This is a genomic window from Bacillus sp. FSL R9-9410 (genome assembly GCF_038050385.1).
Taxonomy (GTDB): domain Bacteria; phylum Bacillota; class Bacilli; order Bacillales; family Bacillaceae_G; genus Bacillus_A; species Bacillus_A cereus_U.
Map to the genome: position 1 here is coordinate 1,150,624 of NZ_JBBOTV010000001.1, position 230,686 is coordinate 1,381,309.

Consider the following 230,686-nt stretch of genomic DNA (forward strand, 5'->3'; position numbering starts at 1 on the left):
TAGATATGGCGGGACATAATTTACAAATTGAACAGCCTGAATTATTTGAGAGTTTAGTTTCGGAGTGGGTTAGACGAACTGCTCAGTAAAGTTCATAAAAGAAGAATAAATTAATATTTTGATTGTGTTCAAGTTTTGATACGGAAAAGATTAAATTAAGTAATTAACTTATAAATATTTTCAAGGAGGAATTATGAATACATATATCTATATGGTTAGGCATGGTGAATCGCCAAAATTAGAAGGAAATGAAAGAACACGTGGATTAACTGAGAAGGGAATTTTAGATGCTCATAGAGTAACTGAGATATTAGAAACAGAGGGAATTGATACTTTCATTTCAAGTCCGTATAAGAGGGCTATGTTAACGATAGAAAAGTCAGCTAATTACCATGAAAAAGAAATAGTAGTATATGAAAATCTCAAAGAGTGTAGGTTTTTAAGTGAGGATAAGATTATATCAGATAAGGAAGTGTATCCACTCGTAAAGAAGATGTTCTCTAATCCAGATTTCACACTAACTGGAGGAGAATCGTATGTGGATTGTCAGAGAAGAGTAGTGAAAATATTAAAAGAAATATTAATGGATTTTCAAGGACATAAAATTGTAGTTGGTACACATGGGCTTGTAATGACATTGATGATGAACTATTTTGATAACCAATATGGGCTTGAATTTTTAATGAATACATCAAAACCAGACGTATATAAGCTAGAATTTAAAGACGAGCAATTAATAAATGTAGAGAGATTATGGAGAGAAGAATGAAATGGAGTATATGGAGTGTGTTTTAAAAGTTACTTTTGAAACACACTCTTTTTTTTGAAGAGAAAGCATCTTTATCAACTATTTTTAGAATGTTAAATCAATAAGTAATTATTCAGTTTTTGAATAGTTTATTGAGAAATTGGTTTAGGGAAACAACTTTAAATGTGACAAAACTCCAAACGCTGGATTTATATTCAATAGGAGAAAAAGATGTAGAATTTTGTCTTGTTGTACGTGTTTACTTTTCATTTCGTTACATATAGGCTTTGTGGTGTAAGGGGGGGGGGAGAAATCGCCTTTACACTAAATTTATAAGGGGGTCATTGTGATGAAAAAAATGAAAAAATTTGCAGGAGTAGCTCTAGCGGGTTCAATTGGATTAAGTGGATTACTTTTTTTAGAACCAAGTGTAAGTACTGCAGAAACACCACAAGCGAAAGAGGAGAAGTTCAATGCTATTAATGTAGCGATGAATCAAAGTGAATCTTATTTATTGAGTGGTAGAAGTATTGATATTCTTTCAGGAGATAAAGAAGCGGTACAATTAAGTAATTATACAGTTCAGTTCAATAAATCAGGTAAGTATGTTATTAGAGTAAATGGTTGTATTTATAATGATGTATATACTTTTATTGTGAATGAGTAGTATATGCTTTTGATGTTTAATTAAATATATATTATCGGATGAAAAAAGAAACACCCTATTTGCGGTGGGAATCGTAAATAGGGTGAATTATTTGTAAGAAAGTTAATGAAAAGAGTAATTGGTATTAAGTTATGTTTTATATATTTTCATTAATTTGCTCTTTGTTTTTGTTATGTAAAATATGTAAGAGTGCTTGAAATACCTTAAATGAATGCTGGAATATTGGACTTTGAATAAAAGTGTATAGAAAAGTTACGATAAAAACAGGACCTCCTAGCATGTATCCAATGACTAGTACAAAGCATTCTACAATGATTCGAGCACGGCTAATAGATAACCCAGTTTTGTCAGAAATGGTAAGCATGAATCCATCGCGGGGTCCAGCACCAATGCCAGCCGCAACGTACATGCCGCCCCCAATTCCTGTAATTGCAATACCAGAAAATAAAATGAGTAAGTTTATCCATAAATAATCACTAGCGTTTGGAAGGATTTTTGATTGTAAGAAAAAGTCCATAATAGGACCGATAAGTAGTGCATTTAAAAATGTGCCCACGTTTATATATTTTCGATCTACTAGTAAAGAGATAAGAACGAGACATAATCCACATATGACACTCCAAGTACCAATTGTCCATCCAAATCGTTGGTAGAGAGCCATATTTAAAACTTCCCAAGGGTGTAAACCGAGGAATTTAACTTTGACTGCGAGAGCATTTCCAAGTCCAAAAAAAATTAATCCTAGGAAAAAAAGAAAATAACGAAAGAGAGTTAGCCTCATCTTTAAACCTCCCAATATATAATGATGTATATTACATGTTTGAATTTCAATGTACAAATATCATGTCTTTTTATGATTTATTAAAAATGTAAATGGATATATATTTTCACAGTCAAAAAAGTTAAAATATTTCGTTTTAAGGATTATAATAGAGAGAGAACTATAAAAGGAGTGAACGAATTTGAAACAAGAACTTATTGAAAGATTTACGAGATATGTAAAGATTGATACACAATCAAATGAAGAAAGTCATACAGTGCCTACAACACCAGGGCAAATTGAGTTTGGGAAGTTATTAGTGAAAGAGTTAAAAGAGATTGGGTTATCAGAAGTGACGATGGATGATAATGGTTATGTAATGGCAACACTGCCTGCTAATACAGATAAGGATGTTCCTGTAATCGGCTTTTTAGCTCATTTAGACACAGCAACAGATTTTACAGGGAAAAACGTAAAACCACAAATTCATGAAAATTTTGATGGTAATGCGATTACGTTAAATGAAGAATTAAATGTTGTGTTAACACCTGAACAGTTCCCGGAATTACCATCATATAAAGGACATACAATTATTACAACTGATGGTACAACACTTCTTGGAGCAGATGATAAAGCTGGTCTTACAGAAATCATGGTCGCAATGAATTATTTAATACATAATCCGCAAATTAAGCATGGAAAAATAAGAGTAGCATTCACACCAGATGAAGAGATTGGTCGTGGGCCAGCTCATTTTGATGTAGAAGCGTTTGGTGCATCGTTTGCTTATACGATGGACGGAGGTCCATTAGGTGGTTTAGAATATGAGAGTTTTAACGCTGCAAGCGCTAAATTAACTTTTAGAGGGACAAATACACATCCTGGAACAGCGAAAAACAAAATGCGTAACGCAAGTAAACTTGCTATGGAATTCGATAGACAGTTGCCAGTAGAAGAGGCGCCAGAATATACAGAGGGATATGAAGGTTTTTATCATTTACTTTCTTTAAATGGTGACGTCGAGCAAAGTAAAGCTTACTATATTATCCGAGATTTTGATCGTAATCATTTTGAAGCGCGTAAAAATAACATTAAAGATATTGTGAAAAACATGCAAGAGAAGTACGGCGAAAATGCGATTGTTTTAGAGATGAATGATCAGTACTATAACATGCTTGAAAAAATTGAACCAGTGCGAGAAATTGTTGATATTGCATATGAAGCGATGAAAAGTTTAAATATCGAACCGAACATCCATCCAATTCGTGGTGGAACAGATGGATCACAATTATCGTATATGGGATTACCAACGCCAAATATTTTTACCGGTGGTGAAAACTATCACGGTAAATTTGAGTATGTTTCGGTAGATACTATGGAAAAAGCTGTTCAAGTAATTGTAGAAATCGCAAGACGATTTGAAGAACAAGCTTAAAAAGAGAACCAAGTAGTAATGAAGTGCTACTTGGTTCTTTTCTATAGTAAAAAATACAAAGTGAAACTTGTTACAGGACGTTTGTAAAAGGGGGAAATGGTATGAGTGAAAATCAGTTTCATGGTTATATAGGGACATATACAAAAGCAGAGAGTAAGGGGATTTATAAATTTCTACTTGATACGAACATCGGAAAAATTAAAGGGGTCGAATTAGCAGCTCATATAGGAAGCCCGACGTATGTAACGATTAGTCATAACAACGAGTACCTTTATTCTGTTGCGAAAGATAATGGGTTAGGTGGAATTGCTAGTTTTTCCATTCATAATAAATCCGGTAATCTAAATTCGATTAACATGCAAGTTTTAGAAGGGGCATCGCCGTGCTATGTAAGTGTGAATCGGGAGAATAGTATAGTAGTAGCAGCTAATTATCATAAAGGAACAGTAGAGTCCTATTTAGTGAAAAAGGATAATGGAAGTTTAAATGCTGCTACGGTAATTGTAGAACATAAAGGGTCAGGACCAAATAAGGAAAGACAAGAAAAGGCACACGCTCATTATATGGATTTTACTCCTGATGAAAAATATGTAGTAGCAGTTGATTTAGGAATAGACAAGGTGATTACATATAAAGAAAGTGACGGAGAACTAATAGAAGTTGCACGGTTATCTGTAAAACATGGTAGTGGTCCAAGGCATCTTATATTTCATCCAAGTGCGCAGTATGCATATGTTATGACAGAATTAAGTTCAGAAATTATTGTACTGCAATATGATGCACAGAGGGGCAGTTTTAAAGAAAAACAATACATCTCGACATTACCTGGAGAGTATAGTGAAGATAGTTATGGAAGTGCAATTTATATTTCTTCTGATGGCAAATTCGTTTACGCAGCAAACCGTGGGCATAATAGTATCGCAGTTTTTCGAGTAAATGAGTATAATGGAGAGCTAACTTTTATTGAAACAGTATCGACAGAAGGAGATTGGCCACGTGACTTTTCTTTAGATCCGACCGAAAGATTTTTAATTGCAGCGAATGAAAAATCTAATACATTGACTTTATTCTCTAGAAATCAATTAACGGGGAAATTAGTGCTCTTACAGGATGGAATAAGTGCGCCAGAACCGGTATGTGTGAAGTTTTTGCATGTGAAAAAGTAGATAGGAGAACATTTATGAATTTCAAAGATTATAAGGTTTGTCATATATATGGACAACAAATGTGGCATGATCAAGCTATTATTATTGGAAATAAAGAAGGGTTAGAGCAATTAAGGGCTATGATTGATTTGGCAATAAACGAAAATCAAAGTGAAGAAGTTTTCTTTCCAGTTGATTTCGAAGGATATACTTTAAAAATCATGTGTGTAGAAGACGATGAGAAGTTAGAACACTTATCTTTACCATATCATGATGAAAACTATTATACAAAAAGCGATGATGAAATATCGCCTGAAAATATATTAAAAAAAAGCACTTAAAAATGCTTTTTTTTCAATATAGCACCCGCCACAAATAAAAAGTCGCGTAAGACTCCCAACTTGTCCAATTTGCTGCAAATTTTTTTATTTCGTTTTTAGTCGGTTTCTTTTCGGCACCTGTTATAAATTTGATAGCATTATGCAGGCCGACATCATCAATTGGAAAAGCTGAAGGGAAGCGTAAACAACGCATCAAAACATAGTGAGCAGTCCATGGACCTATACCGCGAATGCTAGTTAATTGTTTTTCAGCTAGCCTCACATCTTGTATTTCTAATAGAGATTCTTTTGATAATTTACCTTCTGTAATGAGCTGCGCGATGTCAATTAAGTATTCACATTTTCTTGTAGTCATTTTTAATAATGCGAGATCTTCTACACTTAGATTTGCTATTACTTCAGGTGAGGGGAATATCCAATGTTTTCTATCGTTCCATTCTACATAATTGCCAAAGTTTTCGACTAATCTTCTTTTTAGAGTATAGGCATATGTGAGGTTAATTTGTTGACCGATAATTCCCCAGGAAAGTGCTTCAAATAAATCTGGAATACCTAATGTGCGAAGCCCATAATACTCTTGAATAGGACCTTGAAGGAGTGGATCATGTTTTGCTAATTTATAAAAGGGAGCTAAATCCGTAGTTAAATCAAACCACTCTTTTACATAGTTAGCTACAGCATCGCATATCCATTTTTTAGAGATATATGATTCTCCTAAAAAACGTATTTGAATATTGCCATCAGTATTTATACTAATTTCAACAAAAGGATTTACATCGTGAACAGGGATGACTTTATAAATTTTGTTATCTTCAATATGAAACATACATTCATTGTTAGAACGTGATAGATAGCGTAAATTTGCTTGGAAACTAAATTCTTTCGGAACTGCTAAAGTCAATGTGCTATTATATTCTGCGGTCATATGAATTCCACCGGTAACTTTTCTAATGTAAGCAATTCTTTCTTCATTTCTAATCCGCCTCTAAAACCAGTTGGTTTTCCATCTTTTCCCATAACGCGATGGCAAGGAATTGTAATAAGAAGTGGGTTGGCAGCAATAGCAGAAGCAACGGCACGTACAGCTGTAGGTTTTTGAATTCTTTCTGCAATTTCTGAATAAGAATATGTTTTTCCGTAAGGAATTTCACGTACCGTATTCCAAACAGATAATTGAAATTCAGTTCCGTAAGCATCAATAGGAAATGTGAAAGTTTCTCGCTTGTTTTCTAAATACTCGATAACTTCTTTTGTATATGTTTGCAGGTAATCTGGATTGCGAGTCAATATATGTTGTGGCAGTTTTTTTCTAGCCCACAAATTTAGTTCTTCAAAGTTTTCGTCTTGAGATCCAATGAAACATAGTCCATTTTCAGTTGCAGCAATATGCAAGCGCCAATTTTTATGTGTAATTAGCGTCCAATATATAGATTTATTTTTATAGGAATTCATTATTGTATCCCTCTTTCATTTCGTTCTTTTTTCGATATTCAGTAGGAGTAAATCCGGTTTTCTTTTTAAATAAAGTTGCGAAATACTCCGTGTTTTCTATCCCGACAGCAGTACTAATTTCCTTAACGGATTGATTTGTATGTGAAAGATATTCTGCCGCTTTAACAATCCTAAATTGCTGTATATATTCTATGGGACTTATTCCTATCAGTCTTTTAAAAGTGCGTTGTAAATGAAAAGGGCTACCGTGGCACATTTCTGCAAGTAGGCCGAGAGTTAGTGCTTCGTCATAATGTTTTTCGATATAGTCTTTAATTTGTTCTACCCACTCTTCATTAGGTAAAATTATCCCATTTGGTTTACAACGTTTGCACGGACGAAAGTGTTCATGCAGTGCTTGCTCTGCATTTAGAAAAATTCGTACGTTGTTTTTATTTGGTATTCTCGATTTACACGATGGCCGGCAAAAGATCCCGGTTGATTTCACAGCATAAAAGAACTTGTTATCATATGAAGAATCATTATGAATAATTGCTTGCCAATACTCATTTGTTAACGTAAACCCTTCATTATGCAAAGATCATCACCTCTGAAATTAGTATAACCTGAATCATGTACGTATGTACGTATTCACAAATGTAAGAGCAAGATTACAAAGATGAAAATATGATTGTTTTTCTATTTTGTGATAGCATGAAATTTGGAAGTGAACATCAAGAGGAGGACTATAAGTGAAGTTAATTTCATGGAATGTAAATGGTTTGCGAGCAGTTATCGCAAAAGGTGGATTTTTAGAATATCTAGAAGAATCCAATGCAGATATATTTTGTTTACAAGAGATTAAATTACAAAGTGGACAAATTGATTTAAATTTAGATGGATATTATACATATTGGAATTATGCTGTGAAAAAAGGATATTCAGGAACGGCTATTTTTACAAAAAAGGAACCGCTTTCTGTTACATACGGATTAGGAATTGAGGAACATGATCAAGAAGGACGAGTCATTACTTTAGAATTTGAAGATTTTTATATGATAACGTTATATACACCAAACTCCAAACGTGGATTAGAACGCTTAGATTACAGAATGAAATGGGAAGATGATTTCAGGGCCTATATTAAACGATTAAATGAAAAGAAATCAGTTGTTTTTTGCGGAGATTTAAACGTCGCACATAAAGAAATAGATTTAAAAAATCCAAAAAGTAACCGTAAAAACCCTGGATTCTCTGATGAGGAGAGGGAGAAGTTTACACGTACTTTAGAAGAAGGATTTGTTGATACGTATCGCTACCTTTATCCTGATCAGGAAGGAGCATATTCGTGGTGGTCGTATCGTATGGGAGCGAGAGCAAAAAATATTGGATGGCGTTTAGATTATTTTGTTGTCTCGGAAAGAATGAAAGACAAAATAACAGAGGCGAAAATTAACAGTGAAATAATGGGATCAGACCATTGTCCAGTTGAATTACATATAAATTTCTAAAAAAAGAAGTATCTCGCTAATAATAGGCGGATACTTCTTTTTAATTCAGTTTGTTAAAATTTTTCAAATCATTCTTGAAATAATTGCATATTAAATATATACTTAGTAACGATAATCATTATCATTGAAAAGGGTTATCGATGGATGAAGTGTAAAAGAATTATAGTTTAGGGGAAGTGAATGAGAATGAGTTCCGGATAAAATTATTAATCTAATGAAATATATGTTTGGGACAAGTTTCATGTAGTTAAGTTTTCATATGAAAATAATCTATTTACAAGTTTTGAGAGGAGATATATAAAGATGAACAAGAAGTTATTTACATTAGGGATGGTTACAGTTTTAAGTGTAGGTTTAGCAGCATGTAATAGTACGGATAAAACTTCAGGGGAACAAAAGCAACAGACAAAAGCTACGGAAACAAAAAAAGATGAAAAACGAAAAATTACATATTTAGGTAAAGAATATACAGTACCAGCAAAAGTAGATAAAATTGCGACAGCTAGTTTAGAGTCAATGGAAGATGCAGCAGTACTTGGAATTAAACCAGTCGGTGCAATTACTGTAGGTGGTAAATTACCAAAGTATCTTGAAAAAGAATTAGAGGGTGCAAAATCTGTGGGTGAAAAAATGCAACCTAATTTTGAAACATTACTTCAATTAAAACCGGATGTTATTACATCTAGTACGAAATTCCCAGCAGAAACAGCTGAAAAGTTTACGAAAGTAGCTCCGACGTTCCCGGTATCACACGTTTCAACAGATTGGGAAGATAACTTAAAGTTAATGGGAGAATTAACTGGTAAAAAAGATAAAGCAGAAAAAATTATTAAAGATTACAATGCGGACGCTGAAAAAGCAAAAGCAAAATTAGGAGATAAGTTAAAAGACAAAAAGGTACTTGTAATTAGACTAAGAGCAAATGAATTATTCCTATATCCAGAAGGAGTATACTTCAACCCTGTAATTTATAAAGATCTTGGACTAACTGCTCCAGAACAACTTAAAACTGTAAAAGCACAAGAGAAAATTTCATTTGAAAAACTTGCTGAACTTAACCCGGATTATATTTTCTTACAATATGAGACAAGCGAAAATAAAAATCCGAAAGTGCTAGAAGAAATTGAAAGCAATCCAATTTGGCAAAGTATGAATGCTGCGAAAGAAAAGAAAGTATTTGTAAACGTTGTAGACCCAATGGCACAAGGTGGTACAGCTTGGAGTAAAACAGCATTCTTAAAAGAAGCAGTGAAAAATTTATCTAAATAATACAATAAGTAAGGTGCGTTGAATGATATGCAGAAAACGAATACAGTACCAGTAACCATTTTATGTATAGCGCCCGTATTGATTTTAATTACAGTTATGCTTTCTGTTTTATATGGTGCGAAAAACATTGATGCTGAAACAGTGTGGAATGCTTTATTTCATTTTGATTCAAGCGATGTAAATCATAATATTATTATTACTTCACGTTTACCAAGGGTAGTTGCAGCTCTTTTAGTCGGAGCATTTCTAGCCATATCAGGAGCACTTATGCAGGGGATGACAAGAAACTATCTTGCATCCCCTTCTATTATGGGTGTGACGGATGGTGCAGCCTTTGTTATTACACTTTGTATGATTTTTCTTCCGGGAATGTCATCAATCGGTATGGTTTTATGTTCAATGATTGGCTCAGCGCTCGGGGCAGGTATAGTGTTTGGTTTTGGTTCACTCCTTCAAAATGGCTTATCACCTGTTAGGTTAGCAATTATAGGAACGGTTATTGGAACATTTTTAAGTAGTTTATCAGCCGCGATGGCTTCGTATTTCCAAATTTCTCAAAATGTTAGTTTTTGGTTTAATGCAAAGTTAGATCAAGTGGACCCTAATATCATTAAAATCACGATACCATTTGGGATAATTGGTATAATTTTAGCACTTTTAATATCAAAATCTATTACCATTCTTTCTTTAGGAGAAGAAGTTTCTATTAATCTAGGGCAGCGTACAAAACTAGTTAAAGCGATGGCAATTTTATCAGTTATTTTTTTAACAGGAACAGCAGTTGCTTTAGTGGGGAAAGTTGGTTTTGTAGGTTTAATTATTCCACACATTACGCGCTTTATAATTGGGGTAGATTATAAGTGGATTTTGCCTTGCGCAGGCGTTATTGGTGGAGTTTTCTTAGCATTATGTGACGTTTTAAGTAGATTTGTAAACTATCCATTTGAAACACCAATTGGAGTCGTTACTTCCTTAATTGGAATTCCTTTCTTCCTTTATTTAATCCGTACAAGAGGAGGAGAGAGACATGCTTAAAAGTTCAAGTCAACGTTTTGGAATGACAATGGGGATTAGTATATTTTTAATACTATGTGCTATTTATATTAGTTTAACGAATGGTACGTTTGATATTACGATTACAGATGTATTTAAAACACTCTTTAGAATAGATCCAGTACCAGACCATGATTTAGTTATTTTTGAGTTTCGCCTTCCGCGCATTGTAATTGCTGGATTAGTAGGATTAGGCCTAGGTGTTGCGGGTGCTGTAATTCAAGGGATTACGAGAAATGGATTGGCGGACCCAGGTATTTTAGGAGTGAATGCCGGAGCAGGTACAGCCATCGTAATTTTCATGTTCTTCTTTCAAGGGCAATTAAAGAGCACAGACTGGATTTCTATTATGATGATGCCGATGTTTGGTTTAGTCGGTGGGCTAGGAGCCGCTATAATAATTTATCTGTTTTCTTGGAAAAACGGTAAGTTAGACTCGCAGCGTCTTTTATTAACAGGGATTGCAATTGGATCTGGATTTGGAGCGTTTTCTATGTATTTATCGCTCAAAATGAAGTCAACTGATTTCGAGATGGCTGCAGTTTGGGTGTCTGGAAGCATATATAGTGCAAACTGGAAGTATATTATTGCTATGTTGCCGTGGCTTATCATATTAATTCCGCTTATACAAAAGAAAGCTTATTTATTAGATTTATTTCAATTGGAAGAAACGAGTATTACAAGTCTAGGTGTTTCAGTAGAAAGAGAGAAATCTATTTTACTACTAAGTAGTATCGGACTTGTGAGCGCATGTGTTGCTGTTTCAGGAAGTATTGGTTTCATTGGACTAATGGCACCGCATATAGCGAAAAGACTTGTCGGTATTCAGCATAAGCATATAATTCCTACGTGCGGAGTAATCGGAATGTTCCTTGTAATTGCTTCAGACTTTATTGCAAAAACAGTATTCACACCTGTAGAGTTACCGGTTGGAATTGTTATTTCAATTGTCGGTGTACCGTATTTCTTATATTTACTTTATAAGGCGAAAGCGTAAGAGGGGGAATAAAAGTGAGTATTTTAAGCGCAAAAAGTTTAGAAACAAGTTATGAAAAGCTTACCGTGTTTCGCGATTTAAATGTGGAAATACAAGAAGGAAAAGTAACGACAATTATAGGTCCAAATGGATGCGGTAAATCGACATTATTAAAAACAATGGGAAGAATTTTAAAACAAAAAAGCGGAAAAGTGTATTTACAAGGACAAGATTTAAATACAATTCCAACGAAAGAAATCGCAAAGCAATTAGCGTTACTCCCGCAAAATCCAATCGCTCCAGGAGAGCTTAAAGTTGAAGAATTAATTTCTTATGGGCGTTATCCACATCGCAATAACGTGAATAAGTTAACGGCAAAAGATAAAGAAATGATTGATTGGGCATTAGACGTAACTAAAACGTCAGCATTTCGTACGAGACAAATTGCAAATTTATCAGGTGGACAAAGACAAAAGGTTTGGCTAGCAATGGCGTTAGCACAACAGACAGAAGTCTTGTTACTAGATGAGCCAACTACATACCTTGATATGTCTCATCAATTAGATGTACTGCAAATCGTGGAGAAATTAAATAAAGAACATAATTGTACGGTCGTAATGGTATTACATGATATTAACCATGCAGCAAGGTTTTCAGATGAAATTATTGCAATGAAGGAAGGGGAAATTGTTACAACTGGTAGCCCAGAAGAAATCATTACAAATGAAGTATTAAAAGAAGTATTTCATATTGATGCGCGTGTCATGATTGATCCGTATAATGGGTCTCCTGTTTGCTTCGGCTACGATAGCGTTGTATCTCAAGAAGAAAAAGTAGAAATATATGTAACGAGTTAAAAGGGGGGATATAAGATGAGTACTACTATTGAAAAACAGCAGATTATTACATCTAATACAGAACAGTGGAAAATGTATTCAAAATTAGAAAGTAAGGAATATCAAATTCATATTTCAAAGCCGAGGCAACCAGCGCCAGAGTCAGGATATCCTGTTATATACGTATTAGATGGCAATGCCTTTTTTCAAACATTCCATGAAGCGGTTAAAATACAATCAGTTAGAGCAGAAAAAACAGGTGTGTCACCAGCCATTATAGTAGGTATTGGTTATCCAATTGAAGGGGCATTTTCAGGTGAAGAAAGGTGCTATGATTTTACGCCTAGTGTAATTTCAAAAAATGCGCCTTTAAAACCAGATGGCAAACCGTGGCCTAAAACAGGAGGGGCACATAACTTCTTTACTTTTATGGAAGAAGAACTGAAACCTCAAATTGAAAAAAATTATGAAATTAATAAAGGAAAGCAAACGTTATTTGGGCATTCGTTAGGTGGTCTATTTGCTTTACATATACTATTTACAAACGCAGATGCCTTTCAAAATTATTTTATTAGTAGTCCATCTATTTGGTGGAATAACCAATCTGTGCTTGAAAAAGAAGAGAATCTTATAAATGAATTAAACAATGCAAAAGTTGAAACAGGAGTATTTCTTACGGTTGGATCACTAGAACGAGAGCATATGGTTGTAGGGGCAAACGAATTATCAGAGCGGCTTCTCCTAGTAAAACACGATCAGTTTCGATTTAAGTTCTATGAAGCTGAAGGGGAGAATCATGCATCTGTTGTGCCGACTTCTTTGAGTAAGGGATTAAGGTATATTAGTCATGTGTAGAAGGAGTATATGAAAAAAGGTAAGCAATTGCTTACCTTTTTTCATTATTGCTTTATTGCCACGTATCCATCAATTAAAAAGCTAGTGAAAAAACGAGTGATTTGAGTAAAGCCACATTCCTCCATGATAGTTAGTAAATCTGTTTCAGAAATAGGAAACATTTCTTTTTCAAAAGAATTTTCAAATCGTTCCCAATCTTCTAAGGGGATTTGATTTTGTAACATATGATTTCGCCAAGCATTCAATTGTGCAGAAAATTTATTTGTATGACGCACACCATTTATCGTAGAGAGAAAAAAAGGTGCACCTGGTTTTAAGCGGTTACTAATTTCTTTAAGAAGTTCTTTTTTCTGGTTAATATTTGGGATGAAATGAAGAACAAGTATGCAAGTAGCAGCGTCAAATAACTGATCCGGTAATAATGAATGGACGGTTCCGTGTGTAAAATGAATATGGTTTTGTAGTTCCTCTCTTTCAATTCTCTTTTTTGCTAACTGAAGCATTAGTTTAGACGGATCAACACCTGTAAATTCGAGGGTCTGATTTTGTTTACCCATTGAAATTATTTCTTGACCACCGCCAGCACCAATAACTAATAAGTGTGGAGCGGAGATTCCTAATGGAATTGTAGTAGACAAGAAATGATTCATCATTTCATAAAGGGTAAAGTATCCAGGGATTTTTAATGGAATCATTCGTTCGTATGTATTTATGGTAGAGTCATTCCAACTCATTTTTCACCCTCCTTTTTTAAATTATAGTTCTATTATGAAATGAAATTGCTAGGGGAAACAATCCCATAAATCTGGGGGAGATAAAGATGATTTATGAAAAGGTAACGAAAGAAATTATAGTGTTAATGAAAAATGAAAGTTTAGCTAGACAATTTCAAGAACAGTTTTTAAAAATATTGAAAAAGGCAATTCCTTTTGATGCAGCTTGTTTTACAACTATAGATCCAAGTACATTTTTATCAACTGGAGCATATACAGATCAAAGAATTGAAAAAATTCATCCGCAGTTATTTATGAATGAATTTTTAGAGGATGATTATAACAAATTTAAAGATTTAGCTCGAAATGCTCCTCATGCTGCTGCACTGGGTATTGTTACAAATGGTGAACAAATAATCAGCTCCAGGTATCGGGAAATTTTAAAACCAGCCGGTTTTGTAGATGAAGTAAGAGCAGCTTGTATGAGTAAAGGAAAATGTTTTGGACACCTTAGTTTGTTTCGAGATAATACAAGAGTATCTTTTCAACAAGATGAATGTGAGTATTTATCAAAGATAAGCTCTATTTTGGGAGATACATTAAGAACATCATTTATAACATGTTCAGAGGAACAAGTGGAAGTAGTAGGAACGGGTACGATTATATTAAATGAAAAATTCAACCTACTTTATTGGAATCAAAATGGAAAGGCATGGCTATCCACTCTTAGAACATATGAACAATTGAATGAAGATGACGTTCCAAGGCCAATACGTGCGGTTTGTTCAAGAGTGAAAGCCAACGAATCTAATAGAGAAGAAACAGATGAAGGGGAAATGGTATGTATTGGTTTATCTTGTGGACAATTTTTAGTTATTCGCACGAGTAGGTTAGAAGGTTACGGTAGTTGTAATGATGGCTATATAGTTTTGTTTGAAAGAGCGAGGCCGGAAGAAGTTTTTCCCCTTATTGCAGATTCTTATAGTCTTTCTCAAAGAGAGAAGCAAGTGATAGTAGGAATTGTTAGAGGGATGTCAACAAAAGACGTGGCGGAAGAATTGCATATTTCTACGTATACAGTTCAAGATCATTTTAAATCCATTTTTGAAAAGGTAGGGGTATGTAGTAGAAATGAACTTATATGGGAGGTTTTTTCGAAGTTTTGTTTTTCTAAAGAGAAGTAATAATAGAAAAGAATCCAAAGTCATTTAGGATTCTTTTTTTATAATTTTTTTTTAGGATAACCAAAAACATTCAAATAAACATTTGAATGTTTTTGGTTAATAAGGTATACTACATACATAATCAAATATATATTTGAATAAGAGGTGTTACTTATGAAAGAAGAACATTGTGAACTTTGTTATCACGATGAGCAAAAAGTAAAACATGCAAGTGATATGTTGGAGAAAGAAAATATCAGTAGTGTAGCGAAAATGTTCAAGGCACTCGCGGATGAAACACGATTAAAAATTGCGTATGCACTGTATACGGAAAAGGAACTTTGTGTACGTGATGTCGCAAGTATTATTCATAGTAGTATTGCAACGGCTTCGCATCATTTAAGACTGTTACAAACAATAGGGTTAGCAAAAAAGCGTAAAGAAGGAAAACTTGTTTTTTATTCATTAGATGATTCTCATGTAAACGGATTAATTGAATTAGCGTTTAGTCATAGTAGTGAAATGAACAAGAAAGAATTTGATATGTAGTAAGGCATTTTCATAAAGATACTTCTTTATGAAAATGCAACTTTAAAAGGAGAGGAGATAATAAGTATGATTAAGCTCGTTTTAATAAGACACGGACAAAGTGAATGGAATGTTGAAAATCGCTTTACAGGCTGGAGAGGTTTTGAAAGCCAATGGATTCTCATTCGATATAGCATATACATCTGTTTTAAAAAGGGCGATGCGTACTTTGTGGATTACTCTTGAGGAAATGGATTTGATGTGGATACCTATTCATAAAACATGGAAATTAAATGAGAGACATTACGGTGCACTTCAAGGATTAAATAAAGAAGAAACAGCGAGAAAATATGGTGATGAGAGAGTAACTTTATGGAGACGTTCAACAAATGTACGCCCACCAGCTCTTACAAAAGATGATGAGAGATATGAAGCGGCACATCCGAAGTATAGAGATTTAAAAGATAATAAGTTTCCCCTTACAGAAAATCTAGAAGATACAGAAAAACGAGTTGTTTCATATTGGGATGAAGAAATAGCCCCTAATTTAAAAGATGGAAAAAAAGTGATTATTGCAGCGCATGGAAATACAATACGAGCTTTAGTAAAATATTTAGATCAAATTTCAGATGAAGATATAGAATCTGTAAACATTCCAACAGGAACACCATTAGTTTATGAATTAGATAACGATTTAAAACCGATATGTCATTATTATTTAAGGGTAAAAGGAGAAGTGATAGAAAGAAAAATAGTGTAAAATAATCATTTTTATATACCCTACCTCAGTATTGTATAAGGAGAATGGAGGTAACAAATATTGTTACATTATACTGTCGTAGATAAAGAAACTTGTGAATCATGTGGATTATGCCGCTCTATAGCACCAGATATATATCAATTGGATTGTAAAAGTAAAGCATTTGGTGCATTAGATCACAATGAAGGAATAATTGGAATTCCAACTACATTTTTGAATGCAATGGTGGCAGCATATGAAAGTTGTCCGACAAATTCGATTCGAGTAGGAAAAGAGTCGTTTGAAAATCAAAAATTAGAAAACGGTATGAGAATGGATTAAAGTCGCATTTCTATATCAATAAAAGCAATAGACAGATAGAAGTGGTGAACTTCAGAAAAAATGTTAATGGATTACTAAAAGGAGGAATTTATATGGGACATCATCACGGTCACCAACATCAGGGGCATACTCACGGGCATTCCCACGGACATCATCATTTTGAAGAGAGTAGAGAAGGGAATAAGAAAGGTTTAGTTACGGCATTAGTAATTACGGCAATTATTATGTTTCTTGAATTTTTTGGAGGACTAGTTACAAATAGTTTAGCCTTATTATCTGATTCAGGACATATGTTAAGTGATACGAGTTCGTTATTATTAAGTTTAATTGCTATTGGATTAGCAGCTAGAACTGTTACTTCTACAAAAACGTATGGATATTATCGTTTTGAAATATTGGCGGCATTAATTAATGGTATTACATTATTTGTTGTAGCTGGACTTATCGTGTGGGAAGCGATTGGAAGGTTTTTTGAACCACCAACTGTAGCAAGTGGTCCGATGATGTTAATCGCATCAATTGGTTTACTAGCAAATTTAATTAGTGCATGGGCTCTTATGAGACAAGGTGATGTGAAAAATAACGTCAATTTACGTAGCGCATATTTACATGTTCTTGGAGATGCTTTAGGTTCAGTTGGTGCGTTAGTAGCTGGTGCACTTATGTCATTATTTTCATGGTATATTGCAGATCCAATTATCTCAGTAATTGTAGCGCTATTAATTTTAAAGAGTGCATGGGGAGTAACAAAACATTCCATTCATATACTTATGGAGGGTACACCTGTTTCAATTGAGATAGAACAAGTTAAGAAAGCTATTAAAGAAGTAGAGGGTGTACGTGATATACACGATCTCCACATTTGGACAATTACATCGGGATTAGATGCATTAAGTGTCCATGTAATGATCGATAAAAAACAGGACGATCAAGAAGTGCTTCAAAATATTATTACTATGTTAAAACAGGAGTTCCATATTGAACATGCTACAATTCAAATTGAAACGCTTAAGATTAAGCATAGTGAAATGGTCGTTTAATAAAATTGAACAAAAAGGCTATGGAGGAAATTCTCCATAGCCTTTTTGTTCACGTAAGTAGAATTGTCCTTTTGAAGATTTTGTTTCAACTTTTCGTCCAAAGAGACAAAAAGTTGTCACAATTCCGTCACAATTAGCATAAACATACTATAAACGGAATGAACTTATCCCGCATAATAGCCCGATTGATTCAACTAATAATCAGTAGGGCTGAAAACACCACTGATTAAAAGTTCACTTTATTCTCAAGGAGGTAGGTCGTATGAAAACTGTTCTTGCTATCGCTGGGCTTATTTGGGTTTTATCACACGGTATTCCAATTTATGAAGGAGAACAAATTCGTAGTGCTCTAAATAAAGAATTTAATGAATATCATATTATTGATCGACAAGATAATGTTGTTACAGTTCGTGTAAATGATTGTTTTCATACAGTTACCGTTGAAGGAACTTCTGTAGTTAATGACACAAAATTATGTGATCAACAATAGATGTATATATAATAAAAAGAAAAAAAGTCTCAATTCAAATTTGTGATGATTGAGGCTTTTTTTATTGAATTTTAGTGGGAGATTTTATTATTTTTTTGAAAAAGGGAAAGGGTATAGTGATAATTTGGATTGAGAAGCTAAGTATTTGTTAAGAATAATCATATAAAGATAAGATACTCATATAGGGTATCATTACATAGATATTTAATGCTATAATTGGTATACTCGTAAAAAGTATTTGTTTTTATTGGATGAAGAGAAACTTTAAGAAGGTGATAATATGGATCATAAAGAGCAGGAAACAACGGCTATGCATAGATCAGAAAAAGAAAAAGAGCAAATTATAAATAGATTGAAGAGAATTGAAGGGCAAGTTCGTGGTATTCAAAATATGATTGAAAATGATCGTTATTGTGTTGATATTCTAGTGCAAATTTCAGCGATCAATGCAGCGATGAAAAAAGTAGGAATGGGCGTCTTGAAAAATCATACAAATCATTGTGTTTCAGGAGCTATTAAAAACGGGAATGGTGACGAAGCGATTGAAGAATTAATGACCGTTTTTGAACGTTTTTCAAAAGCATAAAAACCAAGCTAGTATTTGACTAGCTTGGTTTTTCTTTATACATATATGGATGTTATAAAAATTGATGCGTGGAATAAAGAGAAAATAAAGGTTTTAGAAAAAATTTAAAATCATTATATAAAACCATTGATTACCTTAGGGGGGTATGGTAAGATGTAGTTGTGGTTAACAAACAATGAAGAAACAAGAGGAGGATTTTAAATGGAACAGTTAACATTAAAAGTTGAGGGTATGTCTTGTGGGCATTGTGTAAATTCTATTGAAAGTAATGTGAAAGAACTAAACGGCGTTGAACAAGTAAAAGTTCAATTAGCAGAAGGAACTGTTGAAGTTACTATCGACTCATCAGTTGTAACATTAAAAGATATCGTTGCTGTAATTGAAGATCAAGGCTATGATGTTCAATAATAATTTTTAATATGGAAATAAATCGTACTTTATATGGAGTACGATTTATTTTGCTAAAAATTATACCTTATAAGGGTATATAGAGGTGAGAGACATGAATGAACAAAAAGAGGCTAATCTCCAAATATCAGGCATGACATGTGCAGCATGTGCAAATAGAATTGAAAAAGGTCTTAAAAAAGTAGAAGGTGTGCAAGATGCAAATGTGAATTTTGCACTTGAAAAAACGAAAATTTTGTACGATCCAGCTAAAACAAATCCGAAAGAATTTAAAGAAAAAGTTGAATCGTTAGGATATGGCATTGTAAGTGATAAAGCGGAGTTTACCGTTTCGGGAATGACATGCGCAGCGTGTGCGAATAAAGTGGAAAAGCGTTTAAATAAACTAGATGGTGTGAACAAGGCGACAGTAAATTTCGCTTTAGAATCAGCTACAGTAGACTTTAACCCTAATGAAATCAGTGTAAATGAGATGAAGAGTACAATCACAAAATTAGGATATAAATTAGAAGTGAAATCGGATGAGCAAGATTCATCAACAGATCACCGCTTAAAAGAAATTGAGCGACAAAAGAAGAAGTTTATTTTTTCGTTTATTTTATCATTTCCGTTATTGTGGGCAATGGTGAGTCATTTTTCATTTACATCTTTTATTTATTTACCTGATATGCTTATGAACCCATGGGTGCAGCTGGCTCTTGCAACTCCAGTACAGTTTATAATTGGAGGCCAGTTTTATATTGGTGCTTATAAAGCGTTACGCAATAAAAGTGCAAACATGGATGTTCTTGTGGCACTTGGAACGTCCGCAGCTTATTTCTATAGTGTTTATTTAAGTATTCAATCAATTGGTTCTTCAGAACATATGACAGATTTATATTTTGAAACGAGTGCGGTACTTATTACTTTAATTATTTTAGGTAAATTATTTGAGGCGAAAGCAAAAGGACGTTCATCAGAAGCTATTAAAAAGTTGATGGGATTACAAGCGAAAACTGCTACAGTCGTGCGAGATGGAACAGAAATGAAAATTTTAATCGAAGAAGTGGTAGCTGGTGATATTGTCTATGTTAAACCGGGTGAAAAAATCCCAGTAGATGGAGAAATTGTAGAAGGAAAATCAGCGATAGATGAATCGATGTTAACAGGCGAGAGTATTCCAGTTGATAAAACAATTGGGGATGTAGTAATCGGTTCTACAATGAATAAAAATGGATTTTTAAAAGTTAAGGCAACTAAGGTAGGAAGAGACACTGCATTAGCTCAAATTATTAAAGTAGTGGAAGAGGCTCAAGGTTCGAAAGCTCCTATTCAAAGGGTAGCTGATCAAATTTCAGGTATTTTCGTACCTGTTGTAGTTGTGATTGCTATAATCACATTTGCGGTATGGATGATATTTGTTACACCTGGTGATTTTGGCGGAGCACTTGAAAAAATGATAGCAGTACTTGTTATCGCTTGTCCATGTGCATTAGGTCTTGCAACACCAACATCTATTATGGCTGGATCAGGCAGATCAGCTGAGTATGGCATTTTATTTAAAGGTGGAGAACATTTAGAAGCAACGCACCGATTAGATACAGTTATTCTAGATAAAACAGGTACTGTGACAAATGGGAAGCCTGTGTTAACAGATGTAATTGTAGCAGATGGATTCCATGAAGAAGAAATATTACGTTTAGTAGGTGCGGCAGAAAGAAATTCTGAGCATCCACTTGCAGAAGCAATTGTAGAGGGAATTAAAGAAAAGAAAATTGATATCTCAAGTTCAGAAACGTTTGAAGCGATTCCGGGATTTGGTATTGAATCTGTTGTCGAAGGGCAACAATTATTAATTGGTACACGCCGATTAATGAAGAAGTTTAATATTGATATTGAAGAAGTTTCTAAAGCGATGGAAGAACTAGAGCGAGAAGGAAAAACAGCAATGCTTATTGCGATCAATAAAGAATATGCTGGTATAGTTGCTGTTGCAGATACTGTAAAAGATACTTCAAAAGCAGCTATCGCAAGACTTAAGAAAATGGGTCTAGACGTTGTTATGATTACAGGAGATAATACACAAACTGCTCAGGCAATTGCTAAGCAAGTTGGCATTGATCATGTAATTGCAGAAGTATTACCAGAAGGAAAAGCAGAAGAAGTGAAAAAACTTCAAGCGCAAGGTAAGAAAGTAGCAATGGTTGGAGATGGAATAAATGATGCTCCTGCTCTTGCTACGGCGGATATCGGTATGGCAATTGGAACAGGAACGGATGTAGCGATGGAAGCGGCAGATATTACGTTAATCCGTGGTGATTTAAATAGTATTGCTGATGCAATCTTTATGAGTAAGATGACGATAAGAAATATTAAGCAAAATTTATTCTGGGCATTAGCTTATAACGGTTTAGGAATCCCGATTGCAGCGCTCGGTTTCTTAGCACCTTGGGTTGCAGGTGCAGCGATGGCGTTCAGTTCTGTATCAGTCGTATTAAATGCATTAAGATTACAAAGAGTTAAATTGAAATCTTAAACACTTTCAGCTATAAAGCGAATGTAATATGCTTTTTTACAATAAACAATACTTTGTATAAGTATTGTTTATTGTTCGTTTAGAAGGAAAAATCGATATAATATAGAAAGAGCAGAAGTAATGAATCTTATATAGTGGAAGAAACTGTTTCAAAAATAAATACGAAATAATTATCCGGACAACCGAAATAGAAGAGTTAGTTTGATAAGGAGTTTTACATATGTTTAAAGATATTAAAATTAGAACATTCCAGAAAGAGGATTTAGAGCAAGTATTACAATTGTTCTATGAAACGGTTCATACGGTTAATGCACAAGATTATAATACGTTACAGCTACAGACATGGGCACCAAAGCGACTAAATAGAGAAAGTTGGCTAAAGTCCTTAGAAAAGAATATTAGTTATGTAGCGGATAATAACGGTGTGATAGTTGGATTTGGGGATTATAATGATGAGCATTACATAGATCGTTTGTTTACACATAAAGATTATCAAGGGAAAGGGATAGCTTCTTATATATTACAAAAGTTAGAAAAAGAAGCAATGAAGCTAGAACATAGGGATATATATACAGAGGCAAGTATTACAGCAAAACCTTTCTTTGAAAGTAAAGGTTTTATTTGTATAAAGGAACAAAAGAAACAGCACAATGGTCAGATTTTTATTAATTATGTCATGAAAAAAATAGCCTTCTCATAAACGAGAAGGCCATTTTTTATTATTTTACAGCTTCTTTTAGTTCTTTACCAGCTTTGAAAGCAGGTACTTTAGAAGCTGCGATTTGCATTTCTTCACCAGTTTGTGGGTTACGGCCTGTACGAGCAGCTCTTTCACGAACTTCGAATGTACCGAATCCGATAAGTTGTACTTTTTCACCAGCAGCTAAAGTGTTAGTGATTGATTCTACTACAGTTTGTAAAACTACAGTAGCTTCCTTTTGAGAAATCTCAGCATTTTGTGCTACGCTTTTAATTAATTCTGTTTTATTCATGTTTTCACCTCATATGTAAATAATGCTATTTAAGTTGTTATTATAACGTATAAAACATCCGAGAACAAGTGTACGTACATACATTCGTAAAAAAAAATGATATTTGTAATGTTTTTTAGGACCACTTTATAAACATTCAATTTAAGCGGATACAGATTTGTTCTTTATTTTAGGTTGCTCTTTATTAGAAGGTAGTTTCTTAATTATAAGATATGAAATAAGGTAGTATAAAAATATGTTGTGACTTCTGTATAAACTTGTGGAAGTGAGCGGGATGAAATTGGATATAACTAACATTGTTCATGTTGTCACATTAATGTAACAATAAGGCTTTAAAGTACTTCTAGAGGTGAAAACATGAATACTCATCGTGTGAAGAAAGAACAAAACATATCAAACTTAAAAAAAATTATCATTACTGGTTTAATAAGTATAGTAATGATTTCAGTAAGCTTGTATTTTTATGCGACAGAAATAGAACGAAAACTAGTAACAGTCACGTGGAATGAAATAGAAGCTTCGACGATTCCTAAAGAGTTTAATAATAAAAGGATATTGCAATTCTCAGATGTGCATTTAGGGCCAGAGTTTACACTGAAACAATTAGAAAATTTGGTGGAGAAGATGAATGAGTTACATCCAGATATAGTAGTTTTTACAGGAGATTTAATAGATAAGTTTGGATCTTATAATGAGGAAAGAGAAGAAGCGAAAGTCATTTTGCAGAAAATTCATGCTCCCCTAGGAAAATATGCTGTGTTTGGGAATCATGATAGAGGTGGGGGTGGTAGTTTATTTTACAAAAAGTATATGGAGGAAGCTGGTTTTTCTGTTTTAGTAAATGAAGTACAGAAAATTAAATCGGAAAATGGCAAGTATATTACAATATCAGGTTTGGATGATTTTTTATTAGGGAAACCACAAATAGATTCGACTTTAAAAAACTTAAGACAACAAGATTTCAATATGCTATTAATACATGAGCCTGATGTTGTAGACAAAGTAGCTCGTTATCCAGTTGATTTTCAAATGTCAGGACATAGTCACGGAGGACAAGTTCAGATTCCTTTTGTAGGTCCATTAATTACTACAAAATTAGCTGAGAGCTATGTTGAAGGTATGTATGAATTAGAAGGTAAGAGTAAGCCGTTACATTTATATGTAAATCGAGGTATTGGAACGACTCGAATGCCTGTCAGGTTTTGGAGTGTACCTGAACTTTCAGTTTTTGTATTAAAGCAAAATAATAATTAGAATAGAATGTTTCATATTTTGGAGAATTAAGAGTACTTTTAAAGAAAGTTCTCTTTTTTATTGATTAAATGCAGAATATTATGTACTTTTATGTAAAGTGTTAAAAAGAAAGGAGAATTTCTATGATAGAAACATGGCATAAAGAATTGGAAAGTTTATATAATCAAATGGTTTCGTGGCGAAGAGATTTTCATCAATACCCAGAGCTATCGTTTCAAGAAATAGAAACACCGAAAAAAATAGCTGGAATCTTAAAAAGTTTTCATATTGATGTGAAAACAGATGTCGGGGGAAGAGGGGTAATCGGCGTAATTGAAGGTGGAATACCTGGGAAGACGATCGCGTTGCGTGCTGATTTTGATGCACTGCCGATTCAAGATGAAAAGCAAGTTTCATATAGATCAAAGGTTCCTGGCGTAATGCACGCTTGTGGCCATGATGGACATACAGCAACACTTTTAGGTGTTGCGAAAATATTAAGTGATAACAGAGACCAACTTTCAGGAAAAATAATCCTTATTCATCAACATGCAGAAGAGAAAGAACCTGGTGGGGCAATTGCCATGATTGAGGATGGTTGTTTAGAAGGAGTAGATGTTGTTTTTGGCACACATTTATCTTCTCAAATGCCTGTAGGAATTGTTGGGGCGAAAGCTGGAGCAATGATGGCTGCAGCTGATACTTTTGAAGTGAAGATTCAAGGGAGAGGTGGTCACGGCGGTATGCCGCATCATACTGTAGATGCCATTATCGTTGCAACACAAGTTATTAATCAATTGCAACTTTTAGTTAGTAGAAAAGTAGATCCGTTGCAATCTGCTGTATTATCAGTTGGTACATTCCATGCTGGTCAAGCAGATAATATTATTGCGGATACCGCTACATTTACAGGGACAATTCGGACGTTAGATCCTGAAGTGAGAGAATTTATGGAGAAGGAATTTAAACGAGTTGTTGAGGGGATTTGTCAGTCTCTTCATGCTGAAGTTAATATTCAATATAAACGCGGTTATCCAATATTAATAAATCATTTAGATGAAACGAGTCATTTTATGGAGATTGCGAAACGTGATCTTGGAAGAGACAGAGTCATTGAAGTACCACCGATTATGGGTGGAGAAGATTTTGCGTATTACTTAGAACATGTTCCAGGAGCATTTTTCTTCACAGGTGCGGGTAATGAAGAAATAGGAGCAACATATCCACATCATCATCCTCAATTTGATTTTGATGAACGTGCGATGTTGGTTGGTGGGAAGTTACTTTTAAGTCTCATAAATAGTTATTTGAGAGATGGAAAAGAATCTCTTAAAACTTTAGATGTGAATACGACAAAGTAATTTACATAAATAAAAAACAACAATAGGTTATTTGACACTCCCACCCTTAAAGGGGCAAGCTGACTAATGTCAGTGGGATTCTTGCTACCAAAGGCGAAGTCCATTTCTGGTATCGCTGACGTGCAAGAGTGCGGTGTGCCATCACCACTCTCACGACAGACCATATAGGTTCGTGAGCTAGGTACTATCACTATACCATATAGGTTCGTGAGCTAGGTACTATCACTATACCGTACAGATTCGTGTTCCGATGTTTTAGCGTCCTGTTCTTGACGTCACATATTATTTTACCGATAGCATGAATTCGGCTATCGAACTTCCTATGATATCTTGTTTTCGAAGAATGGTATATCCAATCATTGCTAGAAAAGCTTCATATATAAGTAAAGAAAAGAGTAATTACTATTGTCATAGTGAATATAAACTTTTTTCTTGACTTTTTATATGAAGGAGAGCAAAATGGTAAAAAAGGAAGGAGGGATGATGATGGAAGAGTACGTATTAGAACTATATAATCTGTTATATACGACAGAATGGCAAGATATTGTTTCGTTTCTCGGGATAGTATTTTGTATGAAAATTGTAATCGTATATATGGAAGAGCAAGGTATGTTCTATTCCTTCTCATCCCCGTTCGATTTACAACGAGAACCGTTGCTAAACTATGCCAATATAAATGATAAACAAATTCCTTTTGTTATATTCTTTATGATTCGTTTTATAACGGCGATTGTGAAGAAGAAGGAAAGTGATGAAGACGAATGCCATCCAACTTGTTATGTAGCCAACGCTTTTTAAGCTAAATACAAGGAGGAGATTTATATGTGGTTTCGATTTCTTATGATTGGTTTCTTTTCATTAACAGCAATTTCATTAATGGGATATCAAGTGTCTGAAATATATCAAGCGTATAGCAATACGTTTTTTAACAAAAACTAATTGCATTGCTATTTAAATAATAAAGCGATAAAATCCTTCTTAAGAAGTTTTATTAAGAAGGATTTTTTCTTTGTGTAGTCTTACTGTGTCAAACTATTGTCACATTTACACTGTGAATAATATGTTAAAATAGTGAGGTTACGTATACATATTTGAAGGAAGAGGAGTGACCATATTGGTGAATCAATCAACTAATCAGAAAAGCTATGCTCCTATTGTGATAACGCTTTCTGTAATTGTAAATGCGATTATTTTATTTTTGTTCTTTGGACCCGTGGGATATGAAGGAGAAGTACATTTTGATGTAACTATCTTACCAATGTTAAATGCAATTTTTAATAGTTTTACGTTTGTATTTTTATTAGCAGCTTTATTCTCTATTATTAAAAAGAATGTGAAAATGCATCGTGGCTTTATTCTTGCAGCATTTACCACGACTTTATTATTTTGTGTGTCATATTTATCGTATCATTACTTGGCACCAGCAACACATTTCGGTGGAGAAGGATTCATTAAATATGTGTATTTCATCATTTTAATTACACATATTATCCTTGCGGCGATTATTGTACCACTTGCATTGTTCGCACTAGTATTTGGTTTTACGAATCAATTAACACGTCACCGTAAAATTGTACGTTGGACGATGCCGATTTGGTTATATGTAAGTTTATCTGGTGTTATTGTTTACTTAATGATCTCGCCTTATTATCAATAAAAAATCTCAGCCTTTAAGGCTGGGATTTTTTTGTTAAGCAAATTTGTTTGTGAAATTAAAAAAGTGTGGTATACAAAAGTATAGTTGCTTTTCATATGGAAGGGATGGTAAAGATATATGCAAAATTTTGTATTTCGTAATCCAACAAAACTTATTTTTGGTAAAGGACAATTAGAGCAGTTAAAAACTGAAATTCCACAGTTCGGTAAAAAAGTTCTTCTCGTATATGGAGGAGGAAGTATTAAAAGAAACGGTATTTATGATAATGTAATTTCTATTTTAAAGGATATAAATGCGGAAGTGTTTGAGTTGACGGGTGTTGAACCGAATCCTCGTTTATCAACAGTAAAGAAAGGGATTCAAATTTGTAAAGACAATGGAGTCGAATTTATTTTAGCGGTTGGCGGAGGAAGTGTAATCGACTGTACGAAAGCGATTGCTGCTGGTAGTAAATATGATGGAGATGTATGGGATATTGTAACGAAAAAATCATTTGCTAGCGAGGCGTTACCGTTCGGTACTGTACTCACTCTTGCGGCAACAGGTTCTGAAATGAATGCAGGCTCTGTAATTACAAACTGGGAAACGAATGAAAAGTACGGCTGGGGCAGTCCGGTTACATTCCCTCAGTTTTCAATTTTAGATCCAGTACATACTGCGTCTGTGCCGAGAGACCAAACAATTTATGGTATGGTCGATATTATGTCGCACGTATTAGAGCAATATTTCCATCACGGCATGAATACAGAATTACAAGATCGTTATTGTGAGTCTATTTTAAAAACAGTAATTGAAACAGCTCCTAAGCTTTTAAATAATTTAGAAAATTATGAGCATAGGGAAACGATTTTATATTGCGGAACGATGGCTTTAAACGGTATTTTAGCAATGGGAGTAAGAGGAGATTGGGCAACTCATAATATTGAGCATGCAGTTTCTGCTGTTCATGATATACCACATGGGGGTGGCCTTGCGATTTTATTCCCGAACTGGATGAAGCATGTTGTAGATGAAAATATCAGTCGTTTTAAACAGTTCGCTATTCGTGTATTCGATGTAGAAACAGATGGGAAGACCGATAAAGAGATTGCATTAGAGGGAATTGAGACGTTACGTCAATTTTGGACTTCGATTGAAGCGCCAGTAACATTAGCTGATTACGCTATTAGAGAAAGTGAAATTGACTTAATGGCGGATAAAGCGATGGCTTATGGTGAATTCGGTAACTTTAAAAAATTAAATAAAGATGATGTTCGTGCAATTTATAAAGCTTCTTTATAAGTGAAGCGAGAGAAGAAACCTATTTGATTGTTGTATCAAATAGGTTTCTTTTTGTTGTTTATAACCGATCGTGATTGTTAATGGTTATTTTTGATTGTTTATGGTTGAATTTTGTGATCGTTTTCATTATACTATAATCAAAGAAGAGGTGAAGAAGATGTTAACTCCTGAACGTCATCAAATGATACTACAACTTGTGAAAGAACAAAAAGTGGTTAAATTACAGCAATTAGTGGAAAGAACAGAAAGCTCTGAATCGACAATTCGTCGTGATTTAGCACAATTGGAAAAACAAAGGTTATTAAAAAGAGTTCATGGTGGTGCCTCTGTTTTAACAGGAAAAGGACAGGAGCCAACGATGATTGAAAAATCATCCAAAAACATTCAAATAAAACAACAAATTGCCAAGCATGCGGCTAGTATTGTTGAACAAGGGGATTGCGTTTATTTAGATGCAGGAAGTACAACATTTGAAATGATTCCATTTTTAATAAATAAAGATGTTACTGTCGTAACGAATGGACTTATGCATATTGAAGCTTTAGTTGAAAATAATATTCGTGCGTATTTACTAGGCGGGATGATGAAGAGTAGGACGAAAGCTTTAATTGGTGCTATGGCACAGGAAAGTATACAGAAGTATCGCTTTGATAAATGTTTTTTAGGAGCCAATGGTGTACATGAACAGTTAGGGTATACAACACCAGATCCAGAAGAAGCACTCTTGAAACAAAGGGCATTAACATTAGCGAACGAAGGGTATTTCTTAATTGATGAAAGTAAATTTTCAGAAGTTGCGTTTGCGAAAATTGCAAATGTTGAAGATGCAAGCATTATTACAAATCATTTAGAAATTGATTTAGAAAAATATAAAAGACAAACCAATGTAATTGAGGCTGATAAACAATGATCTATACAGTTACTTTAAACCCATCTATTGATTATGTAGTACAAGTTAATTCTTTCGATTTAGGAACAGTAAACCGAGCAGAGAAAGATATGAAATTTCCAGGAGGGAAAGGCATTAATGTTTCTCGCGTTCTTCATCGTTTAGATGTTGAAAATGTAGCGCTTGGATTTACCGGTGGATTTACCGGTAAATTTATTAAAGATGTATTACATGCGGAAGGTGTAACAACAAACTTCGTTCAAGTAGACGGAGATTCCCGAATTAATGTGAAAATAAAAGGGCAAGAAGAAACAGAGCTAAATGGACAAGGTCCTAGTGTGACAAATGAGCAATTTGAACAATTGATGAAAAAAATCGAAAGTATGCAATCTGGAGATTGTGTTGTACTAGCCGGAAGTGTACCTTCCTCTATTCCAACTACCTTTTATGAATCAATCGCAGCGTTTGGAGCCGAAAAAGGTATTCGTGTAGTAGTAGATGCAAGTGGAAGTGCACTGCAGCATGTAACTAAAAATAAGCCATTTTTAATAAAGCCAAATCATCATGAACTTGGTGAGTTATTCGGAGTGGAGCTTTCAACAGTAGAAGCCATTTTACCGTATGGAAGAAAATTAATCGAACAAGGTGTAGAGCACGTTATCGTATCAATGGCAGGAGATGGAGCTTTATTATTTACGGCAGAAGGTATATATGAAGCAACTGTTCCAAAAGGTGTTGTAATTAATTCAGTTGGGGCGGGAGATTCCCTTGTTGCAGGATTTGTAGGTAAATATGAACAGACAAAAGATATTGAAAAAGCATTTCAATATGGTGTTGCAACGGGGAGTGCAACAGCATTTTCAGCAGATTTATGTACAAAGGAAAAAGTAGAAGAATTGTTGTCGCAAGTAGTTGTAGTTAAGCGATAGGGGGAAGCAACATATGAAAATTACAGAACTATTAAAAAGGGATACAGTCATTATGAATATGACAGCTTCAAATAAAGAAGCTGTCATAGATGAATTAGTTGAGAAATTAAATGGTGCGAATCGTTTAAATAATAAAGCTGAATTTAAAGAAGCTATTCTAAAGCGAGAGTCACAAAGTACAACAGGAATTGGTGAAGGTATTGCTATACCTCATGCGAAGACGAATGCCGTTAAACAACCATCGATTTGTTTTGGTAGAAGTGTAAGCGGTATCAACTATGAGTCGCTTGATGGACAGCCTTCTCATTTATTCTTTATGATTGCTGCAAGTGAAGGGGCGAATAATACTCATTTAGAAACGTTGTCTCGTCTATCTACATTATTAATGGATGAAGGTTTTCGTAAACAATTATTAGAAGCAAAGGATGAAGAGGAACTTCTTCGTTTATTTGATGAAAAAGAGAATGAAAAAGAAGAAGAAAAAGAAGAAGTTGAAGTAGCAAAGCCAGAAGGGAATGAACCGTACGTATTAGCTGTTACAGCTTGTCCAACTGGTATCGCTCACACATATATGGCTGCGGATAGTTTAAAAGCAAAAGCAGCAGAGTTAGGTATAGCCATTAAAGTTGAAACGAACGGATCAACAGGTATAAAGAATGGTTTAACGAAAGAGGATATTGAACGTGCAACAGCGATTATCGTTGCGGCAGATAAACAAGTAGAAATGAACCGTTTTGCTGGAAAACATGTCATTCAAGTGCCGGTCGCTGATGGCATTAGAAAAACTGAAATCCTTCTTAATCGAGCTGTAAAACAAGATGCACCAATCTTTAAGGGTGTAAAACAGGATGGGAAGGCAGAAAGTGTAGAGAAAGAAAAAGGGCTGGGAATTTATAAGCATTTAATGAGCGGTGTAAGTAATATGCTTCCATTCGTTGTTGGTGGCGGGATTTTAATCGCGTTAGCGTTTATGTTCGGTGGAATTAAGGCAAAAGGTCCTATTGCTGAAATATTAATGGCTATTGGCGGTGGAGAAAAAGGAGCCTTCTTATTCCTTGTACCAATTTTAGCTGGATTTATTGCAAGCTCTATTGCTGATCGACCTGGTTTTATGCCTGGTGTTGTAGGTGGGTTTTTAGCAGCACAAGCGAATGCGGGATTTTTAGGTGGATTAATTGCTGGTTTCTTAGCTGGATATGTTGTTTTAGGATTGAAAAGATTATTTTCAGGATTACCAGTACAGTTAGAAGGAATTAAACCTGTTTTATTATATCCAGTCTTTGGATTGTTGATTACAGGAGTTGTTATGCAAAAAGTAGTAAACCCGCCTGTAGTAGCATTAAATGAAATGTTAACAGGATGGTTAAATGGTTTGAGTGGTACGAATGCTATATTATTAGGACTTATTTTAGGTGGTATGATGGCAATTGATATGGGTGGTCCAATTAATAAAGCTGCATTTACATTTGGTATTGCTGCAATAGAAGCAAAGAATTTTGGAGTGCACTCTGCTGTTATGGCTGGTGGTATGGTACCGCCACTTGCGATTGCATTAGCAACTACATTCTTTAAAACAAAATTTACAGAAGCGGAACGTAAATCTGGTTTAACAAATTATATTATGGGAGCGTCGTTTATTACAGAAGGTGCTATTCCATTTGCCGCTGCCGATCCGGTACGTGTAATTGTAAGTTGTGTTGCTGGTTCAAGTATCGCGGGTGCCTTATCTATGTTATTCCAAATTACATTGCCGGCACCGCATGGTGGATTGTTCGTTATCGCATTAGTGAATAAACCGTTGCTATATATTTTCTCTATATTAATTGGGACGATTGTTTCAGCTATTATGATAGGTGTTTGGAAGAAGAAAGTTAAATAAAAGATAAAAAGGGACAGCTAATAGGAGTTGTTCCTTTTTTGTTACAAAAAGTAATTTAATAATTGGATTATGATGGATTTTGGTAAAAGATGTAATGAAAAGTGATTTTTTTGTAACAAAAAAGTAATACTGTAATTTTTTCTGGAAAAAAATTCTTATGCTAATGTGTGAGAAATATATGAAAACTATTGCTAATTTTGATGGAAATACAATTCTTTAATATGGAAATTTATGTTACAAATCATTAATCGTTTATTACGAATGCTTTGTAATTGTGTGATTTTCGAAATTTTCCAAAAAACTGTTGCTATAATGAGAACACGAAAACAAAGCAAATGGAGGCTATTCATGAAAAAATTATTAGGTATAGCAACAGCAGCAGTTTTTGGTCTTGGGATTTTTGTAGGTTCTGCTAAAGCGGAAACGATTGTAACAACAGATGTATTAAACGTTAGAGAAAACCCAACTGTAGAATCAAAGCTTGTAGGTAAAATGTTAAGTGGAAATAAATTAGATGTTATAAATACAGAAAACGGATGGTCCAAAATTAAATTAGATGGCAAAGAAGCGTTTGTAAGTGCTGAGTTTACGAAAAGTTCTTATTATGTAACAGCAAACGTATTAAACGTTCGTGCTGGAGCGAATACTGATTCAGAAATTCTTGGCACGCTTAAAAAAGATGACTTGATTGAAACGACAAATCAAGTACAAAACGAATGGTTACAATTCGAATATAGCGGGAAAGCGGCGTATGTTCACGTACCATTTTTAACAGGTACAGCATCTGTTATTGAAAGGAAAGAAGTTCCAGCTCAAGATGAAGCACCAACTAAGGAGAAAACGGCGGTTAAAAATGATACATCAGTTAAGGAGAAAACTCCGGCTAAAAATGATACGGCAGTTAACGGAAAAGAATCTGTTAAAAGTGGGGCATCAAGTAAACCAGTAGCACAAGCGAAGCCGGCAGCTAAGCCAGTGGCGAAATCTACTGAAACAAGTGCACCTGCTGGTCGTGAAATAACAGTAGAAGCGACAGCTTACACAGCTAATCCGAGTGAAAATGGCACATATGGTGGTCGTGTGTTAACTGCGATGGGGCATGATTTAACAGCGAATCCAAATATGAAAGTTATTGCTGTTGATCCGAAAGTAATTCCTCTTGGATCAAAAGTGTGGGTGGAAGGATATGGAGAAGCAATTGCTGGAGATACTGGTGGCGCGATTAAAGGAAACCGTATTGACGTTTTAGTTGGTTCAGATAGCACTGCTGATAGTTGGGGTCGTAAATCCGTTAAAGTGAAAGTTATAAAATAAGGTATTGAAATAAAAAACGGCTGCTTGAAAATGTCTAAGCGGCCGCTTTTTTTATATAAGAATTATTGAAAAGGGTAAATTGTTTTACCTGTAATAATTTTATACGCGGTGCAAAATTGAGTTTGCATATACTCTGTATTTTTATTTTCTGGATGTAATGCTGTTTCTTGAAGAGTAGAATGAAAGGAACGTAGTAAACAATTTAGTGCGAAGTATAATTCTTCTTGTGAACAATTTTGTTCTTTTGTAGCGGTAGCTAAAATAAGGTCCTTTATTAATAATGGAAAATCGATAGTCGCTTGTTTCATAGTCATTGCACCCTCTCCGAGCTATTTTTTATCATGTATATGCAGAATTGGACAAGCTATGCTCTTTTTTTATGTATAATTTCATGTACTAGATTCAAAGAACTTGCAATCATGCCGTTAAAATTGGTAAGATTGGGTATAATCAATAGATGGAGTATATTACATAAAGAGAGTTGAATGATATGGGAGAAGTGCAACGTGAAAAAGTTGCTGTCATCATTGGGCCAACTGCTGTCGGGAAGACGAAATTAAGTATCGATCTTGCAAAAGCGTTGAATGGTGAGATTATTAGTGGTGATTCCATGCAAATTTATCGTACGATGGATATCGGGACTGCAAAGGTGACGACAGATGAGATGGACGGAATTCCGCATTATATGATTGATATAAAAGATCCGGAAGATTCATTTTCTGTGGCGGAATTTCAAGAACGTGTCCGTAAGTGCATTCGAGAAATTACTGAGCGCGGGAAATTACCAATTATTGTTGGTGGAACCGGTCTCTATATACAATCTGTTCTATTCGATTACCAGTTTACAGATGAGGCTGGGGACGCTACATACCGAGAACAGATGGAAAAATTAGCATTAGAACGCGGTGTGGAATATATACATAAAAAGTTGCAAGAAGTAGATCCAGAAAGTGCGGAGCGTATTCATGCCAATAATGTAAGGCGTGTTATTCGGGCGTTAGAAATTTTTCACACGACGGGTGGAAAAATGAGTAACCAGCTCGAAAAACAAGAAAATGAGTTACTGTACGATGTTTCATTAATTGGCTTGACAATGGATCGAGAAATGCTATACGATCGCATTAACTTACGTGTTAACCTAATGATTGAACAAGGTTTATTAGAAGAAGTAAAAGGTCTACATGAAAGAGGAGTGCGAGATTGTCAATCTATTCAAGCGATTGGTTATAAAGAGATATATGATTATTTTGAGAATCGTGTATCTTTAGAAGAAGCGGTATCACAATTAAAGACGAATTCACGCCGTTATGCAAAACGTCAATTAACGTGGTTCCGTAATAAGATGGATGTCGCGTGGTTCGATGTTACTGATGGTGAAAAAACGTCAGAAATTTTACGATACATAGAAGGAAAGCTACAACTAAAGTCGAATAATAGTAAGTAGAGAAAAAGAGGAGGATTCGACATGAAGCAATCAATCAATATTCAAGATCAGTTTTTAAATCAACTCCGTAAAGAGAATACGTTCGTTACGCTGTACTTATTAAATGGTTTCCAGCTTCGTGGATTAATTAAAGGATTTGATAATTTTACAGTCCTGCTGGAAACAGAAGGTAAGCAACAGCTTATTTATAAACATGCAATTTCTACATTTGTACCACAAAAAAATGTTTCAATTGAATTAGAGTAGTAATGAATTATTGTACATAACAAAAAAGAGCGAGTATGAAGTGACCCCTAAAAATTAGACACGGTTATTTCATTAGGCAGCTTGATAAAAGCGAGTCCGGTATTGCACCGGGCTCATTTTTAATTTTGCCTTTATCCGTTTCGTATTATAATAATCTATATATTTTTCTAATTCTATTTTAAAATACTCTACACTTTCAAACTCTTTTATGTAGAGGAATTCTGACTTCATGATCCCAAAGAAGTTTTCTATTACTGCGTTGTCATAACAGTTCCCTTTTCGAGACATACTCTGCACAATACCTCTTGATTCAAGTGTACGGACATATTGTTTCATTTGATAATGCCATCCTTGATCTGAATGCATCAGTAGCTGGTGATTTTCAGGTAAACGTTCTAAGGATTTCTCTAACATCTCTGAAACAAGTGAATACGTCGGTCTAGAACCAATTGTATATGTAATAATTTCACCATTATACAAGTCTAATACAGGTGATAAATAAAGTTTCTCTCCGAACAATTTAAACTCTGTGATGTCTGTTACCCATTTTTGATTTGGTGCATCTGCATTAAAATTTCGTTCTAAAATATTTGGTGCAATTTTACCGAATTTACCCTTATAAGACTTATATTTTTTCATACGTACAACACACTTTACCCCAAGCTCCTTCATCATACGCTGAACCTTCTTGTGATTTACTTTCTGACCACGATTCGTTAACTCATCACGAATGCGGCGGTAGCCATAACGACATTCATTTTCCTCATAAATTTCTTTAATTTCAGCTTTCAAATCGGCATCTAGATCCGGACGATTCATTTTCTTCACTAAATCATAATATGTGCTTCGTGGAATTTCAGCTAGCTTCACGAGTGCTTTCACGGAATATTTATGCCTTAATTCATAGATTACTTGCGCTTTGTCTCGTTTAGTGACTTTTCCTTGTTTTGAACTAAGGCATTCAACTTTTTTAAGTACTCATTTTCCATTTCAAGCTGTTTAATACGAGCTTCAAGCGCTTCGATTGAGCCTTCAGCTAATATTTGTTTTGATTGTTTATTTGACTCTTTTTTCATGAATGGACGCCCCTTTTTCTTTGATTGAAGGGCATCAATTCCTTGTGTTTCGAGTTGTTTTTTCCAAACACTAATTGTTGAAGGGGCAGGAATGTTAAAGATAGCTGCCCCTTCAAATAAGGATGTACCGTTTTCAACCATAAAGTTTAGTACGTCTAGTTTAAAACGCTGTGTGTAATTTGTATACTGTTTTAGAAAAGCTTCCACACCATTCTGCTTATATTGGTTTACCCAATTCAAAATTACTGTGTTTCTTATCCCGATTTCTTTACCAATTTCTCGATAACTTTCTTTTCCGTTCAAATAACGTAGAACGATGTGTATTTTTTCATCAGCTGTAAATTTAGCCATAGAAAAACTGCACCTCCAATTGTTAGATTATGTGTCTAACAATTGGGGTGCAGTTCAGTTTCTCGCTCTTTTTTTATTTGCCATAAACAATAAATAGTGAAATTTAAGCGATTCTAAATACAGTAAGACGAATGTTAGTGTTTCCTGTTGCAGGGATCGTAATCTCGTTAAGAGTAGATTGGACAGAAATGTTTGCTCCAGCAGCTAATGTTTCGATTGTAGTAAATGAAAGTGAGTCGCCTATTAGATTTGAAGAGAAGTTGTCAGTAGCAACAGCTCCATTAATTGAAATTCCTACTCCAAGTGGGGCGCATCCTGGCGCAGTTGTAGAAATAGATACGCTAATTACATAAATACCAGCGTTAATAACAGTAACTGTATTTGTGCCGTTAAAGATAATGTTGTTTACGTTAATTGCAGTACTAAAAATAAAGTTATTAAATTGGAGTACTGTTTGTTGGATGTTGTTTGTTACAACGATTGTCGCTACTGGGAAGCTAGGCCCAGAAGGTCCGGTAACTCCTATACCAGTAGCACCCGTTGGTCCTTGAACACCTTGAGGTCCAGTAGGTCCAGGAGGCCCACCAGAAGGTCCAGTAGGTCCGGTAACTCCTATACCAGTAGCACCCGTGTTACCTTGAACACCTTGAGGTCCGGTAGCACCTGTGTTACCTTGAGGTCCAGTAGCGCCAGTAGCGCCAGTAGCGCCCGCTGGTCCTTGAGCGCCTTGAGGTCCAGTAGCACCCGTGTTACCTTGAACACCTTGAGGTCCAGTGGCACCTGTGTTACCCGTGTTACCTTGAACACCTTGAGGTCCGGTAGCACCTGTGTTACCCGTGTTACCTTGAACACCTTGAGGTCCAGTGGCACCTGTGTTACCCGTGTTACCTTGAACACCTTGAGGTCCAGTGGAACCGGTAGCACCCGTGTTACCTTGAATACCTTGAGGTCCAGTAGCACCTGTGTTACCTTGAACACCTTGAGGTCCAGTGGAAGTAGCACCTGTGACCTTGAATACCTTGAGGTCCAGTGGAACCGGTAGCACCCGTGTTACCACCTTGAGGTCCAGAGGTGTTACCTTGAACACCTTGAGGTCCAGTGGAACCGGTAGCACCCGTGTTACCTTGAATACCTTGAGGTCCAGTAGCACCCGTGTTACCTTGAATACCTTGAGGTCCAGTGGAACCGGTAGCGCCCGTGTTACCTTGAACACCTTGTTACCTACCTTGAACACCTTGAGGTCCAGTGGAACCGGTAGCACCCGTGTTACCTTGAATACCTTGAGGTCCAGTAGCACCCGTGTTACCTTGAGGTCCAGTAGACCTGTGTTACCTTGAACACCTTGAGGTCCGGTAGCACCTTGAGGTAGCTTGAGGTCCAGTGGAACCGGTAGCCCGTGTTACCTTGAACACCTTGAGGTCCAGTGGAACCGGTAGCACCCGTGTTACCTTGAATACCTTGAGGTGAGTCCAGCACCGTGTTACCTTGAACACCTTGAGGTCCAGTGGCACCTGTGTACCCGTGTTACCTTGAACACCTTGAGGTCCAGTAGCACCTGTGTTACCGTGTTACCTTGAACACCTTGAGGTCCAGTGGCACCTGTAGTTACCCGTGTTACCTTGTCCAGTAGCGCCTGTGTTACCTTGAAGCGCCTGTGTTACCTTGAGGTCCAGTAGCACCCGTGTTACCCGTGTTACCTTGAACACCTTGAGGTCCAGTGGAACCGGTAGCACCCGTGTTACCTTGAACACCTTGAGGTCCAGTAGCACCCGTGTTACCTTGAGCACCTTGAGGTCCAGTAGCACCGTGTTACCCGTGTTACCTTGAACACCTTGAGGTCCAGTAGCACCGGTAGCACCTGTGTTACCTCTAGGTTAGCACCAGTAGCGCCTGTGAGGTCCGGTAGCACCAGTGCAGGCCTGTGTTACCCGTGTTACCTAGGTGTAGCACCAGTAGCGCCTGTGTTACCTCTAGGGTCCAGTAGCGCCTGTGTTACCTCTAGGTCCGGTAGCACCAGTAGCGCCTGTGTTACCTCTAGGACCTAGCGCCTGTGTTACCAGTAGCACCAGTACCTGTGTTACCTCTAGGTCCGGTAGCACCAGTAGCGCCTGTGTTACCTCTAGGACCAGTGGCACCAGTAGCACCTGTGTTACCTCTAGGTCCGGTAGCACCAGTAGCGCCTGTGTTACCTCTAGGACCAGTGGCACCAGTAGCGCCCGTATTACCTTGAGGTCCAGTAGGTCCAGTAGGTCCAGTAGGTCCTCTGCCGAACGAAGCTGAATTAACTAGAGTAGTTTGTAACTCTGCAATTAATTTAAGGAGTTCTTGGAGTGTACAAGGATCAATTCGGAATAACTTTGTAATGTAAAGTAAATAATTAATTAAAATTTGAAGTTCAATAAATACAGCACTTGCTACAAAGGTTGGATTTCTTAATATAGTTATTAAGTTTTTAATGATGGCTAATCCTTGTGCTTTCAGAGCGGAAGTAGTGTCTAGTGAACAGATGAATTTGCTTAGTAGGTGCAATGTATCTATTAGATCCTCTATGTTTTTGGGAGATGGATTGGCGAAAAGTTTAGGGATTATTTTTATTAAATCGTTAATGATTGCGCGGAATGTTCTAATTTGCGCTTTAGTAATTGGAATCGTTGGGGTAGTTGGAATGCGTCCAGCGCTAGTTGGAAAGCATGGATTGGAGTATTTATTTTGATTGTCGTTAAAACGAGACATTAAATCTCTCCTTTCTAATAAGAATGTGAACGAAACTCATCATAGTAGATGCAGGGAGTAGTTAAATGGTCATAGTGAAATTGATTGTTTCGAGAAAGAAATAAAAAAAACGCCTTATTATAGGGCGTTTTTTTTATTTTCAGCATATTGATAATACCGTTTTAGTGAAATTTTTGATTTGAAGCCAACTAATTTTATGATCTCTGGCTCTGGGGTTTGTTTTTTTATTAGGCGTAAAATAAATGTGTTCCGGAAATGTTGTCCAGAAATGCCTTTACGTAAATTCGCTCTTGCTACTTCAAGTCGGATCATTTTTTGAATAGCGATTTCTGTTAGTGCTTTTGGTGCGTCGTTTTCATATACCCATCTGTATGTTCCACGGTTAAAATCGAATGCAACAAACAATGGGTCATTACTATGGTATTTAGGACGAACTGGTTCTGGAATACTTTTATAATATGTGTACAGTTGTTTTTTGTCTTCGACTGCTAATGGGATTGTTCTTTCTACTCCTGCGGTTGCTGGAATAGAAAGTGTATTAGTTTCAAAATGAACGTGATGCATAGTTAATGCTGTAAGCTCTTGTAAGGATAGTCCGTAGTCGATTAATAGACTTAAAATGACGATATTACGATCCATTAATAACGGACGAACAGGACGTTGTTTTTCTGAAAGTCCTTCTAATGAAGTGACTATATGCTTTAATCTTTTTTCTTCATCGGATGAAATGAAATCTTCATTACGCAATGCACGGTTTGGTTGAATAGTAATTTCCATATTCTTTAATGGATTTGGAATGTTAAGAAAATGATGCATTCTATTTAATACAATAAATACACGATGCATTGTTTTCTCAGAGTAGTGTCGATTCTTTTTTAAGTCTGAAAAGTAATCTTCATAGTCTTTTGTACAAAGTGTTGCCCATATATTACTGGAAGGGAGCTTTTTGTTTTTTTCTAACCAATGTCCAAAATCTTCAATGTCATAAACATAACGTTTAATGGTTGAAGACTTTCGGCCTTTATTCAATAAAAAAATAGAAAAGGCTTGTATTGTATCATGGAATTCCGTTGTTTCCATAGTCCCACCACCTTGATTATTTCTTATATTATAGCAAACTTTTCTGAAAATAGGCATTTGCAAGAGGGACTGGAATAATAATATTTGGTGAGTGGATAAAATGAGGTGATTGTATGGAACAATCGATGCGTAAGAAAAATAACAATCAAATTAATATTGTATTAAACCATCGAAAGAAAATTTCGTTACCGGCATCAGAAAATAAAACGGTAATTTCAAGTGAAACCACTACTAAACATGAGATGTTGCAGAGAATTGAAGAAGAGATGGGAAAACTTGTTGGGATGGATGATATAAAAAAGATAATAAAAGAAATTTATGCTTGGATTTATGTAAATAAAAAAAGGCAAGAGGTGGGGTTGAAGTCTGAGAAGCAAGTGCTTCACATGTTATTTAGGGGGAATCCCGGTACTGGGAAGACAACCGTTGCTAGAATGATAGGGAAATTGTTGTTTGAGATGAATATTTTATCGAAGGGGCATTTAGTTGAAGCTGAACGTGCTGATCTTGTAGGTGAGTATATCGGACATACAGCACAAAAGACAAGGGATTTAATAAAGAAGGCTATGGGAGGGATTTTATTTATTGATGAGGCGTATTCATTAGCGCGGGGTGGAGAGAAGGATTTTGGGAAGGAAGCTATTGATACACTTGTGAAGCATATGGAAGATAAGCAACACGGTTTTGTATTAATTTTAGCTGGATATTCAAGAGAGATGAACCATTTTCTTTCATTAAACCCAGGATTACAATCTCGTTTTCCGTTTATTATTGAATTTGCGGATTACTCGGTAAATCAGTTGTTGGAAATTGGAAAGAGAATGTATGAAGAACGTGAATATCAGTTGTCGAAAGAAGCAGAGTGGAAATTTAGAGATCATTTACACGCGGCAAAGTATTCGTCACAAATTACATCGTTTAGTAATGGGCGATACGTACGGAATATTGTTGAAAAATCAATTCGCACACAAGCTATGCGATTGTTACAAGAGGATACGTATGATAAATATGATTTAATTGGGATATCAAGTATGGATTTGATGCTTGAAGAGGAGACGCACAGTACGTAAACTGTGCGTCTATTTTTTGATGTATAAGTACGTTACTCTTTTTTCGCTTTTTCTTGGTAAGATTTATGGAAGCGTTCCATTTTAGCGCTTTTTTCGTGTGCTGAATTAGGATCGTGTGTAATTTGGTCTACTGAGCTTTTTTGAGCACCTTTATTAACATGGTTTGTCATTTGTATTCACCTCGCTTTAAAAATTAGTATTAACATTATGTAAAGAAAAACTCGTTAGAAAAGAAAAACCTCTTTACGATATGTAAAGAGGTTAGAGTGCTATTTATGCATTGACCGTTCCTTTGTATCAATACGTCTATGCGGTAAATGCCATTTGTAATGAATAGAAATCATGCGGAAGCAAACAATTAAAATGAATAAGGTGTATAGAGCCCAATCGCTAACGATAATTTTAGCGCCAATTAAGAAACCTGCTAAAATCGTCCAAAACGCATATACGTCAGCTCGGAGGACAAGAGGTTTTCTGCGAGCTAAAAGGTCGCGAATAATACCGCCGCCGATGCCTGTTAAAACAGCAGCTACGATTGTAGCGCTAATTGGTAAATCTAGTTTTTGAGCATATAGTGCTCCTTGTACAGCGAATGCTGATAAACCGATGGCGTCCGTGATGTTTTCCCACTTTTTCCAATGTCTAATTAATTTATTTGGAAAAAGAAAAATAATCGTCATTGATAATAGTGCGATTTGGAATAACATGTCTTGTTGCCAAAATGCGACGATTGGATAACCGATTAATAAATTACGAAGGGCACCTCCCCCAAATGCGGTTGCCATTCCTAAAATATATACCCCGAAAATATCATAATCTTCTTCCATTGCAACAATGGCTCCGCTTAGTGCGAAGGCGATTGTGCCTATGATGCTAAAAATCTCCCATGCCATGAATTTTCTCCCCCGCTAACTAGATGAAATATGCTTCCTCTGCTATTATATTAGAAGGTTTAAATTTCGAAAAGGATGAGTGAACATATTTGATGGAAGAAAAAGAAAAAGTCATATTAGTTGGCTGTCAATTGTCGCAAGATGATGATGAAAAATTTATGCATTCCATGAAAGAACTTGCATCGCTAGCAAAGACTGCGCGAGCGGAAGTGTTAGTATCAACGACGCAAAAGCGTCCGAAGTTTCATCCTGCAACTTATATAGGAAAAGGTAAACTAGAAGAGCTTGCTGCGATGACGGAAGAGTTAGAGCCGGCTGTTATTGTTTTTAATAATGAGTTAACACCAAGTCAAATTCGGAATTTATCTTCAGTATTAGATGCGAGAGTGATTGACCGAACACAGTTAATACTAGATATTTTTGCGCAACGTGCGAAATCGAGAGAGGGTAAGCTTCAAGTAGAGTTAGCTCAGTTGCAATATACAATGCCGCGCCTTATGGGGCAAGGTTTGTCTTTATCACGTCTTGGTGGTGGGATTGGTACGAGAGGGCCGGGAGAGACGAAGCTCGAAACGGACCGTCGTCATATTCGATCACGTATTGATGAAATAAAGAAGCAACTTGCGATTGTTGTAGAACATCGAAAAAGATATCGTGAGAGAAGGAAAGATAATAAAGTGTTTCAAGTTGCGTTAATTGGGTATACAAATGCAGGGAAATCTACGTTGTTTAATAGATTAACGGAAGCTGATACGTTTGAAGAAAACTTATTGTTTGCAACGCTAGATCCGACGACAAGAAAGATGCCGTTACCTTCTGGTTATACAGTGCTTTTGACTGATACGGTTGGTTTTATACAAGATTTACCTACGTCACTAATTGCTGCTTTTCGATCTACGTTAGAAGAAGCTGGGGAAGCGGATGTTATTTTACATGTTGTTGATTCAGCAGATCCTAATTATGTAGGGCATGAGCAGACAGTAAAACAATTATTGTCAGACCTTGAAATTAATCATATTCCTATTATTACGTTATATAATAAAAAAGATAAATTGCATCAAAACTTCATTCCATTTCCGAAAAGGGATTTCTTAATGACTAGTGCTTTTGAAGAAAGTGATTTACTGCGTATAAAAGAAGCGATAGAAATGAAGATGAAGGAAGAAATGGATGATTATCAAGTGGAAATTCCTCCGAGTGAAGGTAGGTTGTTAACGCTTTTAAAGACGGAAACGTTATTAACTAAAATGGAGTTTCTAGAAGATAAATTTGTATATGATTGTACAGGATATATATTTGCTCATTCATCGCTTAATGGGCAATTAAAGAGATTTTTAGTGGAAGAAGGAGAAAATAATAATGTTTGATCGTTTGAAAAATGGAGAAAAAATTGCTCCAATCGTAAAAGAAGTAGAAAGTCAAATTATAGAAGTGCATAAACGTGTGGATGAAGTAATTGAGAGTAATCAATTTCGTGTGCTAGAAAGTTTTCGTAAACATAAAATTAGTGATTCGCATTTTATTCCGACGACAGGTTATGGTTATGATGATATTGGTCGTGACACATTAGAAAAAGTGTATGCGGATGTATTTGGGGCAGAATCCGGTCTTGTTCGTCCTCAAATTATTTCAGGTACTCACGCAATTTCAACAGCTTTATTTGGTATTTTACGTCCGGGAGATGAGTTATTATACATAACGGGGAAACCGTATGATACGTTAGAAGAAATCGTTGGTGTGCGCGGAAAAGGTGTAGGCTCATTTAAAGAATATAATATTGGTTATAACGCAGTTCCGTTAACTGAAGAGGGATTTGTGGACTTTAAAGCTGTTGCAGCTGCGATCCGTAGTAACACGAAGATGATTGGTATTCAACGTTCAAAAGGATATGCTACTCGTCCGTCGTTTACAGTTTCACAAATTAAAGAGATGATTGCGTTTGTTAAAGAGATTAAACCTGATGTTATTGTATTTGTAGATAATTGCTATGGCGAATTTATTGAAGAAAACGAGCCATGTCATGTTGGTGCGGACTTAATGGCAGGTTCTCTTATTAAGAATCCTGGCGGGGGAATTGTTAAAACGGGTGGTTACATTGTCGGTAAAGAACAGTATGTTGAAGCGTGTGCATATCGTTTAACATCTCCAGGGATTGGTGCGGAAGCAGGGGCATCTTTATACAGTCTGCAAGAAATGTATCAAGGTTTCTTCTTAGCGCCGCATGTGGCGGGTCAAGCGCTGAAAGGTGCAATTTTTACGGCGGCATTTTTAGAGAAATTAGGGCTGAATACATCACCGGCATGGAATGCACCAAGAACGGATTTAATTCAATCTGTTCAATTTGACGATAAAGATCGTATGATTGCATTCTGTCAAGCGATTCAATATGCATCTCCAATTAATTCTCATTTCACTCCGTATGCAAACTATATGCCGGGATATGAAGATGATGTAATTATGGCTGCTGGGACATTTATTCAAGGTGCAAGTATCGAATTATCTGCGGATGGTCCGATTCGTCCTCCGTATGTTGCATACGTACAAGGTGGATTGACTTATTCTCATGTGAAAATTGCGATTTGTTCTGCAATTGATGCGTTAATTGAAAAAAATCTATTAACAATTTCTTAAAGGGAAGCTGTCGATTTCGACAGCTTTTTTTCGTGTGAAAGTAATGATTTGTGCCATTAGAAAAAAGAATGAAAAAATTTATAAAAAACCATGTAAGAAAAGCTAACATCTATTGACACTAAACATAACGTGGTATAAAATGAGAAGCAGTTAAGGCGAAGGAGGAACTGAAATGATGAAAGAAGATAGACGTTCTGCTCCGCTGTTTCCTATTGGTATTGTAATGGATTTAACACAATTATCTGCACGTCAAATTCGCTACTATGAAGAGCATAATCTTATTTTTCCAACCCGTACAAAAGGGAATCGCAGATTATTTTCATTTAACGATGTAGATAAATTGTTGGAAATTAAAGATTTGTTAGATCAAGGCTTAAATATGGCCGGAATTAAACAAGTATTGCAAATGAAAGAAAATCAAACAGAAGCAGTGAAAGTAAAAGAAGAAACGAAAGAAATTTCAAAATCCGATCTTCGCAAAATTCTTCGAGATGAACTACAACATACAGGTAGATTTAATCGGACTTCATTGCGACAAGGTGACATTTCAAGGTTTTTTCACTAAAGATAACTGATTCTGAAGGTGTTTAGAGGGACTAAGGAGGAATTTTTAATGGCTAGGTACACAAAAGAAGATATTTTCCGTTTGGCGAAAGAAGAGAATGTAAAGTATATCCGTCTGCAATTTACGGACCTTTTAGGGGTAATTAAAAACGTAGAAATTCCAGTGAGCCAATTAACAAAAGCTCTTGATAACAAAATGATGTTTGATGGATCTTCTATTGAAGGTTTCGTACGTATTGAAGAATCTGATATGTATTTATATCCGGATTTAGATACTTGGGTAATTTTCCCTTGGACAGCTGAAAAAGGTAAAGTAGCTCGTTTAATCTGTGATATTTACAATGCTGATGGTACTCCATTTGATGGCGACCCACGTAACAACTTAAAGCGTGTGTTAAAAGAAATGGAAGCATTAGGATTCTCAGATTTCAATCTTGGACCAGAGCCAGAATTCTTCCTATTTAAAGTTGATGAAAAAGGAAATCCAACATTAGAATTAAACGATAACGGTGGATACTTCGACCTTGCGCCGATGGATTTAGGGGAAAACTGTCGTCGTGATATCGTTCTTGAACTTGAAGAAATGGGCTTTGAAATTGAAGCATCTCACCATGAGGTTGCACCAGGTCAACATGAAATTGACTTTAAATATGCAAATGCAATTCGCTCATGCGATGATATTCAAACATTCAAGCTTGTTGTAAGAACGATTGCTCGTAAACATGGTTTACATGCAACATTTATGCCGAAACCATTATACGGTGTAAATGGTTCAGGTATGCACTGTAACTTATCATTATTTAAAAATGGTGAGAACGTATTCTTCGATCAAAACGGTGAATTACAACTAAGTGATGATGCTCGTCACTTCATCGCAGGTATTTTAAAACATGCGCCAGCATTTACAGCGGTAGCAAACCCAACTGTAAACTCTTACAAACGTTTAGTACCTGGATATGAAGCTCCATGTTACGTAGCATGGTCTGCACAAAACCGTAGTCCATTAGTGCGTATCCCTGCATCTCGTGGTATTAGTACACGCGTAGAAGTACGTAGTGTTGACCCAGCTGCAAACCCGTATTTAGTAATGGCTACATTATTAGCAGCAGGTCTTGATGGAATTAAAAACAAATTAACTCCACCAGCTGCAGTAGACCGTAACATCTATGTAATGACAAAAGAAGAGCGCGAGGAAGCAGGTATCGTTGACTTACCAGCAACATTAGCGCAAGCATTAGTTACTTTACAATCTAATGAAATCGTATGTGGCGCATTAGGTGATCATTTACTTGAGCACTTCATTGAAGCAAAAGAAATTGAGTGGGATATTTTCCGCACGCAAGTTCACCAATGGGAACGCGATCAATATATGTCTCTATACTAAGAGAGAAAAAAGCCCTAATACTACGGTATTAGGGCTTTTTCGTCATTTATCTACAGTGAAAAAACTCGAATGTTGTCGCATTTTTTTTAGTGTCATCAGGAAGTAATTTAGTGAAAATAATTTGTGTTGACTCGTTCTGTATAAAGAACTAAAATGGCATTAACTAGAAATGTTTGTATATTAAAAAGAATAAAAATATTGTTTTTTTTCTTAAGTTTTCGATGCCAATTTCAAGTTGAAGCTCATTGGTTTTAAATGAGGAGGGAAGTTATGGATAAGGAAATAAATTTGAAAAATCTATTTACTATTATACGAAAAAGAATTTGGATACTTCTATTATTTACAACTCTCACTACAGTAGCAGGAGCGATGTATACTATATATGTAAAAACACCATTATATGCCTCTTCAGCAAGGGTTATTGTTCAAGCTAATGCTGAAACGATGAATACATTGAAAGCGATGGTAAATGAGCCTGTAATATTAGAAAAAGTGGCTGCTGAATTGAATATTAACAGATCTGCAGGTGCATTAAGTGGACAAATAAGTACAGAAAGTGTGCAAGGGTCCCAGATTATGAGAATAAATGTAGTGGATATAGATCCTGTGCTTGCTCATAAAATTGCAAATACTACAGCCGCTGTTTATAAGAAAGAAGTAGCGAATATACTGAATTTTAATAATGTGAGTATATTACCAGAAGACCCAGTTCAAAAAAATTCTATGCCTATAAATATAAATCACTTTAAGACGATACTAATTGCATTCTCTATAGGTATGGTGCTCAGTATTGGATTCATTTTTTTATTGGATTCACTTGATGAGAGAATCAAATCGGAACGGCGAATTGAACAATTGTTAGATGTCCCTGTTTTGGGCGGAATATCTAAAATGAATAGAAAAAATGTGAAAGACAAATTCAGTAAAAAAAATACGGTATTATTGGGGGAGGGAACGGAGTGGCTTACAAAAATAGACGAAAAACAAATAAAGTTAAAGGAGAAAGTATAATTGTACATACCGCTCCAAGATCGAAAATTTCGGAGCAGTATCGTTCGCTTCGAACAAACCTTCAATTATCTTCATCTATTCATAAAAGCAGAACTATAGTTATTACTTCTCCGAGGTATGGTGAAGGGAAATCAACGATTACAGTTAATTTAGCAGTCTCAATAGCACAAAAAGGTGAAAAAGTATTGGTAATAGATGCAAATTTACGAACACCAACGATTCATGAAATGTTTGGAGTAGAAAATACAATTGGATTAATTGATATATTGAACGGAAAAACAACTTTAGAGGGCGCCGTGAAAAAAACAGAGATGGAAAGTCTGGATGTATTAACTAGCGGACCGGTACCATTCAATCCATCCGAAGTACTTAGTTCGAGTGCAATGGATATGTTAGTTCAAAAGGCAATGGAACGATATGATATTATATTATTTGATTCTTCTCCTGTACTAGAAGTAACAGATACAAGTGTATTGGCTGATAAGTGTGAAGGTGTATTATTGGTGATACGTTATAATCATACTGTGAATGAAGATGCGCTTGAAACGAAAAGGGCGTTAAGTTTTACGAAAAGTAGGATATTAGGTGCGATTTTGAATGGAAAAGTATAAATAACATAAATGTACTTTTAAAAAAAGAATTTAATATCCTTATATTAAGATGTTCTTTATAAAGAATTTTTTAAAGAGCTACGATGTGGTGATGTCTCCTTACCGCTATCAACGGAGGCACTCGATTATGCTGTGGGTTGTGAAAACAACCTTAGATGCGAGTCATCAAGAGTGTAATGTGAGGCCGGGTTAGATGCCCATGTTTTATTAAAGTTTCTAACTATGTGCTTTTAATAAAGAGAATATAGTTAGAAACTTTAAATTTGAAAGAGTTAAGTATGGAATTGATTAAAGGAGGAAGTTACATGACGTATCGGCGGAGGATATCGTTATTGCTTTTAATGGATTCAATGATTGTGTTAAGTGCTATTTTCTTTAGTTATTTCTTTGTAAATGCTAGCTTTAGTGTTATCACTTTATCATCAATTATTAGCTCTATCACTCTATTAGTCAGTCATCATTTATTTGCTTTAATATATAAGTTGTATAATAAAGCTTGGGAATATGCAAGTATAGGAGAATTACTCATTATATGCAAAGTTGTTACATTTTCTATAATTGCTACAGCAGTTGTGCAGCAACTAATCATGCAAAAAATGTATTTTCGGCTGTTAGTTGTAACTTGGATGATTCATATTTTATTAATTGGTGGTTCACGTTTTATATGGAGAATGTACAGAGATATTTATTATGTAAAAAAGGGTGATAAAAAAAGAACGTTAATTGTTGGTGCGGGATCTGCTGGGACAATGGTTGCAAGGCAGTTGTTAAAGAATAGTGCTGCCGAATTAATGCCAGTCGCATTTATTGATGATAATGTAAAAAAACATAACCTTGATATTTGGGGTATTCCAGTAATTGGTGGTAAGAATCAAATTGAGTATGTTGTTAAAAAACTGAATATTGAAATAATAATTTTAGCAATTCCTTCATTAAACAAAAGAGAGCAAAATGTTATTTTGAAAAGATGTTTAAAAACAGAAGTGAAAACTCAAATTCTTCCGATGTTAGAAGACTTAGTAACGGGTAAAGTATCGGTGAACGAATTCAGAGATGTTCAAGTAGAAGATTTATTAGGGCGCGATCTTGTAGAACTTGATGTGGATGTTATTTCAGATTATATAACTAACAAAGTTATTTTAGTTACTGGTGCAGGAGGTTCAATTGGTTCGGAAATTTGTAGACAAATTGCAAAATTTAGGCCGAAAAGGTTGATTTTACTAGGGCATGGGGAGAACAGTATTTATTCTATAGAAATGGAATTAAACAGAAAATATGGAGATATGAAAGGCACGTTTATTCCTGAAATCGCAGATATACAAGATGAAAAAAAGATGAATTTAATAATGAATAAACATCTTCCAAATGTTGTATATCATGCAGCTGCACATAAACATGTACCACTAATGGAGAATAATCCTGAAGAGGCTGTTAAAAATAATTTGATTGGAACTATGAATGTATCAGAGGCAGCGAGAGCACATGGAGTAGGAACGTTTGTTATGATTTCCTCTGATAAAGCTGTGAACCCGACGAGTGTTATGGGAGCAACAAAGAAATTAGCTGAGATGGTAATTCAACATAAAGATAAAATAAGTCATACAAAGTTTGTTACTGTACGCTTTGGGAATGTCTTAGGAAGTAGAGGGAGTGTTATACCTTTATTTAAGAAGCAAATTCAAAATGGTGGACCAGTTACAGTTACTCATCCTGATATGGTTCGGTATTTTATGACAATTCCGGAAGCATCAAGACTCGTAGTGCAAGCTGGTTCTTTAGCTAAAGGTGGGGAGATTTTTGTTTTAGACATGGGAGAACCAGTAAAAATAGTCGATCTTGCCAAAAATCTCATTCGGTTATCAGGAAACTCTGTGGATGAAATAGGAATAGAATTTACTGGTATACGCCCAGGAGAGAAACTTTTTGAAGAATTACTAAAAGAAGATGAAATGAATGAGAAGCAAGTTCATCCGAGAATTTATGTAGGGCAAGAAATGAATGTTCGTATAGAAGAGGTAGAAGAATTCGTCTCTATATATGAAAATTTGAATGAAGCGGAATTGCGAGATAGATTATTATATTTAGTTAATCATCGCAAGCCTTTGAAAATATTAATTCCAGTATCAGGATAATGGTGTGTGAGCTTAATAAGAATAAAATAAGATGGGTGCGTGGGAATGATGTCTAAAAAAGTTCTGTTTTGTGCAACTGTGGATTATCATTTTAAGGCGTTCCATTTACCGTATATGAAATGGTTCGCAGAGCAGGGATGGGAAGTGCATGTTGTAGCAAATGGTAACATGCAACTTCCATATGTCAATCAAAAATACAATATCCCTTTTCAAAGATCACCTATTAGATCACAAAATTTTCATGCATACAAAAAGTTAATGTCAATTATTGATAAAAATAAATATAACATTATTCATTGCCATACGCCCATGGGAGGAGTAATAGCGCGTTTAGCTGCTCGGAAATCAAGGAAGAAAGGAACGAAAGTCGTATATACAGCACATGGATTTCACTTTTGTAAAGGATCACCGTATATGAATTGGTTGCTTTATTATCCGATTGAAAGAATTCTAGCTTCTTATACGGATTGTCTAATAACAATTAACCAAGAAGATTATGATTTAGCAGTTAAACATCGCTTTCCAGTGAAAGATATTAAGCTAGTTCACGGTGTAGGAATAGATGTACAACGGTTTACTCCTGTAACTGAAATTGAGAAACGAGAATTAAAGTTACAATGTGGCTATAAACCACAAGATTTTTTAATGTTTTATGCTGCTGAATTTAATAAGAATAAAAATCAAAGTTTTTTAATCCATGTATTAGCGCAATTGAAAAATGAAATGCCACATGCAAAGCTTTTGCTTGCTGGAGAAGGTCCGTTAATAGAAGAGTGTAAAAAAATAGCTACTCAACTAGGAGTGACTAACATGGTTCATTTTCTCGGTTACAGAAATGATATAGCTTCCTTACTACAGATGTGTGATCTTGCGGTTGCATCTAGTTACAGGGAAGGTTTGCCAGTTAATATTATGGAAGCCATGGCTTGTGGACTTCCGGTTGTGGCTACTGATAACCGGGGACATAGGGAATTGATTATTAATAATAAAAATGGTTGGATTGTAGATCGTGATGATATAAAAGCAATGGCTGACAGGATAAAGGGTATTTCTATAAATCCTAAAGTATTAGCTCAGATGGGGCAGTATGGATGTACTAGGATTAAAAATCAATATTCAGTAAATGAAGTGTTAAAAGAGAAAAAAGAAATTTATACAACATTTATGGGTGAAATGGAGGATTTAAATTGGGCACTCCATTAAGAGTATTACATGTAGTCGTAAATATGAATAGAGGCGGAGCGGAAACTTTAATTATGAATTTATATCGCAATATAGATCGTTCCAAAGTTCAATTTGATTTTTTAACATGTAAAGAAGGAGTGTTTGATGAAGAAATAGTAAAGTTAGGCGGGGAAATTCATAGAATTCCATATATCACAAACGTTGGACATAGAGGATATATAAAAGCACTGGATAATTTTTTCACCTCTCATCAAGAATATAGAATTGTACATTCACACATGGATAAAATGAGTGGATTTGTACTTCGTTCTGCTAAGAAGGCGGGAATACCGGTTAGGATTGCTCACAGTCATAATACTAGTAGTGAGGGAGGAACTGCGGCGAAAATCTATAAATGGCATGCAGGAAAATCTATATCTACATGTGCAACACATTTGTTAGCATGTTCAAATGCAGCTGCGAGATGGTTATTTGCAGATAAAGCTGATACAGCCAAAATCTTAAAAAATGGAATTGATTGTGATAGATTTTTGTTCCGTCCTGAAATAAGAAAACAAGTAAGAAAGGAATTACAAATTGAACAGGAAGCTTTTGTTATAGGTCATGTCGGAAGATTCGCTTATCAAAAAAATCATACCTATCTTATAGATTTATTTGCTCAGTTAACTCAATTCCGGCCAAATTCAATACTGTTATTAGCTGGTGAAGGGCCGCTTCGCATGGAAATTGAAAAAAAAGTAAAAGATTTGAATATAGAGAAGAATATAAGATTTCTTGGGGTACGAGGTGATGTAGAACGTATACTTCAAGCATTTGATGCATTTGTTTTTCCATCTATTCATGAGGGATTACCAGTCACACTTGTAGAAGCGCAAGGGGTTGGTTTACCTTGTATCATATCGGATACTATTACGAAAGAAGTGGACTTGGGAATGAATTTAGTTGAACATTTGCCTCTAACGGATAAAGTGGCTTGGATAGAAAAAATGAAAAAATTAGAAACTAGTAATTTCTCGAGGAATATATCAGCTCAATTATTATTAGAAAAAGGATACGATATTAAGCATACGGCAGAATTAACCCAAGATTTTTATTCCGTACTTTCGAGGTGAGTAATTTGGAGAATTTAACGATTTTCACCCCTACTTATAATAGAGCGTATTGTCTTCAAAATTGTTATGAGAGTTTAAAACGTCAAACATGTAAGGATTTTGTATGGTTAATAATAGATGATGGATCTAGTGATAACACAAAAGAATTGGTGGATAGCTGGATTGCTGAAAAATATATCAAAATTATGTATCATTGGCAACAAAATCAAGGGATGCATGGTGCTCATAATACAGCCTATGAAATGATTGATACGGAGTTAAACGTTTGTATTGATTCTGATGATTACATGCCAGATGATGCTGTAGAAAAAATCCTTTCTTTTTGGAATAGTTATGGGAATGATGAAGTTAGTGGAATAATTGGACTGGACTTGTATATAAATGGGCAAATAATTGGCTCAAAGTTACCAGAGGACCTTAAATACTCCACGCTTTTTGATCTTTACAACAAACATGGTGTTACAGGTGATAAAAAATTGGTCTATCGCACAGAATTGACTAAGAAATATCCATACCCAATTTTTAAAAATGAAAAATATGTAGGACTAGCATATAAGTATTATATGCTTGATCGACAATATGAAATGTTAATGTTGAATGAACCTCTTTGCTATGTGGAATACATGGATGATGGATCATCAATGAATATGCTAAATCAATATCGTAAAAACCCAAGAGGTTTTGCTTTTTATCGTAAGGAACTTATGAAATTACCATTTACTAATCGAGTATTCAAGTATAGGCAAGCTGTACATTATGTATCAAGCAGCTTCATGGCGAGAAATAAAAGATTTATACAAGAGTCGCCATGCAAAGGTCTGACGATTTGCGCATTACCATTTGGGATTATTCTTTATAGTTACATTACAATGAAAACAAGAATGGAAGTAAATATATAGGATTTACTTAGTAAGTAAATGAGAGGACATAATAATGACTATACTTTGGATGAATCTTTTTATCGTATTCATACTCGCATTTTTTGCAAGGTATTTTGCTATGCCGGTAACTACAGGAATTGTGATGTTAAAGCCGAATCGATTATTGATTTTAATGGCGACTCTCTCTCTTGTAGTAGTATCTGGTTTTAGAAATAATATTGGCGACACATATTTTTATATGCACGCTTTTAAAGTTACTGATTTTAACTGGGAGAATGTTCAAGATAGCAAGAATATCGGGTTTAGTATTTTGCAAATGATTTTAAAAATGTATACGAATGATCCTCAAGTTCTGATTTTTATAACGGCTTTAATAACAAATATATTAATAGTAGCAGTTCTATATAAATATTCAAGAATGATTGAGTTAAGTTTATATGTATATATAGCATCGGGTATGTATTTAGTTTCAATGAATGGATTGAGACAGTATTTAGCAGCAGCAATTATTTTTACCGCTACAAAATATATTTTAGATGGGAATTGGAAAAAATATTTTTTGATAGTTTTGTTTGCATCAACTTTTCACCAAAGCGCTCTTGTATTAATTCCTATTTATTTTTTAGTTCGAAGGAAAGCTTGGTCGACAATAACATTTATACTACTCTTTATTGCAGTACTTATTGTAATAGGATTTAATCAATTTGCAGAAGTTTTCTTTGCAACTATAGGGGATACACAATATGGTCACTATAAGGATTTTCAAGAAGGTGGAGCTAATATTCTTCGGGTTGTTGTGGAAGCAACTCCGCTCATCCTTGCTTTTATTGGGAGGCACAAACTAAGAGCACTTTTTCCACAAAGTGATTATATCGTAAACATGGCATTATTAGGTTTAGTTTTCATGATTATTTCAACTCAAAATTGGATTTTTGCAAGGTTTTCGATTTATTTTGGATTGTATCAATTAATATTAATTTCTTGGGTTGTAAAGTTATTTACTGATAAAGATCAAAAGCTTATTTATTATGCAGTTCTAGTATGTTATTTTATTTATTTTGTATATGAACATGTAATTACTTTGAGAATTGTCTATAGGAGCAATTTGCTTGGATAATAAAGTGTTAAATATATGGATTGGTTGTAAGATTGGGGTAGATTTCAATGGTTAAGGCTAAAGAAAACAAAAGGGTTTTGCACATTGTCAGTGCTATGAATAGGGGTGGCGCTGAAACTTTATTGATGAATATATATAGGAAAATAGATAGAAAGCAGCTTCAATTTGATTTTGTATCTCATGGAAGTGGGAAATGTGATTATGAAGATGAAATAGCAGCATTAGGTGGGAGATTATATGGAATACCAAGTTTAGGACAAGTAGGGCCTCTGTTATATATTAAAGAACTTATAAAGATAATGTCTAATGGTCAATATATAGCTGTACATGCACATACGGATTATCAAGGTGGTTTTGTAGCTTTGGCTGCAAAAATGGCTGGTATAAAAAAGAGAATTTGTCATTCTCATAGTAATAATTGGCCACAAGGATCTGGAGTCACAGCAAGAATTACCCTGAAGGTTCTGCAATCTATTATTAAATATGCTGGAACAGATTATTGTGCGTGTAGTGCTGAAGCTGCACGTTTTTTATTTGGTGAAAGGATGTTTCACAATAATAAGGTTGAATTGATTAAAAATGGATTAGATATTAATCAATTTATTGATGTGAATATAGGGGATATTGCCAGTGTAAGAAAGGAACTTTGTATACCGGATGCTGCGAAATTAATTGGGCATATAGGTCGTTTTTCAGAATCAAAGAATCATATTTTCATCTTACATGTTTTAAAGGAGATTTTAAAGAGAGATACAAATTTTATCGCAATTTTAGCAGGGGATGGTCCGTTAAAAACTTCTATTGAATTGAAAGCAAAAGAACTAGGTATTTATGAAAACATTAGATTTTTGGGAGTGAGAAAAGATATTCCGATAATTATGAATGTTATTGATGTTTTAATATTCCCTTCTTTATTCGAGGGGTTTGGTATTGTGACATTGGAAGCACAATGTGCAGGCGTACCTTGTGTTGTAGCGGATACAATACCTAAAAATACTGATATGGGATTAGGTATAATTTCGTTTGTGGGCTTAGATGAAAAAATTGAAATATGGTCCACAGAAATTTATAAAGCTCTATTAAAAGAAAGACCTGAAAGGGGAGTTATAATTAACAACATTTCAAGATTAGGTTTTGATATCAATAATAACATTCTTGATTGGTTAACGTTATATGGAATAGAGTGTAAGGAAGCCATAAGGTAATCTGACTTATTACCAATTTGTATATTTGAGCTATATGTTGATTTGTTGGGTGGAGAAAGCGAATTACCATATGGGAAAATAGAAGTCCACAATAGATTTTGTGAGGTATTCGATGATGAAAAAGAAAAAAATATTGATTACATCTTTTGATTTAGCAATTGGTGGAGTAGAAAGAAGCTTGATTGGTTTGTTAAATACAATTGATTACAGTAGATACGATATAGATTTAATGTTATTTAAACATGAGGGAGAGTTTTTTTCTTTATTACCTAAAGAACCGAATTTGTTACAAGAATTAAAAAAATATACTACTTTTAGGAAATCAATTAAACAAATAGTACAAGAGGGGCATATCTCTATTGGGATAACAAGATTGATAGGGAAAGTTATGGGTACTGTGCATGGGGGGTGTGTGAAGAGTGAAGAGCCAGGATACTTTGTCATTCAATATGGCTGGAGAATGTCTCTTCCATTTCTTCCAAGGTTGGAAGAAGAGTACGATGTTGCGATTAGTTTTTTGTGGCCACATTATTTCATAGGTAATAAAGTTCGAGCGAAAAGAAAAATCGGGTGGATCCATACAGATTATTCCAACATACAACTTAATAAAAGTATGGAATATAAAATGTGGAAAGAAGTAGATGATATCGTGGCTGTTTCTGAAAGTTGTAGAGATACATTTCTTAGTAGCATTCCTTATATTAATAAAAAAGTACAAGTTATTGAAAATATAATATCTCCTGAGTTTATACGTGAGCAATCTAATCAAGATATTACTCATGAAATACCAGCTAATCTTGGACGGATAAAACTAGTTACTGTAGGTAGACTTTCACACGCTAAGGGAATTGATGATGCTATACATGCCTTTCGGAAACTATTGGATCAAGGATATGATATTGAGTGGTACATTGTTGGATATGGACCTCAAGAAACTGAACTTAAAATATTGATAGATAAACTAGAGCTTCAAGATAGATTCTTTCTGCTAGGCAAGAAGACCAATCCGTATCCGTATATAAAAGCATGTGATATATATGTGCAACCATCCAGATATGAAGGAAAGGCTGTGACGGTACGTGAGGCGCAAATCCTTAAAAAACCAGTACTTATAACTAATTTTCCAACTGCAAAAAGCCAGTTAGAGAATGGTGTAGATGGATGGATTTGTCCAATGGGTGTTGAGGGGATTGTAGGGGGAATAAAAAAAATGGTTGATAATGGCGAATTCAGAAATAAAATTGTGAATAATACTAGTCAACGGAATTATGGTAATGAAGCAGAAGTGGAAAAGGTATATAGATTAATTGAATGATAATAGATTAAGTTATAAAATTAAAAAATCTTTTGTTGTTTATAAAAGATACTTGGAGGAATTGCTTTCATGGAAAATGTTTTAGTATTAGATACGTCGGTAGGTTCTCTTAACAAGGGCGATGACATAATAATGAAGTGTGTAAAGTACCAGCTATCTGATATAACTAAAAATGCATATGTTTTAACATTACCCACTCATGTTTCACCATTTCATTGGTATCAAGTAGCAAGAAATTCACATCGAGTACAGATTTATAGTAGTGCTAAATATAAGTTTGTAGGTGGTTCAAACTTGCTAGTGATGGACATGCTTACTCATTTTCCTCAATGGAATATTAATATGTTTAATTGTGCTCCTTTAAAAGGGAGTATTTTAGTTGGTGTTGGTGCAGGGAAAGGTAATAAGATAAATGCATATACAAAGTTGTTATATAAAAAAGTTCTATCACATGAATATGTACATAGTGTTAGAGACGAAAGGACAAAAAGATTTTTAGAAGAAATGGGGTTTAAAGCTTTAAATACAGGTTGTGCAACATTGTGGTCCCTTACACCTGAATTTTGTAAGGAAATTCCGACAAAAAAATCAGAATCAGTTGTTTTTACACTTACTCATCATTCTAAGAATTGTGTAAAGGATCAATTATTGATAGATGTACTTAATAAAAATTATAAAAATGTTTATTTTTGGATACAAGACGCGGGAGATCTTGAATATTTTAAAGAATTAAAAGATATACAAGAAATAAAAATTGTGCCACCTACTATAGAAGAATACGAAAAAATACTTAATACAGAGGTGGATTATATCGGAACGCGTTTACATGGCGGTATATTTGCAATGCGACATAAAAAACGTACAATAATTATTTCAATAGATGAAAGAGCCCAGGGGATGGGCGAGACATACAATTTAAATTTAATCGATAGAGCTGATTTTAATAATCTTGAAAAAATGATTAATTCAGAAATAATAACAGATGTTAAGGTAGATTTTGATGTGGTAAATCTATGGTTAAGACAATTCTCTAATTAATTAGAATAATGCGGCAAAATAGGTGGTTTATTAGGAGGAAAAAATGAATAGTATAATTCTTGATAAAATTATAATAAAAAATAACAGGGTGGATTACTTTTTTAGTATCAAGGGGGATTTACAAAAGTATTTTAAAACAAGTAATCATATGTTTCTTGAATACAACTATGATTTATCTGATATTCCAAATAGCATTTTAGCTATTCCATTTGTTGCGAATGTAGTCCCTCTTATATGGATTACTGATTCAACAATAGTGATAAAAGAATTAGATAAATCCTTTTATGTCTGTCTAAATAATATAAAGAATGCATATCAAAACATGTTTCCTAATGTCAAATTTATGGGTTCTATTGTTGTAGATAAAATTGTTGACAATACTTATATTCCTAGACTAGAGGCATCATCTCTATTTAGTGGAGGCCTTGATGCACTTACTACTTTTATAAGAATAAAGGATAAAAAGCCGTTATTGGTTACTGAATATGGATGGCATGAAGATGATATAGAGAGCAGTAATGTGTGGGATGCAGATAAAGAAAATGTTATAAATTTTGCAAAAGATAATGGATTAGAAAACATTCTTATACAATCTAATTATGGTACTTTTATAATCGCTGGGAATGTTGATCATGACTTTAGAGACAAATTAGAAGATACATGGTGGCATGGATTACACCATGGATTAGCAATAATATCTGCAGCTATTCCTATAGCTTTCAAACTTAAGATAAAATGCATATATATTGCAAGTTCTAATTCCCCTTTATATCAAGTTACTTGTGCATCTGACCCAACAGTGGACAATGAAATAAAATATGCATCGGGTGAAGTTTTTCACGATGGATACGAACTTACTAGGCAGGATAAAGTTAAAGTGGTTGTGGACCATTATTCAATTAATAAGGAATCGGTTAACATCAGGGTATGTTTTAAAAATGAAGAAAATTGTTGTAAATGTGAAAAATGTTTAAGAACTATTATGGGAATTGTTGCTGAAGGAAAAGATCCTCGGGAGTATGGATTCAATATCCCAAATAATCTTTTTCAGTACGTCAAAAAATCTTTAAATAATGAGGTTAAGTTTTTTACAAATACGTTTATTGTTATGTATTGGAATCTAATTCAAGTTCGGATGAAGCAAAACTACACTTATATATTAGATAAAGATTTACTAGATTGGTTTTTAGATTATGATTTTAAAGCGCAGCGAAGAAAAGCATTATTAAAATACAGAATAACAAAATTTTTTCCTATTTTAAAGAGAAAGATTAGTATTAAAGTAAATGCAATACTTAAACAAAACAATTAAAAATAGAGGGTATTATTATGAGAATACAAAATTCCCTGAAAAATATATTATTTGGTTTGTCTGGACAAATAATCAGTATTGGTATGGGGTTCATTGTTAGAACGGCTTTTATTTATACACTCGGCATAGAATATTTAGGTGTGGATGGACTTTTTACAAGTATATTAATTATGTTTTCACTAGCTAATTTGGGTTTTGATACTGCTATAATTTATAGTTTATACAGGCCTTTAGCTGAAAATGATATTTATAAAATACAGGCATTAATGAACTTATATCAAAAAGCATACAGATTAATAGGATTAATAGTTTTGTTACTAGGGTTATCACTGTTACCATTTCTTCCTTATATAACGAATGCACATACTATAATTGAAAATATTAACATGATCTATCTCTTATTTTTAGTAAGTTCAGTTTCATCATATTATTTTGTGTATAAGCAATCAATTATTATTGCTGATCAACGTAATCATGTTATTTCTAAAATACATAGTATATTCACAATCATATCCCACTCGTTACAAGTTTTTTTATTGATAGCTACAAGTAATTATATTTTGGTACTAATAGTTCAATTAGCATTGAGAGTGATTGAAAATATATATATTGCAAATAAGGCAAATAAATTATATCCATATTTACAAGGGAAAAATAATGCAAAACTATCCAAAAAAGATAGAAAGCTATTCTTTGAAAATTTGTATGCTTTATTATTATACAAAATTAGTGGTGTAGTAATTAACGGAACTGATAATATTGTTATCTCTAAATTTATTGGAATTATTTGGGTTGGTATGTATTCGAACTATTTGTTGATTTTAAACACATTAAATACCTTGTTAGGGTATTTTTTTTATTCTATTACTGCCAGTGTCGGGAATTTAAATGTTAAAGAAGATGTGGAAAAAAAATATTTTATTTTTCGTGTGATAAATTTCGCTAATTTTTGGATATATGGATTTTGTACGGTTTGTCTTTGGAATTTAATGAATCCATTTATAACTCTATGGTTAGGTGAGAATTATGTGTTTAATAAATACATAATATTTGCCATAATACTAAATTTTTTTACTGCTGGAATGCAAAATGCGGCCACAACTTTTAGAGAAACCACTGGCTTATTTAAAAAAGGAAAATATAGACCTATTATAGCGGCTGTTATAAATATTGTAGTTTCTATAATTCTCGCGAAGCAAATAGGAATTGCAGGTGTATTTTTGGGTACTGTTATCAGCAGATTGTGTACCTATTTTTGGTACGATCCGTATGTTATATTTAAATTTGTTTTCAAAAGATCGGTAAAATTATATTTTGTTAGATATAGTTTGTTTGGATTTCTAGTTTTTGTTTCTGTAATCATAACAGATACTCTTGGCAATATCTTTTATACCGATATATTTATAAATATGGTAATACGCAGTATTTTGTGTCTTATTATTCCCAATGTAATTTTTTTAATTACGTTTAGAAAACATGAAGAGTTTAAATATTTACGGGATATAGTAAGACAAATTGTTAACAAAATTCTATCTAAGTTATTAACAAAAAAAAACTTATTTCAGAAATATTAAAAATAGTTGAAGAGCAATATGAGGAATAATAGCTTTCTGGTATAGAAAATGTAAATGAATAAGCAAAAAATATCTAACTTAAATTAGTTCTCATGGTTTTATATAATGAACGTGTGAATTTAGTCAATTTATTTTAGTGGAGGAAATTATGAACGACTGTAAAGGTATGGTACCTAATTTAACTGAATTTTCTGAATTACTTTCAAAGAACCGTATTGAGAATACTACAGTTCCGCGTACAGCATATATCTTACAAATCCACAAAAATCCAGATCAAGTAAATGGGTTTATTAACCAAATTATCTCAGAAGAACAAGCCGATGTATTTGTTCATATTGATAAAAAAACACACAATGAATTATGTAGGAAAATATTAAGAAATCCTAATGTGGAAGTTTTGCATGAGAATATAGACGTAAAATGGGGTGATATAAGCCAGATAGATGCTACGATTTTGTTGCTAAAAAAAGTAATAGATACACAAAAAAGTTACGATTTTGTGTGCCTTAGAAGTGGTCAAGATTTATTGGTGAAAAACGGATTTAAAGATTTTCTATTAAATAATAAAAACAAAATATTTATGACAGCAACTCATATTGAAAGGAGTAATTCAGATGTTTCTTTTCAGAATATCAGTTGGCCAAAGGTAGCAAGGAAACAATACAATGTATTTCATCCTTTTAGAGTTTTTAGAAGAATAATTATGCGTTTGTATGGTTGGGGATTTAACATGTTTCCCAACCCATATAAGTTGCCTGAAGAGTTCTCACTTTATCACGGTTCATCGTGGTTTTGTATCCCTTTGGATATTGCAAGATATATTATAGATTTTTTAGAAAGAAATGAATGGTACTATGATGCTTTTAAAAATGCTTTATGTCCAGATGAATGGTTTTTTCAGACAATAATAATGAATTCGGAGTACAAATCTCAAGTTGTAAATAATAATTTAATATACTTGAGGTGGGGCCAGACTTTTAAAACCCGAAATCATCCGATTACCTTCACCTTGGAAGATATCAATTCAATAGAAAGCTCAGATCAATATTTTGCAAGGAAATTTGATCAAAACTTTGATAAATCAGTAATAGAGTATTTTGCAAGTAGAATAAAAATGTAGCATTTAAATCGGCTATCATACTATACGTCTCTGTTCATGTTCTTTCAACGTTTCTACTGTCTAACGGTAAAAAATTGAGATATAAAGTCACTTTATGTTCAGCCGCTTTTATTCTTTTCTCTATTATTAATATCCAATCAATTTACCTCGCTAAACATAATATGTAGAAAAACAAGAAAGAGGTGTAAATTGATTTGGCTAATCTGGGAGATCTTAGTGACGTAGATTTAACAAGCAAGATGCCTTCGAATAATGATATTTTGACTTATGATAGTACAAAATCAAAATGGGTTCCAAAATCCCCAGAAGATACATTTAATTCAAACACATATGTGCTTGAATTAAATAGATGGAATGCTAAAAATGATGGAACTGATGCCGTTAACACTTCTCAAGGTATTAATAATGCTTTAAAGTGGGCATCTCAACAAGGATATACAGAAGTTGTATTACCAAAAGGAACGTACTTGATTGATAAAAATAAACCAATTGAACCACAAAGTTACCTAACGCTAAATTTGAATGGTGCAACTTTAAAAATGGAAACAAATAACTTGACGGGATATGCGATTGTGAGTTTCTGTAAAAATCAAGTCTACTCTAGGGTTACAAATGGTATTATCCAGGGAGATAAAGATACGCATGATTACTCTAGCGGAGGAACACATGAGGGAGGATACGGCGTTGCAGTGGGGAGTTTTACTCCGACTGCCGATGGAGGGAATAATACAAGATTTGTATCTTTAGATAATCTAGATATTTTGAATTGTACAGGAGATGCCATTACACTTAACAGTACTTTTGGTCAGATTTCGCCTTTTCCAACATCATTAGCTAGTTCATTTGAACAAGGCTCAATCAGTACAACAGATGGTTCGTTAGTAAGTAGTACGACAAAGATACGCTCCAAATTACAAATTGATATGAAGCAAGCTGCTATTGTAAAGTATGGTTATTTCGGTCTTTATGGGAATGGATTTGGCGGGTTGGGTACCGATATAACATGCGATTATTATGATGTTATTTTTTATAATTTAAGTAACGCATTTATATCCGCTAAAATTAATGTGCAATTTTTTGATGAAGTGGAAGTTCCTAATGGAGCAAGTTATGCTAAAATCGTTCTTCATCAAAGTACTGTTCCTGCTCCCACAAATTGTTTAATAAATGTTCGGGTCCCTTCTTTTTCTCAATATACTTATATTGAGAAATGCAACTTACATCATTGTCGTAGACAAGGGATTACTGTAGGTGGCGCAAAGAATGTGTACATTCGTGATAATGACATTCATCATATCGCAGGTACTGATCCACAAAGTGGAATTGATATTGAAGATGGATATGATTTGAACCAATATATCTATATTGAAAGAAATAATTTTCATGACAATCAAAAATATAACATTATTGTTGTAAATGGGAAATTTATTTATATAGTAAACAATTCTATCATGAATACCATTTCAAATGCTTATGTTGGGGTATCAATTAATGGTGGCGCAGATAGAGTAATTGTAACAGGGAATAATATCCGACTAGCAAAGGTCTTTTTAGCAGGAGATGTTATTTTCTCTAATAATTATGTGTATGGAGCACAAATAAATGCTCAAGGTGTATATGGAAACAGATCTATTAATATATTTGATAATGTTTTTTGTAACAGTAAAATGATTATTGATACACCATTCCCATATGTAGTTAGGGTTGATTCTTGTCGTTTTTTTAATGACGTGGATAAACTTAACTCTTTGTCATCGTTGTATCAGTGGACTCTAGAAGTGAAAAATGAACCACAAACGATATCGAATTGCGTATTTGAAGGACAAGATGTATTATATTTAAATTATTCAACAGCAGGAACATTTAAACCAGGCTGGATTTTTGAAAATACAATATTTAAAAATGTGAAAAATCCAACTTTATTTGCGGGAACGTATACAAATTGTTTCTTTAAAGACATTGTGTTTTTAGGCACACAATCAAGTACAGCAAATTCGTTAGAATTAAGAGATTGTAAGATCATTAGTACGGATATAAATAATACGTTACTTACAGTAAATAATTTCAAATCATTCAAAATAATTAATTGTTACATTGAAAAAACAAATGGAACAGTCTTAAATATTCAAAATGTGTCTGATGATATCATGTTAAGTGGGAATGTTATAAAAATTACAAATGATACTCTTCCAAGAGCTATTATTATTTTAGATGTAGCTTTTGCAGGGAAACAAGCAGTAATTCAAAATAATAATGTAACTGCTACGAACTTAGCACAAGTAGGAATTGATAATAGAACAGCAAGTAATACTCTTCAACTTGTAATGAAAAACAATGTGTTAAATAATGCAACAATGATGATTACAGGGAAAGAATTTCTGCAAGGAAATATTATTTACGGTGTGATTGATCCATACTACCGAATGTCAAGTATCCCAACATCAGGTTATTATGGATTAGGACAAGAAGTGAAAAATTCAAACCCGACTGTCGCGGGATATGTTGGATGGATTTGTACTACAGGCGGATATGCAAATAATCAAACATGGGTAGCATCTAAATATTATTCGAAAGGTAGTAGAATTAATTCGGGTAATCATGTATATGAAGCATTAAATGATGGTACGTCATATACAACTATGCCTACCTTTTCATCAGTTTCCGGTAGTGCAGTTACTGATAATAATATTATATGGAAGGAAATTGGGTCATTAGCAGTATTCAAAACATTCGGATTTATAAACGCATAATGTGTTTATTCACTTTTAGTTATTAATATAGAAAAAAGAAAATCTACTATGTTCTTTTAATAAGCATAGTAGCTTTTCTTTTTTTGCTTAGAATTTTAGGAACAATTATTAGTAGTAATGACTAAAATGAATTATATCTGGCTTATGTAAAACTAATCGAGTTAAGTTTCTTTTCAATTTTTTGTCCTATAATCCTAATTGTATTTGTTAGTACGGATTTTTTATATTATTGTCTATGAGTCTAATAAAAAATGATTTGTTTTTAATAGACTCAAGAGTGAAAGGAAGGGAATCAGTAGCCCTTCCTTCTTTTTATTTATTATATTGATATGGTTTAGGAAGACGCTCTAAAAAATTTGAGTGAGGAGTATAATTATATATGAAGAGACTTTTTGATTTGTTAGTTTCTTTTTCATTGTTATTAATTCTCTCATTGCCTATTCTTATAGTAGCTATTTTAGTTAGAATTAAGCTAGGCTCTCCGATCATATTTAAGCAGCAACGTCCAGGGTTATATGAAAAAACATTCCACCTTTACAAATTTCGTACAATGACCGATGCAAGGGATAATAATGGTGAGCTCTTACCTGATCAAATTAGGTTAACCTCATTTGGGAAATTTCTTAGAAAATATAGTTTAGATGAATTGCCGCAGCTTATAAATGTTGTAAAAGGTAATATAAGTTTAGTAGGACCGCGGCCATTATTAATGGGATACTTGCCTTTATATTCTAATGAACAAGCTAAAAGACATCATGTAAAACCTGGAATCACTGGATGGGCACAAGTAAATGGGAGAAATAGCATTTCATGGGATGAAAAATTTAAACTGGATGTATGGTATGTTGAGAATCAAAGTTTTCTTCTAGATTTAAAAATTTTATATTTAACTTTTAGTAAAGTCTTAAAATCAGAAGGCATACAAAATGGTAGCCACGCAACTATGCCAATTTTTAAAGGGAGTATAAAACATGATGAAAAATAATATGAATATCTTGTTTACTAGTTCTGGTAGGAGAGTAGCTTTAATAAAAAAATTTAAGGAAGTTTTTGAGCAAGAAAAAATGAACGGGAACATCATTACTGCAGATTTAAAAGAAACTGCTCCTACTATTTACTTTAGCGATAAGCATTTTGTTGTTCCACGTGTAAATGAAAAAGGGTATATAGATGAGTTATTGAAGATATGTAGATCTGAAGGTATAAAACTAATAATTCCGTTAATTGATACAGAATTGATTCTTTTGGCTAATAATGCGAAGGTTTTTGAAAGTATTGGTGTAAAAGTACTTGTTTCTAGTATGGAATTAAATAAAATAGCCAATAACAAAAAATACACGTATAACTTCTTTGTTTCTAATAATATACCAACGCCCAGAGTATATAGTGATGAAGAAATTGAAAGAAAAGAATATCAATTTCCATTATTGATTAAACCTTATGATGGAAGTTCTAGTAAAGGTGTAACAAAAATTATGAATGAAAAGGAATTGGAATTCTTTAAGGAGTATATACCTAACGCGATGATACAAGAGTATGTTTCAGGGGAAGAATATACTATAGATATAATGGTAGATTTTTATGGAAATATAAAAACGATTGTTCCTAGGTTACGTATAGAGACACGAGCAGGTGAGGTAAGTAAAGGGATGACCAAGAAGGATAATGAAATTATCAAAGCTGCAGAAAGTGTAATAAAAGTTCTTCCTAATCCTGTTGGCTGTATTACTTTGCAATGTTTTAAAAAGGCAAATGGAGAAATTACGTTTATTGAAATAAATCCACGTTTTGGTGGAGGGATTCCGTTATCGATCGAAGCGGGAGCAAATTTTCCTTTATGGACAATTAAAATGTGTCAGGGGGAAGTTTTTGCAGAAAAAGATTTTAGTTGGAAAGAAAATCTAACAATGCTTAGATATGATGAAGCAGTTTTTATGGAGAGTATTTAATATGGTGATTAAAGCAATTGTTTTTGATATGGATGATACTTTATATAAAGAAAAGGATTATATCGTAAGTGGTTTTAAAGCAGTGGATGAGTGGATTGAAGAGAACTACAAGAAAACTGGATTTTATAATGCTGCAATTCAATTATTCGATTTTGGGGAAAGAAGGTTTGTGTTTAATAAAACGCTTGAAAAGTTAAACATTCCTTACGATGAAAATTTGATTAGTAATTTGATAGAACAGTATAGGTTTCATAAACCAGATATTCAATTGTTGGATGAAGCGGAGTGGGTACTAAATAATTTAGTTAATACCGTTAAAATAGGACTTATTTCAGACGGATATTTAGTTACCCAAGAAAAGAAGATTAATGCATTAAAGTTAAAAGGGAGATTTCATTCGATAATTCTCACTGATAAGCTTGGAAAAGAATATTGGAAACCGAGCCAAATTCCTTATGAAAAAATAAGTAAGGAACTACAGGTTCCTCATCAGCAGTGTGTTTATATAGGAGATAATTTAAGTAAGGATTTTATAACTGCTAAGAAACTAAATTGGATAACAATTCATATTAATAGAGAAGATGGGATTTACCGTAATCTTATAGTTGAGCAAGATTATAAAGCGCATTATACAATTAATAGTTTAAGAAGACTTCCAGAGATCCCTGTATTAAAGCATATGTTTTTAGATACATAATATTTAAAATATGTATAAAGGGTGTGTTTACATGCAAACAGTTCAGCATAAAAAACGAATCTATCTCTCTTCACCGCACATGGGCGGAAATGAACAAAAATATATTCAAGATGCATTTGACTCAAACTGGATTGCCCCTCTTGGCCTAAATGTAGATGAATTTGAAAGAGAACTTGCATCTTTTGTAGGAGTTAAAGGTGGGACTGCAGTTAGTTCAGGTACGGCTGCCATTCATTTAGCTTTACGGTTATTAGATGTTCAAGAGGGAGATACAGTGTTTTGTTCAAGTTTCACCTTTGTAGCGAGTGCGAATCCGATTGTTTATTTAGGTGCTGAACCAGTGTTTGTTGACTCAGAATCGGAAACATGGAATATGTCACCACAAGCGCTAGAACATGCATTATATGATGCTAATAAGGCGGGGAAATTACCGAAGGCCGTTATTCTTGTTCATTTATATGGACAGAGTGCTAAATTAGATGAAATTCTTTCGCTTTGTAATCAATATGATGTTCCTATCATTGAGGATGCAGCAGAATCTCTAGGTTCTACATATAAAGGGAAAGCAAGCGGTACATTTGGGAGGTTTGGGGTTTATTCATTTAACGGAAATAAAATTATTACAACTTCGGGTGGTGGAATGCTTGTATCTGATGATACGGAAGCATTAGTGAAAGCGAAATTTTTAGCGACGCAAGCAAAGGATCCAGCACCACATTATGAACATAGTGAGATAGGATATAATTATCGAATGAGTAATATTTTAGCTGGTGTTGGGAGAGGGCAATTAGAAGTGTTAGAAGATAGAGTGAGGGCGAGAAGGCGTATATTTAATCGGTATTATGAAGAATTATCTCACATACCTGGATTTTATTTTATGCCGGAATTAGAAAATACTCGCTCGAATCGTTGGCTTACAACTATGATGATTGATGAAAAGGAATCGGGTATCTCTATTGGAAAATTATTGACAACTTTAGCAGAAGAGAATATTGAAGCACGTCCTACGTGGAAGCCACTACATATGCAGTCACTTTTTAAAGAAAGTAAGTATTATTCTCATCAGAAAGATAATGATGTATCCGCAAGGTTATTTGAAAAGGGGATTTGTCTTCCTTCTGGGTCCAATATGATGGATGAGGATCAGTGGAGAGTTGTTCAGGCGATTATAAATATTATATAACATGGGATAATTCACAGAGAAACAAGTACATATTAAGGTTCATTATAATGAACCTTAACGTTGTTTATTTGGTGTATATTTCCATTATTATATTGACGTGAAAGTAATATAATGATAATTTAAATGTATCTATACCTAGGTTTATAGGTGAATTAGGATGTATGGTTGATTGGGAGTTAAAATGTATATTTTAGTTCTTTAAAAAGAATTAAGTCAAGGGGAAAAGTTGTATTAAATAAAAAAGAACCTTTGCGGTAACTTGTTGTATAAGGGGTGGGGAAAATGAGTGCTATAACAGGTATTATTCATTTTAATGAAGAAACTATATCGATTCAGCATGGCACACAGTTAATGAGTTATTTACAAAAGTACCCTGCTGATGATATTCAAATATGGCATAAAGAAAATGCCTTTCTGGGATGTCACGCACAGTGGATCACACCAGAATCTGTTGGTGAACAATTACCCTTTTATAATTATGAAAAGCAACTGGCAATTACAGCAGATGCTATTATTGATAATCGTAATGAGTTATTTGAAAAATTACAAGTGGATTATGCAGATAGAAAAAACATGACAGATAGCGAGTTAATTTTACTCTCTTATCAGAAATGGGGGGAAGCGGCTCCAAAATATTTGGTAGGCGATTTTGCCTTTATGATTTGGGATGAGAAAAAACAAATTCTTTTCGGTGCCAGAGATTTTTCGGGAAGCCGGACGCTTTATTTTTACCGTGGTGAGGAAAAGTTTGCTTTTTGCACTATTATAAATCCACTATTTTCTCTACCATATGTTGAGAAAAAATTGAATGAGCAGTGGATTGCTGAATTTTTAGCTATACCTGTAAATTTCGAATCAGTAGATTCAAAGCAAACAGTTTATAAATATATAGAACAGGTGCCTCCATCACACACTATTTCGGTAAAGAATGGCAAAGTTAATTTTTCGCGATACTATACACCAACTACTGGGAAAATGCTTAATTTAAAATCAAATGAAGAGTATGAAGAGGCATTTCGAGATGTGTATCAAAGTGCAGTGAAGGCACGTTTAAGAACACATCACAAAGTAGGAGCTCATTTGAGCGGAGGGCTAGACTCTGGTTCTGTCGTTAGCTTTGCTGCAAAAGATTTACGTGCTGAAAATAAAAAATTACATACGTTTAGCTATGTACCAGTAGAAGGATTTGTAGATTGGACACACAAAGGTAGGATAGCCGACGAAAGACCATTTATTCAATCAACTGTAAAGCATGTAGGGAATATACAGGATTATTATTTAGAACTGCCGGAGAGAAGCCCACTATCGGAAATTGATGATTGGCTGGAAACAATGGAGATGCCATATAAATTTTTTGAGAATACTTTTTGGTTGAGTGGAGTTTATGAAAAAGCATCTCAGCATGGAATAGGGGTACTCCTTAGTGGCCAAAGAGGTAATTGGACAGTATCGTGGGGGCCTATTTTAGATTATCAGGCAATGTTGTTAAAAAAGCTACATTGGATGCGTTTTTATCGTGAACTATATTTATATAGTAGAAATCTAGGCGTGAAAAAATCACGTGTTTTTGAAGTGGTAAAAAGAAAGGCATTTCCATTTTTACATCAGTTACTTTCTTCAGAGGAACAAGATGTTTTTCCTAGGATAATCAATCCGGAATTTGCAAAAAAAATGAATGTTTTTGATAGACTCAAAGAACAGGATATTGATATAACAGGTACCTCTATCTCAAATGCATATGACATGAAAAGAGAACAGTTTGAAAAAACATATTATTGGAGCATAAATGGAACGTATGAAACGAAATTATCGTTACGTTATGCTTTATGGGATCGTGATCCTACAAATGACTTACGGATTGTTCAATTTTGTTTGTCAGTCCCGGAAGAACAGTATGTTCAAAATGGTGTAGATCGATCTCTTATCCGGAGAGCCACAAAAAATTTACTTCCTGATAAAGTACGATTAAATCAACGGGTTCGGGGTGTTCAAGGTGCAGATGGTGTTTACCGTATGGCTCCTTTTTGGAATGAATTCATTGAGGAAGTTGAAGAACTTAGTGTAGATCCAATAATCTCTGAATTTCTAAATGTAGAGGTAATTAAGAAAGCTATCTCGAAAATCTGTAAAGAACCTCGACCAGAGTATGCATTTGATCTAGATTTTAGAGTTTTAATGCGCAGCTTAATCTTCTATCGATTTATAAAAAAATCAATATGAAAGGAGGTGATACGTATGAAAAAGGAATGGAAACAACCTGTATTAGAAGTACTTAATATTAATATGACTATGGCGGGGCCTGGACATAAATATCCTGACTCGATTCAACCTGATCCAGATGATCCGGTGAAGTATAGTTAAGTCACTGGAAAATAAAGCTCTTATATAACTTTGTTATATAAGAGCTTTCAAAAAATTGACAATGTGGGGTGAATAGGATGATCAATTCTATGGAGAATGTGTTATACAAAGCCTTCGGGTTAAAAATAGTAAGTGAAATCCCATTACCCGAATTGTCTCAGCTGAATGAAAAGAAAGAAATGGCGGATGTTCAAATTGAAATAACGGATTTATCTGAACGATGGGATAAATATAGCGAAGAACAGCAAAAAACAATTGTAGTGGAAGATGATGTAGTGATGTTTCATGTTCCTCAGACTGCAATATTTTCTGTCCAAGCGGGCGAGAAAATTACTTTTTCACCTATGCCAGGGGCGGAAGAAAATAAAATACGACTATATATTCTGGGGACTTGTATGGGTGCACTTTTGATGCAACGCAAAGTACTTCCGTTGCATGGAAGTGTAATTGCTATAGATGGGAAAGCATATGCTTTAATTGGTGATTCAGGGGCTGGAAAATCAACTTTAGCCTCGGCTTTTTTGAGTAAAGGATATCAACTTTTAAGTGATGATATAGTTGCTGTGTCTCTTTTATGTAAGAATACCCCGATAGTTGATCCGTCTTACCCACAACAAAAATTATGGAAAGAAAGTTTAGATGAGTTTGGAATGGAAAAAGAGCAATTTAACCCTTTGTTCGAAAGGGAAACGAAGTATGCTGTTCCTGTTAATTCTCAATTTTTTCCCGATCCATTACCTCTTGCTGGTGTTATTGAATTAGTAAAAACGCAGGGAGAAGATATTGAGATGACCCGTATTGAAGGTCTCACACGCTTGTGTAAATTATACCAACATACTTTTAGGAATTCTTTGATTTCTAAATTAGGATTGATGGAATGGCATTTTGAAACTTCATCTGATATTGCAAGCGGAATGGAAATGTTTCAACTAAGACGCCCGGATTCGAGATTTACAGCTTATGAGCTAGTGCAAGTTATTTTAAATACTATACAGAAAGGGAGTATGGTTGATGGTTGTACACTCGAGAGAAATGTCATTAGAACATAACGTTGTCCAAAGTAAGGGTAATATAGTAAGCGATATGGATGGAGAAAAAGTTATGTTAAATGTCCAAAAAGGAAATTACTATAACTTAGGAGAAATAGGCGGAGAAATATGGGAGCTTATTGAGAAGCCGATAATAATTAATCAGCTTGTTACTATGTTAGTATCTAACTATGATATTGAACGAAAAGATTGTGAAGAGCAAGTTCTTTCCTTTTTAGAGTGTTTATTTCAAGAAGGTTTAATTCAAATAAAAGATCAATCTAATAGATAAATTCGTAATTTCAAGAGAGCTGTTAGGAAGGGATTAATGAATATTGTGAAAAGGTTAAGGGTATTTTTATCACTGAACATGGAAACAAAGCTTTTATTTTTAGAGGCTTTTATTTTTTTAGGGTGGGCGCGTGTACTAAAAAGTATTACCTTTTCTAAAGTTGCACCTTCTTTAGGGGATTACATGAACGAAACATCATTTACTCACATTCAGCCACACTGGGATACACTAAAGAAGGTGTCCGAAGCTATTTCTGTTATGAGCCGTTATACTTTTTGGGAAAGTCAATGCCTTGTTAAAGCTATAGCTGGGATGAAAATGCTCGAAAAACGTCATATTGAGAGTACACTTTATTTAGGAACTGCTAAGGATAGTCATGGGGAATTAATTGCGCATGCATGGTTACGGAGCGGTTCTTTTTATGTTACTGGATCAGAGGGAATGGAGAAGTTTACTGTCGTTGGATCATTTGCAAAGAGGCTAAGTGAGGACACTATTAAAGGAGAATAAAATGGAGAAAGATTTTGCTCTTAATGTAGAGTTCATGTCTAAGGAATTGAAACTTCTTTTTACAATTTTGAAGTTACAAGATGACGAAACATTGCAAACTTACAGTAGTGAATGGTTTGCAGATATTGATTGGGAGGTTTTTCTTGAGCAAGCTATGCATCATCGTGTTTATCCGGTGATTTATCAAAAACTTAAACAGGTAGATGAGGAACGAATTCCTTTACATGTTGTACAAACTTTAAATAGAAAATATAAAAATAATACATTTCAAATGCTTTATTTAAGTGCTGAAATGGAACGAATAAATAAACTTTTTAATGAAAATGAGATTCGTACGATGTTTCTAAAAGGGCCTGTACTATCTCAGGACTTATATGGAGATATTTCTTTGCGAACATCCTGCGATTTGGACGTTCTCATTCCTATTCAAAATTTAGAAAAAGTAGAAAAACTACTTTTAGAGCAAGGATATGTGAAAGATGATTATATTCAAACGATATTAAGTGATTGGAAATGGAGGCATCACCATATAACATTTTTCCATCCAACAAGGCGAATCAAACTTGAAATTCATTGGAGGTTAAATCCCGGACCGGGTAAGGAACCTGGGTTTGAAGAACTTTGGAAGCGAAAGAGAAAAAGTACACTTACGAGTAATTCGGTATATATGTTAGGAAAGGAAGACTTATTTTTATTTCTTGTATCTCATGGCGCCAGACATGGTTGGTCCAGGTTACGTTGGCTAGTAGACATAAAAAAAATTGTCGATCAAGATCTTAACTGGAATGAGATTCATAAATTAATGAGAAAATACCAAATACTTCATTTGGGAGGACAAGCATTAATTTTGGCATCACAATTGCTAGGTACACGACTAAATGAAAGAATGACGGGATTAGTAGCTAAAAAACATTCGAAGCAGCTAGCACAAGAAGCACTGTTTTATTTCAAGAAAATGATCAACTTGCATTCTGAACCTGTTCCTGAAGAAGTACTTGCTTATCATAGTAGACATTTATTTTCACTGATGTCTAATCAGCAAAAAATTATATTTATTTTGAGCCAACTTTATCCTTATCCAATTGATGCAAAAACATTACCGTTACCTAAATCTCTTCATTTTTTATATTTTCCTTTACGTCCGTTTCTATGTCTTTGGAGGAAAACAAAGGAGCTTGCTTTGTTATAGGGGGAACATCGATGAATCATATTATATATTTTATGAAGAAATTATATTCTTCTGCAGGGAAAATTCTGTATGTGAATTTGTTTGGTATGGTTTTAATAAGTTTACTTGAAGGGATAGGTATTATTTTATTAATTCCTATGATAAGTATGACTGGAATAATCAATGTAGGTGAGGAGACTGCTTTTATTGCACCTGTCTATAGGTTTTTACAGAATTTCCCTAAAACAACAAGTTTAATTTCTATTTTAGGTATATATATACTAATAGTGTTAGGTCAAAATCTACTACAAAGAAACATAACGCTAAGGGATACGAGAACGCAACAAGCTTTTGTACGAGAATTAAGAATAGAAACATATAGTATGATTTTAAAAGCGAAGTGGAGTTTTTTTTTAGAGAAAAGGAAAACAAATCTAATAAATATATTAACTACAGAATTAGCTCGCGTAAGTTATGGGGTTAATTTAATTTTACAATTGTTAGCTGCTATTCTGTTTACATTCATACAGGTGGGGATTGCGTTTTTATTATCACCCCAAATAACTATATTTGTTTTGGTCTTTGGCTTATTATTCTTGGTAGCTTCTCGTGTTTTTATAAAAAAAGCACGAATACTAGGCGGTAAGACCTCAAAATTGGCACAAGGCTATCTTTCTGGTATAACAGATCATTTTAATGGAATTAAAGATATAAAGAGTAATACTTTGGAAGCATCACGTTTAGATTGGTTACAATCTATAACAGGAAAGATGAGTAACGAACAAATGGAGTATATGAGAATAAGATCGAACTCTCAATTGTTTTATAAAGTTTCAATGGCTATTTTAATTGCATTTTTTATATTATTATCAGTAAGTATATTTAAAGCTCAACCGGCCCAATTACTATTAATCATACTCATCTTTTCGAGGATATGGCCACGATTTATGACAATTCAGTCAAATTTAGAACAGCTTGCTGCAAGCATTCCTGCTTTTAAGTCATTATGGGAATTACAAGGGGAATGTATTGAAGCGATTGAAATGCAGGATATACATCAGCAAAAACATATAAAGCCGATTTGTATAGAACAGGGTATTGAATGTAAGGATATTTATTTTCGGTATAATAAGAAGGAGCATTTGTATGCACTTCAAAATATTAATGTGAAAATACCAATCAATAGTATGACGGCTATTGTGGGACATTCGGGAGCTGGGAAGAGTACATTAATCGATGTTTTAATGGGATTGATTCAACCAGAGAAAGGTCAAGTATTAATAGATGGAACTCCTCTTACAAGTGAAAATTTATTGTCATTGAGACGGGCTATTAGTTATGTGCCACAAGATCCTTTTTTATTTAATGCAAGCATAAGAGAAAATTTATTGATGATTGAGCCGAATGCGAGTGAAGAACAAATTTGGACTGCATTAGATTTTGCGGCGGCAGCTGAATTTGTACGAATGCTTCCAAAAGGGCTTGATACTCTCATTGGAGATCGTGGAGTGAGACTTTCAGGTGGTGAACGTCAACGACTTGTACTAGCTCGAGCTATTTTAAGACAACCATCCATTTTAGTATTAGATGAAGCTACGAGTGCATTAGATACTGAAAATGAAGTAAAGATCCAATCAGCAATAGAAAGATTGAAAGGAACGATGACTATTGTTGTTATTGCGCATCGGTTATCTACGATCCGTAATGCAGATCAAGTTATTGTTTTAGGAAAAGGTGAAATTGTTCAAAAGGGTGAATTTAATCAATTGGCTAAAGAGAGAAAAGGTGTGTTTCGAAATTTATTAGGGTCACAAATGGAAGTGGGTTCATAGAGGAGAAAGATTGAATGAAATTTTGTATTATTGTAATTAGAGTTGAATGATAGCCCGGATAATGGTCAGTTATAACAGATCTTATTCGGGCTTTTATATTTGTATTTTGTAAATTCAGGAAATGAATATAATTTAGTACCTTGCAATAAATAGTACTGAGTGGTATATTATGGATAAAGCAGGTACCGTGTATTGAACAGTACTAAAATGAGAAAGGGGGATTGTCCTTGAACGTTCAGTTTAAAAAAGGTGTGTTAGAACTGTGTGTATTGGCACTTGTAAAACGTAAGGATTGTTATGGTTATGAACTTGTTCAGCAAATCTCTAATAAATTTTTAATATCGGAAGGTTCTGTATATCCGTTATTACGTCGTTTAACGAAAGAGGGATATTTTCAAACGTATTTAAAAGAATCCACGGAAGGACCGCCCCGTAAATATTATCAACTAACAGAGCAAGGAGAGATGCAACTTACGTTATTAGTAACAGAGTGGCGTGATTTTGCTAAAGGTGTTCAAGAAATTATTGAAGGGGTGGAATGGGATGAGTAAAGAACAGTTTCTTAAAGAATTATCAAGTCATCTTAGAAAGTTACCAGAAGAAGAGCGACAAGATATTTTATTTGATTATGAAGAGCACTTTCAGTTTGGGATGGAAGAGGGGAAAACTGAATCAGAAATAATAAAGGGACTTGGCTCTCCAAAGGTAATTGCGAAAGACTTGCTTGCTTTGTATCGCTTTGATGAGATGAAAAAGGATCCATCGACTTCGAATATAACAAGAGCTGTCATGGCGGCGGTTGGACTTAGCTTGTTTAATTTTATTATTGTGTTAGGCCCGTTAGTTGCAATTATCGGTTTTATATTTTCTTTTTGGGTCGGTGGGATTGCTAGTGTAGTGACACCATTTTTCGTTATTGTAAAAGTATTTATGGGCACTTTTATATGGTTGGATCTTTTCGTTAGTATAACGTTTGTTGGAGTAGGTTTGTTGTTATGTATTGTAGCTTATTATAGTACGAGGTGGTTTAAAAGATTATGTGTACGCTATGTAGTCTGGAACTTCAAAATGATAAAAGGGGAGTAGATGATGAAAAAGATATTATTAGTAGCTATCGCTTGTATCATTATTGGAGTAATAGGGATTTCACAAACATATGAAAAAGCAGTACAAACTGCAGAAAAAGGAGATAAAGAGGACGTAATTAAAAACGAAACGCTAAAAAATGTAGAAGTTAAGTTAGATGCTGGAGATATTGTTGTCCAAAAATCTCCTGATTCCTCTTTTTATGTAAAGCAAACAGGAGACGTAAGTAAACAGGAGATTCGTATTGCTGAAGATGGTGATACGTTAAAAGTCATAGGGGAAATAGAAAAAGGTGTTTCATTTGATTTTTCATTTTACAATTTTGGATTTCAAACGCCTAGATTGACTATATTAGTACCTGAACGTTCTTATCAAGAGATAAAAGTAAATTCATCCGCTGGACAAATAGAAATAAGTAATGTGAAAAGTGACCGCGTAAGTGTTGAAACACTCGCCGGAGAAGTGGATTTGAAACATGTAACAGCAAAGAGTGTAGAGGGGTCTACAAAAGCTGGTAAGGTGAATTTTAAAAAAGTAATAGGGAAAGTAACAGCAAAAACGGCTAGTGGGGATATAGATATTATTGATCATGATTCTAAATATGATTTAGAGGCAAGTTCAACTGCTGGAGATGTAGATATTACTTTATTGGAAAAACCACAAGATGCAGTTATAACTGGGCAAACCGCTGCTGGAGACGTGACAATTTTTAATGAGGACAATAAAAATATAACGATTGGTAATGGTAGTAAAAAGATTAGCGGTAAAACCGCTGCTGGAGATGTTACTATTGAAACGCGTTAATAATTAATGAAACGTATTCTTTTGAATGAACGGAAATCTATCAAAATATAAAAAGAAGATAATTACCTATATAAATAAGGGAATTATCTTCTTTTTATTATTTTTAATGTAAATCACGATATACGCCAATTACTTTTCCGATAACTGACACGTGTTTTAAAATGATAGGTTCTAGTGAAGAGTTTTCCGGTTGTAGACGGAAATAATCTTTTTCTTTATAGAAACGTTTAACAGTTGCTTCGTTATCTTCTGTTAAAGCAACTACAATTTCACCGTTGTTTGCAGACTGTTGTTGGCGAACAACAACTAAATCACCATCAAAGATACCAGCTTCAATCATGCTATCTCCAGAAATGCGTAACATAAACACTTGATCTGCTCCAGCAACGATACTTGCTGGAAGTGGGAAGTGATCTTCTACACTTTCGACTGCTGTAATCGGTAAACCGGCAGTAACTTTTCCGACGATTGGAACTTGAATAACTGACTGTGTTTCTATGCGGTTGTCACCTAAAATTTCAATTGCACGTGGTTTTGTTGGGTCGCGTCGAATATATCCTTTTTCTTCTAGTCGTGATAAATGTCCGTGCACTGTAGAACTAGAAGCAAGGCCGACTGCTTGACCGATTTCACGTACGGAAGGTGGATATCCTTTTTCTTGTACTTTTAGCTTAATAAAGTCGAGAATGTCTTGCTGGCGTTTCGTTAACTTTTCCATGTTTTCTAACACCTCGTTTTCTTTCATTTTTCTTATTATTAAGTATAACATGCGAAAAAACATTCTACAAACATAAGTTCGAACGAAAGGCAAATTTATGATACACTATAAGGAAGATATAGTGAGAAAGAAGGGTTCAAAATGAATGCAATTATTTATGCACGTGTGAGCACAACAAAAGAAGCGCAGGAAACATCATTATTGCGTCAAAAAGATGAATTATTGCATTTAGCTGAGCGCTATCAAATGGATGTTACAAAGGTAATTGAGGAGCAGGCTAGCGGTTATACAATTGAACGTGATGGCATATTAGAAGTGCTAGATACAATTCGAGATGAACAAGTTGATGTACTACTGATACAAGATGAAACGCGTCTTGGTAGAGGAAATGCGAAGATTGCATTAATGCATTGTTTACATAAAGAGGGGATAAAAGTTTATACGCACACGCATAGTGGTGAATTACAGCTTTCAGATTCTGATTCGATGGTGCTAAATATAATTGGGATCGTTGAAGAGTATCAAAGAAAGATCCACAATTTAAAAATTAAACGTGGTATGCAAAGAGCAGTGGAGAAAGGATTTCGTCCAGAGAATAATTTGAAAAATCGTCATTTAAGCGTAGGACGTGAGAAAAAAGAAGTGCCAATTGAGGAAATTGTACGTTTGCGCCGGAATGAATTAACTTTTGAAGAAATTGCAGCAACACTTCGTGGTTTTGGTCATGATGTTTCAAAAGCAACTGTACATCGAAGGTATGTAGAATATACAAAGCAATTGCTTGATAAAGAGGACTAACTATTGTATGATAATAATCAGTTTTGAGTAGAAGGGGGATTCGAGATGCCAAGTCAAGAACTCATTGAACGCATTAACTTCTTAGCGAAAAAAGCAAAAGCTGAAGGCTTAACTGAAGAAGAACAACGTGAGCGCCAATCGCTACGTGAACAATATTTAAAAGGATTTCGTCAAAATATGTTAAACGAATTAAAAGGAATTAAAGTCGTTAACGAAGAAGGAACGGATGTTACACCGGCGAAATTAAAAGCTTTAAAAAAGCAAGATAATGCAAAATTAAATTAAAAGATGGGCATAGCCCATCTTTTTTTATTTGTTAAATTCGTTATTTAATAACTTTCCAGTTGTGATTGACTGTTGCTTCTATCCTTTTGTGCTTCAATATATAGTTAGCGATAAGTTCAGACATATCTGTTGGTATGTCTTTTACTACTAGCTTATTTTGAAACATAAAGAAGTTCCCTCCGCCACTTGCGCGATAATTATTCATAACAACGTCATATTCTTCATTTATATTAAGGGGAGCGCCTTTATACTGTAAAGATTCTACTCTCTCGCCAATTGGTTTTGAAATGTTTAATACGTACGAAATCCCTTCCCACATATCGTAATTATAGTGTTGCGGCTTTGGTTCTATGTAGGTAGGGGTTACGATGATGGATCCATCTGCTTTTAATGTGAAATAAGAAGCAGAGAGTTCGAGAGCATCTTTTATATCCGCTCCGGTTATTCTAATTACTTTTAATGTATTTGGATAAATATAATTAGAAACGATGTCACGCATTGTTACATGTTTCGGGAAACCTGGAGATGTATTATGGAACAAACTTGTGCAAGAAATTGAAACATTAGCTATATCCATCTGTATTTTATTTATGAATTCAATAAAAGGATGGTCTTGCAAACGAGTTTGCATAGCATCTGAAATTTGCATGTCCCCATAGATTAGTCCAATAGGTTGATCAAGCCAATTTTGTGTTTTCTCTTCATAATCGGCAACCAAGGAAAGAACATCTTGGTCTGCCGCAATTCCTTGTACGGGCAATAACTCTGAATAACTCTCTTTTTTCACCCATTTTTGTTCTGCTTTTTCGAATGTTACTGTTACTTTTCCAACTGAGTGTCCATTGCATCCGGTCTGTAAAATTGTTACACCATTCATCACGGTGTGAGCGATTTCTCGGTGTTGGTGGCCTGTTAGTAAAATATCTATGCCTTCAATTTCATGGCACATTGCATATCCTTGGTTTTCACCTGTTAAAACTTCAGTCGGTACCCCAGTTTGTAAATCGCGTTCAAATCCCCCGTGATAGGCTACGACTAGTAAATCTGATTTCTCATGTTTACGGATGTAAGAAACCCATTTTTTTGTTGTTTCAAATGCATCTTCAAATTGTAAATCTTTAATATGATGTGCTTGTTCCCAATGGGGGATGTAATGCGTTGTCACCCCTAAAATAGCAATTTTTATATTTGATTCAATATGTTTTATTATATATGGTTTCCCGAAATAAGGTTCTTTTCTGTTTTTATCTAAAATGTTTGCTGATAGATAAGGGAAATTTGCAGTGGCCACAGCATTATTTAATATATCCATTCCATAATTAAATTCATGATTTCCGATAATTGCAATGTCATACTCTAAGTAGTTGGCTAATAAGGACATTGGGTTTTCCATATCTTTTTCGTATGTAGCGTAATGATAAGTAAATGGTGTTCCTTGAATGAAGTCCCCGTTATCAATTAAAAGAACGTTTGTGTTTTGAGAACGTTCTTTTTTTATAAGAGTGGAAATCTTAGCTAAACCAATGTCTGCTTGGGAGTTATCTTGGTAGTGAATTGGATAAACAGTACCATGTATATCGCTTGTTAATAAGATGTTTAAAGTTACAATTTGATTTTGATTCAATATCATTCACCTTTTCTATTGTTATCTACTAATTAAGCATATCAAATATATGAAGGGAAATTTAATGTGAATGTATAGAATGTGTAAAGATTCTGTAAATAGGGAATTATTCGTGAAAATGTGTGATATATTTCTTCATGTTTACGGAAGGTTATTTTATAAAAACAAAAATGGAGGCATTAATATGTTGAAAAAAGTTTTTGTAATGAGTACAACAGTTGTACTAGCAGCGGGATTATTAAGTGGCTGTGGAACGAAGGAATCAAGTGCAAGTAAAAATGAAGATACGAAAAAAGGTTATGTACCGAAGACTTTAAATGTTCAATTTGTTCCTTCTCAAAATGCAGATACGTTAGAGGCGAAGGCAAAACCGTTGGAAAAGCTATTAAGTGATAAATTAAATATGCCGGTAAAAGTTAGTATTTCAACGAATTACAATACAATTGTAGAAGCGATGGCATCTAAGCAAGTAGATGTAGGCTTTTTACCTCCAACAGCGTATGTGTTAGCGCATGAGAAAAAGGCTGCAAATGTAATTTTACAGGCACAACGTTTTGGTGTAGATGATGAGACAGGCGCTCCTACAAAAGATTTAGTAGACTTTTATAAATCTGAGTTTGTTGTTAAGAAAGATTCTAATATTAACAGTGTAAAAGATTTAAAAGGTAAAAAAATTGGTTATCAAGATGTAACATCGTCAGCGGGGTATGTATGGCCTGCGGCTGTATTGTTAAAAGAGGGAATTGATCCGTTGAAAGATGTGAAACCTGTTACATTAAAAGGTCATGATCAGTCACTTATTGCTCTTTTAAATGGTGATGTAGATGCAGCTGTTGTATTCCAAGATGCTCGTAATATTGTAAAAAAAGATTATCCTAATATATTCGATCAAACGAAAATAGTGAAATTTACGGAGAAAATTCCAAACGATACGATTTCTGTACGTTCTGATTTAGATGCAGAGTGGAGCAAGAAATTACAGGATGCTTTCATTGAAATAGGAAAGAATGAGGAAGGGCACAAAATCATTAAAGAAGTATACTCACATGAAGGATACGTTAAATCTGATGATAGTAAATTTGATATCGTTCGTGAATACGGAAAGAAAGTGAAAACGCAATAATACATATGAAAATGGCAGCTAACTGGAAGTGGTGTAGTTTCAGTTAGTTTGCCGTTTTGAATACATAGAAGGTAGGTAAGAGGTGTGATAGAGTTTCGAAATGTCTCCAAAGTGTATCCGAATGGTACAAAAGGATTGAATAATATAAACTTGAAAATTCAAAAAGGTGAGTTTGTTGTAATGGTAGGGTTATCCGGGGCTGGAAAGTCTACACTTCTCAGATCGGTAAATCGCCTTCATGAGATTACGGAAGGTGAAATCATAATAGAAGGTGAGTCTATTACTGCTGCAAAAGGAAAAGGGTTACGACGTATGCGCCGAGATATTGGTATGATTTTTCAAAGCTTTAACCTTGTAAAGCGGTCAACGGTATTGAAGAATGTATTAGCTGGACGTGTTGGATATCATTCGACACTGCGTACAACGTTAGGGCTATTTCCAAAAGAGGATTTGGAGCTTGCATTTCAATCGTTAAAAAGAGTGAATATTTTAGAAAAAGCATATGCGAGGGCTGATGAATTATCAGGAGGACAACAGCAACGTGTATCGATTGCTAGAGCGTTGGCGCAAGAAGCGAAAATCATATTGGCAGATGAACCTGTTGCATCGTTAGATCCGTTGACAACAAAGCAAGTGCTAGATGATTTGAAAAAAATCAATGAAGATTTTGGAATTACGACAATTGTAAACTTACATTCTATTGATTTAGCTAGGCAATATGCTACACGCATTATTGGATTACATGCAGGTGAAATTGTTTTTGATGGTTCAGTAGAAGAGGCAACGGATGAAAAATTTGCTGAAATTTATGGGGACGTAGCTCAGAAAAGCGAATTATTAAAGGTGGCAGCTAAATGAATGACGTGACGATATATTCGAAATCGATACCGAAGCCGCCGAGTAAATTGAAACATATGTTAACAGCTATTCTAGTTATTTTACTTTTGTGGGGAAGTAGTGTGCAGGTCGACGCATCATTTGCAAAACTAGTAGTTGGTTTTCCTAATATGATGGATTTGCTGAAAGAGATGGTGCCGCCAGATTGGAGCTATTTTCAAGTTATTACAACAGCAATGTTAGATACAATACGCATGGCAATTATTGGGACGACTTTAGGAGCGATTTTAGCTATTCCAATTGCACTATTTGCGGCAAGTAATGTGTTTACTAGCGCGTTTTTGTACAGTCCAGCTCGATTGATTTTAAATTTTATCCGGACAATACCAGATTTATTATTAGCGGCAATTTTCGTAGCTATTTTTGGAATAGGACCACTTCCAGGTATTTTGGCGCTTACTTTTTTCTCGATTGGACTCGTGGCGAAATTGTTGTATGAGTCAATTGAATCAATTGATCCAGGTCCATTAGAAGCGATGACAGCGGTAGGAGCAAATAAGGTGCAATGGATTGTTTATGGGGTAATTCCGCAAGTAAAAGCGCACTTTGTCTCCTATGTCCTTTATACATTTGAGGTGAATGTGCGTGCAGCAGCTGTTCTAGGCTTAGTAGGAGCGGGTGGTATTGGATTATATTACGATCGTACACTTGGATTTTTACAATATCAACAAACTGCTTCTATTATTATTTATACTCTTGTTGTTGTATTGCTAATTGATTATGTAAGTACATTGTTGCGGGAGAAATTATAATGAGTAAAACGACGATAATCGTACCGAAACCGAAGAAACCGAGTGTATATCGCTGGATTATTTTTATAGCACTTACAGTTATATATGTATGGGCCTTTTCAGGAGTCCCGCTAGAGGGAATAAAGGATACAGCGGGAGAAATTACAAAAGCAATTATGACAGGCGTACTGAACCCAGATTGGTCCTATGTATCTTTACCAGATGGTGAAGATTTGTTACATGGTTTAATTGATACGTTGGCAATTGCGATATTAGGTACATTTATTTCTGCCTTTTTATCTGTTCCATTTGCTTTTTGGGCGGCAACGAATATGAGTAGTGGAAAATTAACTTCAGTAACTGGGAAATTTGTACTTAGTTTTGTTCGTACATTTCCTGAATTAGTTATGGCCCTTTTATTTATAAAAGCTGTCGGTCCAGGCTCTTTCGCCGGAGTTTTAGCTTTAGGATTACACTCTATCGGAATGTTAGGGAAACTATATTCGGAAGGAATTGAGAATATAGACAAGGGACCGACGGAAGCGTTAATCGCAACAGGTGCAAATCGGTTTCAAATACTTTGGTATGCAGTATTACCACAAGTGTTCCCGGATTTTCTATCGTATACGTTATACAGATTCGAAATTAATGTACGATCCGCTGCGATTTTAGGTGTTATTGGAGCAGGTGGTATTGGTACTCCATTAATTTTTGCACTGAGTTCACGGAATTGGTCCCGCGTGGGAATTATTTTATTAGGCATCATTTTAATGGTAATTATAATTGATTTTATTTCAAGTTCGATTCGAAAACGGATTGTTTAACGAATTTTAAAAGCATCTAATTCAGATGCTTTTTGTATTTTTAAAGGTTATCAAAAAGGAGATATATCAGAAATTAGTATATTTGTATAAATATACAGATAATTATCTTTATTTTTAAAATAAAAACAATTAAAAAGTATGTCATATTGAATGCCCATACATTCCCTGAATCACTGTTTTTTTTATAAAAAATCAAAAAAACATCAACATATTTGTCGATACATGTTGTATAATTTTGCGTGGGAAGCTATCATATAAATGTATAAAACGTTTACTAACATACGCGAAGGGAAGAATAGCATGTCACATTCAATCGAACAACTTTCTATCAACACGATTCGCACATTATCCATTGATGCGATTGAAAAAGCAAACTCTGGTCACCCAGGAATGCCAATGGGTGCAGCACCAATGGCTTATACAGTATGGACTCAATTTATGAAACACAATCCAAATAACCCAACGTGGTTTAACCGCGATCGTTTCGTATTATCTGCAGGTCATGGTTCAATGTTACTATACAGCCTACTTCATCTATCTGGTTATGACTTAACAATGGATGATTTAAAGAACTTCCGTCAATGGGGAAGCAAAACTCCAGGACATCCTGAGTATGGTCACACAGCAGGTGTAGACGCAACAACTGGTCCACTTGGACAAGGTATTGCAACAGCTGTTGGTATGGCGATGGCTGAAAGACATTTAGCAGCAAAGTATAACCGTGATGCGTACAATGTAGTAGATCATCATACATACGCTATTTGTGGTGATGGCGATTTAATGGAAGGCGTTTCTGCTGAAGCATCTTCATTAGCTGCTCATTTACAATTAGGTCGTCTTGTAGTGTTATACGATTCTAATGACATTTCTTTAGATGGCGATTTAAATCGTTCATTCTCTGAAAGTGTAGAAGATCGTTATACAGCATACGGCTGGCAAGTTATCCGTGTTGAGGATGGAAATGATATTGAAGCAATTGCAAAAGCAATTGAAGAAGCGAAAGCTGACGAAAAACGTCCAACGCTAATTGAAGTAAGAACGACAATTGGTTTCGGTTCTCCAAACAAATCAGGAAAATCAGCTTCACACGGTTCTCCGCTTGGTGTAGACGAAACAAAATTAACGAAAGAAGCATATGCTTGGACTGCTCAACAAGATTTCCATGTAGCAGAAGAAGTATATGACAACTTCCGTAAAACGGTACAAGATGCTGGCGAGACTGCACAAGCTGCATGGAACACGATGCTTGGTGAATATGCACAAGCATATCCAGAATTAGCAAACGAGCTGCAAACAGCAATGAATGGTCTTCTTCCAGAAGGTTGGGAACAAAGTTTACCAACTTATGAATTAGGATCAAAAGCAGCAACACGTAATTCTTCAGGTGCTGTAATTAATGCTATTGCAGAGTCTGTACCATCATTCTTTGGTGGATCAGCTGACCTTGCTGGTTCTAACAAAACATACATGAATAACGAAAAAGACTTCACAAGAGCTGATTACAGCGGTAAAAACATTTGGTACGGTGTTCGTGAGTTTGCGATGGGTGCAGCAATGAACGGTATTGCACTACATGGCGGTTTAAAAACTTACGGTGGTACGTTCTTCGTATTCTCTGACTACTTACGTCCAGCAATTCGCCTTGCAGCATTAATGCAATTGCCTGTAACGTATGTATTTACACATGATAGTATCGCTGTTGGTGAAGATGGTCCAACGCATGAGCCGGTTGAACAATTAGCGGCACTTCGTGCAATGCCAAACGTTTCTGTTATTCGTCCAGCTGACGGTAACGAATCTGTTGCAGCTTGGAGATTAGCTTTAGAATCTACAAAAACACCAACTGCATTAGTGTTAACTCGTCAAGATCTTCCAACATTAGAAGGTGCAAAAGACGATACTTATGAAAAAGTAGCAAAAGGTGCATATGTAGTTTCTACAAGCAAGAAAGAAACGGCTGATGTAATCCTACTTGCAACTGGATCTGAAGTAAGCTTAGCAATCGAAGCGCAAAAAGCTTTAGCAGCAGACGGCGTTGATGCAGCTGTTGTTAGCATGCCATCTATGGATCGCTTTGAAGCTCAAACTGCTGAGTACAAAGAATCTGTACTACCAAAAGCAGTAACGAAACGTTTCGCAATTGAAATGGGTGCTACAATGGGATGGCACCGTTACGTAGGTCTTGATGGAGATGTACTAGGTATCGACACATTCGGTGCTTCTGCTCCTGGTGAGAAAATTATGGAAGAGTATGGATTTACTGTAGAGAACGTTGTTCGTAAAGTAAAAGAAATACTTTAATGATTTTAGAAAAATCTCTCCAGCATGGGGAGATTTTTCTATGTAATTGAGTTTTTTCGACAGGAAAAGTTTTTTCTCTCTCCGTAGTCAGACAATCATTGCAAATTTTCTCTTATATAATGTAGGGAAAAGGTTGTCCAGATCGGGAGGGAAAAAATGAAAACGTATGAATTGTATTTAATTCAAGAGGATATTGCGAAAGCTTACTTTGGTCGTGAATATTTGTTTTTTGATTTATTTGCTCGATTTTCAGAATCTGGGTCCCTTTCGGAGAAGAAAGTATTATATAAACAAATGACGTATATTACGATGCCGTTACAAGTAATGAAACTTCATCATAAATTAGAACAAGCTTTGCATGTTCTTGGCAAATATGAAAGAACACATCATACTCATACGCTCTATACAGGAGCCGAATATGGCGAAATAATGGTGAAACCACAATATATTCGAATGAATACTTCTGGAAATGTATCCATGGAAACAACTTTCTTTGAGGTGCTTAGAAAGTGTGAGTTAACATTTTTAGCGATGGATTATGAAAATAAAAAGTACGGATGGTTAAATCCTCTCAAACAAGTACGAACATATGTGTAAAAAATGTCGAATAGTATCTTGTCTTATTGAAAAGGTTTTAGTACACTGTAAGGTAGACAACATGAAGGAGGAAAAGATATGCCAATGTGGTTAGGTATTCTAGTGGGCGTAGTAGCACTAGTAGCAGGCGTGGCGTTAGGATTTTTCATTGCCCGCAAATATATGATGAATTACTTACAAAAAAATCCACCAATTAACGAACAAATGTTAAAAATGATGATGATGCAAATGGGACAAAAACCTTCACAAAAGAAAATCAATCAAATGATGAGCGCGATGAACAAGCAACAAACAAAATAAGCGCAAAAGGGCACTCTTACCGAGTGCCCTTTTCTTTTGGATATAAAAGGTATTTAAAACTTTTAAAAATTCTGCATTTTTGATAAACTGAAAATATCGCTCATTTTAAGAGAGGAGGATAAATATGAAAGTATTTTTAAATTTAGCTTGGTTTTTTAAACAAGAAAAACGAGCGTACATAATTGGAATTATTATGTTATTTGGTGTCGCGCTTCTTGAACTTGTAGCGCCAAGGGTACTAGGAATTGTAGTAGATGAAATTAATAATGGAACATTAACGTCTGAAAAATTGTTGAACTGGGTTATTTTATTAGTAGTTGTAGGAATGATGATGTATATATTACGTTACTTATGGCGTATTATGATTTTTGGATCTTCTTTAAAATTAGCTCGTCAACTGCGAAAGAATTTATATGAACATTTTACAAAGATGAGCCCATCTTTTTATCAATCACGTCGTACGGGCGATTTGATGGCGCATGCGACAAATGACATTCAGGCGATTCAGCAAACTGCTGGGTCAGGTGTGTTAACACTCGTTGATTCATTAGCTGTTGGAGGATGTGTACTCGTAGCGATGGGGTTTACAATTAGCTGGAAGTTAACGTTATTAAGTTTAATTCCGATGCCAATTGTAGCTATTTCTACAAATTATTATGGAACTTTATTGCATAGAAGATTTCATAAAGCACAGCAATCGTTTTCTGAAATCAATGATAAAGTACAAGAAAGTATGAGTGGGATGAAGGTAATTCGCTCACTTGGACAAGAGAAAGAGGATCTACAATCGTTTCGGAAGAAATCGGAAGATGTCGTACATAAAAATATGTTAGTCGCACGTATTGACTCGTTATTTGATCCAACGATTGCTCTAATTGTCGGATTTTCATTTTTAATCGCAATTTGTTACGGATCATTATTAGTTGTACGGGGCGAATTAACTGTAGGAGAATTAGTAACATTTACAACATACTTAGGGACTCTTGTATGGCCAATGTTAGCTTTTGGATGGCTATTTAATATTATGGAGCGTGGACGTGCTTCGTATGATCGTGTGGAGAAAATACTTTCACAAACTTCGGATGTAGTGAATAAGGAAAATGCTATACATGCTATAGCAAGTGGTGATGTTTCGTTTGCTGTTGATTCGTTTTCTTATAAAAAGAATGAACTATTAAACTTAAAAGATATTTACTTTAACTTAAGAAAAGGTGAAACGTTAGGAATTGTAGGGCGTACGGGTGCAGGGAAGACGACGTTATTAAAATGTTTAATTCGCGAGTATGACCACTTTAATGGTGAATTAAAAGTTGGTGAGCGGGATATTCGAGATTTAACACTTCACGGTGTACGCTCTGCAATTTCATACGTACCGCAAGATCATTTTTTATTTTCAGCGAGTATTGGGGAGAACATTGCTTTTGGAAAGGCCGATGCTACATATAAAGAAATTAGCAGGGCTGCTGAGATTGCTTGTATTCATAATGATATTGTTCAATTTTCGGAAGGATATGAAACTGTAGTAGGAGAAAGAGGGGTTTCGCTATCAGGAGGCCAAAAACAGCGGATTTCAATTGCACGTGCGTTATTAACGAATGCTGAAATTTTAATTTTAGATGATTGTTTATCAGCTGTAGATGCGAAAACAGAAGAAACTATATTAACTGCATTGAAACGAGAAAGAGCAGAAAAAACGACGATTATTACTGCGCATCGTTTAAGTGCGATTCAGCATGCAAATCTTATTCTTGTTATTGATGAGGGTAAGATTATGCAGCGAGGAACACATGAACAACTAATGAACGAAAATGGTTGGTATAAAGAAATGTATGAAAGCCAGCAGTTAGAGGAACTGGTAGAGAAAGGAGGCGTATGATGGCTGAGAAAAAGCAGAGTGATTTAAGGAGATTGCTTTCTTATATGAGACCATATAAAGGGTTATTAGCGTTAGCTTTTTTATTTCTAGTTGGTGCAACTGTAGCTGAAATGATGGGTCCTTTTTTAATTAAACAATTTCTTGATGAACACTTAGTACCACGTAACTTTGAACAATCAGCACTTGTTACTCTATTTGTAGTGTATATTATTGCTCACTTATTAAAAGTATTATTTACGTATTTAGACTTATTGTACTTTCAAAATATCGCTTTTAAGATTGTTCAAGATATGCGAGTTGAAGTGTATGAACATGTTCAAAAGTTATCATTAAGCTTCTTTGATCGTACGCCGATTGGTACGCTCGTATCTCGTATAACGAATGATACGGAAGCGATTAAGGATTTTTATGTTAGTGTACTATCAACATTCGTGAAAAATGTAGTCTTTTTAGTGGGGATTTTAGTAGCGATGTTTTTACTAGATGTAAAATTAGCGCTATTTTCTCTCATATTAATTCCAATTATGTTTGCGATTATGGTACTGTATCGTCGGAAAAGTGCAGCTTTTTATTTAGAGGTACGTAATCAACTAAGTGTATTAAATGCAAAGTTAAATGAGTCCATTCAAGGGATGAATATTGTTCAAGTGTTCCGGCAAGAAAAGCGGATGAGAAAAGAGTTTGAAGAAGTGAACAATAAGCATTATAGTGCTGGACGTCGTACATTGAAATTAGATGCATTACTTTTACGTCCAGCGACAGATCTTGTTCATATTGTAGCAATTGCGTTAGTTCTTGGTTTATTTGGAATTGACGCTTTAAAGAGTCCTGTTGAAGTAGGGGTTTTATATGCTTTCGTTAACTATATTCATCGCTTCTTCCAGCCGGTAAACGAGATGATGATGAAACTATCTTTCTTCCAACAAGCGCTCGTTTCATCATCGCGTGTATTTCATTTAATGGATGATAAAGATTTAGCTCCTGTTCAAATGGGGAGTGAAAATCCACGAGTAGTTAACGGGGAAATTCAGTTTAAAGATGTTACTTTTTCATATGATGGAAAGCGTGACGTTTTAAAAAATGTATCTTTTCACGTAAAACCAGGGCAAACGGTTGCTTTTGTCGGACACACTGGTAGTGGTAAGAGTACAATTATGAATTTATTAATGAGATTTTACAATATTAGATCAGGTAATATTGTAATAGACGGAGTGGGTTTAGAGAAGTTTGAAGAACAAGAAATTCGAAAGAAAATTGGTCTTGTGCTGCAAGATGCATTTTTATTTGCTGGAAATGTAAAGCAAAACATTCGTATGTATAATGAAGAGATAACGGATGAAGAGATAGAAGAAGCAGCGCGATTTGTGCAAGCGAATACGTTTATTGAAAAATTATCGGAGCAGTATGATACAGAAGTTGTCGAGAGAGGAGCTGCATTTTCTAGTGGTCAAAGGCAATTAATTGCTTTTGCTAGAACGATAGCAACTAATCCGAAAGTATTAGTGTTAGATGAAGCGACGGCAAATATTGATACAGAAACAGAGGAGGCTATCCAAACGGCATTGCAGCAAATGCGAAAAGGTAGAACAACGATAGCGATTGCACACAGATTGTCTACAATCCAAGATGCGGATCAAATATTTGTTATGCATGAAGGGGAAATCATAGAAAGAGGAACACATCAAGAACTACTTAGTGAACAAGGACTTTACTACAATATGTACTTACTACAAAATAAAGGGAGTTTGCAACAGGCCTTGTAGAATTACAAGGTCTTTTTTCTATTCTCTCAAGTATTAAAAGCATATAATAAAATTTTCAAAATATGTGAGAGGTTTGTCGTGTCCTTTAACTAGAGTTGTACATATTGTATATAGAATAACAAAATTTGATAGGAGCTTTTATATGCAAAATAGATCCAGTTCAAATATTACGTTTATCGATGTGTCTCATTGGGAAGGAAACATTAATTGGAATGCTGTGAAGTCATCTGGCATTCCAGCGGCGTACGCAAAAGCAACGGAAGGTGTGAACTATATTGACCCTACTTTCGTTCAAAATGTACAAGCTGCGAAAAATGCGAATGTATTAATCGGTGCATATCATTTTGCACATCCAGAACAAAATGATGCAATTTCAGAAGCGAAATATTTTGTAAGTATATTACAGAGTAATCAGACGGACTTAATTCCTGTTTTAGATTTAGAATCGCCAACGGATACTAGCAATAGTAGTTTAACGGGTGCGACTATATCGAATTGGGCAAGAAATTTCGTTAATTATGTGAAACAAGCTACAGGGAAAGATGTAATGTTATATACAGGAGTTTGGTATATTAATGAATTTGGAATTAACGGGTTAAGTGACATTCCACTTTGGATTTCCAGATATTCTAGTACACCGCCTGCTGATGCTGGTGGATGGACAGAGTGGACAGCATGGCAGTACACAGATTCTGGGCAAATTTCAGGTGTAGGAAATTGTGATGTATCAGCAGCTGTTTCATTAGAAGCTTTACAAGGAAATGGAGCAAGTGGTGGAGGTAATGTTTCTCTACCTAATAATGCAACCCCAGTATACGGAGTTGCTGTAATTAATGGTGATAATGTAAATTTGCGAAGTGGGCCAACTTTACAATCTAGTGTGATTCGCCAGCTAAATCGTGGTGAATCATATGAAGTTTGGGGTGAACAAGATGGATGGCTTTGCTTAGGGACGAATCAATGGGTATATAATGATCCTAGTTATATTCAGTATAAACATTATGTGGCAATTATTTCTGGTGATAATGTGAATCTACGAGACGCCCCATCATTAAACGGGAATGTTATAAGACAGTTACATCATGGTGAATCATATCGAGTATGGAGTAGGCAAGATGGATGGCTTTGCTTAGGGGCAAATCAATGGGTATACTATGATTCAAGTTATATTCAGTATGGTGTACAATAAAGTGAAATTAAAGGGTATCTCGACTGAGGTACCTTGGCAGTAAGACTCCCACCTCGAAATCCGGCGAATGCGAGGAAGTTAGGTGGGAGATCAAATGCCGGTAAAAGCCCGATTGGTTCAACTAATAATCAGTGGGAGATGGAAAAACCCCCCACCAATTAAAGTTTCACTTTATTAAAAATATATAATTTTCACGAAATATATATTGATAACATAGTATAATATAATTGGTATATGTTTAAAAATAATCGGAAATGAAATAGAGGAGTAATAATATGGAGTATGTGCTAATAGGTGGGATTTTAATATTATTAGCTGTAGTGTTTGTACTGTTTTATAAAAATAAACAGTTAGAATCAGAGAGTCAGCAAGTAGAGTTTGAAAAGAAACAAGCGATTGAAACGTATGAAAATGAGATTGCAGCTACGATTACAGGGCATAAAGAACAACAGGATACTTTAAAGAATATGGAACAGAAAAAATATAATGATTTACAAGTGAATACAGCTAGAGAACTTGAAAATATGCGTATGATGAAAAATCAATTGGCTGTTCAACATAGTAAAGAACGTAGTGAAATGCAAGATAAGCATAGTAGTGAAATACATATGTTTCAAAATTTAATTGCGGATTTACGAGAATATACCAAAAATGGTGCTGAAGTGAATGCGCATGAAACATTACAATATATGAAGCGAGGTTTCGTTGAGCAAGGAATATTACTAGAAGAAGAGTTTCATATTATACCGAACGTTTTTATGAGAAGTAATAAATATAGAGATAAACGTGACATAAATGATAATCGAATCCATCACCTCATCTTATGTAAAACTGGCATTTATCTACTTGAGACGAAAGAATGGACGGGGACATTAATTCATGGTTTAACGAGAGAAAATGCTGGTGTATATTCATTTGTGATGGAGGAAATTGGTAAGTATCAACATGAAATTGAAAAAGAAGAGACACTTGAATTTATTACGGAGGGAACTTCATTAACTATGCAAGTAAGAAATGAAGGGAATCCAGCGTATAAAGCGAAAATACTATCTCAAACTTTATATAATTGTTTGGAAGAAATGCAAGTAGATATTGTAAAGGAAAAAGTAAAACCGATTGTATATTTTGAAAATGAAAGCGGAAAAGCAGTTATTGATCTTTCTAATGAAGAATTGCCGAGATTTAAAGATAGAGAGGAAATTGTAACGTTTTTCAGAAATGAAGTTTTAACAAGTAAAGTAATATATACAGCACGAGAACTACAAAAGATTAAAGATATGATTGGCCAGATGAATTATGTTGCCAAGTGAAAATAAAGTAAAATTTTAATCAGTAGGGTTTTATGGGCAACCCGGCTCCTACCCTGTACAGCCGAATTTTGAGGTGGGAGTCTAACTGTCCGCAAATAGTGGGATAAAGAAGGTGTTATTTGGATGGAGAAAGGTAAAAGCGCTATATTGTGGGGAATGTTGTACATTTATTTTTGTTTGTATATATTAATGTACATTGCGTTTATTTTCGTTATTGATATGGTTCATGTGCCATTGAGTGTAATGAGTATGTTTGTGGTAGTAATGCCTTTTATTTTATTAGTTATTATTCAAAAGTTTATATTACATGTTTCGGCAAGAAGTAATAAAGGTAAGAAACAACTGTTTACTATAATGATGGTAGGTCTCATTCCATTGATAGTATGCACTGTACAATTAAGTATAAATAAATATACTTCAAACTTTAATCAGGATCGGTGGTTAAATTATGAAGAAAAACGAGTACATATGGTAGATGACCTATTACAGCAGCATAAATTGATAGGGAAATCAAGCGAAGAAATCACAAAATTATTAGGGCCCCCTATGGAAACAAGAAGTTGGGAAGAGGGAATTACTACTTTGTACTATCTTGGGAATGAACGTGGTTTCATTCCTATAGATAGTGAATGTCTTGTTTTGCAATTTGATAAAGATGGTAGAGTTATAGAGTATAAGGTACAACGAGATTGAAATAGTGAGAGGAGAGGCTATATCTTTTATAGCTTCTTTTCTATATTCCAATATAGAAAAAGTAGGCAAATAGTAGTCATTCCTATCTATACGAATGAGATAGAGTTTGTTATATTGTAAAGGGTTATTTAATTTAGAAGTTTGCTAGATAGCCTTAAAATTTTTAGATTAGGGAGGGAAGTTAACACGAATTAAGATATAAACGTGTTAAGTAATTAATATGAAAAAAGGATTTTATAATGTTTTAGCTGCATCAATTGTATTTAGTATGGTAACGATTCCAAGTTTTTCCTATGCGGACACAGTAGAAAAGACCGTAACAATTTCAACAGACGAGCAAGCTTTAAAAAGTATTGAAAGCCATATGAAAGATGAAGATGGACGTGGAGAGAGCAAAGGAATAACAAATGAAACGCAAGGAGATTTTCTTGTACATATAATAGGTTCAGCATCGTTATTTGATTCTGCTGAGTTACAAAAAGCGACAGGTGTTCAGTTTTCTAATCAAGTAGTGAAAGCCGAAAAACGAAAAGGAAACGCTTACTATGTACAAACAGAATCTGGAGCTGGGTGGATACAAAGTAGTGAAGGAAATGTAGAGGTTAAGGAAGTTTATCGCTTGGCAAACGAAAAGTTAGTAATTAATGAAGAGACAGCTACATATTCCGCACCATTTAATTCATATAAAGATGAGAAAGTGTTACAACCGCAAACAATTATTGCAATTGGACAAGTTGAAGAGTGGTTCCAAGTCCAAATAGATAATGAGGTGAAATGGATTTATTCACCTTCAGCAAAATTTGAGGGTACAAAAGCATCTCTTATTCAAAGCACAACTCCAACTCGTACGAAACGTGCAGCGGTTATGTATGCAGCGCCATCAGCAGAGAAAACAACGGATATTTACGGTGTACCATTAAAGGAAATGATTGTACCAACAGGTAATGAAAATATTCGTCCAGGTTATGCGATGAAACCAAAATACATTACAATTCATGAGACAGATAATTATAGTGTTGGAGCAAATGCTAGAAACCATGCACAATATTTATACAGCCAAGCAACAGGAACGACTGATCGTTCAGCATCTTGGCATTTTACAGTAGATGATAAAGAAATTTATCAACATTTACCATTAAATGAAAATGGTTGGCATGCTGGAGATGGAGCAGAAGGACCTGGTAATAGAGAATCAATTGCAATTGAAATTGCTGTCAACCAAGATGGTGATTATAATAAAGCTGTGGAAAATGCTCGCAAACTAGCAGCATATTTAATGGGGGAATTAAATGTTCCTTTAGAAAATGTGAAAAAACATCAATTTTGGAGCGGAAAGAATTGTCCGGCCATTATGATAAAGAATAATGCGTGGGAGCCATTTTTACAGGGAACGAAAGCTTATTATGATGCGAATCATAAAGATGATATAACTGGCGGTTGGTATGAAGCAGATATTCGTGAATTAGATAAAAGAGGTATTATGGTTGGAGACGGAAAGGGTTCTTACTGGCCAGAACGTCTTGTAACACGTGGTGAATTTGCTAATTTAGTTTCAAGATCATTGCAATTACCAGAGGGAAAATCGAATTTCAAAGATTTAAGCACAGCCCATTCATCGTTAGTAGATGGTATTAATCGTGCAGCTAGTGCTGGGATTATAAGTGGACGAGGAAATGATATATTTGCTCCGAATGATACGATTAAACGTGATGAAGCTGTCATTATGATTGATCGTGCATTGCAATACAAAAATATTAAAGGTAATTTAGTTTCATTACCATTTACGGATCAAAATTTAGCGTATGATAAACAGGCGGTTCAACGTGTTTATGGGTTAGGTATCGTAAAAGGGAATGAGAATAATGAGTTTATGCCAAAAGGTTTTGCAACACGTGGGGAATCGGCAGCATTTATTAATAGAATGTTAAAAGTAATAGAGAGTAAATAATGGAAAGGCATTCGCTTTGGCGAGTGCTTTTTTATTTTTCAATATGTTATAGAAAGGGGATGTGAATTTTGACTGGAATAAGGAATGAAAGTGGAGGTGATGCATATATTTAGAGGTATTGGGTAGTTTTTGTAATTTAGTATAAAATGAAAAGGAGGTAGGGCGGTGAAATCAATACCGACTGAAGTCCTGAGTAAGGAATTGATGGAAAGAGAAGGGGTTATATCTATTACAGTGATGGAATTTGAAAAGATAGAAGTGGCCGGAGTAGTTGTTTCTGGTCCAGCTGTTATTTTGATTAATCAAGAGTAAATACATAGTATCAATATAGAGAAGTAGAAAGAGCATCCATTTAGGATGCTTTTTGTTTGTATAGAAGTGCGCATATGATAGGAAATTGGAGGGGGAATATGTGGCAATGATTATGACATCGATACTAGCTGGATGTATGTTGTTAGTAGAGTAAAGAAAACTATTAATATATTTTACGAATGAATTATGTAAGTAATTCATATTTCTCATATAAAAGGATTTGCTTTAATATAATGAGTGTAAAGTTCGAGTATTCGAAGTATTACTTGAATTATATCCCTATCCCTTTTCTAAAAATGCGAACAAGTTTTGCCCTATTCTATTCAATAGTTTATTGTATAGAAATATATTGTTCGATGACCATTATGGAACGCACATAATGGGTAAATCCCGATCCTTAAAGAGGATGCCCCTAATCTTCATGTGAAAATATGATCGGATAAGAAAGCTGGCCAATTTATGGTCAGCTTTCTTTTTGTTCAATGAGTAAGTCTTCTTTAATTTCTGTTTGCAATAATAAAGTTTTTCCGAAGCGACGTTTACATTCAGCCCGTACTTTTTGAATAGCTAGTAGCTTAGAAGTAGCAGGCACTGTGACAATGGCTTGCCGAGGTTTTCGATTTTCTTCACAAAAGACACACTCCACAACATATTTAGAAATCATAATTTCATCCTTCCATATTGAATTTCTAAGAAGGGACTGCTCATGAAGTTGATGTAAACTTTCGGCATCTTTTTACTTATTTCCTCTTTTTTTAAAGGGGGAATAAAAAAGAAGGCGAATTTTAGTAGGGGAGGGATGTATGTATATGGAAAGATGGATAGGTACGGCAGCTATTTGTATGAATGAAAGAAATGAAATTTTAATGGTATTGCAAGGAAAAGAAGGGGAAGAAAAAAGGTGGTCTGTCCCAAGTGGAGGACTTGAAAAGGGAGAAACACTAGAAGAATGTTGTATTCGAGAAGTTTGGGAGGAAACAGGTTACAATGTGGAGGTTGTAAATAAAATATACGAAAAAAAAGGTATTACATACGGGATTCCGGTGTATGTTCATTATTACTTTGTTAAAAAAATAGGCGGTAATATGAAAATCCAAGATCCGGATGAGTTAATACATGAGATTGATTGGAAAGGGATACATGAAGTTGGAAAATTATCGTTAGCTTTTCCGGAGGATTACGAGCTAATATACCGATATATAAATGAAAAAGCAAGTGTGTAAGTACTTGCTTTTTTTAGTGTATCCAAGATAAAAAAAGTGGAACAATAACTAAACTAGCTCCAGCAGTTAAAAGCATTGATAAACTTGCAATTGTACCTTCTACAGGACCGATTTCAAATGCTTTTGATGTTCCGGTTCCATTCGCACTAGTACCTAGCATTATACCTTTTGCGAGAGCTGTTTTAATACGGCATATGCGTATGAGCGTAGGGCCGAGTAATGCTCCAGTTAAGGCAGTTAATACGACGAAAACGGCTGTTAATTGTGACATGCCGCCAATCATTTCTGAAATAGCCATTGCAATAGGTGTTGTTACAATGTGTGGTGCTAAACTTTGTTCTATTGTAGAGTCAATTTGAAAAAAATCAGCTAATAGTGCGGAAGTAATAACCGATAGAAATGAACCAACAATGACATTAATTAAAATGGCCGTTCCATGTTTTTTTAATAAATTAAAGTGTTTATAGATTGGCCATGCGAAAGCAACTGTAGCAGGTTTTAATAATTCTGTTAGCCAATGACTACCAGATTCGTAGGTTTCGTATGGTGTATCTAATCCGAGTAATAAAGCAATTAAAATGATTGGGCATACAAGAAGGGGAGAAAGTAAGCTCCAATTCCAGCGTTGATACATTTTTTTAGATACCCAATATGTGAATAGTGTTAATAGTAAACAAAGAAAGCCGATCATTGTGTTGATCCTTTCCGCTTTAATAGCAATTCTGTTAAAAGTCCTGTTACGAGAGTGACACAAAGTGTACTAATCACGATAATCAAAATGAGATCGATTCCATATTGTGATAATGTATCTTTGTAACGAATGACAGCGACTGCAGAAGGGATGAAAAATAAAATAAGTTCTTTTAATAAAAAGTCTGCACCGTCTTGTATCCATTCTTTTTTCACTATGTTAAATTTTAATGAGATTAATAATAAAAAAATACCGATTATACTTCCTGGAACTGGGAGGTGTGCCTGTTTTGCAATCCATTCACCTGTCCAAGCGAAACAAAATAATAATAAAATTTGTCCGCTTAACTTCCACCATTTCATACAGTAACCACCTTTTTGTTTTTTACATAAAAATTGTAAAAAATAATTCACAATTTCTACTATACGTTCATTCGAAATATTTGTCTAATATATAAATTATATGTTATTAATATATTAGATGTATTAATCGAAAATGAAAAGGGTGTCCAAAATGGAATTACGGCATTTGCAATATTTTGTTGTAGTGGCAGAGGAATTGCACTTTGGACGAGCGGCTGCTCGTCTACAAATGACACAACCACCGCTTAGTCAACAAATTCAGCAATTAGAAAAAGAAATGGGAGTTATGTTATTTTCAAGAACGAAGAGAAAGGTTGAATTAACAGAAGCAGGAGAAATGTTTTTAAAAGAAGTGAAAAAAGCGTTTGAACAAATTGAAAAAGCAGTAGAAGTTGCACAAAGTGCTCAAAGGGGAGAAGTTGGATCACTTTCAATTGGTTTTGTAGGTGCGGCGATATATGATATTTTACCGTCAATCGTCAGGGAGTATAGAAAGAAATTTCCAAGAGTGTCTGTTGCATTACATGAATTGTCAACACCGGATCAGGTGCATGCACTTCATGATAATCGAATTGATATTGGATTTTTACGTCCGCCAATTCCAACGCAATTACTTGAGTTAGAACCAATTCAAAAACTGTCGTGTACGTTATGTTTACCGAAGGCACATCCGCTTGCTGAAAAGGACGAAATACATATCGAAGATTTAAGGGATGAACCTTTCGTATTTATTACGAGACCAGTATGGCCAGCGTTATACGATACAATTTTATCGCTATGCCGCGATGTCGGTTTTAGTCCGCACATTGTACAAGAAGCAACGGAGTATCAAACTGTCATGGGGCTTGTAGCAGCAGGTATTGGAATTACAGTAATACCTGTATCCGCAAATAAATTGTATAAAACAGAAGTTGTATATAAAGAGTTATGTGATTCTAATTTTGTTGCAGAAATGTCAGTGGCTTATAAAAAAATGAATAACAATCCAGAGTTGTTAGAGTTTTTGAAAATTGCAAGAGAGAAAAAAAGGATTGAAGTGGAAGATGCGAAGGCTGAATAGTTGATGAAGTTACAAGGCAGTCATGATAATTAAGTTATATAAAGATTCACCTCGTTAAACAAAAAACGGAAATGTAACTAAAGTGCATTTCCGTTTTTTGTTTTTTTGTTCAATGCTAAAGAGGTAAATATGCTTGGTTTCTAGGACTAAAGGCTTAGTAAAGATTCCGATTGTAGTGCGATGTTTAAAATGTCATATTTTTATACACTAGTAGTATAGAATGCGTATGTTATGAAGTAAGGTAGGGGAAGGGATCTATGTCTTTATGTCGGTTAGCGAGAAAAAATATACAAACATTTGCTACCAAAAGGTTAAAACAATTTACGTGGATTGCTATGAATACAATGATTTGTTTTTTTATGATATCATTCCGATTCAATGAAGCTGTAATAAGTAAAGCGGGATATACACTTATATTTGTAAAGTGGTTTTATGCTATGTTTCTATTTGGAGTTTTTGTATGTATTTTCATTACTTATAAAATGACAGCCTCTTTTTTACAGGTAAGAAGAGAGGAGTTTAAATCGTATGAAGTAGTGAATATGACGAGAAAAGAAATGTTATGTTTATTGTGTTATGAGCAATTATTAATTTACGGAGGAGCTTTCGTTTTCGGATTAATTCATGGTATGTTATTTTTGAAATTATTTATTATTATTTTTATGAAAACAGTAGGAATCCAAGGAGTAACAAATGCACCGATTACGACGTATGCGATAATGGTAACAGCAGTTGTTATGATAACCGTCATTATAATATCAATGTGGCAATGTTGTAGGTTTACACAAAGGTTAAAGGGTGAAAAGTCATATGAAACAAGGAAAAAGGCATGAGAAATCATGGCTTTTTCTTCATTTTACACATGTTATTAATCATGATACAGTGGGAAGAACTGAAAAAAAGAGTTAAGAAGAAAGGTTGTATGGAATGATAAATGAGCAAGCGATCGTAAAAGTTGATCGATTAACAAAGCGAATTGGTTCAAAGACGTTAGTAGAAAATATTAGTTTTGAAGTGAAAAAAGGTGAAGTAGTTGGCTTATTAGGACCAAATGGTGCTGGAAAAACGACATTAATGCGAATGATGGTCGGAATGATTCGTATGACAGAAGGAGAAGTATGGATTGATGGTCAATCTGTAAAACAGCAATTTGAAAAAACTGCTGCGAAAATTGGCGCTGTAATTGAGACACCAGAATTTTATCCTTTCTTAAGCGGCTATGAAAATTTAACATATTTCGGACGAATGAATGGAAATGTGACTGAAGAGCGTATCGATGAAGTTGTGCAACTATTAGGAATGGGACAAGTAATTAACCGTAAAGTAAAAGCATATTCACTCGGTATGAGACAACGTTTAGGAATTGCTCAGGCACTTATACATAATCCGGATGTATTAATACTAGACGAACCAACGAACGGATTAGATCCTAGTGGTATACATGAGATGCGGATGTACATAAAAAAAATTGCACATGAACAAGGAAAAGCTGTTCTTGTCTCTAGTCACTTACTCTCAGAAGTTGAATTAATGTGTGACAGGGTTATTATTATTCAGCACGGAGAATATGTCGCAACACAAAATATTCAAAGTGATAAAAAGGAAGAAACAGAAGAAATACATATACGTGTAGATGATGCCAATAAAGCGGCAGAGATTTTAGAATACGATGTTTTAGTAAAAGAAAACGAATTAATTATAAACGTGAAAGATGAAGAAATTCCAAATATTCTTCGTACATTGATGGAGAAAAATATTCAAGTTTATCGTGTATATGAAGAAAGAAAAACGCTAGAAGAGCAGTTTTTAGAATTAACAGGGGGAAAAGATATTGTTTAATTTAGTTTATAACGAGCTGTATAAAATATTTAAGCGAAAGCGAACGATTATTCCTTTTGCAGTTATTGCGGTATTAATTATTGGGTTAGGATGGGTTACGGTAAAGTATTTAGAGCCAGAAACAAAAGGGTGGAAAGCGGATTATACAGAACGCACTGTAGAAATTGAGAAAAAGCTAGGCATGAAAAAAGAGGATATTTTAACAGAAAATTCAGGAGACGAGCTTGTAAAGGAATACCAGCTTAAAATGAAGCATTTAGATACGAATACAGCGCCAGCAAGTAGTTCGCCACTTTCTTTCATGAGAGATACTGGTTTTATTATTTTCCCTATTTTACTTCCGTTTATTCTCGTGTATGCGAGTACAATTTTTGCGAATGAATATAGCTGGGGAACATATAAGTTTTTAACGATTCGTCCAGCGAGCAGATTTAAAATTTTAACATCGAAATTTTTGGCCATCGTTATATTTGCGGCATTATTATTTATCTTTAATATGATTTTTTCAACATTATGTGGGCTAATTATTTATAAATTCCAACAACCATCTTGGACTGAATTTGTCACTCAAAATGGAAATATAATAAAACAAAATATTTTCGTAGAAGCAAGTAAATATTATATTTTATCTTGGTTACCAACTCTTGTGTATGCTGCATTTGCCTTTATGATTTCCGTTTTAACGAGATCGAGCGGAGGTGCAATCGGGATTTCTTTATTTCTTGCATTATCAGGGGGAATAGCGCTAATTCCGGCAGCAAGATATGAATGGGCGAAATATTTATTACCAGCGAATACAGATTTATATGGGCTTTCAAAGGGTGGAAGCTTTATTGATGGAGTAACATTCCCATTTGCTTCTTGTATGCTTCTTCTATACTTAGCTGTATTTTTAGGGGTTTCCTATACTGTATTTACAAAACGAGATTTAACAGCATAAGCAAAAAGCCGTTAAGGGTAACTTAACGGCTTTTTGCTTGTAATAATTGATGAATAGTTTCTTCGGCTAATAAGGCGAAATACGCCGCGCTAATAGGCAATGCTTTTTCATCTACTGTAAAAGCTGGATGATGCCATTCATGTGTACCACTTGTTCCCATAAAGACGAATGAACCTGGTATTTCTTGTTGGTAAAAAGAAAAATCTTCTCCTGCCATTGATGGTGTAGGAGAGATAACGTTTAGATTCATTTTCTCTGCAATCTGAATAGAAAGATCAGTGAGTACTTTATCGTTTTGAACAGCAGGAGGACCTGGGTAAAATCGAAATACTGTTTTTACACCTAGTGCATCAGAAACGCCTTTAATGATACGTTCCATTAATGCCGGAATCTTTTCACGTGTTTCAGCTTGGAATGTACGAACAGTTCCTTCTAATGTAGCTTTTTCAGGAATAACGTTCCATGTATTCCCTGAATGAATGTTTGTTACACTTACGACAGCGTTATGAGAAGAACTAATATTTCGGCTTACAATTGTTTGAAGTGCCATAACGATTTGAGATGATGCAGCGATAGGATCGACGCCGGCATCAGGCACAGCTGCATGTGTCCCAACACCATGAATTTCAATTTCAAATCGATCTACTCCAGCCATTAGTGGACCGTCTTTAATACCGATTGTACCTACTGGTAAATCGGGCTTATTATGCATACCAAACACGGCTTGTACATTCTTTAAATGTCCAGCTTCAACAACTTTACATGCTCCGTTTCCACTTTCTTCAGCAGCTTGGAATATAAAGCGAACAGTTCCGTTAAGAGAAGCTTCTTTTTCTTTTAATAAGTAAGCCACACCCAACATAGCAGCTGTATGAAAATCATGCCCACAAGCATGCATTTTACCTTGTATTTTTGAAGTGTATGGAAGGTCTGTTTCTTCCTGGATAGGAAGGGCATCGATATCAGCACGAAGCGCTACAACCGGTCCGTTTTTATTACCAGAAATTTCAGCGATAACTCCTGTTTCTAAATTGGAATCAATAATAGTAATATTAGCTTCTTCTAACCAATTTTTTATTGCTTTTGTCGTTTCAAATTCTTCGTACGATAGTTCTGGATATTCGTGTAAATGCCGACGAATGGAAATAAGTTTTTCTGTTAATTGATTTGGAATGGATGCCACTTATTATCCCCCTCTTTCTTAAGTGAAGTATTTGTATTCATTATATAACACAATAATAAAAGAGAGGATTTTCAAATGAAAATCCTCTCTCGTTTATCCCGCATTAACGGGCAGTAAAACTCCCACCTCAAAATTCGGCTGAAGCAAAGAAGTTAAGTGGGAGATCAACTGCCCATAAATGCCCGATTGGTGAAGGCTAATAATCAGTGGGGATGAACAAAACCCCCACTGATTAAAGTTTCACTTTATGCTGCAACTTTTTTATGAGTATGCTGTTTTTTATAACGTCCACGCATTGCATATGCAATTTGCGGGATTGCAATACCGATTAAAATAAGTGATACACCGACCCATTGTGAAGATAGTACAGCTTCTTTTAAAACGAATACAGACATAATTGTTGTAACTGGCAGTTCTGCTGCACCAAGAATAGTTGCTAAGCCAGACCCGATTTTTGGAATACCGATTGTAAAGGCAATGGACGGAATAACGATACTAAATATTCCTAATCCTAAGCCATATTTCCAAAGGCCTTGAGAAATCGCTCCATTAAAAATAAATGTTGGCGGGAATACGATCATGACTAAAGTTAAAGCGCCAGTCATTAAAAGGACACCGCGTGGTAATGAAGGTACTTCAAGGGCAACTTTACCACTGACGAAAATGTATGTTGCAAATGTAACAGCAGATAATAAGCCTAAAATGATTCCAGTCGTATCGAAATCACCAGCTGATGTTTCTAATAACCCACTTGATAAAAATGTACCTACAAGTAAGAAGATTACTGAAATAACTTTTTCTTTTGAAGGTAATGTTTTTGTTGAGACTGCTTCAATGATAATTCCAACCCAAACGAACTGGAATAAAAGTATAATTGCAATAGAAGCTGGTACAGTTTTTAAAGAAGCGTAGTAAAAAATCCCGGTAAAACTTGCAGACGTTCCTGCGACGAATAAAATTAACATTTGTTTTAGTGGAACACGATGTCTAGAAAATAGAAGTGTAATAGCAAGTAAAATAATCCAACCGAACAAATACTGGCTACCAATTACCTCTCCAAGTGAAAATCCTTCTGCATATGCAAGTTTAACAAAAATAGCTAAAACCCCATAACTACACGCTCCTAATAAAACTAAAAGAGAATAACGAAGCATGAAAAATTCCTCCCATCTATATGAAATTGTTCCGTAACGGACATATATAACTAGAGGGAGTATACAAAATTAAAAATGAAGGGTCAAATGAAAGAAAAGTGCAAAATTTTATAGAATAATAATAAAAGTATGATATTTATGCATAATCTTGAAATTAGTAATAATAGAAGTATTGTAAAATCAGCTTTGTATTGTATAAAGACAGCATTTGAAAAAAATATTTTTTAAGCAATATGTAAATAGACGTACTAGTAATATGCTAATCATTTGAGAAACTATGTTATCTTTGTTATGTTAATAACATTAGAGAGGTTTTGTAGTCTAATTGAGATTTTTCTATATAATAGAAGGAAATGAAAACGTTATTTTAGAAACTGTTTGAAAGGGTAGTTTTTCTTATTGTCACGTTGCTAAAGTGATTTCACGAATTGTTCATAGTATTTTTATATGTTTTTGCTACAATATTTAGGGAGAGGAGGAAACAACGGTAAGTGAAAACATAGGTAAACGTGGACATACGTAGTAAAACATAAGCTTGATGACTGCATGGAGAGAAATGTTTCAACCATCGTCATCACACACAAAGATAGGTTTGTTCGTTTTGGTTATGACTGGTTTGAGGGATTTCTTCATAAGATGGGAGTCAAAGTTATCATTGTTACTAATGAAAAGTTGTCTCCACAAGAAGAACTTGCTCAGTATTTGATATCTATCATTCATGTATGTAGTTGTAGGGTATATGGATTGAGGAAATACAAAAGAAAATGTCGGAGGATGAAGAGCTATGAAAAAAGCATATCTAATAGAAATCCATCCAACAAAAGAACAAATAACCCGAATAAATCAGACTATTGGTGTGTGTAGATATGTTTACAACATGTATATCTCTAAAAACAAAGAGTTGTATGAAGCCGAAGGAAAGTTTCTAGGTGGGTATGACTTTTCAAAATGGTTGAACAATGTCTATACAAAAGAATGTGACCAGTGGATAAAAGGAGTGTCGAGTAAAGCTGTAAAACAAGCCATTATGAATGGAGATAAAGCTTTTAAGCGGTTTTTTAAGGGTTTATCTAAGTTTCCACGATATAAGAAAAAGAAGAAGCAAGATGTGAAGTGCTATTTTCCGAAAAATAACAAAACAGATTGGACAGTAGAAAGACATAGAGTAAAAGTTCCAACGATTGGTTGGATGAGGTTAAAAGAATATGGGTATATCCCCAAAAATGCGATTGTAAAAAGTGGAACGATAGGTAAAAGAGCAGGAAGATATTTTGTATCTGTGCTTTGCGAATGGAAAGAAGCAGAAACGAAGCCAATACTCAATCAAACAGGTTTAGGTATTGATTTAGGGGTGAAGGATTTCGCTATACGTAGCGATGGTATCGTTCATGAAAACATCAACAAAACAATACAAGTAAAAAAGATAGAAAAACGGTTAAGACGTGAGCAACGTTCTTTATCACGTAAATTTGAAAATATAAAAAAGAGAGGTGAACAATCTGTTACTAACAAAAGAGCGAATATAGAGAAAAACATTCTTAGGGTGCAAAAACTACATGCCCGGCTCGCAAATATTCGATTAGCGTATGTAAAGTCTATTGTAAATGATGTGGTGAAAACCAAGCCAACGTTTATTACAGTGGAGGATTTGAATGTGAAAGGTATGATGAAGAACAAACATCTATCTAAAGCAGTTGCTAAGCAGTGCTTTTATACATTTAAAACATGGTTATTGACGAAATGTGAGGAATATGGAATCGAACTACGTCAAGTAGATACATTCTATCCCTCGTCAAAGTTATGCTCATGTTGCGGTCAAAAGAAAGTAGACTTAAAGCTGTCCGACCGAGTATACGAATGTGACTGTGGAAATGTAATAGATAGAGATTTGAACGCGTCAATCAACCTTTTACAAGCAAAAAAATATACAATACTAACGTAAATAGATTGTATATATGTACGGTGGGCTACATCGGAATTTACGCCTGTGGAGTGTTACAGCAAACTGTAGTAGCGAATTAGTGGCGAGACAGGACACGCAGAAGCAGGAATACTCTAAGAATGTACATTTGTCTATATTTTTAGTAGCAGTGGAATAATGCAAGATATTAGTATTTTTTTAGCGTTTGGAGCTGGGTTCTTATCATTTATATCCCCATGTTGCTTACCGCTTTATCCGGCATTTTTATCATACATAACAGGTATGTCGGTTTCTGAATTGAAAGAAGAAAATGCAATGCTTCGCAAAAGAAGTATGATACATACAGCGTTTTTCTTACTTGGGTTTTCTATTATATTTATCGCAATTGGATTTGGTACAAGTTTTATCGGAGGAGTTTTTACGGATTATAAAGATTTAATTAGACAGTTAGGTGGTATATTTATCATCGTATTCGGTCTTATTATTGTCGGTGTATTTAAGCCGAAGTTTTTAATGCAAGATCGTAAATTTGCTTTTAAAAACCGTCCGAGTGGTTATTTTGGTTCAGTTTTAATTGGATTGGCATTTGCTGCTGGATGGACACCTTGTACTGGGCCTATATTAGTGTCTGTAATTGGATTAGCGGCAACAAATCCAGAATCGGCAATGATTTATATGATTGCTTACATACTTGGATTTGCGATTCCCTTTTTCGTACTTTCATTCTTTATTACGAAAATGTCTTGGATTAAAAGAAATAGTATGGCGTTCATGAAAGTCGGAGGATACATTATGATTGTCATGGGAATCTTCCTATACTTTAATTGGATGACGAAAATCATCGTATATTTCTCAAGTTTATTTGGTGGATTTACCGGTTTTTAGTATTATTCTGTGAAAATGTTGGAAATACTAACGGAAAAGCATATAATGAAATTATATTTTTCATATAGCCACAAAAAAGGATGAGAAAATATGAACATAGTTCTGTTATCAAGTATCGTTGCTGTTTGTATGGCTGTCGGTGCGATGTTTATTCGTTTAAAAGCAGCTAAGAAACCTGCAACATTGAAAAAAATTATACTCCCACCGTTTTTTATGAGCACGGGAGCATTGATGTATGTTTTTCCAGAGTTTCGATTAACTCCAGCAGAAATGTTAGAAGCGATTGTCGTTGGTCTATTTTTCTCCATTTTTCTTATTAAAACATCTAAATTTGAAATACGCGGACAAGAGATTTATTTGAAGCGTTCAAAAGCATTTGTATTTATTTTAATTGGATTACTTGTAGTGCGTATCGTGTTTAAAACATACTTAAGTCAATCTCTTGATTTAGGACAACTTAGTGGTATGTTCTTCTTACTTGCGTTTGCAATGATTGTTTCATGGAGAATTGCAATGTACCGTTCCTTTACAAAATTACAGAAGGAAATGGAAAAAGAAGACGGTTTTTATAATGAAAAAGATATGAAATTAACGTGAAAATTGTATATGGATAAAATAAAAAATACAGCGTCTTTGACGCTGTATTTTTTATTGGTATTGTTAGCACCTTCTGTCCCAACCACGACGTATAAAACGTTTACCATTGATGTTAACTTGTTGAAAATAGGAAAAAAATGAAGATTATTTTGCAAGTAAAGTTTTATAATTCGAATAATCAATCTTTTTTTCTTGTAGTTTTTTAACTAAAAATTTATGATCACGCTTTGGTGTGGCGATGATATATCCTTTAATAATTAAATCTTGTGTAATTTTAGAGGCATTTTCTTGTAATGCTAGTTCCCCAATTTTCCCAGCAATTTTTGATTTAGCAACATCGCGAAATAATTCCGGAACGGGACTTACTAGTTCTTCTAACAATTGTTTTTGTTCGTCAGCCCATAAGTGTCTCGTTTTATTAATATAGTGATCTTCCCAATCCAAAATGGACATACCGTCTTCTTTTGGTAACCGTTTTAGGAATTTTCTGAACATGAAATATCCACCAATGGACATAAGCCCTAATAATACAACAGTCCAAACGACTATAAACCAACTAAACCATCCTTCAAGCAATTGTATGCCCTCCTTTAACGAAAGCAATATTTTGTATTTTATTTATATTATAAGCAATGAGATTCATAGAAAGCAAGAACGCTTGATCATTTTGACCAAGCGTTGTGATTTAAACGAAGTATAGTTGTTCAACACATAAAATATCATTGTCATTTTCTACATATTCAATGATGAGTGTGCCAACTTTACGATCTTTATCTTCAGTTGTGAAAATAGAGTAAGAAGTAAAACGTGTTGTTGATAGGCCGCTTATATGTGTAGGTAAAGGAATGTAGTCGTTATCGCGGAAGAATTCCATCAGTTCAATATTTTCAAATTCTTTTCGGTCAACTTGTTTGTTTGTATAGCGGCGTTGAAGTTGTTTTAAAGATTCATTCCAAGAAATTGCTTTTGTGTCGTATACCATTGTTCTATCTCCTTACTGTATGTAATTATTAAGAACATACGTTCTAATCTAGTATACTCTTTTTATAAGAAAAGGGAAAGCAAAAAATAATGTAAGCTTGGATTTCCAAGCTTACATTATTGATGCGTCCGTCATAATCTCTATTTTTTATTATAAGTTAGATAAGAATAAGAAACAAGATGATATATATCTCGTTGATAGTTTTCAAAATTCTGTATATTATCAATGTATTAATAAGAAAAGGGAATGAGAGGGATGGTATACGTAATTTCACTTCAAGGACCGATGGCAAGTGGAAAAACAACATTGGCCAAAAGCTTAGAGCGATGTGGGCTTTCAGTTATATATGAAAATCCTTATCCAATTGTAGAAAAGCGAAAAAAATTAAATTTGGATATGTGTACAAAAGAGGGGTTTATTACAAATCAAAAAATGTTTATTGAAGCAAAAATAAAAGAGTTTCAAAATGTGAAAAGTTCAGTCGTGATTTTTGATCGTGGGCCAGAAGATATTGAATTTTATACACTCTTTTATCCGAAAGTGATAGGGAAAGAGTGGGGTATAGAAACAGAATTAAAAGATGAATTGTATAAATTAAGAGAATGCCGTTCGGATGCAATTTTTTATTTAGATGTTTCGAAAGAGAGTTTGTATGATAGGAGAAATAATGATAGGACAAGAAATCGAAGTACATTTGAGGAACAATTTAAAGTAGTAGAAGTTGAAAAAGAATGGTATAAACAATTTCCCGTAACTTATGTGGACACTAATATATTATCAGTGGACGAATTAGAGGCATATTTTATAGGGTGGCTAAGGGAGAAAAGGCTATGAAAAAAATATTATTATTCGTATACCCGACATTTGCAGAGTTTGAAATAACGGTAGCAACAGCATTGCTGAAAAAGAAATATGAAATCATTACAGCGGGTTTAACAAAAGAAATGATTATAAGTGAAACAGGCTTACAAGTACAGCCGCATATAGAATTAAGTGAAGTGCGTGTAGAAGAATATGAGGGGATTATCATTCCGGGCGGAGATGAAATACATATGAAAGAGGCGAAACTGCTTTTTTCAGTTATTCGTCAATTTTCTGAGCAAGGAAAATTAGTGGCAGCGATTTGTGCTGGACCGTATGCGTTAGCAAGAGCAGGTTTACTAAAAGAAATCTCTTATACAGTGACCATAGATTATCAAAAATTAGATTGTTTTCCAGTAGAAAATTTTGTGTATACAGAAGTTGTACAGCACGCAAATATTATTACAGCACAAGGACATGCATTTGTGCCATTTGGACTAGCGATTGCCTCCTATTTTGGAGTAGTAAATGAACATAATACAAATTTTTATAGTGGAAAGGGCAATATGATGATGGAGAATCTGTTACCAGAAAACGTGTAAAAGCTAGCAAATGCTAGCTTATTTCCTTTTTACATCGATAAATCACTAACGTTTTCGGATCGCTCCATATACCGTCATGAATTGTTAATTCATTTTCTATTTCTTTTTTCAGCCAGTCCTTCATTTCGGTGTGAAGAGACATATTATCAGGTATATTCAGTGACGGAAACATGCTAGAAATATAGTTTACGATTGGAGTGGCATGATGAAAAACAAGTGCATTATGAATAATTGTTTCTTCAACAGTTGGAAAAACAGATTGTAATAGCTCTTTACCATTTTCTAAACAAAATGGAGCTGCTGACGGTGATGTTTTTGGTAAATCAAATGCGACTAACATTTTGTTACACATTTCATCTATACGAGGCAATGAAACTTTAGAATTTGTTGTAGCTAAAAGGGCGCCGCCAGGACGAATTATTTTATGGAATCCTTGAATAGTTTTTTCGACATCTTTCATGTGGTATAACATATGCCTTGCGATTACCCAATCATAACAATTAGCTTCGAAAGGAAGTTTACTGGCATCACCGAGTTTCCATTCAATCATATTATTCGTTATAGCGGCTTCAGAAAGCATAGTTTCTGATTGATCAAAACCGGTTAGATGTCCTTTATGACCATTCGTTTGCAAAAGGGAAAGGAATTTTCCGTTAGCGCACCCGACCTCTAATATTTTTTCCTCCCCTTGGAGTTGTAAATGTTCAATGACGACTTCATCTACATTCACTCGTTTCTCTTCGAAATGTTTATGCGTATCGATACGTGTTTGTAAATGGCTACTTACGTTGTATTGGCGTTTTACATCATTCATTTTTTCACAGTCCACCTTTATGCAAAATTGTTGGATTGCATGTGTTAATACGTCTGTTTTCTTTAAAGCTTCGTAATGGAGTGCCGATTCAAACCTTGCAAGTAATTTTTCTTCAATTCGAAAATGAATATCTTTTCGCTTCGCCACTGAAATCTCGCCCCTTTGTATCTGTTAGTGAGACTATAGCACGTCTAAAAAAAATCTGTAAATAAATTGTGTACACAAGTATGAGAGGGATAAAAAATTTCTTGAATAATATTTTAAACTATTGACGATTTAACCGTTTTCATATATTCTTAAATTAAGTAATATTCAAATAATTCAAAAGAAATGAGAGAGTCACATGCTTCTTCAAGGAACACATCGAATTGGTCGTATGGCTATGCTGTTGGCACTTGCGGATGAGAATGAAAGTCCCGTATTATCTATTCCAAAAGGTTGGAAATATTGTACTGGGAAAGTTGGTTCTATGAATTCGCAAAAAGTAGTAGCAGCAATGGAAACAGCGGCTAAGAGCAACCGAGTTATTGAAACAGATGTTTACAGAGAAACACATGCACTTTATCATGCAATTATGGAAGCTTTGTACGGAGTGACGAGAGGTCAAATTCAGTTAGCAGACGTTCTTCGTACAGTAGGACTTCGCTTTGCAATTGTGCGCGGTACACCATACGACGGAAAAAAAGAAGGCGAATGGGTTGCTGTTGCACTTTATGGAACGATTGGTGCACCTGTAAAAGGATCTGAGCATGAGGCGATTGGTTTAGGAATTAATCACATATGATTTGCCCATAGTCTATTAGTTAGAAGGGGGCCTTATTTTTTAGGACAGAAGTCTGTCTTAAAAAGATAAGGTCCCCTTTTGCCTTTATAAGGAGGAAAAAGAATGATTACGTTAACAGGACATACATTGACAGTTGAAGAAATGAAGAGGTTGTTACTTGAAGGTGAAGGTGTAACAGCTTGTCCAAATAGTATGCAAAAGGTAGCGGAGTGCCGCGAAGTAGTTGAGAAAATCGTAGAGGATGGAAAAGTCGTTTACGGTATTACAACTGGATTTGGAAAGTTTAGTGATGTGCTTATTCAAAAAGATGATGTAAAGGCACTTCAGCATAATTTAATTCAGTCACATGCGTGCGGAATAGGCGATCCATTCCCGGAAGAAGTATCACGCGGTATGTTAATTTTACGAGCGAACACGATGCTTAAAGGAGTATCGGGTGTTAGACCACTTGTTGTAAATATGCTTCTTGAGTTTGTAAATCGTAAAATTCATCCGGTCGTTCCTCAACAAGGATCACTAGGAGCGAGCGGTGATTTAGCACCTTTATCTCATCTTGCTCTCGTTTTGTTAGGTGAAGGTGAAGTGTTCTACAAAGGAAAACGAGTTCATGCGATGGTTGCTCTTACAGAAGAAGGAATTGAACCTATTGAACTTGAAGCAAAAGAAGGTCTTGCGTTAATCAATGGTACACAGGCGATGACAGCGCAAGGGGTTCTTTCTTATATAGAAGCTGAAGCAACGGCTTATCAATCTGAATTAATTGCATCGATGACAATGGAAGGATTACGCGGCATTATTGATGCATTCGATGAAAATGTTCATAAAGCGCGCGGTTATAAAGAGCAAGTGGAAGTAGCAAGCAGAGTTCGTGACATTCTTCATGATAGTAAACTTATTACAAAACAAGGAGAACTTCGTGTACAAGATGCATATTCACTTCGTTGTATCCCGCAAGTTCACGGTGCTTCTTGGCAAGTTTTAAATTATGTGAAAGAAAAATTAGAAATTGAAATGAATGCAGCAACAGATAATCCACTTATTTTTGATGGCGGGGAAAAAGTAATCTCTGGTGGTAATTTCCACGGACAACCAATTGCATTTGCAATGGACTTCTTAAAAGTAGGGATGGCGGAGCTTGCAAATATTTCAGAGCGCCGTATTGAACGCCTAGTAAATCCGCAATTAAATGACTTACCACCATTTTTAAGTCCAGAACCAGGACTTCAATCAGGTGCCATGATTATGCAATATGCAGCGGCTTCACTCGTTTCAGAAAATAAAACGTTAGCTCATCCAGCGAGTGTAGATTCAATTCCGTCGTCAGCTAACCAAGAAGATCACGTAAGTATGGGAACAATCGCTTCACGTCATGCGCATCAAATTATTCAAAATGCAAGACGCGTTCTTGCAATTGAGATGATCTGTGCGATGCAAGCAGCAGAGTATCGCGGGATTGAAAACATGAGTACAGTTACGAAGGTCTTCTATCATCAAGGTCGTCAGCAAGTGCCTTCTATTACAAATGACCGTATATTCTCAACGGATATCGAAAATATCACGCATTGGTTAAAAACGAACTATTCAATAAAGGAAAGATTGGATGTAAATGCAGCACTATAAAACGAGAAAAGGGAGAGATTGAAATGGAAAAAGTACAACAAACAATTCGTGCGGCAAGAGGTACTGAGTTACAAACGAAAGGATGGGTTCAAGAAGCTGCACTTCGAATGTTAATGAACAATTTAGATCCTGAAGTAGCTGAAAAACCAGAAGAATTAGTTGTATACGGAGGAATTGGCCGTGCAGCTCGTAATTGGGAAAGCTACCATGCAATTGTTGATTCATTAAAAACATTAGAAAGCGACGAAACGTTACTTGTTCAATCAGGAAAACCAGTTGCAATTTTTAAATCGCATGAAGATGCGCCTCGTGTTCTTTTAGCGAACTCAAACTTAGTACCAAAATGGGCGAACTGGGATCACTTCCGTGAACTAGAGAAAAAAGGCCTAATGATGTACGGACAAATGACAGCGGGTAGCTGGATTTACATTGGAACACAAGGGATTTTACAAGGAACATATGAAACATTTGGAGAAGCGGCACGTCAACATTTCGATGGTTCATTAAAAGGTACTGTAACGATTACTGCTGGTTTAGGTGGCATGGGCGGGGCACAACCGCTTGCTGTAACGATGAACGGCGGTGTTGTAATTGCTATTGATGTAGATAAGCGTAGTATCGATCGTCGTATTGAAAAGAGATATTGTGATAAGTATACAGAATCATTAGAAGAAGCACTGGCTATTGCAAACGAGTATAAAGAGAAGAAAGAGCCCATTTCAATTGGATTATTAGGTAATGCAGCAGAAATTTTACCTGAGTTAGTAAACCGTAATATTATCCCTGACTTAGTTACGGATCAAACTTCTGCACATGATCCATTAAACGGTTATATTCCAGTAGGTTACACAGTAGAAGAAGCAGCGAAACTTCGTGAAGAAGATCCAGAACGTTACGTACAATTATCGAAAGAAAGTATGACAAAACATGTGGAAGCAATGCTTGCAATGCAAGAAAAAGGTGCGATTACATTTGATTACGGAAATAACATTCGCCAAGTTGCTTTCGATGAAGGTTTGAAAAATGCCTTTGATTTCCCAGGATTCGTTCCAGCATTTATTCGTCCGTTATTCTGTGAAGGAAAAGGACCATTCCGCTGGGTAGCACTTTCTGGTGATCCAGAAGATATTTATAAAACAGACGAAGTGATTTTACGCGAGTTTGCTGATAACGAGCATTTATGTAATTGGATTCGTATGGCACGTCAGCAAGTTGAGTTCCAAGGTCTTCCATCACGTATTTGTTGGCTTGGTTATGGCGAGCGTGCAAAATTTGGCCGCATTATTAATGAAATGGTGGCTAATGGTGAATTATCAGCACCGATCGTTATCGGCCGTGACCATTTAGATTGTGGATCAGTAGCATCTCCAAACCGTGAAACAGAATCTATGAAAGACGGTAGTGATGCAGTAGCAGACTGGCCAATTTTAAATGCATTAATTAACAGTGTAAACGGTGCAAGCTGGGTGTCTGTTCATCACGGTGGTGGCGTTGGTATGGGTTATTCACTTCACGCTGGAATGGTTATCGTTGCAGATGGAACAGAAGCAGCGGCAAAACGTATTGAACGCGTATTAACTTCTGACCCTGGTATGGGTGTTGTTCGTCACGTTGATGCTGGCTATGACTTAGCGGTTCAAACTGCGAAAGAAAAAGGCGTTAACATTCCAATGATGAAATAAGGAGGAAGAAACATGCTGGACACTTTACTAATAAATATCGGTCAATTACTAACAATGGATCAAGAAGATGGCTTGTTAAGACGGGAAGCGATGAACACGCTTCCTGTTATTGAAAACGGTGCTGTCGGAATTGAAAATGGCGTGATTACTTTCGTTGGAACAGCGGAAGAGGCTAAAGGATTACAAGCGAAAGAGGTTATTGATTGCGGCGGGAAAATGGTTTCTCCTGGTCTTGTAGATCCGCATACTCATCTTGTATTTGGTGGATCTCGTGAAAATGAAATCGCGCTGAAATTACAAGGAGTTCCGTACCTAGAAATTTTAGAACAAGGCGGAGGTATTCTTGCAACTGTAAATGCAACGAAACAAGCATCGAAAGAAGAACTTGTTCAAAAAGCAAAATTCCATTTAGACCGTATGCTATCTTTCGGTGTAACAACCGTAGAAGCGAAGAGTGGTTACGGATTAGATGATGAGACGGAATGGAAACAATTAGAGGCAACTGCACAATTACAAAAAGAGCATTCAATTGATTTAGTTTCAACATTTTTAGGTGCTCATGCAGTTCCGAAAGAGTATAAAGGAAGATCGAAAGAATTTTTACAATGGATGCTAGATTTATTACCAGAGATGAAAGAGAAGCAATTAGCTGAGTTCGTTGATATTTTCTGTGAAACAGGTGTGTTCTCTGTAGAAGAATCAAAAGAATTTTTATTAAAAGCGAAAGAGCTGGGCTTTGATGTGAAAATTCATGCAGATGAAATCGACCCTCTTGGTGGTGCGGAAGCAGCGGCTGAAATCGGTGCAGCGTCAGCAGACCATTTAGTTGGCGCTTCTGATAAAGGAATTGAAATGCTTGCGAATTCTAATACAGTAGCGACTTTATTACCAGGAACAACTTTCTATTTAAATAAAGAAAGTTTCGCACGCGGCCGCAAAATGATCGATGAAGGTGTTGCTGTTGCTTTAGCTACAGACTTTAACCCAGGAAGCTGTCCAACTGAAAACATTCAGCTTATTATGAGTATTGCAATGCTGAAACTGAAAATGACACCAGAAGAAGTCTGGAATGCCGTAACAGTTAACTCATCTTATGCCATTAATCGAGGCGATGTAGCTGGGAAAATTAGAGTTGGTCGTAAGGCGGATTTAGTTTTATGGGATGCTTATAATTACGCTTACGTACCGTACCATTACGGCGTAAGTCATGTGAATACAGTATGGAAGAATGGTAATATAGCATATACAAGAGGTGAACAATCGTGGAGCACGGCCACTATTTAAAGAAAAATGCAAAGTTTATCGATCGTGAAGTGACGAAATGGAGCGAGATGATTAAAGATTGGGAGGAAGGGGAGGAAATATTCGGTGCGGCCTTAATTGGAGCACCCCTTTCTAAACCATCTATTAGTCATTCGGGAGCATGTTTTGCGCCAAAAACAATTCGTTCAATGTTAGATGCATATAGCACGTACGCAATTACAGAAGAACACGATATGAAAGAAAGTGTTCTTCATGATTGCGGTGATATTACGATGCATGTGACAGATATAAAAGAGAGTCATAACCGAATTGCGAAAACAGTTGGTCACTTGACGGAAGTAAATCCGAAAATGATACCAATCGTTCTTGGTGGTGACCACTCGATTAGTTTTCCGAGTATAACTGGTTTTGCAAATAGTAAAGGAAAGGTCGGTATTATTCAATTTGATGCCCATCATGATTTACGTAATTTAGATGATGGTGGTCCATCAAATGGTACACCGTTCCGTAGTTTACTAGAAAACGATGTGATTACAGGAAAACAACTCGTTCAAATTGGGATTCGTAATTTTTCAAATGCACGAGCGTACCATGAATATGCAAAAAAGCATGGCGTGACAGTGTATACAATGAAAGATGTAAGAGAGCGAGAAATAAAAGACCTTATTTCAGAAAGTATTGAAGTATTAAGAAAACAAGGTGTGACTTCTATTTATATTTCTCTTGATATGGACGTATTAGACCAAGCGTTTGCGCCAGGCTGTCCAGCAATCGGTCCTGGTGGAATGGATAGTACAACTTTACTTGATGCAATTGAATTCCTTGGTAAAGAGCCACTCGTTCAAGGGATGGATATAGTAGAAATTGATCCAACTCTTGATTTTAGGGATATGACGAGTAGAGTAGCTGCGCAAGTGATTATGAGTTTTCTGTTAGCGCGAGAAACGATTAGTAAACAGGTTAGTATATAAGCGAAGGATCGTGTGTGAAGTTTTGAAGCAACCGTTTTTGTCATTATATAAAAATACATCGCTACTTATATGTAGTGATGTGTTTTTTTTGTTTTACAAGGTATATAAAATTGGAGAAAATGGGTGTAGAAATGTAACAAAATCGCGGGTTTTTTAGTGTTTCTGTACAGCTTGAATTTTTATGTGTAAATAAATTGACATAGAAAATAATTTTGTGATATTATAAAAATTTTGCTAAAAAAATAAATGTGTGTTAAGATTGAGAAGGTTACCATATATGGAGGTGGATTATTTGTTTCAAATTGGCGATAACATCGTTTATCCAATGCACGGAGCAGGTATAATTAAAGCCATAGAAGAAAAGGAAATCTCAGGAGAAAAAAGACAGTATTATGTTATAAAAATGTCGGCTAGTAATATGGAAGTAATGATTCCTATGGGGAAAATATTGAGTTCAAATATACGACCAGTTACAGATATAAAGGCATTAACAAACATAATAGATATTTTTCAGCATGGGGAATCAGATAGATTACTTACGTGGAAACAAAGGTATAAATTAAACACTGATAAAATAAAAACGGGTAAAATACAAGAAGGTGCTGAAGTTGTACGTGATTTATTACGTATGCAGAAAGAAAAAGCACTTAATGCAAGCGAAAAGAAAATGTTAGATAACGCACATGAATTTTTGATTAGTGAACTGGGATTAATTGAAGGTATCACAGAAAATCAACTAAAAAGCTTTTGTTAAGATTCATTGTAGATAATGTATTACATCCCAAAAAAGATCTTGAATTTTTTGGGAATATAATTATAGAAAATCAATCATTTCAAAGACATTCAACTCTTTCAAACCACTTTTAGAGCACTAACCTCTTTTGTTATTACTACAATTTAATCCATTTTTATTTTTTAATTTCTTTTACGAATGTTCGAAGTTTAATTAAATAACTCGATAAAATAGTTACTTGATTTTTGCAATCCTGATTCACACTGGCACGGACGAGGAGCCGTAAGGATGAAAGAGAGGTAGGGCTTTCATTGTTTTAGGTATATAAGTTATTATTTTTAGAAGAATACTGAACCACTCCCACTTCTATTGTTAAGAGATTTTCCATATGTGAGGAGATAATAATTGTTTATTTTCTTTATTTAAAAGAGATAAACGAATTGTTAGCCTTATATGGTCAACTAAAAAAGGTTTCCTACTTAGGAAACCTTTTTAATTTTATTTATTCCATTTCAGGATATTTTTGTTTTGTTAGTTATCGGGAAAAAGTAAACAAATGTTACTCCATTACGATAATAGGTTTAATCGTTTTTCCTGTTTTAGAATCTTCAAATGCTTGAGCAATTTCTTCAAAAGAATAGAATTGTACAAACTTATCGAATGGGAATAGTCCTTTTTGATAGAAATTAATTAATTTTGGAATGAATAGTTGCGGTACTGCATCACCTTCAACTACCCCTTTAATTGTAATAGCTTTTACGACAATTTCATTTGTTACGTTTAAAGTTAAATCCTTTTTACCAACAGCAACAGTTGCCATTGTACCTTTTACTCGTAAGCATTGAATGGATTGCAGTGTAGCAGTATTTACGCCAGTTGTTTCAAATGAGTAATTAGCTCCACCGTTTGTAATTTCTTTAATTTTGGCAACTGGATCTTCGTTTAAGCTATTAATCGTGTGTGTAGCCCCTAATTCCTTCGCTAATTCTAAACGACTATCATGAATATCAATGGCAATGATTGTAGTACATCCAGCAATTTTAGCTGCCATTAAGCCACTAAGGCCAACAGCACCGGTTCCAAATACAACTAGGCTACTACCTGGTTTTGGCTGTAATGAATTTAGGATCGTACCGCTACCAGTCATAATTCCACAACCAAGTGGTCCTAACAAACGTATATCAACATCTTTTGGTACTTTTACAGTATTATTCTCATCAACCACGGCATGGTATGCGAATGAAGATTGGCCGAAGAATTGAGAAATGTCATTATTGTTAAGATCGTGTATAGGTGTTACATGGCGTTTGTTTTTTCCAGAGAAGTTTAATTCAATCATATTTTCGCAAGCAGCAGCATTACCATCTAAGCAATTTTCACAATGACCACAGTAAGCGAATCCAAGTACAACATGGTCACCAGGTGTAACCGATGTTACATTACTTCCCACTTTTTCCACGATACCAGAACCTTCATGTCCTAAAACAACTGGTTTTGGTGTTGGCATTGTACCGTCTAAAACTGTTGCATCTGTATGACATATACCCGAAGCGATAATTTTTACTAATACTTCATCGTCTTTAATCTCGTCTAAGTATACTTCTTGCATATTAAAATCTTTTTCAGGTGTAGAAACGATAGCTTTTGTTTTCATTGTTATCCTTCTTTCTAAAAGTTAAATAAGAAAAAATACTTTCAACTATCTAGGAGTCTTTTATTAGTTCCTAAAATTTCGTTGGTATAATTAAAAAACAAATGAATTATTGAAACCTCGTTAGTGTAAGTTTGAACATAGTACATTGGAAACAGGTTCTTTTTGGTTAGTAAATAGTTAAATAATTAATTACCAATATATTCTATAGTAATAAAACTAGAAAAAAAGAAAACATCCACTTAATAAGTATTTTCCTCATCCACTTACTGGACATTAGAATAAACAGTAGATTCCTGAATTTCAGAACCCTTAAAGTTAAAAACGGTTAGTTTTATTATACGAATATTCCTACGTAAGAGCGTATAAATTGACGTTACTATCTAAAAGTAAGTATGATGCGATTATAGTTAGATTTTTTTAGGGGGAAGAAAAATGACAAGTTCAAATAATAAAGCGGCAAGTATTTATGAAGGAACAAATATAAACGCTTGGGGGTCTTTTGAAAATATTGAAGAAACGAAGTTATTTCATCCGATTCAAATTGGGTCTTGGTCTCTTCGTAATCGCATAGCGATGGCACCGATGACGAGATGTTTTGCAAATAATGAGACTGGAGTCGTTGGTGCTGACGTAGTCGAATATTACCGAAAACGTGCTGCTGATGGGATTGGACTAATTATTACAGAAGGAATTGTCATTAGTCAGAGAGCAAAAGGGAATCCAGGAGTACCAGGTATTTATACACAAGCGCAAGTCGATTCTTGGAAACCTGTTACAGAGGCAGTACATAAAGAAGGCGGAACGATTATTGCTCAAATATGGCATGTTGGACGTATGAGTCATCACGAAATAATTGGTGGTCAAATGCCGCAAGCACCTTCTGCTATTGCTGCGGAGGGGAATGTTCCGCGTTTTCGTAAACCGTTTGATACACCAGAAGCAATGACAATAGAAGCAATAAAAGAAGTTATCGGTCAATATGCACAAGCCGCAAAGAATGCGATAGAAGCTGGATTTGATGGTGTAGAAATTCACGGTGCACACGGATATTTAATTGACCAATTTACTTATGAATTTGCGAATAAGCGTACTGATAAATACGGCGGTGACTTAAAACAAAGGTTAACGTTTATGAAAGAAGTTGTTCAGGCTGTAATTGAAGCAGTTGGAGCTGATAAAACGCTTCTTCGCTTCTCTGCCTTTAAAGGTGATAATCCTACTTATATGTGGGAACATCCTGAACTTGCAATTGAAACGTTTGTAAATATGTTTAAAGAAGTTGGATTAACGATGATTCACCCTTCAACGATGAATTATACGCAAGTTATTGCTGACGGCAAGAATTTTCATCAATTAGTAAGAAAGTATTGGGATAGTACTATCGTAGGAGTAGGTAATTTGAATCCGAAAGAGGCAGAAGAAGCACTGCAAGAAGGAACAATTGATGTAGCGGCGTTCGGAAGACCATTAATCGCTAATCCAGATTTTGTTCAGCGAATTAAAAATGCTGAAAGTTTGGTTGAATATGACGCGAAAGAGCATCTTGCTACGTTAGTGTGAATAAGGATAAAAAGAGAACACATGGAGTGTTCTCTTTTTATTATGGAATTTCATATATAGGGGGAAGCGGAATGAGTGAAGCGCTACTCATTATTATTAGTATATTGCTCTTTTTGATGCTACTTTTAATTGTCTTTTTTATCATTACATTTTTTATTAAAAAACGGACGCATCATTCTATATTAAAACTGCATCCATACTTAGGTAGAATGCGCTATTTACTCGAAAAAATAGGCCCGGAATTTCGGCAATATTGGTTTGATCATGATACTAACGGAAAGCCCTTTTCGCGCTACGATTTTCAAAGTGTTATGTTTCTAGCAAAATACCGTTCTGAAATACTTGGTTTTGGATCAAAACGAGATTTTGAGGAATCTGGCTATTATATTGCTAATACATTATTCCCCACATTAACAGATGAATTAAGTGTGAATCTCACGCAAGAACGTGAGGGGAAAAAATATATGATTCATAAAGAAGGGTTATTTTCAAGAAGAGAAAAATTGACAGCGGATACAACAAACCTTTGGTTGTATGAAGAAGATGATGCAATTATAGTCGGTGAAAATCGTAAATATCCATGGAAACTGTATGGGATGTTTGGAGCGTCAGCGACATCTTACGGTGCGATTGGAGAAAATTATATTTTATCAGCTGGGTTTGGTGCAAAAATGGCAGGTGGTTCGTGGATTAATACTGGGGAAGGGGGCGTTATTCCAGAACATTTACATACGGGGGCAAATATCGTTGCCCAAATTGGTCCGGGATTATTTGGATACCGTGACGAGGACGGGAATTTTTCGATGAAGGAATTTATGGAGAAGGCGAAAGAAAGTAATATTAAAGCGTTTGAATTGAAATTTGGGCAAGGAGCAAAAATACGTGGTGGTCATTTAGAAGGACAGAAGGTAAATGAGAAAATCGCTTCCGTTCGGAAAGTACGAGAAGGAGAAACGATTAATTCGCCAAATCGTTTTTCATTTATTAGTAGTGCCGCAGAGGCTTTATATTTTATTCAAGATTTACAAGAAAACGGTGGTAAACCAGTGGGCATGAAAATTGTAATTGGTCAACAGAAGCCTTTGGAAGATTTATTAAAAGCAATGAAAGAATTAAACATCTATCCAGATTTTATTACAATCGACGGTTCAGAAGGTGGATCAGGGGCAACATATAAATCGATGGCAGATAGTATGGGGCTTCCGCTTATACCGGCATTACTTACATTTATTGATACAGCAAATCATTACGGTGTCAGGGATAAATTAAAGGTGTTTGCCTCCGGGAAATTAATCACGCCAGATAAAGTGGCGATTGCTTTAGCTATCGGTGCAGATGCCGTAAATTCAGCACGCGGATTTATGATGGCAAGCGGTTGTATTATGGCACTTCAATGTAATTCAGGACAATGCCCATCTGGGGTTGCAACCACGAATCCACACTACCAAAAAGCATTAGATCCGTATGAGAAAAAATGGCGAGTAATGAACTATGTTATTAGTATGAGATATAGTTTGTTTTCATTAGCGGCAGCAGCAGGGGTAAAGAGCCCGCGCCATTTAACGAGAGAGCATATTGTGTTTAAAGATGAGATGGGGAAAGTAGTTCCACTTTCGGAATTGTTTCCTTCCGTAATTGGGAAGTAAATATGTAGCTGAACAAAAAAAATCAAAAAAGTCATACATTTGTATGGCTTTTTTGGTTATGGGAAAAGTAGAAATTTATTACATGAATGTTCCCGCTTTTCGGTTGCTCTTTTTCAAACAAATTATTTGATGGAGATGAGTTGTCAGAATATTTTTTTTGATGAAAAAATGAAACGATATCCGCATTGACAATAAAAACTAATTAGACTATAATAAATCTCGAATTCAAGATATTTTTTGAAGGATAGTCAAAATCATAAAATCAATATTTAAAATATAATCATAAGAACTGTAGTTTTTTTGTAAATTATCTCGAATTCGAGATAATTTTTGAACTAAATGAAATGTGTTAGTTTTTTAGAGAAATACCTCAATTTTGAAAAAGATAGTATTGCGGATTGAACTTTATCATACGGACAAAATGAATAATGAATTTTAGCGAATAAACGTTTTTTGTAATGAAATAAAAAAAGGGGTGGAGAAAGTGGAAAAGAAAACGATGGGAATTCATCATATTACAGCAATCGTAGGTCACCCACAAGAAAATGTAGATTTTTATGCAGGTGTATTAGGATTGCGTTTAGTAAAACAAACAGTGAATTTTGATGATCCAGGTACGTATCATCTTTACTTTGGTAATGCAGGAGGAAAGCCTGGAACAATTATTACGTTTTTCCCATGGGTAGGTGCTCGTCAAGGTATTATTGGGGACGGTCAAGTAGGCATTACGTCTTATGTCGTACCAAAAGGTACAATGGAGTTTTGGGAAAATAGATTAGAAAAATTCGACGTACCGTATACAAAAATGACTCGGTTTGGAGAACAGTATATAGAATTTGATGATCCACATGGTTTGCATATAGAATTAGTTGAAAGAGAAGAGGGCGAATTAAATAATTGGACTTTTGGGGAAGTTACGCCAGAAGTAGCAATTAAAGGATTTGGCGGTGCTGTTCTTTTATCGGCACAACCTCAAAAAACTGCTGAATTGTTAGAGCATGTTATGGGTCTTGAGAAAGTAGGAGAAGAGGGAGAGTTTATGCGGTTCCGTTCTTCTGCTGATATTGGAAATATTATCGATTTGAGATTATCAACAATTGGACGTGGGCAAATGGGTGTTGGTATAGTTCATCATATTGCTTGGAGAGCGAGTGATGATGCTGATCAATTAGACTGGAAAGAGCATGTGTCTCGCTTTGGATATGGTGTAACCCCTGTACAAAATCGAAACTATTTTAACGCAATTTATTTTAGAGAACACGGCGAAATCTTATTTGAAATTGCAACAGACCCTCCTGGTTTTGCCCATGACGAATCTTTAGAGACGATGGGTGAGGAGTTAAAATTACCGGACCGATATGAACAACATAGAAAACAAATTGAACAGACACTCTTACCATTTGAAGTGAGAAATCTAGATTAAAGTGATTGAAAGGGGAAAAGGAATATGTTGAAACATGTTTTTCAAAAAGGAAAAGATGAGTCAAAACCAACGCTATTATTGCTTCATGGTACGGGAGGAAATGAATTAGATTTATTACCGCTTGCAGAAAGAATTGATCCAAAAGCATCTGTATTAAGTGTTCGTGGAAATGTATTAGAAAATGGGATGCCTCGTTTCTTCCGCCGATTAGCAGAAGGTATTTTTGATGAAGAGGATCTTGTTTTCCGTACGAAGGAATTAAATGAATTTTTAAATGAAGCAGCAAAAACATATGAATTTGATAGAGATAATATCGTAGCTGTGGGGTATTCAAATGGAGCAAATATTGCAGCAAGTTTATTATTCCATTATGAAAATGCATTAAAAGGTGCCATTCTTCATCATCCAATGGTCCCAAGAAGAGGGATAGAACTTCCTAATTTAGTAGAGAAAGCAGTGTTTATTGCTGCTGGAACAAATGATCCAATTTGTTCACCTTCTGAGTCAGAGGAATTGAAGGTGCTATTAGAAAATGCAAATGCTAATGTAACAATGCATTGGGAAAATAGAGGACATCAATTAACGATGAATGAAGTAGAGAAGGCAACAGAATGGTATGAAAAAATATTTTCACATGCATAAATAGTAGACTAAATCGAGTGTAAAATCATAAAGATTTTATACTCGGTTTTTTTGTTGCAATTTAAGGGATTAAAAGGGAATAGGAAAGTTATGTTAAAATATAAAGAAAAGCAAAAGGATTCCTGTTGTGTTAATGAGCGGGAGTGTCGATTATTCTAATAATGGGGGAAACTATTAGATGGCAAACTACGAAAATGAAGAAATGCTAACGGGAGGCAATGTCTCAAACGTATATCGTTCGGAAGATACAGTTCGACGAGAATTAAAGCAAGGCAGTACCAAAATTCATAAGCTATTAAATCATTTGGAAAACAAAGGTTTTAGTTATGCACCAAAGTTTTTAGGTATTGATGATAAAGATAGAGAGATATTATCATTTATTGAAGGGAAAGCTGGTAATTATCCTTTAAAAGAGTACATGTGGTCTAATGATGTTTTAAAAGAAATAGCGAAGATACTCTGTCTTTATCATGATGCTGTGAGTGATTTTCCGTTATCAGATGATTGGAAACCGATGGATAATACTCCAAATAAAATAGAGGTTGTATGCCACAATGATTTTGCAATATATAACATTATTTTTAATAACGAAAAACCAGTAGGTATTATTGATTTTGATGTTGCTGTTGCTGGTCCTGGACCAAGACTTTGGGACATAGCCTATACTCTTTACACTTGTGTCCCATTAAGTAGAGTTTATTATACGGAAACAGGTGAGGCAGTTTATTATAATTCATTACAGCATGCGGACCGTATAAAACAAAGGGTTAAATTGTTTTTTGAATCTTACGGTGGGGGTATGGAAGAAGATTGTCTTGAGATGGTATTGCTACGATTAGAAGGGTTATGTAAATATATGAAAAGAAAAGCTAAAGAAGGCGATATAAACTTCCAAAAGATGATAGATGAAGGACACCTTGAACATTACGAGAATGATATTCAGTTTATTCGTGAACATGGAATAGAGTGGATTTAATAAAATAAGTCGTATACGCTAAAAAGCTCAGAGTCATATAGGGACTTTGAGCTTTTTAGCGTATTAGTGTAGATGTTTTCCACAATAACTGAACTATTTATAACAGATATCTTTTACTATATTCATGTAGCATAGTTAAGAGTTTGTTACAGGCTGAGATGTAGCAATTGGTAATTGGATATCGACAGTTGTTCCTATGTTTAATTCACTTGAAATGAATAATTTTCCGTGATGTTCTTGAATGATTTTATAGCACATCATTAAGCCAAGGCCAGTTCCTTTTTCTTTCAAGCTATAAAAAGGTTCGCCAAGACGAGCCATGCGCTCTTCAGGAATCCCACAACCTTCATCGATAATGCGTATTGAAACAAAATCATGTTCTAATGAAGTTGTTTGAATGAATATGTTACCACCATCAGGCATCGCCTCGATCGCATTTTTTACTATGTTAATAAAAACTTGTTTTAATTGATTACTGTCACATTGAATGTCAGAAATATAATCGAAATGGTCCATGATGATATGAACGCTATGCATAATTGCTGTTGGTAAAATAAAAGTTACAACTTCTTCAATTAATGTTTGTATGTTGCATGAATGAATAGATAACACTTGTGGTTTAGACATTGCCATAAATTGGCTTGTTATAGATTCCATTTGTGAAATCTCACTCAGCATAACGTCCACATACCATCTATTTTCCTTATTTATTTCTGGATGTAATAATGTTAAAAATCCTTTTAATGAAGTGAGCGGGTTTCTAATTTCATGTGCAATTCCAGCTGTCAGTTGTCCTACTACTGCAAGCTTTTCGGATTTTCGTAATAACTTTTCAGTTTCTTTTAGTTCGGTAACGTCTCTTCCCATTACTATAAGACCTTTGCGTGAGCCATCAGGGTGGAAGAGTGGGACTTTTGAAATACTTAAAACTAGGTCGAAATCATCTCTATGTATAATAAATTCCTCTCCGTGAAGAATTTGTCCTTTTTGCCATGTTAGTTCATCGACTTCTTCACAATGCAAAAAAGATTCGCGGTACGCTTCGTTATATTGAATGAGTTCATTATCTCTTTTTCCATGATAAGGAACGTTATGGAAATTGAAACAAGAAAGCGCATAGTCATTCGCCTCAAGCCAGCGTCCTTTATGATCCTTAAAAATAACAAACGCAGGCATTGAATTCATTAATGTGCGTAATCGTTTCTCACTCTCTTGTAATACTTTCTCAATTCTTTCTGATTTTTCAAGGGGTTTCATAATGGCGTATACACCTGTTAAACGGTTTTTAACAAAAATAGGAACTAATTTTGTTACGACATCTAGTAAATATCCGTCTTTATGATAAATAGAGACGATATACTCTTTTTGATTGTCAGCTGCAGTATTTTTTATGTATTGTAGCACTTGATCAGAAATATGTGCTTCTAAAATAGAAGTGATTGTTTTTCGTTCCAATTCGTTAGAAGTATAACCTAATATTCTTTCAGCAGAGGGGTTAATATGTAAAATAACTCCTTCTAAATTCAATGAAATAATACTATCAGGGTTATGTTCGAAAAGAGATGCGTACATTTCTGCTAAAGAACGATTTTGTATATGGTTTCGCAGGCGTCCAGATACGTTCGGATGACGCTTTTTTTGAGTAGATGAATATTTTTTACGACTCATAATATTTCCTCCGTACAATTAGCATCTAAAAAAGATGGATCTATTAATAACTATAATATAGGTGTGACGTGTATTTCTATAAAAAATGGAAATTACAGAATAAATTTTCTTTTTTTATTATTAGTGGAAGGTATAAAAGGTAGTAATAAGAGAATCTTATATTGTTTTATTAATTTTTTGTAAGTTACATCAATGTATTTTCGTTATAACATTAGACTAGAAGAGGGGGAGAAAAATGAAAAGCTATATTCAAGGGATCGATCATGTACAAGTGGCGGCACCTGTAGGATGTGAAGAAGTAGCACGAGAATTTTATGGTAATAAAATTGGTATGAAGGAAATTCCGAAACCAGAAGGGTTAAAGAAGCGTGGCGGATGTTGGTTTAAGTGTGGAAATCAAGAGATTCATATTGGAGTCGAGCAAAACTTTAATCCAGCTAAAAAAGCACATCCAGCTTTTTATGTTTTGAAAATTGATGAATTTAAACAAGAGTTAATAAAGCAAGGTGTTGAAGTAATAGATGATAATGCACGACCAGACGTGATTAGATTTTACGTATCAGATCCGTTTGGAAATCGAATTGAATTTATGCAAAATAAAAACTAGGTGAAGGTCCACCTAGTTTTTTATGCTTTTCTAAACAATCCTAACACTTCAACAGTTTCTGTAATATTAACGAATGCATGAGGATCAATTTCGGAAATCGTTAGTTTCATACTTGCTAACTCTTCACGAGAAACGACTGTCATAAGTACACGTTTTTTCTCGTTTGAATAAGCACCTTCACCATCAAGTAACGTAATTCCGCGTACTACAGTTGAAAGAAGCTTTTTTTTCATTTCTTCCGCTTGATTTGTTACAATCATAAGTGTAACTTTACGATGTTTTGTATGAACGGCATCAATTACTTTACCAGTTACATAAATTGAAAGTAAGCTTGTAAGGGCAACATCCCAAGTGAAGAACAATCCTGCAATGACAACAACAACTGTATTTAATCCAATAAGAAACCCACCAAGTTTAATATCTCGCTTACGAGATAACAACATACCGATAATATCAAATCCACCAGTTGAACCATGGCAGTTAAAGACAAGGCCAATACCAGCGCCGGCGATGACACCGCCAAATACAGAAGATAAAAGTGGGTCTGTTGCTACGACTTTTATAGGAACATAGTATAGTGCAACAGATAATACAATTACAGAGACAACTGTGTTAAAAATTACTTTTTTTCCAAGACCTATGTATCCTAAAATAAGGATAGGTAAGTTCAATACAAAGTTAATAATGCCTGTGTTTACAGGGGTTGCAATTCCTAAAATAATAGCAATTCCGCCAATTCCACTACTTAAAATTTTATGTGGGATAAGGAAAAGATTAAAGGCAATTGCAATAATAATAGAACCAAAAATAACACCAAGAAATCTGACCATCTCTTTCCCGTCCTTCACTAAATAATCATATTATTTCAAGATTATATATGAAATTGAAAGTTTTAGGGAAAAACAGTTTATTTCGGAAAATTAGATTAATCTAAATAGTTTAAGTGTTTAATAATTTGGGAGGGGATACAAATATGAAGATAACAACGTACCAACAGAAGAGTCCTTTAAAACAAGAGTGTGAGGATTCATTTTTTTGTAATGAAGATAAAATGATGTACGGTGTATGTGATGGAGCAACACCGCTCGTCCCGTTTTGTGATGAAGAAGGACATAATGGAGCATACATCGCTTCGCATTTATTTGCAAGTCATTTTACTTCGTTACGGGAGATTAATAGTTTACAAGGTGAAGTTGCAAAGGCGAATGAACTAGTGCAAAACAAGATGCTAGAGTACAAGGTTGATACGAGAAAAAAAGACCATCTGTGGTGTACATGTATTGCAGCAGTTCAAATAGAAGGCGAGAAACTCGAATATGCACAGTTAGGTGATTGTATGATCGTTGCAATACTTCAGGATGGAGCGATGAGAGTATTAACGAAAGATACGGTTCGAGGAATTAGTAAACGTGCAAAAAAGAAGAGAGAGGAAGATAGAGAAAAGGGGTTACCTGTACCTGAAGAACACGTTTTTCAAGATGTTCGGGAGCAGTTAAAATACAATCGGTATCTTGCAAATATGCCAAATGGCTACTCAGTTGCAAATGGGATGAAAGAAGCTATGGATTATTTACAATATGGTGAATTACATGTAGCTGAAGTAAGTGGAATCTTTATTTGTTCGGACGGATTGTTCCATCCAGAGTGGTCGTTAGAACAAATTGTGATATATATAAGAAAGAATAGTATAAAAGAATATGTAGCAATCATTGAAGAGCTAGAAGAAGAAAATAGAATAAGACCAGATGATAAAACAGTTATTATGATCGATTTGTAAGAGGAGGATGTTCATATGGAAATTAAATGTGCAAATTTAACATTTCAAAATGAGTTAGTTCCTTTAGAAAAAGTAAATAAACTGATTATCCACCATACGTCAGAAGATGGATGGGATGTGTATAAAACTCACGAATTTCATCAAAAGGTAAGAGGATGGAGCGGGATTGGTTACAATTATTTTATTGAAGAAGATGGAACTGTAGTCGAAGGGCGAGGTTTACATATTGGAGCACATGCGAAAGATAATAATAGTGATACAATTGGAATATGTATGACGGGGAACTTTGATAAATATGATCCAACTACTGCACAAATGAATTCATTATATTCTTTATGTAAAATGTTTATGAAGCAGTTTGCCATAGAGAAAGGAAATATACTCGGCCATAGGGAGTTAGAAGGGGTTACAAAAACTTGTCCAGGAAATCGCTTTTCTATGGTAGAGTTAAGAAAAGTATTATCTTAAATATAGAGGAGTAACGAATGATGATGAACATAAAAATACCAACTGATAAAAAAGAAGAGCTTGTAGCACAAATTCAGCAATTTTTCGTTGAAGAAGATTTAGATGAAATTGGACGTTTCCAAGCAGAACGTTTAATAGAAGAAATGATTAAATTAGTAGGACCATTTGCATACAATCAAGCAATTGGAGATGCAAGAAAACTTGTAAGTGAGAAATTAACGAATATTGAAGAAGATTTGTATGTGTTAGAGAAGAATGAGGGTAAATAAAAAAGAGCCAGATGGCTCTTTTTTATTTTTCTTTCTTATGTTCTTTATATTCATGTACTTTTTCTTTTACATTACCGAAAGTATCTTTAGCAGTGCCTTTCACTTTATCCCATTTTCCCTCGGCTTGTAATTTCTTATTGTCAGTTACTTTCCCGACAACTTCCTTTACTTCACCCTTTACCTTATCAATGGCACCTTCTACTTTTTCTTTTAAACCATGATCATGCTTTGTCATACATTTCTCCTCCTTGTAGTTTGATTAGAATTCTCTTTTCATATTGCAAGTTGAATGATGTATCTAATAATAGCGTAACAAATCTAGTTTGAATATTCAAATGAGTAACAGGATAGAAAGATAATTGTCATAAAATGTATACAATCGTAATGGAAAGAAAAAGAAAGTTAATTATATGTCTTTCGCAGTCCATATTGATTTTGTATAAGCAATTTTCATATGGGCACGTTCCATATTATTTTGACTGCCGCTACCGAACCTTGCTTGTCCAACTATTAAATTGCAATTGGATGCAACAGCGGTCTCAATTCGTTTTTGAATTAATGCAGTATGACAACCTTTGCGTTGAAATTCTGGCAAAGTAGCAGAAGCAGCTAGTGAGGCGACACCTTTATTTATATACAGGACACCAATACTTGCAGGGATATTTTGAACTTCAGCTATAAAAAAATGCCATCCTGGTTTATTGTAAAGAATTTCGTTATTTTGACGGACGCCATTTTTTGTAAAGGATGGCATATTAAATCCGTGTACATATATGCCTGCAAAAATATCAAATTCATTTTCTGTTAGTTTGCGTACTGAAATGTTAGAAGGAAGAAGGGACGGATCTTCTCTCGGTATATTATATAAAGCGGTATGGAAGCTAGACTGGTAAAAGCCTTTTTGAGATAAGTATTGAAATAGTTCAGTTGTGCCTTGAGCCGGTGTAATTTCAAAACGACAAGGGATGTGTAGTGATTGATAATAAGAGATGATTTCATCTATCTCATCTGTACTTGTGAATGCAATACCCTTTACTGTGTTAAAAGCAGGACCAGCAATTACTTTTGATGAAAAGGCAGTGGCACTCCCGAACTTTTTCATTTGTACTTGCATTGGATTTCCAGCTATCGCTTGTAATGCCTTTAATCTAGAAGATAGCATATCTATTTCTGCGTTTTCAATTTCACTTGCTGTATCGAGTGTCATAATAGTAATCATTTAAAATTCCTCCGTCAATAAATATATTTCATAGTATATATACGATTTATATTCTAAGATTCCTGTTGAAATGTAAGAGAATAAGGAGGTTTTTGGAAGGAAAATGGAAGTGAACTGTCGAAGGGAGTGAAAACAGATTAAAGGTGGTGCTCTCATGAAACAGAAAGACGTGCAGACATGCTCTAATTGTGGTTCTCAAAACATAGGAGAAGGTGAGTTTGTCGGATATGCACAAATACGGAAAAAGGAAACGATGTTTACATCATCTCCAGTAGATGCTTATGTTTGTACAGATTGTGGCCATATTCTCTCATTAAAAGTACGAAATTATGAAAAGTTTAAACAAAAGCCGTTATGATTATTGAGAAGTGGTTATATAAAACGTCGTATACGAAACATCTTACATTAAGTTAATATAAGTGACATTTTACATATATATGAGTACGTCTTAAAAAAAGAGATAAAAACATATACTGTATGAGATGCTCATCATTCATTACATACACGGAAAAATATATAGAAGAAAAAGTAGTCATCTTAGAATCGTTCATAACGAAAACTCCTTTAAATGAATAAAGGAGTTTTTTGTTTTTTTTAACAATAATCACCTTTAATTGTTATAATTGGTTATTGAGAGGTATTATTTTATTAACGTAATAACTATAGAAAAAAACAGCTGAATCGTATACAAAACCGCTATATAACATAATCGCAACCGTAAGTTGACAAAGTGCAACCGCAGGAAGATAGAGATAAGAGCAATGTTTACATACAATTTAGTTAAGAAAACAAAGGGGGACACACATATGGGATTTGGTGAAAAGTTATTTAAATTAAGAAAGGAAAAGGGCCTTTCTCAAGAAGCGTTAGCTGAGAAATTAAACACGACAAGGCAAGCGGTTAGTAAATGGGAAAATGGTCAAGGTTTTCCTGAAACTGAAAAGCTAATAATGATTGGAAATGTATTTGAAGTATCGCTTGATTACTTATTAAAAGAAACTGCTGAGCAAAGTAATGAAAAGGAAAATGGTTATTACGTAAGTAAAGAAATGGCAGAAGGGTATATCGTATATGGGCAAAAAATTTCTAAATATATCGCATTAGGATTTAGCTTGCTTATTTTATCTACAGTACCGTATTTATTATTTAAAGAAAATGCAACAATGTCTACGTTCCTTGTCATTATCATTGCAGTTCTTGGAATTGGAGCAATGATGGTACCTGTAACGATAGAAGAGAGTCGATACAATGTATTAAAAAAAGAAGAATTACTATTTGATCAAAATTTTTTAAAAGAATTGACAAAAAGATATGCGACTATTAAAAAGAAGTATGCTGCAGTAGTAATCGTTGGACTTTGTTTCATAGCAGCAGGAGCGATACCATTTTTATTTGAGAAAAAACGAATTACTTCAGGAGAGCTCGTGCAGTATTATCCTTATTGTGTTGTACTTATTGCTATCGGGTTTTATCTTTTTGTTCGTGTTTTAGGAGTGTTAGAGACGTATCGGATTTTAGTAGAAAATAAAGAATATAGTAATCGTTTCATTTTTAAACTGAAAAAGAAAGTGAGAGAAAAAGTAGACAATTTTTAATAGGAAAAAACATATTTTTATTCGTTTTTTATTAAAAGTTAAGATAGGAGTGGAATGATGTCAAACCTTCTAGAAATTAAAAATTTGAGTAAATCATTTGGAAACAAAGTTGTTTTAAGAGATGTTTCCTTCAATGTGCCGCCTGGATCAATTGTTGGATTTATTGGTGATAATGGGGCTGGGAAATCAACAACCTTTAAAACAGTACTAGAATTAATTTCTAAAGATAGCGGTACAGTAAAAATATTTGGTGAAGAAAATATAAGTAAATATGCCAAGATTAAGGAAAAGATAGGCGTCGTATTTGATGCAATGAATCTACCAGCTCATCTTACAATAAAACAACTAAATAAGGTTTTTGAAAAGATGTTTGAATCTTGGGATAGGGAAAATTTTTATCGATTAGTTAATACTTTCTCTTTATCTACCAATGAAAAAGTAGGTGGATTCTCACGTGGGATGTCAATGAAACTCTCTATAGCTATTGCGCTGTCGCATAATGCAAAATTATTAATCCTAGATGAAGCGACGGGAGGTCTTGATCCTTCATCTAGGGAGGGTGTGTTAGAGGAATTAAAAAGTTTTGTGAGTAAAAGTAATGGTGGTATATTACTTTCTTCTCATATTATGAGTGATGTAGAAAAAATAGCTAGCCACCTTATCATTATAAAAGATGGAGAAATTTTATTGAATGAAGAAAAAGATAATGTTTTGGGCAGTTACGCCATTGTAGATGTTGACGTGGAACAACTAACTTTAATCAACAAAGATATAGTTGTGGCAAAGAGGAACCATGGTTCTTATTTCAATGTACTCGTATCAGATGTACATAAATTACCAAGTGGGATTGCTCATAGAACAATCTCGATAGAAGAAATGAGTGTTTTATTAACGAGGAGTGAAAAATAAATGAGAGGTTTATTATTGACAAACTATTACCTAGTGTATCGAACTTTCTTTACGTTCATGGGAATAGCGATATTGGGAGCGGGATTCGTTTTTTATTTTGGTGATGCTTCAATGTACCGTTTAATTGCTACGTTCATTATCTTATTTGCTGCGATTCCTGCACTTGAAGTTATTAAATATGAGAGTAAGTCGGGTTATGAAAAATATGTACTTACTTTACCAGTTACTAGAAGTAATATTGTGCAAAGCCACTACTTTTTCTATTTTTTAGTTGTAATTATTGGTACCTTATTATCTTATGGCATATTTTATGTATATGGTTTAGTTTCAGATACACCAATTGATGATGGTATATTTAAGAGTGTTTCTTTAGGGACTTTCATCATTCTTAATGCCGGAGCAATAGCCTATCCACTCCTCTATGTTTTTGGAGCAGAAAAATCTGATGCTATTACAATTGGAGGCGCATGTGGAGGACTTGTTACTTATTTTGGATTACAAAGTGTAATTGGCTATCTAATAGAGCAATTTCCAATATCAAATTTAAATTCATCTGTATACGTTTCAATTCTATATACAATATTTGGCGTTATCCTATATATCTTTTCTTTTTTTATTTCGGTATTTATATATCGTAAGAAGGAATTTTAATAGATTTTCTCCTAGTATTTTCTGAATTATTTCCAAAGAAATAATTCAGAAAATACAGAAAAATGTCGTAATTATTTGTAGAAGTCTGTTATAATGAACAAAATGAAAACGCTTTAAAGGGAGGATGTAAACAATATGATGATGAATGTACCTCTAACAATTAGTTCTATGATGGAAAGGGCAGAAAAACTATTCCCAAAGAAAGAAATCATTTCACGGACACATGATACAGTTACGACATTAACGTATAAGCAGCTAGGGGAAAGGACAAGAAGGCTTTCCAGTGTGTTAAAAAAGCTTGGGATTAAAGAAGGCGAGCGTATAGGAACGTTAGCGTGGAATCATCATCGACATGTGGAGGCATATTTTGCTATTCCAGGTATTGCTTCCGTTTTACACACAATTAATATTCGTTTATCTCCTCAACATATTTCATACATTATTCAGCATGCAGAAGATCGTATTTTACTTATTGATGAAGATCTTGTACCACTCATTGAGAATATCCAGTCTGAATTATCGACTGTACAAGCATACATTATTATGACTGATAAAGAGGAGCTCCCAAAAACTACACTGGAGCCTGTATATCATTATGAAAAGCTATTAGAAGAAGGCGATCCCAATTTCCAATTTGTAAAAGATATTGATGAAAATACACCTGCTGGTATGTGTTATACGTCAGCGACTACAGGAAATCCAAAAGGTGTTGTTTATACACATCGTAGTACAGTGTTGCATTGTATGGCACTCGGATTAGCGGATACGACAGCTTTATCGGAAAGTGATGCAGCAATGGCTATTGTGCCAATGTTTCATGTGAACGCTTGGGGACTTCCTTTTGCCGCTACTTGGTTTGGGACAAAACAAGTTCTTCCGGGTCCGATGTTTACTCCGAAAATTTTATTAGAAATGATTCAAACTGAAAAAGTAACGATAGCTGCGGGTGTGCCGACAATTTGGCTTGGTGTTTTACAAGAGTTAGAAAATAATAGTTACGATTTATCTAGTATAACGAGATTACTATGCGGTGGTGCAGCTGCACCAAAAAGTGTTATTAAAGCGTTTGAGCAAAAATATAATGTTCCTTTCGTACATGCATATGGCATGACTGAAACAAGTCCACTCGTAACACTTGCACGTCTAAAAAGCTATGAAACAGATTTGTCGTATGAAGAACAACTTGAGATTCGCTCGAAGCAAGGATATCTTGTTCCTGGTGTAGAGATGAAAGTAGTTGGTGCAGAGGGTGAAGTGAAGTGGGATGGTACGGAGATGGGAGAACTATGTTTACGAGCGCCATGGATCGCTGCAAGCTATTATAACGATGAGCGTACTGTCGAAGGTTTTCGTGATGGTTGGTTATATACAGGAGATGTCGTTACGGTTGACGAGGAAGGGTGCGTAAAGATTGTTGATCGTACGAAGGATGTTATTAAAAGCGGGGGAGAATGGATTTCCTCAGTTGACCTTGAAAATGCTTTAATGGCACATGACGCTATATTTGAAGCGGCTGTCGTTGCAGTTCCTCATCCCCAGTGGCAAGAGCGTCCAGTTGCCTGCGTTGTACAAAAGAAAAATAGCACTGTTACAAAAGAGGAACTATATGAATTTTTAAAACCACAGTTTGCGAAGTGGTGGTTACCGGACGATATTGTATTTATGGAGGAAATTCCGAAAACATCTGTTGGGAAGTTTTTAAAACAGGCGCTTCGGAAAGAACTTGAGCATTTGCATAAAGAGAAATAATTGAACTTATATTTGTTAACTTAAATTAAATTAAAGTTGACAAAAGGTGAATAGAAAGATAATATAACTCCTATAATATGTTATCTAAAATGGATTTTAAGTTTACAAATAGGAGAAGCAAATATGAATACAAAAAACTTAGTTTTCGTCGCTTTATTTAGTTCTATTATGGGAGTGTTAGGGTTAATACCTCCAATTGCTCTTGCTATTACACCAGTTCCGATTACATTACAATCACTTGGTGTTATGCTTACTGGTGGACTGTTAGGATCACGTCTCGGTGCATTAAGTCAGCTTATTTTCTTACTTATAGTTGGAGTTGGAGCACCATTACTTGCTGGTGGACGCGGGGGTCCAGGCGTATTTGTTGGGCCAAGTGCCGGATATTTACTTGGTTACATTGCAGGAGCATTTGTAATTGGTTATTTAATTGAACGTTTACGTGAAGTTTCTATTATAAAAGTATTATGCATTAATATAATTGGTGGTATTTTCGTAGTTTATGTATTTGGTATCATTGTCCAAGCTTTCGTAATGGATATTTCCGTATGGGAAACGATGAAAGTAAGTGTTGTATTTTTACCAGGTGATTGCATAAAAGCGATTATAGCAGCAATTCTTGTGACAAGATTACATCGCTCATTGAAACATATTATTACGCCTGCTTTGAAGAATAAAAAAATTACAAATGCAGGATAAGAAAAAGGAGAAACACGTTACTTGCGTGTTTCTCTTTATTATTTTGTAAAGAAAGGACGTCACATATGGGGATTACAAAAGAATACAAAAAGTATGCCTCTTTACAACCGAATAAAATAGCGATTAAAGAAAATGATAGAGTGTTAACATATAAAGATTGGTTCGAGTCAGTTTGTAAAGTAGCAAACTGGTTGAATGAAAAAGAATCGAAGAATAAAACAGTAGCGATTGTATTAGAAAATTGTACTGAGTTTTTACAAATATTTGCGGGTTCCGCAATGGCTGGATGGGTTTGTGTGCCGCTAGATATAAAATGGAAACGAGATGAACTTAAAGAAAGAATAACGATTAGTAAACCGGATATTATTGTGGCGGAGCAGTATAGGCTTAGTGATATATCGTGCGAAGAAGGAAGGATTATTGAGATTGAAGAATGGAAAGAAATGATTGAGAACTATCCTCCTGCATATAATCCTGTAGAAAATGTACAAAACGCTCCTTTTTATATGGGATTTACATCAGGATCGACTGGAAAAGCAAAAGCGTTTTTACGTGCTCAACAGTCATGGGTACATAGTTTTGATTGCAATGTACATGATTTTTATATGAAAAATACAGATTCTATTTTAATAGCTGGGACGCTTGTTCATTCTTTATTCTTATATGGAGCAATAAGTGCATTGTTTTTAGGGCAAACGGTACACGTAATGAGAAAGTTTGTACCAGTTCAAGTGCTATCTAGTATAAAGATAGAGAATATTTCTGTAATATATACAGTTCCTACAATGCTTGAGTCTTTGTATAAAGAAAATAAAGTAATTGAAAGTGAAATGAAAATTATTTCGTCAGGAGCGAAATGGGAAGCTGAAGCAAAAGAAAAGATGAAGAATGTGTTTCCTTATGCAAAAAGATATGAGTTTTATGGTGCGTCTGAGCTAAGCTTTGTAACGGTATTGGTCGATGAAGAGAGTGAAAGAAAACCGAATTCAGTAGGGAAACCTTGTCATAATGTACAAGTTCGAATATGTAATGAAGTAGGAGAAGAAGTACAGGTAGGCGAGGTAGGAACTGTTTATGTAAAAAGTAATCAGTTTTTTATGGGCTATGTATCGGATGGAGCTATAATCCCGCAATTGTCCGAAGGTGGCTGGATGACAGTGCAGGATGTGGGCTACCAAGATGAAGAAGGCTTTATATATATTGTTGGTAGAGAGAAGAATATGATTTTATTTGGAGGAATCAATATCTACCCAGAAGAGATAGAAAGTGTGTTATATACGCATCCAGCTGTTGAAGAAATTGTTGTTGTCGGTATAAAAGATAGTTATTGGGGTGAAAAACCTGTCGCTATCGTAAAAGGAAGTGCTACGAAGCAACAATTAAAGAGTTTTTGCCTACAACGATTATCATCTTTTAAAATACCGAAAGAATGGCATTTTGTAGATGACATCCCTTATACAAGTAGCGGGAAAATAGCTCGTAATGCAGCAAAAAGTATCATTGAAAATCAGGAGAAGATATATGAATAGAGCGGTTATTGTAGAAGCGAAAAGGACACCCATTGGTAAGAAAAATGGGATGTTGAAAGATTATGAAGTTCAGCAATTACTAGCGCCGCTTCTTACGTTTCTAAGTAAAGGAATTGAGAGAGAAATAGATGATGTTATATTAGGGAATGTTGTTGGACCAGGAGGTAATGTTGCAAGATTATCTACTTTAGAAGCAGGGCTCGGTTATCATATTCCTGGTTTAACGATTGATCGGCAATGCGGCGCTGGCTTAGAAGCAATTCGTACTGCGTGTCATTTTATCGGGGGCGGGGCAGGTAATTGCTATATCGCTGGGGGAGTAGAGAGTACAAGTACGTCACCTTTTCAAAATAGAGCGCGGTTTTCGCCTGAAACAATTGGGGATCCAGATATGGGATTAGCCGCTGAGTATGTTGCAGAGCAGTATAACATAACAAAAGAGATGCAAGATGAATATGCTTGTCTTAGCTATAAAAGAACGCTGCAAGCATTAGAAAAAGGATATATACAAGAAGAGATATTACCTCATTATTTTAATGGGTTATTAGATGAAGCAGTAAAGCAAAAAATGAATTATGAAAGAATGATTAAGAGAACGAAACCTGTATTTTTACAAAATGGAACGGTAACAGCAGGGAATTCGTGTGGTGTAAATGACGGGGCATGTGCTGTTCTTGTAATGGAAGAGGGGCAGGCCCGGAAATTAGGATATAAGCCTGTTCTTCGTTTCGTTCGTAGTGCTGTAGTTGGAGTGGATCCAAACCTTCCAGGAACTGGTCCGATATTTGCCGTACAAAAACTACTTAGAGAAATGAATTTAGTGATAGAAGATATTGATTGTATTGAGATGAATGAAGCGTTCGCCGCTAAAGTTGTTGCATGTGCGCAAACGTTACAAATTCCGTATGAAAAGTTAAATGTAAATGGTGGTGCAATAGCACTTGGTCATCCGTACGGTGCGTCTGGAGCTATGCTTGTAACACGTTTGTTTTATCAGGCTAAAAGAGAGCATATGAAATATGGAATTGCGACATTAGGAATTGGTGGGGGAATTGGGCTTGCTCTTTTATTTGAAAAAGTAGAAGACTAGCAAGCTAACTAGTTTTCTACTTTTTCAGGAATATAGGCGTTGCTACCAGGTTTTGCTTTTATTTCGTTCCAAGCAGCGATAGCATCTGTTTTTGATTTTCCTTTGTTGCATGGATCTTCGAAAAAAGAACGAGTAAAACGATTGTATTCAAACTGTGCGCTGATAGTTGTTTTATACGTGGGATCTTTTTTACGTTCGTTTTCTTCATACCAAAACGTTATAGCGTCTTCATACGTTTTTCCGATATTCTTTTTAAAAAACTTTTGAAGGGCTACTGTAAAGCGGAAGTTTGCTCCAATTTTTTCTTTGAAAAAAGCACGCACATCTTCACTACAGCGGTGATTTTTACTAATAATCGTTTGAAGAGAAAGGTCTTTATAAGAGAGGGAAGCTTTACTTACTTTTTGATGAGAACAGTTTTTTAATATTTTACCTGTAGTTAAATAGTGTGAGATACGCTCGGTTATTTCGATTTTAGAGCCACTAGCTGGTAAATCATGCTCACGACAAAATATTTGTAGTTCAGCTTTTAACCAATAATAATTTTGGAAATCTTCGAGTGATATAGACTTTGTTAAAGGTGGACGCATGCATATAACAACTTATTTCTTCCATAATTTTCTTTAATTATAAAACGTATGTTCTTTTTATGGAAGGATTAAATCGATATTTCTTATAGAATCGTTCATATAATTTCATTTACTGTACTACTGTGCACGAAGAAGAAAAGAGAAGTGGATGTCACACAGTTCAATGACATCCACTTCATAAAATAATCTACACCGCCGCCTGTAAAGAAGAAATAAGTTGATTTAAAAATTCGTCCCCAGTCATAATCGCTTTTCCACCGCCGCGAGCACTTTTTTTATTTCCGCCACCTTTTCCTTCAATAGAAGGAAGGGCATCTTTTAAAAGAGCATTCATATCGAGTATCACTGCTTTACCACAAGCAAGAATACATTGTAATTTGTCTTCATTTTCAATAACGAAATATGTAATTGCATGCTCTTGTTGTTCTGTAATAATAGCGGAAATCTTTGCGATTTCTTGCATAGAGCGATTTATAAATGCTTTAGAGATAAGTGTTCCAGCATGTATTTCTGCAGGTTGTTGTAATAGTGCATTTGCCTCTGCAAATAATAATTTTTCATTCATTGTTTGTATTGCTTTTTCGTTTTCTTTTTGAGAAGTAAGAAGTTGTGCTACTTTTACTGGAATGTCAGTTTCGCTGCTGTTCAATTGTTTAGAAACATCTTTCATAATTTGTTGGTACTGTCCCATTAATTTAAGTGTGCGCCAACCAGCGATAAATGTTAAGCGTATACCACCTTTATTGCGCTCCCATCCTAGTACTTGAATAGGGCCTACTTCACCTGTATGTTTCGGGTGTGTTCCGCCACAGCCGTTGTAATCATAATTTTCGATAATAACAACGCGTATATTGTCTGTCATAGTCGGTTCTTTTCGAAGAGGTAATGTTTTCGCTTCTTCTAAGTTCATCCACTCTATACGAATTGGATGGTTTTCAAAAACAATTTTGTTGGCAATTTGCACTGCTTTTTCAACCGTTTCTGTAGGCAGATTTTCCGTATCTAAATCAATTGTTACCGTTTCTTTTCCAAGATGGAATCCGATAGTTGGTATGTTAAAGTAATCCCAAAAAGTAGCAGATAAAATGTGCTGAGCTGCATGTTGCTGCATATGATCAAAACGGCGCTCCCAATCTATTTTACCCTCTACTTCTTCCGTATGTAATTGTTCTACTATAAAATGGCGAATTTCTCCATCTACTTCTTCAACGTTAATTACCGGAATACCATTTAAAGTTCCAGTGTCATGTGGTTGTCCGCCGCCTGTTGGATAAAATGCAGTTTCATTTAAAACAACATATAGGTTATTTTCTTCATCATAATTTTGTTTTATAACTTTAGTAGTAAAGTCTTTTTTATAAGCGTCAGCATAATATAATTTTTGTTCCAAGTTCATTTCCCCTTTCGTGTTCACTAGTTTCATTGTAAAGTAATTGAAATTAGTTTCCTAATATTTCAGAAGAAAGAAACTTTTTTTAGAATTTTCTTGCTATAATAAGAAAAAGAAAATGCGGGGGTGGAATGAAAATGCCATATGAAAACGGCGTAGATAAGTTGCTTAGTTTAAGCAGAAATATTTCCGAATTATATCGAGAATTAAATGAGATGACCCGGATTTTAACGGAATGTAATCGAGAAAGTGTGAAATTTGATCGGTTATATGTAAAGGAGTTACTTTGGAAAAAAGAAGATGTCATAGAGAAGTATGAACAATTACTCGTCCAGCTTTGTATTAATGAATGCTTTGATTTAAAAAGTGTAATTACTGGCGAATATAAGTATACATATGAAGAGGTAGAAAGCATTGTTTTAGAATTTAATGAAAAGTATAATGTAGATATTTTGATTAAAGATGTTTGTAAAGAACTACAGTTTACATATGGAATTGATATGGAAATAACGAGGACAGCTCGGGTATAAACATCTCAAGTATAGAAAAAGGAAAAAGAAAGCAGATCCTTTGCTTTCTTTTTTTATGTAAGAAAAGGGAGAGTAGGTTTAAAGATGAAGGGGAAGTTACAAAATATTCATCCACTTGGAATGAGTATCATTATAGGGACATTATTTGCTAGGTTTGCAACTTCAATGAGCATTCCTTTTTTAGCGATTTATTTAACGACTGTTAAAGACGTATCGGCTGGCATGACCGGTGCTATCATTGGAACGAGTGCGCTTGTTGGAGTGTTTGCTAGTTTTATTGGGGGCAATTTATCGGATCGATTTGGTCGAAAGATGATTATAATATGGTCCATGATTGTTTGGGTGTTTGTATTTATAGGATTTTCAGTTGCAGAGCATGTTTTGAGTTTCTTTCTATTAAACGCTTTGAATGGATTATGTCGTTCTTTTTTTGAACCGACATCAAGAGCTTTATTATCAGATTTAACGAAACCAGAGTATCGTTTACTCGTATATAATTTGCGTTACGGTGCAATAAATGTTGGGGTAGCGATTGGCCCACTTGTCGGATTACAGATCGGAAGTGCAAAATCAACAATCCCTTTTTTAGTAGCAGCTGGAGTATACATTCTATATACAGCTATATTAGCGTTCCAATTTAAGAAGTACCCACTTGAACAAAAGAAAGTAAATACAGATAAGCCTGTTACAATGTTAAATGCAATTCGCATTTTGCGAAAGGATGTAGTATTTTTAGTTGCTTTAGTCGGGATTATTTTGAGTAATAGTGGTTTTTCACATTTAACGACGACAGTATCTCAATATTTTGCAAATGCACATATATTTCAGGATGGAGTGAAGTTGTTCTCATATATGCTAGCTTTAAATGCAATTACGGTAGTAGTTATTCAATACCCTGTTATTCAAATGTGTAAAAAGTATACGCCGTTAGCGTCTATTATGGTTGGAACGTTATTTGTGAGCGGGGGATTGTTTGGGTTTGGGCTAGTAGAATCCATGTTAGGGGCTGCTATATGTACAATTATTTTTACATTCGGAGAAGTATTAATGTTTTCAATGACAGATGTATTTATTGATGAGATCGCTGATTCCAATTTGAAAGGAACATACTTCGGAGCGATGGGATTTTCAGGAATTGGAGGAGTAATTGGTCCTTGGTTTGGGGGAGTACTTCTCGATTATTACGGGTATCAAAATGGATTTGTAGTATTTGCAGCGCTAGCTATATTTTCAACTGTAGCATTTCCTGTACTTTTAGTTACAAAAGGTTTATTGAACAAAAGATATGATAGAGATTCTAATATTGAAATACAAGTGAAATAAAATAAGCCCCAGCAAGTTGCTGGGGCTTATTTTTGTATTTACCCGGCTATTACCCGATTGGTGAAGGCTAATAATCGGTGGGGAATGGATAAAATCCCCACCGATTAAAGTTTCACTTTATATTAACTCTCAATTTGAAAAAAGAACCTTCTTTTCATGCTTATTGGCAACTTCGTTTTTGGAAATATGAATGGCTAAATATCCATTCTCTAAACAGGCTAGCATCTTGTTATAAATGATATTAGTAGGTAAAGGAACAATCCGCTGTAAAGAAGTGTTTTTATAAAGTATACAAATGTTTAGGCCTGTCTCCATCTTTTTAATGAGTACATTTTGTGCAGTTGCATTTGGTACATCTGTTTCCAAAATGTATTCTTGTTCTGTTTCACAAAGGTCAATATGAATTTGATTTGGAAAACTAAAGTTACTACAAGAATCAGAACAAAATTGATCCATCCATTCTTCGAAACCATCAACATGAAAAAGACAATCCTTCTTTTTCTTGCCCATGTAAGACACCCTCCGTAAAATCTCAATTCATACTATGTTATGCATGAATGAAATAGAGGTGAAGAACAAATAGAAAAATATAAACATTTTATGTGAAAGATACAGTGTGTGTGAATGCTTTTGCTTTACATATCATGATGTGCATGATTTTTTTGACGTGAATGATTACGATTTTTAACTTTATGAGATCCACTTAAAGGTTCGGGCTGTCCAGACGATTGCCCTTTTTTCTCGTTTTGACGATTAGATTGATTATTGTTTTTACCCATTGTATTTTACACCTCCTCTTCCTATTTAGAATGAGAGAAGTTTGCGAATTTATACGAGAATGTTTTTTGGGAAACGGGTAAAGATAAGTAGGACTAACTCATATAGGAAGGGGAAAATGATATGCCATATCATAAAGATAAGCAACAGGCTTTTCAGGCCACGCAGCAAGGGGTTGTTCAAGCGGAAAATATATTCAATAATATTGTGAAAAATGACCCGAATTACGGCCATGACTTAAAAGAGTTACGCCAAGAAGTTCAAGAGGCGTACGAACAGATTCAAAATGCACTTGAAGTAGCATCAGAAACGCAGCGTCCACAACTTGAGCAATATGAAAGTAATCTCCAAAATATAATGCAAAACGTTGATCAATTAGAAAAGTGAAAGAAGGTTGTTGTGAATTCAACAACCTCAAAACTTTTAGCGCTAATATGCAGAAACAAAAAATTATTCTATTAATTTTTTCTTTAATTTGTGCAGTACATATATTTCAAGTGGATAAAGTGGAAGCTAAAATGTTATTAAGAAAAGAGTTAGAGCCAACTGGCTATGTAACGTGGGAAGTGCCAAATAATGAAAAGGTTATTGCAATCACATTTGATGATGGACCAGATCCAACATACACGCCGCAAATTCTAGATTTATTACATCAATATCAGGCAGAAGCGACTTTTTTTATGATTGGATTTCGAGTTCAGCGTAATCCATATTTAGTAAAGCAAGTGTTGAAAGAAGGACATGAAATTGGAAATCATACGATGAATCATTTGTATGCGAGTAATTCATCAGATGAAAAATTAGAACATGATATTTTAAATGGAAAGAAATATTTTGAAAAATGGGCGAAAGAACCTTTATTGTTCCGTCCACCAGGTGGATATATTAATGATGCTGTATTTACTACGGCAAAAAGAGCTGGGTATCAAATTGTTCTATGGTCATGGCATCAAGATCCTCGTGATTGGGCGAATCCAGGTACTGAATCCATAGTAAATCATGTTGTGAAAAATGCTAAAAGTGGAGATATTGTACTGTTGCACGATGGAGGAAGTGATCGTAGTCAAACAGTGGCGGCATTAGCGAAAATTTTACCTGAGCTGAAAAAGCAGGGTTATCGATTTGTAACAGTTTCGGAATTGTTACGTTATAAACATTAGAGAAAATCCCAAAAGGTATACCTTTTGGGATTTTTCGTTACTGATTCTTTTTTCGTTTCTTATTATTTTGTCGCTCTGCTGGAGTTAAAGGTTCATTTGCGAACTCTTCATTATAGCCAGTTCCTTGCCCTTGTGCGGATGCAGTATTCATTCCTGAAATAGTATGATTTGCTTTTCGTTTACCCATTGTTTCTCACCTCTATAATGTTTTTTAAAGATGAATCATGAATTGTTCATAACATATATGAACGTAAAGTAGAGTGTTTTACTTTACAATAATAGTATTTATAAGGAGCATGGACACTATTCAAATTTAGAAAGATAAAGAAAACTTATTATAATCCATAAGTTTCTTATTATTTACTTATTTAGAAAGTTGTAATAAAATATTATCGTAAGGTATTGAAAAGTTTGTCTACATTTTATATTCAGACAACTTAGCCACGTTTAACAGGGGGGAAACATAATGGTCAAACATAATCCATTTCAATCACGTGCAACTTTTGAACTAGATGGAAAGACGTATCATTATTATCAATTGAAAGCGCTTGAAAACGCAGGGGTTGGCAACGTATCTCAATTACCATATTCCGTGAAAGTTTTACTTGAATCTGTACTTCGTCAAGTAGACGGACGCGTAATTACAGAAGAACATGTTACAAATTTAGCGAAATGGGGAACGAAAGATGTTCAAGATATCGATGTTCCATTTAAACCATCTCGTGTAATCTTACAAGACTTCACAGGTGTTCCAGCTGTTGTAGATTTGGCTTCGCTTCGTAAAGCAATGGCAGATATGGGCGGAGATCCTGATAAAATTAATCCAGAAATTACTGTAGACCTTGTAATTGATCACTCTGTACAGGTTGATAGAGCGGGTACGGCAGACTCGCTTGCATTCAACATGGACTTAGAGTTTAAACGTAATGAAGAACGTTATAAATTTTTAAGCTGGGCACAGAAATCATTTGATAACTACCGTGCAGTTCCACCAGCAACAGGTATTGTACACCAAGTAAATCTTGAATATTTAGCACCAGTTGTTCATGCGGTGAAAAATGCTGAAGGTGACTTAGTTGCATACCCAGATTCATTAGTTGGAACAGACTCACATACAACAATGATTAATGGTATCGGTGTTCTTGGATGGGGCGTTGGTGGTATTGAAGCAGAAGCAGGAATGCTTGGACAGCCTTCATATTTCCCAGTGCCTGAAGTAATCGGTGTGAAATTAACTGGTACACTTCCAAGTGGTACAACAGCAACTGATGTTGCATTAAAAGTAACACAAGTATTACGTCAAAAAGGTGTAGTTGGTAAATTTGTTGAATTCTTCGGTAGTGGACTAAAGAGCATGCCTTTAGCTGACCGTGCAACAATTTCAAATATGGCACCAGAATACGGTGCAACTTGTGGATTCTTCCCAATCGACGACATTTCATTAGAATACTTACGTTTAACAGGTAGAGATGAAGAGCAAATTCGCGTTGTTGAAGAGTATTGTAAAGCAAATGGCTTATTCTATACAGCAGACAGTAAAGATCCAATCTATACTGATCTTGTTGAAATTGATTTAAATGTAATCGAATCTAACCTTTCTGGACCGAAACGTCCGCAAGATTTAATTCCGCTTTCAAATATGAAAGAAGAGTTCCATAAAGCTGTTTTAGCACCAGTTGGAACACAAGGACTTGGATTCAATGAGCAAGAGTTTGATAAAGAAGTGAAAGTTACATTAAAAGATCAAGAAGTAACGATGAAAACAGGCGGAATTGCAATCGCTGCGATTACAAGCTGTACAAATACGTCAAATCCATACGTATTAATTGGAGCAGGATTAGTTGCGAAGAAAGCAATTGAAAAAGGACTTAAAGTACCTGGTTACGTGAAAACATCATTGGCACCAGGATCTAAAGTTGTTACAGAGTACTTAGATAAGTCTGGTTTAACAACGTATTTAGATCAATTAGGTTTCCAAACAGTTGGTTACGGCTGTACGACTTGTATCGGTAACTCTGGTCCATTAGCAGAGGAATTAGAAGAAGCAATCGCAGCAAATGATTTATTAGTAACATCTGTTTTATCTGGTAACCGTAACTTTGAAGGTCGTATTCACCCACTTGTAAAAGCAAACTACTTAGCATCACCACCACTTGTTGTGGCATATGCACTTGCAGGTACTGTTGATATCGACCTGAAAAATGATGAAATCGGTAAAGATGTAAATGGTAATGCTGTTTACTTTAATGATATTTGGCCATCAGCTAAAGAAATTGAAGATGTAGTTCAAAGTGTTGTTACATCTGAATTGTTCAAAAAAGAATATGCACAAGTATTTAACAGCAATGAGCGCTGGAATGAAATCCAAACTTCAAATGAAGCTTTATATACTTGGGATAATGATTCAACATACATTCAAAACCCACCGTTCTTCGAAGGATTATCTAAAGAGCCAGGTGAAGTTGAAACGTTATCAGGTTTACGCATAGTTGGTAAATTTGGAGATTCTGTAACAACAGACCATATTTCACCAGCAGGTTCAATTGGTAAGCACACGCCAGCTGGACGTTATTTACTAGAAAACGGCGTACAACCAGTTGACTTTAACTCTTACGGTTCTCGTCGTGGTAACCATGAAGTTATGATGCGTGGTACATTCGCAAACATCCGTATTAAAAACCAAATCGCACCAGGAACAGAAGGCGGATATACAACATATTGGCCAACTGGTGAAGTAACATCTATCTATGATGCTGCGATGAAATATAAAGAAGATGGCACAGGCCTTCTAGTTGTTGCTGGTAAAGACTACGGTATGGGAAGTTCTCGTGACTGGGCTGCGAAAGGAACAAACTTATTAGGTATTAAAGCAGTAATCGCAGAGAGCTTCGAGCGTATTCACCGCAGTAACTTAGTGTTAATGGGTGTATTACCACTACAATTTAAAGATGGCGAAAGCGCTGAAACGTTAGGTCTTGTTGGTAACGAGTCATTTGAAATTCAAATTGACAAAACAGTTAGACCACGCGATCTTGTAAAAGTAGTTGTAATCGATTCAGAAGGAAAAGAGAAGCAATTTGAAGTAGTAGCTCGTTTCGATAGTGAAGTTGAAATTGACTACTACCGTCACGGTGGTATCTTGCAAATGGTTCTTCGTTCGAAAATCGAAGAGTCTAAAGTGTCAAACTAAATAATTGAAATGAATGATAAGGAAGCTAACATTTGTTAGCTTCCTTACTTTATGTACAGAGGAAAGGGATGAAACCATTTGGTTTCATCCTTTTCCTTTTATTATGCAAAATTGGAGGAATGACAATGAATGAGTATAGAAGAATAATTATTCATTTGCAAATTAATCCTGGCGAACTCGTTATCATTGTGGGGGAAAGTGGTGCAGGAAAAACGACGCTTTTAAAATTAATTACGGGTTTATATAAACCATCTAATGGTAGTATTGCTTATTACGGTAATAAAGCTCGTATGACTACAGTATGGCAGGAGCCTCGTTTTTTTCGAACGACAGTAAAAGAGAATATGTATTTTGGGGAAGGGGGCTTAGAAAAACAGTTAGAAAAAAATATGGAACTTGTAAATGTGAAGTCGATTATTAGGAGTTTATCTGAAGGTATTCAGACTGTTCTACATAAAAGCGGTGAAGAGTTTTCGGGAGGAGAGAGAAAGCGTCTTGCGTTATTGCGAGCGATTGTATCAAATCCGAATCTCATTATTTTAGATGAACCGACTGCGGGATTAGATCCGAGCAATCAAGAAGTGGTTTGGAATATGCTTAAAGGGCTAGGGGGGAATGTAACGAGAATTGTGACGACACATGATATCGAGAGGGCGATGATAGCGGATCGGGTTGTTGTCATGAAGAATGGAATTATTGTGGAATGTGGGGATCCTAGAGAACTATTAAATTGTAAGTCATTGTTTAAAGAGATGCTAATAAAAAGATAAGAGCTATATAGCGCTCTTATCTTTATTCACTCTTATTGAGTTGGTACGTATATGATTCAGTATCGCTAGTACTAAACTCTTTGACTAGAGTAAGTTGATTTGTATCCGGATTGTATTTGAAAATTTTGACCGTACGTTCGCTACTTAGTGATGGATTATATTCTTGAATAGCAAATGTATTTTCAGCAATCTGTGTCATATTACTGGTGGAAAAATTTTCTATGGAATCATGATTTGTAGAAATTTCAACGACTCTTCCACCGTTGAAAAATAAAAGAACGATTACTAAAACAACTAAACATATTCGTATATAGCGAAGTTCTTTAGTAATAGGGTGTTCTCCCAAAATAATCATCCTTTCTGTAACTATTGTATAGTAGTGGTGGTAGTCATCGTGAAGAAACTAAGAAGACCGAGACCAGCTAAAAGAATAAATGAGATTAAAGCGATATAGAGACAAATACGTCCAACTTGCTTTTTTTCGGGATCTTTACTGAAGAGCGAGATGATCCAAGTGATAATCCCGATTGGGGAAAATATAAAACTAAGAATATATAATAGTATTTTTTCAAATAAATTCATAAAACCCCCCCTTTTTGAAAGCTCTACATGTGTAGTTTTCTTCGTATTAGCGCTGCTGTTATGTAGGAAAGTACAGAATAAACAGCACTATAAACAATCCAAGCGTCTAAGTTTTGTAAAGCTAGGTGTATATCAAATTTAGAGACGATAATGAAAAATATAAGTGGAGCAGTAAAAGAAATAATAATAGCAGCCCATTTGAATTTGTATAGCAAGCCGCTAAAAAAAATACATAGTAATGGCAAAGTGAAGAAAACAAAAGTGAAAGGGTTGATAAGTAATTGTAAAATACATATCACCTCGCAATTTATATATATATTTCTAATTATATGATAAAAAGGAAAATATTTCATCTTAGTTAAAAATATTCCGACTATTTTGAATGTGAATATTTCCAAGCTTGTCCGTATAAGCTAAAATAAGGTATATAGTATTTTGATGATTATGTTATAAGAAGATAAACACGTTAGGGTGATATAAAATGTGGCGGAAGCTTACGATTATTGTAGTGTTACTTTGTTTAGCGGGATATGCAGCTTATGATCAGTTTGGTAAAAAAGATCAAGCGGTACAAGGGAAGCAAGAAAAAAGTGAAGCTGTTATGAAAGAGATGATTGCAAGGAATGGTATTGAAGTAGGGAAGAGTGCACCTGATTTTGAATTAACTAAGTTAGATGGAACAAATGTAAAGTTATCAGATTTAAAAGGAAAGAAAGTGATTTTAAACTTTTGGGCAACGTGGTGTGGCCCATGTCAGCAAGAAATGCCCGATATGGAGGCCTTTTATAAAGAGCATAAGGAAAATGTAGAAATTTTAGCTATTAACTATACTCCTTCAGAAAAAGGGGGGGGAGAAGAAAAGGTAAGCAACTTTGCGAAGGAAAAAGGAATTACTTTTCCTATTTTATTGGACAAGAACATTGACGTGACAACAGCATATAAAGTGATTACGATCCCAACCTCTTATTTTATAGACACAAAAGGGGTCATTCAAGATAAGTTTATTGGACCAATGACACAAAAAGAGATGGAAAAAAGGATTGCTAAATTAAAATAATGGTGAAAAGGTAGAGGTGGAAAGTTATCATTTCTGCCTTTTCTTTTTCACGTAGTGATAGCAGCATGTTATGATAAAAGAAATATAAACGTTTAGAGATAAAGGAGTGTATGGAGTGGGGAATGTATCCTTACCGTTAGATTATGTTGTAATTGATTTTGAAACAACAGGATTTAACCCTTATAATGATAAAATTATTCAAGTAGCAGCAGTGAAATATCGTAATCATGAACTAGTAGATCAGTTTGTTTCCTATGTGAATCCGGAGCGTTCAATTCCGGACCGAATAACGAGTTTAACAGGTATTACAAATTATCGTGTTTCAGATGCACCGACGATTGAAGAAGTATTACCTTTATTTTTAGCATTTTTACATACAAATGTAATTGTCGCTCATAATGCATCTTTTGATATGCGTTTTTTGAAAAGTAATGTAAATATGCTTGGGCTACCGGAGCCTAAAAATAAAGTGATTGACACTGTTTTTTTAGCAAAGAAATATATGAAGCACGCGCCTAATCATAAACTTGAAACGTTAAAGCGAATGCTTGGAATTCGCTTAAGTTCTCATAATGCATTTGATGATTGTATTACGTGTGCGGCAGTTTATCAAAGATGTGCATCTATTGAGGAAGAAGGAAAAAGAAAAGTGCAGAAAGAAGTGCTTGATGAAACGGTAGCATACGAAGCAGTAAAAGAAATTCTTATGCGAAATAAACGTGATATCGAATGGATTCGCTGTATGAATGTCGGGAGCTATTTAGATATAAAAGCTTTTTACCCAATTATTAGGATGAAGGTAAACGGGCGAAAGAAATATGTGCTAACAGAAAAAATGGAAGACGATGTAATTGGTATTTGTACGAGCTTAACGTGTGAGGCAGCATTGAAAAGTGAGATTGGCAACACGAGAATTATGATTGACAGTGTAGAGGACATTTTCAAGCTAGAGAGCTACATTTTAGAAGAATACGATTCTGTATTGCGAGCACTGCATGAATATAGAGTGAATGAAGAAGATGCTGATGAAGAAATTAAAAAATATTTAAATATAATGATGTGAAAAAATCCCATGCGTAATATTTGCGTATGGTTTTTTTGTTAAAACATAAAATTTTCTTGCAAATCTGATTAAAGAGTTTTTCATTTGCTCATACTATGTAATAAGAAAACGTAGAAGAAAGGGTGAGCAGCATGAGAAGAAGTCGCCGTAGATCGTTTGAAGAACTTGTAAATGAAAATAAACAACAATTATTAAGTGATCGTGATGCAATGGATCGAATTGAAAAACGTATTGAAAAACGTTATGCAATGAAACTTTTTAAGCAGGCTGAATAATTCTTAACACTAGTACGATACTAGTGTTAAGGAGGCGATAGTAATGGGTAATCCGAAAAAGAATTCAAAAGACTTTGCACCAAATCAAATTGGAACACAATCGAAAAAAGCTGGTGGGAATAAAGGAAAGCAAATGCAAGACCAAACTGGTAAGCAACCGATTGTTGATAACGGTTAAAAAAGGAGAATGTTATCATTCTTCTTTTTTGTGAGGGAATTAAAGATATATTTTTAACAGGAATATGAAAAAAGGGCTGACTTTCGTCAGCCTTTTTTCGTGATTGTAAAGTTTTCGACGAGTAAACGCCAATTTTGTGGGAATGGTAGACCAATCTTCCAATAGCTAATGCCGCCTATTCCTTGTTCTTTCATTAAATTAAATTTACTTTGTACGGACCGTGAATCTTCAAACCAAACTTCATGTTGTACGCCGTTTTCGTCAAAGTAATTGAAATGAGGAGCTTGAGCCGTGAAATCATAGCGGATAGGAACATTGTATTTACGAGCTAGTGCAACAGCTGCAACAGAGCTAATTGCTTTTGCAGGTGGATTTCCTTGTTTGAACGGCAGTTTCCAATCGAAACCGTATAAATTTTGACCCATCATAATTTTTTGTGGTGGCATTTGAGATTTTGCATATTGAAGTACCTCTTTCACAGGACCAATAGGAGAAATCGCCATCGGTGGCCCGCCTTGCCAACCCCAGTCGTATGTCATAATGACGACAAAATCAACAATTTGTCCTTGTGCTTTATAATCATGAGCTTCAAAAAATTTCCCTTTTTGATTGGAACTTGTTTTCGGTACAAGCGTTGTACTTAATGTGTACCCGCTAGGTAAGCGCGTTTTTATATTTCGTAAAAAACGATTATATGCTTCGCGATCTTCAGGTGCTACATTCTCGAAATCAAAATGAATATCTCGCATGCCGTATTTTTCAGCTGTTTGCAAAATGTTCGTAATAAATTTGTTTTGAATCGTTGCGTCGCGTAAAAAAACAGATGCCAGTTCGGTACTGAAATTTCCATTTTCAATATTTGTAATAACGAGCATAGGGATGGTTTTCCCTTGCGTTGCAATATTAGCGATTTTAGCTGTTTCTGTTGGTTCTTTTAAAGTGCCGTCTCGTTTTGCTTCGAAGCTGAAGTAGGCTAAATATGTTAAAAATGGATTAATAGCACGTGTAGCATTTACTAAACTTTCTTTGATCGGTATTGTTGAAGGTTGTAAATAAGCGATGGATTCTACTGCTCGTTTTGTTCCTTTCGGTATATATAATTGTTGTCCGACATGAAGAATAGATTTTAATGAAAGGTTATTAACTTTAGCTAAACTGGCGAGAGGAACGCTATATGTTTGAGAAATTCGATAAAGGCTGTCACCAGGCTGTACATAATAGTTATTGCCTTTTGTATTAACGATAAGTGCCTGACCAACAACGAGTGTTTCGGCTGGGTTTAGTCCATTGTCTTTTACAATTTCTTCAGGTGTAGATCCATATTTTGATGCTAAACTATAAACACTATCACCGCTACGAACAGTTACAATTTGAATCATGTGTTTGCCCCTTTCAGTAAAAGATTCACTGTTTTTATTTTATTTTTGATTCCACTGTATTATGATTAAATGTATGCAAGGTAGCAGAAGTGAAAGAAGGCGAATAGAAATGTTTGTAGCAGAACATGAAGTTGAAATCCGCTATGCGGAAACAGACCAGATGGGTGTTGTTTACCATTCAAACTATTTAGTGTGGCTGGAACTTGGGCGCACGAAACTTATACAAGAATTAGGATTTTCATATGTTGAAATGGAGAAAGAGGGAATTATCTCTCCTGTATTAGACTTGCAAATTTCATATCGTAAAGCGATGCGTTACGGTGAAAAAGCAATTGTGAAAACGTGGATTGATACTTTGAGCCCGCTTCGTGTTGTATATGGTTATGAAATTTATAACGGTGATGGCGAGCTTTGTATTACTGCAAGTACAACGAATATTTGTGCGAAAAAAGAAGGGTTCCGCCCTGTATCATTTAAAAAATTATATCCTGAGTGGTATGCGAAATATGAGGAAATTAAAAAGAAATAAAAAAAAGCGTGGCAGAAGCCACGTTTTTTTTATTTTTCATAATTAAATTGAGGGAAATCATCACCGTCGTTAAGTGTAACTAATAAATTATGTCCATCGAAGAACCACTCATCATCGCCTTCAATAAAGAAGTTAATACCTTCTTCTTGCATTTGAACAGCAGGGTGCGCAGGATCATCTTTACGAATACCTAAAGAAAGTCCTTTTTGCACAGTACTGCAACCACCGTATTGTACGAAAAAGCGTATTGTTTCACCTGATTGTAAGTGTAATTCGTTTTTATACCATTGTGCTGCTTCTTTTGTTACGGAAAGATTCATGTATAGTTCCTCCAAATTATGTTGCTTTTTCTTTAGTATAAAAAATAACGCAAAAAGACGCTATTAATATGCTTCACGTTTTCTTTTTGCGTTATGTGGGTTACAATCTTATTTTTGCTTTTTTGAAAAATTTGCTTTTGGTTCAGTTTTATTTATAATTCGTCCGATATTTGCACGGTGTTTATAAATAACCATACCTGCTAATAAACACATCGCAATAATGAAGATTCTATCCCCGCTAACAATGGATGCAATAACAGCAACGATAGCTGTTATCATAGAAGAAAGTGATACGTATCTTGTTGTAAATAAAAGGCTGAAAAAGACAACAGCTAATATTGCAAAAACAACTGGTGAATAGCATAATAATACCCCGGCAGAAGTTGCAACTGCTTTCCCCCCGCGGAATTTTGCGAAGATCGGATAGACATGTCCAAGAACAGCGGCTAATCCAAACCATAGTGGGTGAATATCTGCCCCGAAAATAATCGGTAGAGCTGTTGCTAATGTACCTTTTAAAATGTCAGCAATTGTTACGATAAAACCTGCTTTTTTCCCTAATGTACGGAATGTATTAGTTCCGCCTAGATTACCGCTTCCATGCTCACGAATGTCGATTCCATAACCGATTTTTCCAACGACTAATGCAAATGGAATCGAACCGAGCAAGTAGGCAACGATAAATAAAAGATATGTAATAATCATGAGTTCAGTCTCCTTTATACAAATGTGTTGATAAAGGGTAAAAAGAGTTTTTCCCGTATATTGTACCATATATTTGTAAAGAGCACATTTCTTTTTTATAAATGAAAAAGTCATTAATTTTTAAAAAAACTTTCACAGGAATGTTACATTTTTCACAGGAACAGAAGAACTATATGTTGTATGATTTTAATCAAAAGACAACAACATGTTGGTGGAGGGTTATGAATGTTGAAACAAAATGTACGTGGAGAAGAATTAATGAAAGTATTTGAGACAATTATTCACGGTAATGAACAAGATTTAATGCAGGAAAATGCAAATGTAGATGGCCGATCTCCAATGGGAGTAATGGGAACGTTCGCATCTGAGAGCGCAAAGTATTATGCAGTAGAAAAATTATTATCAGATCAAGTGAAAAAAGCGATAGATCAAAATATATTATATCCACATGATTTAGATTTTTATGCAACAGGAACGACGACTTGTTCGCAAATTCCGTTAGCGCAAATGCTTGCTAACGGTTTTCATACTGGACATGGACATATGAGACAACCGCAAGATATTAAAAGTGCGTTGGCGCTTTCTTCAATTATTTTTCAGGCGAATCAAAATATGCAGCACGGTGGTCAATCGTTTGCACTCTTTGATATTGATCTAGCTCCATATGTGAGAAAAACAGTAGAGAGACATAAAAAACGATTGCAGTCATATCCGCTTACGAAAGAACAAATAGAGGAATTTGCATGGAAAGAAACAGAAAATGATACGTATCAGGCGTGTGAGGCTTTCGTTCATAATTCAAATAGTATGCATAGTAGGGGCGGGGGACAAGTACCGTTTATTTCTATTAACTACGGAACAGATACATCGAAAGAGGGACGGCTTTTAATTAAGCAACTTTTAAAAGCGACGCAAGCTGGACTTGGTAAAGGGGAAACACCGATTTTTCCTATTCAAATTTTCAAAATGAAAAAAGGCGTGAACTTTGAAGAGTGTGATCCGAACTATGATTTATTTGAATTAGCGTTAGAAACGACAGTTGAGCGATTATTCCCTAACTTTTCGTTTTTAGATGCCCCGTTTAATGCTGTGCACTATGATGGTCGACCTGAAAGTGAAGTATGTTATATGGGGTGTCGTACTCGTGTTATGTCTAATATACATGGGGAAGAAACAGCAATTGGAAGAGGGAATTTATCGTTTACTTCTATTAATTTAGTGAAATTAGCGCTAATTAGTGGTTCAAAAGAAGCATTTTTTGAAGCGCTAAGTTATTACTTAGATTTAGGCGTTAAGCAATTATTAGAGAGATTTGCTTATCAATGTACAAAGAGAGCAAGAGATTTTCAGTTCTTATATTCACAAGGTGTATGGCGTGGTGGAGAAACGTTACAACCTGAAGATGCTGTGGCGCCGATTTTAAAACAAGGGACGTTAAGTCTTGGCTTTATCGGTCTTGCAGAATGTTTAGTAGCGTTAACAGGAAAGCACCATGGAGAAAATGAAGAATCGTGGAAGCTTGGATATGAAATCATTTCCTTTATGAGGAAGAGAATGGATAAGGCTACGGAAAAACATCAACTCAATTTCTCTGTAATTGCAACGCCAGCAGAAGGGTTATCAGGAAAGTTTGTGAAGAAAGATAGAGAAGAATTTGGTGTAATTAGCGGTGTGACAAATCATAATTATTATACAAATTCGTTCCATGTACCGGTGTATTACAATATTCAAGCTATAGATAAAATCCGATTAGAAGGACCGTTTCACGCTCTTTGTAATGGCGGACATATTACGTACATTGAACTAGATGGTGCAGCTGTGCATAATCAAAAGGCGTTAAAGCAAATTGTACTAGCGATGGCGCAGTACGGAGTAGGATACGGCTCAATTAACCATCCTGTCGATCGTTGTAAGTGTTGTAGTTATCATGGCATTATCGAGAATGAATGTCCGAGCTGCGGAAATGAAGATGAGAATGAAATAGAAAGAATTCGCCGCATAACAGGATATCTTGTAGGAGATATGTCAAAGTGGAATAGCGCGAAACGTAGTGAAGAGATGGATCGGGTGAAGCATAAATGAAAGTTATGAATATCATTCATGATAGTGTAGTAGATGGAGAAGGGTTGCGGACAGTCGTGTTTTTTGCGGGCTGTCCGCATCGTTGTATCGGTTGCCATAATCCGAAATCATGGAATGTTTGCAATGGAACTGAAATGACGGTAGAAGAAATTGTGAAAGAGATTGAAAAAAATTCATTAACCGATGTAACATTTTCAGGTGGAGATCCATTTTTTCAAGCTGCTGAAGTGAAAAAAGTAGCAAAAGCAGTGAAGGATTTGAGAAAAAATCTATGGATTTATACAGGTTACACGTTAGAAGAGATACAGAGTGCTCAAAATAATGATATGATAGAATTGTTACATTATGGGGATGTTTTGGTCGATGGAAGATTTGAACTTGATAAAAAAGATTTAACACTTCCATTTCGCGGAAGCTCCAATCAACGTATTATTCGATTGAAAGAGTAAAAAGGCGGGATAGGTTATATGAATAAAACAGTATTACTTGTTGAAGATGAAAGAAGATTACGTGAAATTGTTAGTGATTATTTTCGTAATGAAGGCTTTGAAGTAATCGAAGCGGAAGATGGAAAAAAAGCGCTAGAATTATTTGCTGAACATACAATTGATTTAATTATGTTAGATATTATGTTACCAGAAATAGATGGTTGGTCTGTTTGTAGACGAATTAGAAAAGAGTCAGCGGTACCAATTATTATGCTGACAGCACGTTCTGATGAGGATGATACATTACTAGGCTTTGAACTAGGTGCAGATGAGTATGTAACAAAACCTTTTAGTCCGAAAGTGTTAGTAGCTCGTGCAAAGACGTTATTGAAACGTGCGGATGGAGCGATAGGAGTATCAGAAGAAAATACTATGTCATTAGCTGGAATAGAAGTGAATCGACTATCTAGAACAGTTTTAGTAGATGGAGAAGAAATTATATTGACACATAAGGAGTTTGAGCTTCTCGTTTATTTAATGGAGAACAAAGGAATTGTGTTGTCACGCCAACATCTATTAGATCAGTTATGGGGATATGATTACTACGGTGATGACCGAACGGTTGATACACATATTAAAAAACTGCGAAATAAGCTAGGAGATAAGGCGAAGCATATCGGCACTGTTATTCGAGTAGGTTACAAATTTGAAGAATAACCTTTAAGTTACTATGCATCCCGGCTTTGCGATATAGCAAATTTACACTCTCCTTTGTAGGTGAAATGTACAAAAAATACTTTTCTTATCTACAATGATAGATAGGAGTATTTTTTAAATTGGATTTCACGATGAGTTCACAAGAAGGACACAAACTGTGACTATACTGAAAGTACGAATTCACCAGAGAGGGGAAATAAAAAATGGGATATTACGACGGACCAAATTTGAATGAAGAGCATAGTGAAACGAGAGAAGTGAGAAAATCAGGCAGTAAAAAAGGTTATTTCTTCACAGGTTTAGTGGGAGCTGTAGTCGGGGCGGTTTCGATTAGTTTTGCAGCACCTTATATGCCATGGGTGCAAAATAATGGAGCTGCAGTTTCATCATTCAATTCTAATAAACAAGTAGAAGGTACTGTAGTTCCTGTTGTCAATAAATCAAAAAACGAAACTGATTTGCCAGGTATGGTTGAAGGTGCAAAGGATGTTGTTGTTGGTGTAATTAATATGCAACAAAGTATTGATCCGTTTGCAATGCAACCGACAGGTCAAGAACAACAAGCTGGTTCAGGATCAGGTGTTATTTATAAAAAAGCAGGAAATAAAGCATATATCGTAACGAACAACCACGTAGTAGATGGAGCGAATAAACTTGCTGTGAAACTAAGTGATGGAAAGCAAGTTGATGCAAAATTAGTTGGTAAGGATCCTTGGTTAGACTTAGCTGTTGTTGAAATTGACGGATCTAATGTAAATAAAGTTGCAAGTCTAGGTGACTCCAGTAAACTTCGTGCTGGTGAAAAAGCGATCGCAATCGGTAACCCACTTGGATTTGACGGCAGTGTAACGGAAGGTATAATCAGTAGTAAAGAACGCGAAATTCCAGTTGATATTGATGGGGACAAACGCCCAGATTGGCAAGCACAAGTTATTCAAACAGATGCAGCGATTAACCCTGGTAATAGTGGTGGTGCATTATTTAACCAAAACGGTGAAGTAATCGGTATTAACTCAAGTAAAATTGCGCAGCAAGAAGTTGAAGGAATCGGATTTGCAATTCCGATTAATATTGCAAAACCAGTTATCGAATCGCTTGAAAAAGATGGAGTAGTGAAACGTCCAGCTCTTGGAGTAGGTGTCGTTTCATTAGAAGATGTGCAGGCTGCAGTAAACCAATTAAAGGTACCTAAAGAAGTAACAAATGGCGTTGTACTAGGTAAAATTTATCCAATATCACCGGCAGAAAAAGCTGGTTTAGAGCAATATGATGTTGTAGTAGCATTAGATAATCAAAAGGTAGAGAATGCTCTTCAATTCCGTAAATATTTATATGAAAAGAAAAAAGTAGGCGAGAAAGTAGAGGTTACATTCTATCGCAATGGCCAAAAAATGACGAAATCAGCTACGTTAGCAGATAATTCAGCTACAAAGAATCAATAAATATAAACTTTAATCAGTGGAGAGTTCTCTTCCTTCTGCTTATTAGCGTACATCAATCGGAATAAAAGAAAGTCTCTTTCATGTTGAAAGAGACTTTCTTTATCGGATATAATAAAGGTATAGGAGGGATTAATCATGACAATTGAAAACCCAACTCGTACGGAAATTGGTGAAGTATTGAAGAAAAGTAAAACGATTGCAGTTGTTGGATTATCAGATAAGCCAGAACGCACATCATATATGGTTTCAAAAGCAATGCAAGATGCTGGGTATCGCATTATTCCAGTAAATCCAACAGTAGATGAAGTACTCGGAGAAAAGGCGGTTTCTTCACTGACGGATATTAAAGAACATGTGGATATCGTAAATGTATTTCGTCGCTCAGAATTTTTAAAGGATGTTGCGAAAGAGTTTGTAGAGATTGATGCAGATGTTTTCTGGGCACAACTAGGAGTACAAGATGAAGATACATATAAACTTTTACAAGAAAAAGGCTATACAGTAATAATGGATCGTTGTATTAAAGTAGAGCATGTAATGACAAAATAGTATAGACTTTAAAGATAGAAAGATTGATTCAGTCCTCGCTTTTTACATAAGTAGGGCGGATGAACGAGGTGTTCATCATGAGATTTTTTAAAGGCTGTTTTTGGGGATTGTTACTTGTTATCCCGTTTTGGATATTGATCATTTGGATCATGAAAAAGGTCTGGAATGTATAATATTGGAATACATATCCATTTCTCGTTGACAAACGATTATTTTTCTGAAATAGTAGCCTAGAGGAATCCTTGTGAAAAAAACAAGGATTTTTCTATTGAAAATAGTATATAAAAGAGATAAGATAACTTGCCAAAACTATAGTCGAGGCGTTATTCTATAATAGAAACATATGTTCTTATTTGATTAGGAAAGGGGCAAGGAGTTTGGCGAAGCATCAGTTCCAATACAATGAAGATGCAATTCAGGTGTTAGAAGGACTTGAAGCCGTTCGAAAACGCCCGGGTATGTATATCGGGAGTACGGATAGCCGTGGATTGCATCATTTAGTATATGAAGTAGTAGATAACTCCGTTGATGAAGCATTAGCGGGATTTGGCGACGAAATTTCTGTCGTAATACATAAAGATAATAGTATTAGCGTAATTGATAAAGGGCGAGGAATGCCTACGGGAATGCATAAGCTTGGAAAACCGACACCTGAAGTTATTTTAACTGTACTTCATGCTGGTGGTAAGTTTGGCCAAGGAGGCTATAAAACGAGTGGAGGTTTACACGGTGTTGGGGCATCAGTTGTAAACGCCTTGTCAGAATGGCTAGTAGTAACGATTAAGCGTGATGGTAGCATTTATGAACAACGCTTTGAAAATGGTGGTACTCCTGCAACGACGTTAGAGAAAATCGGGAAAACGAAAGAGTCTGGTACAACGATGCACTTCAAACCAGATACAACTATTTTCAGCACAACAAATTATAATTATGAAACATTATGTGAGAGATTACGTGAATCTGCATTCTTATTAAAAGGAATGAAAATCTCGATAAAAGATGAACGTAATGATTTAGAAGATGTGTTTCATTATGAAACAGGAATTGAGGCTTTCGTTTCATACTTAAACGAAGAGAAAGATTCAATTCATCCAGTTGTATATTTCTCGGGTGAGCAAAATGGAATTGAAGCAGAGTTAGCGTTTCAGTTTAATGATGGTTACTCAGAAAACATTCTTTCATTTGTAAATAATGTACGTACAAAAGACGGTGGTACACACGAAGCTGGATTTAAAACAGCAATGACACGTGTGTTCAATGAGTATGCTCGTAAAGTTTCTTTATTAAAAGAAAAAGACAAAAATTTAGAGGGTACAGATATTCGTGAAGGATTAGCTTCGATTGTTTCTGTACGTGTACCAGAAGACGTACTCCAGTTTGAAGGGCAAACGAAAGGGAAACTAGGTACAAGTGAAGCTCGTTCTTCAATTGATGCAATTGTATCTGAGCATTTAGCTTACTTTTTAGAAGAAAACCCAGATGTAGCTACACTTCTTGTGAGAAAGGCGATTAAAGCAGCGCAAGCACGTGAGGCTGCTCGTAAAGCGAGAGAAGAAGCGCGTACTGGTAAGAAAAAGAAAAAATCAGAAGGTACTTTAAGCGGGAAGTTAACACCTGCACAATCACGTAATCCTCAGAAAAACGAATTGTATTTAGTAGAGGGTGACTCGGCTGGTGGTTCAGCAAAGCAAGGGCGAGATCGCCGTTTCCAAGCGGTGCTACCATTACGTGGTAAAGTAATTAACACGGAAAAAGCAAAGCTTGCTGATATTTTTAAGAATGAAGAGATCAATACGATTATTTACGCAATTGGCGGCGGCGTAGGGAATGAGTTCGCTGTTGAAGATATTAACTACGATAAAGTTGTTATTATGACCGATGCAGATACGGATGGAGCACATATTCAAGTGTTACTACTGACATTCTTCTACCGTTATATGAAACCACTTATTGAAGCTGGTAAAGTATTTATTGCACTTCCACCTTTATATAAAGTAAGTAAAGGAAAAGGGAAAAGTGAAGTAATTGAATATGCATGGTCTGATGAAGAATTAGGTGGTGTAACGAAAAAGGTCGGTAAAGGCTATATGTTGCAGCGCTATAAAGGACTTGGCGAAATGAATGCCGATCAATTATGGGAAACAACGATGAACCCTGAAACACGTACATTAATTCGTGTGAAAATTGATGATGCATCAAGAGCTGAGCGCCGAGTTACGACATTGATGGGGGATAAAGTAGAACCTCGTCGTAAATGGATTGAGCGTAATGTACAATTTGGTATGCAAGAAGAAGGAAATATTTTAGAAAATGAAATGATTATGGAGACGGAGGTGGAATAACATGCAGGCAGAGAAGTTTCATGACCTCCCGCTTGAAGACGTGTTAGGTGACCGCTTTGCACGTTATAGTAAATATATTATTCAAGACCGCGCGCTTCCAGATGCGCGTGATGGTTTAAAACCGGTACAAAGACGTATTTTATATTCTATGTATGTAGAAGGAAACGTACATGATAAAGCGTTTCGTAAATCAGCTAAAACAGTAGGTAATGTTATCGGTAATTATCATCCACATGGTGATTCCTCTGTATATGAGGCGATGGTCCGTTTAAGTCAAACTTGGAAAGTACGTAATGTTTTAGTTGAAATGCACGGAAATAACGGTAGTGTTGATGGGGATCCAGCAGCGGCAATGCGTTATACGGAAGCACGTTTATCACCAATCGCATCTGAGTTATTACGTGATCTTGATAAAGAAACAGTAGAATTCGTGTCAAACTTTGATGATACGAGTGAAGAGCCTGTTGTATTACCGGCAATGTTCCCGAACTTATTAGTGAACGGATCTACAGGGATTTCCGCTGGTTATGCAACAGAAATTCCACCGCATCATCTTGGAGAAGTAATTGATGCTACAATGATGCGTATTGATCAGCCAAATAGTTCTGTGGAGGACTTGTTAACAGTTATTAAAGGACCAGATTTCCCTACAGGTGGTATTATACAAGGGATAGATGGCATTAAAAAAGCGTATGAAACAGGTAAAGGTAAAATTATTATTCGCGGAAAAGCAGAGATTGAAACGATTCGTGGCGGGAAGCAACAAATCGTTATTACAGAAATTCCGTATGAAGTAAATAAAGCGAATCTTGTTAAGAAAATGGATGAATTACGTATAGATAAAAAGCTAGATGGAATTGCTGAAGTACGTGATGAGACAGATCGTACAGGTCTTCGTATCGTTGTAGAATTAAAAAAAGAAGCGAATGCTGAAGGTATTTTAAATTATTTATATAAAAATACAGATTTACAAATTCCATACAACTTTAATATGGTAGCGATAAATAATCGTCGTCCGACACTTATGACATTACCTAAGATTTTGGATGCATATATTGGGCATCAGAAAGAAGTTGTTACGAGACGCTCACAATATGAATTACGAAAAGCAGAAAATCGTCAACATATTGTAGAAGGTTTAAAGAAAGCATTATCAATTTTAGATGAAGTGATTGAAACGATCCGTGGGTCTAAAGATAAGCGTAATGCGAAAGATAATTTAAGTGCGAAATTTGGATTTACAGAGGCGCAGTCAGAAGCAATTGTTTCACTGCAATTATATCGTTTAACGAATACAGATATTACAGCACTAGAGCAAGAAGCAGCTGAACTCAGTAAGAAAATTATAGAGTTACAGTCGATTCTACAAAGTGAAAACAGACTTTTTCAAGTTATTAAAACAGATTTGAAGAGAGTAAAGAAAACATATAGTGATAATCGCCGGGCGATAATTGAAGAGGAAATTGAAGAAATTAAAATTGATGTGGAAGTTATGATTCCGCAAGAAGATGTCATCGTTACTGTAACGAAAGAAGGATATGTGAAACGAACAGGTTGGCGTTCGCATAATGCATCGAACGGGAAATACTTCGGTATGAAAGAGGGTGACATCTTACTTGAGCGTTTCGATACAAACACGACAGAAACCGTTCTTTTATTTACGAACAAAGGAAATTATATTTATCTTCCTGTGTATGAAATGCCAGAAATTCGTTGGAAAGATTTAGGTCAACACGTTGCGAATCTTGTTTCACTCGAGCGAGATGAATCGTTAATTTGGGCAACAGTCGTACCGAATTTTGAAGAAGAAAAACGATTTATCGTATTTGTTACACGGAACGGTATGATTAAGAAAACAGAATTAAACCAATATAAAGTGCAGCGTTATTCACGGGCGTTCGTTGCTGTAAACTTGAAAAAAGATGATGAAGTTATTGATATATTTGCGACAGATGGGACAAGTGATATTGTTCTTGCAACACATGGTGCATATGCACTTGTATTCAATGAAGAAGAAGTAAGCCCAGTTGGTGTAAGAGCAGCTGGTGTGAAAGCAATTAACTTAAAAGAGGATGACTACGTTGCTTCTGGTAAACCGTTAAATGGTGAAAAAGATCAACTTATTCTCGTTACGCAGCGCGGTGCTGTGAAACGTATAAAGGCATCGGAAATTGAGAAATCAACGAGGGCGAAGCGAGGCCTTGTAATTTTTAAAGAGTTAAAACGTAATCCGTACCGCATTGTCGGTATTGAAATTGTTCGAGATGATGAATTAGTTTACATGAAGACAGAGAAACACATTGTAGAAGAAATTGATCCGAAAGCATTTCGAAATAAAGACCGGTATAGTAATGGTAGTTTAGTACTAGATGTTAATGATACTGGTGAAGTAATTGAAACGTGGACGAAGAAAAGAACGGAATAAAGGGAGCATCTTGCTATGAATGATAGCAAGATGCTTTTTTCTAAGCAAATCATTATGTATATAAAAATAATCTTGTTATAATAATGAAATGAAATCGTTCTCATAAAGTGAAACTTTAATCAGTGGGGGGTTTCTTCATCCCCCACGATTATTAGTTGAACCAATCGGGCTTTTACGAGCAGTTGATCCCTCACCTAACTACTTTGCTTTCGTTGAATTTTGAGGTAGGGATCTTACTGCCCGTTAGTGCGGGATAAATGGAGGGGCAACATGAAAAAAATAGGTGTAGGGATTGTAGGATTTGGATTTTCTAGTACAACATTTCACATCCCGTTATTACAAACGATAGAAGAGTATGATATTCGTGCTATTTTATCATCCAAAGAAGAATTAGTGAAACAAGCATTACCAAATGCTGAAGTTGTTGGTACAATTGATGAATTAGTAAACCGAGCTGATATTGACTTAGTGGTCATTACTTCACCGAATACAACTCATTTTCCATATGTAAAAGAAGCGATTGTACACGGTAAGCATGTTGTTGTGGAGAAACCATTCGTTGTTTCAATTGAAGAGGGAGAAGAACTTATTTCATTAGCGAAGCAACATAATGTCGTTTTAAGTGTGTATCACAACCGTCGTCTTGATAATGATTTCTTAACGATAAAGAAATTATTACAAGAAAATAGAATAGGGAATGTATACGCATATGAAGCGCATTTCGATCGTTTCCGTCCACATGTACGTGATCGCTGGAGAGAAAAGAATTTACCAGGTTCAGGAATTTTATATGATTTAGGATCGCATTTAATGGACCAAGCATTAGCTTTATTTGGAAAGCCAGATGCTATAAATGCAGATGTAATAAAACAACGACCAGGTGCAGAAATTGATGATTATTTCCATGTTGTACTTCACTACGGAGTAAAGCGTGTCATTTTACATAGTAGCAGTTATGTGAAACAAGCTGGACCACATTTTACACTGCATGGAGATAAAGGTTCTATTGTGAAGTATGGTATGGATTCACAGGAAGAACAATTAAAGACTGGAATGAAGCCAGGGGATAATGGTTATGGAGCAGACCCTGAAGAGAATTTTGCTACTTTAGAAACAGAAGAAGCGTTAGTACGTATTCCAACAGAAGTCGGCTGTTATGACATGTATTATAAAGGTGTAAGAGATAGTATTGTAAATGGTGAGAAACCACCTGTAACAGCAGAAGAAGGCTTGGAAGTTATTAGACTTATTCAATTGGCAATTGAAAGTAGTGAAACTGGTAGAGTCATTTCGGTAAAATAAAAAAGACACGATTCTGTGTCTTTTTTATTTTTGCGGAACAGAAAGTCCGTAAAAGAACATCGTAACGATATCTTGTATATGTTTTTCTCGATCTCCTTCAAGAAGCTGTGCCCCGAAATCATCACCTAATTTAGTGAACATTTGAATGTACAGTAACATCATTTCTTTTGAAAGATGAGGATTAATTTCATTTTTGCGCTGTGCTTGTTCTAATATTTCTAAATACCAAGGCAGGATTTTTTCGTTTTGATAACTATAAATAAATTCTCGGAGCTCTTCGTCTCTTTGCATCATTTGTAGTAGCATATCAGGCTGAAATAACCCGCCCGTATTCATTTTTCTTACAATCATTTTTTGCATCATATCATGAAACGGTAATTTTTCTTCCGCAAGCCCTTTATAATATTGAAATTCAGATATTATAAATTCTTGTATAAGCTCCCTAAATAACGCATCTTTACTTCCAAAATGATTATAAATTGTAACTTGAGAAACGTTTGCTTTTTTTGCAATATGTTCTATTTTCACTTCATTAAATCCACGTTCTGAAAATAATACGAAGGCTGCCTCTTTAATGGCACGTTTTTTCTTTTCTTTCACTTTTTCAAAGCCGTTCAATACAATCACCTCATTTAAAATATACAAGAAAAAATAATTGAAAACAATATTTTTGAAATATGAACATATAAATATTTCAAAAAGTTGTTGCGAATATGAAAGATGAGGAGTACAATAATTTTGAAATATCATATGTTAAATATTTCAAAAAATGAGGTGGACTTATGATTTCAGTTCAAAATGTTACAAAACAGTTTTCAAATGGAAAAGGCTTGTTTGATATTACATTTGAAGTGAAAGAAGGGGAAGTTTTTGGCTACTTAGGACCAAATGGTGCTGGGAAATCAACAACGATTCGTAATTTAATGGGATTTATAAAACCGACGGCTGGTAAAGCGACAATTTTCGGGTTAGATTGTTGGGAAGATGCTGCGAAAATTCAAAGAGAAGTTGGCTATTTACCAGGAGAAATTTCTTTTATTGAAGGAATGAATGGATTAGAGTTTTTAAATTTGATGCAAGGTATGCGTGGGTTAAAAGATATAAAAAGACGAGATGAATTGATAGAACGTTTGCAATTCGATGTGAAAACACCAATTCGAAAAATGTCTAAAGGAATGAAACAAAAAGTAGGGATAGTTGCGGCATTTATGCATGATCCAGAAGTGCTAATTTTAGATGAACCGACATCAGGACTCGATCCACTTATGCAACAAGTATTTATAGATTTAATATTAGAGGAAAAGCAAAGAGGAAAAACAATCCTTATGTCATCACATATTTTCACTGAAATTGAGAGAACTTGTGACAGAGTAGCTATTATTAAAGATGGTTGCCTTGTAACAGTTGAAAACATTCATGATTTACAAGGCATGAGAAGACAGGTGATAGATGTAACAGTATCATCTCAAGAAGAAATCGAGTCTCTTAAACAATGTGATTTGCAATTTGAAGGGGTGAAAGGTAGAGAGGCATCAATTATTGTGCAAGGAAACTACCAAACTGTTTTACAAATACTTTCAAACTATAATGTAACGGCACTTCAAACGAGAGCGACGGATTTAGAACATTTATTTATGCATTATTACGAGAAGAAAGAAGGGATAAAGCATGAATAAACAATTATTTTTAGCTAGTTTGAAAGAAACTCAAAAAAGTATATTGAGCTATGCTACTGGTGCAGCTCTTTATTTATGGTTATTAATTTGGATATTCCCATCCATGGTTTCAGCGAAAGGGTTAAATGAATTAATAAGTGCCATGCCTGATAGTGTAAAAAAAATCGTTGGTATGGAAAGTCCAATTCAAAATGTAATGGATTTTTTAGCTGGGGAGTATTATAGCCTATTGTTTATTATTATTTTAACAATTTTTTGCGTCACAGTTGCAACGCATTTAATTGCTCGTCATGTAGATAAAGGTGCGATGGCATATTTATTAGCAACACCTGTATCAAGGGTGAAAATTGCAATTACACAAGCTACCGTTCTCATATTGGGACTATTAATTATTGTAATTGTTACGTATGTAGCTGGTATATTAGGTGCAGAATGGTTTTTGAAAGATAATAATTTAAATAAAGAATTATTCCTGAAGATAAATGTAGTCGGAGGGCTAATATTTTTAGTAGTTAGTGCCTATTCATTTTTCTTTTCCTGTATATGTAATGATGAAAGAAAGGCACTTAGCTACTCAGCAAGTTTAACAATCTTATTTTTCGTATTAGATATGGTAGGGAAATTAAGTGATAAGTTAGAGTGGATGAGAAATATATCCTTGTTTACATTGTTTCGCCCGAAAGAAATTGCTGAAGGAACATATAATATATGGCCAGTAAGTATAGGTTTAACTGCTGGAGCACTTTGTATCTTCATAGTAGCAATTGTAGTGTTTAGGAAGAGGGATTTACCGTTGTAAAGTAGAAAGTCCACTGAGAAAGTGGGCTTTTTTCGTTTTTGTAGGAAAGAGGTTTCTGAAAATATACATTATTTATTAACGATAATCTACAGTCTATTTATTAGAAAACATAATTAACACTATTAAATTAGTGTATATGTAACGATGAAAAATGATGTTAAAAAACTATATAGAATTTTTATGAATATTACTGTAAAAAAATAATTTTTTAAAAATTTTCAATAATAACACTTTACAAATTTTTAAAAATTAGTAGAATAAGAGGTAGTAAGAATCGTCTGATAAATATATAAAGAAAAACAGAATTATCAGAAAATTCTTAAATAGATATCGTTTAGAATTAGGGAGGGTACAGAAAATGAAAAAGAAAAAAATGAAAAAACTAACAGCAGTTGTAGTACCGGTTTTAGCAATGAGCATGGCATTAACAGCATGTTCTACATCAGGCGGAGATAAGAAGACAAGTACAAATTCTAGCTCAAGTGGAGATAGCAAGTCAGGGGAAAAATTAGCGGCAAAACAAGTTTTAAATCGAACAGTAACACAAGAGATTCCAACGATGGATTCTTCTAAATCAACAGATACAGTATCTTCACAAATGCTAGGGAATACGATGGAAGGATTATATCGTCTTGATAAAGATAATAAGCCGATTCCAGCTGCAGCAGAATCTAGTACGAAAAGTGAAGATGGTAAAAAATATACATTTAAACTACGTAAAGATGCAAAATGGTCAAATGGAGATCCAGTAACTGCGAAAGATTTCGTATATGCTTGGCAACGTCTATTAGATCCAAAAACAGCTGCTGAGTATGCATTTATCGCATTCCCGATTAAAAATGCAGAAGTGGTTAATAAAGGAGAAAAACCTGTAGCTGAATTAGGAGTGAAAGCGGTAGATGATCTTACGCTTGAAGTTGAATTAGAGCAAGCAGTACCATATTTTTTAAACTTAGTAGCATTCCCATCGTACTATCCATTAAATGAAAAGTTCATAAAAGAAAAAGGTGAGAAGTTCGGTTTAGAGTCTGATACAACAGTTTATAATGGACCGTTCGTTCTTAAAGATTGGAAGCATGAACAAGGATGGCAATTAAAGAAAAATGATCAATATTGGGATAAAAAGACTGTAAAACTTGAAGAAGTTAACTTCAGTGTTGTAAAAGAGGCAGCAACGCTAATTAACTTATATGATAGCGGTCAAGTTGACTTTGCTTTATTAAATGGAGAGTTCGTAGATAAATACAGAAATAAGAAAGATGAATTCGGAACATTTTCACAAGTAAGTACGTACTTCATTCGTATGAATCAAAAACGTGATGGACAAGATACACCATTAAAGAGCAAAAAATTACGTGAAGCAATTGCACTTTCTATCGATAAGAAAAATCTAGCAAATGTAATTTTAAATGATGGATCAAAAGAAGCTGATTTCTTAGTACCAAAAGGTTTAGCAACTGGACCGGACGGTAAAGACTTCCAAGAAACGTTTAAAAATGGTATCAAGCCAGATGCGAAAAAAGCAGCTGCTGCATGGGATGAAGCAAAAAAAGAGCTTGGAAAAGATCAAGTTACAATTGAATTCTTAAACTATGATACTGGTAATGCGAAAAAAGTTGGAGAATATATTAAGGACCAAATCGAGAAAAACTTAAAAGGTGTAACAGTTAATATCAAACTTCAACCATTTAAGCAAAAACTAAAATTAGAATCTGAGCAACAATATGATATTTCATATGGTGGTTGGAATCCAGATTATGCAGATCCAATGACATTCTTAGATATGTTTGAGTCTAAGCATTCTCATAACCAAATGAGCTTCTCAGATCCTAAATATGATGCAATGGTGAAAAAAGCTGGTACTGAATTAATGGGTGATGCGAAAAAACGTTGGGAAGAGTTAGGAAAAGCTGAAAAAACATTACTTGAAGAAGATGTAGCGATTGTACCTTTATATCAACGTGGAGATTCTTATGTTTTACAACCAAATGTAAAAGATGTAGTAAAACATAATATCAGTCCGGAATTTAGCTTTAAGTGGGCATACGTGACTGAAAAATAATAGAGTTGAAAAAGCATTTCAAAGTAGCTTAGCTACTTTGAAATGCTTTTTTTAGGGAGCTTAAAATACTAATTTTTAGTTCAGTTAAATAGAGAAGAATAAGGCGTATAGTACGGACATATAGTAGATGGGGGATAAATCATACTAAATTATGAAGATTAAAATCAGAATATTTGAAATAAAACTATTTACAAATGCGTAAAAAAGAGTAGAATAATATTAGTTATAATTTTCAGAAAACTAATCGTTAGCAAGGGGTCTCTCAAGGGTTGGTATTGTACATATAATTGGGGAGGATACAAAAATGAAGAGAAAAAAGATGAAAAAGTTAACAGCAGTTGTAGTACCAGTTTTAGCGATGAGTGTTGCATTAACAGCGTGCTCTGGGTCAGGTGGGGAGAAGAAAACGACTACTACATCTAATAGTGGGGAAGAAAAAAAATCGGATATTAAATATGCAGCGAAGCAAGTATTAAATCGTACGGAAAACCAAGAAATTCCGACGATGGACACTTCTAAATCTACTGATACGTTAGGGGCACAAATTTTAGGGAACACAATGGAAGGATTATATCGTCTTGATAAAGATAATAAGCCTATTCCTGCTGCTGCAGAATCAAGTACGAAAAGCGAAGATGGTAAAAAATATACGTTTAAACTGCGTAAAGATGCGAAATGGTCAAATGGAGACCCTGTAACAGCGAAAGATTTCGTATATGGATGGCAGCGCTTACTTGATAAAAACACAGCTGCAGAATATGCGTTTATTGCCTACTATATTAAAAATGCAGAGGCAATTAATAAAGGTGAAAAACCTGCAACAGAATTAGGAGCAAAAGCTGTAGATGATTATACACTAGAAGTAGAATTAGAAAAGCCGGTACCGTACTTCTTAAATTTATTAGCATTCCCGTCATATTATCCTTTAAATGAAAAGTTCGTAAAAGAAAAAGGAGAGAAATTCGGTTTAGAAGCAGATACAATATTGTATAACGGGCCGTTTGTAATGGCATCGTGGAAGCATGAACAAGGTTGGCAGCTGAAGAAAAATGATAAGTATTGGGATAATAAGACTGTGAAATTAGAAGAAATTAATTACAGCGTTGTAAAAGAAGTGGCCACAAAAGTAAATTTATATGATACAGGATCGATTGACTTTACATTACTATCAGGAGAATTTGTAGATAAATATAAATCGAACAAAGATGAATATGGTGAGTATTCAGAAGCAAGTACATTCTTCTTACGTTTAAATCAAAAGCGTAACGGACAGGATACACCATTAAAGAGCAAAAAACTGCGTGAAGCAATTGCGTTATCAGTTGATAAAAAGGGCTTAGCAAACGTTATTTTAAATAATGGATCAAAAGCAACAGATCAATTGGTTCCAAAAGGGCTTGCGACAGGACCTGACGGTAAAGATTACCAAGATACGTTTAAAAATGGTCTGAAACAAGATACGAAAAAAGCAGCAGCTGCATGGGAAGAAGCGAAAAAGGAACTTGGAAAAGATCAAGTTACAATTGAATTACTAAGCTATGATGATGGAACTGCGAAAAAGATTGCTGATTATGTTAAAGATCAAATTGAGAAAAATTTAAAAGGTGTAACGATTAATACGAAAATTCAGCCGTTCAAACAAAAATTAAAATTAGAGTCAGCGCAAGATTATGAAATCTCTTATGCAGGCTGGAGCCCAGATTATGCGGATCCAATGACATTTATTGATATGTTTGACTCGAAGAGCCCGTATAACCAAATGAGTTATTCGAATCCGAAATACGATGAAATGGTGCAAAAAGCAGGTAATGAATTATTATCTGATCCGAAGAAGCGCTGGGAAACGTTAGGAAAAGCAGAAAAATTATTCCTTGAAGAAGATGCAGGATTAGTTCCTTTATATCAAACAGGAAGATCATATGTAATGAAACCGAATGTAAAAGGAATTGTGAAACACAACATTAGTCCAGAATATAGCTTTAAGTGGGCGTATGTAACTGAGGATGGCGGAAAGAAATAACATGAAAGCATTTCAAAAGCGGCTAATATGCTTTTGAAATGCTTTTTTTGTATGGATAGGAGAATAAGGAGCAGGGAAATTTTGAGGTCACTTTTAAAATTCTACCGTAGGAATAGTAGAAGGGATTCAATAAGATAGTTAGAGATTTCATTTTTATAAGAAAAATATAGAACTTAGCAATAGAGAAGAATAAGAGGAGATATGTTTACATATAGTAGACGGGGGATAATTCATATAGTAATTAAAAAAACAAGTTACTATAATAAAAAAATAAATATTTAGAAAATTTACAAAAATACTTTACAAAACTCAAAAAGATAGTAGAATATTAATTAATAAGAATTTTCTGATAACGAAAGTTAATAGAGAATCTCTAAATGTTAATATCGTACATATAATTGGGGAGGGTACAAAAAAATGAAGAGAAAAAAGATGACAAAATTAACAGCGGTTGTAGCACCAGTTCTAGTAATGAGTATGGCATTAACAGCTTGCTCGGGATCAGGGGAAAAAGAAAAGACGAACACAACGCCGAAAAGTAGTGAAAAAGAAGGCGGGAAATTAGCAGCAAAGCAAGTACTTAATTTAACAGAGAGCCAAGAGATTCCATCTATGGATTCTTCTAAAGCGACAGACCAAGTATCGTTTCTTGCTTTAAACAACGTAATGGAAGGTTTATATCGACTTGATAAAGATAATAAAGCAGCACCAGGGGTTGCTGAATCATATAAAAAGAGTGATGATGGTAAAAAATATACATTCACATTAAATAAAAATGCGAAATGGTCAAATGGAGAACCTGTAACAGCGAAGGATTTCGTGTTTGCTTGGAAACGTGCGGTAGATAAAAATACAGCAGCGGAATATGCATACATTATGTTTGATATCAAGAACGCAAAAGCAATTAATGACGGAAAAGCAGCGCTTGATACGCTAGGAGTAAAAGCTGTAGATGATTACACATTAGAAGTAGAATTAGAAAATCCAGTTCCTTACTTTGTAGAATTAACTTCATTCGGAACATTCTATCCGTTAAATGAAAAATTCCTAAAAGAAAAAGGTGAAAAATACGGTTTAGAGTCGGATACAACGTTGTATAACGGACCGTTTACATTAACAGACTGGAAACATGAAGAAGGTTGGAAGTTAAAGAAAAATGCACAATACTGGGATAATAAAACAGTTAAGTTAGAAGAAATCAACTTTAACGTAGTAAAAGATAGCGGTACACGTGTAAATTTATATGAAAGTGGACAAATCGATCGTGCAGCACTTACATCTGAAATGGTTGACAAATATAAATCAAATCCAGATTTCTTTACACAAAAAACACCGTCAACGTACTTCTTACGATTAAACCAAAAACGTGGTAATCAAGATACAGTATTAAAGAGCAAAGATTTACGTTTAGCGATTGCAATGGCATATGATAAAAAAGGCTTAACGAATGTAATTTTAAATGACGGATCTACACCTGCAGATTACTTAGTACCAAAAGAATTTGCGAAGAGTCCAGATGGAAAAGACTTCCGTAAAGATAACGGAGATATTTTAAAAACAGATGTGAAGAAAGCAAAAGAGCATTGGGAAAAAGCGAAAAAAGAACTTGGAAAAGAGCAAGTAACGATTGAGCTATTAAACTACGATAGCGATAACGCGAAAAAAGTAGGGGAGTTCTTAAAAGGAGAGCTTGAGAAGAACTTACCGGGCTTAACAGTGAATTTGAAAAACCAACCGTTTAAACAAAAATTAAAATTAGAATCAGATCTAGATTATGATTTATCTTACGCTGGTTGGGGACCTGACTACTTAGATCCAATGACATTCATTGATATGTTCGTTACAAATGGACCTCATAACCAAACTGGATATTCAAATCCGAAATATGATGAAATTGTAGAAAAAGGTAAAGGCGAGCTATTAACGAAAACGAAAGATCGCTGGGATAGCTTACTGAAAGCTGAAAAAATGTTACTTGAAGATGCTGCAATTGCACCGTTATACCAACGTGGTGATGCTCTAGTTCAAAGAGCGAAAGTAAAAGGTATTATTCACCACCCAGTTGGTGGAGATTACAGCTACAAATGGGCATATATTGGTGAAGATAAGTAAGAGAGAGGGCGCGCGATGCGCCCTTTTTTTATGCACTTTTCTTCCTTCCTGGAATATATAAAATAAAAAAGGGAGAATCCCATGAAACGAAACACATACATCGATTTCTTAGCTTACTACGGAATAGGGAGTGCTCATCCTGGTGGTTTTACGTTAACAAAACAATTATTATCTCAATTGCCACTTAGACATGGAGCTAGCGTCCTTGAGATAGGTTGCGGAACGGGGAAAACAGCGGCGTATATGACAAAAGAATTGGGTTATAAAGTGACAGCGGTTGAAAAGAATGAAATTATGATTCAAAAAGCGAAAGATAGATGGTTGTTTGATGGTTTGAATATACAATTGATTCAAGGAGATGTAGAAGGATTACCGTGTTTAAATGATTCATTTGAGCTTGTACTTGGAGAATCTATACTCGCTTTTACAAATAAAGAAAAGGTTATTTCGGAATGTTATCGTGTATTACAAAAGGATGGAAAGCTTGTTGTCATTGAAATGATTACCGAAAAACATATTGAGAAGAAAGAGGAAGAAAAGATTGGACGGTTATATGGTATGAAAGAATTATTAACTGAGAATGAGTGGATTCATTTATTTAAAGCAGCAAATTTTAAAAGAATTACAATTGCGGGTGGCGGAACTATTGCAGAAACAGTTGCAGGACATATGGAAGAACCAGAGTGGAATGTATCACCGTTTATTCCCGAAGAATTGTATGAAGCGTGGGTGCAACACGAACAAGTACTGCTTATGTATCAACATATTTTAGGACATCGCATTTTTATATGTGAAAAATAGAGAAAAAGAGTTGGCTAAAGATAGTCAACTCTTTACTATGTTAGATGAAAAATAATGCAGCCAAAGTAATTCCAAAAATAAAGCCAAATCCGAGTTCAAGGCCCCAGCCATCGCCGCCACAACCACCGCAACCACGACGGCCGCATCCGCAGCCACCGAATCCACCACCAAACCCACCGCCGCATCCAAATCCACAGCTGTCACATCTACTAAGACCACCGCAAATATCACATCCACCGTTTGAATATGCGTCATAGTATCCAAATCCTGTATCAAAAGATGAACGCCCTTTTACCGGTTCGATCCAAACAGAATCATTTGTCACGTCTACTATTTTACCTAAATGGATGCGACCGTCACGATCTTCAATTCGAACTACTTTTCCGAAATAACGTTGGCATGTATCATAACATTTTTGTCTATGCATGTTCTTTCCTCCTTCCCATTACAGTAATACGATATGTAAGGGGGACAAGTGCGGCTTGTATGAATGACCTACCTATCATAATTGTTATAGGAAAGGGGAAATATATGAAAAGGATATATAGTGAGGAGGAAATGAAATGAAATCTACAGATCAATTTCAGACGTACGAAGTTCCCTGGGAAGAATTTATAGAAGCATTGCGAGGTGAAATGAAGAAGCAAGTAGGAGCGGATATTATAGATACAGTAGTTTGTAATTTGGAAGATGGTTTTGAAGTGTATACATATGTGCAGGGTGATTTGGATTTCGAGTATACAGAAGCTCTTGAACGAAAATATGGGAGTGATGCGAAAATACCTAATTTGTTAACAGTTATGCTGGTAGCTAGCATTTATAATACGGGTGAAGAGAATATACGTTTACATGCAGATAATAAAGATAATCCAATTGTTGAGGTATATGTGAAGCAATGAAACACGCTGTGAAAGGCGTGTTTTTTATTTATATGATAAAATGTTAGAAAATTAAGAAAGAAGGTGAGCGAATTGAAAATTAATCATCTTAATTTAACAGTTACAGATGTAACAGCTGCTAGAGAATTTTTAGAAAAGTATTTTGGTTTAACTTGTGGTGGAACAACAGGAAATGGCTTCGCAGTTATGCGTGATAATGATGGGTTTATATTAACCTTAATGAAGGGAAAAGAAGTTCATTATCCAAAAACATTTCATGTAGGATTTCCACAAGAAAATGAAGAACAAGTTAATAAAATTAATCAAAGATTGAAGGAAGATGGATTTCCAGTCGAACCTCCTAAACATGCACATGCGTATACGTTTTATGTTGAAGCACCTGGAGGATATACAATTGAAGTGATGTGCTAATTAATAATCAAACTTTTTGTTAAGAGTTTTCAGTTTTAAAAGTAGGAAAAGTCTGTTTTGAGGATGGAGCTTAAACAGGCTTTTTTACCTATATAATTGGATAGAAAATGCTAGAAGGAATATTACCAAGTTATATATCTATTTACATAATAAAGTTATGGTGCGTTCGTTGTCCTAAAATACAAGTCATATATCTTGTTTCCCCTCATAAATTTAAACATAGGAATTTGTCTACAAAGGTGGCGAAGCCTCATCATGAAAATTCGAATTTGTGCCACGTTCATGTTGTTTCTATTTATATGTTTACCTTTTTCAGCTTTTGCAAAAGGAGAGGAGGCAAAGGAAAGGGTCGTTTCACTTGTATATGATGATTCGGGCAGCATGAGAAATAACGATCGCTGGAAGTATGCCAATTACGCCTTGCAAAGTTTAGTTGCGCTATTAGATGAGAAAGATAAATTTTCTTACGTTCCAATGAGTAAGCCAAATGATCCGTTAAACATTTCGTTAACAAAGGATCAAAGGCAAACAGAAATTAATGGAATCGGCGCGTGGAAAACATATTTAAATACTCCATTTAGCGCAGTAGAAACGGCGATGCAATCTATAAAGAAGGAAGCAGATATAGATGGGAAACGTGAATTTTGGCTTATTGTATTAACTGACGGGGCATTTAATGATTTGGAGAAAGATAAGATTGGCGGAAAAGAACAAATTACACAGAAGTTAGCACAGTTTAAGAAAGAGATGGATTTTAAAAAGATCTCTTTACACCCAGTTTTAATCACGATGGAAGAGGATTTAGGGCAGCAAGAGAAGCTGCAGTTAAATACGTTTAAAGAGATTTGGAAAAAAGAAATGAATGGAGTTGTCATGCCGTCTAGCGGTGAGGATGGTATTGTACAAAGTGTGAATCAAGTGGCAGCATTAGTTGCAAATCGTGATCCATTTTCTTCTGTTGAATCGATTGTCAAAACGAAAATAGTAGGGAAAAAAGTAGAGATTACAACACCGTTTCCATTAAAGCGTATGACGCTTGTACGACAATCACCTTCTTTGTCTAATTATAAAGTTATGCAACTTTCCAAACCGTTACAATTGCAGTCTTCTTTTTCTATACATGCACCCGGAGAAGCTAAATTATTCGGAAATATAGTGCATGTAAGTACAGCGAATCAGGAAGTGATTAAGCCAGGGACATATACGATAGAAGTGGATCAGGACATTGAGAAAGAGGGATTACAAGTACTTGTTGAACCAGCGCTTAATTATACTGTTTCTACGTATGACAAAGATGATAAAGATAGAAAAAATGTTGAGAAAATGTATGAAGGTGTGACAGCTGTTATTGAAGCGAAACCTACTGAATTACCAATTCAAACTTCTTATTTCGAAGCAGAAGTAGAAATAGACGGAAAGCAGTATCCGATGAAGTGGGATGATAAAAGACATGTGTTTTATTACGAGACAAAGGTTGGTAAAGAGTTAGTACGCGGGAAAGTCCATATGAATATAAAGGGATTTTATAGACAGACGAAAGAATTCAAGATTGAACCAGCTGAAAAACCAAAATTAACACTTCAAGCTGTTACGAAAGATTATGAAGAAAAGGTAACAAATTTAGAAAATAGTAAACCATTTATTTTACAGCCACAGTTAAATGGTAAACCGATGACAGAAGAGGCTGTAAAGAAATTATTAAAATCTACTGGTGTCACATCGAATCAATCGATCAACTATGAATTAAAACAGCATGGTAGTCAAGTTTATGTTTATCCTCGACCTTATTACTCCGACACATTCAATTTTACAGATACCGGCACCGTAGAGGCTACCATCACGATCAATGATTCAAAATTACAAGAAGTAAAGGAAAAGATTATACTGCACATTGAAAATGCGCCGTTTTTTGAGAAGTATGCGCTCGTTTTTAAATTTGTAATTCCTATCACTTTATTACTTTTAATAGTAGGAATTATTATTTTAGGATGGATTGTTCGTCCGAGATTTCATAGGAAAGCATTACTATATTACGAATGGGATCAAGAAGTAGCGAAAGATTGGCTTTATCAATCTGAACCAGAGTTACTTAAAAATAAATGGTGGAAGCACTATTTTGGCATTCCATTCCGAGCAGAAAGAAAGACGGTGCAATCTGTAACATTAATAGCGAAAAAAGGATCGAAATCTATATTTGTAGCGAAAGAATCGCAAGTAGTTGGGATGATTATTGATGGAATGTTTATTACAGAGGAAGAGGTAGGAATGGAGCATAAGACGTTGTATCCAAATGAACTTTTAGTAATTGATAGAGGATATGGTAAGGAGATTTACCGGTATGAATGTGAATAATAGATAAGGTATAAGGGAGACGGAGGCAGAGTGGCCCTCTTTATCCTTTTTTTCAAACAAGCACGAATAGGAAGGTGGTTCACATGACATTACAAGTTCCAACGATATTAATTGGCTTAGGTGGAATCGGTAGTACTGTCACACATCAAATATATGAAAGATTACCTGAGGAGCGTCGTAAAAAGGTAGCGATGCATGTATTTGATACAGATGTGAATACATTGAGTAAATTTGATCATATTCGGAAGTTTAAGACGCAAACGAGCTCGAGTAAAACACCGAGAGAGTATATTGCGGGAGATCCAACGATTCCAGAGTGGTTCCCAATGGACCCGACTATACTTGATAAACCGTTAACGGAAGGAGCGGGACAGTTACGTGTCATTTCCCGTTTAGCGTTGCGTGCAGCGATGAAAGAAGATAAACTCACATCGTTTTGGCAAGAAATCGAGAAGATTTTTCCAGTTACAAGTGATCAGACGGAATATGGTGTGCGTGTCATTATTGTAACGTCGCTAGCTGGCGGAACAGGCTCAGGGATGTTTTTACAAATCGCATTATATTTGCGTGAAATGCTCCGGAAAAAATTGCAGCATCACAACATTTTAATTCGCGGTGCGTTTTTAATGCCCGATGTTTTAGTTAAGACGAGAACGGTTAGTGCGAAAGAGTTTGAAACTGTGCAAGCGAATGGTTATGCATCGTTAAAAGAGTTGCACGCTATTACGCTCGGGTCGACTGGTGAATTATCAAAACGAGGCGGCGTAACGATTGAATTAGAATATCGTCCTGATCAAGTGGATGAAGATGGAAGAACAAATCATACGATAAAGCAGCATCATTTACCGTACAATTATTGTTTCTTATATGATTATGAAAATTTACATGGGCACCATTTGCACAATTTATCGGATTATATGGAGCAAATGGCAAATACGATTTATTTACAGTTATTCAGTCCAATGTCTGCAAATCATTTTGCACAAGAAGATAATCAAATTCAGCAATTGGCAGAATCGAGTGGGAAAGGGAGATATTGCGGAGCAGGAACGGCGAAGCTCATTTATCCGTATGAGCACGTTTTGAAATACTGTGCTTTAAAATGGGCGGTGCAAGGTTTAGATGAATCTTGGCTTCATTTAGATCAACTGTTTCAAGAGAAGAAGCAAAGATATGATCAGGATGTAAAGCGCGGTATGCAGCGTGAAAAGCCAGAGCGCGGGAAAAGTTATTTAGAAGATTTAGAGCATCTTGCTACTCGTCCAGAGCAGGCCCATATTTTTTATAGACAAATGTTCAATGAGACGCGCGAAGGGGCAGAGGGCGGTAAGGTCGGTGTTGCAAAATCAAAATTGTTTTTAGATGCTGTAGAGAGTTACGTACACCGTACAGTGCAAAAAGATGAAGAATTAAACCGCCTGCAGCATGAGTGTAAAATATCGGCTGCGAAACTGAAAATGATGGAACAAATGAAAGGTGAAGTAGCGAGAGTTGATCATGCGGTTCGTTTATATGCTTATGCGATTCCGAGCCGTGTACATGAGCATGTGACTACACTTTTATATGACATGGTCGAATCAGACCGCTTTATACCGAGTGGCTCAGAAGGACAGTCTTATCAATTAAATACATGGTTTTTAAAGAAAACGGATCCGGTTCATCCTGTCGCAGCACGTTTTATGCTGTATGAAATTCGAAAGCAGTTAGTAGAGAAGATGAATCGATTGCATGAAAATAATGAACAAAAGCGTAATTTAATTCAAAACTACGATAAGAAATTTAATGTGAGTAATATTGATGGAACGGTAACGGCTGTTCGCCGCGTTGAAATTGCCCAGCAACAAGGCTGGGTCGGGAAAATGTTTTATAATCAGCAACGTTTGTTCAAAAAAGAATTTGAAGATATCGTAACGCAATATGTCCACAAATTAAGTGAGTATCGTAAAGAAATGTTATTAGAACTCGTGTATCAATCGCTATACCAAGCAGTTGATAAAATGATCCAATATTGGGAAAGATTCTTTGATAATTTACATGAAACACGTGAAAATTTATTGTTTGAAATCCAAAAGCGAAGCAAGGAATTTGAGGGGAAAACGAACCCGACGAATGTATACGTATTAGCTGAAGAGAAATTGCAAGAAAAGATTTGGCAAGATATGCAGCAACATTTGAATTTAGGTGTATTACCGAAAGATATATCGGCCGAAATTTATATGAGCTTGTACGGGGAATATTGTCGTGATGCGAAAGCCGAAGAAATTCAGTCGAAAAAGGTGGAAGACTTCTACCGTGAACATATATTGAGTTATTGTTATGACGAACTTCAAGTGCGCTATCGTGACAAACTAGAGCTTAATATCGTTGAAGCATTGCGAAAAGAAGCAGATTTCAAGAAACGTGATCGTGATGAATATGTTCGTGAAAAAATTGAAGATCTTTTCCATTTAGCAAGTCCGTTCGTTCCAAAAGTTTCTCATCATAGAGAGTTACAATATTGGGGCGTACATCCATCTTTAAAACAAGAATTGCAAGAAGAGTTATTGCAAGAAATGTTTAAAGAAAAAGATACGGTAAACGAGGCGTTTTCACCATTTGAAGTGATTTGTTATCGTGCTCATTACGGATTATCTCTACAAGATTTTCCTAAGCTTTCATCTGGACATATTGCGAATGGTTTTATGAACGATAAAGGTGATTATTTTCAATCGTATTATCGCCGCGTGAACAAATTAAATAGTAAAAAATCTAGTTTGACGCCGCATTTAGATAAATATTGGCACTTACCAGCCTTTATGCCAGACTTGAATGCAACGCAAACGAAGTTAGATTACGATAAATGTAATCGTGCTCTTCTATACGCATATATGTATCGCTGGATTAGCTTAGTGGCTGTAGATGGACAGTTCGTGTATCAATATAACGGTGTCGGCCGTAGCTTTTTAATCCAGTCGATGGGGAAAAATATTTCAAGCGAAAGTTATAAGTTGCACAGAGCATTGCTTCATAATCCGTTTATTTATGAAAATATCTTGTCCAGGTTTGAAGAAGAGCAAGAAAAGGCAATGATACAAGGTGGGCATTTATATACACATGCATTTGTATTAGGTGCTCAAGATATTAGATGGCTTCGTAAAGAGCATGTCCATAATATTTTAGATATGATTTTAATGTATGATCGTGAGGCAAAATATGACCCGACGTTAGAAGAAACATCTGACGATTTGTTAAGGCTATTCCTTGATGAAATTGAGCTGTATTTCCAAAACTATTACGGAACAGGTGCAGATATGGTCGCAAAGAAAGAGAAAGAGATGTTTATGAAACAATTGTGGGATCGTTCGTATGCGAAAGGGTATGTGGATCCAAATAGTGCGCCTTATAAAAAATGGCAAAATGTATTACATGTTCCCGATGAAGAAGAAGTGCCAAAAACGAATGTATAATGAGTGAAAAGGGAATCCTTAAGAATGGCAATACAACTTTAGAAATGAGGGATTCCGATGCCGTTTTTAGGAAGTGTATATCAAATATTTGGATTATATCCAGAAATTTATCATGCGATGATTTCAGCAGAGCTGCAAGAAGAAGCTCAAAAGGAACATATCAATAATAATAGTACAGAAATTGAAGCGGAAGAATAAAGCGCAGATGAACACCTGCGCTTTTTTTATTGTCCTAAGTGAAAATACTGTTTGCAATTTGTAGGAAAGTTAATCGGTCTAACAAGATGAGTAATTATTTCTATATAACGAATCGGCTGGTTTTATCGTGTTTGTATATGGGGATTTCATTGAGTACGATGTATAAAAATGAATTCCGAAATAATATAAAATGTATTGAAATGGGAATTAACAGTATTTTCAAGTGGTATCGTATATTTTGGAATACTATTTTGTTTATAATTATTCGATGTGGGTGAATTAATTATATTGTTGACAATATAATTAATCGTGTGATAAATTCAATCAATCTTCTAAAAACATGCTTGTTAACAAGCGTATTTTTAGAAGATTGATTTTTCTGATTTTTAGGCATGTAATTTGTGGAGTTTATATAGGGAGTGAAAGTAAAGTATGAATATTATTAATGTGTAATAGCAACAGTAATAAAGATTGTAATGATTGACACTCCCACCCCTAAAGGGGCCAGCTGACTAACGTCAGTGGGATTCTTGCTACCAAAGGCGAAGTCCATTTCTGGTATCGCTGACGTGCAAGATTGCGGTGTGCCATCACCACTCCCACAACAGACCATATAGGTTCGTGGGCTACGGTACTGTGACCATACCGTACAGATTGTTGGTTCTCAAATGTTTTTACGTCTTTTGCATGACTATAAATAAAGTATACCATGTTTTGCTATGCAAAAACGATGCTTTCATCCCACGTCTAAAGACGGACTAAAGTCCTGCGTGGGCTTTCCCGCATCATAAATTCTGTAAGGGATAATTTTGAAAAAGAGGTTTCTACGAATGAGTTTATTTATAAAGAAAGCAATGAATGAAGAAAAGAAAAACGTGTTACAGCAAACTTTAGGAGCAATTGATTTAACGCTTTTAGGAATTGGAGCAATTATTGGTACAGGCATTTTCGTATTAACAGGTATTGTAGCAGCGAAACATGCTGGTCCAGCAATTGTATTATCTTTCATGTTAGCTGCAATTGTATGTGCTTGTGTAGCCTTTTGTTATGCTGAATTTGCATCTACAGTCCCGGTCTCAGGAAGTGTGTATTCGTATACGTATATGACATTAGGTGAGATTTTTGCTTTTATAGTTGGCTGGTGTGTTATGTTAGAGTACTTATTAGCTACTTCTGCGGTGGCGGCGGGATGGTCAGCCTATTTTCAGTCATTGCTACTAGGGTTTAATATTCATATTCCGGCAATCGTTGCTTCTGCACCAGGGATGGGGAATGGCGGGATTATCGACTTGCCAGCTGTTATTATTATTTTAGTTGTTACATTTTTACTAAGTCGTGGTGTGAAAGAAAGTGCACGTATAAATAATATAATGGTTATTATTAAACTGGCTGTTATTTTAGTATTTATTATTGTAGGAGCAAACTATGTAAAGCCAGAGAATTGGCAGCCGTTTCTTCCTTTTGGATACCATGGTGTTATTGGAGGAGCTGCTACTGTATTTTTTGCCTTTTTAGGTTTCGATGCAGTTGCAACAGCAGCAGAGGAAGTGAAACGCCCCCAACGTAACGTTCCAATTGGATTACTTGTCTCTTTATGCATTTGTACAATTCTTTATGTTGGTGTTTCATTCGTGTTAACAGGAATGGTTCCATTTACAGATTTGAATGTAGCTGATCCAGTTGCATATGCACTGCGTATTGTAGGAGAGGATAGAATTGCTGGTCTATTATCAGTTGGAGCGATAGCTGGTTTAACAACAGTTCTGTTAGTTGCTATGTTCGCATTTGTTCGAGTATCATACTCGATGAGCCGAGATGGATTATTACCAAAAAGATTTTCGAGCGTTCATAAACGTTATCAAACACCATTTTTTAATACATGGATTACGGGTATTCTTGCGGCTGTATTAGCAGGTTTATTGGACTTGAATTTGTTGGCAAATTTAGTGAATGTGGGAACGATAACAGCTTTTATATTTGTATCTATAGCTGTCATTGTATTAAGGAAGACACATCCTAATTTGAAAAGACCGTTCCGTGCTCCGTTAGTTCCATTCTTACCTATACTTGCGATAGTAAGTTGTTTATATTTAGCATTAAATCTTTCTAAAACCACTTTAATCAGTTTTGCAATTTGGGTTATTGTAGGTATTTTTATCTATTTTATATACGCGAAAAAACATAGTAAGATTAGAAATAGAGTATAAGGTATTACAATGATGGCTGTAGGTTAAAAAGTTTTATTTTTTTCCTATAGCCATTTTTATTTGTGCGCACCTTGTTTTCGTGTTAACATAAAGCGAATTTTTTAAGGGAGAGAAAGAGATGAAATGGATTTATTTTATTATTATCAACGTTATAGCATTTAGTATGATGGGGCTTGATAAGCGAAAAGCAAAGAAAAAGCAGTGGAGAACGCCAGAAAGTACGTTGTTTTTATCAGCTGCAGCTGGAGGAGCGGTTGGAGCTTGGATTGGTATGTATATGTTTCATCATAAGACACATAAAAGTAAATTTGTCTTCGGTATTCCGGCGCTCGTTATTATAACAGTAGGAGTGTTTTTATACATATAACGGATTTGCAAGAGGAATGTCGAAAGAAATGCAGATTGAATATTGGTAAAGTAAGCATGTGAGACTTTATAATGAAGAAAAAAAGAGAAGAGGAGAAAAAGAAAGATGGGGAGTCAGGCGGCACAACAAAAGCAGGGGATTATATATGCGGCGGGTGCGTATACGATGTGGGGAGTCCTTCCGATTTATTGGAAATGGGTGGAGGAAGTACCGGCAGATGAAATATTAGCGCATCGCATCGTTTGGGCATTTGTTTTTATGTTGTTAGTTTTAGGAGTAACGAAGAGGTTTCGTCAGTTTGGTGGGGAGTTAGTGGCCCTTTTTAAACGACCTAAATTATTAATGTCATTAACAATTGCTTCGGTACTTATTAGTGGAAACTGGTTTGTATACATATGGGCCGTAAATCATAACCATGTAATCGAAGCAAGTCTTGGGTATTATATTAATCCACTTATAAGTATTTTACTTGGTACAGTTGTTTTAAAAGAGAAGCTTAATTTTTGGCAATATGTTGCGGTTGGTTTAGCTGGATTGGGCGTTGTTATTTTAACGATACGTTTCGGATCAATTCCATGGGTTTCTCTTTCACTTGCTTTTTCATTTGGATTATATGGATTAACGAAAAAATTATTAAATTATGATGCAACAATTGGGCTTACGATGGAAACGATGTTAGTGACGCCATTTGCACTTATATATTTGTTTATGACAGGAGTTCATGGCTTTGGTTCGTTCGGTTCTATTTCGGCAATATCAACGTTTCTTTTAATAGGGGCAGGTATTGTTACAGCGTTACCACTCTTTTATTTTGCTAAAGGAGCACAACTTATTCCGCTCTATATGATAGGATTTTTACAATACATCGCGCCGACTATTAGTTTAATTTTAGGTGTGTTCGTTTTTGGTGAACATTTCACATCTACTCATATGATTGCGTTTTTCTGTATATGGATTGCTTTATTTGTCTTTTCAATGGCGAAAACAAAGTTTCTACTACAGAAGCAACCAAAATTTATTAAAAATAAATCAGCAAAAGTATCATAATGCGTAGTATTTTCTACGCATTTTTCTTTATACTTATATTATATAGAAATTCCATTATAGTCAGTGAGGAGCTGAAAAACATGGAAACAATTTTACATAATGATCCACTTATAGCAGCTATAATTTCTTGGTTTTTAGCACAGTTAACGAAAGTCGTTTTTAAATTAATAAAAACAGGCGAGTTTGATTTTGCTAAGTTCTTTGCTTCAGGTGGAATGCCAAGTTCGCATGCTTCGACTGTTACTGCACTTGCTACAGGTGTCGGAGTGGTGGAAGGTGTGGAGAGTCCAATATTTGCGGTTGCCGCTATTTTTGCCATTATTGTTATGTACGATGCTTCAGGAGTAAGGCTTGCGGTTAGTAAGCAAGCGAAAATATTGAATGATTTTTTTCATGGTAGACAAACAGAATATAAAAAGTTAAATGAGCTCGTTGGACATACACCGTATCAAGTTGTTGTTGGTGCACTATTAGGAATTGTTGTCGGGGTTGGGTATTGTTTGTAAGCAGAATGTGTGTAATACACATTCTGCTTTTCTTTGCTTTCATACATATTTAGCTAAGTTTTCGAATATCGTATACGGACTTAGAAAGGGTAGGTGAGTGGTGTGCTACTATATGACAAAGTGCATGAGGAGATAGAGCGGAGAACGACTGCACTTCAAACGATGCAAAGGCAAGACGGAACGTGGTCATTTTGTTTTGAAGGAGCTTTGCTAACGGATTGTCATATGATTTTTTTACTCAAATTATTAGGGCGAAATGACGAAATAGAACCGTTTGTGAAAAGGTTAGCATCTCTTCAAACAAATGAAGGGACTTGGAAATTATATGAAGATGAAAAGGAAGGGAATTTATCCGCGACGATTCAAGCATATGCTGCTTTACTTGCTTCGGAAAAATATTCGAAAGAAGATATGCATATGAGGCGAGCTGAAATGTTTATTAAGGAACACGGGGGAGTTTCTCGTGCTCATTTTATGACGAAATTTTTATTAGCGATTCATGGAGAATATGAATTTCCTGCGCTTTTTCACTTTCCAACGCCAATCTTATTTTTACAAGATGACTCCCCCCTCAGTATATTTGGGCTAAGCAGCTCAGCACGTATACATTTAATTCCAATGATGATTTGTATGAATAAGAGATTCCGTGTAGAGAAAAAGTTATTGCCAAATTTAAATCATATTGCAGGCGAAGGTGGACAATGGTTTCGAGAGGAGCGGTCTCCGCTGTTTCAATCGTTTGTAGGTGATGTAAAAAAGGTAATATCGTATCCATTATCGTTACATCATAAAGGATACGAAGAAGTAGAGCGCTTTATGAAGGAGCGTATAGATGAAAATGGAACATTATATAGTTACGCCAGTGCTACGTTTTATATGATTTATGCTTTGCTTGCATTAGGGCACTCTATTCAGTCTCCAATTATTGAGAAAGCTGTGACAGGATTAAAATCTTATATATGGAAGATGGACAGAGGAAGTCATTTGCAAAATTCTCCTTCTACCGTATGGGATACCGCTTTACTTAGCTATTCATTGCAAGAAGCTAAAGTTACAAATGAAAATAAGATGATTCAAAGGGCGACAGAGTATTTATTGCAAAAACAACAAACTAAAAAGGTAGATTGGAGCGTACATGCATCATCACTTGTAGCTGGCGGTTGGGGATTTTCAGATGTTAATACGACGATCCCTGATATAGACGATACTACAGCTGCCCTTAGAGCGTTAGCGCGAAGTAGAGGGAATGATAGAGTAGATGATGCGTGGGGAAGAGGCGTGGAATGGATAAAAGGATTGCAAAACAATGATGGAGGCTGGGGAGCTTTTGAACGAGGGGTAACGAGCAAGTTACTATCGAATTTGCCGATTGAAAATGCGAGTGATATGATAACCGATCCGTCCACACCAGATATTACAGGTAGGGTGTTAGAATTATTCGGAACGTATGCACCGAATGAATTGCCTAAAGAGCAAAAAAAGAAAGCTATCAAATGGTTAATGGATGTACAGGAACAGAATGGATCATGGTATGGAAAATGGGGGATATGTTATATATACGGGACATGGGCAACGATGACAGGCTTACGTGCATTAGAAGTGCCTTCTACTCATCCATCGTTGAAAAAAGCAGCTTCATGGCTCGAGCATTTGCAGCATGAAGACGGAGGGTGGGGAGAATCCTGTCAAAGTAGTGTAGAGAAAAAATTTATTTCTTTACCCTTTAGCACGCCGTCACAAACAGCGTGGGCACTTGATGCACTTATTTCTTACTACGATCAAGAAACACCGATTATTCGAAAAGGAATTTCATATTTGCTCGCGCAGTCTACTATGAATGAAAAATATCCTACTGGTACAGGGTTACCGGGTGGCTTTTATATTCGCTACCATAGTTATGGGCATATATATCCGTTACTTGCTTTAGCGCACTATGTAAAGAAATATAGAAAATAAACCGAGAGATACTCTCGGTTTATTTTGATGGGTAGTAGGTCCCTGTTGAAAAGAATAAGGAACGTTGTAGTGCCTTATTTTTCTGTTGATTGGCGTTTTTGACGTGCATCAGCGGCATTTGCACGTGCGTTTGCTTCTAAGTCATTGTGGTCAGCGAGTTCGCGAGCGAACTCAACATCAATGCCATCGGCAGCTTTGTTTCGATTTACATTCTTTTTTTTCATTCGACACAATCTCCTTGTGTTTTATGCGGCGTTGCAAAGTTAGTTTGACACAAATAGACTTTTTTATACAAAGAGGATTTGGAAAGCATAGAGCCGAAATATACAATATAACTAATAGAAATGGGGGATAGAGATGGACTTGTTGAATGGGAAAACAGCTGTTGTAACGGGTGCTGCACAGGGGATTGGAAAAGAAATCGCACGAGTTTTTGCAAAACTAGGGGCCAAAGTATTAATTAGTGATGTAAATGAAGAGAAGCTACAAGAAACGACACGTGAATTATCAGATGAAGGGTATGATGTGAGTTTATATCGATGTGATGTGAGTAATCAAAATGAAGCGAAGTCGTTAATTGAATATGCGGTGCAAAAATTTGGTACATTACATATTTTAGTGAATAACGCTGGGATTACAAAAGATGCAATGTTACATAAGATGGAGAAGTCTGCTTGGGAACAAGTATTACAAGTGAACTTAACTGGCGTTTTTTATTGTATGCAGCCAGCACTTCTTTATATGAGACAACAACAGTATGGACGGATTATTAATATTTCTTCTATTAGTAGGGAAGGAAATATTGGACAAGCAAATTATGCGGCTACAAAGGCAGGGGTTGTAGGCTTAACAAAAACAGCAGCGAAAGAGGTTGGAAGTTTTGGTATTACGTGTAATGCGATTTGTCCAGGATTTATGGATACTGATATGACAAAAACAATACCGGATAAAGTAAAAGAGAAAATGGTTGGAGCGATTCCAGTTGGAAGAATCGGAACACCGGAAGATATTGCAAACGCAGCTGCCTTTTTAGCATCAGAGTATGCGTCTTACATTACAGGAGAGGTATTAAATGTGAGCGGCGGGTTGCAAGTGTAAGTGAATACATAATGAAAAGAACCTGACCTACTCGGTCAGGTTCTTTCTCGTTAATTTAAGTTAATCCAAACGCTCTTCACTTCTGTATAGTTGTTCAGCGCGTAAGATCCCATTTCGCGGCCAAGACCAGATTGTTTAAACCCTCCAAATGGAGATGCTGCATCAAAGACGTTATAACAGTTTACCCATACTGTACCTGCACGTACTTTGCTTGCGATATAATGTGCCGTTTTTACGTTCTCTGTCCATACACCAGCCGCTAAGCCGAATTGTGATTTGTTCGCACGATCAATTACTTCATCAATATCGTTAAACGGTAATGCGGAAATAACTGGACCGAAAATTTCTTCTTTAGCGATTGTCATCTCATCATTTACATCAGCGAATATTGTAGGAGAAACGAAGTAACCTTGATCGAATGGTTTGTTTCCTCCGCAAAGTACTTCAGCACCTTCTGCAATTCCTTTTTCAATATAACCCATTACACGTTTTTGTTGTTCTTCAGAAACGAGAGGTCCGATTGTGGTTTCTGGATTTAGACCAGCACCTTGATTTAATTTTTTTGAATATAGAACGAGATCAGCCATGACATTATCGTACATTTTCTTCGGAATAAATAAGCGTGACCCAGCACAGCACACTTGTCCTTGGTTAAACATAACACCAGAAAGGGCAGCAGGAATCGCTCGAGATAAGTCAGCATCTGGTAAAATAATGTTTGGCGACTTACCACCAAGCTCTAATGTAACGCGTTTTAACGATTCAGATGCTTGTCTCATAATTTGTTTGCCGACTGGAGTAGAGCCTGTAAATGCAATTTTATCTACGAGTGGATGATTAACGAGAGCTTGTCCAGCTGTTTCGCCGAATCCAGGAACGATGTTAACAACGCCTTTCGGGAATCCAGCTTCTTCAATTAATTCAGCTAAGTATAGAGCGGATAGTGGAGTTTGTTCTGCAGGTTTTAAAACGATTGTACATCCTGTTGCAAGGGCTGCACCCATTTTCCACATTGCCATAAGAAGTGGGAAGTTCCATGGGATAATTTGACCGACAACACCAACAGCTTCATGGCGTGTATAGTTAAAATATTCACCAGAAACAGGGATTGTTTGTCCAACGATTTTTGTAGCCCATCCAGCATAATAGCGCATATGTTCAATTGCAAGAGGAACGTCTGCTGCTGAAGTTTCGCGGATTGGTTTTCCGTTATCTAAAGTTTCGAGCTGTGCCAGCTCTTCTTTATGTTCTTCCATCAAATCAGCAAGCTTGTACATAAGACGGCTTCGTTCAGCGGTGCTCATGCGTGACCAAGGACCTTCATCGAAAGCCATTCGAGCAGCTACCACAGCTTTATGAATGTCTTCGCGACCAGCTTCAGCAACGATAGCGAGTGTTTCACCAGTTGCTGGGTTAGGCGTTTTAAACGTTTTACCGGAAGCGCTTTCGATGAACGCTCCGTTCACATATAGTTTCTTTGTGCCTTGAAGAAATTTCTCTACCTTTTCATGAAGATTTACAGCTAGTTGACTCATTGTATAACCCCCTTGAAAATATAATTTAAACGCAGTACGAGACGGCGTTTATTCCGAAATCAAGGATGTGGGAACTAGATGAAAAGCCTCTACTTAAAATCATAAATAATAAATGCTGAAAATTCAAATTTCATTTTCATTACAATTGTAAAAAATATGTAATGAAACATTGTATTCTATATAATTACAAAAAATCCTGCGCGTTTTTGTTTTCTAGTAGGAAAAACTAGAAAAACAGTGGTACAATTATACATCGTGAGAGGAGGGAGAAAATGAAGAATTATCATGATGATCCGCGCTTTCGAGTTGCCCATAGAGAAGCGTTAATTGGTCTTGGATTAGCTATTATTAATTTTATAATATGGTATGGATTTGCTTATGGACTTGGAAGTAAGGATCCGAGTGAATATACATATGTATTAGGTTTTCCAGCATGGTTTTTTTATAGCTGTATTGTTGGATTTATCGTAATGGTTATTTTGCTTATTTTAGTTGTTCGTTTTTTATTTCAAGATATTTTACTCGATGAGGAAGAAAAAAGTGAGGAATGATAGATGAATTGGTATGTAATAATCCCAATGATAATTTCTTTTATCGTTGTGTTTTTAATTGGTGTATATGCATCAAGACGTGTACAAGCAACCGCTAATAATAAATTTTTACAAGAATATTTTCTTGGTGGGCGTGAACTAGGTGGCTTATTATTAGCTATGACGATGATTGCTACGTACGGTAGTGCAAGTAGCTTTATCGGCGGGCCTGGTATTGCTTACAATATGGGTCTTGGATGGGTGCTGTTATCAGCGATTCAAGTTGTAACAGGATATATCGTTTTAACGGTTATTGGTAAAAAATTTGCTATTATCGCTAGGAAGATGGAAGCAATTACGCTTATTGATTATTTAAAGGGTAGATACAATAATAAAGCGGTAGTTGTTCTTTCTGCGTTATGTATTATAATCTTTTTGTTCTCAGCAACAGTAGCCCAGTGGGTTGGCGGCGGACGATTAATTGAGTCGCTAACAGGACTTTCCTACACAACGGCACTATTTTTATTTACATTTTCTGTACTTGTGTATGTGTTAATTGGTGGATTTCGTGCAGTCGCTTTATCAGATACGTTATTAGGAATCATTATGTTAGTCGGAACAACAATCATTTTAATTGCTACTATCATTGCTGGTGGCGGAGTTGAAAAGATTATGCAGGAACTTATTCAAATTAATCCGAATTTAATAACGCCGTTCGGAGCGGATGGAAGTTTAACGAAATCATATGTCACATCATTTTGGATTTTAATTGGAATTGGTGTCGTTGGATTACCGCAAATTAGTGTGCGTGCTATGTCTTATAAAAATTCAAAGGCTATGCACCAAGCATTAATTATTGGAACGGTTGTCGTCGGTACAATTATGATTGGTATGCATTTAACAGGTGTGTTTGCAAGAGTAGTCCTTCCAGGCATAACGGTACCAGATAAAGTAATGCCGCTACTCGCGATGGAAGTGTTGCCACCTTGGTTAGCTGGAGTTTTCTTAGCTGCCCCAATGGCAGCGATAATGTCTACTGTGAACTCATTATTATTACTTGTAAGTTCTTCAATCATTAAGGATATATATGTGAACTACATAAATGAAGATGCCGCGGATAGTACGATAAGGAAAGGTAGCCTATTGATTACTGGTGTCGTAGGATTACTCGTATATGCTGCCGCTATTAAGCCGCCAGACTTTTTAATTTGGTTAAATTTATTTTCTTTCGGTGGTTTAGAAGCAGCGTTCATTTGGCCGATTGTGTTAGGTTTATATTGGAAAAAAGGAAATGCAACTGGAGCTCTCGCATCTATTTTAGTCGGAGTAGGTTCCTATATGTTTATTCACCTTTGCTATCCTAATCCATTCGGTATACATACAGTTGTTTTCCCGATTTGCTTTGCATTTATTGCTTATATAATTGGTAGTATGGTTAAAATGAAAAAAGTAGCATAATAAAATAGAAAAACGTAGGGACTTCTAAATATGAGGTTTCTACGTTTTTTTATGTATATAACAAAAAATTTCTTTTTCAGTCTGTATTCCACCATACATTCATAAAGTAATAACAATTGATGGGATGGAGTTGAGGTCTATGAAAAAAATATTATTTTTAGGAGACCCAGGAATTGATGACTCTTTAGCAATTATGTATGGATTGTTGCATCCTGATATTGATATTGTTGGAGTAGTAACGGGATATGGGAATGTAACGCAGGAAAAGGCGACGAGTAATGCGGCGTATTTATTGCAAATAGCAGGCCGTGAGGATATACCTGTTATTAATGGAGCGAAAATTCCTTTATCAGGGGACGTTACAACATATTATCCGGAAATTCATGGGGCAGATGGTTTGGGACCTATTAAGCCTCCAAAAACTTTTTCTCCCAATATTAAATCTTTTTGTGCATTTTTCGATATCATTGAAAAATATAAAGGGGAACTAATTATTGTTGATGCCGGCCGATCAACAACGTTAGCGACGGCATTTATTTTGGAGAAACCGATGATGAAGTATGTGAAGGAATATTATATAATGGGCGGTGCTTTTTTAATGCCTGGAAACGTTACGCCAGTCGCGGAGGCCAATTTTCATGGAGACCCAATTGCATCACAATTAGTTATGCAAAATGCAAAAAATGTGACATTAATACCGCTTAACGTTACATCAGAAGCGATTATTACACCGGAGATGGTGAAATATATTACGAAACATTCTAAAACGAATTTTAAGAAATTAATAGAACCGATTTTCAATTATTATTATAAAGCTTATAAAAATCTGAATCCTAAAATAACAGGGAGCCCAGTGCATGATGTAGTAACGATGATGGTAGCGGCAAATCCATCTCTTTTAGATTATGTTTATCGCCGTGTGGATGTAGATACAGTTGGAGTTGCAAAAGGAGAAAGTATCGCTGATTTTCGTCCTCAGCCTGATTCGAAAGCGTTGAAAAATTGGGTGAAAATTGGTTGGTCATTACATTATAAAAAGTTTCTTGAGGATTTTGTGAAAATTATGACGTAGACATAATAGGAACATACAAGTTAAAATAATGGAGATGATTATTTAAATAATCATCTCCATTATTTTGTTTTTAAGAGATAAATAGAGAAGAGTTACACAATAGGAGAGGAATTTCACTTGAAAAAAACTATAGTATGCGCAGTGATTGTGGGTATTTTTGTTTTGCTGATATCGGGTAACTTTTTAGTGAAAAAGGTGTGGAGTTCAAATAATGATGATGCGCAGTACATCGCATCCTTTATTGAAGAGCATAAAAATGAAAAAAATAGCGCTCTTCTAGTAAAGAGAAATGATAAAGTTGTGTATTCTGTAAATCCAGATGTTGTATTGCCAGTTGCTAGTACGATGAAGTTAATTGTGGCGCTTGAATATACGAAACAAGTTACAGAGGGGAAAATCGATCCGTCTAGTTTCGTTTCAATTAATGATGTGAATCGTTATTATGTGCCGAATACAGATGGTGGTGCACAAGATAGATGGCAAAATTATTTACAAAAAAAAGAAAAGATAACTGAAGGAGCGGTTTCTTTAGAAGAAGTTGCAAAAGGAATGGTTAAGTTTAGTTCTAATGCAAATACTGAATATTTAATGGAGGTATTAGGATTAGACAATATTAATCGGAATTTACAAAGTTTAGCGCTTCCTGCACATCAACCGCTATTTCCGATCGTTTCATCTTTATACATTCCGGGATATTTGCATAAAGAATTACATGTTCCAAAATATAAAATAGAGAAAAAGTTAAAAGAAATGTCTCAAGCGCAATATCGTGAATATGCTATGATTATTCATGAGCGCTTAAAAAAGAAGGGACCATTATTACAGAAGGAAATTCCTCTGTATTTAGAAGAACGTTACGACAAAATTTGGTCGGATAGATTACCGGCTGCTTCCGCTAACGATTATATGGTACTGCTTCAAAAGGCAAATCATCAAGGTGGCCTTACAGAAGCGGAAGAAAAAGTGTGGGCGAATATCGTTGAAACAGATATGAGTGCAAAGAAATATCGTAAAACATTCAGGCATGCCGGGCAAAAGAATGGTTATACACCATGGACGGTAACAAAAGCAGTTTATGCAATGGATAAACGCGGAAACTGTACAGAAATTGTTTTCTTGGCAAATAATTTAAATGAAGATGATAGTGCTGAAATACGTAAACATTTAGCAAATCTACATTTCCAAGTGTTGCAAAGTGATAAGTATGATGCGACTTTTATTAAATAAACTCGGTGCTATGAGCGCCGAGTTTATTTTTATATACAAGCACTTTTTCACCATCCCTGGGTATGATGGGTAGTAACACTTAGGCGAAAGGGGAAAAGGTGATGAAACAGAGTAAAGAAGAGTTTATTAAGAATGAAGGCGCTGATTTCCCTGGGAAAACATATGTAGATTGTGTATTACAGCATGTATTTGATTTTCAGCGTAATTATTTATTGAAAGATATGTTTCAAGTGCATAGGGCACATATTATTATGTTAACTGAAGAAAAGTTAATGAAAAGAGAAGAAGCGAAAGTTATATTAACAGCACTTAAAAAAGTAGAGGGGATTCCAAAGGAGCAGTTGCTATATACAGAGCAACATGAAGATCTTTTTTTCTTAGTTGAACATTTACTTTCTCAAGAAGCAAAGTGTGAATTTGTAAGTAATATGCATATCGGTAGAAGTAGAAATGATATGGGTGTAACGATGTATCGCATGAGTTTGCGGCAATTTGTATTGCGGTTAATGGAACATCATTTATTGCTGCAAGAAAGTATGCTGGAGCTTGCGGGTGAACATATGGAAACAATTATGCCCGCTTATACACATACACAACCGGCGCAGCCGACAACATTTGGTCATTATGTTTTGGCAATTTATGATACGATGCAACGAGATTTAGAAAGAATGAAAAAAGCGTATCATCTTGTAAATCATTCTCCAATGGGGGCAGCTGCCCTTTCTACAACAAGCTTCCCAATTAAGAGAAAACGAGTGGCACAGTTACTTGGGTTTACAAATGTAATTGAGAACTCATATGATGCTGTTGCTGGAGCGGATTATTTATTAGAAGTTAGCTCGTTACTAATGATTATTATGACGAACACGAGTAGGTGGATTCATGATTTTTTACTATTAGCGACGAAAGAATATGATGGGATTACTGTAGCGAAGCCATATGTACAAATAAGTAGTATTATGCCGCAAAAACGAAATCCTGTTTCAATTGAACATGCCCGTGCTATTACGAGTAGTGCTTTAGGGGAAGCATTTACTGTATTTCAAATGATTCATAATACACCATTTGGCGATATTGTCGATACGGAGGATGACTTGCAGCCGTATTTATATAAAGGAATCGAAAAGGCGATTCGTGTTTTTTGTATTATGAACGCAGTTATTCGAACGATGAAAGTAGAAGAGGAAACGTTAAAAAATCGTTCATATAAACACGCGATTACGATTACAGATTTCGCAGATGTTTTAACAAAAAACTATGAAATACCATTTCGGCATGCACATCATGCAGCAAGTGCGATTGCGAATATGTCATTGCAGCAGAAAAAGGAGTTACATGAATTAAATTTCAAAGACATAAATGTATACTTACAAGAAAATTTGAAAGTAAATTTATTAGAAGAAGAGTGGAAAGAAATTATATCGCCAGAAGCTTTTATTCAAAAAAGAAATGTATATGGTGGACCGAGTAAAAAAGAGATGGAGCGTATGATTAATAAACGTAAAGAATCGTTTCGAAAAGAAGAAGAGCTATTTGAGAAGGAAAAGAAGAGAGTGTTACATGCTGAAAATGATTTGAACACATTAGTTTCAAATATTATTGAATCGTAAAAGAAGGATTTAATGAATTAATCGCCAATACTTAATTTAAATATAAATCGAGGGAAGAGATTGTCGATGATTCAATTACATGTATATGAAGAGATTCTTAATTTTACAGAAGAGGTTACACCATTTTTAGAGAAGAATGAGCAGGAAAATAATCTCATATTAGGTGTATTACAAATGGTCCAAGAACCGATATTTATAGGAGTAGCAAAACAAGAGGAAGAAATTGCAGCTGTATTTCTTCAAACAGAAGAAAAGAAACAAATAATTGTTGCTACGTCTGAGATTTCGGCAGTAGCTATTAAGGAACTTGCAAAAGAGTTAACGAAAGTATATCCAAATATTCCTGGATTGATTGGTAATAAAAAAATCGTACAGAAATTAGCGGAAGAGATTGCAGTGTTAGAGAATAAGAAAACTAATGTTGCAATGGAGCAAGGTATATATGAATTAAAACAAGTAAAGAAAAAGTGGAACGGAGATGGAATCTTTCGAGAAGTAAGTAGTGATGAGCTAACATTAATAGAGCAGTGGATATATCAATTTTGCGAAGATGTGAAGCTTCCTACTACGAAAGAAGAAGCGAAACAAACTGCTCATACATTAATTACTAATCATCGTCTATTTGGTTTAGAAGTAGACGGGAAGATTGTTTCTGTAGCTTCAAAAACGAGACCGACTACAAACAATATAACAGTTAATTTCGTATATACACCGAAAGAAGCTCGGAAAAAAGGGTACGCATCTAGTTGTGTCGCTGCACTTAGTCAACGTATGTTAGATGAAGGCTACAAAACAACGACATTATATACGGACCTGGCAAATCCAACATCAAATAAAATTTATCAAGAGATTGGTTATGAGAAGATGATGGAGTCTGTACTCATATTTTTAGAGAAATAGAATGAAAAGGCACGCTATTATAGCGTGCCTCTTTGTTATTCATCAATTCGAATTACTTCACCCTGCGGGAAATTCTCAGTTTCTAGTAAGTTACGAATAGCTTTCGCAACATATTCAGGTGACAGTAGCTTTCCTTCTTCTTTTAATGCGGTGAATCGATCTAAGTTAATAAAGTCTTCCTTATTTGTTTCACGAATTTGTGCTTGCATATTTGTATCAACAACACCGGGTGCGAAAGCGACAGTTTTTACAGGATATTCTTTCTCCACTTCTTCAGTAGCTACGCACTGTGTAAACATATTTACACCGGCTTTCGTTGTACAATAAGCTCCCCATCCGAAATAAGGATTTTTTCCTGCGCCAGATGAAATATTTATAACGCGTTTATCTACTTTCCAGTCTTTCGTATGTTTCATGAAAGCGGAAGTAAGGATCATCGGTGCAATTAAATTAATTTGAACGTTCGTAATCAATAAATCACTTTCTGATTTTTCGATGGGTTTTATTGGTGCAACTGTGCCTGCATTATTAATTAAATGAATAGATGAGACAGTGTCTTCTTCAATAGATGAAAAGATTTCGTTAAAGCGAGTTTCTAAATTATGTACATCTTGAAGATCTACGGAATGGAAAATACAATTGCTGCTGTTTTGCTCTGCGAGTTTTGTAAGCTCTTTATTCTCTCTTCTAGAAATAGAGATGACCGTTGTATTTTCTTCTAACAATTGCGTGGCAATTGCCTCGCCTAAACCTTGTGAAGTTCCTGTTACGATAACGTAGCGCATAGTTTTATAAACCCCTCTCGTATGTGCGGAATTTTGTTGGACAACGTACACTCTATAGTTTGTCTACATTTTATAGTATAGAGCACTTTTTACTATAAATGAAATGAGATGATTATGTGCCTTTTATGAATCGTTTTACAACAACAGTAACTGGTGCCGTCACGTTCACTGGGAACACGTTGGGACTAAGTCCTACATCACCTGCACCAAACAATAACTTCGGTACGATTGATGTGTTTACAACGATAAATACATCGCTTCAAGTACCTGGATTCCCGGCAGGAACAACGAATGACTGGCCATTAAATTCTTCAAGTGCAATTTTGAACCTTCCAGCAGGGAGTAGTGTTTTATACGCAGAACTAGTATGGGCCGGCACATACCGGACCGATACAGAGGATGTTACAGCATTTTTAAATGATAATATTTCATTTACAACACCAGCAGGAACATTTTCTGTTGCACCAGATCCTGCAACTGCGCAGCAAGGTTCAGTTGGGAACCAGTTTTATTATGTTCGCTCTGCTAATGTAACGAATCTTGTTAATACAGGGGGAGCGGGAACATATACAACGGGTGCTGTACCGGCTACAAGAACTTCTGCTGATCCAACAGTCAGTCGTTCAGCTGGTTGGACGCTTGAGGTAGTTTATCAAAATGCAAGTTTACCTCTTAGGAATTTGTCAGTGTATGCAGGTCAAGAAATTATCGATGCTTCATCGCCACCAGTTGATGCTACTATTTCAGGTTTTGCAACGCCATCTACAGGTGCTGTTACAGGGAGAGTACTTGTAACAGCTCAAGAAGGAGATTCTAACATTGTTGGAGATCAACTTCGCTTTGGACCGAATGCGAATGCTACAGTTGCTTTATTCGGACCGAGAAATCCCGCAAATAATTTCTTTCAATCACAAATTTGTAATGACAATGGGAATTTAGATACGAGCGGCACGTTTGGAAATTTGAATCAGCCGTTAGGGGCAGCCTTGGCTGTCAGAAGACAAGGGTGGGATATTACGAATGTAGATGCTTCATCATCATTAGTAAATAATCAAACGTCAGCGACAGTTCGCTTCATTACAAATGGAGATGGGTATGCAGCGGCTGGTTTTGGTGTTCAAATTGATGCGACGGGGCCGATTATAAATCCTGTCAAATCGGTTGATAAAACAGTGGCAGCAGTTGGAGATATTCTTACCTATACGATTACCGTTCCGAATACAGGGACGGGAAGTGCGGATAACGTTGTATTACAAGACAGTATTCCGAATGGAACAACCTTTATTGCAGGTAGTGTCACAGTAGGTGGGGTAACCCAGCCGAGTGCAAATCCAGCCATTGGAATTAATTTAGGGACAATACCTAATAATGATCAAAGAATCGTTACATTCCAAGTGAGAGTAACGTCATTCCCAAGTCCAAATCCAATTTCCAATCGTGCAATGGTTTCTTACCAATTCCGTCCTTTTGTCGGAAGTCCTCCTATCACGAGTACAGCATCTTCAAATACAGTACAGACGACGGTAAATCGTGCAAATCTTAGTTTGCAAAAATCTGTAGATCTACAGACGGCAACACTTAATGACATATTAACGTACACAGTGAATGTCACGAACAATGGGAATGTTGCTGCAAATAATGTTATTTTTGTTGATAGTATACCTGCTGGAACAACGTTTGTAACAAATAGTGTTACGGTAAATGGAGTAGCTCGACCAGGAGCGAATCCAGCAAGTAGTATTAATCTTGGAAGTATTAATGCTTCGCAAACGAATGTAGTACGTTTTCAAGTTCGAGTGACATCTAATCCTCTTGTAAATCCAATTCCGAACCGTGCAAGTGCAACGTTTAACTTTATTCCGGTTCCTGGTCAACAACCAGTTTCAGGCCAAGCGACAAGTAATACAGTATTTACTACAATAAATATAGCCGATATAAGAACGAGAAAAACAGTAGATAGAGCTTTTGCGACGATTAATGACGTTCTTACGTATACCGTTACAATTGAAAATACAGGAAATGTACTGGCGACGAACGTTATTTTTCAAGATCCAATCCCAATTGGAACGACTTTTATACCAAATAGTGTAACTGTTGATGGAGTTTCGCAACCTGGGGCAAATCCAGCGACTGGGTTTACGGTAGTGAATATATCTCCAGGTGGAAGTAGAACGGTGACTTTTCAAGTACGAGTTACATCTACCCCATCAGGAGGTACGATTGCGAATCGCGGTAATGTATCTGCAAATTTCGTCGTTATCCCGAATCAACCGCCAGTAACGATTAATAGGCAAACGAATACCGTTGTAACACAAGTTAATACAGGTGGTTTAAATGTAATAAAAGAAGTAAATACAGCTCAAGCGGCAGTAGGTGATACTTTAACATACACGATTGCCGTCCAAAATACAGGTAACGTTCCGTTAACAAATGTATTTTTCCAAGACACTACTTCTTCAGCGGTTTTTTTCGTTGCAAACTCTGTAACGATTAATGGCGCACTGCAAAGTGGACTGAATCCGAATTCAGGATTTTCTCTTCCGAATATCCCTGCGGCTCAGACAGTTGTAGTTACATTTGAAGTATTAATTGAGCAGGATCCGCCAAATGAAGATATTTTAAATAGTGCAACTGTATCCGCGAATTTTCAAGTGGATCCGAATGAACCACCAATAACAATCAATGTTCCGAGTAATGTTGTGAATACAACGGTACAATCAGGGAACTTTGAGGTTGTGAAATCAGTGAATACTGATGTTGCAACGGTAGGGGATGTTTTAGTATATACAATCGAAATAATTAATGCAGGTAGTGTACCAGCTACAAATGTGTTTTTCCAAGATTCAATTCCGCAAGGGACTTTATTTATTGAAAATAGCGTATTGGTTAATGGTGTTTTACAAGAAGGGGCAGATCCAGAACTTGGATTCCCATTAAATAATTTGCCTACTGGCACGAGTGTAATTGTTACGTTTGAAGTATTAATTGATGAAATTCCCCAAGGAAATAATGTCGTAAATAATGCGAATGTCACTGGAGATTTCCTTGTAAATCCAACAGAGCCACCAATTACTGTAACAGTGCCAAGTAATACTGTTATGACAGTGGTGAATTCTTCAGGGTTAAATGTAATGAAGAGCGTAAGTGCTAGTGAAGCAGGTGTAGGGGATACGTTAACGTATACAGTTCGTATACAAAATAGTGGAACAGTAGCAGCAACAAATGTATCATTCCTTGATCCAATTCCATCTGGAACAACGTTTGTAGCGAATAGTGTAACAATAAATGGAACGTCTCAACCAGGTTTAAACCCAACAACTGGATTTCCGCTTGCTAATATTCCAGTAGGAGGAACGGTAACAGTTGCTTTTCAGGTGACGATCACGAGTGTACCACCAAATAGAGTTCTTCCGAATAATGCGAATGTAACAGCTGATTTTCAAGTAAGTCCTTTGCAGCCGCCAATTACAATTGTAACGATTAGTAATATTGTTGTGACACGAGTGAATGTAGGATCAATTAATGTAATAAAGAGTGTAAATACACCACAAGCAGGTGTAGGAGATACGTTAACGTATACGATTCGTATTCAAAATACAGGAACTGTTCCTGCAACAAATATTATTTTTCAAGATCCGATACCTGTTGGAACTGCGTTTGTAGTGAATAGTGTCACGATAAATGGAGTTGTTCAGCAAGGTGCAGATCCTATGGCAGGCTTCCCAGTTCCGAATATTCCAGTTGGGCAAACGACTACAATTACGTTTCAAGTTACAGTGACGAGCGTTCCGAGTGGTGGAAATATAAGAAACCAATCGAACGTTACTGCAAGTTTTCTTATAAATCCAGCCAATCCTCCAATAACAACTGTTACGAATAGCAATTTCGTCGTGACGCAAGTAAACACAGCGCAGTTAAATATACAAAAATCTTCCTCTGTACAACAAGCAGCACTTGGAGAAACTTACACGTATTCTGTTGTTATTCGAAATAACGGTACAGTTACAGCAACGAATGTTTCTTTTGTTGATCCGATTGCTCCAGAAACAACATTTGTCGCAAATAGTGTAACGATAAATGGTACGCCTCAACCTGGGTTTGATCCAAATGGTGGCTTCCAGCTTCCTGATATTGCGGCTGGAACATCATTGACTGTAACGTTCCAAGTAACAGTAGTTGCGCCATCCACGCGCGGAGCAGTATTAAATACGGCATCTGCTACAGCTACTTTCTTATTAAATCCTTTACAACCACCTGTAACAACAACAAATTCAAGTAATACAACAGTAGTTACGATACCGTTACCTCCTCCTGGTGAAGTAACAGCAACAAAAACAGTTGACGTTGCAACTGGGGCTGTTGGAGATGTATTAACGTATAGCGTGCTAATTACGAACGTAGGAATTATACCTGTTACAGATGTGCTCTTCCAAGATGTCATTCCGGAAGGAACGACATTTGTAGAAAATAGTGTAACGATAGGTGGGGTTCAGCAACTTGGTTTAAATCCAGAAATAGGCTTTACCGTTACCCCGTTATTAATTGCTGTTGGAAGTATTACGGTAACATTCCAAGTGACGATTACAGAAATTCCAGATAATGAAGTCATCTTAAACGATGCAGACGTTACATTTACTTCACAACCAAATCCGCAGGAACCACCGATTACGGAAACGATATTAACAAATTTAGTCGTTACGACAATTAATATAGCGTTTATTTTTCCGTTAAAACTAGTAGATAAAGAAGTAGCGACTGTAGGAGAAATTTTAACGTATGATGTATTGATTTTTAATTTTGGCACAGTAGCAGCAACCAATGTTCAATTTATCGATATTACTTCTGCTGGTGTAACATTTGTACCAGGAAGTGTGAGCATAAACGGGGTACCGGCACCAGGATTAGATCCTTTTATCGGTTTTACAGTTCCAGATATACCTGTAGATGATTTTGTACTTGTCACATATCAGGAGATGGTAACGAGCATACCAGAAGGTGGTACAGTTGTTAACTTTGTAGACGTTACCGCTACATTTGCTGTAAGTGAAACAGAACCGCCTATTACTGAAACAACGACAAGTAACACGACATTAACCGAAATAAATGAACCTGGTTTGAATGTTTTAAAATCAGTAAGTGAGCCAATTGTTGCAGTAGGCGATACAATCACCTATACAACAGTAGTTCAAAATACAGGAACAGTGGTAGCGACGAATGTTCAATATAGTGATGTATTACCTTCCTCTATAGCATTCGTGCCGAACAGTGTAACGATAGACGGTGTGTTACAACCTGGATTCAATCCTAATAATGGATTCCCGCTTCCAGATATAAATCCAGGTGAAAGTGTAGAAGTAACATTCCAAGTAACAGTTGTTAGTGTTCCATCAAACGGAACAATTGCCAATACGGCAAATGTTACTGGAAGCTTTATATTAGTACCAGGAGAACCACCAGTTATAATAAATCAGCCAAGTAACACAACGCTCACAACTGTAAATAGAGGACGCTTTAATGTTATTAAACAAGTCAATAGAGCTGCTACCTTAGTTGGAGATGTATTAACGTATACAGTGCAAATAACGAATACAGGAACAGTAACAGCTAACGATGTTCAGTTTATTGATACGATTTCAGCAGGAGCGTCATTTGTACCAAATAGTGTAACGGTAAATGGAGCCCCGCAACCCAACTTAAATCCGATTACTGGCTTTGGAGTTGGAGATATACTCGTTGGCGATACAGTTATAGTGACGTTTCAAGCGACAGTTACAACCATCCCGTCATCAGGAACAATTACGAACGTTGCAAATATAACAGGAAGCTTTACTTTAGTGCCAGGAGAGCCACCAGTTATAGTAAATCAGCCAAGTAATACTACAATAACAAGGGTAAATAGAGGGCGATTCAGTGTTATAAAAACTGTAAATAAACAAGCGACGAGATTAGGAGACACTTTAACTTACGCTGTGCAAGTAACAAATACGGGAACAGTGACAGCGACGAATGTTCAGTTTATTGACGTTCCATCAGCTGGTTTAGAATTTGTTCCAGGAAGTGTGCAGATAAATGGGATTCCGCAAGTAGGTTTAGATCCTTTTGTAGGGTTTTCATTACCGGATCTTGCAGTAGGGGATAGCGTATTAATTACATTTGAAGTAAATGTAATCGCAATTCTGCCTTCTAGTAGCATTATGAATACAGCGAGAATAACTGGTGATTTCGAATTGATTCCAGGAGAACCTCCGTTTACAATTACGAATTCAAGTAATACGACAGTCACACCAGTAAATAGAGGCAGTTTAGATATGCTGAAAGAAGTAGACAATTCAATTGTTGGAGTAGGAGATACGGTAACATACAGTGTTCGCATATTAAATACTGGCACGGCTGATGCAAGGAATGTTCAATTTATCGATGTTTTATCTCCGGAAGCTGTTTTTGTACCAAATAGTGTAACGGTGAATGGAGTAGCGCGTCCAGGAGTGAATCCACAGGTTGGATTTACGATACTGGACATTCCAGTCGGTGAGACGGCGATTGTAACATATGAAGCTACGATTACAAGTTTTCCTGATGGTGGTACGGTAGTAAACGTTGCTGGGGCATTAGCAGAGTATATTTTAGTACCAGGAGAGCCACCAGTTACAGTGATGGACACAAGTAATACAGTTATTGTAACGGTAAATACTGCAATTTTATTTGTTGCAAAAGGAGCGGATTTTGAAGTAGCAATGGTAGGAGATGTTGTCACTTACGGAATTGCTGTTATAAATGATAGTACAGTTCCTGTGACGAATATTATTTTAACAGACATCATTGACCCAAATACGTTATTTATAAATGGCACGGTAACAGTAAATGATGTACCTTTTCCATTTGCCAATCCGAATACTGGTATCCCTTTAGGTAATTTTCAGCCAAATGATGCAGCGATTATTAATTTCCAAGTTGTAATAACAGGAGGGCAAGTAAATAATTTAGTTACAAATACAGCTACAGCGAATGGGCTTGCAACTGTAAATCCTAATGAGCCGCCAGTAGTAGTTGAAGGCGATAGTAATACAGTTGTTATCCCGTTTATTCCTCAAAATGTTTCAACAACAGTCGTAAAAACGGCAGATCTTCAATCAGCAACGATAGGCGATGTTATTACGTTTACGACAGTTATTACGAATACGGGGGATACAGCGATACAAAATATTCGTTTTCAAGATATGTTAGATAGTAGTTTTCGATTTGTTCCTGGAAGTGTAACTGTTGATAATACGCCAGTGCCAAATGTAAGCCCAGTATCAGGGTTTCTTATAGGAAGTTTAAATCCAGGTGAAGCACGGACAGTTTCGTTCCAAGTAACAGTTCAGAGTGCACCAAGTGGTTCAGAAAATTATATTAATCAAGCGAGTATTCGCTTCGAACATCAAGTAGGCACAGTATTGCCACCTGTTACACAAATAATAGATAGTAACATAGTTGTCATTCCATTTGTTCCAACGATAGAACAAATTTGTGAAACAAACTTTAATTGTTTAGACAAATTTCCTTTTAAATGTTCTCCATGTAATCACTTTCGGATAAATAAAAAATAAATACCAAAAGAGCATCCTGCAAGAAAGAATGAACTGCACCTCCAATTGTTAGACACAGTCTAACAATTGGAGGTGCAGTTTTTCTATGGCTAAATTTACAGCTGATGAAAAAATACAAATCGTTCTACGTTATTTGAACGGAAATGAAAGTTATCGAGAAATGGGTAGAGCGATCGGTATAAGTGGCACAATCATTTTGAATTGGGTAAACCAATATAAGCAGAATGGTGTGGAAGCTTTTCTAAAACGATGTACAAATTACACACAACAATTTAAACTAGACGTACTAAACTTTATGATTGAAAACGGTATGTCCTTATTTGAGACGGCAGCTATCTTTAACATTCCTGCCCCTTCAACGATTTCTGTTTGGAAAAAACAACTCGAAACACAAGGAATTGATGCCCTTCAATCTAAGAAAAAGGGGCGTCCATCCATGAAACAAGATTCAAATAAACAATTAAAACAAGCTTTAGCTAAAGGGTCAGTCGAAGCACTTGAAGCACGTATTAAACAGCTTGAAATGGAAAATGAGTACTTAAAAAAGTTGAATGCCTTAGTTCAAAACAAGGAAAAGTCACTAAACAAGACAAAGCGCAAGTAGTCTATGAATTAAGGCATAAATATTCGGTGAAGGCACTCGTGGAGTTAGCTAATATTCCACGAAGCACGTATTATGATTTAGTAAAGAAAATGAATCGCCCAGATGTAGATGCCGATTTGAAAGCTGAGATTAAAGCGATTTATGAGGAGAATGAAGGTCGTTATGGCTACCGTCGTATTCGTGATGAGTTAACGAATCGTGGTCAGAAAGTGAATCACAAAAAGGTGCAACGTATTATGAAAGAGCTTGGATTAAAGTGTGTTGTGCGTATGAAGAAATATAAATCCTATAAAGGGAAAGTCGGTAAAATTGCACCCAATATTTTAGAGCGTAATTTTTATGCAGATGCACCGAATCAAAAATGGGTAACAGACATCACAGAGTTTAAATTGTTTGGAGAAAAACTGTATGTATCACCTGTATTAGACTTGTATAATGGTGAAATTATTACCTATACAATTGGTTCTAGACCGACGTATTCACTTGTTTCAGAGATGTTAGAGAAAGCATTAGAACGTTTACCTGAAAACCACCAGCTACTGATGCATTCGGATCAAGGATGGCATTATCAAATGAGACAGTACGTCCGTACACTTGAATCAAGAGCTATCGTACAGAGTATGTCTCGAAAAGGAAACTGTTACGACAACGCAGTAATAGAGAATTTCTTTGGGATTATGAAGTCGGAGTTCCTCTATATAAAAGAATTTGAATGTATAGAGCATTTTAAAATAGAATTAGAAAAATATATAGATTATTATAATAAGAAACGGATTAAGGCAAAATTAAAAATGAGCCCGGTACAATACCGGACTCATTTGGATCAAGTAGCCTAATGAAATAACCGTGTCTAACTTTTAGGGGTCACTTCAGAATAGGATGCTCTTTTTATGTTTATCTCACTATTTACGGGCAGTAAGATTTCCACCCAAAAATGCGGCTGTAAAGAAAAGAAGTTAGGTGGGAGTCGGGATGTCCGTAAAAGCCAAATTGGTGTGAGCTAATAATCAGTGGGGGATGGACCCCTGCTGATTAAAGTTTCACTTTATTGTTCATGAAGATTCTTTTTCGGGAGGATCAAAAAATCATTGATCTTGTTGGACAGTAGATAATGAACAAAATTTACCTATTTTTAATTTCGTTTCATCATTCCACGAAAAAATAGTAGAGCCTACTTTGCTATAAGTATAATCACCAATATCATATTGGGCGTATTCAGGTTTTTGATTTAAACATAACATGATTATTTAGCATTCTTTCTCAAGTAAGTAATGGATATGGAACATTATATGCAAGGGGGAAGGAAGATGAATATCCCTGTATGAAACACAAATATACAAGTTCTTGTGAAGGAAGAAAATAGTATAATAACTTATTCATGTTAAACTAACGACAGGGAGTGGGAAATATGAGACATAAAATGGGACTATATAATGAGCCTTTTCAATCTATTTATTCGGGTAAAAAAGTATTTGAAGTTAGATTGTATGATAAAAAGCGTCAACAAATAAAATATGGTGATGAAATTGTATTTACCAACCTTACGACGGCAGAAACAATTATTGTAAAGGTAATAGAGATAAAGCAATACGAGAGTTTTAAGGAAATGTACAAACAAATTGATAAAAAATTATTTGATTGTGAAGAACTTAGTATAGAAGAAATGTTAGAAAGTACATACGAAATCTATACGAAAGAACAAGAAAAAGAATGGGGAACAGTTGCGATTGGTGTTGAGGTAATAAAGTGAGAAGAAATCGCGGTGCAGCTATTATTGTACAGGACGGTAAAATCGCTCTTATAAAACGTGTTCGAGAAGGTGAGATGTATTTTGTTTTTCCAGGCGGGGGAATTGAAGAAGGAGAAACACCTGAAGAAGCAACGAAGCGAGAGATTTATGAAGAATTAGGGGTACATATACAAGTGGAGCATCTGATTGCAAAGGTGGAATATAAAGGTACGGAGTATTATTATAATGCCCATATTACAGACGGAGTTTTCGGAAGTGGTAAAGGCGAGGAGTTCGAGTTGAAAGATAGAGGGAGTTATATTCCTTTATGGATGCCGATAAATGATTTGCTAAATGTAAATATAAAACCGTATGATGTGGCAAAAAATGTATTCGATTATTATAGGGAATAAGGTCTGACAACATACAAAAAAAACCATTGACATAGCCTTCTGATTTAAGTATTGTATTCGAGTATGTTTATAATCAGGAGGTTTATATGAGCAATCAAACTACTACACATCATGTGAAAATGACAACAGCAGATCCATCTGGAATCGGTCTATTTGGATTAGCGATGGTAACACTTGTAGCATCATCTCAAAAGTTAGGCTTAACAGATGGCGTTTCACTTGTATTACCATGGGCAATCTTTTTAGGAGGATTTGCACAAATCTTTGCAAGCATTCACGATGCAAAGCATAATAATACGTTCGGTACAACAGCATTTGGTGCGTACGGCCTATTTTGGTTAGGTGTTGGAATGACTTGGTTAATTCAACTTGGAGTATTTGGCGAAAAATTAGCCCAAACTGCAGATTCAAAACAGCTTGGTGTAGCCTTTATCGGATACTTGATTTTCACGATCTTTATGACAATTGGTGCAATGGAAACACATAAAGTATTATTTATGATTTTCGTCCTTATTGATTTCTTATTTATCGGTCTTTCATTAAGTACTTTAGGTGTTATGCCGCACGCAATGCATAATTTAGCAGCGTATTCTGAACTATGTATTTCATTATTATCTTTCTATGGTTCAGCAGCAGCTGTGTTAAATACACACTTCGAAAAAGTTGTATTACCAGTTGGAAAACCATTTGGTATTTTTAAAAAGTAATAAAAAAGAACGGATGATTGTATAGTCATCTGTTCTTTTTTTTATGGAATTAAATAAAATAACAAAAAATATAATTGAAATTGATTCTCATTATTAATATAATGAGAATGAGAATCATTTATTGTAAGAGGGGGATGTTAAAGTGGCAAAAATTTTAATAGCGTATGCAAGTATGTCAGGAAATACAGAGAGTATTGCTGATTTAATTAAAGTAAGTTTAGATGCCTTTGATCATGAAGTAGTATTGCAAGAGATGGAAGGTATGGATGCTGAAGAATTATTAGCTTATGATGGAATCATTTTAGGATCTTATACGTGGGGTGATGGTGAATTACCATTTGAAGCGGAAGATTTCCATGATGAGTTAGAAAATATAGATTTAACGGGTAAAAAAGTGGCTGTTTTTGGATCAGGTGATACGGCGTATGAACTGTTTTGTGAAGCGGTAACGATATTTGAAGAACGTCTTGTAAAATGCGGGGCAGAACTTGTACAAGAAGGATTGAAAATTGAATTAGCTCCAGAAGATAAAGAAGACGTTGAAAAATGCAGTGATTTTGCAATTGCTTTTGCCGAGAAGTTCTAGGAATGGGAGTGTCAACGTGGAAACAATGTTAAGTGCAACTGCTATTACAAAGTTAAGAGATGGAAAGCTTTTGTTAGCTACTACATATAATGGTTTATTCATTGAAAAAGATGGAGAATGGAAACAGGTTTTAACTGGGTTCCAAAAACGAATTCGAGATTTACATAGTGAAGGTAACGTAGTTTACGGAGTAGGAGACGAAGGAGTTTTTATTCGTAGTATGAATGGTGGAGCAACGTGGACGATCCAGCGCTTTCCAACGAAAGCAACGAGCTGGAATGTATGTAGTAATGAGAATGGAACAGTAATTGCTCATGGAGATAAAACACTGTATCATTCTAATAATTTTGGTTCTACATGGGAGACTATTCAGCCATTTCTTAAGTACGGTAGTGAGGCACCATCTATTCGATCATTATTTTTATATAAACATTACTTATTTATAGGTACGAAAATACATACTAAATATGGTGGTGTTTGGCTTTTTGATTTAGAGACACGTAAATTAAAAAGGATTAAAATAGCGATGAATCAGATGATTTCTGCGTTGACTATACAAAATTCCTATTTAGTAGCGGCAAGTGGATCGTGCAAGGGAATTAGCGGAAATATTTCTTTTTGCAGAATAGATGAGAGTATCGAAAGTGATAAAATAGGTTGGCATACATGTCAAAGTGAACAAAAAGCGAGTAGTTATTTAGATTTAAGTGTGGATCAACATGTGTTATATACAACGTCAACGCAAAATAAGGCGGGAATTAGTACCGTTTGCCGTGTGCTTCTTGAAGAAGGAATTGTTACAGTATGTGATTCGGTTAAAGGGCATGGTTGGCGCATTGTTAATGAAAAAGAAGGCTATGTTGTAGCTGGATCAGGTGAATTAAAAGAGATGCAATGGAAGAAAAAAGCTGTATAGCTTAAAAAAACTTTACTTTTATTATATTGATATGATATAGTTACTTTAAACCATTTTACTTTTAATAATATAGAGATTTAAATGAGCTGTAACTTCCGAGGAGGATAGCAATATTAAATCTCCTCAGGGGTTGCAGTTTTTTAATATATGATGTATTATTGTAAAGTGGTTGAAAATTAATATGTACATATAGGTACATTGTAGGAGGATTTTTTAAATGCAAAACGGTAAAGTAAAATGGTTTAACGCAGAAAAAGGTTTCGGTTTCATCGAGGTTGAAGGCGGAGAAGACGTATTCGTTCATTTCTCAGCTATCCAAGGCGACGGCTTCAAATCTTTAGAAGAAGGTCAAGAAGTTACTTTCGAAGTAGAACAAGGTAACCGTGGACCTCAAGCTACAAACGTAAACAAGAAGTAATTATGAAAAAAGAAGGGCTTGCCCTTCTTTTTTTTGCGTTTTTATTGAAGGTCCTCCTATTTATACGTGATAATAAGACTGAATTTTCGATTTATATTCAAATGTATAAACTGCATGTATAAATAGATACTGAAAATAAAGTGAAGCTGTTAATTAGGCTTTTCATATTAATAGGAATTAGAAAGAGGTATACAAATTGAAAAAGGCTACACATTTCATTGTGTTTGATATTGAAAGGAATTTTAGGCCGTATAAATCAGAAGATCCGTCAGAAATAGTTGATATTGGAGCTGTAAAAATAGATGTGAGTACAATGAAGGTTATTGGAGAATTTTCAGAGTTAGTAAAACCAAGTGCCCCATTAACTCGTCATACAACAAAATTAACTGGAATTACAAAGAAAGATTTAATTGGTGTAGAGAAATTCCCTCAAATTATAGAGAAATTTAATCAGTTCATCGGAGAAGATTCTATATTTATTTCATGGGGAAAAGAAGATTATCGTTTTCTATCTCACGATTGTACATTACACGGTGTAGAATGCCCATGTATGGACAAAGAGAGCAGATTTGATGTGCAAAAATTTGTTTTCCAGGCATATGAAGAATTATTTGAGCATACACCAAGTTTACAATTTGCAGTGGAGCAGCTCGGTTTAACATGGGAAGGTAGGCAGCACCGTGCTTTCGCAGATGCTGAGAATACAGCAAATATCTTTCTGAAAGTATATGGCGAGAGAGATATTAACAAGCGATACAAGAGACATGGTGAGCTTGAACTTGTAAAGAACGGAAAACTAACAGAAAAAGCGAAAAAAAGGATGCGAAAATGGGTGTTTAAAGAACTGAGAAAAAATACAGAGCGTCCTTTTGTATGGAGTGCATTTGAAAGTAGTGACACGTGGGAAAGTATAACGGAAAGATATTATATAAGTGAATCTGCAGTAGAACTTCTGAAAAAACACTTTCCTACTGCGGTGAGAAAGGCGGAGCGGCAGCTTAGGTATTTGGCTGAGATGGAGAAGGTGCAGGAAGAGGGAAAGGTAACGTAAATGTATTAAGGTAGCTAAGGCTAGTACTTGTTATGAGGAGAATTTATTAGTGAGCAATGTAAAAACTCCTATTCCATTTATAGATATAGGAGTTTTTTAGTATTTACTTTTAAAGTGAGTTGATCATTCTTTATATTCTCGAATAAACTCACTGACATTATCTGAAAGAAGAAAATGTAAAGATGCCGTGATAGTAGATATATCCCAGTCCCACCAGGAAATTTGTTGAAGCTCTTCAATCACTTCTGGTGAGAAACGATACCGAACCAACTTTGCTGGATTACCTGCTACTATTCCATACGGCGGGATATCTCGTGTTACAACGCTTCTTGCGCCAATAACAGCTCCGTTTCCGACTTTGACTCCAGACATAATCATAGCGCCACTGCCTATCCAAACGTCATGACCAATGATTACATCTCCCTTAGTTTTCGGATGGCCGCTAAACCCCGCACCCTCGGGAACTATCACATTAAATGGATAGGTACTAATCCAATCTGTTCTGTGTTCGCCACCTAAAAAGACTGTTACATGGTCGGCTATGGAACAGAACTTACCTAATTTAAGCGAAGCTCCTTCCCCCCAAGTACGAACATTAAGGTCACCATATGACAATCTCCTATTTCATACGAAGCAAGCTGTGGATTTTGATTTAAGAACAACCCCTACACCTCCCAAATAGATATAGCATCTTATGTATATGGGTTTAGAGGGGAGGAAAGTAGTGAATGGTAAAAGTAAATCTATAAAATGATAGCTTGTTTCTTTGAAGTACACAAACATATTAGTATCTCTGTTTCTCCTCAATCCGCTCAATCACGTCCTGAAGCTCATCCGACTTCAAAAACTCAATCGGAGAGAATCCTTTCTCAAACGTAAGCGAATCCGCCAGCAATTCCCTATAATACTGTACTAATCTTTTAACAACTTGTCCCCAAAATAGCAGGATGTATATAAAATACTGTATATATGATTTTTAAGGAGATGTTTTCTTGACGGAAAGAAATTGTAGTAGTCACCATTATTCGTTTGCTCCCTTCATCAGCCCCAATCCTATCACCTCATTTAATCCGATTCAACGTTATCCAAAAATTGATAAAACAGCTTTTATAAGTCCATTTTTTAGCGTGATAGGCGATGTGAGAATTAAAGATAATGTATATGTAGCTCCTAATGTAAGTATTCGTGCGGATGAAGGAACTCCATTTTATATTAGTTCAAACACAAATCTGCAAGACGGAGTTATCTTACATGGTTTATTGAATAAATACGTTTTTGATGGTGATAAAGAGTATTCAATCTATATTGGGAACGAAGTAAGTGTTACGCATGGCGCTCTCATTCACGGTCCTTGTTATATAGGAAATAAGGTGTTCGTCGGTTTTAAATCAATTGTGTATAATGCGATTATTGGAGAAGGAACATTTATTTCATACAATGCAGTAGTAACAAACGGAGTACGTGTTTCGACGAACAGGTTTGTCCCGCCTGGAGCCAATATAGATACACAAGAAAAAGCAGATGCGCTCTTCCGAGTACCAAAAGACGACGAAGAATTTGCAAGAGAAGTACAACGTGTAAATCAAGAATTTCCTGCTTCTTATAACTTATTATTCGGTTCGCATCGCATCGTTGTTCTTGCGGAATGCCGTACAATCATTAAAAATTAGCAGTTTTTGAGATGAAGTGTTTATTATACATGAAAGTGGTTTAAAAGATTCGTATCCATTGAGAGATGGTGTTTCATTTGAAAAAATGCTGGATCATACAATATAACATTAACAGATATACAAGACGGACACGTTACAGCGTATGTTCTTGATACGAAATGTTTTCGATAATAAAAAGACAATGATGGAATTTAACCCGTCATTGTCTTTTTTACATTACTCTATTCGATTTCTCCTGAGCCATAACTATACTGCTTATTCTCAATCCGCTCAATCACATCTTGCAGTTCATCCGGTTTCAGGAATTCGATAGGAGAGAACCCTTTCTCAAACGTAAGTGTATCAGCCTCGATCATAAGTACATATCGGTCATTTACCTTTGCAATATGTATTTGATCCCCGAAATCAGCAAGCAGAGCCTTAACAGAGATATGATCTGCTTTTAGCTTTAATTCTACTTCAGGGGCGTGCTCGACGATTTGAGCAGTAGCTTCCATTACTTCTTCTGTTGAAAATTGTTCCATAATTTCACGTTTCGGACTGGCAGCCCAAACTTCCATCGCTTGGTCGAATTGTTCGCGTTCTTCAGTACCTTCTTCAAATACATCTTCAATTTGATCGTATACCATGTCCATTACTTGTGTTTTCATAATTTCAGGCATAGAGCGTTCATACTCGACGAATTTTAAGAAGTCCTCAAAGTAGCGGGCGTGTGATGCTTGGTGTATTTTTAGTTCGCCAGGCTCCACCATCCCTTCTTCAGGCATGTATGGATATTGGATAGATTTCATATTCTTTGTTGTGATGGCCATTTCAACGTTACGAATAAGCGTTGATTCATCAGAAATGGAAGCAACCTTTGGTTCGAAGTCACATTTCATTACGAATACGAATGGATCATCAAAGTATTTGCGTAGTTTTGCTTGAGCGATTAAAAATACACCACCACGTACAGCGCTTGTGTCAAGGTATGTATAAACGAGAGGTTCGCTCATATCTTTGAAGTTTTCTTTTGTTTCTGCAAAACGAATACGATTAAATAAGTTGTAATGAGGGTTTGAATCGAGTTCGTGCCCTTCTTCTACAATAAAGCGACCAATCTTTGTTGGGGCTTGTTCTGTTTTTGCGTGACGTTCTACTTTTCGCTTTGAAATTTTTAATAATTCACCATTCAAAAATTCTTTTAAAGAGCTATCTTCATACTCTTCAGCGTCTAATGTTTGAAAATGTTTATAGCGTTTATCAACTGCTTCACCTTTTCCTTCTACTTGTACTACATAAAAGGAAAGAAAATTTATTTCAAAATCCATATTTATCACCTTGTTTCATTTCATTAACTCTTATCAGTATAGAGATGGAAAAAACTTTCGTCAATTTATATAAGGAAGGGGGAGTCCCTTCCTTATATATTTGTTATTTTCGAAATTAAAATCCGTCTTCTAATGCTGAAAATGGAATGTTTAGTCTATTTTCTACTGTACGTAAACGCTGATTTAAGCGGTTTAATCTACGCGTATGACGCTCAACTGTGTTTTCTAGTTGACGTACTCTTTGCTCAAGCTCATTTACTCGTCTTTCTAGTTGACGGTTTCCAGTGCCAGGGAAAGAGATTGGAAGTTGAAATTGGCGATTTGGATCATATGGATTAATTTGCTCTGCTTGATCTATATATTGTTGGTATTGTGCTTGTAAATCATACTGAGGTTGGTAACCATATTGGTTATATGGATCATAAGGATTGTAGGGATACATAAAAACTCCTCCATTTCTTAAAGGTGGGTTGAATTCATCATAATGTATGTGCGAAAGCGGAGTAGTGGCACGGCAAATACCTATATACGCTGAAGTGAATGATTGTTTTTACCTATAAAAAATCGGTTTAAGTTGTTTAATAATGATCATATATGAGAAAGCGGTATTACGGTTTTCTGAAGCGTGTAGGTGAATAAAGAGGTGAAATGAAAGAGTTTTACATTTGTATTCCATCTGCTGAATGGTATATACTGGATGGATATAGGTTACATAAAAGTTACAATCTTATCAAACTCAAAAATTTATATAAATATGTATAGACATTTACAAAAGAAAAGAGTAATTTAAATAGAGTAAAAAATAACTTGTAACATTTTCTAAATATATTGTAAAATGATTGTAACAAAACATACATAAAAATGAAATAATACATAAGAAATAATGTTGGGGAAAAGGAGAGAGTATATTGTTCCGAAAAATAAAGGGTATATTAGTAGGGGTGCTATGTGTAGCTGTAGTAAGTGGTTGTGGTACAAAAGTAAGTGATGTGGCATTAGTAAGTGATTTTGGTGGGAACGTTGTAGAGGCTAAGGCTGATGTACAGGATTCAATTAGCTTAGTGGATGGGCGTACTGGTACTGAAGTGAAAAAAATAGACTTATCGAGCTTAGGTTATTTTGAAGATGAGGCGAAATTCAAAAAATCGGTAACGAAGGTTGCTGGTGAAGTTGGGAAAAGCGTTGACAAAAAGATGGTCCCTTCACGTATAGCGCCTGATGGAAGTTGGCAAGAAGGAAAGCCTTCTTATGAATTAATGGAAAAAGAATTAGTAGACAAATTATTAAACGTTGGTATGTGGGATTCTTCATATCAGTTACCTATCGTTGAGAAAAAGCCTACTGCAACATTAAGTGATGCGCAAGGAAATGGCACGGTAATTGGTAGATATGAAACGAATTTAGGTGGCTCAGCAGGTGGCCGTATTGAGAATATTCGTTTGTCAGCAGCGAGCATAAATGGAGTTGTATTAGCAAAAGGAGACAGTTTCTCTTTCAATGCATTAATCGGTGATACAACGCCAGATAAAGGATATCAATTAGGTAAAGAAATTGTAGATGGTAAATTAGTAGATGGTTATGGTGGTGGAGTTTGTCAAACATCATCAACTCTATACAATGCAGCAGATCAAGCTGGTTTAAAAATGGTAGAGAGAACTACACATTCTAAAACAGTAGGTTATGTCCCGCAGGGAAGAGATGCTACAATTGCGTATCCATATCTAGACTTAGTATTTGAAAACACGAATGATGCTCCTGTTAAGCTTTATATGGGCATTCAGGGCGGAAAATTAGTTGCTGAAGTACATAAGATGAAATAAATATGTAGTTAAAAGATAATAAAGTAAAAGATTTATAGTTTCTATAATTGAAGCCATCTCTTCTGAATTTCAGAGGAGATGGCTTTTTGTGTACAGTTTATTAAGAATAGTAAATTGATGTATTACTAGTATGTCCGAAAAAGAGCGGGACTTAATTCTTAGTTTTCCTATTGACATTCTTTTAATTCGGCTGTATTCTTCATAATAACAACTAAATAAATGGAAAAATTTATTAGTTTTCTTATCAAGAGAGATGGAGGGACTGGCCCGATGAAATCTCAGCAACAGGCTAAAAAAGCACTGTGCTAATTCCAGCAAACGTAAAAGACGTTTGGAAGATGAAGGGAAATGGATTAACATTCAACTCTTCTTATATGCGTAAGAAGAGTTTTTTGTTTAGAGAGGGGGGATAGGGTGAAATTTGATGTAACGTATTTTTTAGAAAGTTTTCCGCAATTATTTAAATATGTATACATAACTTTAGGGATTACTGTTGTTTCAATGATTATTTCTTTCGTTATAGGAGTGGGCTTGGCGATCATTACAAAAAACAAAACGAAATTTTTATATCCAATTGCCAGGGTGTATATCTCTTTCTTTAGAGGAACACCGTTATTAGTTCAATTGTTTGTGTTGTATTTCGGTTTGCCACAAATATCTCCAGCTTTTACAGTGCTTACAGCTATGCAAGCAACTTTAATTGGCCTCAGTTTAAATAATGCTGCTTATTTGTCAGAAATCATTCGAGGTTCATTAAATGCTGTAGAAACCGGGCAAATGGATGCTTGTTTATCAGTTGGAATGACAAAAGCACAAGCGATGCGACAAATTATCTTTCCGCAGGCTATTCGTGTAGCAGTGCCGTCACTTGGAAATAATTTTGTTGGATTGTTAAAAGAATCTTCGTTATCTTTTGCACTTGGAGTGGCTGAAATATTAGCACAAGCGAAAATGCTAGCTGCGCAATCGTATCGTTATATGGAAAGTTATTTAGCGGTAGCGATTGTGTATTGGATTATTACAATCGTAATCAGCTGGGGACAGAAAAAGTTGGAGAAGAAACTTGATGCACCGTATTTATAAGAGAAATGAGGTGATATATGTGATTGAGCTAAAAGATTTGTATAAATCTTACAAACATAATGAAGTGCTGAAAGGAATCTCACTTACTGTCAAAAAAGGGGAAGTGGTAGTAATTATTGGACCTTCTGGTTCAGGAAAATCGACATTACTACGATGTTTAAATTTATTAGAACAACCGGATGATGGCAGTATTAGAATTGAAGATTTAGAGATTCATACGAAGAAACTTTATCAAAAAGAAATAATAAAATTACGGCAAAAAACAGCAATGGTTTTTCAAAACTATAATTTATTTAAAAATAAAACAGCATTGCAAAATATTACAACGCCATTAACAGTTGTGCAGAAAAAGAGTGAAGAAGAGGCAAAGAGAATAGCGAGAGAAATATTAAAACAAGTGGGCTTAGCTGATAAAGAAAAATTTTATCCGACAATGTTATCAGGTGGGCAACAGCAAAGGATAGGGATTGCTAGGGCAATGGCTTTAAATCCAGCTGTATTATTGTTTGATGAACCGATTTCAGCGCTTGATCCAGAATTAGTTAATGAGGTATTGCTAGTTATTAAAGATTTGGCAAGACAGCATATAACGATGGTTATTGTTACACATGAAATGAATTTTGCAAAGGAGGTGGCGGATCGCATTATATTTATGGCTGATGGAATTATTGTAGAACAAGGAACACCAGAAGAGATTTTCCGAAATCCGCAAAATGAACGTACGAAAAAGTTTTTAAGGCAATTAAATGCTTCTGAAGAAGGCAATCATTTCGTTATTTAGGAGGAAGAGTTATGAGGAAATCATCATTATTACTAACATTAGCATTAACAGTATCAGTTGGAGTTTTGTCTGCTTGTGGTTCGGACACAGCAAGTAAAAAGACAGATGAAAAAGTAGTGAAAGTTGGGACTTCTGCAGGCCGTAGTCCATTTATATTTAAAGAAGGTGAGAAAGTAAAAGGTTTTGATGCTGAAATTATTGAAGCGGCTGTTAAAAAAGCTGGATATAAAGTAGAATGGAATGTTTCTGATTTTGAAGGATTATTCGGTTTATTAGATTCAGGCCGTATTGATACAATTGCAAATGAATTATCCGTTTCTACGGAAAGAAAAAAGAAATATGATTTTTCAATTCCATACGTGTATTCAGGCTCTGTTTTCGCGGTGAAGAAAGATAATAATACAATTAAATCGTTAGAAGATCTAAAAGGTAAGACTGTAGGTGTTGGGCTTGGTACAGCAGGAGAACAAGAGTTAAAGGCTTTAAATAAAAATAATGCTTTTACAATTAAAACGTTCTCAGAGGATCCAACAGCGGAATTGAATGAAGTAGGGCTTGGACGCGTCGATGCTTATTATAATGATAAAGTTCAAGTAGAAACAACAATAACAAAGGCGAAACTAGATAATGTGAAAGTTGGATTTGGTCCACTTGAATGGGGAGAGATAGCATTTCCATTTGCAAAAAAGAGTGAAAAGTTAGAAGATATAAACAAGGCGTTAAAAGAATTAGAGCAAGATGGAACATTAAGTGACATATCGAAAAAATGGCTAAAAGTTGATGCTACAAAAAAACAAAATTAAGGTGTATTCGTTGAATGGGCCTATTGCCTATCAACTTACATAAAAAAACTAAAGGGAACTGGAGAGGACGTTATTCATGGTACAAATTCATCCGAAAACACGTATTGGTCATGTTGCATTTAAAGTAAAAGATCTAGAGCGTCAAATTGCTTTCTATGAGAATGTAGTAGGGTTAGAGGTAAGTAAGCAAGAGGGGAATAAAGCATATTTAACAGGAAAAGGTGGTAAGAATACGTTACTTGTTCTTGAGCAGTTGGAAGATGCAGCGCTACAAGAACCGCGTACGACGGGTATATATCACGTAGCCTTTTTAGTTCCGACTCGTGAAGCTTTTGCTTCGGCACTATTTGGTGTTATTCGCAATAAAAAGGTAATTGATAGTCCGGCTGAGCAAGAAGGGCGTTATACATATTCAAATGAAATTTTGCCAATTTCAAGATTTAATAGTGCAAGTGATCATACGTATAGTGAGGCGTTTTATTTACAAGATTTAGAGGGGAATGGTATCGAGATTTATGCAGATCGCCCTCGAGGTCAATGGGGAGAAGGGCCAGGGGGAAGTACGCCACTAGATTTAAAAGAACTGGCAACGCTCGTTAATTATGGGTTTGATGGTTTACCTGCTGACACTGTCGTTGGGCACGTCCATTTACGAATAGCTGATGTAGAAAAGTCACATGAGTTTTATGTAGATACAGTAGGTTTTGAAGTACAACAGCGTGAAGATGATTGCTTATTTATTTCGGCAGGAGGCTATCATCACCATATTGGTGCAAATACGTGGAACGGGGTAAATAATCCACATCCACCAGCACATGCAACTGGACTAAAAGTGTATACGATAGTACTACCGCATAAAGAAGCGTTAGATGAAGTGAAAGAAAGATTAATAGAAAAACAACATGAAATAAATGAAACTACAAATGGATTTACTGTAGTAGATCCAAGTGGTATTACAGTGCAGTTTGAAATAGAAGCAGTATAAAACAAGCCAGAAAGTGTTTAATCACTTTCTGGCTTGTTTTTGATTATTTATAGATCAATCCAATACCTTCTTACAACATTCCCATCTTCTTCAGTGAAATCATCATCACGGAGACCGCCGTTATGTAAAATCGTTTTCTCTGAAGCAGTATTCACTTCGTCGCAAACGACAAGTGCTTTCGTGATGTTTAATTCTTTCGTTTTTTCTAATGATAACTCTAGTAACTTTGTAGCATAACCTTTTCTTCTTTCAGAAGGGCGAATACCATAACCGATATGGCCTCCAGCATTAAATAAATGCTCCGTCAAACTATGACGAATATTAACAGCTCCTACAATTTTATTTTCATTTGTAACAAGCCAATAAGTAGAATCTGGTACCCAAGTTTCAGGAATATTTATTCCGTTATGTGCATCGTGTAATTCTTGAATCATTGCCGTGAAATTAGAAGGATTTTTTGAAATAACCCATGGAATCATCGTTTCACCGCTATCTTTCCATTCGTTATAAAAATCTAAGTATTCTTCTTGTAAATCGGTAGTAGGTGTAATTAAAGATACATTCATCGTTTGTAAGCTCCTTTTATTTATGTTTTATTTCAACAAAATTTCAGTATAAAAAGCAAGTGATTTATAACTTTCTCAACCTCATTTCATATGCCATTTTCAACTGAAAGTAAGTTACACGTTGAACTTTGAAGATTTTTGTATGAAAAGTAGGTTGTTTTATTTATGTTAATATTTAAAATATTAACATAAATCTACTGGGATATTAAATGTATTTTAATAAAATGCTTTTATGTTGATGGATAGATGCAAGTGATAATTTTTGTTTTATCTATCTATAATGAATGAAAGGGGGGAAGTGCTCGTGAGCTTACATATTGATTTTATTATACGAATCGGTGTTGCCGGTTTATTAGGGGCGATAATCGGTATGGAAAGGGAAATTCGATCAAAAGAAGCTGGATTAAAGACTCATTTCCTCGTAGCGGTAGGGAGTGCTTTAATAATGGTTGTTTCGAAATATGCCTTTTCAGATATTGTATTTGAAGATCATATGTCTCTTGATCCGAGCCGGATCGCAGCGCAAGTTGTTAGTGGAGTGGGGTTTTTAGGTGCAGGTACAATTATTATTCAAAAGCAGGCGGTGAAAGGATTAACGACAGCGGCTGGTTTATGGGCCACAGCAGGAATTGGATTAGCAATTGGAGCAGGTATGTATGTAGTAGGGGTTGGAGCTACGATTCTCGTTTTAATTGGTTTAGAGATTGTAAGTCGTATTTTTAAGGTGCAATTTTTATTTCCGCAAAATATAACCGTGCAAATTTGTATTAATAAACACGAAGCGGTACAACAAATATTAGAAACGCTACAAGTGAAAGGTATTCCAATCCTTTCATATGAAGTTGATGTTTTACAGCAAGAGGAAAGAGTAATCTATAAAGTAGGGATGCAACTAAAAAATATATCAGCAAAAGAAAAAAATACCTTCATTCAACATATGCAATCGTTACCAGAAGTTACGTTTATAAAGTTAAAATCATAATAGTGAAAAAGAGGGATAAAAAATAGTGTAAATTTCGCTATTTTTTATCCTTTTTTGACATAAATTGCACAGGAAGTCAATAATGAAATTTCCTTTGAATAGCTAAAATTGTAAGAGTTTTCCTTACTTTTCTCAATACAGAATAAATAGTCAGAATAGTAAAATAATGGAGTGGGACACTAAAAAATGTAAGGTAGGGGAGAGCATGAAAGGCTATTCAAAAAAAGTTTTAGTAGGGGTAAGTTTTGCTAGTTTAATGTTAGGGAGTTTTCAAGGAAGCATATTGGCGGAAGATACTAAGGGAGAGCAAGTTTCATATCGAAATGTGCTAAAAATGGAGCCGGTTGGTGTACAACTGCCCGTGGAAGAATTAGCTCATTCATCGAAAGTATTAGAAAGCAAGTCTTTTGAGAAAAGGCTACAATTTGCTGATTTATCGCAAAGACCGCCTGAAGTAAAAAAGGAAAGTAAGCAATTAGCTGTAGCGAAAACTTATACAATTGCTGAATTAAATCAATTAAGCAATCAACAATTAGTAGATTTACTTGTAACAATCGATTGGGAGCAAATTACGGGGCTATTTCAGTTTAATAAGGACAGTCTTGCATTCTATCAAAATGATAGTAGGATGCAGGCAATTATTGATAAATTGAAGCAGCAAGGACAGGTTTATACTAAGGATGATTCAAAAGGGATTGAGACATTAGTGGAAGTTTTGCGATCAGGGTTTTACTTAGGGTTTTATAATACAGAATTAAGTAAACTAAATGAACGTAGCTATCATGACAAGTGTTTACCTGCATTAAAAACGATTGCGAACAATCCAAATTTCAAACTCGGTACGTTAGAACAAAATAAAGTTGTATCATCATACGGAAAATTAATAGGAAATGCTTCGAGTGATGTGGAAACGATAACATCGGCTGCAAAGATTTTTAAGCAATATAATGATAATTTTTCTACATTGGTAGATAATCTTTCAGCTGGAAATGCGATTTACGATATTATGCAAGGTGTTGATTACGATATTCAATCGTATTTGTACGATACGAGAAAAGCACCGAAAGATACAGTATGGTACCAAAAAATAGATAGCTATATTAATGAATTAAGTAGATTCGCGTTAATGGGAACGATTACAGAGAAAAACGGATGGCTTATTAATAATGGCATTTATTATACAGGTAGACTCGGCACATTCCATAGTACAGGGACAAAAGGATTACAAGTTGTAACAGATGCGATGAAAATCTATCCTTATTTAGGTGAGCAATATTTCGTAGCAGCTGAGCAAATTACGACGAATTATGGCGGGAAAGATGCAAACGGTAACGTTGTTAATTTAGATCAAATACGAGAAGATGGGAAGAAAAAGTATTTGCCGAAAACGTATACGTTTGATGATGGTGCAATTGTTTTAAAAGCGGGAGATAAAGTGACTGAGGAGAAAGTTAAACGTTTATATTGGGCAGCGAAAGAAGTGAAGGCACAATTCCATCGTACGGTTGAAAGTGACCAACCGTTAGAAAAAGGAAATCCAGATGATGTATTAACGATGGTTATTTATAATAGCCCGGCTGAATATCAATTTAATCGTCAATTGTACGGGTATGAAACGAATAACGGCGGTCTTTATATAGAAGGAACAGGTACGTTCTTTACTTATGAACGTACGCCAGAAGAAAGTATTTATAGCTTAGAAGAATTGTTCCGACATGAATTCACGCATTATTTACAAGGTAGATATGAAGTGCCAGGACTTTGGGGACAAGGTAAATTATATGAAAATGAGAGATTATCCTGGTTTGAAGAAGGGAATGCTGAGTTTTTTGCAGGGGCAACGAGAACGGACAACGTCGTTCCAAGAAAGAGCATTATAGGAGGACTATCTTCGAATCCAGCAGAACGTTATACGGCAGAGCGAACGTTAAATGCAAAGTATGGAACGTGGGATTTCTATAATTATTCCTTCGCTTTACAATCATATATGTACAATAAGAGATATGATATGTTTGACAAAATTCATGATCTTATTAGGAAAAATGATGTAACAGCATATGATGCATACCGCTCTGCTTTAAGTAAAGATGCGAATTTAAATAAAGAGTATCAAGACTATATGCAAATGTTAGTAGACAATCGTGAGAAATATAATGTTCCGTTAGTGTCAGATGATTATTTAGCAACTCATGCACCGAAACCAGTTTCAGATATTGCCGCAGAAATTACAGCGGAAGCAAAATTAAGTAATGTATCAGTAAAGAAAAATAAATCACAATTCTTTAATACATTTACACTGCAAGGAACATATACAGGAACTTCTGCAAAAGGAGAATATGAAGACTGGAAAACAATTACGCAAAACGTTAATGATACGTTAAAACGTTTAAGTGCAAAAGAATGGACAGGCTATAAAACAGTAACAGCTTACTTCGTGAATTACCGTGTAAATGCATCAGGGCAATTTGAATATGATGTTGTGTTCCACGGTATTAATACAGAAGAAGGTGCTGTGAATAAAGCGCCAGTTGCGGTTATTAATGGCCCGTATAGCGGAAATGTGAATGAAGCAATCTCGTTTAAAAGCGATGGATCAAAAGATGAAGATGGGAAAATTGCTTCTTATAAATGGGAGTTTGGCGATGGTACAGTAAGTAATGAACAAAATCCAACTCACGTATATACAAAAGAAGGAACGTATACGGCGAAATTAACAGTAACAGACGATAAAGGATTAACTAATACTGCTACAACAAGTGTAACGGTTCAAAAGAAAGAAGATAACAGTGTAGAAAAAGAGCCAAATAATTCATTCCAAACGGCAAATAAACTGCAGTTAAATCAAGTTTTACGTGCTAGTTTAGGAAACGGTGATACGAGTGATTACTTTGAAATAAATATAGAAACTGCGAAAAACCTTCAAATTAATGTAACGAAGGAAAATAATATCGGAGTAAACTGGGTTCTTTATTCAGAAGCAGATTTAAATAATTATGTTACGTATGCACAGCAACAAGGAAATAAATTAGTAGGTAGTTACTATACGTATCCAGGGAAGTACTATTTACATGTATACCAGTATGGTGGTGGAACAGGGAATTATACGGTAGAAGTGAAGTGAAAAAAAGGGTCGCCATGAATGGCGACCCTTTTTTGTTATGCGTTATACCCGAATAATTTTAGATCTTCTCCTGAGTCTGAAATTATTTTTTCGAATCGCAATCCTACTTTTTCTAACAGCGTGCCTGAAGCAACATTATCTATAGAAGTAATTGCTACAATTCGTTTCAGTCCGAGCTTTTGTACACCGTATTCGATTACTGCAGCAGCTGATTCATAGCCGTACCCTTTTGAACGGAATTTTTCTAAAAAAGCAAAGCCGATATCAACATCTTCTAATGAATCTCTTTTAATAAGGCCGCACATACCAAGTGGAGTGAGATCTTCTTTTTGTTCAACTAAGTAAAGACCAAAGCCCATTTTATTGTACATATCGACGGGTCCGTTTAAGATGTATTTTTTTGCATCTTCTAAGTTTTTAATGCCTTTATCACCAATAAATTGAATCCATGCAGGATCATTTACTAATTCAAGAATAAACGGAGTATCTTTTACATCGAGCCAGCGAAGAGTGAGTCTTTCAGTTTCAAGAACTATCAATCTATTGCACCCCCTTTAAAAGTTATAACAATTAGTATGGATTGTGCGAAATAAAAGTGCAAGTTATTTTAATTGAGAGTTACTGTTCACATAAAGTTCGATTGTTTTGTATAAAAAGATATTTTATAATTAGGATTGATTGTAAAGAGTGAGATACTTATACAATGACTCCTAGGAAACTAGGAGTTTTTACTATATAACTATCATTATTACTAAATATGACACACTACACATTCTACTTAAGGAGGTACATAATGAAGAAATTATATAATGCATCGTTTACTTATTTGATTATCGGTTTATTGTCAGGAATATTTGCTAGGGAGTATGGAAAATATAAAGGGATTTTAGGCTCTACTTTATTAAATCTTTTGCATACGCATACGTTAGTACTTGGCTTTTTCTTCTTTTTAATTGCTTTAGGATTAGCAAAAGTATTCGCGTTTCATGAAGTGAAAGGATTTAATAACTGGTTTATTTTACATAATATCGCATTAACTTTAATGTTAGGTTCGCTAGCAGCGAGAGGACTTCTTCAACTAAATGGAGCGGACTTTAAAGGGTTAACTTATATTGTAGGGTTCTCTCATTCTATGATGGCATTTACTTTAGTTTGGTTTATGATTTTATTGAAAAAATCGTCTAAAATATAGTTTTAAAAAAGAACTTGTAGGGAATACTGCAAGTTCTTTTTTGTATATAAAATTTCATAAATTTAACTATTCTAATTATTTTGTATAAAAATGGTATAATTAATGTAGAGTAAATAATATAAAAGGAGAGTATGTAATGGAAATAACAATTGAGCGTTTAGTAAATGAATTAAAGGATGTACTTCCTGAAGATCAAGTAGTGGTTAATAAGACAGTAAGAGAGTTACATAGTAAAGATGAATCTTACCATAATAGTAGTTTACCTGATGTAGTTGTTTTTCCAAAAACGATGGAAGAGGTTAGAGCAATAATGAAAGTAGCGAGTGAGCATAAAAAACCTGTCATTCCATTTGGAGTAGGTTCTAGTTTAGAAGGTCATATAATTCCTTATGAAAAGGGGATTACAGTTGATTTTTCATTAATGAACAAAATACTTGAAATAAGAGAGAAAGATTTTCTTGTGAAAGTACAACCAGGAGTGACTCGTTCTCAGCTCAATAAAGAATTGAAAAAGTACGGTTTGTTTTTTAGTGTAGATCCAGGTGCAGATGCAACGTTAGGAGGCATGGCTGCTACGAATGCGAGCGGAACGACAGCGGTTAAGTATGGCGTAATGCGTGATCAAGTTCGTGATTTAGAAGTGGTGCTTGCTGATGGGCAAGTGATACATACTGGCAATTTAGCGGCGAAGTCATCATCAGGTTATCATTTAAATGGTATTTTCGTAGGATCAGAGGGTACGCTTGGATGCTTTACAGAGCTAACATTAAAAGTATACGGCATACCAGAACATGTTATGGCTGCGAGAGCATCGTTTCCAACT

At 35.3% G+C, this 230,686-nt stretch carries 218 protein-coding genes, 9 pseudogenes and 1 riboswitch (2 of these 228 running past the window's edge); of the genes and pseudogenes, 178 read left to right on the plus strand and 49 right to left on the minus strand.

The window, feature by feature from the left end; genetic code table 11:
• The 3 genes and pseudogenes from MKX77_RS06210 to MKX77_RS06220 all read left to right on the plus strand — a co-directional run.
• A pseudogene (locus tag MKX77_RS06210) lies at nucleotides 1-89 on the plus strand (alpha/beta fold hydrolase) (it extends 717 nt beyond the left edge of the window).
• Between the two features lie 104 nt (nucleotides 90-193).
• Nucleotides 194-769, plus strand: a complete 576-nt coding sequence (locus MKX77_RS06215) for a histidine phosphatase family protein (RefSeq protein ID WP_033707106.1) — start codon at nucleotides 194-196, stop codon at nucleotides 767-769.
• A 328-nt stretch (nucleotides 770-1,097) separates the two neighbouring features.
• Nucleotides 1,098-1,415, plus strand: a complete 318-nt coding sequence (locus MKX77_RS06220) for a hypothetical protein (protein ID WP_341306042.1) — start codon at nucleotides 1,098-1,100, stop codon at nucleotides 1,413-1,415.
• Nucleotides 1,416-1,551: 136 nt separating this feature from the next.
• Here MKX77_RS06220 and MKX77_RS06225 read toward each other — a convergent pair whose 3' ends face one another.
• Complete coding sequence (locus MKX77_RS06225) at nucleotides 1,552-2,196, minus strand: YczE/YyaS/YitT family protein (protein ID WP_002137875.1); 645 nt, start codon at nucleotides 2,194-2,196, stop codon at nucleotides 1,552-1,554.
• Nucleotides 2,197-2,377: 181 nt separating this feature from the next.
• Between MKX77_RS06225 and pepT the strand changes: the two genes are divergently transcribed.
• The 3 genes from pepT to MKX77_RS06240 all read left to right on the plus strand — a co-directional run bounded on the left by pepT (nucleotide 2,378) and on the right by MKX77_RS06240 (nucleotide 5,096).
• A complete protein-coding gene (gene pepT / locus MKX77_RS06230) occupies nucleotides 2,378-3,610 on the plus strand; it encodes a peptidase T (RefSeq protein WP_341306043.1) in 1,233 nt (410 codons plus the stop codon).
• Nucleotides 3,611-3,711: 101 nt separating this feature from the next.
• Nucleotides 3,712-4,776 carry a lactonase family protein gene (locus MKX77_RS06235; protein WP_341306044.1) on the plus strand — a complete coding sequence of 355 codons (1,065 nt, stop codon included), beginning with the start codon at nucleotides 3,712-3,714 and terminating at the stop codon, nucleotides 4,774-4,776.
• Nucleotides 4,777-4,790: 14 nt separating this feature from the next.
• Nucleotides 4,791-5,096, plus strand: a complete 306-nt coding sequence (locus tag MKX77_RS06240; RefSeq protein WP_341306045.1) for a hypothetical protein — start codon at nucleotides 4,791-4,793, stop codon at nucleotides 5,094-5,096.
• Nucleotides 5,097-5,109: 13 nt separating this feature from the next.
• Here MKX77_RS06240 and MKX77_RS06245 read toward each other — a convergent pair whose 3' ends face one another.
• From MKX77_RS06245 to MKX77_RS06255, 3 genes are read right to left on the minus strand one after another with little or no spacing between them, the layout of a single operon-like run.
• Nucleotides 5,110-6,021 carry a DNA-3-methyladenine glycosylase family protein gene (locus MKX77_RS06245; RefSeq protein WP_341306046.1) on the minus strand — a complete coding sequence of 304 codons (912 nt, stop codon included), beginning with the start codon at nucleotides 6,019-6,021 and terminating at the stop codon, nucleotides 5,110-5,112.
• Nucleotides 6,018-6,548 carry a methylated-DNA--[protein]-cysteine S-methyltransferase gene (locus MKX77_RS06250; RefSeq protein ID WP_341306047.1) on the minus strand — a complete coding sequence of 177 codons (531 nt, stop codon included), beginning with the start codon at nucleotides 6,546-6,548 and terminating at the stop codon, nucleotides 6,018-6,020. The genes MKX77_RS06245 and MKX77_RS06250 overlap by 4 nt, the downstream gene beginning before the upstream one ends.
• On the minus strand, nucleotides 6,535-7,125 hold the full coding sequence (locus MKX77_RS06255) for a bifunctional transcriptional activator/DNA repair enzyme AdaA (RefSeq protein WP_341306048.1): 591 nt from the start codon (nucleotides 7,123-7,125) through the stop codon (nucleotides 6,535-6,537). Before MKX77_RS06255 ends, MKX77_RS06250 begins: the two co-directional genes overlap by 14 nt.
• 154 nt (nucleotides 7,126-7,279) lie before the next feature.
• Between MKX77_RS06255 and MKX77_RS06260 the strand changes: the two genes are divergently transcribed.
• The 6 genes from MKX77_RS06260 (at nucleotide 7,280) to MKX77_RS06285 (ending at nucleotide 13,027) form a co-directional block, all read left to right on the plus strand.
• Nucleotides 7,280-8,038, plus strand: a complete 759-nt coding sequence (locus MKX77_RS06260; protein WP_044439849.1) for an exodeoxyribonuclease III — start codon at nucleotides 7,280-7,282, stop codon at nucleotides 8,036-8,038.
• Between the two features lie 303 nt (nucleotides 8,039-8,341).
• Nucleotides 8,342-9,307, plus strand: a complete 966-nt coding sequence (locus MKX77_RS06265; protein ID WP_215553906.1) for an iron-hydroxamate ABC transporter substrate-binding protein — start codon at nucleotides 8,342-8,344, stop codon at nucleotides 9,305-9,307.
• 27 nt (nucleotides 9,308-9,334) lie between these two features.
• Nucleotides 9,335-10,342 carry a FecCD family ABC transporter permease gene (locus MKX77_RS06270; protein WP_341306049.1) on the plus strand — a complete coding sequence of 336 codons (1,008 nt, stop codon included), beginning with the start codon at nucleotides 9,335-9,337 and terminating at the stop codon, nucleotides 10,340-10,342.
• Entirely contained in the window at nucleotides 10,335-11,357 is a 1,023-nt protein-coding gene (locus MKX77_RS06275) for a FecCD family ABC transporter permease (protein ID WP_341306050.1), read from the plus strand. The genes MKX77_RS06270 and MKX77_RS06275 overlap by 8 nt, the downstream gene beginning before the upstream one ends.
• A gap of 14 nt (nucleotides 11,358-11,371) precedes the next feature.
• On the plus strand, nucleotides 11,372-12,193 hold the full coding sequence (locus tag MKX77_RS06280) for an ABC transporter ATP-binding protein (RefSeq protein WP_002111287.1): 822 nt from the start codon (nucleotides 11,372-11,374) through the stop codon (nucleotides 12,191-12,193).
• Nucleotides 12,194-12,208: 15 nt separating this feature from the next.
• Entirely contained in the window at nucleotides 12,209-13,027 is an 819-nt protein-coding gene (locus MKX77_RS06285; RefSeq protein ID WP_341306051.1) for an alpha/beta hydrolase, read from the plus strand.
• Nucleotides 13,028-13,071: 44 nt separating this feature from the next.
• Here the strand turns inward: MKX77_RS06285 and MKX77_RS06290 are convergent, their stop codons facing one another.
• Complete coding sequence (locus MKX77_RS06290; protein WP_215553902.1) at nucleotides 13,072-13,761, minus strand: class I SAM-dependent methyltransferase; 690 nt, start codon at nucleotides 13,759-13,761, stop codon at nucleotides 13,072-13,074.
• Between the two features lie 86 nt (nucleotides 13,762-13,847).
• Here MKX77_RS06290 and MKX77_RS06295 point away from each other — a divergent pair, with 86 nt between their 5' ends.
• From MKX77_RS06295 to MKX77_RS06340, 10 genes and pseudogenes are all read left to right on the plus strand, one after another.
• Nucleotides 13,848-14,924 carry a helix-turn-helix transcriptional regulator gene (locus MKX77_RS06295; RefSeq protein ID WP_341306052.1) on the plus strand — a complete coding sequence of 359 codons (1,077 nt, stop codon included), beginning with the start codon at nucleotides 13,848-13,850 and terminating at the stop codon, nucleotides 14,922-14,924.
• A gap of 153 nt (nucleotides 14,925-15,077) precedes the next feature.
• The gene (locus MKX77_RS06300) at nucleotides 15,078-15,452 is read left to right on the plus strand and encodes an ArsR/SmtB family transcription factor (RefSeq protein ID WP_098777265.1); all 375 of its coding nucleotides are present in this window, start codon (nucleotides 15,078-15,080) and stop codon (nucleotides 15,450-15,452) included.
• A 66-nt stretch (nucleotides 15,453-15,518) separates the two neighbouring features.
• Nucleotides 15,519-16,191 (plus strand): annotated as a pseudogene (gene gpmA / locus MKX77_RS06305) (2,3-diphosphoglycerate-dependent phosphoglycerate mutase).
• Between the two features lie 60 nt (nucleotides 16,192-16,251).
• Nucleotides 16,252-16,512: a ferredoxin gene (locus tag MKX77_RS06310; protein WP_215553898.1), complete on the plus strand. Its 261-nt coding sequence runs from the start codon at nucleotides 16,252-16,254 to the stop codon at nucleotides 16,510-16,512.
• 92 nt (nucleotides 16,513-16,604) lie between these two features.
• Nucleotides 16,605-17,552: a cation diffusion facilitator family transporter gene (locus MKX77_RS06315; protein WP_341306053.1), complete on the plus strand. Its 948-nt coding sequence runs from the start codon at nucleotides 16,605-16,607 to the stop codon at nucleotides 17,550-17,552.
• 262 nt (nucleotides 17,553-17,814) lie between these two features.
• Nucleotides 17,815-18,042: a hypothetical protein gene (locus tag MKX77_RS06320; protein WP_341306054.1), complete on the plus strand. Its 228-nt coding sequence runs from the start codon at nucleotides 17,815-17,817 to the stop codon at nucleotides 18,040-18,042.
• A 280-nt stretch (nucleotides 18,043-18,322) separates the two neighbouring features.
• Nucleotides 18,323-18,628 carry a metal-sensing transcriptional repressor gene (locus MKX77_RS06325; protein WP_002160817.1) on the plus strand — a complete coding sequence of 102 codons (306 nt, stop codon included), beginning with the start codon at nucleotides 18,323-18,325 and terminating at the stop codon, nucleotides 18,626-18,628.
• 201 nt (nucleotides 18,629-18,829) lie between these two features.
• The gene (gene copZ, locus MKX77_RS06330) at nucleotides 18,830-19,036 is read left to right on the plus strand and encodes a copper chaperone CopZ (protein ID WP_002160818.1); all 207 of its coding nucleotides are present in this window, start codon (nucleotides 18,830-18,832) and stop codon (nucleotides 19,034-19,036) included.
• 94 nt (nucleotides 19,037-19,130) lie between these two features.
• Nucleotides 19,131-21,551 (plus strand): heavy metal translocating P-type ATPase, encoded by a 2,421-nt coding sequence (locus MKX77_RS06335; RefSeq protein ID WP_341306055.1) that lies wholly within the window; start codon nucleotides 19,131-19,133, stop codon nucleotides 21,549-21,551.
• A gap of 220 nt (nucleotides 21,552-21,771) precedes the next feature.
• Nucleotides 21,772-22,251 carry a GNAT family N-acetyltransferase gene (locus MKX77_RS06340; RefSeq protein ID WP_341306056.1) on the plus strand — a complete coding sequence of 160 codons (480 nt, stop codon included), beginning with the start codon at nucleotides 21,772-21,774 and terminating at the stop codon, nucleotides 22,249-22,251.
• A gap of 19 nt (nucleotides 22,252-22,270) precedes the next feature.
• On the opposite strand, the gene MKX77_RS06345 is transcribed toward MKX77_RS06340, so the two are convergent.
• Nucleotides 22,271-22,543, minus strand: coding sequence for an HU family DNA-binding protein (locus tag MKX77_RS06345; RefSeq protein ID WP_001043913.1), 273 nt, complete (start codon nucleotides 22,541-22,543; stop codon nucleotides 22,271-22,273).
• A 357-nt stretch (nucleotides 22,544-22,900) separates the two neighbouring features.
• Between MKX77_RS06345 and MKX77_RS06350 the strand changes: the two genes are divergently transcribed.
• From MKX77_RS06350 to entD, 9 genes are all read left to right on the plus strand, one after another.
• A complete protein-coding gene (locus tag MKX77_RS06350; protein ID WP_215553893.1) occupies nucleotides 22,901-23,797 on the plus strand; it encodes a metallophosphoesterase in 897 nt (298 codons plus the stop codon).
• Between the two features lie 122 nt (nucleotides 23,798-23,919).
• Entirely contained in the window at nucleotides 23,920-25,137 is a 1,218-nt protein-coding gene (locus MKX77_RS06355) for a M20 metallopeptidase family protein (protein ID WP_215553892.1), read from the plus strand.
• Nucleotides 25,138-25,596: 459 nt separating this feature from the next.
• Entirely contained in the window at nucleotides 25,597-25,935 is a 339-nt protein-coding gene (locus MKX77_RS06360; RefSeq protein ID WP_341306057.1) for a hypothetical protein, read from the plus strand.
• A gap of 316 nt (nucleotides 25,936-26,251) precedes the next feature.
• The gene (locus MKX77_RS06365) at nucleotides 26,252-26,794 is read left to right on the plus strand and encodes a DUF420 domain-containing protein (protein ID WP_341306058.1); all 543 of its coding nucleotides are present in this window, start codon (nucleotides 26,252-26,254) and stop codon (nucleotides 26,792-26,794) included.
• 117 nt (nucleotides 26,795-26,911) lie between these two features.
• Nucleotides 26,912-28,075, plus strand: a complete 1,164-nt coding sequence (locus tag MKX77_RS06370) for an iron-containing alcohol dehydrogenase (RefSeq protein WP_341306059.1) — start codon at nucleotides 26,912-26,914, stop codon at nucleotides 28,073-28,075.
• 157 nt (nucleotides 28,076-28,232) lie between these two features.
• Complete coding sequence (locus MKX77_RS06375) at nucleotides 28,233-28,985, plus strand: DeoR/GlpR family DNA-binding transcription regulator (RefSeq protein ID WP_341306060.1); 753 nt, start codon at nucleotides 28,233-28,235, stop codon at nucleotides 28,983-28,985.
• Complete coding sequence (gene pfkB, locus MKX77_RS06380) at nucleotides 28,982-29,893, plus strand: 1-phosphofructokinase (RefSeq protein ID WP_341306061.1); 912 nt, start codon at nucleotides 28,982-28,984, stop codon at nucleotides 29,891-29,893. Before MKX77_RS06375 ends, pfkB begins: the two co-directional genes overlap by 4 nt.
• A 13-nt stretch (nucleotides 29,894-29,906) precedes the next feature.
• Nucleotides 29,907-31,772, plus strand: a complete 1,866-nt coding sequence (locus MKX77_RS06385) for a PTS fructose transporter subunit IIABC (protein ID WP_341306062.1) — start codon at nucleotides 29,907-29,909, stop codon at nucleotides 31,770-31,772.
• 348 nt (nucleotides 31,773-32,120) lie between these two features.
• Nucleotides 32,121-33,086 carry a cell wall-binding protein EntD gene (gene entD / locus MKX77_RS06390; protein ID WP_341306063.1) on the plus strand — a complete coding sequence of 322 codons (966 nt, stop codon included), beginning with the start codon at nucleotides 32,121-32,123 and terminating at the stop codon, nucleotides 33,084-33,086.
• Between the two features lie 62 nt (nucleotides 33,087-33,148).
• On the opposite strand, the gene MKX77_RS06395 is transcribed toward entD, so the two are convergent.
• Complete coding sequence (locus MKX77_RS06395; protein WP_002199601.1) at nucleotides 33,149-33,394, minus strand: hypothetical protein; 246 nt, start codon at nucleotides 33,392-33,394, stop codon at nucleotides 33,149-33,151.
• 182 nt (nucleotides 33,395-33,576) lie between these two features.
• Here MKX77_RS06395 and miaA point away from each other — a divergent pair, with 182 nt between their 5' ends.
• Together miaA and hfq are read left to right on the plus strand one after the other, a co-directional pair.
• A complete protein-coding gene (gene miaA / locus MKX77_RS06400) occupies nucleotides 33,577-34,530 on the plus strand; it encodes a tRNA (adenosine(37)-N6)-dimethylallyltransferase MiaA (protein WP_341306064.1) in 954 nt (317 codons plus the stop codon).
• 21 nt (nucleotides 34,531-34,551) lie between these two features.
• The gene (gene hfq / locus MKX77_RS06405; protein ID WP_000813896.1) at nucleotides 34,552-34,776 is read left to right on the plus strand and encodes an RNA chaperone Hfq; all 225 of its coding nucleotides are present in this window, start codon (nucleotides 34,552-34,554) and stop codon (nucleotides 34,774-34,776) included.
• Nucleotides 34,777-34,848: 72 nt separating this feature from the next.
• Here the strand turns inward: hfq and MKX77_RS06410 are convergent.
• From MKX77_RS06410 to MKX77_RS06420, 3 genes and pseudogenes are all read right to left on the minus strand, one after another.
• Nucleotides 34,849-36,203, minus strand: a protein-coding gene (locus MKX77_RS06410) for an IS3 family transposase (protein ID WP_341306065.1) whose coding sequence is annotated in 2 segments (ribosomal slippage) — nucleotides 34,849-35,750 and nucleotides 35,750-36,203 — 1,356 coding nt in all. Because the reading frame shifts where the segments join, the coding sequence is not laid out codon by codon here.
• A 103-nt stretch (nucleotides 36,204-36,306) separates the two neighbouring features.
• Nucleotides 36,307-38,936, minus strand: a pseudogene (locus MKX77_RS06415) (Gly-Xaa-Xaa repeat protein).
• Between the two features lie 117 nt (nucleotides 38,937-39,053).
• Entirely contained in the window at nucleotides 39,054-40,016 is a 963-nt protein-coding gene (locus tag MKX77_RS06420) for a tyrosine-type recombinase/integrase (protein WP_341306066.1), read from the minus strand.
• Nucleotides 40,017-40,129: 113 nt separating this feature from the next.
• On the opposite strand from MKX77_RS06420, the gene spoVK reads away from it, so the two are divergent.
• Nucleotides 40,130-41,086: a stage V sporulation protein K gene (gene spoVK / locus MKX77_RS06425; protein WP_215553882.1), complete on the plus strand. Its 957-nt coding sequence runs from the start codon at nucleotides 40,130-40,132 to the stop codon at nucleotides 41,084-41,086.
• A 32-nt stretch (nucleotides 41,087-41,118) separates the two neighbouring features.
• Here spoVK and MKX77_RS06430 read toward each other — a convergent pair whose 3' ends face one another.
• Nucleotides 41,119-41,256 carry a hypothetical protein gene (locus MKX77_RS06430; RefSeq protein ID WP_002111258.1) on the minus strand — a complete coding sequence of 46 codons (138 nt, stop codon included), beginning with the start codon at nucleotides 41,254-41,256 and terminating at the stop codon, nucleotides 41,119-41,121.
• Nucleotides 41,257-41,355: 99 nt separating this feature from the next.
• Nucleotides 41,356-41,979: a trimeric intracellular cation channel family protein gene (locus MKX77_RS06435; protein ID WP_002111257.1), complete on the minus strand. Its 624-nt coding sequence runs from the start codon at nucleotides 41,977-41,979 to the stop codon at nucleotides 41,356-41,358.
• 92 nt (nucleotides 41,980-42,071) lie between these two features.
• Here MKX77_RS06435 and hflX point away from each other — a divergent pair, with 92 nt between their 5' ends.
• From hflX to MKX77_RS06595, 32 genes are all read left to right on the plus strand, one after another.
• Nucleotides 42,072-43,346 carry a GTPase HflX gene (hflX, locus tag MKX77_RS06440; RefSeq protein WP_215553880.1) on the plus strand — a complete coding sequence of 425 codons (1,275 nt, stop codon included), beginning with the start codon at nucleotides 42,072-42,074 and terminating at the stop codon, nucleotides 43,344-43,346.
• Complete coding sequence (locus tag MKX77_RS06445; RefSeq protein ID WP_215553879.1) at nucleotides 43,339-44,610, plus strand: methionine gamma-lyase family protein; 1,272 nt, start codon at nucleotides 43,339-43,341, stop codon at nucleotides 44,608-44,610. The genes hflX and MKX77_RS06445 overlap by 8 nt, the downstream gene beginning before the upstream one ends.
• A 175-nt stretch (nucleotides 44,611-44,785) precedes the next feature.
• Nucleotides 44,786-45,175, plus strand: a complete 390-nt coding sequence (glnR, locus tag MKX77_RS06450; RefSeq protein ID WP_215556623.1) for a transcriptional repressor GlnR — start codon at nucleotides 44,786-44,788, stop codon at nucleotides 45,173-45,175.
• A gap of 48 nt (nucleotides 45,176-45,223) precedes the next feature.
• A complete protein-coding gene (gene glnA, locus MKX77_RS06455) occupies nucleotides 45,224-46,558 on the plus strand; it encodes a type I glutamate--ammonia ligase (RefSeq protein WP_088079154.1) in 1,335 nt (444 codons plus the stop codon).
• Between the two features lie 270 nt (nucleotides 46,559-46,828).
• Nucleotides 46,829-47,569 (plus strand): YveK family protein, encoded by a 741-nt coding sequence (locus tag MKX77_RS06460; protein ID WP_085312168.1) that lies wholly within the window; start codon nucleotides 46,829-46,831, stop codon nucleotides 47,567-47,569.
• Entirely contained in the window at nucleotides 47,518-48,180 is a 663-nt protein-coding gene (locus tag MKX77_RS06465; protein ID WP_016092140.1) for a CpsD/CapB family tyrosine-protein kinase, read from the plus strand. Before MKX77_RS06460 ends, MKX77_RS06465 begins: the two co-directional genes overlap by 52 nt.
• 305 nt (nucleotides 48,181-48,485) lie before the next feature.
• On the plus strand, nucleotides 48,486-50,312 hold the full coding sequence (locus MKX77_RS06470) for a polysaccharide biosynthesis protein (RefSeq protein ID WP_341306067.1): 1,827 nt from the start codon (nucleotides 48,486-48,488) through the stop codon (nucleotides 50,310-50,312).
• 45 nt (nucleotides 50,313-50,357) lie between these two features.
• Complete coding sequence (locus tag MKX77_RS06475; protein WP_341306068.1) at nucleotides 50,358-51,515, plus strand: glycosyltransferase family 4 protein; 1,158 nt, start codon at nucleotides 50,358-50,360, stop codon at nucleotides 51,513-51,515.
• The gene (locus MKX77_RS06480) at nucleotides 51,500-52,609 is read left to right on the plus strand and encodes a glycosyltransferase family 1 protein (RefSeq protein WP_341306069.1); all 1,110 of its coding nucleotides are present in this window, start codon (nucleotides 51,500-51,502) and stop codon (nucleotides 52,607-52,609) included. Before MKX77_RS06475 ends, MKX77_RS06480 begins: the two co-directional genes overlap by 16 nt.
• Nucleotides 52,610-52,614: 5 nt before the next feature.
• Nucleotides 52,615-53,508 carry a glycosyltransferase family 2 protein gene (locus MKX77_RS06485; protein ID WP_341306070.1) on the plus strand — a complete coding sequence of 298 codons (894 nt, stop codon included), beginning with the start codon at nucleotides 52,615-52,617 and terminating at the stop codon, nucleotides 53,506-53,508.
• A 34-nt stretch (nucleotides 53,509-53,542) separates the two neighbouring features.
• On the plus strand, nucleotides 53,543-54,607 hold the full coding sequence (locus MKX77_RS06490) for an EpsG family protein (protein WP_341306071.1): 1,065 nt from the start codon (nucleotides 53,543-53,545) through the stop codon (nucleotides 54,605-54,607).
• Nucleotides 54,608-54,654: 47 nt separating this feature from the next.
• A complete protein-coding gene (locus MKX77_RS06495; protein ID WP_341306072.1) occupies nucleotides 54,655-55,812 on the plus strand; it encodes a glycosyltransferase family 1 protein in 1,158 nt (385 codons plus the stop codon).
• Between the two features lie 115 nt (nucleotides 55,813-55,927).
• Nucleotides 55,928-57,127 (plus strand): glycosyltransferase, encoded by a 1,200-nt coding sequence (locus tag MKX77_RS06500; protein WP_341307936.1) that lies wholly within the window; start codon nucleotides 55,928-55,930, stop codon nucleotides 57,125-57,127.
• Between the two features lie 69 nt (nucleotides 57,128-57,196).
• Nucleotides 57,197-58,165 carry a polysaccharide pyruvyl transferase family protein gene (locus MKX77_RS06505; protein ID WP_341306073.1) on the plus strand — a complete coding sequence of 323 codons (969 nt, stop codon included), beginning with the start codon at nucleotides 57,197-57,199 and terminating at the stop codon, nucleotides 58,163-58,165.
• A 43-nt stretch (nucleotides 58,166-58,208) separates the two neighbouring features.
• Nucleotides 58,209-59,477 (plus strand): peptidase, encoded by a 1,269-nt coding sequence (locus MKX77_RS06510; RefSeq protein ID WP_341306074.1) that lies wholly within the window; start codon nucleotides 58,209-58,211, stop codon nucleotides 59,475-59,477.
• 17 nt (nucleotides 59,478-59,494) lie between these two features.
• The gene (locus MKX77_RS06515) at nucleotides 59,495-61,051 is read left to right on the plus strand and encodes a lipopolysaccharide biosynthesis protein (RefSeq protein ID WP_341306075.1); all 1,557 of its coding nucleotides are present in this window, start codon (nucleotides 59,495-59,497) and stop codon (nucleotides 61,049-61,051) included.
• A 148-nt stretch (nucleotides 61,052-61,199) separates the two neighbouring features.
• Nucleotides 61,200-62,171 (plus strand): beta-1,6-N-acetylglucosaminyltransferase, encoded by a 972-nt coding sequence (locus MKX77_RS06520; RefSeq protein ID WP_341306076.1) that lies wholly within the window; start codon nucleotides 61,200-61,202, stop codon nucleotides 62,169-62,171.
• Nucleotides 62,172-62,410: 239 nt separating this feature from the next.
• Nucleotides 62,411-64,921, plus strand: coding sequence for a right-handed parallel beta-helix repeat-containing protein (locus tag MKX77_RS06525; RefSeq protein ID WP_341307937.1), 2,511 nt, complete (start codon nucleotides 62,411-62,413; stop codon nucleotides 64,919-64,921).
• Nucleotides 64,922-65,300: 379 nt separating this feature from the next.
• Nucleotides 65,301-65,906: a sugar transferase gene (locus MKX77_RS06530; RefSeq protein WP_341306077.1), complete on the plus strand. Its 606-nt coding sequence runs from the start codon at nucleotides 65,301-65,303 to the stop codon at nucleotides 65,904-65,906.
• The gene (locus tag MKX77_RS06535) at nucleotides 65,893-66,870 is read left to right on the plus strand and encodes an ATP-grasp domain-containing protein (RefSeq protein ID WP_341306078.1); all 978 of its coding nucleotides are present in this window, start codon (nucleotides 65,893-65,895) and stop codon (nucleotides 66,868-66,870) included. The genes MKX77_RS06530 and MKX77_RS06535 overlap by 14 nt, the downstream gene beginning before the upstream one ends.
• Nucleotide 66,871: 1 nt before the next feature.
• Nucleotides 66,872-67,567 (plus strand): HAD family hydrolase, encoded by a 696-nt coding sequence (locus MKX77_RS06540; RefSeq protein WP_341306079.1) that lies wholly within the window; start codon nucleotides 66,872-66,874, stop codon nucleotides 67,565-67,567.
• A gap of 31 nt (nucleotides 67,568-67,598) precedes the next feature.
• A complete protein-coding gene (locus MKX77_RS06545) occupies nucleotides 67,599-68,750 on the plus strand; it encodes an aminotransferase class I/II-fold pyridoxal phosphate-dependent enzyme (protein WP_341306080.1) in 1,152 nt (383 codons plus the stop codon).
• A 282-nt stretch (nucleotides 68,751-69,032) separates the two neighbouring features.
• Nucleotides 69,033-70,970 (plus strand): lasso peptide isopeptide bond-forming cyclase, encoded by a 1,938-nt coding sequence (locus MKX77_RS06550; protein ID WP_341306081.1) that lies wholly within the window; start codon nucleotides 69,033-69,035, stop codon nucleotides 70,968-70,970.
• Between the two features lie 15 nt (nucleotides 70,971-70,985).
• A complete protein-coding gene (locus MKX77_RS06555) occupies nucleotides 70,986-71,111 on the plus strand; it encodes a paeninodin family lasso peptide (protein ID WP_002087908.1) in 126 nt (41 codons plus the stop codon).
• 77 nt (nucleotides 71,112-71,188) lie between these two features.
• A complete protein-coding gene (locus MKX77_RS06560) occupies nucleotides 71,189-72,160 on the plus strand; it encodes an aldolase (RefSeq protein ID WP_341306082.1) in 972 nt (323 codons plus the stop codon).
• A complete protein-coding gene (locus MKX77_RS06565) occupies nucleotides 72,123-72,431 on the plus strand; it encodes a lasso peptide biosynthesis PqqD family chaperone (RefSeq protein ID WP_341306083.1) in 309 nt (102 codons plus the stop codon). The genes MKX77_RS06560 and MKX77_RS06565 overlap by 38 nt, the downstream gene beginning before the upstream one ends.
• A gap of 36 nt (nucleotides 72,432-72,467) precedes the next feature.
• Entirely contained in the window at nucleotides 72,468-72,941 is a 474-nt protein-coding gene (locus MKX77_RS06570) for a lasso peptide biosynthesis B2 protein (RefSeq protein WP_341306084.1), read from the plus strand.
• Nucleotide 72,942: 1 nt separating this feature from the next.
• Nucleotides 72,943-74,130, plus strand: coding sequence for a nucleotidyltransferase domain-containing protein (locus MKX77_RS06575; protein WP_341306085.1), 1,188 nt, complete (start codon nucleotides 72,943-72,945; stop codon nucleotides 74,128-74,130).
• An 11-nt stretch (nucleotides 74,131-74,141) separates the two neighbouring features.
• Nucleotides 74,142-75,941: an ABC transporter ATP-binding protein gene (locus tag MKX77_RS06580; protein WP_341306086.1), complete on the plus strand. Its 1,800-nt coding sequence runs from the start codon at nucleotides 74,142-74,144 to the stop codon at nucleotides 75,939-75,941.
• 227 nt (nucleotides 75,942-76,168) lie between these two features.
• Nucleotides 76,169-76,492: a PadR family transcriptional regulator gene (locus tag MKX77_RS06585; protein WP_002066545.1), complete on the plus strand. Its 324-nt coding sequence runs from the start codon at nucleotides 76,169-76,171 to the stop codon at nucleotides 76,490-76,492.
• Complete coding sequence (locus MKX77_RS06590; RefSeq protein WP_341306087.1) at nucleotides 76,485-77,027, plus strand: DUF1700 domain-containing protein; 543 nt, start codon at nucleotides 76,485-76,487, stop codon at nucleotides 77,025-77,027. Before MKX77_RS06585 ends, MKX77_RS06590 begins: the two co-directional genes overlap by 8 nt.
• Nucleotides 77,028-77,831, plus strand: coding sequence for a DUF4097 family beta strand repeat-containing protein (locus MKX77_RS06595; protein ID WP_341306088.1), 804 nt, complete (start codon nucleotides 77,028-77,030; stop codon nucleotides 77,829-77,831). It begins immediately after the preceding gene.
• Nucleotides 77,832-77,934: 103 nt separating this feature from the next.
• On the opposite strand, the gene lexA is transcribed toward MKX77_RS06595, so the two are convergent.
• Complete coding sequence (gene lexA / locus MKX77_RS06600; protein WP_341306089.1) at nucleotides 77,935-78,549, minus strand: transcriptional repressor LexA; 615 nt, start codon at nucleotides 78,547-78,549, stop codon at nucleotides 77,935-77,937.
• 141 nt (nucleotides 78,550-78,690) lie between these two features.
• Between lexA and MKX77_RS06605 the strand changes: the two genes are divergently transcribed.
• Nucleotides 78,691-79,347 (plus strand): YneB family resolvase-like protein, encoded by a 657-nt coding sequence (locus MKX77_RS06605; protein WP_215579314.1) that lies wholly within the window; start codon nucleotides 78,691-78,693, stop codon nucleotides 79,345-79,347.
• Between the two features lie 45 nt (nucleotides 79,348-79,392).
• The gene (locus MKX77_RS06610) at nucleotides 79,393-79,632 is read left to right on the plus strand and encodes a DUF896 domain-containing protein (RefSeq protein WP_002014431.1); all 240 of its coding nucleotides are present in this window, start codon (nucleotides 79,393-79,395) and stop codon (nucleotides 79,630-79,632) included.
• Nucleotides 79,633-79,672: 40 nt separating this feature from the next.
• Here the strand turns inward: MKX77_RS06610 and MKX77_RS06615 are convergent, their stop codons facing one another.
• Nucleotides 79,673-81,256, minus strand: coding sequence for a bifunctional metallophosphatase/5'-nucleotidase (locus MKX77_RS06615; protein ID WP_341306090.1), 1,584 nt, complete (start codon nucleotides 81,254-81,256; stop codon nucleotides 79,673-79,675).
• 184 nt (nucleotides 81,257-81,440) lie between these two features.
• Between MKX77_RS06615 and MKX77_RS06620 the strand changes: the two genes are divergently transcribed.
• From MKX77_RS06620 to MKX77_RS06685, 14 genes are all read left to right on the plus strand, one after another.
• On the plus strand, nucleotides 81,441-82,379 hold the full coding sequence (locus MKX77_RS06620) for a phosphate/phosphite/phosphonate ABC transporter substrate-binding protein (protein WP_002146246.1): 939 nt from the start codon (nucleotides 81,441-81,443) through the stop codon (nucleotides 82,377-82,379).
• Between the two features lie 84 nt (nucleotides 82,380-82,463).
• A complete protein-coding gene (gene phnC, locus MKX77_RS06625; RefSeq protein WP_215553855.1) occupies nucleotides 82,464-83,237 on the plus strand; it encodes a phosphonate ABC transporter ATP-binding protein in 774 nt (257 codons plus the stop codon).
• Nucleotides 83,234-84,028, plus strand: a complete 795-nt coding sequence (gene phnE, locus MKX77_RS06630) for a phosphonate ABC transporter, permease protein PhnE (RefSeq protein ID WP_002160868.1) — start codon at nucleotides 83,234-83,236, stop codon at nucleotides 84,026-84,028. Before phnC ends, phnE (MKX77_RS06630) begins: the two co-directional genes overlap by 4 nt.
• Nucleotides 84,028-84,831 (plus strand): phosphonate ABC transporter, permease protein PhnE, encoded by an 804-nt coding sequence (gene phnE, locus MKX77_RS06635; protein WP_215553854.1) that lies wholly within the window; start codon nucleotides 84,028-84,030, stop codon nucleotides 84,829-84,831. The genes phnE (MKX77_RS06630) and phnE (MKX77_RS06635) overlap by 1 nt, the downstream gene beginning before the upstream one ends.
• Before the next feature lie 300 nt (nucleotides 84,832-85,131).
• A complete protein-coding gene (gene tkt / locus MKX77_RS06640; RefSeq protein ID WP_341306091.1) occupies nucleotides 85,132-87,132 on the plus strand; it encodes a transketolase in 2,001 nt (666 codons plus the stop codon).
• A gap of 156 nt (nucleotides 87,133-87,288) precedes the next feature.
• On the plus strand, nucleotides 87,289-87,729 hold the full coding sequence (sirA, locus tag MKX77_RS06645; protein ID WP_002160871.1) for a sporulation inhibitor of replication protein SirA: 441 nt from the start codon (nucleotides 87,289-87,291) through the stop codon (nucleotides 87,727-87,729).
• A gap of 78 nt (nucleotides 87,730-87,807) precedes the next feature.
• Nucleotides 87,808-88,029: a YneF family protein gene (locus MKX77_RS06650; protein WP_001132292.1), complete on the plus strand. Its 222-nt coding sequence runs from the start codon at nucleotides 87,808-87,810 to the stop codon at nucleotides 88,027-88,029.
• A 124-nt stretch (nucleotides 88,030-88,153) separates the two neighbouring features.
• Nucleotides 88,154-89,905: an ABC transporter transmembrane domain-containing protein gene (locus tag MKX77_RS06655; RefSeq protein WP_215553852.1), complete on the plus strand. Its 1,752-nt coding sequence runs from the start codon at nucleotides 88,154-88,156 to the stop codon at nucleotides 89,903-89,905.
• Nucleotides 89,905-91,668 carry an ABC transporter ATP-binding protein gene (locus MKX77_RS06660; RefSeq protein WP_341306092.1) on the plus strand — a complete coding sequence of 588 codons (1,764 nt, stop codon included), beginning with the start codon at nucleotides 89,905-89,907 and terminating at the stop codon, nucleotides 91,666-91,668. Before MKX77_RS06655 ends, MKX77_RS06660 begins: the two co-directional genes overlap by 1 nt.
• A 142-nt stretch (nucleotides 91,669-91,810) precedes the next feature.
• Complete coding sequence (locus MKX77_RS06665) at nucleotides 91,811-92,857, plus strand: GH25 family lysozyme (RefSeq protein WP_341306093.1); 1,047 nt, start codon at nucleotides 91,811-91,813, stop codon at nucleotides 92,855-92,857.
• A 275-nt stretch (nucleotides 92,858-93,132) separates the two neighbouring features.
• Nucleotides 93,133-94,167, plus strand: a complete 1,035-nt coding sequence (locus MKX77_RS06670) for a nuclease-related domain-containing protein (RefSeq protein WP_341306094.1) — start codon at nucleotides 93,133-93,135, stop codon at nucleotides 94,165-94,167.
• Between the two features lie 123 nt (nucleotides 94,168-94,290).
• Entirely contained in the window at nucleotides 94,291-94,860 is a 570-nt protein-coding gene (locus MKX77_RS06675) for a hypothetical protein (RefSeq protein ID WP_341306095.1), read from the plus strand.
• 220 nt (nucleotides 94,861-95,080) lie between these two features.
• The gene (locus MKX77_RS06680; RefSeq protein ID WP_341306096.1) at nucleotides 95,081-96,808 is read left to right on the plus strand and encodes an S-layer homology domain-containing protein; all 1,728 of its coding nucleotides are present in this window, start codon (nucleotides 95,081-95,083) and stop codon (nucleotides 96,806-96,808) included.
• 165 nt (nucleotides 96,809-96,973) lie between these two features.
• The gene (locus tag MKX77_RS06685) at nucleotides 96,974-97,120 is read left to right on the plus strand and encodes a BC1881 family protein (protein WP_000836278.1); all 147 of its coding nucleotides are present in this window, start codon (nucleotides 96,974-96,976) and stop codon (nucleotides 97,118-97,120) included.
• A gap of 463 nt (nucleotides 97,121-97,583) precedes the next feature.
• Here the strand turns inward: MKX77_RS06685 and MKX77_RS06690 are convergent, their stop codons facing one another.
• Nucleotides 97,584-97,784 (minus strand): DUF3903 domain-containing protein, encoded by a 201-nt coding sequence (locus tag MKX77_RS06690; protein WP_341306097.1) that lies wholly within the window; start codon nucleotides 97,782-97,784, stop codon nucleotides 97,584-97,586.
• Nucleotides 97,785-97,929: 145 nt separating this feature from the next.
• Here MKX77_RS06690 and MKX77_RS06695 point away from each other — a divergent pair, with 145 nt between their 5' ends.
• A complete protein-coding gene (locus MKX77_RS06695; protein WP_215553845.1) occupies nucleotides 97,930-98,343 on the plus strand; it encodes an NUDIX hydrolase in 414 nt (137 codons plus the stop codon).
• 13 nt (nucleotides 98,344-98,356) lie between these two features.
• Here MKX77_RS06695 and MKX77_RS06700 read toward each other — a convergent pair whose 3' ends face one another.
• Nucleotides 98,357-99,034, minus strand: a complete 678-nt coding sequence (locus MKX77_RS06700) for an LrgB family protein (RefSeq protein ID WP_215553844.1) — start codon at nucleotides 99,032-99,034, stop codon at nucleotides 98,357-98,359.
• Entirely contained in the window at nucleotides 99,031-99,396 is a 366-nt protein-coding gene (locus MKX77_RS06705) for a CidA/LrgA family holin-like protein (RefSeq protein ID WP_000872360.1), read from the minus strand. Before MKX77_RS06705 ends, MKX77_RS06700 begins: the two co-directional genes overlap by 4 nt.
• Nucleotides 99,397-99,547: 151 nt before the next feature.
• Here MKX77_RS06705 and alsR point away from each other — a divergent pair, with 151 nt between their 5' ends.
• The 4 genes from alsR to MKX77_RS06725 all read left to right on the plus strand — a co-directional run bounded on the left by alsR (nucleotide 99,548) and on the right by MKX77_RS06725 (nucleotide 103,235).
• Nucleotides 99,548-100,456: an acetoin biosynthesis transcriptional regulator AlsR gene (gene alsR / locus MKX77_RS06710; RefSeq protein ID WP_002033496.1), complete on the plus strand. Its 909-nt coding sequence runs from the start codon at nucleotides 99,548-99,550 to the stop codon at nucleotides 100,454-100,456.
• Nucleotides 100,457-100,713: 257 nt separating this feature from the next.
• Nucleotides 100,714-101,289, plus strand: a complete 576-nt coding sequence (locus MKX77_RS06715) for an FtsX-like permease family protein (protein WP_341306098.1) — start codon at nucleotides 100,714-100,716, stop codon at nucleotides 101,287-101,289.
• 94 nt (nucleotides 101,290-101,383) lie between these two features.
• On the plus strand, nucleotides 101,384-102,295 hold the full coding sequence (locus MKX77_RS06720) for an ABC transporter ATP-binding protein (protein ID WP_341306099.1): 912 nt from the start codon (nucleotides 101,384-101,386) through the stop codon (nucleotides 102,293-102,295).
• A complete protein-coding gene (locus MKX77_RS06725) occupies nucleotides 102,288-103,235 on the plus strand; it encodes an ABC transporter permease (RefSeq protein WP_341306100.1) in 948 nt (315 codons plus the stop codon). Before MKX77_RS06720 ends, MKX77_RS06725 begins: the two co-directional genes overlap by 8 nt.
• Nucleotides 103,236-103,257: 22 nt before the next feature.
• On the opposite strand, the gene MKX77_RS06730 is transcribed toward MKX77_RS06725, so the two are convergent.
• Entirely contained in the window at nucleotides 103,258-104,418 is a 1,161-nt protein-coding gene (locus MKX77_RS06730; RefSeq protein ID WP_341306101.1) for a M20 peptidase aminoacylase family protein, read from the minus strand.
• A gap of 245 nt (nucleotides 104,419-104,663) precedes the next feature.
• A complete protein-coding gene (locus tag MKX77_RS06735) occupies nucleotides 104,664-105,572 on the minus strand; it encodes an EamA family transporter (RefSeq protein WP_341306102.1) in 909 nt (302 codons plus the stop codon).
• A gap of 325 nt (nucleotides 105,573-105,897) precedes the next feature.
• On the opposite strand from MKX77_RS06735, the pseudogene MKX77_RS30615 reads away from it, so the two are divergent.
• From MKX77_RS30615 to MKX77_RS06755, 5 genes and pseudogenes are all read left to right on the plus strand, one after another.
• A pseudogene (locus MKX77_RS30615) lies at nucleotides 105,898-106,041 on the plus strand (peptidase T).
• Between the two features lie 83 nt (nucleotides 106,042-106,124).
• Nucleotides 106,125-106,343, plus strand: a pseudogene (locus tag MKX77_RS06740) (IS607 family transposase); the annotation flags it as partial.
• 13 nt (nucleotides 106,344-106,356) lie between these two features.
• The gene (locus MKX77_RS06745) at nucleotides 106,357-107,514 is read left to right on the plus strand and encodes an RNA-guided endonuclease InsQ/TnpB family protein (RefSeq protein WP_341306103.1); all 1,158 of its coding nucleotides are present in this window, start codon (nucleotides 106,357-106,359) and stop codon (nucleotides 107,512-107,514) included.
• 156 nt (nucleotides 107,515-107,670) lie between these two features.
• Nucleotides 107,671-108,378, plus strand: coding sequence for a cytochrome c-type biogenesis protein CcdA (ccdA, locus tag MKX77_RS06750; protein ID WP_201031601.1), 708 nt, complete (start codon nucleotides 107,671-107,673; stop codon nucleotides 108,376-108,378).
• Between the two features lie 90 nt (nucleotides 108,379-108,468).
• Nucleotides 108,469-108,975: a CcdC family protein gene (locus MKX77_RS06755; protein ID WP_002160885.1), complete on the plus strand. Its 507-nt coding sequence runs from the start codon at nucleotides 108,469-108,471 to the stop codon at nucleotides 108,973-108,975.
• A 144-nt stretch (nucleotides 108,976-109,119) separates the two neighbouring features.
• On the opposite strand, the gene MKX77_RS06760 is transcribed toward MKX77_RS06755, so the two are convergent.
• Both MKX77_RS06760 and MKX77_RS06765 read right to left on the minus strand, forming a co-directional pair.
• Entirely contained in the window at nucleotides 109,120-109,551 is a 432-nt protein-coding gene (locus MKX77_RS06760) for a DUF2621 domain-containing protein (RefSeq protein WP_341306104.1), read from the minus strand.
• Between the two features lie 109 nt (nucleotides 109,552-109,660).
• Nucleotides 109,661-109,957: a hypothetical protein gene (locus MKX77_RS06765; RefSeq protein WP_341306105.1), complete on the minus strand. Its 297-nt coding sequence runs from the start codon at nucleotides 109,955-109,957 to the stop codon at nucleotides 109,661-109,663.
• Between the two features lie 255 nt (nucleotides 109,958-110,212).
• Between MKX77_RS06765 and MKX77_RS06770 the strand changes: the two genes are divergently transcribed.
• Together MKX77_RS06770 and MKX77_RS06775 are read left to right on the plus strand one after the other, a co-directional pair.
• A complete protein-coding gene (locus MKX77_RS06770) occupies nucleotides 110,213-110,791 on the plus strand; it encodes an AAA family ATPase (RefSeq protein ID WP_341306106.1) in 579 nt (192 codons plus the stop codon).
• The gene (locus MKX77_RS06775; protein WP_341306107.1) at nucleotides 110,788-111,360 is read left to right on the plus strand and encodes a DJ-1/PfpI family protein; all 573 of its coding nucleotides are present in this window, start codon (nucleotides 110,788-110,790) and stop codon (nucleotides 111,358-111,360) included. The genes MKX77_RS06770 and MKX77_RS06775 overlap by 4 nt, the downstream gene beginning before the upstream one ends.
• Before the next feature lie 13 nt (nucleotides 111,361-111,373).
• Here the strand turns inward: MKX77_RS06775 and MKX77_RS06780 are convergent, their stop codons facing one another.
• Nucleotides 111,374-112,321 (minus strand): class I SAM-dependent methyltransferase, encoded by a 948-nt coding sequence (locus MKX77_RS06780; protein ID WP_341306108.1) that lies wholly within the window; start codon nucleotides 112,319-112,321, stop codon nucleotides 111,374-111,376.
• A gap of 196 nt (nucleotides 112,322-112,517) precedes the next feature.
• Here MKX77_RS06780 and hutP point away from each other — a divergent pair, with 196 nt between their 5' ends.
• The 6 genes from hutP (at nucleotide 112,518) to MKX77_RS06810 (ending at nucleotide 119,248) form a co-directional block, all read left to right on the plus strand.
• Nucleotides 112,518-112,958 (plus strand): hut operon transcriptional regulator HutP, encoded by a 441-nt coding sequence (gene hutP / locus MKX77_RS06785; protein WP_000926519.1) that lies wholly within the window; start codon nucleotides 112,518-112,520, stop codon nucleotides 112,956-112,958.
• Between the two features lie 102 nt (nucleotides 112,959-113,060).
• Complete coding sequence (gene hutH / locus MKX77_RS06790) at nucleotides 113,061-114,578, plus strand: histidine ammonia-lyase (protein ID WP_341306109.1); 1,518 nt, start codon at nucleotides 113,061-113,063, stop codon at nucleotides 114,576-114,578.
• Nucleotides 114,579-114,601: 23 nt separating this feature from the next.
• Complete coding sequence (gene hutU, locus MKX77_RS06795) at nucleotides 114,602-116,260, plus strand: urocanate hydratase (RefSeq protein WP_341306110.1); 1,659 nt, start codon at nucleotides 114,602-114,604, stop codon at nucleotides 116,258-116,260.
• Between the two features lie 12 nt (nucleotides 116,261-116,272).
• Entirely contained in the window at nucleotides 116,273-117,544 is a 1,272-nt protein-coding gene (gene hutI / locus MKX77_RS06800) for an imidazolonepropionase (protein ID WP_341306111.1), read from the plus strand.
• Nucleotides 117,523-118,494 (plus strand): formimidoylglutamase, encoded by a 972-nt coding sequence (hutG, locus tag MKX77_RS06805; protein WP_341306112.1) that lies wholly within the window; start codon nucleotides 117,523-117,525, stop codon nucleotides 118,492-118,494. The genes hutI and hutG overlap by 22 nt, the downstream gene beginning before the upstream one ends.
• A 292-nt stretch (nucleotides 118,495-118,786) precedes the next feature.
• On the plus strand, nucleotides 118,787-119,248 hold the full coding sequence (locus tag MKX77_RS06810; RefSeq protein WP_341307938.1) for a CarD family transcriptional regulator: 462 nt from the start codon (nucleotides 118,787-118,789) through the stop codon (nucleotides 119,246-119,248).
• 538 nt (nucleotides 119,249-119,786) lie between these two features.
• Here MKX77_RS06810 and MKX77_RS06815 read toward each other — a convergent pair.
• Nucleotides 119,787-120,881 carry an NAD(P)-dependent alcohol dehydrogenase gene (locus MKX77_RS06815; protein WP_341306113.1) on the minus strand — a complete coding sequence of 365 codons (1,095 nt, stop codon included), beginning with the start codon at nucleotides 120,879-120,881 and terminating at the stop codon, nucleotides 119,787-119,789.
• 432 nt (nucleotides 120,882-121,313) lie between these two features.
• On the opposite strand from MKX77_RS06815, the gene MKX77_RS06820 reads away from it, so the two are divergent.
• The 5 genes from MKX77_RS06820 to MKX77_RS06840 all read left to right on the plus strand — a co-directional run bounded on the left by MKX77_RS06820 (nucleotide 121,314) and on the right by MKX77_RS06840 (nucleotide 127,128).
• Complete coding sequence (locus MKX77_RS06820) at nucleotides 121,314-122,441, plus strand: alkene reductase (protein WP_341306114.1); 1,128 nt, start codon at nucleotides 121,314-121,316, stop codon at nucleotides 122,439-122,441.
• A 71-nt stretch (nucleotides 122,442-122,512) separates the two neighbouring features.
• Complete coding sequence (locus MKX77_RS06825; RefSeq protein WP_341306115.1) at nucleotides 122,513-124,087, plus strand: FMN-binding glutamate synthase family protein; 1,575 nt, start codon at nucleotides 122,513-122,515, stop codon at nucleotides 124,085-124,087.
• A 484-nt stretch (nucleotides 124,088-124,571) separates the two neighbouring features.
• Nucleotides 124,572-125,510: a ring-cleaving dioxygenase gene (locus MKX77_RS06830; RefSeq protein ID WP_341306116.1), complete on the plus strand. Its 939-nt coding sequence runs from the start codon at nucleotides 124,572-124,574 to the stop codon at nucleotides 125,508-125,510.
• Nucleotides 125,511-125,534: 24 nt separating this feature from the next.
• Entirely contained in the window at nucleotides 125,535-126,152 is a 618-nt protein-coding gene (locus tag MKX77_RS06835) for an alpha/beta hydrolase (protein ID WP_341306117.1), read from the plus strand.
• A gap of 178 nt (nucleotides 126,153-126,330) precedes the next feature.
• Nucleotides 126,331-127,128, plus strand: a complete 798-nt coding sequence (locus tag MKX77_RS06840; protein WP_341306118.1) for a phosphotransferase — start codon at nucleotides 126,331-126,333, stop codon at nucleotides 127,126-127,128.
• 135 nt (nucleotides 127,129-127,263) lie between these two features.
• Here the strand turns inward: MKX77_RS06840 and MKX77_RS06845 are convergent, their stop codons facing one another.
• The gene (locus tag MKX77_RS06845; protein ID WP_341306119.1) at nucleotides 127,264-128,796 is read right to left on the minus strand and encodes a BA3702 family sensor histidine kinase; all 1,533 of its coding nucleotides are present in this window, start codon (nucleotides 128,794-128,796) and stop codon (nucleotides 127,264-127,266) included.
• A 235-nt stretch (nucleotides 128,797-129,031) separates the two neighbouring features.
• Here MKX77_RS06845 and MKX77_RS06850 point away from each other — a divergent pair, with 235 nt between their 5' ends.
• The gene (locus tag MKX77_RS06850) at nucleotides 129,032-129,403 is read left to right on the plus strand and encodes a VOC family protein (RefSeq protein WP_215553822.1); all 372 of its coding nucleotides are present in this window, start codon (nucleotides 129,032-129,034) and stop codon (nucleotides 129,401-129,403) included.
• Nucleotides 129,404-129,423: 20 nt separating this feature from the next.
• On the opposite strand, the gene MKX77_RS06855 is transcribed toward MKX77_RS06850, so the two are convergent.
• Nucleotides 129,424-130,233: a YitT family protein gene (locus tag MKX77_RS06855; protein WP_341306120.1), complete on the minus strand. Its 810-nt coding sequence runs from the start codon at nucleotides 130,231-130,233 to the stop codon at nucleotides 129,424-129,426.
• Nucleotides 130,234-130,376: 143 nt separating this feature from the next.
• On the opposite strand from MKX77_RS06855, the gene MKX77_RS06860 reads away from it, so the two are divergent.
• Genes MKX77_RS06860 through MKX77_RS06870 form a run of 3 tightly spaced genes read left to right on the plus strand, consistent with a single transcriptional unit; the run spans nucleotide 130,377 to nucleotide 131,917 of the window.
• Nucleotides 130,377-131,180, plus strand: coding sequence for a protein phosphatase 2C domain-containing protein (locus MKX77_RS06860; RefSeq protein ID WP_341306121.1), 804 nt, complete (start codon nucleotides 130,377-130,379; stop codon nucleotides 131,178-131,180).
• A 15-nt stretch (nucleotides 131,181-131,195) separates the two neighbouring features.
• Nucleotides 131,196-131,648: a peptidoglycan recognition protein family protein gene (locus tag MKX77_RS06865; protein ID WP_012261413.1), complete on the plus strand. Its 453-nt coding sequence runs from the start codon at nucleotides 131,196-131,198 to the stop codon at nucleotides 131,646-131,648.
• A gap of 17 nt (nucleotides 131,649-131,665) precedes the next feature.
• Complete coding sequence (locus MKX77_RS06870) at nucleotides 131,666-131,917, plus strand: DUF2164 domain-containing protein (protein WP_002087817.1); 252 nt, start codon at nucleotides 131,666-131,668, stop codon at nucleotides 131,915-131,917.
• A 22-nt stretch (nucleotides 131,918-131,939) separates the two neighbouring features.
• On the opposite strand, the gene MKX77_RS06875 is transcribed toward MKX77_RS06870, so the two are convergent.
• Complete coding sequence (locus MKX77_RS06875; protein ID WP_341306122.1) at nucleotides 131,940-132,152, minus strand: CsbD family protein; 213 nt, start codon at nucleotides 132,150-132,152, stop codon at nucleotides 131,940-131,942.
• A gap of 171 nt (nucleotides 132,153-132,323) precedes the next feature.
• Nucleotides 132,324-133,136, minus strand: coding sequence for a GNAT family N-acetyltransferase (locus tag MKX77_RS06880; RefSeq protein WP_341306123.1), 813 nt, complete (start codon nucleotides 133,134-133,136; stop codon nucleotides 132,324-132,326).
• 154 nt (nucleotides 133,137-133,290) lie between these two features.
• On the opposite strand from MKX77_RS06880, the gene MKX77_RS06885 reads away from it, so the two are divergent.
• The 8 genes from MKX77_RS06885 to MKX77_RS06920 all read left to right on the plus strand — a co-directional run bounded on the left by MKX77_RS06885 (nucleotide 133,291) and on the right by MKX77_RS06920 (nucleotide 141,358).
• Complete coding sequence (locus MKX77_RS06885) at nucleotides 133,291-133,494, plus strand: hypothetical protein (RefSeq protein ID WP_002160904.1); 204 nt, start codon at nucleotides 133,291-133,293, stop codon at nucleotides 133,492-133,494.
• Between the two features lie 448 nt (nucleotides 133,495-133,942).
• Nucleotides 133,943-134,731, plus strand: a complete 789-nt coding sequence (locus MKX77_RS06890) for a helix-turn-helix domain-containing protein (protein WP_286675777.1) — start codon at nucleotides 133,943-133,945, stop codon at nucleotides 134,729-134,731.
• A 57-nt stretch (nucleotides 134,732-134,788) separates the two neighbouring features.
• Complete coding sequence (locus MKX77_RS06895; RefSeq protein ID WP_341306124.1) at nucleotides 134,789-135,640, plus strand: ABC transporter ATP-binding protein; 852 nt, start codon at nucleotides 134,789-134,791, stop codon at nucleotides 135,638-135,640.
• Nucleotides 135,641-136,291, plus strand: a complete 651-nt coding sequence (locus tag MKX77_RS06900; RefSeq protein WP_144503853.1) for an ABC-2 transporter permease — start codon at nucleotides 135,641-135,643, stop codon at nucleotides 136,289-136,291. It abuts the gene before it with no gap.
• A 135-nt stretch (nucleotides 136,292-136,426) separates the two neighbouring features.
• Entirely contained in the window at nucleotides 136,427-138,040 is a 1,614-nt protein-coding gene (locus MKX77_RS06905; RefSeq protein WP_341306125.1) for a long-chain fatty acid--CoA ligase, read from the plus strand.
• Between the two features lie 123 nt (nucleotides 138,041-138,163).
• A complete protein-coding gene (locus MKX77_RS06910; protein ID WP_341306126.1) occupies nucleotides 138,164-138,739 on the plus strand; it encodes a biotin transporter BioY in 576 nt (191 codons plus the stop codon).
• 65 nt (nucleotides 138,740-138,804) lie between these two features.
• The gene (locus tag MKX77_RS06915) at nucleotides 138,805-140,268 is read left to right on the plus strand and encodes an acyl-CoA synthetase (protein WP_341306127.1); all 1,464 of its coding nucleotides are present in this window, start codon (nucleotides 138,805-138,807) and stop codon (nucleotides 140,266-140,268) included.
• The gene (locus MKX77_RS06920; RefSeq protein ID WP_341306128.1) at nucleotides 140,261-141,358 is read left to right on the plus strand and encodes an acetyl-CoA C-acyltransferase; all 1,098 of its coding nucleotides are present in this window, start codon (nucleotides 140,261-140,263) and stop codon (nucleotides 141,356-141,358) included. Before MKX77_RS06915 ends, MKX77_RS06920 begins: the two co-directional genes overlap by 8 nt.
• A gap of 8 nt (nucleotides 141,359-141,366) precedes the next feature.
• On the opposite strand, the gene MKX77_RS06925 is transcribed toward MKX77_RS06920, so the two are convergent.
• Both MKX77_RS06925 and MKX77_RS06930 read right to left on the minus strand, forming a co-directional pair.
• On the minus strand, nucleotides 141,367-141,948 hold the full coding sequence (locus MKX77_RS06925; RefSeq protein ID WP_341306129.1) for a DUF6434 domain-containing protein: 582 nt from the start codon (nucleotides 141,946-141,948) through the stop codon (nucleotides 141,367-141,369).
• A 187-nt stretch (nucleotides 141,949-142,135) separates the two neighbouring features.
• Complete coding sequence (locus tag MKX77_RS06930) at nucleotides 142,136-143,338, minus strand: alanyl-tRNA editing protein (RefSeq protein ID WP_341306130.1); 1,203 nt, start codon at nucleotides 143,336-143,338, stop codon at nucleotides 142,136-142,138.
• Nucleotides 143,339-143,475: 137 nt separating this feature from the next.
• On the opposite strand from MKX77_RS06930, the gene MKX77_RS06935 reads away from it, so the two are divergent.
• On the plus strand, nucleotides 143,476-143,868 hold the full coding sequence (locus MKX77_RS06935) for a hypothetical protein (protein WP_341306131.1): 393 nt from the start codon (nucleotides 143,476-143,478) through the stop codon (nucleotides 143,866-143,868).
• An 84-nt stretch (nucleotides 143,869-143,952) separates the two neighbouring features.
• Nucleotides 143,953-145,191 (plus strand): MDR family MFS transporter, encoded by a 1,239-nt coding sequence (locus MKX77_RS06940; protein ID WP_341306132.1) that lies wholly within the window; start codon nucleotides 143,953-143,955, stop codon nucleotides 145,189-145,191.
• Nucleotides 145,192-145,320: 129 nt separating this feature from the next.
• On the opposite strand, the gene MKX77_RS06945 is transcribed toward MKX77_RS06940, so the two are convergent.
• Both MKX77_RS06945 and MKX77_RS06950 read right to left on the minus strand, forming a co-directional pair.
• On the minus strand, nucleotides 145,321-145,701 hold the full coding sequence (locus MKX77_RS06945) for an Hsp20/alpha crystallin family protein (protein ID WP_002087791.1): 381 nt from the start codon (nucleotides 145,699-145,701) through the stop codon (nucleotides 145,321-145,323).
• Between the two features lie 125 nt (nucleotides 145,702-145,826).
• A complete protein-coding gene (locus tag MKX77_RS06950) occupies nucleotides 145,827-145,970 on the minus strand; it encodes a small acid-soluble spore protein P (RefSeq protein WP_002014281.1) in 144 nt (47 codons plus the stop codon).
• A 121-nt stretch (nucleotides 145,971-146,091) separates the two neighbouring features.
• Between MKX77_RS06950 and MKX77_RS06955 the strand changes: the two genes are divergently transcribed.
• Together MKX77_RS06955 and pdaB are read left to right on the plus strand one after the other, a co-directional pair.
• Nucleotides 146,092-146,355, plus strand: a complete 264-nt coding sequence (locus MKX77_RS06955) for a hypothetical protein (RefSeq protein ID WP_341306133.1) — start codon at nucleotides 146,092-146,094, stop codon at nucleotides 146,353-146,355.
• 47 nt (nucleotides 146,356-146,402) lie between these two features.
• Nucleotides 146,403-147,128, plus strand: coding sequence for a polysaccharide deacetylase family sporulation protein PdaB (pdaB, locus tag MKX77_RS06960; protein ID WP_341306134.1), 726 nt, complete (start codon nucleotides 146,403-146,405; stop codon nucleotides 147,126-147,128).
• A 37-nt stretch (nucleotides 147,129-147,165) separates the two neighbouring features.
• Here pdaB and sspO read toward each other — a convergent pair whose 3' ends face one another.
• Nucleotides 147,166-147,315 (minus strand): small acid-soluble spore protein O, encoded by a 150-nt coding sequence (sspO, locus tag MKX77_RS06965; protein WP_016080671.1) that lies wholly within the window; start codon nucleotides 147,313-147,315, stop codon nucleotides 147,166-147,168.
• 279 nt (nucleotides 147,316-147,594) lie between these two features.
• Here sspO and acnA point away from each other — a divergent pair, with 279 nt between their 5' ends.
• Nucleotides 147,595-150,318, plus strand: coding sequence for an aconitate hydratase AcnA (acnA, locus tag MKX77_RS06970; protein WP_215553804.1), 2,724 nt, complete (start codon nucleotides 147,595-147,597; stop codon nucleotides 150,316-150,318).
• 149 nt (nucleotides 150,319-150,467) lie between these two features.
• Nucleotides 150,468-151,088, plus strand: a pseudogene (locus MKX77_RS06975) (ATP-binding cassette domain-containing protein); the annotation flags it as partial.
• Nucleotides 151,089-151,110: 22 nt separating this feature from the next.
• Here MKX77_RS06975 and MKX77_RS06980 read toward each other — a convergent pair.
• Together MKX77_RS06980 and MKX77_RS06985 are read right to left on the minus strand one after the other, a co-directional pair.
• Nucleotides 151,111-151,443 carry a YmzC family protein gene (locus MKX77_RS06980; RefSeq protein WP_341306135.1) on the minus strand — a complete coding sequence of 111 codons (333 nt, stop codon included), beginning with the start codon at nucleotides 151,441-151,443 and terminating at the stop codon, nucleotides 151,111-151,113.
• A gap of 11 nt (nucleotides 151,444-151,454) precedes the next feature.
• On the minus strand, nucleotides 151,455-151,670 hold the full coding sequence (locus tag MKX77_RS06985; RefSeq protein ID WP_341306136.1) for a hypothetical protein: 216 nt from the start codon (nucleotides 151,668-151,670) through the stop codon (nucleotides 151,455-151,457).
• A 481-nt stretch (nucleotides 151,671-152,151) separates the two neighbouring features.
• Here MKX77_RS06985 and MKX77_RS06990 point away from each other — a divergent pair, with 481 nt between their 5' ends.
• The 4 genes from MKX77_RS06990 (at nucleotide 152,152) to sspN (ending at nucleotide 154,243) form a co-directional block, all read left to right on the plus strand.
• On the plus strand, nucleotides 152,152-152,727 hold the full coding sequence (locus tag MKX77_RS06990; RefSeq protein WP_341306137.1) for a redoxin domain-containing protein: 576 nt from the start codon (nucleotides 152,152-152,154) through the stop codon (nucleotides 152,725-152,727).
• 115 nt (nucleotides 152,728-152,842) lie between these two features.
• Complete coding sequence (locus tag MKX77_RS06995) at nucleotides 152,843-153,790, plus strand: 3'-5' exonuclease (RefSeq protein WP_078174166.1); 948 nt, start codon at nucleotides 152,843-152,845, stop codon at nucleotides 153,788-153,790.
• Between the two features lie 131 nt (nucleotides 153,791-153,921).
• On the plus strand, nucleotides 153,922-154,065 hold the full coding sequence (locus MKX77_RS07000) for an FbpB family small basic protein (RefSeq protein WP_215553800.1): 144 nt from the start codon (nucleotides 153,922-153,924) through the stop codon (nucleotides 154,063-154,065).
• A gap of 43 nt (nucleotides 154,066-154,108) precedes the next feature.
• Nucleotides 154,109-154,243 carry an acid-soluble spore protein SspN gene (gene sspN, locus MKX77_RS07005; protein ID WP_000527988.1) on the plus strand — a complete coding sequence of 45 codons (135 nt, stop codon included), beginning with the start codon at nucleotides 154,109-154,111 and terminating at the stop codon, nucleotides 154,241-154,243.
• Nucleotides 154,244-154,329: 86 nt separating this feature from the next.
• Here the strand turns inward: sspN and MKX77_RS07010 are convergent, their stop codons facing one another.
• Nucleotides 154,330-155,622 (minus strand): glycosyl hydrolase family 18 protein, encoded by a 1,293-nt coding sequence (locus MKX77_RS07010; protein WP_341306138.1) that lies wholly within the window; start codon nucleotides 155,620-155,622, stop codon nucleotides 154,330-154,332.
• Between the two features lie 109 nt (nucleotides 155,623-155,731).
• On the opposite strand from MKX77_RS07010, the gene MKX77_RS07015 reads away from it, so the two are divergent.
• Nucleotides 155,732-156,151: an acyl-CoA thioesterase gene (locus MKX77_RS07015; protein WP_002160928.1), complete on the plus strand. Its 420-nt coding sequence runs from the start codon at nucleotides 155,732-155,734 to the stop codon at nucleotides 156,149-156,151.
• A 29-nt stretch (nucleotides 156,152-156,180) separates the two neighbouring features.
• Here the strand turns inward: MKX77_RS07015 and MKX77_RS07020 are convergent, their stop codons facing one another.
• Both MKX77_RS07020 and plsY read right to left on the minus strand, forming a co-directional pair.
• The gene (locus tag MKX77_RS07020; RefSeq protein ID WP_002146331.1) at nucleotides 156,181-156,471 is read right to left on the minus strand and encodes a HesB/YadR/YfhF family protein; all 291 of its coding nucleotides are present in this window, start codon (nucleotides 156,469-156,471) and stop codon (nucleotides 156,181-156,183) included.
• 108 nt (nucleotides 156,472-156,579) lie between these two features.
• Complete coding sequence (gene plsY, locus MKX77_RS07025; protein WP_215553799.1) at nucleotides 156,580-157,176, minus strand: glycerol-3-phosphate 1-O-acyltransferase PlsY; 597 nt, start codon at nucleotides 157,174-157,176, stop codon at nucleotides 156,580-156,582.
• A gap of 225 nt (nucleotides 157,177-157,401) precedes the next feature.
• Between plsY and MKX77_RS07030 the strand changes: the two genes are divergently transcribed.
• From MKX77_RS07030 to MKX77_RS07065, 8 genes are all read left to right on the plus strand, one after another.
• Complete coding sequence (locus tag MKX77_RS07030; protein WP_341306139.1) at nucleotides 157,402-159,258, plus strand: anaerobic ribonucleoside triphosphate reductase; 1,857 nt, start codon at nucleotides 157,402-157,404, stop codon at nucleotides 159,256-159,258.
• Nucleotides 159,255-159,707, plus strand: a complete 453-nt coding sequence (nrdG, locus tag MKX77_RS07035) for an anaerobic ribonucleoside-triphosphate reductase activating protein (protein WP_341306140.1) — start codon at nucleotides 159,255-159,257, stop codon at nucleotides 159,705-159,707. Before MKX77_RS07030 ends, nrdG begins: the two co-directional genes overlap by 4 nt.
• 18 nt (nucleotides 159,708-159,725) lie before the next feature.
• Nucleotides 159,726-160,403: a response regulator transcription factor gene (locus MKX77_RS07040; protein WP_002111124.1), complete on the plus strand. Its 678-nt coding sequence runs from the start codon at nucleotides 159,726-159,728 to the stop codon at nucleotides 160,401-160,403.
• Nucleotides 160,404-160,606: 203 nt separating this feature from the next.
• Nucleotides 160,607-161,845: a S1C family serine protease gene (locus MKX77_RS07045; RefSeq protein WP_215553796.1), complete on the plus strand. Its 1,239-nt coding sequence runs from the start codon at nucleotides 160,607-160,609 to the stop codon at nucleotides 161,843-161,845.
• A gap of 135 nt (nucleotides 161,846-161,980) precedes the next feature.
• Nucleotides 161,981-162,394, plus strand: a complete 414-nt coding sequence (locus MKX77_RS07050; protein WP_002137699.1) for a CoA-binding protein — start codon at nucleotides 161,981-161,983, stop codon at nucleotides 162,392-162,394.
• Between the two features lie 377 nt (nucleotides 162,395-162,771).
• On the plus strand, nucleotides 162,772-164,736 hold the full coding sequence (gene parE / locus MKX77_RS07055) for a DNA topoisomerase IV subunit B (RefSeq protein WP_215553794.1): 1,965 nt from the start codon (nucleotides 162,772-162,774) through the stop codon (nucleotides 164,734-164,736).
• 1 nt (nucleotide 164,737) lies between these two features.
• Complete coding sequence (parC, locus tag MKX77_RS07060) at nucleotides 164,738-167,161, plus strand: DNA topoisomerase IV subunit A (protein WP_341306141.1); 2,424 nt, start codon at nucleotides 164,738-164,740, stop codon at nucleotides 167,159-167,161.
• 270 nt (nucleotides 167,162-167,431) lie between these two features.
• Nucleotides 167,432-168,463 carry an oxidoreductase gene (locus tag MKX77_RS07065; protein ID WP_341306142.1) on the plus strand — a complete coding sequence of 344 codons (1,032 nt, stop codon included), beginning with the start codon at nucleotides 167,432-167,434 and terminating at the stop codon, nucleotides 168,461-168,463.
• 24 nt (nucleotides 168,464-168,487) lie between these two features.
• Here the strand turns inward: MKX77_RS07065 and MKX77_RS07070 are convergent, their stop codons facing one another.
• The gene (locus tag MKX77_RS07070) at nucleotides 168,488-169,081 is read right to left on the minus strand and encodes a TetR/AcrR family transcriptional regulator (RefSeq protein WP_341306143.1); all 594 of its coding nucleotides are present in this window, start codon (nucleotides 169,079-169,081) and stop codon (nucleotides 168,488-168,490) included.
• Nucleotides 169,082-169,245: 164 nt separating this feature from the next.
• Here MKX77_RS07070 and MKX77_RS07075 point away from each other — a divergent pair, with 164 nt between their 5' ends.
• The 6 genes from MKX77_RS07075 (at nucleotide 169,246) to MKX77_RS07100 (ending at nucleotide 177,933) form a co-directional block, all read left to right on the plus strand.
• The gene (locus tag MKX77_RS07075; protein ID WP_341306144.1) at nucleotides 169,246-170,139 is read left to right on the plus strand and encodes an ABC transporter ATP-binding protein; all 894 of its coding nucleotides are present in this window, start codon (nucleotides 169,246-169,248) and stop codon (nucleotides 170,137-170,139) included.
• A complete protein-coding gene (locus MKX77_RS07080) occupies nucleotides 170,132-170,938 on the plus strand; it encodes an ABC transporter permease subunit (RefSeq protein ID WP_098786583.1) in 807 nt (268 codons plus the stop codon). Before MKX77_RS07075 ends, MKX77_RS07080 begins: the two co-directional genes overlap by 8 nt.
• 358 nt (nucleotides 170,939-171,296) lie before the next feature.
• Nucleotides 171,297-173,000, plus strand: a complete 1,704-nt coding sequence (locus MKX77_RS07085) for a peptide ABC transporter substrate-binding protein (RefSeq protein ID WP_215553789.1) — start codon at nucleotides 171,297-171,299, stop codon at nucleotides 172,998-173,000.
• 304 nt (nucleotides 173,001-173,304) lie between these two features.
• Nucleotides 173,305-175,020: a peptide ABC transporter substrate-binding protein gene (locus MKX77_RS07090; protein WP_215553788.1), complete on the plus strand. Its 1,716-nt coding sequence runs from the start codon at nucleotides 173,305-173,307 to the stop codon at nucleotides 175,018-175,020.
• Between the two features lie 417 nt (nucleotides 175,021-175,437).
• Nucleotides 175,438-177,132 (plus strand): peptide ABC transporter substrate-binding protein, encoded by a 1,695-nt coding sequence (locus MKX77_RS07095; RefSeq protein ID WP_215553787.1) that lies wholly within the window; start codon nucleotides 175,438-175,440, stop codon nucleotides 177,130-177,132.
• A gap of 81 nt (nucleotides 177,133-177,213) precedes the next feature.
• Nucleotides 177,214-177,933 (plus strand): class I SAM-dependent methyltransferase, encoded by a 720-nt coding sequence (locus tag MKX77_RS07100; RefSeq protein ID WP_215553786.1) that lies wholly within the window; start codon nucleotides 177,214-177,216, stop codon nucleotides 177,931-177,933.
• A 40-nt stretch (nucleotides 177,934-177,973) separates the two neighbouring features.
• Here MKX77_RS07100 and MKX77_RS07105 read toward each other — a convergent pair whose 3' ends face one another.
• Entirely contained in the window at nucleotides 177,974-178,360 is a 387-nt protein-coding gene (locus MKX77_RS07105; RefSeq protein WP_341306145.1) for a hypothetical protein, read from the minus strand.
• A gap of 136 nt (nucleotides 178,361-178,496) precedes the next feature.
• On the opposite strand from MKX77_RS07105, the gene MKX77_RS07110 reads away from it, so the two are divergent.
• From MKX77_RS07110 to MKX77_RS07155, 10 genes are all read left to right on the plus strand, one after another.
• Nucleotides 178,497-178,832 (plus strand): hypothetical protein, encoded by a 336-nt coding sequence (locus MKX77_RS07110; RefSeq protein ID WP_002185200.1) that lies wholly within the window; start codon nucleotides 178,497-178,499, stop codon nucleotides 178,830-178,832.
• A 72-nt stretch (nucleotides 178,833-178,904) separates the two neighbouring features.
• The gene (locus tag MKX77_RS07115) at nucleotides 178,905-179,243 is read left to right on the plus strand and encodes a VOC family protein (RefSeq protein WP_215553783.1); all 339 of its coding nucleotides are present in this window, start codon (nucleotides 178,905-178,907) and stop codon (nucleotides 179,241-179,243) included.
• Between the two features lie 255 nt (nucleotides 179,244-179,498).
• Entirely contained in the window at nucleotides 179,499-181,595 is a 2,097-nt protein-coding gene (locus MKX77_RS07120) for a vWA domain-containing protein (RefSeq protein ID WP_341306146.1), read from the plus strand.
• Between the two features lie 83 nt (nucleotides 181,596-181,678).
• Nucleotides 181,679-185,041 carry a tubulin-like doman-containing protein gene (locus MKX77_RS07125; RefSeq protein ID WP_078174157.1) on the plus strand — a complete coding sequence of 1,121 codons (3,363 nt, stop codon included), beginning with the start codon at nucleotides 181,679-181,681 and terminating at the stop codon, nucleotides 185,039-185,041.
• Nucleotides 185,042-185,098: 57 nt separating this feature from the next.
• Nucleotides 185,099-185,239: a hypothetical protein gene (locus tag MKX77_RS07130; RefSeq protein ID WP_002121303.1), complete on the plus strand. Its 141-nt coding sequence runs from the start codon at nucleotides 185,099-185,101 to the stop codon at nucleotides 185,237-185,239.
• Nucleotides 185,240-186,069: 830 nt separating this feature from the next.
• On the plus strand, nucleotides 186,070-187,446 hold the full coding sequence (locus tag MKX77_RS07135) for an APC family permease (RefSeq protein WP_016105811.1): 1,377 nt from the start codon (nucleotides 186,070-186,072) through the stop codon (nucleotides 187,444-187,446).
• A gap of 118 nt (nucleotides 187,447-187,564) precedes the next feature.
• A complete protein-coding gene (locus MKX77_RS07140) occupies nucleotides 187,565-187,813 on the plus strand; it encodes a DUF1294 domain-containing protein (protein WP_002111093.1) in 249 nt (82 codons plus the stop codon).
• Between the two features lie 105 nt (nucleotides 187,814-187,918).
• Nucleotides 187,919-188,860: an EamA family transporter RarD gene (gene rarD / locus MKX77_RS07145; RefSeq protein ID WP_341306147.1), complete on the plus strand. Its 942-nt coding sequence runs from the start codon at nucleotides 187,919-187,921 to the stop codon at nucleotides 188,858-188,860.
• An 80-nt stretch (nucleotides 188,861-188,940) separates the two neighbouring features.
• Nucleotides 188,941-189,366 (plus strand): divergent PAP2 family protein, encoded by a 426-nt coding sequence (locus MKX77_RS07150; RefSeq protein WP_000447809.1) that lies wholly within the window; start codon nucleotides 188,941-188,943, stop codon nucleotides 189,364-189,366.
• Between the two features lie 102 nt (nucleotides 189,367-189,468).
• The gene (locus tag MKX77_RS07155) at nucleotides 189,469-191,322 is read left to right on the plus strand and encodes a terpene cyclase/mutase family protein (protein ID WP_341306148.1); all 1,854 of its coding nucleotides are present in this window, start codon (nucleotides 189,469-189,471) and stop codon (nucleotides 191,320-191,322) included.
• 74 nt (nucleotides 191,323-191,396) lie between these two features.
• Here MKX77_RS07155 and MKX77_RS07160 read toward each other — a convergent pair whose 3' ends face one another.
• Nucleotides 191,397-191,546 carry a YfhD family protein gene (locus MKX77_RS07160; RefSeq protein WP_002066466.1) on the minus strand — a complete coding sequence of 50 codons (150 nt, stop codon included), beginning with the start codon at nucleotides 191,544-191,546 and terminating at the stop codon, nucleotides 191,397-191,399.
• A gap of 133 nt (nucleotides 191,547-191,679) precedes the next feature.
• On the opposite strand from MKX77_RS07160, the gene fabG reads away from it, so the two are divergent.
• Complete coding sequence (fabG, locus tag MKX77_RS07165; protein ID WP_002111090.1) at nucleotides 191,680-192,420, plus strand: 3-oxoacyl-ACP reductase FabG; 741 nt, start codon at nucleotides 191,680-191,682, stop codon at nucleotides 192,418-192,420.
• Nucleotides 192,421-192,470: 50 nt separating this feature from the next.
• Here the strand turns inward: fabG and dhaS are convergent, their stop codons facing one another.
• Nucleotides 192,471-193,955, minus strand: a complete 1,485-nt coding sequence (dhaS, locus tag MKX77_RS07170) for an aldehyde dehydrogenase DhaS (protein ID WP_341306149.1) — start codon at nucleotides 193,953-193,955, stop codon at nucleotides 192,471-192,473.
• A 272-nt stretch (nucleotides 193,956-194,227) separates the two neighbouring features.
• Here dhaS and MKX77_RS07175 point away from each other — a divergent pair, with 272 nt between their 5' ends.
• The 6 genes from MKX77_RS07175 to MKX77_RS07200 all read left to right on the plus strand — a co-directional run bounded on the left by MKX77_RS07175 (nucleotide 194,228) and on the right by MKX77_RS07200 (nucleotide 200,752).
• Entirely contained in the window at nucleotides 194,228-194,506 is a 279-nt protein-coding gene (locus tag MKX77_RS07175; protein WP_002111088.1) for a YhdT family protein, read from the plus strand.
• A gap of 3 nt (nucleotides 194,507-194,509) precedes the next feature.
• A complete protein-coding gene (panF, locus tag MKX77_RS07180) occupies nucleotides 194,510-195,943 on the plus strand; it encodes a sodium/pantothenate symporter (protein WP_341306150.1) in 1,434 nt (477 codons plus the stop codon).
• A 139-nt stretch (nucleotides 195,944-196,082) separates the two neighbouring features.
• On the plus strand, nucleotides 196,083-197,015 hold the full coding sequence (locus tag MKX77_RS07185; protein ID WP_341306151.1) for a nucleoside hydrolase: 933 nt from the start codon (nucleotides 196,083-196,085) through the stop codon (nucleotides 197,013-197,015).
• Nucleotides 197,016-197,132: 117 nt separating this feature from the next.
• A complete protein-coding gene (locus MKX77_RS07190) occupies nucleotides 197,133-198,242 on the plus strand; it encodes a serine hydrolase (RefSeq protein WP_341306152.1) in 1,110 nt (369 codons plus the stop codon).
• A gap of 101 nt (nucleotides 198,243-198,343) precedes the next feature.
• A complete protein-coding gene (gene argH, locus MKX77_RS07195) occupies nucleotides 198,344-199,852 on the plus strand; it encodes an argininosuccinate lyase (RefSeq protein WP_341306153.1) in 1,509 nt (502 codons plus the stop codon).
• 66 nt (nucleotides 199,853-199,918) lie between these two features.
• Nucleotides 199,919-200,752 carry a GNAT family N-acetyltransferase gene (locus MKX77_RS07200; RefSeq protein ID WP_341306154.1) on the plus strand — a complete coding sequence of 278 codons (834 nt, stop codon included), beginning with the start codon at nucleotides 199,919-199,921 and terminating at the stop codon, nucleotides 200,750-200,752.
• Between the two features lie 35 nt (nucleotides 200,753-200,787).
• Here the strand turns inward: MKX77_RS07200 and MKX77_RS07205 are convergent, their stop codons facing one another.
• Nucleotides 200,788-201,537: a (S)-benzoin forming benzil reductase gene (locus MKX77_RS07205; RefSeq protein WP_341306155.1), complete on the minus strand. Its 750-nt coding sequence runs from the start codon at nucleotides 201,535-201,537 to the stop codon at nucleotides 200,788-200,790.
• A 116-nt stretch (nucleotides 201,538-201,653) separates the two neighbouring features.
• Between MKX77_RS07205 and MKX77_RS07210 the strand changes: the two genes are divergently transcribed.
• Nucleotides 201,654-209,126, plus strand: coding sequence for a DUF7507 domain-containing protein (locus MKX77_RS07210; RefSeq protein ID WP_341306156.1), 7,473 nt, complete (start codon nucleotides 201,654-201,656; stop codon nucleotides 209,124-209,126).
• 85 nt (nucleotides 209,127-209,211) lie between these two features.
• Nucleotides 209,212-210,566 (plus strand): IS3 family transposase gene (locus tag MKX77_RS07215; RefSeq protein WP_341306157.1). Its coding sequence is split into 2 segments (ribosomal slippage): nucleotides 209,212-209,665 and nucleotides 209,665-210,566, totalling 1,356 coding nucleotides; the frame shifts between segments, so codons are not numbered across the junction.
• Nucleotides 210,567-210,839: 273 nt separating this feature from the next.
• On the opposite strand, the pseudogene MKX77_RS07220 reads toward MKX77_RS07215, so the two are convergent.
• Nucleotides 210,840-210,971 (minus strand): annotated as a pseudogene (locus MKX77_RS07220) (CatB-related O-acetyltransferase); the annotation flags it as partial.
• A gap of 167 nt (nucleotides 210,972-211,138) precedes the next feature.
• Between MKX77_RS07220 and MKX77_RS07225 the strand changes: the two are divergent.
• The 7 genes from MKX77_RS07225 (at nucleotide 211,139) to MKX77_RS07255 (ending at nucleotide 215,550) form a co-directional block, all read left to right on the plus strand.
• Nucleotides 211,139-211,480: an ASCH domain-containing protein gene (locus MKX77_RS07225; RefSeq protein WP_341306158.1), complete on the plus strand. Its 342-nt coding sequence runs from the start codon at nucleotides 211,139-211,141 to the stop codon at nucleotides 211,478-211,480.
• Entirely contained in the window at nucleotides 211,477-211,872 is a 396-nt protein-coding gene (locus MKX77_RS07230) for an NUDIX hydrolase (RefSeq protein ID WP_341306159.1), read from the plus strand. The genes MKX77_RS07225 and MKX77_RS07230 overlap by 4 nt, the downstream gene beginning before the upstream one ends.
• 86 nt (nucleotides 211,873-211,958) lie before the next feature.
• Nucleotides 211,959-212,579 carry an acetate uptake transporter gene (locus tag MKX77_RS07235; protein ID WP_088079053.1) on the plus strand — a complete coding sequence of 207 codons (621 nt, stop codon included), beginning with the start codon at nucleotides 211,959-211,961 and terminating at the stop codon, nucleotides 212,577-212,579.
• 142 nt (nucleotides 212,580-212,721) lie between these two features.
• Nucleotides 212,722-213,165, plus strand: coding sequence for a flavodoxin (locus MKX77_RS07240; RefSeq protein WP_001062757.1), 444 nt, complete (start codon nucleotides 212,722-212,724; stop codon nucleotides 213,163-213,165).
• Nucleotides 213,166-213,181: 16 nt separating this feature from the next.
• A complete protein-coding gene (locus tag MKX77_RS07245; protein WP_341306160.1) occupies nucleotides 213,182-214,081 on the plus strand; it encodes a WD40/YVTN/BNR-like repeat-containing protein in 900 nt (299 codons plus the stop codon).
• Between the two features lie 217 nt (nucleotides 214,082-214,298).
• The gene (cspB, locus tag MKX77_RS07250; RefSeq protein ID WP_001179147.1) at nucleotides 214,299-214,499 is read left to right on the plus strand and encodes a cold shock-like protein CspB; all 201 of its coding nucleotides are present in this window, start codon (nucleotides 214,299-214,301) and stop codon (nucleotides 214,497-214,499) included.
• Between the two features lie 196 nt (nucleotides 214,500-214,695).
• Nucleotides 214,696-215,550 carry an exonuclease gene (locus MKX77_RS07255; RefSeq protein ID WP_341306161.1) on the plus strand — a complete coding sequence of 285 codons (855 nt, stop codon included), beginning with the start codon at nucleotides 214,696-214,698 and terminating at the stop codon, nucleotides 215,548-215,550.
• 123 nt (nucleotides 215,551-215,673) lie between these two features.
• On the opposite strand, the pseudogene MKX77_RS07260 reads toward MKX77_RS07255, so the two are convergent.
• Nucleotides 215,674-216,212 (minus strand): annotated as a pseudogene (locus tag MKX77_RS07260) (CatB-related O-acetyltransferase).
• A gap of 122 nt (nucleotides 216,213-216,334) precedes the next feature.
• Entirely contained in the window at nucleotides 216,335-216,517 is a 183-nt protein-coding gene (locus MKX77_RS30620) for a DUF3898 domain-containing protein (protein ID WP_445819110.1), read from the minus strand.
• 25 nt (nucleotides 216,518-216,542) lie between these two features.
• Between MKX77_RS30620 and MKX77_RS07270 the strand changes: the two are divergent.
• Nucleotides 216,543-217,213, plus strand: a pseudogene (locus tag MKX77_RS07270) (carbonate dehydratase).
• Nucleotides 217,214-217,441: 228 nt separating this feature from the next.
• Here the strand turns inward: MKX77_RS07270 and MKX77_RS07275 are convergent.
• A complete protein-coding gene (locus MKX77_RS07275; RefSeq protein ID WP_341306162.1) occupies nucleotides 217,442-218,530 on the minus strand; it encodes a DUF3900 domain-containing protein in 1,089 nt (362 codons plus the stop codon).
• 115 nt (nucleotides 218,531-218,645) lie between these two features.
• Nucleotides 218,646-218,972, minus strand: a complete 327-nt coding sequence (locus MKX77_RS07280) for a hypothetical protein (protein WP_088079051.1) — start codon at nucleotides 218,970-218,972, stop codon at nucleotides 218,646-218,648.
• A 466-nt stretch (nucleotides 218,973-219,438) separates the two neighbouring features.
• Between MKX77_RS07280 and MKX77_RS07285 the strand changes: the two genes are divergently transcribed.
• The 5 genes from MKX77_RS07285 to MKX77_RS07305 all read left to right on the plus strand — a co-directional run bounded on the left by MKX77_RS07285 (nucleotide 219,439) and on the right by MKX77_RS07305 (nucleotide 224,002).
• A complete protein-coding gene (locus MKX77_RS07285; protein WP_341306163.1) occupies nucleotides 219,439-220,350 on the plus strand; it encodes a VanW family protein in 912 nt (303 codons plus the stop codon).
• A 238-nt stretch (nucleotides 220,351-220,588) separates the two neighbouring features.
• A riboswitch (SAM riboswitch) is annotated at nucleotides 220,589-220,695 on the plus strand.
• Nucleotides 220,696-220,764: 69 nt separating this feature from the next.
• Nucleotides 220,765-221,433 (plus strand): amino acid ABC transporter permease, encoded by a 669-nt coding sequence (locus tag MKX77_RS07290; RefSeq protein WP_341306164.1) that lies wholly within the window; start codon nucleotides 220,765-220,767, stop codon nucleotides 221,431-221,433.
• A 19-nt stretch (nucleotides 221,434-221,452) separates the two neighbouring features.
• On the plus strand, nucleotides 221,453-222,214 hold the full coding sequence (locus MKX77_RS07295) for an amino acid ABC transporter ATP-binding protein (protein WP_341306165.1): 762 nt from the start codon (nucleotides 221,453-221,455) through the stop codon (nucleotides 222,212-222,214).
• Nucleotides 222,215-222,225: 11 nt separating this feature from the next.
• Nucleotides 222,226-223,017, plus strand: coding sequence for an amino acid ABC transporter substrate-binding protein (locus MKX77_RS07300; RefSeq protein ID WP_341306166.1), 792 nt, complete (start codon nucleotides 222,226-222,228; stop codon nucleotides 223,015-223,017).
• Between the two features lie 76 nt (nucleotides 223,018-223,093).
• Entirely contained in the window at nucleotides 223,094-224,002 is a 909-nt protein-coding gene (locus tag MKX77_RS07305) for a VOC family protein (RefSeq protein ID WP_341306167.1), read from the plus strand.
• 47 nt (nucleotides 224,003-224,049) lie between these two features.
• On the opposite strand, the gene MKX77_RS07310 is transcribed toward MKX77_RS07305, so the two are convergent.
• Entirely contained in the window at nucleotides 224,050-224,568 is a 519-nt protein-coding gene (locus tag MKX77_RS07310; RefSeq protein ID WP_341306168.1) for a GNAT family N-acetyltransferase, read from the minus strand.
• Between the two features lie 304 nt (nucleotides 224,569-224,872).
• Here MKX77_RS07310 and MKX77_RS07315 point away from each other — a divergent pair, with 304 nt between their 5' ends.
• Nucleotides 224,873-225,550, plus strand: coding sequence for an MgtC/SapB family protein (locus MKX77_RS07315; protein WP_341306169.1), 678 nt, complete (start codon nucleotides 224,873-224,875; stop codon nucleotides 225,548-225,550).
• Between the two features lie 205 nt (nucleotides 225,551-225,755).
• On the plus strand, nucleotides 225,756-228,671 hold the full coding sequence (colA, locus tag MKX77_RS07320; RefSeq protein ID WP_341306170.1) for a collagenase ColA: 2,916 nt from the start codon (nucleotides 225,756-225,758) through the stop codon (nucleotides 228,669-228,671).
• A gap of 35 nt (nucleotides 228,672-228,706) precedes the next feature.
• On the opposite strand, the gene MKX77_RS07325 is transcribed toward colA, so the two are convergent.
• A complete protein-coding gene (locus MKX77_RS07325) occupies nucleotides 228,707-229,210 on the minus strand; it encodes a GNAT family N-acetyltransferase (protein WP_341306171.1) in 504 nt (167 codons plus the stop codon).
• 254 nt (nucleotides 229,211-229,464) lie between these two features.
• Between MKX77_RS07325 and MKX77_RS07330 the strand changes: the two genes are divergently transcribed.
• Entirely contained in the window at nucleotides 229,465-229,863 is a 399-nt protein-coding gene (locus MKX77_RS07330) for a DUF2871 family protein (RefSeq protein WP_002033617.1), read from the plus strand.
• A gap of 136 nt (nucleotides 229,864-229,999) precedes the next feature.
• On the plus strand, nucleotides 230,000-230,686 hold the 5' end (the start) of the coding sequence (locus tag MKX77_RS07335) for an FAD-binding oxidoreductase (protein ID WP_002128446.1). Its footprint extends 705 nt past the window's final position; the window shows 687 of its 1,392 coding nt (coding positions 1-687); it begins with the start codon at nucleotides 230,000-230,002; the stop codon falls past the right edge of the window.

Coding starts and splice junctions, on each gene's coding strand:
- MKX77_RS06935 (WP_341306131.1), top strand. CDS start 143,476: ATGCCATATGAAAACGGCGTAGATAAGTTGCTTAGTTTAAGCAGAAAT.
- MKX77_RS06320 (WP_341306054.1), top strand. CDS start 17,815: ATGAAAACTGTTCTTGCTATCGCTGGGCTTATTTGGGTTTTATCACAC.
- MKX77_RS06290 (WP_215553902.1), bottom strand. CDS start 13,761: ATGAGTTGGAATGACTCTACCATAAATACATACGAACGAATGATTCCA.
- MKX77_RS06620 (WP_002146246.1), top strand. CDS start 81,441: ATGTTGAAAAAAGTTTTTGTAATGAGTACAACAGTTGTACTAGCAGCG.
- MKX77_RS06490 (WP_341306071.1), top strand. CDS start 53,543: ATGACTATACTTTGGATGAATCTTTTTATCGTATTCATACTCGCATTT.
- MKX77_RS07015 (WP_002160928.1), top strand. CDS start 155,732: ATGTTTGTAGCAGAACATGAAGTTGAAATCCGCTATGCGGAAACAGAC.
- MKX77_RS07010 (WP_341306138.1), bottom strand. CDS start 155,622: ATGATTCAAATTGTAACTGTTCGTAGCGGTGATAGTGTTTATAGTTTA.
- MKX77_RS06885 (WP_002160904.1), top strand. CDS start 133,291: ATGAAACAGAAAGACGTGCAGACATGCTCTAATTGTGGTTCTCAAAAC.
- MKX77_RS06325 (WP_002160817.1), top strand. CDS start 18,323: ATGGATCATAAAGAGCAGGAAACAACGGCTATGCATAGATCAGAAAAA.
- MKX77_RS06910 (WP_341306126.1), top strand. CDS start 138,164: ATGAATACAAAAAACTTAGTTTTCGTCGCTTTATTTAGTTCTATTATG.
- acnA (WP_215553804.1), top strand. CDS start 147,595: ATGGTCAAACATAATCCATTTCAATCACGTGCAACTTTTGAACTAGAT.
- MKX77_RS06945 (WP_002087791.1), bottom strand. CDS start 145,701: ATGGGCAAGAAAAAGAAGGATTGTCTTTTTCATGTTGATGGTTTCGAA.
- MKX77_RS06660 (WP_341306092.1), top strand. CDS start 89,905: ATGGCTGAGAAAAAGCAGAGTGATTTAAGGAGATTGCTTTCTTATATG.
- panF (WP_341306150.1), top strand. CDS start 194,510: ATGAATTGGTATGTAATAATCCCAATGATAATTTCTTTTATCGTTGTG.
- MKX77_RS06545 (WP_341306080.1), top strand. CDS start 67,599: ATGCAAACAGTTCAGCATAAAAAACGAATCTATCTCTCTTCACCGCAC.
- tkt (WP_341306091.1), top strand. CDS start 85,132: ATGTCACATTCAATCGAACAACTTTCTATCAACACGATTCGCACATTA.
- MKX77_RS07090 (WP_215553788.1), top strand. CDS start 173,305: ATGAAGAGAAAAAAGATGAAAAAGTTAACAGCAGTTGTAGTACCAGTT.
- cspB (WP_001179147.1), top strand. CDS start 214,299: ATGCAAAACGGTAAAGTAAAATGGTTTAACGCAGAAAAAGGTTTCGGT.
- MKX77_RS06835 (WP_341306117.1), top strand. CDS start 125,535: ATGTTGAAACATGTTTTTCAAAAAGGAAAAGATGAGTCAAAACCAACG.
- pfkB (WP_341306061.1), top strand. CDS start 28,982: ATGATCTATACAGTTACTTTAAACCCATCTATTGATTATGTAGTACAA.
- MKX77_RS06985 (WP_341306136.1), bottom strand. CDS start 151,670: ATGAATTTATTTGAAAAAATACTATTATATATTCTTAGTTTTATATTT.
- MKX77_RS06840 (WP_341306118.1), top strand. CDS start 126,331: ATGGCAAACTACGAAAATGAAGAAATGCTAACGGGAGGCAATGTCTCA.
- MKX77_RS07235 (WP_088079053.1), top strand. CDS start 211,959: ATGAGCAATCAAACTACTACACATCATGTGAAAATGACAACAGCAGAT.
- MKX77_RS07305 (WP_341306167.1), top strand. CDS start 223,094: ATGGTACAAATTCATCCGAAAACACGTATTGGTCATGTTGCATTTAAA.
- MKX77_RS07300 (WP_341306166.1), top strand. CDS start 222,226: ATGAGGAAATCATCATTATTACTAACATTAGCATTAACAGTATCAGTT.
- ccdA (WP_201031601.1), top strand. CDS start 107,671: ATGCAAGATATTAGTATTTTTTTAGCGTTTGGAGCTGGGTTCTTATCA.
- MKX77_RS06860 (WP_341306121.1), top strand. CDS start 130,377: ATGAAGATAACAACGTACCAACAGAAGAGTCCTTTAAAACAAGAGTGT.
- rarD (WP_341306147.1), top strand. CDS start 187,919: ATGGGGAGTCAGGCGGCACAACAAAAGCAGGGGATTATATATGCGGCG.
- dhaS (WP_341306149.1), bottom strand. CDS start 193,955: ATGAGTCAACTAGCTGTAAATCTTCATGAAAAGGTAGAGAAATTTCTT.
- MKX77_RS06515 (WP_341306075.1), top strand. CDS start 59,495: ATGAGAATACAAAATTCCCTGAAAAATATATTATTTGGTTTGTCTGGA.
- MKX77_RS06775 (WP_341306107.1), top strand. CDS start 110,788: ATGAAAAAAATATTATTATTCGTATACCCGACATTTGCAGAGTTTGAA.
- MKX77_RS07105 (WP_341306145.1), bottom strand. CDS start 178,360: ATGCATAGACAAAAATGTTATGATACATGCCAACGTTATTTCGGAAAA.
- MKX77_RS06690 (WP_341306097.1), bottom strand. CDS start 97,784: ATGATTTCTAAATATGTTGTGGAGTGTGTCTTTTGTGAAGAAAATCGA.
- MKX77_RS06555 (WP_002087908.1), top strand. CDS start 70,986: ATGAAAAAGGAATGGAAACAACCTGTATTAGAAGTACTTAATATTAAT.
- MKX77_RS06525 (WP_341307937.1), top strand. CDS start 62,411: ATGCCTTCGAATAATGATATTTTGACTTATGATAGTACAAAATCAAAA.
- MKX77_RS07095 (WP_215553787.1), top strand. CDS start 175,438: ATGAAGAGAAAAAAGATGACAAAATTAACAGCGGTTGTAGCACCAGTT.
- MKX77_RS06705 (WP_000872360.1), bottom strand. CDS start 99,396: ATGAAATGGTGGAAGTTAAGCGGACAAATTTTATTATTATTTTGTTTC.
- MKX77_RS06955 (WP_341306133.1), top strand. CDS start 146,092: ATGCCATATCATAAAGATAAGCAACAGGCTTTTCAGGCCACGCAGCAA.
- MKX77_RS06695 (WP_215553845.1), top strand. CDS start 97,930: ATGGAAAGATGGATAGGTACGGCAGCTATTTGTATGAATGAAAGAAAT.
- MKX77_RS07330 (WP_002033617.1), top strand. CDS start 229,465: ATGAAGAAATTATATAATGCATCGTTTACTTATTTGATTATCGGTTTA.
- MKX77_RS06665 (WP_341306093.1), top strand. CDS start 91,811: ATGCAAAATAGATCCAGTTCAAATATTACGTTTATCGATGTGTCTCAT.
- MKX77_RS06650 (WP_001132292.1), top strand. CDS start 87,808: ATGCCAATGTGGTTAGGTATTCTAGTGGGCGTAGTAGCACTAGTAGCA.
- MKX77_RS07185 (WP_341306151.1), top strand. CDS start 196,083: ATGAAAAAAATATTATTTTTAGGAGACCCAGGAATTGATGACTCTTTA.
- MKX77_RS06745 (WP_341306103.1), top strand. CDS start 106,357: ATGAAAAAAGCATATCTAATAGAAATCCATCCAACAAAAGAACAAATA.
- argH (WP_341306153.1), top strand. CDS start 198,344: ATGAAACAGAGTAAAGAAGAGTTTATTAAGAATGAAGGCGCTGATTTC.
- MKX77_RS06420 (WP_341306066.1), bottom strand. CDS start 40,016: ATGGAAACAACGGAATTCCATGATACAATACAAGCCTTTTCTATTTTT.
- MKX77_RS06715 (WP_341306098.1), top strand. CDS start 100,714: ATGTCTTTATGTCGGTTAGCGAGAAAAAATATACAAACATTTGCTACC.
- sspN (WP_000527988.1), top strand. CDS start 154,109: ATGGGTAATCCGAAAAAGAATTCAAAAGACTTTGCACCAAATCAAATT.
- MKX77_RS06610 (WP_002014431.1), top strand. CDS start 79,393: ATGCCAAGTCAAGAACTCATTGAACGCATTAACTTCTTAGCGAAAAAA.
- MKX77_RS07000 (WP_215553800.1), top strand. CDS start 153,922: ATGAGAAGAAGTCGCCGTAGATCGTTTGAAGAACTTGTAAATGAAAAT.
- entD (WP_341306063.1), top strand. CDS start 32,121: ATGAAAAAATTATTAGGTATAGCAACAGCAGCAGTTTTTGGTCTTGGG.
- MKX77_RS06560 (WP_341306082.1), top strand. CDS start 71,189: ATGATCAATTCTATGGAGAATGTGTTATACAAAGCCTTCGGGTTAAAA.
- MKX77_RS06575 (WP_341306085.1), top strand. CDS start 72,943: ATGGAGAAAGATTTTGCTCTTAATGTAGAGTTCATGTCTAAGGAATTG.
- MKX77_RS07140 (WP_002111093.1), top strand. CDS start 187,565: ATGAAATGGATTTATTTTATTATTATCAACGTTATAGCATTTAGTATG.
- MKX77_RS07080 (WP_098786583.1), top strand. CDS start 170,132: ATGAATAAACAATTATTTTTAGCTAGTTTGAAAGAAACTCAAAAAAGT.
- alsR (WP_002033496.1), top strand. CDS start 99,548: ATGGAATTACGGCATTTGCAATATTTTGTTGTAGTGGCAGAGGAATTG.
- MKX77_RS07120 (WP_341306146.1), top strand. CDS start 179,499: ATGAAAATTCGAATTTGTGCCACGTTCATGTTGTTTCTATTTATATGT.
- MKX77_RS07175 (WP_002111088.1), top strand. CDS start 194,228: ATGAAGAATTATCATGATGATCCGCGCTTTCGAGTTGCCCATAGAGAA.
- MKX77_RS06550 (WP_341306081.1), top strand. CDS start 69,033: ATGAGTGCTATAACAGGTATTATTCATTTTAATGAAGAAACTATATCG.
- MKX77_RS06370 (WP_341306059.1), top strand. CDS start 26,912: ATGCAAAATTTTGTATTTCGTAATCCAACAAAACTTATTTTTGGTAAA.
- MKX77_RS07225 (WP_341306158.1), top strand. CDS start 211,139: ATGAGACATAAAATGGGACTATATAATGAGCCTTTTCAATCTATTTAT.
- MKX77_RS06395 (WP_002199601.1), bottom strand. CDS start 33,394: ATGAAACAAGCGACTATCGATTTTCCATTATTAATAAAGGACCTTATT.
- MKX77_RS06535 (WP_341306078.1), top strand. CDS start 65,893: ATGATGAAAAATAATATGAATATCTTGTTTACTAGTTCTGGTAGGAGA.
- spoVK (WP_215553882.1), top strand. CDS start 40,130: ATGGAACAATCGATGCGTAAGAAAAATAACAATCAAATTAATATTGTA.
- MKX77_RS07150 (WP_000447809.1), top strand. CDS start 188,941: ATGGAAACAATTTTACATAATGATCCACTTATAGCAGCTATAATTTCT.
- MKX77_RS06670 (WP_341306094.1), top strand. CDS start 93,133: ATGGAGTATGTGCTAATAGGTGGGATTTTAATATTATTAGCTGTAGTG.
- hfq (WP_000813896.1), top strand. CDS start 34,552: ATGAAGCAATCAATCAATATTCAAGATCAGTTTTTAAATCAACTCCGT.
- MKX77_RS06895 (WP_341306124.1), top strand. CDS start 134,789: ATGTCAAACCTTCTAGAAATTAAAAATTTGAGTAAATCATTTGGAAAC.
- MKX77_RS06435 (WP_002111257.1), bottom strand. CDS start 41,979: ATGGCATGGGAGATTTTTAGCATCATAGGCACAATCGCCTTCGCACTA.
- MKX77_RS06530 (WP_341306077.1), top strand. CDS start 65,301: ATGAAGAGACTTTTTGATTTGTTAGTTTCTTTTTCATTGTTATTAATT.
- MKX77_RS07130 (WP_002121303.1), top strand. CDS start 185,099: ATGCCGTTTTTAGGAAGTGTATATCAAATATTTGGATTATATCCAGAA.
- MKX77_RS07075 (WP_341306144.1), top strand. CDS start 169,246: ATGATTTCAGTTCAAAATGTTACAAAACAGTTTTCAAATGGAAAAGGC.
- MKX77_RS06905 (WP_341306125.1), top strand. CDS start 136,427: ATGATGATGAATGTACCTCTAACAATTAGTTCTATGATGGAAAGGGCA.
- MKX77_RS06900 (WP_144503853.1), top strand. CDS start 135,641: ATGAGAGGTTTATTATTGACAAACTATTACCTAGTGTATCGAACTTTC.
- MKX77_RS06430 (WP_002111258.1), bottom strand. CDS start 41,256: ATGACAAACCATGTTAATAAAGGTGCTCAAAAAAGCTCAGTAGACCAA.
- MKX77_RS06875 (WP_341306122.1), bottom strand. CDS start 132,152: ATGACAAAGCATGATCATGGTTTAAAAGAAAAAGTAGAAGGTGCCATT.
- phnE (WP_002160868.1), top strand. CDS start 83,234: ATGAATGACGTGACGATATATTCGAAATCGATACCGAAGCCGCCGAGT.
- glnA (WP_088079154.1), top strand. CDS start 45,224: ATGGCTAGGTACACAAAAGAAGATATTTTCCGTTTGGCGAAAGAAGAG.
- MKX77_RS06980 (WP_341306135.1), bottom strand. CDS start 151,443: ATGATTATTTTGGGAGAACACCCTATTACTAAAGAACTTCGCTATATA.
- MKX77_RS06680 (WP_341306096.1), top strand. CDS start 95,081: ATGAAAAAAGGATTTTATAATGTTTTAGCTGCATCAATTGTATTTAGT.
- MKX77_RS06765 (WP_341306105.1), bottom strand. CDS start 109,957: ATGGTATACGACACAAAAGCAATTTCTTGGAATGAATCTTTAAAACAA.
- MKX77_RS06990 (WP_341306137.1), top strand. CDS start 152,152: ATGTGGCGGAAGCTTACGATTATTGTAGTGTTACTTTGTTTAGCGGGA.
- MKX77_RS06520 (WP_341306076.1), top strand. CDS start 61,200: ATGAACGACTGTAAAGGTATGGTACCTAATTTAACTGAATTTTCTGAA.
- MKX77_RS06570 (WP_341306084.1), top strand. CDS start 72,468: ATGAATATTGTGAAAAGGTTAAGGGTATTTTTATCACTGAACATGGAA.
- MKX77_RS06385 (WP_341306062.1), top strand. CDS start 29,907: ATGAAAATTACAGAACTATTAAAAAGGGATACAGTCATTATGAATATG.
- MKX77_RS06445 (WP_215553879.1), top strand. CDS start 43,339: ATGTTTGATCGTTTGAAAAATGGAGAAAAAATTGCTCCAATCGTAAAA.
- MKX77_RS06855 (WP_341306120.1), bottom strand. CDS start 130,233: ATGGTCAGATTTCTTGGTGTTATTTTTGGTTCTATTATTATTGCAATT.
- MKX77_RS06285 (WP_341306051.1), top strand. CDS start 12,209: ATGAGTACTACTATTGAAAAACAGCAGATTATTACATCTAATACAGAA.
- MKX77_RS06245 (WP_341306046.1), bottom strand. CDS start 6,021: ATGACCGCAGAATATAATAGCACATTGACTTTAGCAGTTCCGAAAGAA.
- MKX77_RS07030 (WP_341306139.1), top strand. CDS start 157,402: ATGTTGAAACAAAATGTACGTGGAGAAGAATTAATGAAAGTATTTGAG.
- MKX77_RS06295 (WP_341306052.1), top strand. CDS start 13,848: ATGATTTATGAAAAGGTAACGAAAGAAATTATAGTGTTAATGAAAAAT.
- nrdG (WP_341306140.1), top strand. CDS start 159,255: ATGAAAGTTATGAATATCATTCATGATAGTGTAGTAGATGGAGAAGGG.
- plsY (WP_215553799.1), bottom strand. CDS start 157,176: ATGATTATTACATATCTTTTATTTATCGTTGCCTACTTGCTCGGTTCG.
- MKX77_RS06675 (WP_341306095.1), top strand. CDS start 94,291: ATGGAGAAAGGTAAAAGCGCTATATTGTGGGGAATGTTGTACATTTAT.
- MKX77_RS06590 (WP_341306087.1), top strand. CDS start 76,485: ATGAGTAAAGAACAGTTTCTTAAAGAATTATCAAGTCATCTTAGAAAG.
- MKX77_RS06355 (WP_215553892.1), top strand. CDS start 23,920: ATGATAGAAACATGGCATAAAGAATTGGAAAGTTTATATAATCAAATG.
- MKX77_RS06220 (WP_341306042.1), top strand. CDS start 1,098: ATGAAAAAAATGAAAAAATTTGCAGGAGTAGCTCTAGCGGGTTCAATT.
- MKX77_RS06495 (WP_341306072.1), top strand. CDS start 54,655: ATGGTTAAGGCTAAAGAAAACAAAAGGGTTTTGCACATTGTCAGTGCT.
- MKX77_RS06470 (WP_341306067.1), top strand. CDS start 48,486: ATGACGTATCGGCGGAGGATATCGTTATTGCTTTTAATGGATTCAATG.
- MKX77_RS06215 (WP_033707106.1), top strand. CDS start 194: ATGAATACATATATCTATATGGTTAGGCATGGTGAATCGCCAAAATTA.
- MKX77_RS07045 (WP_215553796.1), top strand. CDS start 160,607: ATGGGATATTACGACGGACCAAATTTGAATGAAGAGCATAGTGAAACG.
- MKX77_RS06375 (WP_341306060.1), top strand. CDS start 28,233: ATGTTAACTCCTGAACGTCATCAAATGATACTACAACTTGTGAAAGAA.
- sirA (WP_002160871.1), top strand. CDS start 87,289: ATGAAAACGTATGAATTGTATTTAATTCAAGAGGATATTGCGAAAGCT.
- MKX77_RS06475 (WP_341306068.1), top strand. CDS start 50,358: ATGATGTCTAAAAAAGTTCTGTTTTGTGCAACTGTGGATTATCATTTT.
- hutU (WP_341306110.1), top strand. CDS start 114,602: ATGGAAAAAGTACAACAAACAATTCGTGCGGCAAGAGGTACTGAGTTA.
- MKX77_RS07100 (WP_215553786.1), top strand. CDS start 177,214: ATGAAACGAAACACATACATCGATTTCTTAGCTTACTACGGAATAGGG.
- MKX77_RS06300 (WP_098777265.1), top strand. CDS start 15,078: ATGAAAGAAGAACATTGTGAACTTTGTTATCACGATGAGCAAAAAGTA.
- MKX77_RS06460 (WP_085312168.1), top strand. CDS start 46,829: ATGGATAAGGAAATAAATTTGAAAAATCTATTTACTATTATACGAAAA.
- copZ (WP_002160818.1), top strand. CDS start 18,830: ATGGAACAGTTAACATTAAAAGTTGAGGGTATGTCTTGTGGGCATTGT.
- MKX77_RS06275 (WP_341306050.1), top strand. CDS start 10,335: ATGCTTAAAAGTTCAAGTCAACGTTTTGGAATGACAATGGGGATTAGT.
- MKX77_RS06890 (WP_286675777.1), top strand. CDS start 133,943: ATGGGATTTGGTGAAAAGTTATTTAAATTAAGAAAGGAAAAGGGCCTT.
- MKX77_RS06500 (WP_341307936.1), top strand. CDS start 55,928: ATGAAAAAGAAAAAAATATTGATTACATCTTTTGATTTAGCAATTGGT.
- MKX77_RS07050 (WP_002137699.1), top strand. CDS start 161,981: ATGACAATTGAAAACCCAACTCGTACGGAAATTGGTGAAGTATTGAAG.
- MKX77_RS07125 (WP_078174157.1), top strand. CDS start 181,679: ATGACATTACAAGTTCCAACGATATTAATTGGCTTAGGTGGAATCGGT.
- MKX77_RS07275 (WP_341306162.1), bottom strand. CDS start 218,530: ATGGATTTTGAAATAAATTTTCTTTCCTTTTATGTAGTACAAGTAGAA.
- MKX77_RS07065 (WP_341306142.1), top strand. CDS start 167,432: ATGAAAAAAATAGGTGTAGGGATTGTAGGATTTGGATTTTCTAGTACA.
- MKX77_RS06565 (WP_341306083.1), top strand. CDS start 72,123: ATGGTTGTACACTCGAGAGAAATGTCATTAGAACATAACGTTGTCCAA.
- MKX77_RS06235 (WP_341306044.1), top strand. CDS start 3,712: ATGAGTGAAAATCAGTTTCATGGTTATATAGGGACATATACAAAAGCA.
- MKX77_RS06360 (WP_341306057.1), top strand. CDS start 25,597: ATGGTAAAAAAGGAAGGAGGGATGATGATGGAAGAGTACGTATTAGAA.
- MKX77_RS07040 (WP_002111124.1), top strand. CDS start 159,726: ATGAATAAAACAGTATTACTTGTTGAAGATGAAAGAAGATTACGTGAA.
- MKX77_RS06315 (WP_341306053.1), top strand. CDS start 16,605: ATGGGACATCATCACGGTCACCAACATCAGGGGCATACTCACGGGCAT.
- MKX77_RS06920 (WP_341306128.1), top strand. CDS start 140,261: ATGAATAGAGCGGTTATTGTAGAAGCGAAAAGGACACCCATTGGTAAG.
- MKX77_RS06850 (WP_215553822.1), top strand. CDS start 129,032: ATGAAAAGCTATATTCAAGGGATCGATCATGTACAAGTGGCGGCACCT.
- MKX77_RS06240 (WP_341306045.1), top strand. CDS start 4,791: ATGAATTTCAAAGATTATAAGGTTTGTCATATATATGGACAACAAATG.
- MKX77_RS06655 (WP_215553852.1), top strand. CDS start 88,154: ATGAAAGTATTTTTAAATTTAGCTTGGTTTTTTAAACAAGAAAAACGA.
- MKX77_RS06345 (WP_001043913.1), bottom strand. CDS start 22,543: ATGAATAAAACAGAATTAATTAAAAGCGTAGCACAAAATGCTGAGATT.
- hutH (WP_341306109.1), top strand. CDS start 113,061: ATGATTACGTTAACAGGACATACATTGACAGTTGAAGAAATGAAGAGG.
- MKX77_RS06870 (WP_002087817.1), top strand. CDS start 131,666: ATGATGATGAACATAAAAATACCAACTGATAAAAAAGAAGAGCTTGTA.
- miaA (WP_341306064.1), top strand. CDS start 33,577: ATGGGAGAAGTGCAACGTGAAAAAGTTGCTGTCATCATTGGGCCAACT.
- lexA (WP_341306089.1), bottom strand. CDS start 78,549: ATGGAAAAGTTAACGAAACGCCAGCAAGACATTCTCGACTTTATTAAG.
- MKX77_RS06510 (WP_341306074.1), top strand. CDS start 58,209: ATGAATAGTATAATTCTTGATAAAATTATAATAAAAAATAACAGGGTG.
- MKX77_RS06270 (WP_341306049.1), top strand. CDS start 9,335: ATGCAGAAAACGAATACAGTACCAGTAACCATTTTATGTATAGCGCCC.
- MKX77_RS06700 (WP_215553844.1), bottom strand. CDS start 99,034: ATGATCGGCTTTCTTTGTTTACTATTAACACTATTCACATATTGGGTA.
- MKX77_RS06225 (WP_002137875.1), bottom strand. CDS start 2,196: ATGAGGCTAACTCTCTTTCGTTATTTTCTTTTTTTCCTAGGATTAATT.
- MKX77_RS06335 (WP_341306055.1), top strand. CDS start 19,131: ATGAATGAACAAAAAGAGGCTAATCTCCAAATATCAGGCATGACATGT.
- hutP (WP_000926519.1), top strand. CDS start 112,518: ATGCTTCTTCAAGGAACACATCGAATTGGTCGTATGGCTATGCTGTTG.
- MKX77_RS06815 (WP_341306113.1), bottom strand. CDS start 120,881: ATGAAAACAAAAGCTATCGTTTCTACACCTGAAAAAGATTTTAATATG.
- MKX77_RS06770 (WP_341306106.1), top strand. CDS start 110,213: ATGGTATACGTAATTTCACTTCAAGGACCGATGGCAAGTGGAAAAACA.
- phnE (WP_215553854.1), top strand. CDS start 84,028: ATGAGTAAAACGACGATAATCGTACCGAAACCGAAGAAACCGAGTGTA.
- pdaB (WP_341306134.1), top strand. CDS start 146,403: ATGCAGAAACAAAAAATTATTCTATTAATTTTTTCTTTAATTTGTGCA.
- MKX77_RS07110 (WP_002185200.1), top strand. CDS start 178,497: ATGAAATCTACAGATCAATTTCAGACGTACGAAGTTCCCTGGGAAGAA.
- MKX77_RS07135 (WP_016105811.1), top strand. CDS start 186,070: ATGAGTTTATTTATAAAGAAAGCAATGAATGAAGAAAAGAAAAACGTG.
- MKX77_RS06950 (WP_002014281.1), bottom strand. CDS start 145,970: ATGGGTAAAAACAATAATCAATCTAATCGTCAAAACGAGAAAAAAGGG.
- hflX (WP_215553880.1), top strand. CDS start 42,072: ATGGAAGAAAAAGAAAAAGTCATATTAGTTGGCTGTCAATTGTCGCAA.
- sspO (WP_016080671.1), bottom strand. CDS start 147,315: ATGGGTAAACGAAAAGCAAATCATACTATTTCAGGAATGAATACTGCA.
- parC (WP_341306141.1), top strand. CDS start 164,738: ATGCAGGCAGAGAAGTTTCATGACCTCCCGCTTGAAGACGTGTTAGGT.
- MKX77_RS06915 (WP_341306127.1), top strand. CDS start 138,805: ATGGGGATTACAAAAGAATACAAAAAGTATGCCTCTTTACAACCGAAT.
- MKX77_RS07280 (WP_088079051.1), bottom strand. CDS start 218,972: ATGTATCCCTACAATCCTTATGATCCATATAACCAATATGGTTACCAA.
- MKX77_RS06540 (WP_341306079.1), top strand. CDS start 66,872: ATGGTGATTAAAGCAATTGTTTTTGATATGGATGATACTTTATATAAA.
- MKX77_RS06845 (WP_341306119.1), bottom strand. CDS start 128,796: ATGAGTCGTAAAAAATATTCATCTACTCAAAAAAAGCGTCATCCGAAC.
- glnR (WP_215556623.1), top strand. CDS start 44,786: ATGAAAGAAGATAGACGTTCTGCTCCGCTGTTTCCTATTGGTATTGTA.
- MKX77_RS06250 (WP_341306047.1), bottom strand. CDS start 6,548: ATGAATTCCTATAAAAATAAATCTATATATTGGACGCTAATTACACAT.
- MKX77_RS06265 (WP_215553906.1), top strand. CDS start 8,342: ATGAACAAGAAGTTATTTACATTAGGGATGGTTACAGTTTTAAGTGTA.
- fabG (WP_002111090.1), top strand. CDS start 191,680: ATGGACTTGTTGAATGGGAAAACAGCTGTTGTAACGGGTGCTGCACAG.
- MKX77_RS06825 (WP_341306115.1), top strand. CDS start 122,513: ATGAGTGAAGCGCTACTCATTATTATTAGTATATTGCTCTTTTTGATG.
- MKX77_RS06820 (WP_341306114.1), top strand. CDS start 121,314: ATGACAAGTTCAAATAATAAAGCGGCAAGTATTTATGAAGGAACAAAT.
- MKX77_RS06580 (WP_341306086.1), top strand. CDS start 74,142: ATGAATCATATTATATATTTTATGAAGAAATTATATTCTTCTGCAGGG.
- MKX77_RS06350 (WP_215553893.1), top strand. CDS start 22,901: ATGAATACTCATCGTGTGAAGAAAGAACAAAACATATCAAACTTAAAA.
- MKX77_RS06340 (WP_341306056.1), top strand. CDS start 21,772: ATGTTTAAAGATATTAAAATTAGAACATTCCAGAAAGAGGATTTAGAG.
- MKX77_RS06595 (WP_341306088.1), top strand. CDS start 77,028: ATGATGAAAAAGATATTATTAGTAGCTATCGCTTGTATCATTATTGGA.
- MKX77_RS06940 (WP_341306132.1), top strand. CDS start 143,953: ATGAAGGGGAAGTTACAAAATATTCATCCACTTGGAATGAGTATCATT.
- MKX77_RS06755 (WP_002160885.1), top strand. CDS start 108,469: ATGAACATAGTTCTGTTATCAAGTATCGTTGCTGTTTGTATGGCTGTC.
- MKX77_RS06865 (WP_012261413.1), top strand. CDS start 131,196: ATGGAAATTAAATGTGCAAATTTAACATTTCAAAATGAGTTAGTTCCT.
- MKX77_RS07205 (WP_341306155.1), bottom strand. CDS start 201,537: ATGCGCTACGTTATCGTAACAGGAACTTCACAAGGTTTAGGCGAGGCA.
- MKX77_RS06605 (WP_215579314.1), top strand. CDS start 78,691: ATGAATGCAATTATTTATGCACGTGTGAGCACAACAAAAGAAGCGCAG.
- MKX77_RS07200 (WP_341306154.1), top strand. CDS start 199,919: ATGATTCAATTACATGTATATGAAGAGATTCTTAATTTTACAGAAGAG.
- MKX77_RS07310 (WP_341306168.1), bottom strand. CDS start 224,568: ATGAATGTATCTTTAATTACACCTACTACCGATTTACAAGAAGAATAC.
- MKX77_RS07020 (WP_002146331.1), bottom strand. CDS start 156,471: ATGAATCTTTCCGTAACAAAAGAAGCAGCACAATGGTATAAAAACGAA.
- MKX77_RS06505 (WP_341306073.1), top strand. CDS start 57,197: ATGGAAAATGTTTTAGTATTAGATACGTCGGTAGGTTCTCTTAACAAG.
- MKX77_RS06720 (WP_341306099.1), top strand. CDS start 101,384: ATGATAAATGAGCAAGCGATCGTAAAAGTTGATCGATTAACAAAGCGA.
- hutI (WP_341306111.1), top strand. CDS start 116,273: ATGCTGGACACTTTACTAATAAATATCGGTCAATTACTAACAATGGAT.
- MKX77_RS06925 (WP_341306129.1), bottom strand. CDS start 141,948: ATGCGTCCACCTTTAACAAAGTCTATATCACTCGAAGATTTCCAAAAT.
- MKX77_RS06880 (WP_341306123.1), bottom strand. CDS start 133,136: ATGATTACTATTATGACACTCGATACAGCAAGTGAAATTGAAAACGCA.
- MKX77_RS06735 (WP_341306102.1), bottom strand. CDS start 105,572: ATGCTTCGTTATTCTCTTTTAGTTTTATTAGGAGCGTGTAGTTATGGG.
- MKX77_RS07085 (WP_215553789.1), top strand. CDS start 171,297: ATGAAAAAGAAAAAAATGAAAAAACTAACAGCAGTTGTAGTACCGGTT.
- colA (WP_341306170.1), top strand. CDS start 225,756: ATGAAAGGCTATTCAAAAAAAGTTTTAGTAGGGGTAAGTTTTGCTAGT.
- MKX77_RS07160 (WP_002066466.1), bottom strand. CDS start 191,546: ATGAAAAAAAAGAATGTAAATCGAAACAAAGCTGCCGATGGCATTGAT.